Annotated in this window: 218 protein-coding genes, 1 tRNA gene and 1 pseudogene (1 of these 220 only partly in view); 96 read left to right on the forward strand and 124 right to left on the reverse strand. The window is 70.7% G+C overall.

Annotated elements, in window-relative coordinates; translation table 11 throughout:
* Positions 1–4: 4 nt before the first annotated feature.
* From ACT80S_RS07445 to ACT80S_RS07455, 3 genes are all read right to left on the reverse strand, one after another.
* Positions 5–760, reverse strand: a complete 756-nt coding sequence (locus ACT80S_RS07445; RefSeq protein ID WP_377414565.1) for an electron transfer flavoprotein subunit beta/FixA family protein — start codon at positions 758–760, stop codon at positions 5–7.
* Between the two features lie 130 nt (positions 761–890).
* Positions 891–2,138, reverse strand: a complete 1,248-nt coding sequence (locus ACT80S_RS07450) for a mechanosensitive ion channel family protein (protein WP_377414567.1) — start codon at positions 2,136–2,138, stop codon at positions 891–893.
* Between the two features lie 7 nt (positions 2,139–2,145).
* Positions 2,146–3,105 carry a histone deacetylase family protein gene (locus tag ACT80S_RS07455; RefSeq protein WP_377415239.1) on the reverse strand — a complete coding sequence of 320 codons (960 nt, stop codon included), beginning with the start codon at positions 3,103–3,105 and terminating at the stop codon, positions 2,146–2,148.
* 47 nt (positions 3,106–3,152) lie between these two features.
* Here ACT80S_RS07455 and ACT80S_RS07460 point away from each other — a divergent pair, with 47 nt between their 5' ends.
* The 4 genes from ACT80S_RS07460 to mltB are packed head-to-tail and all read left to right on the forward strand — an operon-like array spanning position 3,153 to position 8,165.
* Positions 3,153–4,073 (forward strand): AAA family ATPase, encoded by a 921-nt coding sequence (locus ACT80S_RS07460; RefSeq protein WP_377414569.1) that lies wholly within the window; start codon positions 3,153–3,155, stop codon positions 4,071–4,073.
* The gene (locus tag ACT80S_RS07465; RefSeq protein ID WP_377414571.1) at positions 4,070–5,023 is read left to right on the forward strand and encodes a DUF58 domain-containing protein; all 954 of its coding nucleotides are present in this window, start codon (positions 4,070–4,072) and stop codon (positions 5,021–5,023) included. Before ACT80S_RS07460 ends, ACT80S_RS07465 begins: the two co-directional genes overlap by 4 nt.
* Complete coding sequence (locus tag ACT80S_RS07470; RefSeq protein ID WP_377414573.1) at positions 5,017–7,053, forward strand: transglutaminase family protein; 2,037 nt, start codon at positions 5,017–5,019, stop codon at positions 7,051–7,053. Before ACT80S_RS07465 ends, ACT80S_RS07470 begins: the two co-directional genes overlap by 7 nt.
* Complete coding sequence (gene mltB / locus ACT80S_RS07475) at positions 7,053–8,165, forward strand: lytic murein transglycosylase B (RefSeq protein ID WP_377414575.1); 1,113 nt, start codon at positions 7,053–7,055, stop codon at positions 8,163–8,165. The genes ACT80S_RS07470 and mltB overlap by 1 nt, the downstream gene beginning before the upstream one ends.
* Before the next feature lie 43 nt (positions 8,166–8,208).
* Here mltB and ACT80S_RS07480 read toward each other — a convergent pair whose 3' ends face one another.
* The 3 genes from ACT80S_RS07480 to aroC are packed head-to-tail and all read right to left on the reverse strand — an operon-like array spanning position 8,209 to position 10,729.
* Complete coding sequence (locus ACT80S_RS07480) at positions 8,209–8,445, reverse strand: DUF167 domain-containing protein (protein ID WP_377414577.1); 237 nt, start codon at positions 8,443–8,445, stop codon at positions 8,209–8,211.
* The gene (locus tag ACT80S_RS07485; RefSeq protein WP_377414580.1) at positions 8,442–9,632 is read right to left on the reverse strand and encodes an MFS transporter; all 1,191 of its coding nucleotides are present in this window, start codon (positions 9,630–9,632) and stop codon (positions 8,442–8,444) included. Before ACT80S_RS07485 ends, ACT80S_RS07480 begins: the two co-directional genes overlap by 4 nt.
* The gene (gene aroC / locus ACT80S_RS07490; protein WP_377414582.1) at positions 9,632–10,729 is read right to left on the reverse strand and encodes a chorismate synthase; all 1,098 of its coding nucleotides are present in this window, start codon (positions 10,727–10,729) and stop codon (positions 9,632–9,634) included. The genes ACT80S_RS07485 and aroC overlap by 1 nt, the downstream gene beginning before the upstream one ends.
* Before the next feature lie 96 nt (positions 10,730–10,825).
* On the opposite strand from aroC, the gene ACT80S_RS07495 reads away from it, so the two are divergent.
* Positions 10,826–11,248, forward strand: coding sequence for a cupin domain-containing protein (locus ACT80S_RS07495; RefSeq protein ID WP_377414584.1), 423 nt, complete (start codon positions 10,826–10,828; stop codon positions 11,246–11,248).
* 3 nt (positions 11,249–11,251) lie between these two features.
* Here ACT80S_RS07495 and ACT80S_RS07500 read toward each other — a convergent pair whose 3' ends face one another.
* Positions 11,252–11,908: a glutathione S-transferase gene (locus tag ACT80S_RS07500; protein ID WP_377414586.1), complete on the reverse strand. Its 657-nt coding sequence runs from the start codon at positions 11,906–11,908 to the stop codon at positions 11,252–11,254.
* A 117-nt stretch (positions 11,909–12,025) separates the two neighbouring features.
* Between ACT80S_RS07500 and ACT80S_RS07505 the strand changes: the two genes are divergently transcribed.
* On the forward strand, positions 12,026–13,237 hold the full coding sequence (locus ACT80S_RS07505) for a polyhydroxyalkanoate depolymerase (RefSeq protein WP_377414588.1): 1,212 nt from the start codon (positions 12,026–12,028) through the stop codon (positions 13,235–13,237).
* A gap of 28 nt (positions 13,238–13,265) precedes the next feature.
* On the opposite strand, the gene ACT80S_RS07510 is transcribed toward ACT80S_RS07505, so the two are convergent.
* Positions 13,266–13,730 (reverse strand): CBS domain-containing protein, encoded by a 465-nt coding sequence (locus ACT80S_RS07510; RefSeq protein ID WP_377414590.1) that lies wholly within the window; start codon positions 13,728–13,730, stop codon positions 13,266–13,268.
* Between the two features lie 93 nt (positions 13,731–13,823).
* On the opposite strand from ACT80S_RS07510, the gene ACT80S_RS07515 reads away from it, so the two are divergent.
* Complete coding sequence (locus ACT80S_RS07515) at positions 13,824–15,131, forward strand: O-acetylhomoserine aminocarboxypropyltransferase (RefSeq protein WP_377414592.1); 1,308 nt, start codon at positions 13,824–13,826, stop codon at positions 15,129–15,131.
* Positions 15,132–15,142: 11 nt separating this feature from the next.
* Positions 15,143–15,949: an alpha/beta fold hydrolase gene (locus tag ACT80S_RS07520; RefSeq protein ID WP_377414595.1), complete on the forward strand. Its 807-nt coding sequence runs from the start codon at positions 15,143–15,145 to the stop codon at positions 15,947–15,949.
* 7 nt (positions 15,950–15,956) lie between these two features.
* On the opposite strand, the gene ACT80S_RS07525 is transcribed toward ACT80S_RS07520, so the two are convergent.
* Positions 15,957–17,162, reverse strand: coding sequence for a YihY family inner membrane protein (locus ACT80S_RS07525; RefSeq protein WP_377414597.1), 1,206 nt, complete (start codon positions 17,160–17,162; stop codon positions 15,957–15,959).
* 23 nt (positions 17,163–17,185) lie between these two features.
* Between ACT80S_RS07525 and ACT80S_RS07530 the strand changes: the two genes are divergently transcribed.
* From ACT80S_RS07530 to ACT80S_RS07550, 5 genes are read left to right on the forward strand one after another with little or no spacing between them, the layout of a single operon-like run.
* Positions 17,186–17,593, forward strand: a complete 408-nt coding sequence (locus ACT80S_RS07530; protein ID WP_377414599.1) for a DUF2069 domain-containing protein — start codon at positions 17,186–17,188, stop codon at positions 17,591–17,593.
* Positions 17,590–19,002, forward strand: coding sequence for an FAD-binding oxidoreductase (locus ACT80S_RS07535; RefSeq protein WP_377414602.1), 1,413 nt, complete (start codon positions 17,590–17,592; stop codon positions 19,000–19,002). The genes ACT80S_RS07530 and ACT80S_RS07535 overlap by 4 nt, the downstream gene beginning before the upstream one ends.
* An 11-nt stretch (positions 19,003–19,013) precedes the next feature.
* The gene (locus tag ACT80S_RS07540) at positions 19,014–19,832 is read left to right on the forward strand and encodes a thymidylate synthase (protein ID WP_377414604.1); all 819 of its coding nucleotides are present in this window, start codon (positions 19,014–19,016) and stop codon (positions 19,830–19,832) included.
* 51 nt (positions 19,833–19,883) lie between these two features.
* Positions 19,884–20,378 (forward strand): dihydrofolate reductase, encoded by a 495-nt coding sequence (locus tag ACT80S_RS07545; protein ID WP_377414606.1) that lies wholly within the window; start codon positions 19,884–19,886, stop codon positions 20,376–20,378.
* Between the two features lie 5 nt (positions 20,379–20,383).
* Positions 20,384–20,971 (forward strand): DUF4337 domain-containing protein, encoded by a 588-nt coding sequence (locus ACT80S_RS07550; RefSeq protein ID WP_377414608.1) that lies wholly within the window; start codon positions 20,384–20,386, stop codon positions 20,969–20,971.
* A 51-nt stretch (positions 20,972–21,022) separates the two neighbouring features.
* On the opposite strand, the gene ACT80S_RS07555 is transcribed toward ACT80S_RS07550, so the two are convergent.
* On the reverse strand, positions 21,023–21,355 hold the full coding sequence (locus ACT80S_RS07555; protein WP_377414610.1) for an ArsR/SmtB family transcription factor: 333 nt from the start codon (positions 21,353–21,355) through the stop codon (positions 21,023–21,025).
* A 72-nt stretch (positions 21,356–21,427) separates the two neighbouring features.
* On the opposite strand from ACT80S_RS07555, the gene xth reads away from it, so the two are divergent.
* The gene (gene xth, locus ACT80S_RS07560) at positions 21,428–22,207 is read left to right on the forward strand and encodes an exodeoxyribonuclease III (protein WP_377414612.1); all 780 of its coding nucleotides are present in this window, start codon (positions 21,428–21,430) and stop codon (positions 22,205–22,207) included.
* A 69-nt stretch (positions 22,208–22,276) separates the two neighbouring features.
* Here the strand turns inward: xth and ntrC are convergent, their stop codons facing one another.
* The 14 genes from ntrC to ACT80S_RS07630 form a co-directional block, all read right to left on the reverse strand.
* Positions 22,277–23,770 (reverse strand): nitrogen regulation protein NR(I), encoded by a 1,494-nt coding sequence (gene ntrC / locus ACT80S_RS07565; protein ID WP_377414614.1) that lies wholly within the window; start codon positions 23,768–23,770, stop codon positions 22,277–22,279.
* 34 nt (positions 23,771–23,804) lie between these two features.
* Positions 23,805–24,893 (reverse strand): nitrogen regulation protein NR(II), encoded by a 1,089-nt coding sequence (gene glnL / locus ACT80S_RS07570; RefSeq protein ID WP_377414616.1) that lies wholly within the window; start codon positions 24,891–24,893, stop codon positions 23,805–23,807.
* A gap of 5 nt (positions 24,894–24,898) precedes the next feature.
* Entirely contained in the window at positions 24,899–25,417 is a 519-nt protein-coding gene (locus ACT80S_RS07575) for a hypothetical protein (RefSeq protein WP_377414618.1), read from the reverse strand.
* 124 nt (positions 25,418–25,541) lie between these two features.
* Positions 25,542–26,960, reverse strand: a complete 1,419-nt coding sequence (glnA, locus tag ACT80S_RS07580) for a type I glutamate--ammonia ligase (RefSeq protein WP_377414620.1) — start codon at positions 26,958–26,960, stop codon at positions 25,542–25,544.
* 200 nt (positions 26,961–27,160) lie between these two features.
* Positions 27,161–27,994 carry a competence/damage-inducible protein A gene (locus tag ACT80S_RS07585; RefSeq protein WP_377414622.1) on the reverse strand — a complete coding sequence of 278 codons (834 nt, stop codon included), beginning with the start codon at positions 27,992–27,994 and terminating at the stop codon, positions 27,161–27,163.
* A 10-nt stretch (positions 27,995–28,004) separates the two neighbouring features.
* On the reverse strand, positions 28,005–28,961 hold the full coding sequence (locus tag ACT80S_RS07590; protein WP_377414624.1) for a sterol desaturase family protein: 957 nt from the start codon (positions 28,959–28,961) through the stop codon (positions 28,005–28,007).
* Between the two features lie 12 nt (positions 28,962–28,973).
* Positions 28,974–29,813 (reverse strand): polysaccharide deacetylase family protein, encoded by an 840-nt coding sequence (locus tag ACT80S_RS07595; protein ID WP_377414626.1) that lies wholly within the window; start codon positions 29,811–29,813, stop codon positions 28,974–28,976.
* The gene (locus ACT80S_RS07600) at positions 29,779–30,804 is read right to left on the reverse strand and encodes a YncE family protein (RefSeq protein ID WP_377414628.1); all 1,026 of its coding nucleotides are present in this window, start codon (positions 30,802–30,804) and stop codon (positions 29,779–29,781) included. Before ACT80S_RS07600 ends, ACT80S_RS07595 begins: the two co-directional genes overlap by 35 nt.
* Positions 30,805–30,928: 124 nt before the next feature.
* Positions 30,929–31,651 (reverse strand): pseudouridine synthase, encoded by a 723-nt coding sequence (locus ACT80S_RS07605; RefSeq protein ID WP_377414630.1) that lies wholly within the window; start codon positions 31,649–31,651, stop codon positions 30,929–30,931.
* Between the two features lie 37 nt (positions 31,652–31,688).
* Positions 31,689–32,285, reverse strand: coding sequence for a hypothetical protein (locus ACT80S_RS07610; RefSeq protein WP_377414632.1), 597 nt, complete (start codon positions 32,283–32,285; stop codon positions 31,689–31,691).
* 8 nt (positions 32,286–32,293) lie between these two features.
* Complete coding sequence (locus ACT80S_RS07615) at positions 32,294–32,812, reverse strand: carboxymuconolactone decarboxylase family protein (protein ID WP_377414634.1); 519 nt, start codon at positions 32,810–32,812, stop codon at positions 32,294–32,296.
* A 10-nt stretch (positions 32,813–32,822) separates the two neighbouring features.
* Positions 32,823–33,818: a Bug family tripartite tricarboxylate transporter substrate binding protein gene (locus ACT80S_RS07620; RefSeq protein WP_377414636.1), complete on the reverse strand. Its 996-nt coding sequence runs from the start codon at positions 33,816–33,818 to the stop codon at positions 32,823–32,825.
* Positions 33,819–33,851: 33 nt separating this feature from the next.
* Positions 33,852–34,670, reverse strand: coding sequence for an SDR family NAD(P)-dependent oxidoreductase (locus ACT80S_RS07625; protein ID WP_377414638.1), 819 nt, complete (start codon positions 34,668–34,670; stop codon positions 33,852–33,854).
* Positions 34,667–35,590, reverse strand: a complete 924-nt coding sequence (locus tag ACT80S_RS07630; RefSeq protein WP_377414640.1) for an amidohydrolase family protein — start codon at positions 35,588–35,590, stop codon at positions 34,667–34,669. Before ACT80S_RS07630 ends, ACT80S_RS07625 begins: the two co-directional genes overlap by 4 nt.
* A 44-nt stretch (positions 35,591–35,634) precedes the next feature.
* On the opposite strand from ACT80S_RS07630, the gene ACT80S_RS07635 reads away from it, so the two are divergent.
* The 5 genes from ACT80S_RS07635 (at position 35,635) to ACT80S_RS07655 (ending at position 39,600) form a co-directional block, all read left to right on the forward strand.
* Positions 35,635–36,522 (forward strand): LysR family transcriptional regulator, encoded by an 888-nt coding sequence (locus tag ACT80S_RS07635; RefSeq protein ID WP_377414642.1) that lies wholly within the window; start codon positions 35,635–35,637, stop codon positions 36,520–36,522.
* A gap of 51 nt (positions 36,523–36,573) precedes the next feature.
* The gene (locus tag ACT80S_RS07640; protein WP_377414644.1) at positions 36,574–37,383 is read left to right on the forward strand and encodes a cyclase family protein; all 810 of its coding nucleotides are present in this window, start codon (positions 36,574–36,576) and stop codon (positions 37,381–37,383) included.
* A 184-nt stretch (positions 37,384–37,567) separates the two neighbouring features.
* A complete protein-coding gene (locus ACT80S_RS07645; protein ID WP_377414646.1) occupies positions 37,568–38,143 on the forward strand; it encodes a hypothetical protein in 576 nt (191 codons plus the stop codon).
* Between the two features lie 118 nt (positions 38,144–38,261).
* On the forward strand, positions 38,262–38,624 hold the full coding sequence (locus tag ACT80S_RS07650) for a PA2779 family protein (RefSeq protein WP_377414648.1): 363 nt from the start codon (positions 38,262–38,264) through the stop codon (positions 38,622–38,624).
* 7 nt (positions 38,625–38,631) lie between these two features.
* Complete coding sequence (locus ACT80S_RS07655; protein WP_377414651.1) at positions 38,632–39,600, forward strand: PA2778 family cysteine peptidase; 969 nt, start codon at positions 38,632–38,634, stop codon at positions 39,598–39,600.
* Between the two features lie 48 nt (positions 39,601–39,648).
* Here the strand turns inward: ACT80S_RS07655 and ACT80S_RS07660 are convergent, their stop codons facing one another.
* The 4 genes from ACT80S_RS07660 to ACT80S_RS07675 are packed head-to-tail and all read right to left on the reverse strand — an operon-like array spanning position 39,649 to position 43,010.
* Positions 39,649–40,629, reverse strand: a complete 981-nt coding sequence (locus ACT80S_RS07660) for a Bug family tripartite tricarboxylate transporter substrate binding protein (protein WP_377414653.1) — start codon at positions 40,627–40,629, stop codon at positions 39,649–39,651.
* Positions 40,626–41,297 (reverse strand): RraA family protein, encoded by a 672-nt coding sequence (locus tag ACT80S_RS07665; RefSeq protein ID WP_377414655.1) that lies wholly within the window; start codon positions 41,295–41,297, stop codon positions 40,626–40,628. The genes ACT80S_RS07660 and ACT80S_RS07665 overlap by 4 nt, the downstream gene beginning before the upstream one ends.
* A gap of 3 nt (positions 41,298–41,300) precedes the next feature.
* Positions 41,301–42,287 (reverse strand): Bug family tripartite tricarboxylate transporter substrate binding protein, encoded by a 987-nt coding sequence (locus tag ACT80S_RS07670; RefSeq protein WP_377414657.1) that lies wholly within the window; start codon positions 42,285–42,287, stop codon positions 41,301–41,303.
* 33 nt (positions 42,288–42,320) lie between these two features.
* Positions 42,321–43,010 (reverse strand): RraA family protein, encoded by a 690-nt coding sequence (locus tag ACT80S_RS07675; protein WP_377414660.1) that lies wholly within the window; start codon positions 43,008–43,010, stop codon positions 42,321–42,323.
* A gap of 87 nt (positions 43,011–43,097) precedes the next feature.
* Here ACT80S_RS07675 and ACT80S_RS07680 point away from each other — a divergent pair, with 87 nt between their 5' ends.
* From ACT80S_RS07680 to dinG, 3 genes are read left to right on the forward strand one after another with little or no spacing between them, the layout of a single operon-like run.
* Entirely contained in the window at positions 43,098–44,057 is a 960-nt protein-coding gene (locus ACT80S_RS07680; protein ID WP_377414662.1) for a LysR family transcriptional regulator, read from the forward strand.
* Positions 44,054–44,770, forward strand: a complete 717-nt coding sequence (locus ACT80S_RS07685) for a hypothetical protein (protein ID WP_377414664.1) — start codon at positions 44,054–44,056, stop codon at positions 44,768–44,770. Before ACT80S_RS07680 ends, ACT80S_RS07685 begins: the two co-directional genes overlap by 4 nt.
* A gap of 30 nt (positions 44,771–44,800) precedes the next feature.
* Positions 44,801–46,939: an ATP-dependent DNA helicase DinG gene (gene dinG, locus ACT80S_RS07690; RefSeq protein WP_377414666.1), complete on the forward strand. Its 2,139-nt coding sequence runs from the start codon at positions 44,801–44,803 to the stop codon at positions 46,937–46,939.
* Positions 46,940–47,000: 61 nt separating this feature from the next.
* Here dinG and ACT80S_RS07695 read toward each other — a convergent pair whose 3' ends face one another.
* Positions 47,001–48,104, reverse strand: a complete 1,104-nt coding sequence (locus ACT80S_RS07695; protein WP_377414668.1) for an FUSC family protein — start codon at positions 48,102–48,104, stop codon at positions 47,001–47,003.
* A 110-nt stretch (positions 48,105–48,214) separates the two neighbouring features.
* Here ACT80S_RS07695 and ACT80S_RS07700 point away from each other — a divergent pair, with 110 nt between their 5' ends.
* The gene (locus tag ACT80S_RS07700; protein WP_377414671.1) at positions 48,215–49,201 is read left to right on the forward strand and encodes a Bug family tripartite tricarboxylate transporter substrate binding protein; all 987 of its coding nucleotides are present in this window, start codon (positions 48,215–48,217) and stop codon (positions 49,199–49,201) included.
* Here the strand turns inward: ACT80S_RS07700 and ACT80S_RS07705 are convergent.
* Positions 49,188–49,613, reverse strand: coding sequence for a hypothetical protein (locus tag ACT80S_RS07705; protein ID WP_377414673.1), 426 nt, complete (start codon positions 49,611–49,613; stop codon positions 49,188–49,190). The genes ACT80S_RS07700 and ACT80S_RS07705 overlap by 14 nt on opposite strands.
* Before the next feature lie 286 nt (positions 49,614–49,899).
* Between ACT80S_RS07705 and ACT80S_RS07710 the strand changes: the two genes are divergently transcribed.
* Complete coding sequence (locus ACT80S_RS07710) at positions 49,900–50,295, forward strand: DUF2306 domain-containing protein (RefSeq protein ID WP_377414675.1); 396 nt, start codon at positions 49,900–49,902, stop codon at positions 50,293–50,295.
* Here ACT80S_RS07710 and ACT80S_RS07715 read toward each other — a convergent pair.
* The 8 genes from ACT80S_RS07715 to ACT80S_RS07750 all read right to left on the reverse strand — a co-directional run bounded on the left by ACT80S_RS07715 (position 50,289) and on the right by ACT80S_RS07750 (position 64,554).
* A complete protein-coding gene (locus ACT80S_RS07715) occupies positions 50,289–52,376 on the reverse strand; it encodes a TonB-dependent receptor (protein ID WP_377414677.1) in 2,088 nt (695 codons plus the stop codon). The two genes, ACT80S_RS07710 and ACT80S_RS07715, sit on opposite strands and share 7 nt — an antisense overlap.
* A gap of 16 nt (positions 52,377–52,392) precedes the next feature.
* Entirely contained in the window at positions 52,393–54,726 is a 2,334-nt protein-coding gene (locus ACT80S_RS07720; protein ID WP_377414679.1) for a TonB-dependent receptor, read from the reverse strand.
* A gap of 51 nt (positions 54,727–54,777) precedes the next feature.
* Positions 54,778–55,134, reverse strand: coding sequence for a DUF2946 domain-containing protein (locus tag ACT80S_RS07725; protein WP_377414681.1), 357 nt, complete (start codon positions 55,132–55,134; stop codon positions 54,778–54,780).
* Positions 55,135–55,217: 83 nt separating this feature from the next.
* On the reverse strand, positions 55,218–59,036 hold the full coding sequence (locus tag ACT80S_RS07730; protein ID WP_377414683.1) for a CHASE domain-containing protein: 3,819 nt from the start codon (positions 59,034–59,036) through the stop codon (positions 55,218–55,220).
* Positions 59,037–59,415: 379 nt separating this feature from the next.
* Entirely contained in the window at positions 59,416–62,001 is a 2,586-nt protein-coding gene (locus tag ACT80S_RS07735) for a bifunctional aconitate hydratase 2/2-methylisocitrate dehydratase (protein WP_377414685.1), read from the reverse strand.
* Between the two features lie 29 nt (positions 62,002–62,030).
* A complete protein-coding gene (locus ACT80S_RS07740) occupies positions 62,031–62,570 on the reverse strand; it encodes a hypothetical protein (RefSeq protein WP_377414688.1) in 540 nt (179 codons plus the stop codon).
* A 2-nt stretch (positions 62,571–62,572) separates the two neighbouring features.
* Positions 62,573–63,553, reverse strand: a complete 981-nt coding sequence (locus ACT80S_RS07745) for an HpcH/HpaI aldolase/citrate lyase family protein (protein WP_377414690.1) — start codon at positions 63,551–63,553, stop codon at positions 62,573–62,575.
* A gap of 14 nt (positions 63,554–63,567) precedes the next feature.
* Positions 63,568–64,554 (reverse strand): malate dehydrogenase, encoded by a 987-nt coding sequence (locus tag ACT80S_RS07750; protein WP_377414693.1) that lies wholly within the window; start codon positions 64,552–64,554, stop codon positions 63,568–63,570.
* Positions 64,555–64,719: 165 nt separating this feature from the next.
* On the opposite strand from ACT80S_RS07750, the gene ACT80S_RS07755 reads away from it, so the two are divergent.
* The 11 genes from ACT80S_RS07755 to ACT80S_RS07805 all read left to right on the forward strand — a co-directional run bounded on the left by ACT80S_RS07755 (position 64,720) and on the right by ACT80S_RS07805 (position 74,597).
* Positions 64,720–65,505 carry a GntR family transcriptional regulator gene (locus ACT80S_RS07755; protein WP_377414696.1) on the forward strand — a complete coding sequence of 262 codons (786 nt, stop codon included), beginning with the start codon at positions 64,720–64,722 and terminating at the stop codon, positions 65,503–65,505.
* Positions 65,506–65,605: 100 nt separating this feature from the next.
* Positions 65,606–66,040, forward strand: coding sequence for a succinate dehydrogenase, cytochrome b556 subunit (sdhC, locus tag ACT80S_RS07760; protein ID WP_377414699.1), 435 nt, complete (start codon positions 65,606–65,608; stop codon positions 66,038–66,040).
* A gap of 22 nt (positions 66,041–66,062) precedes the next feature.
* On the forward strand, positions 66,063–66,428 hold the full coding sequence (gene sdhD, locus ACT80S_RS07765; protein ID WP_377414701.1) for a succinate dehydrogenase, hydrophobic membrane anchor protein: 366 nt from the start codon (positions 66,063–66,065) through the stop codon (positions 66,426–66,428).
* A 16-nt stretch (positions 66,429–66,444) separates the two neighbouring features.
* Positions 66,445–68,253, forward strand: a complete 1,809-nt coding sequence (gene sdhA / locus ACT80S_RS07770; RefSeq protein WP_377414703.1) for a succinate dehydrogenase flavoprotein subunit — start codon at positions 66,445–66,447, stop codon at positions 68,251–68,253.
* Between the two features lie 27 nt (positions 68,254–68,280).
* Positions 68,281–68,982 carry a succinate dehydrogenase iron-sulfur subunit gene (locus ACT80S_RS07775; protein ID WP_377414705.1) on the forward strand — a complete coding sequence of 234 codons (702 nt, stop codon included), beginning with the start codon at positions 68,281–68,283 and terminating at the stop codon, positions 68,980–68,982.
* A gap of 22 nt (positions 68,983–69,004) precedes the next feature.
* On the forward strand, positions 69,005–69,268 hold the full coding sequence (locus ACT80S_RS07780; protein WP_377414707.1) for an FAD assembly factor SdhE: 264 nt from the start codon (positions 69,005–69,007) through the stop codon (positions 69,266–69,268).
* A 15-nt stretch (positions 69,269–69,283) separates the two neighbouring features.
* A complete protein-coding gene (locus ACT80S_RS07785; RefSeq protein ID WP_377414709.1) occupies positions 69,284–70,594 on the forward strand; it encodes a citrate synthase in 1,311 nt (436 codons plus the stop codon).
* A 224-nt stretch (positions 70,595–70,818) separates the two neighbouring features.
* Positions 70,819–71,520, forward strand: a complete 702-nt coding sequence (locus ACT80S_RS07790) for a haloacid dehalogenase type II (protein ID WP_377414711.1) — start codon at positions 70,819–70,821, stop codon at positions 71,518–71,520.
* A 41-nt stretch (positions 71,521–71,561) separates the two neighbouring features.
* A complete protein-coding gene (locus ACT80S_RS07795) occupies positions 71,562–73,238 on the forward strand; it encodes an MFS transporter (RefSeq protein ID WP_377414713.1) in 1,677 nt (558 codons plus the stop codon).
* Positions 73,239–73,303: 65 nt separating this feature from the next.
* On the forward strand, positions 73,304–73,990 hold the full coding sequence (locus ACT80S_RS07800; RefSeq protein WP_377414715.1) for a GntR family transcriptional regulator: 687 nt from the start codon (positions 73,304–73,306) through the stop codon (positions 73,988–73,990).
* A 169-nt stretch (positions 73,991–74,159) separates the two neighbouring features.
* Entirely contained in the window at positions 74,160–74,597 is a 438-nt protein-coding gene (locus tag ACT80S_RS07805) for a PACE efflux transporter (RefSeq protein ID WP_377414718.1), read from the forward strand.
* A gap of 94 nt (positions 74,598–74,691) precedes the next feature.
* On the opposite strand, the gene ACT80S_RS07810 is transcribed toward ACT80S_RS07805, so the two are convergent.
* Positions 74,692–75,171, reverse strand: a complete 480-nt coding sequence (locus ACT80S_RS07810) for a MarR family winged helix-turn-helix transcriptional regulator (protein WP_377414721.1) — start codon at positions 75,169–75,171, stop codon at positions 74,692–74,694.
* A gap of 144 nt (positions 75,172–75,315) precedes the next feature.
* Here ACT80S_RS07810 and ACT80S_RS07815 point away from each other — a divergent pair, with 144 nt between their 5' ends.
* From ACT80S_RS07815 to ACT80S_RS07825, 3 genes are all read left to right on the forward strand, one after another.
* Positions 75,316–76,224: an alpha/beta fold hydrolase gene (locus ACT80S_RS07815; protein ID WP_377414724.1), complete on the forward strand. Its 909-nt coding sequence runs from the start codon at positions 75,316–75,318 to the stop codon at positions 76,222–76,224.
* 40 nt (positions 76,225–76,264) lie between these two features.
* The gene (locus ACT80S_RS07820) at positions 76,265–77,260 is read left to right on the forward strand and encodes a Bug family tripartite tricarboxylate transporter substrate binding protein (RefSeq protein WP_377414727.1); all 996 of its coding nucleotides are present in this window, start codon (positions 76,265–76,267) and stop codon (positions 77,258–77,260) included.
* 426 nt (positions 77,261–77,686) lie between these two features.
* Positions 77,687–78,436 carry a GntR family transcriptional regulator gene (locus ACT80S_RS07825; protein ID WP_377414730.1) on the forward strand — a complete coding sequence of 250 codons (750 nt, stop codon included), beginning with the start codon at positions 77,687–77,689 and terminating at the stop codon, positions 78,434–78,436.
* 76 nt (positions 78,437–78,512) lie between these two features.
* On the opposite strand, the gene ACT80S_RS07830 is transcribed toward ACT80S_RS07825, so the two are convergent.
* The 4 genes from ACT80S_RS07830 to ACT80S_RS07845 all read right to left on the reverse strand — a co-directional run bounded on the left by ACT80S_RS07830 (position 78,513) and on the right by ACT80S_RS07845 (position 82,665).
* Positions 78,513–79,511, reverse strand: a complete 999-nt coding sequence (locus ACT80S_RS07830; protein WP_377414732.1) for a Bug family tripartite tricarboxylate transporter substrate binding protein — start codon at positions 79,509–79,511, stop codon at positions 78,513–78,515.
* A gap of 47 nt (positions 79,512–79,558) precedes the next feature.
* Positions 79,559–80,260 carry a fumarylacetoacetate hydrolase family protein gene (locus ACT80S_RS07835; protein WP_377414735.1) on the reverse strand — a complete coding sequence of 234 codons (702 nt, stop codon included), beginning with the start codon at positions 80,258–80,260 and terminating at the stop codon, positions 79,559–79,561.
* A gap of 80 nt (positions 80,261–80,340) precedes the next feature.
* Positions 80,341–81,387 (reverse strand): cupin domain-containing protein, encoded by a 1,047-nt coding sequence (locus ACT80S_RS07840; RefSeq protein ID WP_377414738.1) that lies wholly within the window; start codon positions 81,385–81,387, stop codon positions 80,341–80,343.
* Positions 81,388–81,426: 39 nt separating this feature from the next.
* Positions 81,427–82,665, reverse strand: a complete 1,239-nt coding sequence (locus ACT80S_RS07845; RefSeq protein ID WP_377414741.1) for a 3-hydroxybenzoate 6-monooxygenase — start codon at positions 82,663–82,665, stop codon at positions 81,427–81,429.
* Positions 82,666–82,774: 109 nt separating this feature from the next.
* Here ACT80S_RS07845 and ACT80S_RS07850 point away from each other — a divergent pair, with 109 nt between their 5' ends.
* From ACT80S_RS07850 to accD, 13 genes are all read left to right on the forward strand, one after another.
* Complete coding sequence (locus ACT80S_RS07850; protein WP_377414744.1) at positions 82,775–83,257, forward strand: MarR family winged helix-turn-helix transcriptional regulator; 483 nt, start codon at positions 82,775–82,777, stop codon at positions 83,255–83,257.
* Positions 83,258–83,386: 129 nt separating this feature from the next.
* Complete coding sequence (locus tag ACT80S_RS07855; RefSeq protein ID WP_377414747.1) at positions 83,387–84,322, forward strand: LysR substrate-binding domain-containing protein; 936 nt, start codon at positions 83,387–83,389, stop codon at positions 84,320–84,322.
* A 31-nt stretch (positions 84,323–84,353) separates the two neighbouring features.
* Positions 84,354–85,775: a 3-isopropylmalate dehydratase large subunit gene (leuC, locus tag ACT80S_RS07860; protein ID WP_377414750.1), complete on the forward strand. Its 1,422-nt coding sequence runs from the start codon at positions 84,354–84,356 to the stop codon at positions 85,773–85,775.
* 11 nt (positions 85,776–85,786) lie between these two features.
* On the forward strand, positions 85,787–85,909 hold the full coding sequence (locus ACT80S_RS07865; protein ID WP_377414753.1) for an entericidin A/B family lipoprotein: 123 nt from the start codon (positions 85,787–85,789) through the stop codon (positions 85,907–85,909).
* 5 nt (positions 85,910–85,914) lie between these two features.
* Complete coding sequence (leuD, locus tag ACT80S_RS07870; protein ID WP_377414756.1) at positions 85,915–86,565, forward strand: 3-isopropylmalate dehydratase small subunit; 651 nt, start codon at positions 85,915–85,917, stop codon at positions 86,563–86,565.
* Between the two features lie 6 nt (positions 86,566–86,571).
* On the forward strand, positions 86,572–87,642 hold the full coding sequence (gene leuB / locus ACT80S_RS07875; protein ID WP_377414759.1) for a 3-isopropylmalate dehydrogenase: 1,071 nt from the start codon (positions 86,572–86,574) through the stop codon (positions 87,640–87,642).
* A gap of 314 nt (positions 87,643–87,956) precedes the next feature.
* A complete protein-coding gene (gene asd / locus ACT80S_RS07880; protein ID WP_377414762.1) occupies positions 87,957–89,087 on the forward strand; it encodes an aspartate-semialdehyde dehydrogenase in 1,131 nt (376 codons plus the stop codon).
* Positions 89,088–89,308: 221 nt separating this feature from the next.
* Positions 89,309–91,894 carry a FimV/HubP family polar landmark protein gene (locus tag ACT80S_RS07885; RefSeq protein WP_377414765.1) on the forward strand — a complete coding sequence of 862 codons (2,586 nt, stop codon included), beginning with the start codon at positions 89,309–89,311 and terminating at the stop codon, positions 91,892–91,894.
* Positions 91,891–92,721 carry a tRNA pseudouridine(38-40) synthase TruA gene (gene truA, locus ACT80S_RS07890; protein ID WP_377414768.1) on the forward strand — a complete coding sequence of 277 codons (831 nt, stop codon included), beginning with the start codon at positions 91,891–91,893 and terminating at the stop codon, positions 92,719–92,721. The genes ACT80S_RS07885 and truA overlap by 4 nt, the downstream gene beginning before the upstream one ends.
* Positions 92,718–93,386 (forward strand): phosphoribosylanthranilate isomerase, encoded by a 669-nt coding sequence (locus ACT80S_RS07895; RefSeq protein ID WP_377414771.1) that lies wholly within the window; start codon positions 92,718–92,720, stop codon positions 93,384–93,386. The genes truA and ACT80S_RS07895 overlap by 4 nt, the downstream gene beginning before the upstream one ends.
* Positions 93,383–94,648: a tryptophan synthase subunit beta gene (trpB, locus tag ACT80S_RS07900; protein WP_377414774.1), complete on the forward strand. Its 1,266-nt coding sequence runs from the start codon at positions 93,383–93,385 to the stop codon at positions 94,646–94,648. Before ACT80S_RS07895 ends, trpB begins: the two co-directional genes overlap by 4 nt.
* Positions 94,645–95,454: a tryptophan synthase subunit alpha gene (gene trpA / locus ACT80S_RS07905; RefSeq protein ID WP_377414777.1), complete on the forward strand. Its 810-nt coding sequence runs from the start codon at positions 94,645–94,647 to the stop codon at positions 95,452–95,454. The genes trpB and trpA overlap by 4 nt, the downstream gene beginning before the upstream one ends.
* Before the next feature lie 34 nt (positions 95,455–95,488).
* Entirely contained in the window at positions 95,489–96,361 is an 873-nt protein-coding gene (accD, locus tag ACT80S_RS07910; RefSeq protein WP_377414780.1) for an acetyl-CoA carboxylase, carboxyltransferase subunit beta, read from the forward strand.
* A gap of 96 nt (positions 96,362–96,457) precedes the next feature.
* Here accD and ACT80S_RS07915 read toward each other — a convergent pair whose 3' ends face one another.
* Complete coding sequence (locus ACT80S_RS07915) at positions 96,458–97,003, reverse strand: YggT family protein (RefSeq protein ID WP_377414783.1); 546 nt, start codon at positions 97,001–97,003, stop codon at positions 96,458–96,460.
* Positions 97,004–97,062: 59 nt separating this feature from the next.
* Between ACT80S_RS07915 and ACT80S_RS07920 the strand changes: the two genes are divergently transcribed.
* Positions 97,063–97,704 (forward strand): LON peptidase substrate-binding domain-containing protein, encoded by a 642-nt coding sequence (locus ACT80S_RS07920; protein ID WP_377414786.1) that lies wholly within the window; start codon positions 97,063–97,065, stop codon positions 97,702–97,704.
* A 37-nt stretch (positions 97,705–97,741) separates the two neighbouring features.
* Here ACT80S_RS07920 and ACT80S_RS07925 read toward each other — a convergent pair whose 3' ends face one another.
* The 14 genes from ACT80S_RS07925 to ACT80S_RS07990 are packed head-to-tail and all read right to left on the reverse strand — an operon-like array spanning position 97,742 to position 113,238.
* Positions 97,742–99,547, reverse strand: a complete 1,806-nt coding sequence (locus ACT80S_RS07925) for a polysaccharide biosynthesis protein (protein WP_377414789.1) — start codon at positions 99,545–99,547, stop codon at positions 97,742–97,744.
* Positions 99,534–101,048 (reverse strand): aminotransferase class I/II-fold pyridoxal phosphate-dependent enzyme, encoded by a 1,515-nt coding sequence (locus tag ACT80S_RS07930; RefSeq protein ID WP_377414792.1) that lies wholly within the window; start codon positions 101,046–101,048, stop codon positions 99,534–99,536. The genes ACT80S_RS07925 and ACT80S_RS07930 overlap by 14 nt, the downstream gene beginning before the upstream one ends.
* The gene (locus ACT80S_RS07935; RefSeq protein WP_377414794.1) at positions 101,045–101,665 is read right to left on the reverse strand and encodes an acetyltransferase; all 621 of its coding nucleotides are present in this window, start codon (positions 101,663–101,665) and stop codon (positions 101,045–101,047) included. The genes ACT80S_RS07930 and ACT80S_RS07935 overlap by 4 nt, the downstream gene beginning before the upstream one ends.
* A gap of 15 nt (positions 101,666–101,680) precedes the next feature.
* Positions 101,681–102,823, reverse strand: a complete 1,143-nt coding sequence (gene neuC / locus ACT80S_RS07940; protein WP_377414797.1) for a UDP-N-acetylglucosamine 2-epimerase — start codon at positions 102,821–102,823, stop codon at positions 101,681–101,683.
* Entirely contained in the window at positions 102,820–103,851 is a 1,032-nt protein-coding gene (gene neuB / locus ACT80S_RS07945; protein ID WP_377414800.1) for an N-acetylneuraminate synthase, read from the reverse strand. Before neuB ends, neuC begins: the two co-directional genes overlap by 4 nt.
* Complete coding sequence (locus ACT80S_RS07950; protein WP_377414803.1) at positions 103,844–104,551, reverse strand: acylneuraminate cytidylyltransferase family protein; 708 nt, start codon at positions 104,549–104,551, stop codon at positions 103,844–103,846. Before ACT80S_RS07950 ends, neuB begins: the two co-directional genes overlap by 8 nt.
* The gene (gene hisH, locus ACT80S_RS07955; RefSeq protein WP_377414806.1) at positions 104,548–105,186 is read right to left on the reverse strand and encodes an imidazole glycerol phosphate synthase subunit HisH; all 639 of its coding nucleotides are present in this window, start codon (positions 105,184–105,186) and stop codon (positions 104,548–104,550) included. Before hisH ends, ACT80S_RS07950 begins: the two co-directional genes overlap by 4 nt.
* On the reverse strand, positions 105,183–105,950 hold the full coding sequence (hisF, locus tag ACT80S_RS07960) for an imidazole glycerol phosphate synthase subunit HisF (protein ID WP_377414809.1): 768 nt from the start codon (positions 105,948–105,950) through the stop codon (positions 105,183–105,185). The genes hisH and hisF overlap by 4 nt, the downstream gene beginning before the upstream one ends.
* 14 nt (positions 105,951–105,964) lie before the next feature.
* A complete protein-coding gene (locus tag ACT80S_RS07965; RefSeq protein ID WP_377414812.1) occupies positions 105,965–107,281 on the reverse strand; it encodes an N-acetyl sugar amidotransferase in 1,317 nt (438 codons plus the stop codon).
* Positions 107,282–107,331: 50 nt separating this feature from the next.
* Complete coding sequence (locus ACT80S_RS07970) at positions 107,332–108,531, reverse strand: UDP-glycosyltransferase (protein ID WP_377414815.1); 1,200 nt, start codon at positions 108,529–108,531, stop codon at positions 107,332–107,334.
* 5 nt (positions 108,532–108,536) lie between these two features.
* The gene (gene asnB / locus ACT80S_RS07975; RefSeq protein WP_377414818.1) at positions 108,537–110,318 is read right to left on the reverse strand and encodes an asparagine synthase (glutamine-hydrolyzing); all 1,782 of its coding nucleotides are present in this window, start codon (positions 110,316–110,318) and stop codon (positions 108,537–108,539) included.
* A 1-nt stretch (position 110,319) separates the two neighbouring features.
* Positions 110,320–110,874, reverse strand: coding sequence for a sugar transferase (locus tag ACT80S_RS07980; RefSeq protein ID WP_377414821.1), 555 nt, complete (start codon positions 110,872–110,874; stop codon positions 110,320–110,322).
* Complete coding sequence (locus ACT80S_RS07985; RefSeq protein ID WP_377414824.1) at positions 110,871–111,695, reverse strand: aldolase/citrate lyase family protein; 825 nt, start codon at positions 111,693–111,695, stop codon at positions 110,871–110,873. The genes ACT80S_RS07980 and ACT80S_RS07985 overlap by 4 nt, the downstream gene beginning before the upstream one ends.
* Before the next feature lie 7 nt (positions 111,696–111,702).
* Positions 111,703–113,238, reverse strand: a complete 1,536-nt coding sequence (locus ACT80S_RS07990; RefSeq protein WP_377414827.1) for a lipid II flippase MurJ — start codon at positions 113,236–113,238, stop codon at positions 111,703–111,705.
* A gap of 80 nt (positions 113,239–113,318) precedes the next feature.
* On the opposite strand from ACT80S_RS07990, the gene lysS reads away from it, so the two are divergent.
* The 3 genes and pseudogenes from lysS (at position 113,319) to ACT80S_RS08005 (ending at position 116,902) form a co-directional block, all read left to right on the forward strand.
* Positions 113,319–114,863, forward strand: coding sequence for a lysine--tRNA ligase (lysS, locus tag ACT80S_RS07995; protein ID WP_377414829.1), 1,545 nt, complete (start codon positions 113,319–113,321; stop codon positions 114,861–114,863).
* Between the two features lie 62 nt (positions 114,864–114,925).
* Positions 114,926–115,435 carry a M48 family metallopeptidase gene (locus ACT80S_RS08000; protein WP_377414832.1) on the forward strand — a complete coding sequence of 170 codons (510 nt, stop codon included), beginning with the start codon at positions 114,926–114,928 and terminating at the stop codon, positions 115,433–115,435.
* A 618-nt stretch (positions 115,436–116,053) separates the two neighbouring features.
* Positions 116,054–116,902 (forward strand): annotated as a pseudogene (locus ACT80S_RS08005) (aldolase/citrate lyase family protein).
* Positions 116,903–116,926: 24 nt separating this feature from the next.
* Here the strand turns inward: ACT80S_RS08005 and ACT80S_RS08010 are convergent.
* The 23 genes from ACT80S_RS08010 to ACT80S_RS08120 all read right to left on the reverse strand — a co-directional run bounded on the left by ACT80S_RS08010 (position 116,927) and on the right by ACT80S_RS08120 (position 137,157).
* Positions 116,927–117,979: a Gfo/Idh/MocA family protein gene (locus ACT80S_RS08010; RefSeq protein WP_377414835.1), complete on the reverse strand. Its 1,053-nt coding sequence runs from the start codon at positions 117,977–117,979 to the stop codon at positions 116,927–116,929.
* Positions 117,980–118,019: 40 nt separating this feature from the next.
* Positions 118,020–119,102, reverse strand: coding sequence for a beta-N-acetylhexosaminidase (gene nagZ, locus ACT80S_RS08015; RefSeq protein WP_377414838.1), 1,083 nt, complete (start codon positions 119,100–119,102; stop codon positions 118,020–118,022).
* Positions 119,103–119,504: a holo-ACP synthase gene (gene acpS / locus ACT80S_RS08020; protein ID WP_377414841.1), complete on the reverse strand. Its 402-nt coding sequence runs from the start codon at positions 119,502–119,504 to the stop codon at positions 119,103–119,105.
* Positions 119,501–120,253, reverse strand: coding sequence for a pyridoxine 5'-phosphate synthase (locus ACT80S_RS08025; protein WP_377414844.1), 753 nt, complete (start codon positions 120,251–120,253; stop codon positions 119,501–119,503). The genes acpS and ACT80S_RS08025 overlap by 4 nt, the downstream gene beginning before the upstream one ends.
* On the reverse strand, positions 120,250–121,002 hold the full coding sequence (gene recO, locus ACT80S_RS08030; protein WP_377414847.1) for a DNA repair protein RecO: 753 nt from the start codon (positions 121,000–121,002) through the stop codon (positions 120,250–120,252). Before recO ends, ACT80S_RS08025 begins: the two co-directional genes overlap by 4 nt.
* Before the next feature lie 26 nt (positions 121,003–121,028).
* A complete protein-coding gene (era, locus tag ACT80S_RS08035) occupies positions 121,029–121,976 on the reverse strand; it encodes a GTPase Era (RefSeq protein ID WP_377415241.1) in 948 nt (315 codons plus the stop codon).
* Positions 121,977–122,047: 71 nt separating this feature from the next.
* The gene (gene rnc, locus ACT80S_RS08040; protein WP_377414850.1) at positions 122,048–122,743 is read right to left on the reverse strand and encodes a ribonuclease III; all 696 of its coding nucleotides are present in this window, start codon (positions 122,741–122,743) and stop codon (positions 122,048–122,050) included.
* Between the two features lie 11 nt (positions 122,744–122,754).
* Positions 122,755–123,117, reverse strand: coding sequence for a DUF4845 domain-containing protein (locus ACT80S_RS08045; RefSeq protein WP_377414853.1), 363 nt, complete (start codon positions 123,115–123,117; stop codon positions 122,755–122,757).
* Positions 123,118–123,154: 37 nt separating this feature from the next.
* The gene (gene lepB / locus ACT80S_RS08050; RefSeq protein ID WP_377414856.1) at positions 123,155–124,123 is read right to left on the reverse strand and encodes a signal peptidase I; all 969 of its coding nucleotides are present in this window, start codon (positions 124,121–124,123) and stop codon (positions 123,155–123,157) included.
* Positions 124,123–125,931, reverse strand: a complete 1,809-nt coding sequence (gene lepA, locus ACT80S_RS08055) for a translation elongation factor 4 (RefSeq protein ID WP_377414859.1) — start codon at positions 125,929–125,931, stop codon at positions 124,123–124,125. The genes lepB and lepA overlap by 1 nt, the downstream gene beginning before the upstream one ends.
* Positions 125,932–126,447: 516 nt before the next feature.
* On the reverse strand, positions 126,448–127,935 hold the full coding sequence (locus ACT80S_RS08060; protein ID WP_377414861.1) for a DegQ family serine endoprotease: 1,488 nt from the start codon (positions 127,933–127,935) through the stop codon (positions 126,448–126,450).
* A 54-nt stretch (positions 127,936–127,989) separates the two neighbouring features.
* Positions 127,990–129,018, reverse strand: coding sequence for a MucB/RseB C-terminal domain-containing protein (locus tag ACT80S_RS08065; RefSeq protein ID WP_377414864.1), 1,029 nt, complete (start codon positions 129,016–129,018; stop codon positions 127,990–127,992).
* 11 nt (positions 129,019–129,029) lie between these two features.
* Positions 129,030–129,611, reverse strand: a complete 582-nt coding sequence (locus ACT80S_RS08070; protein ID WP_377414867.1) for a sigma-E factor negative regulatory protein — start codon at positions 129,609–129,611, stop codon at positions 129,030–129,032.
* A gap of 27 nt (positions 129,612–129,638) precedes the next feature.
* Positions 129,639–130,274 carry an RNA polymerase sigma factor RpoE gene (gene rpoE, locus ACT80S_RS08075; protein WP_377414870.1) on the reverse strand — a complete coding sequence of 212 codons (636 nt, stop codon included), beginning with the start codon at positions 130,272–130,274 and terminating at the stop codon, positions 129,639–129,641.
* Entirely contained in the window at positions 130,271–130,735 is a 465-nt protein-coding gene (locus ACT80S_RS08080) for a hypothetical protein (RefSeq protein ID WP_377414873.1), read from the reverse strand. Before ACT80S_RS08080 ends, rpoE begins: the two co-directional genes overlap by 4 nt.
* A gap of 16 nt (positions 130,736–130,751) precedes the next feature.
* The gene (gene fabF / locus ACT80S_RS08085; protein WP_377414876.1) at positions 130,752–132,002 is read right to left on the reverse strand and encodes a beta-ketoacyl-ACP synthase II; all 1,251 of its coding nucleotides are present in this window, start codon (positions 132,000–132,002) and stop codon (positions 130,752–130,754) included.
* A 7-nt stretch (positions 132,003–132,009) separates the two neighbouring features.
* Entirely contained in the window at positions 132,010–132,246 is a 237-nt protein-coding gene (gene acpP, locus ACT80S_RS08090; RefSeq protein ID WP_377414879.1) for an acyl carrier protein, read from the reverse strand.
* Between the two features lie 131 nt (positions 132,247–132,377).
* The gene (gene fabG, locus ACT80S_RS08095; RefSeq protein ID WP_377414882.1) at positions 132,378–133,127 is read right to left on the reverse strand and encodes a 3-oxoacyl-ACP reductase FabG; all 750 of its coding nucleotides are present in this window, start codon (positions 133,125–133,127) and stop codon (positions 132,378–132,380) included.
* On the reverse strand, positions 133,124–134,074 hold the full coding sequence (fabD, locus tag ACT80S_RS08100) for an ACP S-malonyltransferase (RefSeq protein ID WP_377414885.1): 951 nt from the start codon (positions 134,072–134,074) through the stop codon (positions 133,124–133,126). The genes fabG and fabD overlap by 4 nt, the downstream gene beginning before the upstream one ends.
* A gap of 60 nt (positions 134,075–134,134) precedes the next feature.
* Positions 134,135–135,112 (reverse strand): beta-ketoacyl-ACP synthase III, encoded by a 978-nt coding sequence (locus tag ACT80S_RS08105; RefSeq protein WP_377414888.1) that lies wholly within the window; start codon positions 135,110–135,112, stop codon positions 134,135–134,137.
* 9 nt (positions 135,113–135,121) lie between these two features.
* A complete protein-coding gene (plsX, locus tag ACT80S_RS08110; RefSeq protein ID WP_377414891.1) occupies positions 135,122–136,171 on the reverse strand; it encodes a phosphate acyltransferase PlsX in 1,050 nt (349 codons plus the stop codon).
* Between the two features lie 117 nt (positions 136,172–136,288).
* Positions 136,289–136,471 (reverse strand): 50S ribosomal protein L32, encoded by a 183-nt coding sequence (gene rpmF / locus ACT80S_RS08115; protein ID WP_093376052.1) that lies wholly within the window; start codon positions 136,469–136,471, stop codon positions 136,289–136,291.
* Between the two features lie 143 nt (positions 136,472–136,614).
* Entirely contained in the window at positions 136,615–137,157 is a 543-nt protein-coding gene (locus ACT80S_RS08120; RefSeq protein ID WP_377414894.1) for a YceD family protein, read from the reverse strand.
* Between the two features lie 25 nt (positions 137,158–137,182).
* Here ACT80S_RS08120 and ACT80S_RS08125 point away from each other — a divergent pair, with 25 nt between their 5' ends.
* Positions 137,183–137,791 carry a Maf family nucleotide pyrophosphatase gene (locus tag ACT80S_RS08125; RefSeq protein WP_377414897.1) on the forward strand — a complete coding sequence of 203 codons (609 nt, stop codon included), beginning with the start codon at positions 137,183–137,185 and terminating at the stop codon, positions 137,789–137,791.
* The gene (locus tag ACT80S_RS08130) at positions 137,788–138,546 is read left to right on the forward strand and encodes an SAM-dependent methyltransferase (protein ID WP_377414900.1); all 759 of its coding nucleotides are present in this window, start codon (positions 137,788–137,790) and stop codon (positions 138,544–138,546) included. Before ACT80S_RS08125 ends, ACT80S_RS08130 begins: the two co-directional genes overlap by 4 nt.
* Positions 138,547–138,555: 9 nt before the next feature.
* Here the strand turns inward: ACT80S_RS08130 and ACT80S_RS08135 are convergent, their stop codons facing one another.
* The 4 genes from ACT80S_RS08135 to ACT80S_RS08150 are packed head-to-tail and all read right to left on the reverse strand — an operon-like array spanning position 138,556 to position 141,558.
* Positions 138,556–139,557: a S49 family peptidase gene (locus tag ACT80S_RS08135; RefSeq protein ID WP_377414903.1), complete on the reverse strand. Its 1,002-nt coding sequence runs from the start codon at positions 139,555–139,557 to the stop codon at positions 138,556–138,558.
* A complete protein-coding gene (locus tag ACT80S_RS08140; protein WP_377414906.1) occupies positions 139,554–139,928 on the reverse strand; it encodes a Rieske (2Fe-2S) protein in 375 nt (124 codons plus the stop codon). Before ACT80S_RS08140 ends, ACT80S_RS08135 begins: the two co-directional genes overlap by 4 nt.
* A 6-nt stretch (positions 139,929–139,934) precedes the next feature.
* The gene (locus tag ACT80S_RS08145) at positions 139,935–140,597 is read right to left on the reverse strand and encodes an HAD family hydrolase (protein WP_377414909.1); all 663 of its coding nucleotides are present in this window, start codon (positions 140,595–140,597) and stop codon (positions 139,935–139,937) included.
* Positions 140,575–141,558 carry an RluA family pseudouridine synthase gene (locus ACT80S_RS08150; RefSeq protein ID WP_377414912.1) on the reverse strand — a complete coding sequence of 328 codons (984 nt, stop codon included), beginning with the start codon at positions 141,556–141,558 and terminating at the stop codon, positions 140,575–140,577. Before ACT80S_RS08150 ends, ACT80S_RS08145 begins: the two co-directional genes overlap by 23 nt.
* Positions 141,559–142,087: 529 nt before the next feature.
* Between ACT80S_RS08150 and ACT80S_RS08155 the strand changes: the two genes are divergently transcribed.
* Positions 142,088–145,207, forward strand: a complete 3,120-nt coding sequence (locus ACT80S_RS08155; RefSeq protein WP_377414915.1) for an Rne/Rng family ribonuclease — start codon at positions 142,088–142,090, stop codon at positions 145,205–145,207.
* Between the two features lie 68 nt (positions 145,208–145,275).
* Here the strand turns inward: ACT80S_RS08155 and ACT80S_RS08160 are convergent, their stop codons facing one another.
* From ACT80S_RS08160 to hemC, 4 genes are read right to left on the reverse strand one after another with little or no spacing between them, the layout of a single operon-like run.
* Positions 145,276–146,529: a heme biosynthesis protein HemY gene (locus ACT80S_RS08160; protein ID WP_377414918.1), complete on the reverse strand. Its 1,254-nt coding sequence runs from the start codon at positions 146,527–146,529 to the stop codon at positions 145,276–145,278.
* A gap of 17 nt (positions 146,530–146,546) precedes the next feature.
* Positions 146,547–147,617: a uroporphyrinogen-III C-methyltransferase gene (locus ACT80S_RS08165; protein WP_377414921.1), complete on the reverse strand. Its 1,071-nt coding sequence runs from the start codon at positions 147,615–147,617 to the stop codon at positions 146,547–146,549.
* Complete coding sequence (locus ACT80S_RS08170) at positions 147,614–148,393, reverse strand: uroporphyrinogen-III synthase (protein WP_377414924.1); 780 nt, start codon at positions 148,391–148,393, stop codon at positions 147,614–147,616. Before ACT80S_RS08170 ends, ACT80S_RS08165 begins: the two co-directional genes overlap by 4 nt.
* Before the next feature lie 5 nt (positions 148,394–148,398).
* A complete protein-coding gene (gene hemC / locus ACT80S_RS08175) occupies positions 148,399–149,304 on the reverse strand; it encodes a hydroxymethylbilane synthase (protein ID WP_377414926.1) in 906 nt (301 codons plus the stop codon).
* A gap of 101 nt (positions 149,305–149,405) precedes the next feature.
* Between hemC and ppc the strand changes: the two genes are divergently transcribed.
* Positions 149,406–152,228 (forward strand): phosphoenolpyruvate carboxylase, encoded by a 2,823-nt coding sequence (gene ppc / locus ACT80S_RS08180; protein WP_377414929.1) that lies wholly within the window; start codon positions 149,406–149,408, stop codon positions 152,226–152,228.
* Positions 152,229–152,312: 84 nt separating this feature from the next.
* On the opposite strand, the gene ACT80S_RS08185 is transcribed toward ppc, so the two are convergent.
* The 3 genes from ACT80S_RS08185 to ACT80S_RS08195 form a co-directional block, all read right to left on the reverse strand.
* A complete protein-coding gene (locus ACT80S_RS08185) occupies positions 152,313–152,792 on the reverse strand; it encodes a hypothetical protein (RefSeq protein ID WP_377414932.1) in 480 nt (159 codons plus the stop codon).
* 67 nt (positions 152,793–152,859) lie between these two features.
* Positions 152,860–153,594: a LytR/AlgR family response regulator transcription factor gene (locus ACT80S_RS08190; protein ID WP_377414935.1), complete on the reverse strand. Its 735-nt coding sequence runs from the start codon at positions 153,592–153,594 to the stop codon at positions 152,860–152,862.
* Positions 153,595–153,602: 8 nt separating this feature from the next.
* Positions 153,603–154,625, reverse strand: a complete 1,023-nt coding sequence (locus ACT80S_RS08195) for a sensor histidine kinase (RefSeq protein ID WP_377414938.1) — start codon at positions 154,623–154,625, stop codon at positions 153,603–153,605.
* 32 nt (positions 154,626–154,657) lie between these two features.
* On the opposite strand from ACT80S_RS08195, the gene argH reads away from it, so the two are divergent.
* The 4 genes from argH (at position 154,658) to ACT80S_RS08215 (ending at position 158,940) form a co-directional block, all read left to right on the forward strand.
* On the forward strand, positions 154,658–156,055 hold the full coding sequence (argH, locus tag ACT80S_RS08200) for an argininosuccinate lyase (protein ID WP_377414941.1): 1,398 nt from the start codon (positions 154,658–154,660) through the stop codon (positions 156,053–156,055).
* A gap of 67 nt (positions 156,056–156,122) precedes the next feature.
* Complete coding sequence (locus ACT80S_RS08205) at positions 156,123–157,271, forward strand: alpha-hydroxy acid oxidase (RefSeq protein ID WP_377414944.1); 1,149 nt, start codon at positions 156,123–156,125, stop codon at positions 157,269–157,271.
* A 41-nt stretch (positions 157,272–157,312) separates the two neighbouring features.
* Entirely contained in the window at positions 157,313–157,729 is a 417-nt protein-coding gene (locus ACT80S_RS08210) for a hypothetical protein (RefSeq protein ID WP_377414946.1), read from the forward strand.
* Positions 157,730–157,758: 29 nt separating this feature from the next.
* Positions 157,759–158,940 carry a Y-family DNA polymerase gene (locus ACT80S_RS08215; RefSeq protein ID WP_377415243.1) on the forward strand — a complete coding sequence of 394 codons (1,182 nt, stop codon included), beginning with the start codon at positions 157,759–157,761 and terminating at the stop codon, positions 158,938–158,940.
* An 88-nt stretch (positions 158,941–159,028) separates the two neighbouring features.
* Here the strand turns inward: ACT80S_RS08215 and ACT80S_RS08220 are convergent, their stop codons facing one another.
* From ACT80S_RS08220 to ACT80S_RS08245, 6 genes are all read right to left on the reverse strand, one after another.
* The gene (locus ACT80S_RS08220; protein WP_377414948.1) at positions 159,029–159,364 is read right to left on the reverse strand and encodes a copper-binding protein; all 336 of its coding nucleotides are present in this window, start codon (positions 159,362–159,364) and stop codon (positions 159,029–159,031) included.
* Positions 159,361–159,852 (reverse strand): DUF411 domain-containing protein, encoded by a 492-nt coding sequence (locus ACT80S_RS08225; RefSeq protein ID WP_377414950.1) that lies wholly within the window; start codon positions 159,850–159,852, stop codon positions 159,361–159,363. The genes ACT80S_RS08220 and ACT80S_RS08225 overlap by 4 nt, the downstream gene beginning before the upstream one ends.
* A 27-nt stretch (positions 159,853–159,879) precedes the next feature.
* The gene (locus ACT80S_RS08230; protein ID WP_377414952.1) at positions 159,880–161,289 is read right to left on the reverse strand and encodes a multicopper oxidase family protein; all 1,410 of its coding nucleotides are present in this window, start codon (positions 161,287–161,289) and stop codon (positions 159,880–159,882) included.
* A 19-nt stretch (positions 161,290–161,308) separates the two neighbouring features.
* The gene (locus ACT80S_RS08235; RefSeq protein ID WP_377414954.1) at positions 161,309–162,730 is read right to left on the reverse strand and encodes a TolC family protein; all 1,422 of its coding nucleotides are present in this window, start codon (positions 162,728–162,730) and stop codon (positions 161,309–161,311) included.
* 10 nt (positions 162,731–162,740) lie between these two features.
* Positions 162,741–163,058 (reverse strand): hypothetical protein, encoded by a 318-nt coding sequence (locus ACT80S_RS08240; protein WP_377414956.1) that lies wholly within the window; start codon positions 163,056–163,058, stop codon positions 162,741–162,743.
* 94 nt (positions 163,059–163,152) lie between these two features.
* Positions 163,153–163,557 (reverse strand): hypothetical protein, encoded by a 405-nt coding sequence (locus tag ACT80S_RS08245; protein WP_377414959.1) that lies wholly within the window; start codon positions 163,555–163,557, stop codon positions 163,153–163,155.
* Positions 163,558–163,812: 255 nt separating this feature from the next.
* On the opposite strand from ACT80S_RS08245, the gene ACT80S_RS08250 reads away from it, so the two are divergent.
* The 7 genes from ACT80S_RS08250 to ACT80S_RS08280 all read left to right on the forward strand — a co-directional run bounded on the left by ACT80S_RS08250 (position 163,813) and on the right by ACT80S_RS08280 (position 170,419).
* Positions 163,813–164,181, forward strand: coding sequence for a type IV pilin protein (locus tag ACT80S_RS08250; protein WP_377414961.1), 369 nt, complete (start codon positions 163,813–163,815; stop codon positions 164,179–164,181).
* Positions 164,178–164,672 (forward strand): GspH/FimT family pseudopilin, encoded by a 495-nt coding sequence (locus ACT80S_RS08255; RefSeq protein WP_377414963.1) that lies wholly within the window; start codon positions 164,178–164,180, stop codon positions 164,670–164,672. The genes ACT80S_RS08250 and ACT80S_RS08255 overlap by 4 nt, the downstream gene beginning before the upstream one ends.
* Positions 164,666–165,262 (forward strand): type IV pilus modification protein PilV, encoded by a 597-nt coding sequence (gene pilV / locus ACT80S_RS08260; protein ID WP_377414965.1) that lies wholly within the window; start codon positions 164,666–164,668, stop codon positions 165,260–165,262. Before ACT80S_RS08255 ends, pilV begins: the two co-directional genes overlap by 7 nt.
* Positions 165,262–166,353, forward strand: a complete 1,092-nt coding sequence (locus ACT80S_RS08265) for a PilW family protein (RefSeq protein ID WP_377414967.1) — start codon at positions 165,262–165,264, stop codon at positions 166,351–166,353. Before pilV ends, ACT80S_RS08265 begins: the two co-directional genes overlap by 1 nt.
* A complete protein-coding gene (locus ACT80S_RS08270) occupies positions 166,350–166,931 on the forward strand; it encodes a hypothetical protein (protein WP_377414970.1) in 582 nt (193 codons plus the stop codon). Before ACT80S_RS08265 ends, ACT80S_RS08270 begins: the two co-directional genes overlap by 4 nt.
* Before the next feature lie 12 nt (positions 166,932–166,943).
* The gene (locus ACT80S_RS08275; protein WP_377414972.1) at positions 166,944–170,081 is read left to right on the forward strand and encodes a pilus assembly protein; all 3,138 of its coding nucleotides are present in this window, start codon (positions 166,944–166,946) and stop codon (positions 170,079–170,081) included.
* Between the two features lie 74 nt (positions 170,082–170,155).
* A complete protein-coding gene (locus tag ACT80S_RS08280) occupies positions 170,156–170,419 on the forward strand; it encodes a hypothetical protein (RefSeq protein ID WP_377414975.1) in 264 nt (87 codons plus the stop codon).
* 42 nt (positions 170,420–170,461) lie between these two features.
* Here ACT80S_RS08280 and queF read toward each other — a convergent pair whose 3' ends face one another.
* Genes queF through ACT80S_RS08300 form a run of 4 tightly spaced genes read right to left on the reverse strand, consistent with a single transcriptional unit; the run spans position 170,462 to position 173,241 of the window.
* Positions 170,462–171,307: an NADPH-dependent 7-cyano-7-deazaguanine reductase QueF gene (queF, locus tag ACT80S_RS08285; RefSeq protein WP_377414977.1), complete on the reverse strand. Its 846-nt coding sequence runs from the start codon at positions 171,305–171,307 to the stop codon at positions 170,462–170,464.
* A 13-nt stretch (positions 171,308–171,320) separates the two neighbouring features.
* Positions 171,321–172,175, reverse strand: a complete 855-nt coding sequence (locus tag ACT80S_RS08290; protein WP_377414979.1) for a 2OG-Fe(II) oxygenase — start codon at positions 172,173–172,175, stop codon at positions 171,321–171,323.
* Positions 172,172–172,948: a peroxide stress protein YaaA gene (yaaA, locus tag ACT80S_RS08295; protein ID WP_377414981.1), complete on the reverse strand. Its 777-nt coding sequence runs from the start codon at positions 172,946–172,948 to the stop codon at positions 172,172–172,174. Before yaaA ends, ACT80S_RS08290 begins: the two co-directional genes overlap by 4 nt.
* A 14-nt stretch (positions 172,949–172,962) precedes the next feature.
* A complete protein-coding gene (locus tag ACT80S_RS08300) occupies positions 172,963–173,241 on the reverse strand; it encodes a hypothetical protein (protein WP_377414983.1) in 279 nt (92 codons plus the stop codon).
* Between the two features lie 61 nt (positions 173,242–173,302).
* Here ACT80S_RS08300 and hemA point away from each other — a divergent pair, with 61 nt between their 5' ends.
* From hemA to ACT80S_RS08325, 5 genes are all read left to right on the forward strand, one after another.
* Positions 173,303–174,574, forward strand: a complete 1,272-nt coding sequence (hemA, locus tag ACT80S_RS08305; RefSeq protein ID WP_377414986.1) for a glutamyl-tRNA reductase — start codon at positions 173,303–173,305, stop codon at positions 174,572–174,574.
* Positions 174,575–174,649: 75 nt separating this feature from the next.
* Positions 174,650–175,732 (forward strand): peptide chain release factor 1, encoded by a 1,083-nt coding sequence (prfA, locus tag ACT80S_RS08310; RefSeq protein ID WP_377414989.1) that lies wholly within the window; start codon positions 174,650–174,652, stop codon positions 175,730–175,732.
* A 23-nt stretch (positions 175,733–175,755) separates the two neighbouring features.
* A complete protein-coding gene (gene prmC / locus ACT80S_RS08315) occupies positions 175,756–176,577 on the forward strand; it encodes a peptide chain release factor N(5)-glutamine methyltransferase (RefSeq protein ID WP_377415245.1) in 822 nt (273 codons plus the stop codon).
* Positions 176,578–176,629: 52 nt separating this feature from the next.
* Positions 176,630–176,959: a Grx4 family monothiol glutaredoxin gene (grxD, locus tag ACT80S_RS08320; RefSeq protein ID WP_377414992.1), complete on the forward strand. Its 330-nt coding sequence runs from the start codon at positions 176,630–176,632 to the stop codon at positions 176,957–176,959.
* A 72-nt stretch (positions 176,960–177,031) separates the two neighbouring features.
* Positions 177,032–178,030, forward strand: coding sequence for an AAA family ATPase (locus ACT80S_RS08325; RefSeq protein ID WP_377414995.1), 999 nt, complete (start codon positions 177,032–177,034; stop codon positions 178,028–178,030).
* A gap of 31 nt (positions 178,031–178,061) precedes the next feature.
* Here ACT80S_RS08325 and ACT80S_RS08330 read toward each other — a convergent pair whose 3' ends face one another.
* Entirely contained in the window at positions 178,062–178,700 is a 639-nt protein-coding gene (locus ACT80S_RS08330) for a lytic transglycosylase domain-containing protein (RefSeq protein ID WP_377414998.1), read from the reverse strand.
* The gene (locus ACT80S_RS08335; protein WP_377415000.1) at positions 178,697–180,442 is read right to left on the reverse strand and encodes a proline--tRNA ligase; all 1,746 of its coding nucleotides are present in this window, start codon (positions 180,440–180,442) and stop codon (positions 178,697–178,699) included. The genes ACT80S_RS08330 and ACT80S_RS08335 overlap by 4 nt, the downstream gene beginning before the upstream one ends.
* A gap of 96 nt (positions 180,443–180,538) precedes the next feature.
* Between ACT80S_RS08335 and ACT80S_RS08340 the strand changes: the two genes are divergently transcribed.
* Both ACT80S_RS08340 and ACT80S_RS08345 read left to right on the forward strand, forming a co-directional pair.
* Positions 180,539–181,207: an RNA pyrophosphohydrolase gene (locus tag ACT80S_RS08340; protein ID WP_377415002.1), complete on the forward strand. Its 669-nt coding sequence runs from the start codon at positions 180,539–180,541 to the stop codon at positions 181,205–181,207.
* Positions 181,197–181,724 carry a CNP1-like family protein gene (locus tag ACT80S_RS08345; RefSeq protein WP_377415005.1) on the forward strand — a complete coding sequence of 176 codons (528 nt, stop codon included), beginning with the start codon at positions 181,197–181,199 and terminating at the stop codon, positions 181,722–181,724. The genes ACT80S_RS08340 and ACT80S_RS08345 overlap by 11 nt, the downstream gene beginning before the upstream one ends.
* A 99-nt stretch (positions 181,725–181,823) precedes the next feature.
* On the opposite strand, the gene proB is transcribed toward ACT80S_RS08345, so the two are convergent.
* From proB to rplU, 4 genes are all read right to left on the reverse strand, one after another.
* Positions 181,824–182,936, reverse strand: coding sequence for a glutamate 5-kinase (gene proB / locus ACT80S_RS08350; RefSeq protein WP_377415247.1), 1,113 nt, complete (start codon positions 182,934–182,936; stop codon positions 181,824–181,826).
* Between the two features lie 53 nt (positions 182,937–182,989).
* Positions 182,990–184,105: an Obg family GTPase CgtA gene (gene cgtA / locus ACT80S_RS08355; RefSeq protein ID WP_377415008.1), complete on the reverse strand. Its 1,116-nt coding sequence runs from the start codon at positions 184,103–184,105 to the stop codon at positions 182,990–182,992.
* Between the two features lie 79 nt (positions 184,106–184,184).
* On the reverse strand, positions 184,185–184,445 hold the full coding sequence (rpmA, locus tag ACT80S_RS08360; RefSeq protein ID WP_377415011.1) for a 50S ribosomal protein L27: 261 nt from the start codon (positions 184,443–184,445) through the stop codon (positions 184,185–184,187).
* 12 nt (positions 184,446–184,457) lie between these two features.
* Positions 184,458–184,769 (reverse strand): 50S ribosomal protein L21, encoded by a 312-nt coding sequence (rplU, locus tag ACT80S_RS08365; RefSeq protein WP_377415013.1) that lies wholly within the window; start codon positions 184,767–184,769, stop codon positions 184,458–184,460.
* A gap of 204 nt (positions 184,770–184,973) precedes the next feature.
* Here rplU and ACT80S_RS08370 point away from each other — a divergent pair, with 204 nt between their 5' ends.
* The 3 genes from ACT80S_RS08370 to ACT80S_RS08380 all read left to right on the forward strand — a co-directional run bounded on the left by ACT80S_RS08370 (position 184,974) and on the right by ACT80S_RS08380 (position 187,648).
* Complete coding sequence (locus ACT80S_RS08370; protein ID WP_377415249.1) at positions 184,974–185,903, forward strand: polyprenyl synthetase family protein; 930 nt, start codon at positions 184,974–184,976, stop codon at positions 185,901–185,903.
* A 31-nt stretch (positions 185,904–185,934) separates the two neighbouring features.
* Positions 185,935–186,011: transfer RNA gene (locus ACT80S_RS08375), tRNA-Pro, on the forward strand.
* A 119-nt stretch (positions 186,012–186,130) separates the two neighbouring features.
* The gene (locus ACT80S_RS08380) at positions 186,131–187,648 is read left to right on the forward strand and encodes a S8 family peptidase (protein ID WP_377415015.1); all 1,518 of its coding nucleotides are present in this window, start codon (positions 186,131–186,133) and stop codon (positions 187,646–187,648) included.
* Positions 187,649–187,691: 43 nt separating this feature from the next.
* On the opposite strand, the gene ACT80S_RS08385 is transcribed toward ACT80S_RS08380, so the two are convergent.
* From ACT80S_RS08385 to ACT80S_RS08395, 3 genes are all read right to left on the reverse strand, one after another.
* Positions 187,692–189,080: an APC family permease gene (locus tag ACT80S_RS08385; protein WP_377415017.1), complete on the reverse strand. Its 1,389-nt coding sequence runs from the start codon at positions 189,078–189,080 to the stop codon at positions 187,692–187,694.
* Positions 189,077–189,928: a class I SAM-dependent methyltransferase gene (locus ACT80S_RS08390; protein WP_377415019.1), complete on the reverse strand. Its 852-nt coding sequence runs from the start codon at positions 189,926–189,928 to the stop codon at positions 189,077–189,079. The genes ACT80S_RS08385 and ACT80S_RS08390 overlap by 4 nt, the downstream gene beginning before the upstream one ends.
* Before the next feature lie 222 nt (positions 189,929–190,150).
* Positions 190,151–191,995 (reverse strand): methyl-accepting chemotaxis protein, encoded by a 1,845-nt coding sequence (locus tag ACT80S_RS08395; RefSeq protein ID WP_377415021.1) that lies wholly within the window; start codon positions 191,993–191,995, stop codon positions 190,151–190,153.
* 549 nt (positions 191,996–192,544) lie between these two features.
* Between ACT80S_RS08395 and pilB the strand changes: the two genes are divergently transcribed.
* From pilB to ACT80S_RS08425, 6 genes are read left to right on the forward strand one after another with little or no spacing between them, the layout of a single operon-like run.
* Positions 192,545–194,284, forward strand: coding sequence for a type IV-A pilus assembly ATPase PilB (pilB, locus tag ACT80S_RS08400; RefSeq protein ID WP_377415023.1), 1,740 nt, complete (start codon positions 192,545–192,547; stop codon positions 194,282–194,284).
* A 32-nt stretch (positions 194,285–194,316) separates the two neighbouring features.
* On the forward strand, positions 194,317–195,534 hold the full coding sequence (locus tag ACT80S_RS08405; protein WP_377415025.1) for a type II secretion system F family protein: 1,218 nt from the start codon (positions 194,317–194,319) through the stop codon (positions 195,532–195,534).
* On the forward strand, positions 195,534–196,376 hold the full coding sequence (locus tag ACT80S_RS08410) for a prepilin peptidase (RefSeq protein WP_377415027.1): 843 nt from the start codon (positions 195,534–195,536) through the stop codon (positions 196,374–196,376). The genes ACT80S_RS08405 and ACT80S_RS08410 overlap by 1 nt, the downstream gene beginning before the upstream one ends.
* An 8-nt stretch (positions 196,377–196,384) precedes the next feature.
* A complete protein-coding gene (gene coaE / locus ACT80S_RS08415; protein WP_377415251.1) occupies positions 196,385–196,984 on the forward strand; it encodes a dephospho-CoA kinase in 600 nt (199 codons plus the stop codon).
* Positions 196,985–196,994: 10 nt separating this feature from the next.
* Positions 196,995–197,750 (forward strand): cell division protein ZapD, encoded by a 756-nt coding sequence (gene zapD, locus ACT80S_RS08420; RefSeq protein ID WP_377415029.1) that lies wholly within the window; start codon positions 196,995–196,997, stop codon positions 197,748–197,750.
* Between the two features lie 27 nt (positions 197,751–197,777).
* A complete protein-coding gene (locus ACT80S_RS08425) occupies positions 197,778–197,993 on the forward strand; it encodes a DNA gyrase inhibitor YacG (protein WP_377415031.1) in 216 nt (71 codons plus the stop codon).
* Positions 197,994–198,008: 15 nt separating this feature from the next.
* Here ACT80S_RS08425 and ACT80S_RS08430 read toward each other — a convergent pair whose 3' ends face one another.
* The 4 genes from ACT80S_RS08430 to ACT80S_RS08445 all read right to left on the reverse strand — a co-directional run bounded on the left by ACT80S_RS08430 (position 198,009) and on the right by ACT80S_RS08445 (position 201,082).
* Positions 198,009–198,488: an NUDIX domain-containing protein gene (locus ACT80S_RS08430; RefSeq protein ID WP_377415033.1), complete on the reverse strand. Its 480-nt coding sequence runs from the start codon at positions 198,486–198,488 to the stop codon at positions 198,009–198,011.
* A gap of 8 nt (positions 198,489–198,496) precedes the next feature.
* Positions 198,497–199,366, reverse strand: coding sequence for an ATP-binding protein (locus ACT80S_RS08435; RefSeq protein WP_377415035.1), 870 nt, complete (start codon positions 199,364–199,366; stop codon positions 198,497–198,499).
* Positions 199,363–200,592, reverse strand: a complete 1,230-nt coding sequence (argJ, locus tag ACT80S_RS08440) for a bifunctional glutamate N-acetyltransferase/amino-acid acetyltransferase ArgJ (protein ID WP_377415038.1) — start codon at positions 200,590–200,592, stop codon at positions 199,363–199,365. Before argJ ends, ACT80S_RS08435 begins: the two co-directional genes overlap by 4 nt.
* Before the next feature lie 67 nt (positions 200,593–200,659).
* On the reverse strand, positions 200,660–201,082 hold the full coding sequence (locus ACT80S_RS08445) for a rhodanese-like domain-containing protein (RefSeq protein ID WP_377415040.1): 423 nt from the start codon (positions 201,080–201,082) through the stop codon (positions 200,660–200,662).
* A 199-nt stretch (positions 201,083–201,281) separates the two neighbouring features.
* Between ACT80S_RS08445 and ACT80S_RS08450 the strand changes: the two genes are divergently transcribed.
* The 9 genes from ACT80S_RS08450 to ACT80S_RS08490 all read left to right on the forward strand — a co-directional run bounded on the left by ACT80S_RS08450 (position 201,282) and on the right by ACT80S_RS08490 (position 213,473).
* On the forward strand, positions 201,282–202,409 hold the full coding sequence (locus tag ACT80S_RS08450) for a TRAP transporter substrate-binding protein (protein WP_377415042.1): 1,128 nt from the start codon (positions 201,282–201,284) through the stop codon (positions 202,407–202,409).
* Between the two features lie 75 nt (positions 202,410–202,484).
* The gene (locus ACT80S_RS08455; RefSeq protein WP_377415044.1) at positions 202,485–203,063 is read left to right on the forward strand and encodes a TRAP transporter small permease subunit; all 579 of its coding nucleotides are present in this window, start codon (positions 202,485–202,487) and stop codon (positions 203,061–203,063) included.
* Complete coding sequence (locus ACT80S_RS08460; protein ID WP_377415046.1) at positions 203,060–205,324, forward strand: TRAP transporter large permease subunit; 2,265 nt, start codon at positions 203,060–203,062, stop codon at positions 205,322–205,324. Before ACT80S_RS08455 ends, ACT80S_RS08460 begins: the two co-directional genes overlap by 4 nt.
* Before the next feature lie 121 nt (positions 205,325–205,445).
* The gene (gene icmF, locus ACT80S_RS08465; protein WP_377415048.1) at positions 205,446–208,739 is read left to right on the forward strand and encodes a fused isobutyryl-CoA mutase/GTPase IcmF; all 3,294 of its coding nucleotides are present in this window, start codon (positions 205,446–205,448) and stop codon (positions 208,737–208,739) included.
* A gap of 90 nt (positions 208,740–208,829) precedes the next feature.
* A complete protein-coding gene (locus ACT80S_RS08470; protein WP_377415050.1) occupies positions 208,830–209,603 on the forward strand; it encodes an ABC transporter ATP-binding protein in 774 nt (257 codons plus the stop codon).
* A gap of 1 nt (position 209,604) precedes the next feature.
* Positions 209,605–210,309 carry an ABC transporter ATP-binding protein gene (locus ACT80S_RS08475; protein WP_377415052.1) on the forward strand — a complete coding sequence of 235 codons (705 nt, stop codon included), beginning with the start codon at positions 209,605–209,607 and terminating at the stop codon, positions 210,307–210,309.
* A 33-nt stretch (positions 210,310–210,342) separates the two neighbouring features.
* Positions 210,343–211,557, forward strand: a complete 1,215-nt coding sequence (locus ACT80S_RS08480) for an ABC transporter substrate-binding protein (protein ID WP_377415054.1) — start codon at positions 210,343–210,345, stop codon at positions 211,555–211,557.
* A gap of 26 nt (positions 211,558–211,583) precedes the next feature.
* Entirely contained in the window at positions 211,584–212,471 is an 888-nt protein-coding gene (locus ACT80S_RS08485) for a branched-chain amino acid ABC transporter permease (RefSeq protein ID WP_377415056.1), read from the forward strand.
* 18 nt (positions 212,472–212,489) lie between these two features.
* Entirely contained in the window at positions 212,490–213,473 is a 984-nt protein-coding gene (locus ACT80S_RS08490; protein ID WP_377415058.1) for a branched-chain amino acid ABC transporter permease, read from the forward strand.
* On the opposite strand, the gene ACT80S_RS08495 is transcribed toward ACT80S_RS08490, so the two are convergent.
* From ACT80S_RS08495 to ACT80S_RS08525, 7 genes are all read right to left on the reverse strand, one after another.
* Positions 213,461–214,342, reverse strand: a complete 882-nt coding sequence (locus ACT80S_RS08495; RefSeq protein WP_377415061.1) for a carbohydrate kinase family protein — start codon at positions 214,340–214,342, stop codon at positions 213,461–213,463. The genes ACT80S_RS08490 and ACT80S_RS08495 overlap by 13 nt on opposite strands.
* 37 nt (positions 214,343–214,379) lie before the next feature.
* A complete protein-coding gene (locus ACT80S_RS08500) occupies positions 214,380–215,474 on the reverse strand; it encodes a DUF3426 domain-containing protein (protein WP_377415064.1) in 1,095 nt (364 codons plus the stop codon).
* 37 nt (positions 215,475–215,511) lie between these two features.
* Complete coding sequence (prmA, locus tag ACT80S_RS08505) at positions 215,512–216,393, reverse strand: 50S ribosomal protein L11 methyltransferase (protein ID WP_377415067.1); 882 nt, start codon at positions 216,391–216,393, stop codon at positions 215,512–215,514.
* A gap of 7 nt (positions 216,394–216,400) precedes the next feature.
* A complete protein-coding gene (gene accC / locus ACT80S_RS08510) occupies positions 216,401–217,750 on the reverse strand; it encodes an acetyl-CoA carboxylase biotin carboxylase subunit (protein WP_377415070.1) in 1,350 nt (449 codons plus the stop codon).
* A complete protein-coding gene (gene accB / locus ACT80S_RS08515) occupies positions 217,750–218,211 on the reverse strand; it encodes an acetyl-CoA carboxylase biotin carboxyl carrier protein (protein ID WP_377415073.1) in 462 nt (153 codons plus the stop codon). Before accB ends, accC begins: the two co-directional genes overlap by 1 nt.
* 147 nt (positions 218,212–218,358) lie before the next feature.
* Positions 218,359–218,898, reverse strand: coding sequence for a TlpA disulfide reductase family protein (locus tag ACT80S_RS08520; RefSeq protein ID WP_377415076.1), 540 nt, complete (start codon positions 218,896–218,898; stop codon positions 218,359–218,361).
* Positions 218,885–219,490, reverse strand: coding sequence for a hypothetical protein (locus ACT80S_RS08525; RefSeq protein WP_377415079.1), 606 nt, complete (start codon positions 219,488–219,490; stop codon positions 218,885–218,887). Before ACT80S_RS08525 ends, ACT80S_RS08520 begins: the two co-directional genes overlap by 14 nt.
* 85 nt (positions 219,491–219,575) lie before the next feature.
* On the opposite strand from ACT80S_RS08525, the gene mpl reads away from it, so the two are divergent.
* Positions 219,576–220,958: a UDP-N-acetylmuramate:L-alanyl-gamma-D-glutamyl-meso-diaminopimelate ligase gene (gene mpl, locus ACT80S_RS08530; RefSeq protein ID WP_377415082.1), complete on the forward strand. Its 1,383-nt coding sequence runs from the start codon at positions 219,576–219,578 to the stop codon at positions 220,956–220,958.
* 126 nt (positions 220,959–221,084) lie between these two features.
* Here mpl and ACT80S_RS08535 read toward each other — a convergent pair whose 3' ends face one another.
* On the reverse strand, positions 221,085–222,206 hold the full coding sequence (locus ACT80S_RS08535) for a 3-deoxy-7-phosphoheptulonate synthase (RefSeq protein ID WP_377415084.1): 1,122 nt from the start codon (positions 222,204–222,206) through the stop codon (positions 221,085–221,087).
* 233 nt (positions 222,207–222,439) lie between these two features.
* Positions 222,440–223,233 carry the 3' portion of a metalloprotease TldD gene (gene tldD / locus ACT80S_RS08540; protein ID WP_377415086.1) on the reverse strand. The gene runs 667 nt beyond the window's last position, so only the last 794 of its 1,461 coding nucleotides appear in the window; its start codon lies beyond the right edge, outside the window — the gene reads right to left on this strand; its stop codon occupies positions 222,440–222,442.

The following is a 223,233-nucleotide window of genomic DNA, read 5'->3' on the forward strand; positions in this document are numbered from 1 at the left end:
CATCTCAGATCACCTTGGCTTCGTTCTTGAGTTTGTCGACGAGGGTGGCCACATCCGGCACCTTGATGCCCGCGCCGCGCTTGGGCGGCTCGCTGACCTTCAGCGTCTTGATGCGCGGAGCCACGTCAACGCCCAGGTCCTCGGGCTTGAGCGTCTCCAGCGGCTTCTTCTTGGCCTTCATGATGTTGGGCAGCGTCACGTAGCGCGGCTCGTTCAGGCGCAGGTCGGTGGTGATCACCGCCGGCAGGCTCACCGCCAGCGTCTCCAGGCCGCCATCCACTTCACGCGTGACGTTGGCCTTGTCGCCGGCCACTTCCACCTTCGAGGCAAACGTCGCCTGCGGCAGGTCGGCCAGCGCCGCCAGCATCTGGCCGGTCTGGTTGCAGTCGTCGTCGATCGCCTGCTTGCCCAGGATCACGAGACCCGGCTGCTCCTTGTCCACCAGCGCCTTGAGCAGCTTGGCCACCGCCAGGGGCTGCAGTTCGAGGTCGGCCGGGGTCTCCACCAGGATGGCGCGGTCCGCGCCAATGGCCATGGCCGTGCGCAGCGTCTCCTGGCAGGCCGTCACGCCGCAGGACACGGCGATCACCTCGGTGGCCGCGCCCTTCTCCTTCAGGCGGACCGCTTCCTCCACCGCGATCTCGTCGAACGGGTTCATGGACATCTTCACATTGGCGATGTCCACACCCGTGTTGTCCGACTTCACGCGGACCTTCACGTTGTAGTCCACCACGCGCTTGACCGGTACCAGGACCTTCATTGCCAGGGGCTCCTCATGTCTTTGGAATTGACGTTTACGTAAACTGCGGATTCTAGGCCCCGGAGGCCCCGAAACGCAAAAAAGAACGACCGTTCGAAAAAGCGATTATAGGGTTCCGGCCGGGGCCGCCTCAGCGTGGCGGGGCCTCGCGGTGATGCACGACCCGTTGCGGATACGGGATCTCGATGCCCGCCTCCCGCAGCCCGCGCAGGATGCGAAGGTTCACGTCCGAGCGCACGTTGAGCTGGCCGTTGCCCGGGTCCGCGATCCAGAACAGCAGGCTGAACTCCAGGCCGTCGGCGCCGAAGCGCGCCAGCCGCGCCACCGGCCCCGGGTCGGCGAGCACGCGCGGCACGCCGGCCGCCGCCTCGACCAGGATCCGCTGGACCCGGTCCACGTCGCTGTCGTAGCCCACGGCCACGTCGCAGGAGAGCAGGATCAGCGGGTCGGCGAGGGAGAGGTTCTCGATGCGCTCGGTGATCAGCTTCTCGTTGGGCACCACCGACTCGCGCCCGTTGCTGGCGCGGATCAGGGTGTAGCGGGTCTTGATGTCCACCACCTCGCCCTCGAAGCTGTCCACGCGCACGGTGTCGCCGATGCGCAGGCTGCGCTCGAACAGGATGACGAAGCCGCTGACGTAGTTGGCCGCCAGCTTCTGCAGGCCGAAGCCCAGGCCCACGCCCAGCGCGCCGCCCAGCACCGACAGCGCGGTCAGGTCCACCCCCACCGCCGACAGCGCGAACAGCAGGCCCACCAGCAGCAGCAGCGCGCGCAGGGCATTGGCCGCCACCTTGCGCAGCGACAGGTCGGACACCGTCTGCCGCAGCACGCGCCGCTCCAGGGTCGCCGAGATCCACAGCGCCAGCACCAGCACCGCGCCCGAGGACAGCACGCCCTCGACGAGGTTCAGCAGGCTCACCTTGGTCTTGCCGAAGGTGAAGCGGATCGCGTCCATTTCCTCGGTGACCACCGGCAGCAGGCCCAGGATCCACAGCACCGCAGCGATCCAGGCCAGCCAGGAGAACAGGCGCTCGACCAGCCGCGCCGCGCCCGAGGCGGGGAAGACCACCGTGAGCACGCGCGCCAGGAAACGGATGCCGGCCAGCGACATCAGCACCGGCACCGCGATCCGCAGCAGCGGCACCGGCTGGTGGCGGGCCAGCGCCACCTCGGCGCTGTACACGAGCGCCAGCGCCAGCAGGGGGAACAGCAGGCCGTCGACGATGGCCCGGCCGAACCAGACCGACTCGCCCGCGTGCCGGCGCCCGGCGAGCCAGCACAGGCCGAAGGCCGCCACCAGGCTCGCGGCCAGGGCAGCGGCCTCCCAGCCGAGGCCGGCATGGGCCAGGCCCGACAGCAATCGCTCGAACACGTCCATCAGCGCCTCACAGGTCGGCCAGGGCCCGCACATGGGCCTCGACGCTGCGCGCCAGCGCACCCAGGTTGTAGCCACCCTCGAGGCAGGAGACGATGCGGCCCCGGCAGTGGCGCCGCGCGACCTCGCGGATGCGGCCGGTGATCCAGGCGTAGTCCTGCTCGACCAGGCCCAGCTGGCCCAGGTCGTCCTCGCGGTGGGCGTCGAAGCCCGCGCTGATGAAGATCATCTCGGGGCGGAATTCCTCCAGGCGGGGGATCCAGTGGGTCTCGATCAGCTCGCGCACCTGGGCGCCGCGGGTGTAGGCCGGCACCGGCACGTTGACCATGTTGGGGCCCAGCGGCTGCTCGCCGTTGAACGGGTACAGGCCGCTCTGGAAGATACTGACCATCAGCACGCGCTCGTCGCCGGCCAGGATGTTCTCGGTGCCGTTGCCGTGGTGGACGTCGAAGTCGACCACCGCCACGCGCGACAGGCCGTGGCGCTCCAGCGCGTAGCGCGCAGCCACCGCCACATTGTTGATGAAGCAGAAGCCCATGGCCTGCCCGCGGCAGGCATGGTGGCCCGGCGGGCGCACCGCGCAGAAGGCGTTCTCCAGCTCGCCCCCGATCACCGCGTCGGTCGCCGCGATGGCGGCGCCGGCGGCGCGCTGGGCCGCTTCCCAGGTGTGCAGGTTCATCGCGGTGTCGGCATCGAGGTGCGCATAGGACGGGCCGCCGGCCTGCACCTGCTCGGCGATCTCCAGCTCCATCCCGCGCAGGGCGGCGACGTGCAGCTTGTCATGCGCCAGCTCGATGTCGCCGAGGGCGGCGCGCGGCGCCTCGAAGCGCTCCAGGGCATCGGCCACGCCGGTGACCAGCAGGCGGTCCTCGATGGCATCGAGGCGCTGCGGGCACTCGGGGTGCCCCTCCCCCATCTCGTGCTTGCGGCAGTCCGCGTGGGTGAAATACCCGGTCTTGTTGGAAGTCATCATCACTGCGCTTCGGTGCCGCTGGGAATTCGGATAACGTTGCGCCGATGCAAGCGCAACGTGAACTGTCGGCACTCCTGGGCCAGCTTAACACGGTGATCGTGGGCAAACCGGCACAGGTCCGGGACTGCGTGGCCTGCCTGCTGGCGGGCGGGCACCTGCTGATCGAGGACGTTCCCGGCGTGGGCAAGACCACGCTGGCGCACGCCCTGGCCCGCGCCTTCGGGCTGCACTTCGCCCGGGTGCAGTTCACCGCCGACCTGATGCCCAGCGACCTCACCGGCGTGTCGGTGTACGACCGCGGCAAGGAGGACTTCGTCTTCCACCCGGGCCCCGTCTTCGCCCAGGTGCTGCTGGCCGACGAGATCAACCGCGCCAGCCCCAAGACCCAGAGCGCGCTGCTCGAGGCGATGGAGGAGAAGCAGGTCAGCGTCGAGGGCGAGACGCGGCCCCTGCCCGCGCCCTTCTTCGTCATCGCCACCCAGAACCCGCACGACCAGCTCGGCACCTTCAGCCTGCCCGAGTCGCAGCTCGATCGCTTCCTGATGCGGATCTCGCTGGGCTACCCCGACCGCGCCGCCGAGCGCGAGCTGCTGCGGGGCGAGGACCGGCGCGCCATGCTCGAGTCGCTCCAGGGCTCGCTCAGCCCGCTGGCGCTGGACGCGCTGCAGCGCCAGGTGCTGGCCGTGCATGCGTCCGACCCGCTGCTCGAGTACGTGCAGGACATCGTCGCCGCCACGCGCTCGGGCCGCTGGTTCGCGCAGGGCCTGTCGCCGCGCGCGGCGATCGCGGTGATCCGCGCGGCCAAGGCCCAGGCCCTGCTCGCCGGCCGGGACTATGTGGCGCCCGACGACGTGCAGGCCATCCTGCCGCAGACCATCGCGCACCGCCTCGTGCCGGTGGGCCATGCCGGGCGCGGCGCGGTCGAACAGGTGCGGGCCCTGCTCGAGGCCCTGCCCCTGCCGTGAGGGCGCTGGCGACACGGCTGCGGGCGTGGTGGCACTCGCGGCTGCCGCGGGCCGACACCGTGGCGCTCACCCACCGCAACGTCTACATCCTCCCCACGCGGCCCGGCCTGATGCTGGCCGCCACCCTGCTCGTGCTGCTGGTGGCCTCCATCAACTACCAGCTGAACCTGGGCTACCTCGTCACCTTCCTGCTCGGGGGCGCGGCGCTCGCCGCCATGCACGTGAGCCATGCCAACCTGCGTGGGCTGCAGCTGGCCCTGTCTGCGCCGGCGCCCCAGTTCTGCGGGGCCGCGGCGCCCTTGACGGTCACCTTGACGAACACCTCGCGGCGCGCGCGAGCCGGCGTGGCGCTGGCCGTCTCGCAGCCGGGCCAGCCGCCGCAGTGGGCCTGGTGCGACGTGCCCGCCCGGGGCAGCAGCCAGGTGCAGGTCACCGTCCCCGCCGGGCCGCGGGGCCTGCAGCCGCTGCCGCTGCTGGCGGCCGAGACGCGCTTTCCCCTGGGCACTTTCCGGGCCTGGGCGCTGTGGCGGCCGGCGGCGCGGATGCTGGTGTACCCGCAGCCCGAGGCGCTGCCGCCGCCGCTGCCGCCCGGCGAGGCCACGCGCGACGACGGGCGCGCCCGCCGCAGCGCCGCCAGCGGCGAGTTCGACGGCGTGCGCGCCTGGCGGCGCGGCGACCCGATGCGGCTGGTGGCCTGGAAGAAGGCCGCGCGCACCGGCGAGCTGGTCTCGCGCGACACGCAGCAGTCCGGCCGCCAGGTGCTGTGGCTGGACCTCGCCCAGGCCGGCGCCGGCGACACCGAGCGGCGCCTGTCCCGGCTCACGGCCTGGGTGCTGCAGGCCGACCGCCTCGGACTGGACTACGGCCTGCGCCTGCCGGGCCTGGCCCTCGCGCCGGGCCAGGGCGAGGCCCACCGCCTGCGTTGCCTGGAGGCCCTGGCCCTGTGCTGAATGCCCTGCGCGCCCGCCTCGCCGCCCTGCCCCGGGACAGCCGCGACACGCTGTTCCTGCTGCTGGTGATCGCCTGGGTGCTGCTGCCCCAGGCGACGCGCCTGCCCCTGTGGTGCAGCGCGCTCGCTGCCGGCGTGCTGGCCTGGCGCGGCTGGCTCGCCGCCACCGGCGCCCCGCTGCCCGGCCGGCTGTGGCGCGCGGCGCTGCTGGCGCTGACGCTGGCGGCGACGCTGTGGACGCACCGCACCCTGCTCGGGCGCGACGCGGGCGTGACCCTGGTCGTCGCCCTGCTGGCCCTCAAGACCCTGGAGCTGCGCGCGCGGCGCGACGCGTTCGTGGTCTTCTTCCTCGGCTTCTTCACGTTGGTGGTGAACTTCTTCTTCTCGCAGTCGCTGCCCACCGCGCTGGCGATGGGGGTGGCCCTGCTCGGGCTGCTCACCGCGCTCGTGAACGCGCACCTGCCGGTCGGCCGGCCTCCGCTGCGCCAGTCCGCCGGCATCGCGCTGCGGCTGGTGCTGTTCGGCGCGCCCGTGACCCTCGCGCTGTTCCTGCTGTTCCCGCGGCTGCCGCCGCTGTGGGGCATCCCGGGTGATGCGCTGACCGGGCGCAGCGGGTTGGCCGGCGACATGGAGGTCGGCCAGGTCGCCCGCCTGGCGCTGGACGACGGCATCGCGATGCGCGTGCGCTTCGAGGGGCCGGTGCCGCCGCGCCCGCAGCTGTACTTCCGCGGGCCGGTGCTGACCAACTTCGACGGCCGCGTCTGGCGCCCGCTGTATCCCTCGCCGCTGGCCCTGCCCTCGCCCGCGGTGGCGGCGCGGCGCGCGCCGCTGGAGGTGGCGGGCGAGCCGGTGCGCTACGTCGTCACGCTGGAGCCGGGCAGCCGCCCCTGGCTGCCGGTGCTCGACGCGACGGCCGTGCCGCCCGCCTCGGCCGCCTTCGCGGCCGGCCCGGGCCCGCTGCGCACGCCGGAGATGCAGTGGCTGATGCCGCGCCCGGTCACCGACCTGCTGCGGTACGAAGTCGCCAGCCACCTGGACTGGCGGCTGGGCCCGCTGCTGCGGGCCGAGGCCCTGCCCCTGGAGTACCGCGAGCTGCCGCCGGGCTTCAACCCGCGCACCCTGCAACTGGCCACCGACCTGATGCGCGCCAGCACCGCCCCGCCCGAGGACAAGGGCGCGCTGGTGGCGATGGCGCTGGAGCGCCTGCGCACCGGCGGCTACCGCTACACGCTGGAGCCGGGCACCTACGGCCAGCACACGGCCGACGAGTTCTGGTTCGACAAGCGCGCCGGCTTCTGCGAGCACATCGCCTCGGCCTTCGTGCTCCTGATGCGGGGCATGGACATCCCGGCGCGCGTGGTCACCGGCTACCAGGGCGGCGAGGTCAACCCGGTGGACGGCGCCTGGGTCGTCCGCCACAGCGACGCGCATGCCTGGGCCGAGGTCTGGCTGGCCGGCCGGGGCTGGGTGCGCGTGGACCCGACAGCGGCCGTCGCGCCCGCGCGCACCGGCACGCTGCAGCGCCTGCTGCCGCCGCCCGGCGTGCTGGCCACGGCCGTGGGCGCGCTCGACCCGGGCCTCGCCCTCGTCCTGCGCAATGCGTGGGAAGCCCTGAACAACGCCTGGAACCAGCGGGTCCTGAACTACACGCAGGGCCGCCAGCTGGACCTGCTGCGCGGGCTGGGCCTGGACGCGGTGGACTGGCGCGACCTGGTGCGCGCGCTGGCCGGCCTGCTCGCCGCCACGGCGGCCGCGGGCGCGCTGTGGGCGCTGCTGCCGCGGGGCCGGCAGGACCCGTGGCTGCGGCTGCTGGATCGCGCGCGCCGCCGGCTTGCACGCGGCGGCCTCGCCTTCGGCCCCGCGGCCGGGCCGCGCCAGATGGCCGAGGCGGTCATCGCGCGGCACGGCCCGGCCGCCCGCGCGGTGGCGGAGTGGCTGCTGCGGCTGGAGGCCCTGCGCTATGCGCCGCGGCCGGGCCTGCGCCTGTCCGACCTTCGGCGAGAATTCAGGCAACTGCCCTGGCCCTCCTGATGCTGCGTCGCCTCCTCCTGCCCCTGCTCCTCGCCGCTGTCGGCGCCCTCGCGGTCGTGCCCCTGCCGGCCGAGGCGAAGAAGCACGCCGCCAAGGGCGTGAAGAAGCCCAAGGCCACGCGGGTCTCCACCGCCGCCGCGCGCACCGGCACGCCGTACGCAGGCCGCGAGGACGCGATGCGCTTCGCCGACGAGATGGCAGCCCGCCAGGGCATGGACGCCGCCTGGGCCCGCCGCGCCGTCGGCCAGGCGCAGCAGCTGGCCCTGGTGCAGAAGCTGATGCAGCCGCCCCCGCCGGCCACGCGCAAGAACTGGGCGGTGTACCGCAGCCGCTTCATCGACCCGATCCGCATCGCCGCGGGTGTGCGCTTCTGGCGCGAGAACGAGGCGGCGCTGGCGAAGGCCGAGCAGCAGTACGGCGTGCCCGCCGAGATGGTGGTGGGCATCATCGGCGTGGAGACGATCTACGGGCAGCAGATGGGGGACTTCCGCGTGCTCGACGCGCTGGCCACCCTGGGCTTCGACCACCCGCCCCAGCACCCGCGCGCCGCCGAACGCAGCGCCTGGTTCCGCAGCGAGCTGGAGCATTTCCTCACCCTGGCCTGGCGCAGCGGCGGCGACCCGGCCGTGCCCCTGGGCAGCTTCGCCGGCGCGATGGGCCTGGTGCAGTTCATGCCGAGCAGCGCGGTGCGCTTCGCGGTCGATTTCGACGGCGACGGCCGCATCGACCTGCGCCGCAGCACCGCCGACGCGATCGGCTCCGTGGCCAACTACTTCAAGTCCTTCGGCTGGCAGACGGGCATGGCCACGCACTACCCGGTGCGCTTCGACACGGCCACGCTGGACCTGGACACCCTGCTCGCCCCCGACATCCTGCCCACCTTCGGCGTGCCGGCCTTCACCGCCAGGGGCGCGGTGCTCGAGGGCGAGGCGCTGCAGCACACCGGCCCGCTGGCGCTGGTCGAACTGCAGAACGGCGAGGCGCCGAGCAGCTACGTGGCGGGCACCGAGAACTTCTACGTGATCACGCGCTACAACCAGTCGTCCTACTACGCGATGGCGGTGATCGAGCTGGGACGCGAGGTTCGCGAGGCGATGCGGCGCCGCCACTGAGTCGCCCTGGAACCGCCCCACCGGGCTGCCGGCGCGGGGCCGCTCAGTCCACCCCGTCCACCTGCACGAGCTTCATCCGGCCGCCCGCGCCGGCCTTGATCCGCACCGCCGACCTCGGGCAGCCGAAGTGCCGCGCCACCAGGGCCACCAGTTCCTCGTTGGCCTTGCCGTCCACCGGCGGCGCCTTAAGCTGCGCGGTCCACGGCTCGCCGTTGGCGGCCGGCGGCGTCAGCACGCTCTGGCGGGCGCTGGGCTTGACCTTCAGCTGCAGCGTCTTCACGCGCCCGCCTCCGGCAGCCGCTCCTCGTGGCGCCGGACCTGCCAGGCGCAGGCCACGGCCAGCGCGCCGAGCGCGCCGGCCGCCAGGAACAGCGCCTCGTAGCCCACGGCGTCGACCAGGCGCCCGCCGGCCAGCACGCCCACCACCCCGCCGATGCCGTAGCCGACCACGGTGAACAGCGCCTGCCCGCGCGCCCGCAGCCGGCCGGGGAAGTGGTAGGTCACCATGGCGATGCAGGCGGTGTGGTGCGCGGCGAAGGTCAGCGCATGCAGCACCTGGCCGATGAACAGCACCAGCAGCCAGTCGCCCAGCAGGCCGGTGCCCGTCATGCGCAGCGCGGTGGCGGCGCCGCACAGCACCAGCCACTGCGGCATGGTGAGCAGGCCGACCAGCCGCCCCTGCCAGAAGAACCAGGCGATCTCCACCAGCACCGACACCGCCCAGAGCAGGCCGATGGTGGCCTTGCCGTAGCCATGGGCGTCGAGGTAGAGGGAGAAGTAGCCATAGATGGCGTAGTGCGCCATCACGTGGCACAGGAGCGAGGCGAAGAACCAGCGCACCACCGGCTGGCGCAGCACCGGGCCCACCGGCTCGCGGGCCTGCGCGTGCGCCTCGGGCCGGTCATGGGCGTCGGGCAGCCAGAAGGTGCAGGCGACCACCGCGGCCAGGGTCGCCGTGGTCCAGCCGGTGAAGTGGCCCATGCCGAAATGGTCGAACCAGGCCCCCGCCGCGACCACCGTGGCCATGAAGCCGGCCGAGCCCCAGAGCCGGATGCGGCCGTAACGGCCCCAGTCGCCGGCCACCAGGTGCGCCATCGCGGCCTCGGTGAGCGACATCATCGAGCTGGTGTGGGTGAAGACCACCAGCAGCACCAGACCGATCCACCACGGCCCGCCCGGCCACCAGAAGCCCAGCGCCGCGGCGAAGGCCACGCACGCGCTCCATCGCAGCAGGCGCACGCGCTCGCCGGTGTGGTCGCTGAGCATGCCCCACAGGTAGGGCGCGAAGACACGGGTGACGGACTGCACCGACGCCAGCAGCGCGATCACCGCGATCGGCAGCCCCAGGTGCTTGAGCCAGAGGGTGAGGTACGGGTTGAAGAACCCGATGTGCGCGAAGTAGCTGGCCGACAGCGCCGCGAACGGCGCGATCGCGCGGATGCCGCCTGCCCCGCCGCCCGCCGGCATCAGCCCGCGGCGCCGGCGATGGGAGGCAGCGGCGGCTGGACGTCGGCGTTCTGCGCGCGGTGGCGCAGCGCGTGGTCCATCACCACCAGGGCCAGCATGGCCTCGGCGATCGGCGTGGCGCGGATGCCCACGCAGGGGTCGTGGCGGCCCTTGGTGACCACCTGCATCGGCTCGCCGCTGAGGTTGATCGACTCGCGCGGCGTGATGATGGAGCTGGTCGGCTTGATCGCGATCGAAACCTCCAGGTCCTGCCCGGTGCTGATGCCGCCCAGCACGCCGCCGGCGTTGTTGGTGGCGAAACCGGCCGGGGTGAGGGAGTCGCCATGCACGGTGCCGCGCTGGGCCACGCTGGCGAAGCCGGCGCCGATCTCCACGCCCTTGACGGCGTTGATGCCCATCATCGCGTAGGCGATGTCGGCGTCGAGCTTGTCGAACAGCGGCGCGCCCAGGCCCACCGGCATGCCGGTGGCGGTGACGCGCAGGCGCGCGCCGCAGGAATCGCCCGACTTGCGCAGGGCGTCCATGTAGGCCTCCAGCGCCGAGACGTCGGCCACCGGCGCGAAGAAGGGGTTCTGCGGGACATGGTCCCAGCTCTCGAACGGGATGGCGACCTCGCCCACCTGCGTCATGCAGCCGCGGAAACGGGTGCCGTACTTCTGCGCCAGCCACTTCTTGGCCACCGCGCCGGCCGCCACCATGGGCGCGGTCAGGCGGGCCGAGGAGCGGCCGCCGCCGCGCGGGTCGCGCAGGCCGTACTTCTGGGTGTAGGTGTAGTCGGCGTGGCCGGGCCGGAAGGTCTGGAGGATGTCGCCGTAGTCCTTGGAGCGCTGGTCGGTGTTGCGAATCAGCAGGGCGATCGGCGTGCCGGTGGTGCGGCCCTCGTAGACGCCGGAGAGGATCTCGACCTGGTCGGGCTCCTGGCGCTGGGTGACGTGGCGGCTGGTGCCGGGGCGGCGGCGATCCAGGTCGGGCTGGATGTCGGCCTCGGACAGTTCCAGCCCCGGGGGGCATCCGTCGATGACGCAGCCGATGGCCGGGCCATGGGACTCGCCGAAATTGGTGACTGCGAACAGGGTGCCGAAAGTATTGCCGCTCATGGCAACGGATTATCCCAGAGCGCCTGCGCCCCACGGGAACGCTTCATGCATGGAGAAGCGGCGCGGGGCCATCCCGGCACCGAAGGAGAGCATCTGATGTTGGACACGACCGCCACCCGATTTTCCCTCGTGAGGCCCGAGGACACCGACTTCGAGTCGGGCGGCCTGCGGGACTTCTTCCTGTACCGGGACCTGGGCATCGCGCACGCCACGAACGGCCAGGTCATCGCGCACCTGGTGAAGGCGAACAAGGCACCGGAACAAGGCACGGGATGGCACCGGCATGAGGCGGACTTCCACATCGTGATCATGACCAAGGGGTGGGCCCGCTTCATGTACGAGGACCGGGAGACGCTGGTCAAGGCCGGCGACGTGGTCCACCAGCGTCCCGGCATCCGGCACTACCTGTTCGACTACTCCCCCGACATGGAGTACCTGGAGATCGTCTCGCCCGCCGATTTCAGGACGGTGGACGTGGAGCCGGTGTGCGACATCCCGCCGCCCACCCCCTGGGCCTGAGGCTCAGAACTCCGCGTCGAGCTCGTCGATCTCGGCGGGCTCCTCCTTCGCCGCCGCCACCCACTCCTGCATGGCCGGCAGCTCCATGATGCGGCGGCAGTACGCGGCGCAGGGCTTGTCCAGCGCCACGTCGTAGGTGAGGAACCGGGTCACCACCGGCGCGTACATCGCGTCCGCCATGGACGGCTGCTTGCCGAAAAGGAACGGGCCGCCGTAGCTCGCCAGGCACTCGCGCCAGATCTCGAGGATGCGGTCGATGTCGGCCTGCGCGCGCGACCAGACCTTGAAGCCCGGGAAATGCGCGCGGATGTTCATCGGCAGCGCGCCGCGCAGCGCGGCGAAGCCCGAGTGCATCTCGCCGCAGATGGCGCGGCAATGCGCGCGCGCCTTGCGGTCGGCCGGCAGGAGGCCTGCCCTGGGCCTGACCTCGTGCAGGTACTCGCCGATGGCCAGCGTGTCCCACACGTGCACGCCCTCGTGATCCAGCGAAGGCACCCGCATCGACGACGACAGCAGGAGCATCTCCGCCTTCATGGCCGGGTCGTCGGGCGGGATCACCTTCTCGGTGAAGGCCAGCCCGGCGAGCCGGGCCATCAGCCAGCCCCGCAAGGCCCAGGCGCCGTAGTTCTTGCTGCTGATGGTGAGGACCGTGCGGGCCATGGGGCGCTCCTTCGATGCTGCGATGAATGCCAGGACCAGCAAAGGCTGTGCCATCGCGCAGGGGCGCAACCGGCTTGGCGTGCAACTTGCAAACGCACCGCCAAGGAGCGCCGCGACATGCTTTACCAGGCCTACCAGACCCATTTCGACCTGACCTCCCCCCTGCGCCTCATCGCCCAGCACCAGGCCGCGGCCCTGTGGCTCGAGCGCACCGAGGGCACCGCTGCGCGCAAGCTGGCGGCGGCCTGCGAGGTGTTCTCGCGCCTGCGCCTGACGCACACGCGTCCCGCCTACGGCATCACTCAGGTGCGCTCGGAGGGCCGCGACGTACAGGTCATCGAGGAGACGGTCCTCAAATTGCCATTCGGCACGTTGCTGCATTTCCGCAAGCCGGGCGCGGCGCCGCAGCCCCGGGTGCTGCTGGCCGCGCCCCTCTCGGGCCACTTCGCCACGCTGCTGCGGGACACCATCCGCACCCTGCTGCAGGACCACGAGGTCTACGTGACCGACTGGCACAACGCGCGGGATGTTCCCCTGCGCGAGGGCGGCTTCGGACTGGACGACTACATCGACTACCTGATGCGGTTCATGCGGGCCGTGGGCCCGGGCGCCAGCCTGGTCGCCGTCTGCCAGCCCTGCGTGGCGGCGCTCGCGGCCACCGCCCTGCTCGCCGAGGAGGCCGACCCGGCCACACCGCGCGCCCTGGTGCTGATGGCCGGCCCGGTGGACTGCCGCGTCAACCCGACCGAGGTGAACCGCCTGGCCACCAGCAAGCCGATCGGCTGGTTCGAGGACAACCTGATCAGCCATGTGCCCCTGCCCCATGCCGGCTTCATGCGCAGGGTCTACCCCGGCTTCGTGCAGCTGTCGGCCTTCATGGGCATGAACCTGGAGCGTCACCAGCAGTCGTTCAAGGACCTGTACCGCCACCTGGTCGCGGGCGAACTGGAGAAGGCCGACACGATCCGCAGCTTCTACGACGAGTACCTGGCGGTCAATGACCTGCCCGCGGAGTTCTACCTGGAGACGGTGGAGAAGGTGTTCCAGACCTGCGACCTGGCGCTCGGCCGGCTGCGCTGGCGGGACCGCGCGGTGGATCCGGGGTCGATCCGGGGAACCGCCCTGCTCACGGTGGAGGGCGAGCGCGACGACATCTGCTCGGTGGGCCAGACCGTCGCGGCGCAGGACCTGTGCACCGGCATCCGGCCCTGGCGGAAGACCCACCACGTGCAGACCGGGGTGGGCCACTACGGCGTGTTCAGCGGCCGCCGGTGGCAGCAGCAGATCTACCCGCTGCTGCGTGACGTGATCCACGCGGCCCAGGGCTGAGCCGCCCCGGCCCGCGCCGCGCCGGGCCTCAGAGTTCGGCCGTGGGCTTGCTGTCCTCGGCGCTGGGCCAGTCGCGGATGTAGGCCTTGAGCATGCGGTTCTCGAAGTTCTGGCTGTCCACCACGGCCTTGGCCACGTCGTAGAAGCTGATCACCCCCATCAGCATGCGACGGTCCATCACCGGCATGTAGCGCGCGTGGCGCTCGAGCATCATGCGGCGCACCTCGTCGAGCTCGGTCTCGCCGGTGCAGGTGAGCGGGTGGTCGTCCATCGCGGTGCGCACCAGGGTGCCGCCGACCGCGCCGCCGTTCTTCACGAGGGCCTGGATCACCTCGCGGAAGGTGAGCATGCCCACCAGGTCCCCGTGCTCCATCACGACGAGCGAGCCGATGTCCTTGTCGGCCATGACCTCGATGGCGCGAGCCAGCGGCTCGTCGGGGGACGTGGTGTAGAGCGTGTTGCCCTTCACACGCAGGATGTCACTGACTTTCATGGGGTATCTCCTCGTGGCAGCCCTCTGGCGGTTGCAAACAATATAGCCCACATCCCCCACCCGCATCCACACGAACGTGGACCTTTTCCCCACATGCCCGGCTACTCCGATCCCGGCTTCGACACCCTCGCCCTGCATGCCGGCGCCGCGCCCGATCCGGCCACCGGCGCGCGGGCGGTGCCGATCCACCTGACCACCTCCTTCGTCTTCGACTCCAGCGAGCACGCCGCCTCGCTGTTCAACCTGGAACGGGCGGGCCATGTCTACTCCCGCATCAGCAACCCCACCAACGCGGTCCTGGAGCAGCGGGTGGCGGCGCTGGAGGGCGGCATCGGCGCCATCACCACCGCCAGCGGGCAGGCGGCCCTGCACCTGGCCATCGCGACCCTCATGGGGGCCGGCTCGCACATCGTGGCCTCCACCGCCCTGTACGGCGGCTCGCAGAACCTGCTGCACTACACGCTGCGCCGCTTCGGCATCGAGACCACCTTCGTGCGCCCCGGCGACATCGACGGCTGGCGCGCCGCGATCCGGCCGGAGACCCGGCTGCTGTTCGGGGAGACGGTGGGCAACCCCGGGCTGGACGTGCTGGACATTCCCACGGTGGCCGCCATCGCCCACGAGGCCGGCGTGCCCCTGCTGGTCGATTCGACCCTCACCTCGCCCTGGCTGGTCCGGCCGTTCGAGCTGGGCGCCGACCTCGTCTACCACTCGGCCACCAAGTTCCTCTCGGGCCACGGCACCGTCATCGGCGGCGTGGTGGTCGACGGCGGCAGCTTCGACTGGGAAGGCCCGGCCGCCCGCGGCCGCTTCGCCGGGCTGACCGCGCCCTACGAGGGCTTCCACGGCATGGTGTTCAGCGAGGAGTCCACCGTCGGCGCCTTCCTGCTGCGGGCGCGCCGCGAGGGCCTGCGCGATTTCGGCGCCTGCATGAGCCCGCACACCGCCTGGCTGATCCTGCAGGGCCTGGAGACCCTGCCCCTGCGCATGGAGCGCCACATGGCCAACACCCGCAAGGTGGTCGAATTCCTCGCGGCGCAGCCACTGGTTGCCAACGTGGGCCATCCCATGCTCGAGTCGCACCCGAGCCACGCCCTGGCGCAGCGCCTGCTGCCGCGGGGCGCGGGTTCGGTGTTCAGTTTCGACCTCGCCGGCAGCCGCGCCCAGGGCCAGGCCTTCGTCGAGGCGCTCAAGGTGTTCAGCCACCTGGCCAACGTGGGCGACTGCCGCTCGCTGGTGATCCACCCCGCCAGCACCACGCACTTCCGCATGTCCGACGACGCCCTGGCCGCGGCCGGCATCGGCCAGGGGACCATCCGCCTGTCGATCGGCCTGGAGGACCCGGACGACCTGATCGACGACCTGCAGCGCGCCCTGCGCGCCGCCGCCAGGGCCGCCTGAGGACGCCGCGCATGGAACTCACCGTCCAGGGCCACCGCACCTTCTGCTACACCGGCGGGCGCCCGTTCGACCCGGCGCTGCCGACCATCGTCTTCCTGCACGGCGTCCTCAACGACCACAGCGTCTGGATCCTGCAGACCCGCTGGTTCGCCCACCACGGCTGGAACGTGCTGGCGCCCGACCTGCCGGGTCACTGCCGCAGCGAGGGCGAGCCCCCGCGCAGCGTGGAGGAGGCGGCCGCCTTCGCCCTCGCCCTGATGGACGCCGCCGGCGTGCAGCGCGCCGCCCTGGTGGGCCACAGCTTCGGCTCGCTCGCCGCACTGGAGGCCGCCGCCCGGGCGCCGCAGCGCGTGAGCCACCTGGCCCTGGTCGCCACCGCGTTCCCGATGCGGGTCACCCCCGCGCTGCTGCAGGCCTCGCTGGAGGAGCCGCACAAGGCGATCGCCCTGGTCAACGTGTACTCGCACTCCAAGCTGGCGCCGCCGCCCTCGGCGCTGGGCCCGGGCACCTGGCTGTACGGCGGCCTGCGCGCGCTGATGCGCCGGGTGCTGGCGAGCAACCCGCGGGTGAATGTCTTCCACCGCGGCTTCCAGGCCTGCGACGCCTACGCCGGCGGCGAGGCCGCGATGGAGAAGGTGCAGTGCCCGGTGCTGTTCGTCCTGGGCAAGCAGGACGCGATGACGCCGCCCAGGGCGGCCCAGGCGCTGCGCGCCCGGTCCCCGCATGCGAAGGCCGTGCTACTCGATGCCGGCCACAGCCTCATGACCGAGGCGCCCGACGGCGTGCTGTTCGCGCTGCGGGATTTACTGCGCGGGTGAGGCGCCCTCAGAGCGCGTCGCGCAGCACCAGCCCCTCGAGGCGGCCGCTGCGCCACAGCGCGCTGGTGGCCTCGTTGGCCGGCAGCAGCAGCCGCTGCATCAGGGGCGCCAGCGCGGTGCTGGCGGTGTCGGCCAGCAGCACGTAGCGCGAGGCCTCGGCCTCCTCCACCTCGTTGAGCCGGCCGATCCAGTCCAGCGCCACCAGGTGCTCCAGCACCGGCTCGAGCTGGCGGTCGGTCACCTGCATCTCGCGGGCGAGCTCGGTGGTGGACAAGCCCCGGCGCGGCGCGGCGCGCGCCGCGTCCAGCGCCCGCACCGCCTCCAGCGCCAGCTGGAACTGCCAGCCCGGCCCGCCGGCGCGCCGGTGCGGACCGGCCAGGAGGCCGGGCAGGTAGGCGGCCAGCACCGCCCCCAGCAGGATCACCAGCCACAGCAGGTAGATCCACACCAGCAGGATCGGCACCGTGGCGAAGGCGCCGTATACCGCCGAATAGGTGGGGACGGCGCCGATGTACAGCGCCAGCAGCGCGCGTGCCCCTTCAATGCCCGCCGCGGAGAACAGCCCGCCGACCCAGGCATGGGCGGTGCGCACCGGCGTGTTCGGCACGAAGCGGTACAGGGCGGCAAGGCCGGCGGCCAGCATCAGGAATTCGACCGCGTCGATCACGACGACCAGCCCGCCCGGCACCGCCGCCACCAGGCCGCGCGAGGCTGAGACCAGGTAGGAGGTGACGCTCAGCGAGGCCGCCAGCAGCAGCGGCCCCAGGGTGATCACCGCCCAGTACACCAGCACCCGCTGCGCCAGCGGGCGCGGCCGGCGCACCCGCCAGATGCCGTTGAGGGTGCGGTCGATGGTGAGCACCAGCGACAGGGCCGTCACCACCAGCACGCCCATGCCCACCGTGCCCAGGCGGCTGGCCTTGGTGGCGAACTGGGTCAGGGCACCCAGCACCTGCCGCGAGATCGCGTCGGGCACCAGGCTCTGGACCAGCCAGGCCTGCACCGCCCCCTGCAGCTTGCCGAACACGGGGAAGGCGGTGAACAGCGCCAGCACCACGGTGAAGAACGGCACCAGGGCGATGGTGGTGGTGAAGGTCAGGCTGCCGGCCGACAGGGCCAGCCGGTCCTCGCGCACCCGTTCGCGCAGGGTCCGCAGCGCCGGCCCCCAGGGGAATTGCGCGAGGGACGTGATCAGGGACCGGGCGGCATTCATCGGCCGGTATCATGCCACCGCCCATGCACGCTCCCGTCCCGCCTCCGCCCGCCCCCGAAGCCGCCCGCCCCGCCCCGCCCGCCGTGGCCCTGTCACGCCAGCTCGCGGTGGGCAGCCTGCTGGGGCTGATCGTCCTGGGCCTGGCCTGGGAGCTGTGGCTGGCGCCGGTGCGCCCGGGCGGCAGCTGGCTGGCGCTGAAGGTGCTGCCCCTGTGCCTGCCGCTGGCCGGCCTGCTGCGCCATCGCATGTACACCTACCGCTGGGTCAGCCTGATGGTCTGGCTCTATTTCACCGAGGGCGTGGTGCGCGCCTGGAGCGACCGCCCGCCCTCCTCCTGGCTGGCAATGGCGGAAATCGCCCTGTGCCTGGTCCTGTTCGCCGCCTGCGTCCTGCAGGTGCGCACGCGCCTGAAGAAGAAGGTCGTCGAATGAATCCCCTGATCTCGCAACTGGCCGGCATCGTCGGCCCGGCCCATGTGCTGCATGAAGGCGACCTCGGCGCCTGGGAGCAGGACTGGCGCAAGCGCGTGCGCGGCAAGGCGCTGGCCGTGGTGCGCCCCGGCAATGCCGCCGAGGTGGCCGCCGTGGTGCGCGCCTGCGCCGCGGCCGGCGCCTCGATCGTCCCCCAGGGCGGCAACACCGGCCTGGTGGTGGGCAGCGTGCCCGACGACACCGGCACCCAGGTGGTGCTGTCGCTGCAGCGCCTGAACGCGGTGCGCGTGATCGACCCGGCCAACATGACGGTGACCGTGGAGGCCGGCTGCGTGCTGCAGACCCTGCAGCAGGCGGTGGCGGACGCGGGCTTCCTCTTTCCCCTGAGCCTGGGCGCCGAGGGCAGCTGCACCATCGGCGGCAACCTCTCCACCAACGCCGGCGGCACCCAGGTGCTCCGCTACGGCAACACCCGCGAGCTGTGCCTGGGGCTGGAGGTGGTGACCGCGCAGGGCGAGGTCTGGGACGGCCTGTCCGGCCTGCGCAAGGACAACACCGGCTACGACCTGCGCGACCTGTTCGTCGGCGCCGAGGGCACCCTGGGCGTGATCACCGCGGCGACGATGAAGATCTACCCCCAGCCCGCCGCCAGCCTCACCGCCTGGGCCGCCGTGCCCTCGATGGATGCCGCCGTGCGCCTGCTCGGGCTGGCCCGCGCCCGCCTGGCCGACGGCCTGACCGGCTTCGAGGTGATGGGCGACTTCGCCCTCTCGCTGGTGGGCAAGCATTTCCCGCAGCTGCGCGTGCCGTTCCTGGGCGCCAGCGCCTGGGGCGTGCTGCTGGAGCTGTCCGACGCGCAGTCCGAGGCCCGCGCCCGCGAGCAGCTGGAGTCGCTGCTCGAGGCGGCGCTGGAGGACGGCTGCGCCACCGACGCGGTGGTGGCCGAGAGCCTGGCCCAGGCCCACGAGCTGTGGCATGTGCGCGAGAGCATCACGATGGCCCAGGCCGAGGAAGGCCTGAACATCAAGCACGACATCTCGGTGCCGATCTCCGGCATCCCCGCCTTCTGCGCCGAGACCGACGCCCTGCTGGCCCGCGAGATCCCGGGCGTGCGCCTGGTCGATTTCGGCCACCTGGGCGACGGCAACCTCCACTACAACGTGCAGGCGCCTGAGGGCGTCGACCCGCAGGCCTTCCTGCGCGAGCACGAGGACCGGGTCAACACGCTGGTCTATGACCAGGTCCGCAAGTTCGGCGGCTCGATCTCCGCCGAGCACGGCGTGGGCTCCCTCAAGGTGGACACGCTGCCCGGCTACAAGTCGCCGGTCGCCCTGGGCCTGATGCGCGCCATCAAGCAGGCGCTGGACCCGCAGAACCTGCTGAACCCGGGCCGGGTGGTCCGCCGATAATCCACACCGCCATGACGCAACCCGCCCGCCCCGTCCGCTCGCAGTACGAAGACTTCATGCGCCATGTATACGCGCATGGCACGCCCAAGACCGACCGCACCGGCACCGGCACGCGCAGCGTGTTCGGCTACCAGATGCGGTTCGACCTGGCCGAGGGCTTCCCGCTGGTGACGACCAAGAAGGTCCACCTCAAGTCCATCATCCACGAGCTGCTGTGGTTCCTCGAGGGCTCGAGCGACAACAACAGGCTGCGTGAGCGCGGCGTGACCATCTGGGACGAGTGGGCCCGCGAAGATGGCGACCTCGGCCCGGTCTATGGCGTGCAGTGGCGCAGCTGGCCCACGCCCGACGGCGGCCACATCGACCAGATCGCCGAGGCAGTCAAGACGATCAAGGCGAACCCGGACTCGCGCCGCATCATCGTCAGCGCCTGGAACGTGGCCGACCTGCCCAAGATGGCGCTGGCCCCCTGCCACGCCTTTTTCCAGTTCTACGTGGCCGACGGCAAGCTCTCCTGCCAGCTCTATCAGCGCAGCGCCGACATCTTCCTGGGCGTGCCGTTCAACATCGCCAGCTATGCCCTGCTCACGCACATGATCGCGCAGCAATGCGACCTGGCCGTGGGCGACTTCATCTGGACCGGCGGCGACTGCCACATCTACAGCAACCACCACGAGCAGGTGGAGCTGCAGCTCTCGCGCCAGCCCTACCCCTACCCCACGCTGAACATCAGGCGCCGGCCGGCCTCCATCTTCGAGTACCAGTACGAGGACTTCGAAGTGGTGGACTACCAGTGCCACCCCGCCATCAAGGCCCCCGTGGCCGTCTGACACCCTGACCGTCTCACCACCTGGCCCCCAGAGGGAACAGGCACCCCACCGATGAAGCTCGGAATGATCTATGCGCGCGCCCGCAACGGCGTGATCGGCAACGAGGGCACCATGCCCTGGCACCTGCCCGAGGACCTGGCGCACTTCAAGGCCGTGACCCAGGGCAGCCCGGTGATCATGGGCCGGCGCACCTGGGACTCGCTGCCCCCGCGCTTTCGCCCGCTGCCCGGACGGCGCAACATCGTCGTGACCCGCCAGGCCGGCTGGCAGGCCGAGGGCGCCGAGCGCGCCGGCTCGCTGGAGGAGGCGATCGCCCTGTGCGAGGGCGCGGCGCAGGCCTGGGTCATCGGCGGGGCGCAGATCTATGCCCAGGCCATGGACCTGGCGCAGGTCGCCGAGGTCACCGAGATCGACCGCGACTACGAGGGCGACGCCTTCGCCCCCACCCTCGGCCTGTCCTGGCGCGAGGTGGGCCGCACCGCGCATGTCGCGGCCAGCGGCATTCCCTATGCATTCGTGACTTTCAACAACGACAACGGAGACTGAACCCAATGTCCGGAGGATCCTTCCACGTGCACGGCCCGCACGACCACGAGCTCGAGCACGCGGCCCAGCACGGCGCCCATGGCGCCGGCGACCGCATGACCAACCAGATCGCGATCTTCACCGCGGTCATCGCCACGGTCGGCGCCATCTTCTCGTACATGGGCGGGGCCACCCAGGCCAACGCCGGCCTGTACAAGAACAACGCCGCGATCAAGAAGACCGAGGCCTCGAACCAGTGGAATTACTTCCAGGCCAAGAGCACGAAACAGTCCCTCGCCGAGATCTCGCGCGACATGGCGCCCGCCGACCGGCGTGACGCCTACCAGGCCAAGATCGACCGTTACGAGAAGGAAAAGAACGAGATCAGGGCCGACGCCGAAAAGATCGAGGCGCAGGCCAAGGACTGGGACAAGAAGAGCGACGAGCAGATGCACCAGCACCATCGCTGGGCGCAGGCCACCACGGTGCTGCAGGTGTCGATCGCGCTGGCGGCCATCGCGCTGCTCACGCGCAAGAAGCCGATCGAGTGGCTGATGTTCGGCTCCGGCGCCGCCGGCGCGCTGCTCGGCGTGGCCGCCGCGCTGCACCTCTGAGGCAGGGCCGGGGCCTGAGCCCCCGTCGCGGCCGCCCCCCGGGCCGCGGCCTCAGGGATGGTGCAGCCCCGCCTCCGCCGCGATCGCGGCGCACAGCGTGCGGCACAGGGCGATGACCGGCTCGTTGGCCACGCGGTAGTAGATCTGCACGCCCTCGCGCCGGCGCGCCACCAGCCCGGCGCGGTACAGGGTGTTCAGGTGCTGCGACATGTTGGGCTGCGTGGTCTGCACCAGCTCGAGCAGCTCGGTCACGTTCTTCTCGCCCTCGCACAGGTGGCGGATGATCCGCAGGCGCAGCGGCGCCGACATCACGCGGAACGTCCGGGCCGCGAGCTCGAAGACGGCTTCTTCGTCCGCGACGGGATGGGGCTTGGGCGCGCGCATAGCAGAGAGTCTACGGCCTCGCCGCGGCCCCCGCCGTTATGATCGCCGCCGCTCCCACACGCGCCGCACGCCATGAAGATCACCACCTGGAACGTCAACTCCCTCACCGCCCGCCTGCAGCACGTGCTGGACTGGCTCGCCGCCAACCCGGTGGACGTCCTGTGCCTGCAGGAGCTGAAGATGACGGACGACAAGTTCCCGCTGATGGCGCTGCAGGAAGCCGGCTACGCGCACTGCGCGGTGTTCGGGCAGAAGACCTACAACGGCGTCGCGATCATCAGCCGCCACCCGCTGCGCGATGAAGTGCGCAACATCACCGGCTTCGACGACGAGCACTCCCGGGTGATCGCCGCCACCCTGGACCACCCCGAGGCCGGCGCGCTGCGCGTGGTCAATGGCTATTTCGTCAACGGCCAGGAGCCGGGCAGCGAGAAGTTCGCCTACAAGATGCGCTGGCTCGAGGGCCTGCAGCGCTACGTGGCGGCCGAACTCGCGCAGCACCCGAACCTGGTGCTGCTCGGGGACTTCAACATCGCCCCCGAGGACCGGGACTCCTACGACCCGGTGGGCCTGCGCGAGACCATCCACCACACCACCGAGGAACGCGAGCATTTCCGCCAGCTGCTGGCGCTCGGCCTGGTGGACGCCTTCCGCCTCTTCGAGCATCCGGACAAGACCTTCAGCTGGTGGGACTACCGCATGCTCGGCTTCCAGAAGAACCGCGGCCTGCGCATCGACCATGTCCTGGTCAGCGAGGCGCTGCGCCCGCGCGTGGCAGCCTGCGCGGTCGACCGCACGCCGCGCAAGTGGAAGCAACCCAGCGACCACGCGCCGGTGACGGTCGAACTCTGAAGCGCCCATGAAGAAAGGCCGGGGATCACCCGGCCTTCCTGCCTTTGCTCCCGGCGGCGCGGGGCGGCGTCACTCCAGGCCCAGCTCCTGGATCTTGCGAGTGATGGTGTTGCGGCCGATGCCGAGCTTCTGCGCCGCCTCGATGCGCCGGCCCCGCGTGTTGTTCAGGGCGGTGAGGATCAGGCGCGACTCGAAGCGCCGGGTCAGTTCGTCCCACACGTCGGTGCGGCCGGCCTGCAGCAGCGCGAGGGCCTCGGCCTCGAGGCCGGCCTCCCAGCCCGCCCCGCCCGGCGCGCCCACCAGCACCGGCGCCGCGGGTACGGCCGCCGCCACGGGCGCCGCCTGCGGGGCAGCCGGCGTGTCGGCCTCGGGCGCCGCGGCCACCGGCACCTCGGGCGTGGCCAGCGTCACCTCCGGCGGCAGGTCCTTGGGCTCGATCACCTGCGCCGGCGCCATGACCGTGAGCCAGTGGCAGATGTTCTCCAGCTGGCGCACGTTGCCGGGGAAGTTGAAGGCCATCAGGCGCGCCAGCGCGGCGTCGGCAATCCGCTTGGGCTCCACCCCGAGCTGCTTGGCGGACTGCTGCAGGAAATGGCGCACCAGCATCGGCACGTCCTCCTTGCGCTCGCGCAGCGCCGGCAGGCGCAGGCGGATCACGTTGAGGCGGTGGAACAGGTCCTCGCGGAACGCGCCGTCCTTGACGCGCTGCTCCAGGTCCTGGTGGGTGGCGGCGATCACGCGGACGTTGGCCTTCACCGCGCTGTGCCCGCCGACGCGGTAGAAGTGGCCGTCCGACAGCACGCGCAGCAGGCGCGTCTGCAGGTCGAAGGGCATGTCGCCGATCTCGTCGAGGAACAGCGTGCCGCCCTCGGCCTGCTCGAAGCGGCCGCGGCGCATGGTCTGCGCACCGGTGAAGGCGCCGCGCTCATGGCCGAACAGCTCGGACTCGAGCAGGTCCTTGGGGATGGCGGCGGTGTTGATCGCCACGAAGGGCCCGCCGGCGCGCGGCGAGTGCTTGTGCAGCGCGCGCGCCACCAGCTCCTTGCCGGAGCCGGACTCGCCGGTGATCATCACCGTGACATTGCTCTGCGAGAGCCGGCCGATGGCGCGGAACACGTCCTGCATGGCCGGGGCCTGGCCCAGCATCTCGGGCGTGGCGGCCATGCGCTCCTCGGCCACCTCCTCGCGCAGGCTCTCCTCGACGGCGCGGCGGATCAACTCCACCGCCTTGGGCAGGTCGAAGGGCTTGGGCAGGTACTCGAAGGCGCCGCCCTGGAAGGCGGAGACCGCGCTGTCCAGGTCGGAGAACGCCGTCATGATGATCACCGGCAGGCCGGGGTGCAGCTCCTTGACCTTCGTGAGCAGGTCCAGGCCCGAGCCGCCGGGCATGCGGATGTCGCTCACCAGGACCTGCGGGCCGTCCTCGTCGTTGGCCGCCTCCAGGGCCTGCAGCACCTCGCGCGGGCTGGTGAAGCTGCGCGTGGGCAGCTCCTCGCGCAGCAAGGCCTTCTCCAGCACGAAGCGGATGCTTTGGTCATCGTCAACGATCCAGATCGGCTTCATGGGGGCGTCCTACCTCGGGTGTTCGGTCGCTGCTTCAAGGCAGCGGAATCAATAGCTTGAAATCGGTCCGGCCCGGGACGCTGTCGCATTCGATCAAGCCATGGTGTTGCTGCACGAATGTCTGCGCCAGCGTGAGCCCCAGTCCCGAACCGCCCTCCCGGCCCGACACGAGCGGGTAGAAGATGCGGTCCTTGATGGACGGGGGCACTCCCGGTCCGTTGTCGATGACATGCAATTCCAGTGCCAGTCGATAGCGCTGCTTGCCGAAAGTGACCTGGCGCGCGATGCGGGTGCGGAAGGTGAGCATCGCGTCGCCCGCCGCGATGCGCTCGGCCAGCGCCTGGCAGGCGTTGTGCGCGATGTTCAGCACGGCCTGGATCAACTGCTCGCGGTCGCCGCGGAACTCGGGCAGCGAGGTGTCGTACTCGCGCACCACCTTCAGGCCCTTGGGGAACTCGGCCAGGATCAGGGAGCGCACGCGCTCGCACACCTCGTGGATGTTGACGTCGCCCACCACGTGCGGGCGGCGGTGCGGCGCGAGCAGCCGGTCCACCAGCGTCTGCAGCCGGTCGGCCTCGTGGATGATGACCCGCGTGTACTCCTTGAGGTCGCGCGACTCGATCTCCATCTCGAGCAACTGCGCCGCGCCGCGGATGCCACCCAGGGGGTTCTTGATCTCGTGCGCGAGGTTGCGAATCAGCTCCTTGTTCGCCTGGGCCTGGTCGATCAGGCGCTCCTCGCGCTCCTGCCGGGCCTGCTGCTCCACGGGCAGCATCTCCACCACCACCTCGCCGGCGCGCTCGGTCTGCGCCATCACCACCACATGCACCGGCATGGGCTCGGCGCCGGCGCGCACCAGCATGGCGTCATAACGCAGCACCGCGAACTGGTTGCTGTCCGCGCCCTTGAGGGCGCTTCGCAGCAACTCCGGCTCGGTGAAGGCATCGGGGAAGGAGGAGCCCTCGATCGCGCGCCGCGAGATGCCCAGGGCATCCTCGAGCGCCGCATTGGCGAAGACGACGGTCCCGTCGAGGGTGACGACCGCGACCAGGGTGGCCAGCAGGTCGAAGGCGTGGAGGCCGGCCGGGGACGCGGCGGCCGGGCGTGAAGTGGCTTGGGTCAAGCCGCCTATTTTGACCCAGCCGGCGCGCCGTTCGCGCCGCCGTTGCCGTGGCGCGCGAGCTCGCGGCGGATGCCGGCGATGTCGGCCTCGTTGCGCTCCAGGGCGGCCTTGAGTTCCGCCACGCGATCGAGGTACTTCTGGTAGTTGCGCTCGTCGCCGCGGCGCTCGGGCTCGCCGTTGTTGTATTCCTTGCGCAGTTCGGCCTGGCGGGCCTCGGCCTTCTTCAGTTCGGTCTCGAGGATGAGGCGGGCATCGGCGTCGCGGGCGCGCTGGTCCGCCTGCTCGACGCGCTGCGCGGACGTGCCCGCGGCCGGCGCCCCGGAGGCCGGGCGCGAGGCCGGGGCCTGCACCCGCGTGCCCTGGACCACCGTGACGTTGCCACCCTCGATCGGCTTGCAGCCCTTGGCCTGGGCTTCAGCCAGGTCGTTGGTGTAGGTATTGCCGCACCGGAAGATGCGGCTCTGGGCCTGCGCGCTGGCCGCCCCCAGGGCGGCGGCCAGCAGGAGGGGGACGGCGTACTTCATGGGGGCGTGTTCCTCCGCGGATCGATGCTTTAGTCAGCACGAGTATGGCGCAACTGACCTGAAATGAAAAAAGGGGCGGCTCGCGCCGCCCCTTTTCATGCAGGGACCGTGATCGTTTGCGGGATCACAGGCTGTAGTACATGTCGTATTCGACCGGGTGAACCGACATGCGATAGCGGGTGACTTCCTGCATCTTCAGGTCGATGTAGGCGTCGATCATCGAGTCGGTGAACACGCCGCCCTTGGTCAGGAAGGCGCGGTCCTTGTCGAGGGCTTCCAGGGCCTGGTCCAGGCTGTGGCAGACGGTGGGCACCAGCGCGTCTTCTTCCGGCGGCAGGTGGTACAGGTCCTTGGTGGCAGCCTCGCCCGGGTGGATCTTGTTCTCGACGCCGTCGAGGCCGGCCATCAGCAGCGCGGCGAAGCCCAGGTACGGGTTCATCAGGGGATCGGGGAAGCGGGCTTCCACGCGACGGCCCTTCGGGTTGGCCACGAACGGGATGCGGATCGAGGCCGAGCGGTTCTTGGCCGAGTAGGCCAGCTTCACCGGGGCTTCAAAGTGCGGGACCAGGCGCTTGTAGCTGTTGGTGCCGGGGTTGGTGATGGCGTTGAGCGCACGGGCGTGCTTGATGATGCCGCCGATGTAGTACAGGGCGAAATCGCTCAGGCCGGCATAGCCGTCGCCAGCGAACAGGTTCTTGCCGTCCTTCCACACGGACTGGTGCACGTGCATGCCGGAGCCGTTGTCACCGTGGTAGGGCTTGGGCATGAAGGTGGCGGTCTTGCCGTAGGCGTGGGCCACGTTGTGGATCACGTACTTCTGCAGCATGGTCCAGTCGGCGCGCTCGACGAGCGTGCTGAACTTGGTGCCGATCTCGTTCTGGCCGGCGCCTGCCACTTCGTGGTGGAACACTTCGACCGGGATGCCCAGGGATTCCAGGATCAGGGCCATCTCGGCGCGCATGTCCTGCGTGCTGTCGACCGGGGGCACCGGGAAGTAGCCGCCCTTGACGGAGGGACGGTGGCCCTTGTTGCCGCCTTCGACCTTGGCGCCGGTGTTCCAGGGCGCTTCGTATTCTTCGATTTCGTAGAAGGTGTTGTTCGGCTCGGTGCTCCAGCGCACGCCGTCGAACAGGAAGAACTCGGGCTCCGGACCGAAGTAGGCGGTGTCGCCCAGGCCGGAGGCCTTCAGGTAGGCCTCGGCGCGCTTGGCGATGGAGCGCGGGTCACGGTCGTAGGACTTGCCGTCGCTGGGGTCGACGACGTCGCAGGTCAGGACCAGGGTGGTCTCTTCGAAAAACGGGTCGATGACGGCGGACTTGGGGTCCGGCACCAGCAGCATGTCGGAGGCTTCGATGCCCTTCCAGCCAGCGATGGAGGAGCCGTCGAAGGCGTGGCCGGACGCGAATTTGTCTTCGTCGAAGTGCGAGACGGGGACGGTGGTGTGCTGCTGCTTGCCGCGGGTATCGGTGAAGCGGAAATCAACGAACTTGACTTCGTTGTCCTTCACCAGCTTCATCACGTCAGCGACGGTCTTGGCTGCCATCAAGGTTCTCCTGGTTTCGATGGTTGTTGATCAATGACGGGGGTTGGAGTTGCAGGTTCTGTGCCAAAGCTGGTGCATGGCCGCCGCCGCAAAAACACTCGATTGTCGCCTAGTTTCGGCGGAAAAATGCCCGCAGCGAGGCCCGCGGGCGCCCGTGGCTTCCCGCGAACGCACCTCATCGGTGCATCACTGGGGACGCACTATTCGGGTGCGCCGTTGCCGCGCACCAATTCGGGGCCGAGACGGGCATCCTGGGCGCGCAGGCCCTGGAGCAACTGGCCGTAGGCGGGGTCGACCGCCTGCGGATCGCCCTTGACGCCCAGGTCGATGTGGCGGCCCCACTGCGGGTGGTCGACGCTGGGCAGGCTGAACACCTTGACCTGCGGGTGGTCGGCCTCGATGCGCTCCATCAGGGGCGTGAGCGTGGCCTCCATCGCGCCGAACACGATCACCGACTTCTCCACGTAGGCCTGGCGGCGGAAGCGGTCGGCGTAGCGGGTGTCCAGCACCCACTCGATCATGGGCCAGGCCATGACCGGGAAGCCCGGGACGAAGTGGACGTCGGCGACGCTGAAGCCGGCGATCTTGTTGTACGGATTGGGGATGATGCGGGCGCCCCGGGGGAACACGCCCATGTTCAGCCGGTGGGCGTTGTCCGGGCGGTCCGGCTCGTAGGGCAGGCCCTGCTCGCGGGCCACGTCCTGCATGCGCTCGCGGATCAGGGCCGCGGCCTCGGGGTGCAGCTCGAGCTCCACGCCCAGGGCCTTGGCGGCGCACTGGCGGGTGTGGTCGTCCGGCGTGGCGCCGATGCCGCCGCAGGAGAACACCGGCAGGCCGCCCTCGAAGGCGCGGCGCAGCGTGGCGGTGATGCGCTCGGGCGAATCGCCCACGTATTCCGCCCAGGCCAGCTGCAGCCCGCGGGCGGACAGCAGCTCGATCACCTTGGGCAGGTGCTTGTCGGCGCGCTTGCCGGAGAGGATCTCGTCACCGACGATGACGAGGCCGAATTCGTTGCTCGGGGTTGCCTGGGTCATGGTGTGTCCGTCATGCCTTGCCGGCCAGGCGCTTGAGCCCCAGCCATTGCTGCGACCAGAAGCCCTGGCCGTATTCACGCCCCGACTCCACCTGGTCGCGGATGCCGGTGGGGTCGTAGCGCAGTTCGAAGTTCGCGGTGCCGAAAAGCTGGTCCCACCAGGGCAGCAGCACGCCGAAATTGCAGCCGCCCAGCGCGCGCGTGGCCGGCATCTCGTGCCCCACGCCGATGGCATGGTGGCGGCGGTGGAAACGCGGGCTGACCCACAGGCGCTCGCCCCAGCGCCCGAACCACAGGCGCAGGTTGGCGTGCTGCAGGCTCTCGCTCAATTGCGTGATGGCGACGATGGCCACGAACTGCCCCGGCGCCACGCCGACCGCCTGCGCCAGCACCACCAGCAGGCTGTCGCGCAGGAGGTCGTCGAGCAGGTGGTTGCGGTTGTCGCTCCACATCGTCATCTGCCGCTGCGAGTGGTGCAGCGCGTGCAGGCTCCACCACCAGTTCCACTGGTGCTGGCCGCGGTGGATCCAGTAGTCGGCGAAGTCGAAGACCACCAGGTAGATCAGCAGGCTCACCCAGCCGACGTCGGTGACGCCGGGCCACAGCTGGTCCAGGTGCAGGGTGGGCAGGCCGGCCACGCGCAGCAGGCCGAAGGCGTCGTCGAACAGCGGCTGCACGGTCAGGAACAGCGCCACGCGGAACAGGCCCAGGCGGTGGACCAGGGTGTAGAGGATGTCGATGCGGATGGCGCGGCGGTCGGTCACCGCCTCCACCGGGCGCCAGCGTTGCAGCGGGCCGATCAGGCCCACCATCACCACCAGCTGCGCCAGGCCCGCGATCAGCCAGCCGGCGGCGTCATAGCCGTCCTCCAGCAGGTTGCCCAGGCCGGCGGCGAACATCACCGGCTCGATGGCCCGCTCGAAGACCCATTGCTGCGCGTTGGAAAAGAGTTGCTCGATCCAGTTCATGTCGCCAAACGTTCAACCGCCATGGGCGGCGATCCAGTCCCGGTAGGCCGGGTGCTCGCGCAGGGTGCGGAAGCAGAAGCCGCGCTGTTTCAGGCCGGCCACCAGCGGCTCAAGCACCGCCGGCGCCCAGGGGTCGCGCCGCGACCAGATGCCCAGGTGCGCCACGAGGATATCGCCGGGGCGCACGCCCTGCAGGGCGCGCTCCAGCAGCACCGCGTTCGGGTGGGTCTCGCTGGGCAGCTCGTCACCGAGGAAGCCGGCGGGCGCCCAGGCCACGTGCGCGTAGCCGCACTGGCGGGCGGCCGCCAGCAGCGCGGGCGAGGTCTTGCCGCCGGGGGCGCGGAACAGGGGCAGCGGCTTGCGGCCGGTGACCTCCTGCAGGCGCTGCGCCGCGCGGGAGATCTCGCCGCAGTACTGCGCGGCGGTCCAGGTCTCGGTGACGCCGGGGCGCGGGCCGGCCGAGGCGCGCACGCGGAACGAGGGCGGCTGGCCGGGCAGGTCGGCGCGCCAGTAGACATGGTCGAAGGTGTGGGAGGCGAACTCGTGCCCCTCGGCCGCGCGGGCCTTCCACCAGCCGGCCCAGTGGGCGCCGAGGCTGCCGTCGCCGGCCTGGGTGGGCTCGTTGGCGGCAAAGAAGGTCACCCGCACCTGGTGGCGGGCCAGGACCTCGGCCACCAGGGGCGCCACGGCCATGTGCCCGGTGTCGAAGGTCAGGTACAGCGGTCGGGCGCAGGGCTCGACGGCCCGCACGGGGCCGGCCGGCAGCAGCAGCCCCGCCACCAGCACCGCGCCGGCGACGCCCGCGGCGCGGGCGCGGTCAGCGGCTCGCGTGGTCCAGCGTCCAGACGCCATGCGGAGACTTGCCGACCGGCACCTGCCGGACGATCTTCTTCGTTTCGGTGTCGATGACGGACATCTTCCGCACCCAGCGCGAGGAGACCAGCAGCAGCCGGCCGCCGGCCAGGACCTCCATGCAGTCCGGGCCGCCGGGCGCGGCGAAGGTGTCCACCACGGCGAGCGTCTGCAGGTCGATCTTGCTGATGGTGTCGGCCACGCGGTTGCTCACGAACACATGGCGCTTGTCGCCGGCGGCGCGGAAGGCATGGGCGCCCTTGCCCGTGGGGATGCGCTTGACCACCTTGGGCTCCTTGCCGCCCACGTCCCAGACCTCGACATGGTCCGAGCCGGTCATGCCGACCAGCAGGGTCTTGTCGTCCGGCAGGCCGAACAGGTCGGCGGGCAGCGAACCGGTCTTGGCGCGCCACTTCAGGGTCTGGGTGGCCAGGTCGATGGCGACGAGTTCGTCGCTGTCCTGCATGGTCGAATAGACCGTGGTGCTCTTGCTGTCGACCCACAGGTGGCTGGGCGTCTTGCCGGTGGGGATGCGCTTGGCCAGCTGCAGATCCTTGCCGTCCCAGCGGTAGATGTCGACGTGGTTCAGGCGGTTGGCCGCGGTGATGAACCACTTCATGTCCGGCGAGAAGCGCAGGTGGTAGGGGTCGAGGATGCCGCGCACCGTGCGCTGGACCTCGGCGGTCTTCGGGTCGATGAAGGTCAGGGAGTCGGCCAGGGCGTTGGCCACGATCACCGACTTCTCGTCCGGCGTGAGGTACAGGTGGTGCGGCTCCTTGCCGGTGGGCAGGCGGCGCGTCTCCGTCCAGGTGGACGGGTCGATCACGCTGACGCTGGCATCGAGCGAGTTCAGCACGAAGATGGGGCTCTTGGCCGGGACGGCGGCGGCGGCGGCGGCGGGAGCGGTGGCGGGGGCGGTCTGGGCCGCGGCAGCGGCGGCGAGTGCCGCGAGGGCCAGGCCGGCGGCGGCTTTGCGCAGGAATCGGGTCACGGAGCAGCTTTCCTAGTACTCCCGGCAGTTTAGCCCGCCGCCGCAGTTCCCGGCGCGCAAAGCGTCACACACGGTGCGCCGGCACGCGCCGGCGCATCGAGCCGGCCCGGTGCCGGGGGAGCCCTCAGGCCCGAAGCAGGGCCAGGTCGTCGGCCGACAGCCAGCGCCACTGGCCCGGGGCCAGGTCGGCGGGCAGCGCCAGCCCGCCGATGCGCGAGCGGTGCAGCGTCTCCACCCGGTTGCCGACGGCGGCGAGCATGCGCTTGACCTGGTGGTACTTGCCCTCGGTGAGCGTGAGGCGCAGGGCGCACTCGCCGGTGGCCTCGCAGGCGGCGGCCTTCACCGGTTTCGGGTCGTCGTCCAGCACCACGCCGGCAAGCAGGCGCTGGACCTGGCGCTCGTCGACCGGATGCTTCGTTCCCACCTCGTAGACCTTGGGCACATGGTGCTTCGGGGAGCTCATTTTGTGGATGAAGGCGCCGTCGTCCGTGAGCAGCAGCAGGCCGGTGGTGTCCTGGTCCAGGCGGCCGATCGCCTGTACGCCCTGCACCGCGCCCTTGTTCGGGCGCTGGCGCAGCGGCGCGGGCAGCAGGGTGTAGATGCTGGGCCAGGCCGAGGGCTTCTGCGAGCACTCGGTGCCGGCGGGCTTGTGCAGCAGCACGTAGGCCCGGGCCTGGTAGACCCAGGGCACGCCCTGCACGGTGAAGCGCAGGCCCTCGGGCTCGAACTCGGCGAGGGCGTCGGTGCAGGGCTGGCCCTCGACGGTGACGTAGCCTTGCTGCACGAGGCCGGCGCACACGCGCCGGGTGCCGAAGCCTTGGGAGAAGAGGAGGTCCTGGAGCTGCATGGGGGCCGTATCGTAAAGCCCCGCCGCGCCTGGCCTCTCAGGCGACGGCCCGCATCATCGTGCGCCGGGTGTTGCGGAAGTGCGGGCGGGCGATGTCGCTCCAGGCCGTGCCGCGCACCGCCAGCCAGGGCGGCGAGCCGAGCGTGTCCTCGGTGACCAGGTCGTAGCAGGCCAGCGACTGCGGGCCGCTGTCCAGGTTCCGCAGGCGGCGCGCGTGGATGCAGCCGGGGACCGCGGCCAGCCCGGGCATGTGCTCGGTGTCGTACCAGCGGTCGATCTCGCCGGCCCAGCCCTCCTCCGCGTCGGTCTCCACCACGTAGTGGTGCACCGGCGCCTCGGCGAGGGAGTAGCCCGGGGCGTCGAACAGCAGCGCCAGGCGCGCCACGTCCACCGCCTGCGCACCGGGGCAGGCCTGCTGCCAGCGCAGGGCGAGCGCCGCGCGCTGCGCGTCGTCCACCTCGGTGGCGGCCGGCAGGCGGGCATAGACATAGGCCTGCTGCGAGGCCTCGGCCCAGGCCGCGCGGTGCAGCGCCATCGGCCAGGGGCCGGTGTCGCAGAAGGCGCGGGCCGCGGCGGCCAGGGGAGCGGCGTCGCCGAGGCGGCACCGCACCAGGATGAAATCGGTCTTGGCCATGCGCGCCCTCAATGCCCGATGTGCAGCGCGCCGAGCAGGCGCGAGACCATGTTGTAGGCCGCCACCGTGGCCACCAGGTCCAGCTGGCCCTGGGCATTGAAGCGGGCGCGGACCTGCGCGTACAGCTCGTCGGGCACGTCGATGTCGCGGGTCATCGCGTCGGTCAGGCGCACCACCAGTCGCTGCAGGTCGTCCAGCGGCGCGTCGGCGGGCAGCGACTCGCTGCGGATCGCATCGACCACCGCCTGCGGCAGGCCGGCGGCCAGCGCGATCGGCGCGTGGGCGTCGAACTCGTAGGGCGCGCGATTGAGCACCGCCACCCGCAGGATCACGAGCTCGCGCAGGTCGGCGGGGATGGAGTTGCGGTTGCGGATCGCCGAGAGCATCTGCTCCCAGCCATGCGCGATCGGCGGGCTGTTCAACAGCACCTGGTAGAGCGGCGAGATGCGTCCGCGCTCGGCAAGGATGCGGGCCTCCTGCTCGGCGAGCTCGGGGCGGGTGCCGGGGGCGATCGGGTCGAGGCGCACGGCGGTCTCCTCAATCGGGCTTGATGTTCTTGGCCTTCACCACGCGCGCCCACTTGGCCGAGTCGGCCTTGAGCAGCGTCGCCAGTTCGGCCGGCGTGGAGGCGGCCGGCTCGGCGCCCGAGGCCACCAGCTTGGAACGCACCGCCTCCTGGGCCAGGGTGCGGCGCAGGGCCTGGCTCACCCGGTCGGCCTCGGCCGCCGGCGTGCCCTTGGAGGTGAACACCGCGTACCAGTTGTCCGAGTCCACGCCAGGGATGCCCATCTCGTCGAAGGTCTTGACGTCCGGGAAAGCCGGGTGGCGCTTGGGCGCGGCGATGCCGACGGCCTTGAGCTTGCCGCCCTTGATGTGGCCGATCAGGCCCGGGATGTCGCCGAAGAAGCCGTTGACGTGGCCGGCGATGACGTCGGTGATCGCCGGGGCCGCGCCCTTGTACGGCACGTGCAGCAGGTTGATCTTGGCGGCGTCGTTCAGCAGCTCCATCGCCAGGTGCGGCACGCTGCCGGTGCCCGAGGAGGCCATGCTCAGTTTCGCGCCCGGCTGCCTGGCTGCAGCCACCAGCTCGGCGCCGGTGTTGTACGGCGCGTTGGCCGGCACCACCAGGATCTCGACGTTCTTCACCACCAGGGACACCGGCGTGAGGTCGCGCGCCGGGTCATAGGGCAGCTTCTCGTAGAGCGCGGGGTTGATGGCCACCGCGCCCACGCTCGTGAGCCACAGGGTGGAGGCGTCGGGCGCGGCGTGCGAGACGAACTCGGCGGCGATGGCGCCGTTGGCGCCCGGCTTGTTCTCCACGATCACCTGGTGGCCCAGTTCCTTGCCCAGGCCTTCGGCCAGGGTGCGAGCGACGAAGTCCACCGGGCCGCCGGGCGGGAAGGCGACGATCAGGCGGGTGACCTTGGCGGGCGCCTGGGCGTGTGCAGCCAGGGGCAGCGCCAGGCCGGATGACAGGGCCAGGCCCAGGGCCGCGGCCAGCACGCGGCGGGTCAGGGAAGCGGGTGCGTTCATGGGAGTCTCCTCGGGTACTTGTCGGTGAAGGGGTCAGTCGCAGCGCGCGGACATGCCGCCGTCGACCACGATCTCGGTGCCGGTGATGAAGCGCGCCTCGTCGCTGGCCAGGAACAGCGCGGCGTTCGCGGTGTCGCGGCCGTCACCCATGAAGGGCAGCGGGATGCGGGACTGGCGCTGCTTCAGCAGGGCCTCGACGTCGCCGCCGGCGCGCTGGCCGGCAAGGCGGGCCTCCACCATCGGCGTGTGCAGCTGCCCGGGCACCACCGTATTCACGCGGATGCCCTGCTTGGCGTACTGCACCGCCAGCACCTTGGAGAACTGGATCACGCCGGCCTTGGTCGCGGCATAGGCGATCTGGGCCGCGCCGGTCCAGCGCATGCCGGAGGTGGAGGACAGGTTCACGATCGCGCCGCCGCCCTGCGCCAGCATGTGCGGCAGCACGTGCTTGCAGGTGAGGAAGACGCTCTTGAGGTTGTGGTCCACCTGGGCGTCCCACACGGCCTCGCTCATTTCCACCGGGCCGCCCTTGGCCGAGCCGCCCACGTTGTTCACGAGGATGTCGATGCGGCCGAAGCGCTCGATGCAGGCAGCCACCATCGCGGCCACCGACTCGCTGCTCGTGACATCGCAGGTGCCGCCCGCGAAGGTGCCGCCGGCGTCGGCGATGCGCTGCGCGGTCTCGGCCATTCGATCGAGCTCGCGGTCGACGCCGAAAACGCTGGCGCCCTCCTCGGCGAAGCGCACGGCCATGGCACGGCCGTTGCCCCAGCCGGGGCCGACGGAGCCGGCCCCGGTGATGAGGGCCACCTTGCCGGCCAGGCGGCCGGCGCTGTTCGTGGAAGTCGTCATGCGTCGAAACGGTAGAAGTCGCGGGGATTGGCCACCAGCAGCTGCTCGCGCAGGTCCGCGGTGGGGGCGATGGCGGCGAGCGCCTCCACGAGCACGGCGTCCGCCGGCACATGGGTGTGGTTCGGGTGCGGCCAGTCGGTGCCCCAGAGGCAGCGCTGCGGATAGGCCTCGACCAGCCGGCGCGCCAGGGCGATGCCGTGGGCGTAGGTGGGGGCCGGCTCCGGCGTGGCGTCGATCCGGTCGATGCCGCTGACCTTCACCCGGAACAGCGGGTTCTTCATCAGCGCGAACAGGGCGGCGAAATCCGCATGGTCGGCGCCGAGGCGGGCGTCGACGCGGCCCATGTGGTCGATCACCACCGGCACCGCGCTGCGCGCCAGGGCCGGCCCCAGGCCGTGGACCAGGCTGCTGTCGAAGTGGACCTGCAGGTGCATGCCCAGGGGCGCGAGGCGGCGGGTGAAGTCGACGATGGCGTCGACCGGCGTGCCGGGCAGGTGCTTCATGAAGTTGAAGCGCACGCCGCGGATGCCGGCCGCGGCCAGGCGCGCCAGCTCGGCGTCGGCCACGTCCACGGGCGCCAGGGCCACGCCGAGGTAGCGGCCGCCGCCGGCAGCGATGGCGTCTTCGACCACCCGATTGTCGAAGCCATGCACCGCCGACTGCACGATCACGCAGCGCCCGATGCCGAGCGTGCGGTGCAGCGCGAACAGGGCCTCCTTGGGCGCATCGACCGGCGTGAAGTTGCGGCCGGCGGCGTAGGGGAAGCGAGCGGCCGGGCCGAACACGTGGACATGGGCATCGCAGGCCCCCGCCGGCAGGGCCAGGGCCGGCGCGCGGGGCGACGGGTCGTAAGTGAGGGTGGGGGTGTGGAGGTCAGGCACGCCGCCGATTGTGGTGGCGCCGGGCCCGATCGCCTCCATGCCATGTTCGATAGCAGCTATAGCCCCAACGCATAATCCCGCCCATGAACCTCACGCGCCTGAAGTACTTCGTGTCGGTGGCCGAGGCCGGCAGCTTCAGCCGCGCGGCGGCGGCCCTGCACATGGCGCAGCCCTCCCTGAGCCGGCAGGTCCAGCTGCTCGAGGAGGAAGTGGGCCAGCGCCTGCTGGAGCGCACCGGCCGCGGCGTGGCCGCCACCGAGGCCGGCACCGCCCTGCTCGCCCACGCGCGGGCCATCTTCGAGCTCGCCGAGCGCGCCGACGCCGACATGCAGGAGCGCCTGCGCAACCCGCGCGGCCGCATCACCATCGGCCTGCCGCCGCGCGTGGCGCACGTGATGACGGCCGACCTCGTCGAGCGTTTCCACGCGAAGTTCCCGGACGCCGGCATCACCATCGCCGAGGGCCTGAGCATCCGACTGCGCGAGTGGCTGGTGGCCGGCCGGGTCGACGTGGCCATCGTCTTCGACCCGGCGCCCTCCCCCCAGGTCAGCTTCGAGACCCTGGTGCGCGAGCCGCTGGTGCTGGCCAGCGCGCAGCCCCTGCCCCCGCGCATCCGCCTGGCCGATGCCGCGGCGCGCCGGCTGGTGATGCCGGCCAGCCCGCACGCCCTGCGCCAGCTGCTCGAGGAGCACACGGGCAAGCACGGGCCGCTGGACCTGGTGGCGGAGGTCGACTCGGTGCAGACCGTGCTGTCGCTGGTGGCGCGCGGAGTGGCCGACACCGTGCTGCCCCTGAGCGCGGTACGGGCCTGGCGCTACCCGGAGCCGATCCACTGGGCCCGCATCCACGCGCCGGCGGTGAAGAACAAGCTGGTGCTGGCCGTGCCCAGCGCCCGGCCCGCGACCCGCCTGACCCGCTACGCCGGGCAGCTGCTGCGGGAACTGGTGCCGCGTCACTTCGGCGACGCCTGACCGGGGCTCGCCGCGGCTACAACCCCTCGATCCACCGACCGAGGAAGCCTGATGCCGCGCAAGTTCGTCGACCTGTCGATCTACCTGGAGAACGACGTTGCCTCCGACCCGCCCGGCTTCGAGCCGCGGATCGAGTACCACCGCCATGGCGAGACCGCCACGCAGATCGCGAACTTCTTCCCCGGCCTGCAGCGCGAGGAGCTGCCCGATGGCGAGGGCTGGGCGGTGGAGTGGGTGCGCCTGTGCACGCACAACGGCACCCACCTGGACGCGCCCTGGCACTACCACTCCACCATGAACGACAAGGCCGGCGGGCGCGAGCGCGCGATCGCCATCGACGAGGTGCCGCTGGAGTGGTGCTTCCAGCCCGGGGTGAAGCTGGACTTCCGGCATTTCGCGGACGGCTACGTGGTCACCGCCGCCGACGTGGAGGCCGAACTCGCCCGCATCGGCCACGTGCTGCAGCCGCTGGAGATCGTGGTGGTCAACACCCGCGCGGGCGGCCGCTACGGCCAGCCCGACTACGTGGCCAGCGGCTGCGGCATGGGCTACGAGGCCACGCTGTACCTGCTGGAGCGCGGCGTGCGCCTGACCGGCACCGACGCCTGGAGCTGGGACGCGCCCTTCGTCCACACCGCGAGGAAGTACGCGCAGACCGGCGACGCCGGCCTGATCTGGGAGGGCCACAAGGCCGGCCGCGACATCGGCTACTGCCACCTGGAGAAGCTGCACAACCTCGAGGCGCTGCCGCCCACCGGCTTCTACATCAGCTGCTTCCCGCACAAGATCCGCGGCGCCTCGGCGGGCTGGACGCGCGCCGTCGCGATCTTCGACGACGCGCTGATGCGGGCAGGCGCCTGAGCCCCGGGGCCTCAGGGAATGCACCAATAAGCTCCAACTTGCCCGGACGACAGAGATCATTTCGACTACTCTGCAGGCTCCCTCACCTTCTCAAGGAGCCAGCATGCGTCGAGTCGGTCCCTGGGTAGCCGCCGCGGGCGGAGCCCTCGTGCTCGCGGGGTGCGCGAGCCTCTACGGCAATTCCATGAGTTTCTTCATCACCAGCGTCAACCCCGGCAGGGGCGGCGACTTCGGCGGCCTGGCCGGGGCCGACCAGCACTGCCAGCGCCTGGCCGAAGCGGCGGGCGCCGGCGGCAAGACCTGGCGGGCCTACCTCAGCGCCCCCGCCACCGGCAGCGCCCCGGCGGTGCATGCCCGGGACCGCATCGGCAACGGGCCATGGGTGAACGCCAAGGGCGTGGTCGTGGCCCACAACGTCGCGGAGCTCCATGGCAACAACAACATCGGCCGGGAGACCGCGCTGGACGAGAAGGGCATCCGCATCCGGATGCGCCCGGACACGCCCAACCAGCACGACATCCTCACCGGCTCCAACGCCGACGGCACGCTGTCCACGCAGGCCGCCGACACCACCTGCCGCGGCTGGACCAGCAGCACCGACGGCTCGGCCATCGTGGGCCATGTGGACCGCACCGGCACCAACCCGGACCCGGTGCGCAACGTCTCCTGGAACGCCTCGCACGGAACGCCGGGCTGCAGCATGGAGGCCCTGGCCCGCGTGGGCGGCGGCGGCCTGCTGTATTGCTTCGCGGCCAGGTGAGGCGGGCATCCGCGTCAATTTGACGATGGTGCAAATTCAGACAACTGTTACCAGCGGCAGCCGGCGGGCAGGCCCGCGGCCTGCCTACGATTGCTGTTGACCCAAGGAGTCCCACACCATGAAGAACACACGCCTCCACCTCTCGCGCCTGCTCGCCGTCATCCTGTCGGCGGCCCTGGTGGCGCAGGCCCCGCTGGCCCGCGCCGAGATCGTCGACACCGAGACCCTCGCCAGCCAGAACCAGGCCGAGCAGGACCGCGCCAAGGTGCGCGCCTTCGTCGAGCGCGCCACCGTCAAGGAGCGCTTCGAGGCCATGGGCCTCGGCGGCCTGGCCGCCCAGGACCGGGTGAACGCCCTGAGCGAGGCCGAGGTCCATGCGCTGGCCCAGCGCATCGACGCCATGCCCGCCGGCGGCAACCTGAGCAACCAGGACCTGATCCTGATCCTGCTGATCGCCATCCTGGTCGCCATCGCCCTGTGACCCGCCGGTGACCGTGATCACCGGGCGCCGCCGGCTGCTCGCGGCTGCCGGCGCCCTGCTCGCCCTCGCGGGGTGCGCCTCGCTTCCCGTACCCGACTACCGCGCCGGCCTGGGCCCGCTGCCGGCCGGCCGGCCGGCCCGCGTCGAACTCACCGACGTGCCCTTCTTCCCCCAGGAGGATTACCAGTGCGGCCCCGCCGCGCTCGCCACCGTGCTCCAGGCCGCGGGCATCGCCCGCACGCCGGAGGAACTGGTGGAGCAGGTCTACCTGCCGCAGCGGCAAGGCAGCCTGCAGGTGGAGATGCTGGCGGGCGCGCGCCGCTCCGGCGCCGTGCCCTACGTGCTGCGCGGCGAGCCGGCCGACCTGGTGCGCGAGCTGGCGGCAGGCCATCCCGTCGTGGTGCTGCAGAACCTGCGCTGGCGCCTGCTGCCGCAATGGCACTACGCGGTGGTGGTGGGCGTCGACCTGGCCGAGGGCACCGTCACCCTGCGTTCCGGCACGGTGCGGCGGCTGGTGATGCCGCTCAATGAATTCGACCGCAGCTGGGCGCTGGCGGACCGCTGGGCCTTCGTGGCCCTGCCGCCCGATCGCCTGCCCGCCAGCGCGCGGGAGGCGGAATGGGTTTCGGCCGCCGCGAACTTCGAGCGCGTGGCGCCGGCCCTGGGACCGCGCGCCTACGAGACGGCGCTGGCGGCATGGCCCCGCAACCTGCTCGCACGGCTGGCGCTGGGCAATGCGGCCTACCGGCAGCGGCAGCTCGGGCAGGCCCGCGAGCACTATGCCCGCGCCACCCGGGAGCACCCCGAGGCCGGGGATGCCTGGAACAACCTGGCGCAGGTGCTGTTCGAGCAGGGCGAGCGCGACCCGGCCCTGCAGGCGGCCCGGCGCGCGGTGGCCCTGGGCGGTCCGCGCGCGGACCGCTACGCCGCCACCCTCGGTCGGATCGAGGCCGCCGGCGCACCCTCGTCCCGGTGAGCGCCGGCGCGAGCGCCCCGGCCCGCGCGGACAGCGCGGGCGGGCCGCTTACTCCTTCGGCGCGCCCGAGTCGCGCACGATGCCTTCGTAGCGCTTGATCTCGGCCACGGAGAAGCGGCCGAACTCCTGCGCCGTGCCGCCCAGGACGATCGCGCCCATGCCGGTCAGCTTGGCGTTGATCTCCGGGTTGCGCAGGATCTTGTTCACCTCGGCGTTCAGGCGCGCCACGGCGTCGGCCGGCGCGTTGGCCGGCAGCATCAGGCCGTACCAGGCGGAGGCGATCATGGGCGTGCCAGCCTCCTTGAAGGTGGGCACGTCCGGCAGCGCCGGCAGGCGCTTGTCGGAGGCCACCGCCAGCGGCCGCAGCAGGCCGCCGCGGATGCTGCCCAGCGAACCGGTGTCGATCATCATGTCGATGTGGCCGGCGATGAGGTCCTGGGCGGCCGGGCCGCTGCCCTTGTACGGCACGTGGCGCACGTCCACGCCCGAGGCCGTCTTGAACTGCGCGCCCGCCAGGTGCTGCGAGCCGCCGATGCCGGCCGAGCCATAGGTGTACTTGCCCGGCTCCTTCTTCGCGGCGGCCACCAGGTCCTTCAGCGAGGCCCAGGGGGACTTGGCGGGCACCACCATCACGTTGGGGATCTCGCACAGCGAGACCACCGGGGTGAAGTCGGTCACCGGGTCGTAGCCCAGCTTCGCGTAGAGGTGCGGCGCGGCGGCGTTGGTCGAGCTGGTGGCCAGGAGGATGGTGTGGCCGTCGGCCTTCTCCTTGACGAACTGCTGCGTGCCGAGCACGCCGCCGGCGCCGGCCTTGTTCTCCACCACCACCGGCACGCCCAGGGCCTGCGACAGCGGCTGCGACAGCATGCGGGCCACCTGGTCGGTGGCGCCGCCGGTGGGCCAGGGCACGAGGATCTTCACCGGGCGGTTGTCGCTAGGCCAGGCGGCCGCGGCGAGGCCGCAGGAGAGCGCCAGTGCGGCGCCGACGATCGCGCCGCGGCGCGAGAGCTTCAGGGAGTGCGCGTTCATTTGTCTTTCTGCGAGATCGCGGCGTCGACCCAGGCCGACGAGTACGTGCCGCCCAGGATGGCGGCGATGGTTTCCTGCTCGTGGGCGACCTTGGCCTGGGCCAGGCGCGCCACCTCGGCGGCCACCGCGCGCGGCACGGCGATGATGCCGTCGCCGTCGCCGACGATGATGTCGCCGGGGTTCACCAGCATGCCGCCGATGGTCACCGGCACGTTGATGCTGCCGGGGCCCTCCTTGTAGGGCCCGCGCAGGCTGATGCCGCGGGCCCAGCACGGGAACTGGTGCTGCTCGAAGGCGTCGGCGTCGCGGATGGCGCCGTCCATGACGAAGGCCACCGCGCGGCGCACCCGCGCCGAGGTCATCATGATCTCGCCGACCAGGGCGCGCGAGGTGTCGCCCTCGCCGTCGACGACCAGCACGTCGCCGGGCTCGAGCATGTCGAGCGCCTTGTGGATCAGGAGGTTGTCGCCGGCGCGCACGCGCACGGTGAGGGCGTTGCCGCAGGTGGAGACCGGCGAGCGGTTGATGGGGCGCAGTGCGGTGGTGCCGACCAGGCGGCCGCCCATGACGTCGCCGATGACGGAGGTGGGCAGGCCGCGCAGGGCCTCCACGGCCACCGTGTCGCCGTCGACGCGGGGCTGGATGATGATGCCGGTGAAAAGGGTCATGGTTCAGTCTACCTTGGCGCCGGAGCGCTTCACGACGGTCTCCCACAGGGGCAGCTCGCGCGCGATGAATTTCGAGAAGGCGTCGGGCGTGCCGTTGACGTCGCTGGACCCCATCTTGTCGAGGGTGGCCTGGACGTCCTTGCCATCGATCACCTTGTTCAGGGCCGCGTTCAGCCGCTGCACCAGGGCCGGCGGCGTCTTGGCGGCGGCGAACACGCCGTACCAGTTCTCGGTGACGAAGTCGGGCATGCCCAGCTCCTTCATCGTCGGCACGTCGGGCATGACCTTGGAGCGCACCGCGCCGGTGGTGGCCAGCGCGCGCACGCGGCCCGAGGCCACCTGCGGCGCGATGACCGTGGTCGTCTCGAACGCCATCTGCACCTGGCCGGCGACCACGTCCTGCATCGCCGGGCCCTGGCCCTTGTACGGGATGTGGGTGATGTCCAGCCCTTTCTCGAGCTTGAGGAGTTCGCCCATGAGGTGCTGCGGGCTGCCGCTGCCGCCGGAGGCGTAGCTGAACTTGCCGGGGCTCTTGCGCGCCAGGTCCACCAGCTGGCCCAGGTTGGCGGCGGGCACGCCGGCGTTGACGTACAGCACCAGCGGCACCGAGGCCACGGCGCCGACGGGGGCCAGCCCCTGCACCGGGTCCACCCGCAGCTTGTACAGGTTGCGGTTGATCACCACGCCGGTGTTGTTGCCAAGCAGGAGGGTGCAGCCGTCGGGCGCGGACGTGGCCACGAACTCGGTGCCGATGTTGCTGCTGGCGCCGGCCTTGTTCTCCACGATCACCGTGGTGCCCAGCTCGCGGGCCAGGCCCGGCTGCACCAGGCGGGCCAGGATGTCGGTGGTGCCGCCCGGCGGGTACGGCGAGATCAGCTTCACGGTGGCACACGGGTAGGCCGACTGGGCGGCGGCGCCGGTAGCGGCCAGGGCCAGCAGCAGGCCGGCGCAGAGCGCGGGAAGCGAGGACAGGGTACGCGGGGTCTTCATGGGAAATGTCTCCTGGCGTCGGTCGCGCGCGCCTCAGGCCCCCAGCGGGGAGGCCTCGGCGCGCTGCAGCGTGTGGTACTTGAACTTCTTGCGGGCCTCGGTGAGCGGCAGGCCCTCGAGGGCGGCCTGCAGGATCCGGTCCTCCACCGCGCGCGTGGCGAGCGCGCGGGTCAGCACCTCCTGCAGGCGCTGGCGCGGCACCACGACCACGCCGTCCGCGTCGCCCACCACGAGGTCGCCGGGGCACACGCGCACGTCGCCGAGCATGACCGGCTGCTCGTAGGCCTCCACCTGCACCCGGTCCTTGCCGGTGCGCATGAAGCGGCCGTTGGCATAGAGCGGGTAGCCGGCCTCGTCGGCCTCCGCGGTGTCGCGGCACACGCCGTGGACCACCGTGCCGGCGAGGCCCTTGTGCGCGGCCAGGCGGCTGAGGATGCCGCCCCACACGGTGCAGTCGAGCCGGCCGCCGTTGTCCAGGACGGCCACCGTGCCGGGCGCGAGGGTGTCGATGAAGTCGCCCACGGTGCCGGGGTTGAAGCGGTCGATGGGCGCGAAGCGCACGGTGAAGGCCAGGCCGAACAGGCGCGCCGGGCCGGCGATGGGACGGATGCCCAGTGCGCTGCCCGGCAGGCCGAGCGCGTCGAGCGCGTCGGAGACTTCGGCGGTGGAGAGCTGGCGGGCCTGCTGGAACCAGTCGGCCCGGAGGATGTCGTCGGTGGTCATGGGAGGGCGTTGGGGAACACGGGCGCCATCTTCTTGTGCCGTTAAACTGAATTCAACCGCCGATTTCTGAACATAGGATCAATCAAATTGAACTTAAGGCAATTGCGTTACTTCTGCGAGATCGTGGAAGCCGGCAATGCCCGGGCCGCGGCGCAGCGCCTGTTCGTCGCGCCCACCGCGATCAGCATGCAGCTGGCGCAGCTGGAGGACACCCTGGGCGGCCCCCTGTTCGACCGCGGTTCGCGCCCGATGGCGCTCACCGCGCTGGGCGAGTTCGTCTACCCCAAGGCGCGCGAGCTGCTGGCGGCGGCGAGCCGGCTGGAGCGCGAGGCGCGCGGCATGGCGGCGGGCAAGCTGGGGTGGCTCAGCATCGGCTTCACCCGCTCCACGATCTTCTCGGTACTGCCGGACGCGGTGCGGGCGATGCAGGCCGCCTTCCCGGACGTGCGCATCGAGCTGCTCGAGATCCTCACCGAGGACCAGGCCGCGAGCCTGCGCAGCGGCGCGATCCACCTGGGCGTGGCGCGCGTGCTCGGCGAGTTCGCCCGCGAACCGGACCTCGCCTATGCCGACCTGTTCGACGACCCGCTGGTGGCCGCCGTGCCCCTGCAGCACCCGCTGGCCGCGCGCGCGGCCCTGGTCCCGGCGGACCTCGACGCCCTGCCCTTCATCACCTACCCCGGCAGCGCCAACAGCCACTTCTCGCGCCAGGTGCTGGCGGCGCTGCAGGCCGCCGGCTCCATGCCCCGCATCGGCCACGAGGCCAAGGAGATCCACACCGCCCTGGGCCTGGTGGCGGCGGGCCTCGGGGCGACGGTGGTGGGCCGCAGCGTGGCGGCCAACAACCGCACCGACATCCGCTTCCTGCCGCTCACCGGCATCGCCGCGGCCAGCAAGGTGATCGCGGTGCGCAAGACCGGCAGCGCGAACCCGCTGGCCGATGCCTTCCTGGCGATCCTGCGCGGGCAGCTGGCCGCGCCGGCCCGGGCGACGCCGTTGGCGGTAGAGTCGGCGGCGCCGACCCCGCGCGAGACGAACGAACGATGAACCGACTGCAAGCCGAACTGCGCCGCCTCTACCTCGTGGACGATCCCGCCGCGCCAGCGGGCTCGGTCCGGGCGATGGTGCTCGAACTCGGCGGGCCGGAGGCCTGGAGCGGCCTCGCCCCGGTGTGGCAGGGGGTGCAGGCCGACCTGGAGCTGCCGGCGCCCGCCATCGCGGTCACGGGCGGTGAGGGCCTGCAGCTGTGGTTCTCCCTGGCCGCGCCGGTCGATGCGGGCCGGGCGGCGGCCTTCCTCGAGGGCCTGCGGCGCCGCTTCCTCGCCGGCCAGCCCGCTTCACGCGTGCGGGCCGCGCCGTCACCCGGCGCCAGCGCCCTGCCGGACTTCCCGCCCCAGCCGGTGGCCGCGGACCGCTGGTCCGCCTTCGTGGCGCGCGACCTCGCCCCCCTGTTCGACGACGAGCCGTGGCTCGACCAGCCCGCCGGGCCCGACGCCCAGGCCGACCTGCTCTCGCGTCTGGAGCCGATCCCGCTGCGCGGGTTCGAGCAGGCGCTCGCGCGCCTCGGCCAGGCACCGGCCGCGGCCGCCCCGGGCGCCGCGGCGGGACTGGCCGGCCCCGCCACGGCCACGGCCACGGCGTGCGAGGGCGAGACGCTGGCGCCGCGCGCCTTCCTGCGCCGGGTGATGAACGACCCTGCGGTGGAGATGGCCCTGCGGATCGAGGCCGCGAAGGCGCTGCTGCCGCACCTGGACGGCTGAGGCGGACGACGCCCGGGCGCCCCCGCCGCCATGAGAGACTCGGGCGTGATCGAGACAGGAAAAGCATCGGATTGGGAGGCCCTGGGCCTGGCCGCCTACGACGGCCTCATCGGGCGGCTCGAGGGCTTTCGCGCCCGCGAGGGCCAGCGCGCCATGGCGCAGGAGGTCGCGCGCACGCTGGCGCGCGGCGAACTGGGCGAGGTGGCCGGCGACCCGGACTGCGCCATCGCCGTGGTCCAGGCCGGCACCGGCGTGGGCAAGTCGGCGGCCTACATCAGCGCCGGTGCGGCGATTGCCAAGGCGCGTGGCACCCGGCTGGTGATCTCCACCAGCACCGTGGCCCTGCAGTCGCAGCTGCTCGAGAAGGACCTGCCCGCCCTCGCCGCCGTGGCGCCGGTGCGCTTCACCTTCGCCCTGGCCAAGGGCCGCGGCCGCTACGTCTGCCAGGACAAGCTGCTGCGCCACGCCCTCATCGAGACCGGCACGCAGGACCTGCTGGACTTCGGCGACGACCCGCCCGCACCCACCCCCTCGGGTGACGCGCACGAGGCCCGGGTGCGCTTCTACCGCGGCCTGGCCGACGCCGTCGCCGCCGGCTGGGACGGCGACCGCGACACCCTGCCCGCCCCGCCCCCGCCCGAGGACTGGGCGCCGGTGGCGGCCGAGCGCCACACCTGCACGGTCAAGGCCTGCGCGCACTTCGACGAATGCGCCTACTACCGCGCCCGCCGCAAGCTGGCCGATGCCGACGTGATCGTCGCCAACCACGACCTGCTCCTGGCCAGCATGAACGCGCGCGTGCTGCCCGAGCTCTCCGACAGCCTGCTGGTGATCGACGAGGCCCACCACCTGCCCCGCAAGGCGGTGGAGCAGTTCGCCGCGAGCATGGACCTGAGCCGGCTGCGCTGGCTGGACAAGGCGCCGCGCGCCCTGGCCGGCGTGGCGGCGGAACTCGAGGTCACGCTCACGCAGCCGGTGGAGCCCGCCGCGCGCGAGCTGCGCACCGCCCTCACCGAGCTGGCCCGCGTGCTGGTGGAGCACCTGGGCCGCGACGAGCCGGTGCCCACCGGCGCGCGCCGGCTCGACGAGGCCGAGGTGCAGGAGCTGCTGCGCGAGCCGCTGCGGCAGGTCGCCGCGCACGCGGCCACGCTGATGAATGCCGCCAACGCCCTGGCCACCGAGCTGCGAAGCCGCATGCGGGACAACCCCGGCGCCACCCGCCTGACCGCGATGTTCGCGGCGCTGGGTGGCTTCGCGCCGCACCTCACCGCCACCCGCGAGGCGGCCGAGGGCCTGCTCGCCGAGGGCGACGCCGCCCGCCGCACCGCCAAGTGGTGCTCGGTCGACACCGACGGCAGCTTCCTGGGCATCAAGCTGCATGCCTGCCCCATCCTGCCCGGCGACCTGCTGCGGCAGAACCTGTGGTCCCGCGTGCGCAGCGCGGTGCTGACCTCGGCCACCATCACCAGCTGCGGCAGCTTCGGCTTCTTCCTGTCCGAGGCCGGCCTCTCGCGCGACCCGGCGGTGACCTCGCTGGCGGTGAAGAGCCCCTTCGACTACGCGCGCCAGGGCCGCATCGTGGTGCGCCAGACGCGCGCCTCGCCCAAGGACCTGGCCGCCTTCAACGCCGAGGTGGTGGCCCTGCTGGTCCGCGAGATCGAGGCCCTGCAGGGCGGCGGGCTGGCCCTCTTCACCTCGCGCCGGCACCTGGACCAGGCCGTCGAGGCGCTGGGCGAGCGCCTGCGTGACCGCGTGCTGGTGCAGGGCGCGCGCCCGCGCGGCGCGCTGGTGGCGGAACACGCGCGCCGGGTGCGCGCCGGCCAGCCCAGCGCGCTGCTGGGGCTGGCCTCCTTCGGCGAGGGGCTGGACCTGCCCGGCGACCTGTGCCGCGAGCTGTGGATCACCAAGCTGCCCTTCGCCAGCCCGGACGACCCGGTGGGCGAGGCCCGCGCCGACTACGTCGAGGCCAACGGCGGCAACGCCTTCTCCGACCTGGTGGTGCCCGAGACCGGCGTGCGCCTGCTGCAGTGGACCGGCCGCGGCATCCGCACCGAGACGGATACCGCGCGCATCACCATCTTCGACCGGCGCATCACCGAGCAGGCCTACGGCCGCCGCATCCTGGCGGGGCTGCCGCCCTACCCGGTGGAGGTGGTGCCGGCGGGCTGAGGCGGCGCCCTGCCGCCGCCCGCGGGGCCCCGGGGACCCGCAGGCGAAGGCGGCCTCGCCGTCAGAGACCGGAGTACCTCGGCACCGCCTTGCGCAGCGCGGCGCCCACCACCGCACGGAAGCGGGCGTTGTGCAGGCACATGCCGCCGGCCAGGCCCACCGCGCAGCCGACCACGGTGTCGACCAGGCGCGCCATCATCAGCGCCTCGGGCGGCTGGCTCCCGAGCTGCGCGGCCTCGGCCAGCAGGATCGTCATCGGCGTGATGAACACCACGGCCAGGCCGTAGTGGCGCACCACCAGGGTCTCGACGATGAAGGCCAGCAGGGTCAGCAGGGCGGCGATGCCCCAGTCCCCCAGCGACAGCGTGGCCAGCGCCCCGAAGACCGCCAGGCCCGCCGCGGTGCCAAGGATGCGGTGGAACTGCCGCACCCACACCGCCCGCAGCGAGACGCCCTGGATCACCGACAGGCAGCTCACGGGCACCCAGTAGGGGCGGGGCAGCTGCAGCAGCTGCGCGAGGGCGAGCGAGAGGCCGACGAAGGCGCCGATCACCACCGCGTCGACGACCACGAAATCGAAGTCGGGCCGAAGCGGCGGCGCCGGCACGGGCGGCGCGCGCCGCAGCCGCAGCAGGCTGTAGGCGAAGGCGATGACCACGCCCAGCACGCAACCCATGGTGAGCAGGCCGATGTGCGTTTGCGCCTCGCGCAGGGAGCTGGGCGTGTAGGCGCCGATGGCCGCCGCCATCACGAAGAACAGGCCGCCCGGCGGCGGCACCGCGTAGAAGCGGCACACCATGGTCACCGCGATGGTGATCAGGGTCAGCAGGGGCAGCGTCAGCGGCGCATACAGGTGGCTCAGGACCCCCAGGGTGTAGCAGGCCACCAGGCCGAAGGCGCAGGCCATGAGCCAGGCCATGCGGTGCGCCAGCGGGGTGCCGGGCAGGTAGAGGAACACCAGGCCGCCGAGCGAGGCGACCAGGCCGTTGCCGAGGTGACCCGCCGCCGCGCCGATGAAGATCGGCAGGCCGGTGGCCAGGGCCGCGGCCAGCGGCATCGCCAGCGGGCGCTCGCTGGCCGTGAGCGTGGTGAGGTGGCGCCACTCGGCCGCCACCACGCCCCGGGCCCGACCGAGGGCGGCGCGCAGGCGAGGGAGGCGGTTCATCCGCGGGATTATCGGCGGGCCTCGCGTGTCACCTGCGCGGCGGCGCCCGGCGCGGGCGCCGCGTAGAGTCGCTGCCAACGCAACTTTCCCGGCCCGCGCCGGCCCGCCGCATGACCACTCGCCGCGCCACCCTCCAGGCCCTGGGGGCCGCCGCCCTCGCCGCCGGTGCGCCCTGGCCCGCGCGCGCCCAGGCCGCGTGGCCGCCGGCCAAGGGCATCCGCTTCGTCGTGCCCTTCGTGCCCGGCGGCACCTCGGACATCGTGGGCCGCGCCGTGGCCACCGAACTGACGTCGCAGCTGGGCGTGCCGGTGGTGGTGGACAACAAGGCCGGCGGCGGCGGCGTCCCGGCCATGCAGGACGTGGCGCGGTCGCCGGCCGACGGCAGCACCGTGATCCTGGGCCACGTGGGCTCGCTGGCGGTGAACCCGCTGATCTTCAAGGACACCGGCTACGACGTGAACCGCGACTTCGCGCCGGTGACGCTGCTGGTCAAGGTGCCCAGCCTGTTCGTCGTGCACCGCGACGTGCCGGTGCAGGACTTCAAGTCCTTCATCGCCTATGCGAAGGCGCGGCCCGGGCAGCTCAATTACGGCTCCGCGGGCAACGCCAGCGCGGGCCACCTGGCGATGGAGTGCCTGAAGCTGGCGACCGGCACCTTCATGACGCACATTCCCTACCGCGGCACCGGCCCCGCCCTCACCGACCTGCTCGCGGGCAGGCTGCAGGTGTTCTCGGCGGGCACGCCGGCGCTGCTGCAGCACATTCGCAGCGGCGCCCTGCGCTGCATCGCCACCGGCACCCGCCAGCGCGTGCCGGTGCTGCCCGACGTGCCCACGGTGGCCGAGATGGGCTACCCCGACTTCGAGACCGTGCAGTGGTACGGCATGCTGGCCCACGCGCGCACGCCGCCCGAGATCCTGGAGCGGCTGCAGCGCGAGTGCTTCAAGGCCCTGCGCATGCCGGCGGTGGCCGAGCGCTTCGCCGCGGAGAGCGCGGTCGTCGACGGCGGGCCGGGCACGCAGTTCGCGGCCTTCATCGCGAAGGAGCAGGCGCGGTGGAAGGACGTGGTGGTGCGGGGGAAGATCAGGCCGGATTGAGCGGGGCCGCGAGGCGCACGCGCCACGCCAGCGGCAGCGCCCCCCAGGTGACGCCCAGCACGGCCAGCCAGAGGTTCCCCGCGCGCCAGGCGTCCGGCGAATAGGCGGCCAGCATCTCGCCCATCGTGCGGTGCTGCACGAGCGCGCCGAAACCGAACTCGAAGGCCAGCGTCGCTGCCAGCCACAGGCTGCCCGCCGCCAGGGCCTGGCCGGCCGAGACCGGGCCGATCCACCGCACCGTGGCCAGCGCCACGCCCAGGATCGCCAGCGACAGGACGAGGCCGCTGGCCACCAGCGCACCGCGCGGCCCCATGACGGGGACCAGCGCCAGCTCGCGCAGGGCACCGTTCACGAAGGCCAGCGCCAGCACCGCACACCAGGCCACCAGGGCCCGCCCGCAGGTTCGAATCATGGGCGGAGTATGGCCTCCCGCGATGCCCGCCCGACGCAGGCGCGGCCTGCCCGTTTTTTAGGCATTGCGTGGAAGCCCAGCACCGGCGCGGCTTCCGAGGGTTTTCCCTGGGACTGTCCACAGCCTCGCCCACAGGCGCTGGGGGCAACTTCCGCGGACGCCGCCGGGGGCCTGACTGGCGGCTGCGGCGGCTCCGGCGGTCCGCCCCGCCGGCGTTGACGCACTGCGGCGCCAGGCAGGATCCTCGCCCCGCCAGCGGCCATCGACCGTCGCCCAGGCCCCACCCATGACAACCTCCCCCGCGTGGACCCCGCTGATCATTGCCCATGCCTCGGCCGCCGCCGCGGCGCTGCTGCTCGGTGGCGCCGTGCTCGCGCGGCGCAAGGGCACCGCGGGCCACCGCCGCCTGGGCTGGACCTGGGTCGTCCTGATGGCACTCGTCGCGCTCCTGTCCTTCGGAATCCGCGACCGCGGCTTCGGCTGGATCCACGCCTTGTCCGTGTTCACGCTGGCGATGCTGGCCACGGGCCTGGTGTTCGCGCACCGGGGGCAGGTGGCGCGCCACCGGGGGACGATGGTCACGCTCTACTTCGCCGCCCTGGTCGTCACCGGCCTGTTCACGCTGCTGCCGAACCGCCGGCTCGGCCAGGCCCTCCTCTCGGGCCTGGGCCTGCTTCAATAGGTCGTCGACACCGTCACGCGCACCGAGCGGGGCTCCACCGGGTGCAGGTGCAGGTCCTCCACGCCACCCGGCGCCTCGCCGCGGAGCCGGGAGGCGTAGAAGTACTCGACGTCGCTGGCCTTGCGGTTCAACAGGTTGAACACGTCCACCCGGAACTGCGTCTGCGGGGTGAGGCGGTAGGCGACACGGACCTGGGCCAGCGTGGACGGCGACGACCGCTGCGAGCCGTCCTCCACCAATGGGCGCGGGCCGACATGGCGCAGCTGCACATGGCCGGACCACGCGCCCGGCCCGCTGACCGTGGCGCCCAGCGATGCCACCCGCCCCGCCGCCCCGGGCACCGCGTCGCCCGCCGGGTCGGGCTGCGTGAAGCGCGCGCGGGACCACGCCATCGCCAGGTCCCACTGCAGCCATGGCACGACGCGCCAATGGATGTCCCACTCGAGGCCGCGCCGGCGGCTGGCGCGGCTGGGGGCGGTGTCACCGGCATCGCCGGAGAACACCAGCTCGGACGCCAGGCGCAGCTGCCACAGCGCCAGCGAGCTTTGCAGCCCCCGCAGCACCTGCGTGCGCAGCCCCAGCTCGGCCCCGCGCGAGCGCACCAGCGGCGTGACCGGCTCCACGGGCAGCCGCTCGCGCGGCGCCAGGCGGGCCACCGTGCCGCGGGCGTCGTTGCTGTGGAAGCCGGTGCCCGCGTTGACGAACACCTCGGTCGCCGACCACGGACCGAGCACCAGCGCCAGCCGTGGCGAGACGATGGACGCCGCACGGCGGCCGCTGTTGTCGGCCAGGGAGCTGGCCACATCGAAATCGAACCGGTCACCGCGCACGCCGGCCACCGCCCGCAACCACGGCAGCCATTGCGTGTCGTTGGCCAGGTGCACGCCCAGGGAGGACTGCCGCACTCGGCTCTCCTGGATCAAGGCCACCCGTTCGCGCGCCTCGGTGGCATGCAGGCCCACCGGGTCGATGCGGTCCCGGCGCACCTGCAGGCCCAGCGTGGTGGTGCCGTCGCGCCCGCCCGGCGCGGTGTCCCAGCGCCGGCTCACCGCACCGCCCAGGACGGCGCGCCGCTCGGACTGCGCGAACTGGTCGCCGCGCACGCCTGCGGCATCGACGCCGGGCAGGTCGGCCGGGTGCAGCAGCCACCCGGTGAAGTTGGAGTACAGGTCGAGGCGCGAGCGGATCGTGTAGGCGGAGGCCTGCCACTGCCCGTCGCGCACCTGGCGCTGCCAGTTCCAGGACAGGCTGGACCGCGCGGTCGTTCCGCCGTCGGTGGGGTCGAGCGTGCCGAAGCGGTCCACCCGGCCCGCGGCCAGCGCGCGCTGCGGCACCTGGTCGGTGGCGTACCAGCCGGCGCGGTAGCCCATGCCGGTGAGCGACCAGCGCTGCGGTCCGTCCGCCTCGCTGTAGCGAAGTACCGCGTTGCTGCGACGGGCCTGCTCGGGCCGCTGCCATGGGCCGTCGCCGTGCGAGCCCTCGAGCGCATGCAGCAGCTGCCCGCGCCCGAGCGCGCGGCTCTGCGCCAGCAGGACCCGCGCGTGGCGCCACGTGCCCCCGGTGACCTCGGCCACCGGGCGGGCCAGCGTGTCGCGCAGCTGCAGGCGGGCCGAGCCGGCGGAGGAGAAGTCACCGTCCTGCGCGTCGTAGGGGCCCTTGCGGAAGCCGATGCGGTCCACCAGCTCCGGCACCAGCCAGTTCAGGTCGGAGTAGCCCTGGCCGTGGGCATGCGAGGGCATGTTCACCGGCATGCCGTCGACCCAGGTCGCGAAGTCGGTGCCGTGGTCCAGGTTGAAGCCGCGCAGGAAATACTGGTTGGCCTTGCCGGCCCCGGAGTGCTGCGTCACCACCAGGCCGGGGACGAACTCCAGCACCTCGGCGGGGCGCAGTGTCGGCCGTCGCTCGATCAGCGTGGCGGTGGCGACGCCGGCGCTGGCCGCGTCGAACGCGCCGACCGCGGTGTCGTAGTGGCCCTGGATGGTGACCTCAGGCAACGAGGGCCCGGCCTGCGCGGACACGCCGGCGGCGGCCGCCGCGAACACGACCGCCACCGCGGGCCGCAGGCGCCGACCCGGCCTCATGCGCACGGGCGCGCCTTCAAAGGTCCACCTTCATCTCGGCGAACAGGCTGCGCTGCGGATAGGGATGGAAATTCCAGTACCGCTCGCCGGTGAGGTTGTCGATGCCGAAGGCCAGCGCGGTGGTCTTCGTCAGCTGGTGGCGCACGCGCAGGTCCAGCACCAGGAAGCGGCTCACGCCCATGTAGGTGAAGCCATTCACGTCGCTGTTGTTCAGGGTGCGGTACTGGGTGCCGCTGTAGCGGGCGGCCAGGGTCGTCGTCCACTCGGGCGTCCAGCGGTAGCTGGCGGTGGCGGCGGCGCGCCAGCGCGGGATGTTGGGCTGGCGCTTGCCGAGCGTGTCGCCCGGCACCGCGACGAAGCCGGCGTTCTCGCGGATCCGCGAGTCGGCCCAGGTGAGGCTGGCGGTGAGGTCCAGGCCGCGCGCGAGGGCGTCCCAGGCCGTGGCGGCCGCCTCCACGCCGCGCGTGGCGATGCGCCCCACGTTCTGCACGCGGGTGACGTTGAGGTTGGCCGCGGGGTCGAACAGCGCCTGCGAGTACAGCGCGTCGCGCGTGTCCTCGGCGAAGCCGGTCACGCGCAGCAGGCCCTGGCCCAGGTCCTTCTCGGCGCTCAGCTCGCCGGTCCACGAGCGCTCGGGGCGCAACGCGGGGTCGTTGATGTAGCGCGCGTTGGCGGTGGACGTCGCGCCATAGAGTTCGGCCACCGTGGGCATGCGCACCGCGCGGCCCAGGGCCGCCTTGAGCACGGTGCCGGGCTGCCACTGCCACGAGACGGCCGCCTTGGGCGAGAAGAAGGTCGCCTCGCGCGAGGGCCAGGCGGCATCCACCGCGGGCACCGCGCCCGGGATGCGCGTGCGCCCCGCCTCGGCGGACCACTGCTCCAGGCGCCCGCCCAGCACCGCCTTCCAGCGCGGCGCGAAGGCCCAGGTGTCCTGCGCCCAGGCACTGCGCAGGCGGGTGCGCCCGCCGGTGTCCGACACCAGCGGGCCGGGCTCGCCGTCGATCCACGAACCCGCCGTGCCGCGGGTGCGGTAGTCGAGCGCGAAGCTGTCCTGCTGCAGGCCGGCATCGACCACGTGGCGGCCCTGCGCGCCCACCGGCCGCCAGGTGCCCTTGACGGCCAGGGTGGTCCAGCCGGTGCCGCTGCCGTCGGCCACCGTGCCGGCGCCGCCCGCCTCGGCGGCGGGCAGCGGGTTGTTCGCCGCGTTCTGGCGCTTGAGGTCGCGCGCGTAGCGGTAGCGGCTGGCCGCCATCTCCCAGTCGAACTCGCCCTGGGTGTGGCGCTTGAGCGCCAGGCCCTGGCTCACGTGGGTGAGGGACTCGCGCGTGAGCGGGAAGTCGGCGCCCGAGAGGGGCGCGAAGCTGCGGCCGTCGATGTGGATGGGGCCGCTGGTGACCGGCCGGCCCGCGGCGTCGCGCAGCCAGGACGCCGGCCGCCCCTCGGCGTCGTTCTGCCAGGCGCCGACCGTGTAGGTGGCGCGCAGCGTCGGGCTGAAGTCGTAGGCCAGCCTGGCCTTGGCATGGTCCTGCCGCGAGGTGTACTGCGTGGCTGCCCCCAGGAGGTACCAGGGCGCGTTGGCGCCGTTGCGCCCGAGGACCGCGCCGGTCACCGGGGTGCCCGTGCCGCCCGGCGTGCCGCTGGCGAGCAGGCGCGTGGCGAAGGTCAGGGGCTGGCCCTCGGCCTCGGTGCGGTGCAGGTTGAACCACCAGGCCCAGTCGCCGGCGCGGCTGCCCGCCGAGGCGCTGGCCTGCCAGCTGCGGTAGGCGGCCTGCGTGCCGCCGTACTCGAAGGGCTGGCGGCTCAGGCCCGCCTTGCCATGCGCCTCGAAGCGCGTGGGCATGCGGGTGGTGTACTCCACGACCGCGCCCACCGAGTTGCCGGGGTAGGCGGCGGAGAACGGGCCGTACATCACGTCGACCCGCTCGATCTCCTCGGGCGTCACCAGGCCCCAGCGCGGGGGAAAGGACAGCCCGCCGACGCCGTTGCCCAGGAAGTTGGACAGCAGGATGCCGTCGGCATACACCGCCGAGCGCGCGCTGTTGCCGGTGCCGGAGGCGCGGCTGGAGAGGATGGCGTGGTTGTAGTCGCCGACGTAGCGCTTGCGCACCAGCAGGCTGGGGAGGTACTTGAGCGCGTCCCCGCTGTCGGTAGCGTTGATGTCACGCTCGATCTGGGCGCGGGTGATGCCCTCGACGGTGGCGGGAATCTGCGTGGGCAGCGAGGTGGGCGCGCCGCTGGTGATGGTGACCACGCCCAGGGACCGGGCGGGCTCGTCATTCGCCTGCGCGCGGGCGTGCGGCGCGAGGCATCCGGCCGCAGCCAGGGCGGCGGCCAGGGAAAATTTCTGCATGGGGGCTCCTGGATTCCAAGGAGCCGGCGCCTAGGCGCCGGCACGGCGGGATCAGGCGCGGGTGGGCGGGCCGCGTGGCGGCAGCGGCGCCCCGGCCCGCGGGCCGGTCGGCCGGTCGCCACGCCAGGCAAGGAAGCCGGGCGCGGCCGGTGCGACGCCATGCGCCGCAGCGACTGTCGGCGGCGGCGCCGCCACGGACAGGCACAGCGCACACTGAACGGAGTGCGCCTTGGCGGCAGCCGCATCGCCCTCCTCGTGGACGACCCAACGGCCATCGCCGCTGGCGGAGCAGACCCAATCCAGCGGCGGCGGGTGGACCGACGGCGCCGCCGCCGCCACGCCCAGCGCCACGACGAACCATGCCAACACGAGCAGGGTGAGGTGGCGAGCGCGCAGGCGGGAGAACATGGGAGGCGGGATTATGCCGGGGGTACGCAGGCCAGGCCGCGCTTGTCCCGCACGCGTGCGACGCCGGGCGCGCCCTCCCCGGCTCAGGCAGGCATGGCCGCCAGCGTCAGGTCGATGGCCTCGCCCAGCGCCTGCAGGGCCACGGTGGCGTCCTGGGGCGCATGCATGCGTGCCATCACGTCCTCGGTCTCCTTGCAGACGCGGGCCAGGTGCCGCGCGCCCACGGTGCCGGCCGTGCCCTTGAGCGTGTGCGCCAGGCGCACCGCGTCCTGCTGCGCGCCGCTGCGGCAGGCCTCCACCAGCATCGCCAGCGTGCGTGGGGCCTCGGCGCGGAACAACGGCAGCAGCTCGTCGTAGAGGGACTCGATGCCGCCCAGGCTCTCGACCGCGCCCGCCCGGTCCAGGAGCGCCTCCCGGGGCGCCGTCCCATCGCGCGCTTCGGTCGCGGCCGGCATGTCCGCCGAGCCAGGCGCCTCCTGCGGCGCCTTCGCCACGGGCACAGGCGCGGGGGCCGGCAGGTCGCCCCGCGGCGCGGCCGGCACCCCGGGGCGCGCATGGGCGCGCAGCACCGCCACCAGCTCGCGCAGCACGAAGGGCTTGGCCACATGGTCGGTCATGCCCGCCTCCAGGCACTCGCGGCGGTCGGACTCCATGGCGTTGGCCGTCATGGCCACGATCGGCAGGTCGGCGAAGCCCTCGATGCGGCGGATGGCCCGCGTCGCCTGCAGGCCGTCCATGCGCGGCATCTGCCAGTCCATCAGCACCAGGTCGTAGCCGCCGGCGCGGACCTTCTCCACCGCCTCGACGCCGTCCACCGCGATGTCCACGCGCGCCCCCTGCCGCGAGAGCAGCTCGCGGGCCACCATCTGGTTGTTCTCGTTGTCCTCGGCCACCAGCAGCCGCAGGCCCGCCAGGGGCAGGTCGTCCGGCTGCGCCGGGGCCTGGCGCGGCGCGCGCGGCGCATCGACGCACTGCGCCAGCAGCCGCGGCGTCACCGGCCGGGTGAGGCAGGCCGCGAGGTGCCGCCGCCGCTGCGGCTCGAGCTGGGCCACCAGCTCCTGGACCTCGGCCGTCCCCAGCACGATCACCGGCGGGCCGTCGTCGCCCAGCGCGTCGCCGATGCGGCGCGCGGTCTCCAGGGCGACCTCGCGGTCCATGAGCCAGTCGATGAAGACGGCATGCCAGCCGCCTTCCAGCGCGCGCGCGATTGCCTCGTCCGCAGTGCCCGCCTCCACCACATCCCAGCCCAGCGCGCGCAGCATCGCGGCATGGGCCTCGCGGGTGATGGCGCGCGGGTCTGCCACCAGCACGCGGCGGTGCGGCGGCGGCGCGGCGCCGTCGTCGGGCGCGGCCGGCAGGTCCAGGCGGAAGAAGAACCGGCTGCCCTCGCCGGCACGGCTTTCCACGCGCAGCTCGCCCCCCAGCAGGGCCACCAGCCGCCGGCTGATCGCCAGGCCCAGGCCGGTGCCGCCGAACCGCCGCGTGGTCGAGGCCTCGGCCTGCCCGAAGTCCTCGAACAGCCGCTGCAGCTGGCGCGGCGCGATGCCGATGCCGGTGTCGCGGATCGAAAACTCCACGCACACCGTGCTGCCGTCCCGCGCCACCGGCGCCACGGACAGCACCACCGAGCCCCGCTCGGTGAACTTGATCGCGTTGCCGGCCAGGTTGATCAGCACCTGGCGCAGGCGCATGTCGTCGGTTACCAGGCGCGCCGGCAGCTGCGGGTGCAGGTCGAACAGCACGTCGACCGGCTTGGCCCCGACCGCGGTCGCCAGGATCACCGAGAGGTCCCGCAGCAGCGCGTCGACCTCGAAGGCGCGCGGGTCCAGCGTCATCTTGCCGGCCTCGACCTTGGAGAAGTCCAGGATGTCATTGAGGACGCTGAGCAGGGCCTGGGCCGCGCCCTCGGCCTTGCGGATGTAGTCCTCCTGCTGCCCCGTCAGCGGGGTGTGCTGCACCAGCTGCAGCATCCCCAGCACCGCGTTCATGGGGGTGCGCAGCTCGTGGCTCATGTTGGCCACGAAGCGGCTCTTGGCCTCGCTGGCGCGCAGCGCGTCGTCGCGGGCCTGGCGGATCTCGGTGACGTCCAGGCCGATGGCGAAGAAGCCCTGGACGCGCCCGTCCGCCACGTCGGGGATGTAGTGGACCTGGCGGGTGCGCACCGGGCCGCCAGGGTCGGGCCCGGTTCTCTCGAAGGTCTGGCGCTCGCCGCCCAGGGCTGCGCGGATGCGGTCCGGCCGCTCGGGCTGGTCGGCGCAGTCGCCATACAGCTCGGTCCAGTGGCAGCCCGGCATGGGCAGCCCCTTGTGCGCGTGGCCGGCCAGGAACTCGGAGTTGGCAAAGCGGCAGCGGCCGGCACTGTCCCAGTACGCAACGCGCCCGGGGATGCTGTCGGTGACCAGCCGCATCAGGTTCTCGCTGGCACGCAGCGCGGCCTCGGCCTGGCGGCGCGCCGAGTGGTCCACGTAGGTGAGGATGAAGCCGCCGTCGGGCATCGGCCCGGCGTGGATCTCCAGCAGGCGTCCGTCGGGCAGCTGGCGCTCGAAGCGGTGCGCTTCGGTGATCGGGACCCAGGCCTCGGCATTCGCCGGTTCGCCGTCCGCCTCGACGCGGTACAGGAGCGTGGAGATGGCGAGGTCCGGCACCACCTCGCCCTCCGGCAATCCCAGCAGCCGGTGCAGGAAGGCGTTCTGCGCGACGACGCGCAGGTCCTTGTCGAACACGCTCAGGCCGCAAGGCAGGTTGTCCAGCACGGCGTGCAGGCGCTCGTTGCCGCGCGCCAGGTCGACAGAGGCGCGCTCGAGGTCCGCGGTCATGCGGTGCGCCAGGGCCAGGGCCCGGGCCCGGCCCTGGGCAATCAGGCCGGCGAGCATCGCCACCACCAGCGTGATGACGGTGCCGGCGACGGCCACCGTCACCGTGCCTGGCGACAGGCCCAGCACGGTGGGATGCAGGCGCGGCTTGGCCGCGGCCTGCAGCGTCATGAGGCGCTCCCCGACGCGGAACGAACGCTCGCCCTGCATCGTGCGGCCGGCATAGCCACCCTCGCCCCGCGTGAGCACCGCGGCGTCGACCAGGCCCTGCGAATCCGACATCAGCCGCCCCTCGGCGGGCAGGCCGTCGTAGAGACGGTAATCGAGCATGAAGTCGGTGAAGGCCTGCAGGTCGCCGAGGATCTCGCTGGCCACGATGGCGGCGTGCAGCAGGCCCACCAGCCGCCCGGAGCCGTCGGCGCTGTCCTCCCGCACCGGCAGCAGCGCCACCCATCCCGGGCCGCCCTGCTGGTCCTGCAGCAGCGTGACCCGGGGCGTGAGCGTGGTCAGCCCGCTGGACAGCGCCTGATCGATGGTGGTGCGGCGCACCGGGTCGGCGCCCAGGTCGAAGCCCAGGGCGGCCTCGTTGGCCGCCAGGGGCTCGATGTACTTCACCAGGTACAGGTCCGGCTGCGCGCCGCGGGATTTCACCTGGAAGGCCGGCCGGCCCGCCGCGTGCTGCGCGTCGACGAAGGCCTTCAGCCGGTCACGCTCCACCCGCACGACCAGCCCGAAGCCGCGGATGCCTCGGAACTCGTGCCACAGGTTGCGACGATCGAGGGCGCGGCGGAACTCGTCGGCGGTCATCCCCGGGCGCAGTGCCACCGCGCCGCTGAGCCCGCGCAAGCCGTTTTCCGCGCGCTCGATGCGTCGGACGATCTCGTGCGCAAGCCGGTCCACGTGGCCCTCGAAGGTCTGGACCGAGCGCACGCGGGCGGCGCGTTCGGTGGCCACGGCCACCCAGGCCGTCAGCGAGACGCCGAGCAGCAGGATCAGGGGAACGCCCCACGCGCCGAGGCGGGCGACGGCGCGCCGCAGGAGCATGGAGGGCGCGAGCCTGGCGGGCCCCTCCCCGGACGGCGTCGGCATGTCAGGGACCTCCGGGGCGCCAGTGGCGGGTGGGAACGGGGACGGCGCACAGGCTCATGGCCGTGCTTTCGGCAGGGCGCGCCGGAACTTGAAGTGGACGATGCGGCCGGCCCCTGCGCGGGCCGGCGGGCCCGCAGCGCCCGTAATCAGGCGCAGCGTGCGCGGCAGGCGGGTCTGGAGCACCGACATGCCGAACGGGGAGCGAGTACCTGCCCATTAATTGGGCATCGCGTGGAAACCCAAGCCTGGCGCGGCTTCCAGGGGTTCTTCATGAACCTGTCCACAGCCTCGCCCACAGGCGCCGGGGACAACTGCGCCGTGGCCGGCCGCCATGAAAAAAGCGGCCCGCAGGCCGCTTCTTCGCAAGGAGGAATGAGGCTTACGCCGCCACCTTGTCCGCCACTTCCTTGTACTCGCCGATCTGGTCGAAGTTCATGTACTGGTAGATCTTGTCGCCGTTGGCGTTGATCACGCCGATGTCCTCCAGGTACTCCTGCTTGGTCGGGATGCGACCCAGCTTGGAGCAGATGGCGGCCAGTTCGGCGGAGCCCAGGTACACGTTGGTGTTCTTGCCCAGGCGGTTCGGGAAGTTGCGGGTGGAGGTGGACATCACCGTCGCGCCTTCGCGCACCTGCGCCTGGTTGCCCATGCACAGCGAGCAGCCGGGCATTTCGGTGCGGGCGCCAGCCTGGCCGAACACGCCGTAGTGGCCTTCCTCGGTCAGCTGGTGCTGGTCCATCTTGGTCGGCGGGGCGACCCACAGCTTGACCGGGATGTCGCGCTTGCCTTCGAGCAGCTTGGAAGCGGCGCGGAAGTGGCCGATGTTGGTCATGCACGAGCCGATGAACACTTCGTCGATCTTGGCGCCGGCGACGTCGGACAGGGTCTTCACGTCGTCCGGGTCGTTCGGGCAGGCCACGATCGGCTCGGTGATCGTGTTCAGGTCGATCTCGATCACGGCGGCGTACTCGGCGTCGGCGTCGCCCTTGAGCAGCTGCGGGTCCTTCAGCCAGGCTTCCTGGGCGGCGATGCGGCGCTGCAGGGTGCGGGCGTCGGAGTAGCCATTGGCGATCATCCACTTCATCAGCGTGATGTTGCTGTTGATGTACTCGATCACCGGCTCCTTGTTCAGGTGCACCGTGCAGCCGGCGGCGGAGCGCTCGGCGGAGGCGTCGGAGAGCTCGAAGGCCTGTTCCACCTTCAGGTCCGGCAGGCCCTCGATCTCGAGGATGCGGCCGGAGAAGATGTTCTTCTTGCCCTTCTTCTCCACGGTCAGCAGGCCCTGCTGGATCGCGGCCAGGGGGATGGCGTTGACCAGGTCACGCAGGGTGACGCCGGGCTGCATCTGGCCCTTGAAGCGCACCAGCACGGACTCCGGCATGTCCAGGGGCATCACGCCCGTGGCGGCGGCGAAGGCCACCAGGCCGGAGCCGGCGGGGAAGGAGATGCCGATCGGGAAGCGGGTGTGCGAGTCGCCGCCGGTGCCCACGGTGTCGGGCAGCAGGAAGCGGTTCAGCCAGGAGTGGATCACGCCGTCGCCGGGGCGCAGGGAGATGCCGCCGCGGGTGGAGATGAAATCGGGCAGCTCGTGGTGCGTCTTGACGTCCACCGGCTTCGGGTAGGCGGCGGTGTGGCAGAAGGACTGCATCACCAGGTCGGCCGAGAAGCCCAGGCAGGCCAGGTCCTTCAGCTCGTCGCGGGTCATCGGGCCGGTGGTGTCCTGGGAACCCACGGAGGTCATGCGCGGCTCGCAGTAGGTACCCGGGCGGATGCCCTGGCCTTCCGGCAGGCCGCAGGCGCGGCCGACCATCTTCTGGGCCAGCGTGAAGCCCTTGCCCGTGTCCTTCGGGGCCTGGGGCAGGCGGAACAGCGTGGAGGGCGGCAGGCCCAGGGCCTCGCGCGCCTTGGCGGTCAGGCCGCGGCCGATGATCAGCGGAATGCGGCCGCCGGCGCGCACTTCGTCGAACAGGACCTCGGACTTGACGGTGAACTCGGCGATGACTTCGCCGTTCTTCAGGGCCTTGCCTTCATAGGGGCGCAGCTCGATGACGTCGCCCATGTCCATCTTGCTCACGTCGAGCTCGATGGGCAGCGCGCCGGCGTCTTCCATGGTGTTGTAGAAGATCGGGGCGATCTTGGAGCCCAGGCAGACGCCGCCGAACTTCTTGTTCGGGACGAAGGGGATGTCCTGGCCGGTGAACCACAGCACGCTGTTGGTGGCCGACTTGCGCGAGGAGCCGGTGCCCACCACGTCGCCGACATAGGCCACCAGGTGGCCCTTGGCGCGCAGGTCCTCGATGAACTTGATCGGGCCGCGCTTGCCGTCTTCCTCGGGGGTGATGCCGGGGCGGGCGTTCTTCAGCATCGCCAGGGCGTGCAGCGGGATGTCGGGGCGGCTCCAGGCGTCCGGGGCGGGCGACAGGTCGTCGGTGTTGGTTTCGCCGGTCACCTTGAACACGGTCAGGGTCAGGCTCTTGGGCACTTCGGGGCGGCTGGTGAACCACTCGGCGTCGGCCCAGGACTGCATCACGGCCTTGGCGTTGGCGTTGCCCTTGGCGGCCTTCTCCTGCACGTCATGGAACTGGTCGAACATCAGCAGGGTGTTCTTCAGGCCGTTGGCGGCCACCTGGCCGACTTCGGCGTCGTCCAGCAGGTCGATCAGGGGGCTGATGTTGTAGCCGCCCAGCATGGTGCCGAGCAGCTCGGTGGCCTTGGCGCGGGAGATCAGGGCGCACTTCTCGGTGCCGTGGGCCACGGCGGCCAGGTAGGAGGCCTTGACCTTGGCGGCGTCGTCCACGCCGGCCGGCACGCGGTGCGTGATCAGGTCGACCAGGACCTGCTCCTCGCCTGCGGGCGGGTTCTTCAGCAGCTCGATCAGTTCGGCGGTCTGCTTGGCCGACAGCGGCAGCGGCGGGATGCCGAGCTTGGCGCGTTCGGCGACGTGGTCACGATAGGCTTGCAGCATGGTTGCTCCGTTGGGATTGAAAGGGGTTGTCAGTTCTTCGGCGCCGGGTCCAGCAGGCTGGGCGGCGGGTTGGTCTTCAGGGCCTGGGCGAAGGTGACCTGCTCGGGGCTCTGGCACTCGTCGGCCAGGCGCTGGCCCAGCTTCTGGCTCATGAGCATGGACTTGTTCCCGAGCTGCAGCCACATCGCGCCGCGCTTGGGGTCCTCCAGGCGGATCGCGCCGGTGCGGCTCTCGGCCGGGTGCATGCGGAAACGCAGGCCCTTGTTGGTGGACACCAGGAAGTAGCCTTCGCGCTTCAGCGCCCGGACCGTGACCTTGCCGCCGAGTTCGCATTGCATCTCGCCGACATGCACGGCGCGTGCCACTTCGAGCTCCAGCGGGGAGAGGTCGTGGGTGGGCTCGTCCTCGATGGGCGTGCGCTCCTCGACGGCCTTGACCGCGCCGGGGGCCAGCGAGGCGGCGACCGGAGGCTTGATCGCGGGCCGTGCCGGCGCCTTGGGCGCGGCGGCGGACTGGGCCATCGCCAGCGCGGGCATGGCGGCGGCGAGCAACACGAGGATGGCCTTCATGGTCACGGCTCCTGGAACCACTGCCTCACGGATTCGGGCAGGGCGCGTCCGGTCTGGTGCGCCTTCTCGAGCACCTGCCAGTGGTAGCGGTAGCTCGCCCGGTCTTCGAGTTTGCCACCGTGGCTGATCGGTGCCCAGTCGGCGGCCACCGCGGCCGAGATGATCTGGCTGGCGGTGTCGATCTCGTCCTCGCCGGGGGCGAAGACCTCGAGCAGCACGCGGATCTGGTCCGGGTGGATGCTCCACATGCGGGTGTAGCCCAGCTCGCGCGAGGCGCGGCGCGCGGCCTGCGCGAAGGCGGCCTTGTCCTTGAACTCGGTGACCACGCAGTGGGAGGGCACCTTGCCGTGCGCGTGGCAGGCGGAGGCGATCTCCATCTTGGCGCGCAGCACCAGGGGGTGCGTGAACTGGCCGGCGACGCCCATGGCCTCGCCGGGGATGGCCCCGCCGTGGGCGGAAACGAAATCCATCAGGCCGAAGCTGATGGACTGCACGCGCGGGTGCGCGGCGATGTCGAAGGCGCGGTGCACCGCGGCGGGGGATTCCACCAGCGCATGCAGGGGCAGCGACGTGGCGCCGGCGGCATCGACGGCGCGCACCGCGCGCTCGATGTCGGCGACCGACTCCACTTTCGGGATCATGAGGTGGCACAGGCGGGAGCCGGCCCGGCTGGCGATGTGGTCGATGTCGGCCTCGAAGGCCGGATGGTCCACCGCGTGGACCCGGACCGCGACGCGCGCACCCGGTGCGCTGGCCAGGGCCAGCTCGGTCACCAGGGCGGCGTGGTCGGCCTCGCCTCCCACCGGCGCGCCGTCTTCGCAATCGAGCGTGACGTCGAAGACGCAGGCGCCGAACTCCTCGGCCATCTCGGCCTGGAGCTGGAGGCTTTTCCGCATCCGCGCCTCGACGCCGCTGTAGTGGTCACAGACCGGCAGGACGCCGGCACGCGCCTGGGCGCCGAGGAGGACGCTACGCGGATGCACTGCGGGTACGCGGTTTACAGCAGGTGGGCGACGCCGGCCTGCTCGTCCTGCAGTTCCTTCAGCGTCTTGTTGATGCGTTCCTGGCTGAAGGCATCGATTTCCAGGCCCTTGACGATCTCGTACTTGCCGTCCTTGGTGATGACGGGGAAGCCGAACATGACGTCCTTGGGGATGCCGTAGTCGCCGTTGGAGGGCACGCCCATGGTGACCCACTGGCCGTTGGAGCCCAGGGCCCAGTCACGCATGTGGTCGATGGCGGCGTTGGCGGCGGAGGCGGCGGAGGACAGGCCGCGCGCCTCGATGATGGCGGCGCCGCGCTTGCCCACGGTGGGCAGGAACACGTCGGCGTTCCAGACCTGGTCGTTGATCAGGTCCTTGACGGACTTGCCGCCGATGGTGGCGAAGCGGTAGTCGGCGTACATGGTGGGCGAGTGGTTGCCCCACACGGTCAGCTTCTCGATCTCGCCGACCTTGCCGCCGGTTTTGGCGGCGATCTGCGAGGCGGCGCGGTTGTGGTCCAGGCGCAGCATGGCGGTGAAGTTCTCGCGCGGCAGGTCCGGCGCGGACTTCATGGCGATGTAGGCGTTGGTGTTGGCGGGGTTGCCCACGACCAGGACCTTGACGTTGCGCGAGGCGACGGCGTTCAGGGCCTTGCCCTGGGCGGTGAAGATCTGGGCGTTGGCGGCCAGCAGGTCGGCACGCTCCATGCCGGGGCCGCGGGGACGGGCGCCGACCAGCAGGGCGTAGTCGGTGTCCTTGAAGGCGGTCATCGGGTCGGCGTGGGCTTCCATGCCGGCCAGCAGCGGGAAGGCGCAGTCCTCGAGCTCCATCATCACGCCGCGCAGGGCCTTCTGGGCCTTCTCGTCGGGGATTTCGAGCAGTTGCAGGATGACGGGCTGGTCCTTGCCCAGCATCTCGCCGGAGGCGATGCGGAACAGCAGGGCGTAACCGATTTGGCCGGCAGCGCCGGTGACGGCGACGCGAACGGGTTTCTTGCTCATGGAAATCTCCGGTGAAGTGATAAGAAATCAGGGCCGGCGCAAGCGGCGCCGGCGCAGGCGCGCGCGCACCTGCGACAGCCGGCGAGTGTAGCGCCGAAAACGCCGCAGGGTCAATTTGTCTTATGTCTTATATAAGATATGATTTGCGCTGTTCACGCACCGTCCATGGCATCCACCTCCTCCCAACCGGCCGACCCCGCCGCCCTGCCCCAGGACGGCGGCGCCACGCCCGCCTTCAGCCCCCTGTACCAGCAGATCAAGGGGCTGATCCTGCAAAGCCTGCAGGCCGGCGAGTGGAAGCCGGGCGAGGCCATTCCCAGCGAGATGGAGCTGGCCGCGCGCTACCGCGTGAGCCAGGGCACGGTGCGCAAGGCGATCGACGAGCTCGCCGCCGGCAACCTGGTGGTGCGCCGCCAGGGCAAGGGCACCTTCGTGGCCACCCACGCCGAGCACCAGGCGCAGTACCGCTTCCTCAAGCTGGTGCCCGACTCGGGCGACCAGGTCAGCGAGGGCCCGGCCGAGCGCACCATCGTGGAGTGCCGGCGGGTGCGCGCCACCGCCGACATCGCCCGCTCGCTGGCGATCCGCCCCGGCGACGCGGTGGTGCAGGTGCGCCGGGTGCTGGCCTTCGGCGGCACGCCGACCATCCTGGAAGACCTGTGGCTGCCCGGCGCCGCGTTCAAGGGCATCTCGGCCGAGCGCCTGGCCGAGTGGCGCGGCCCCACCTACGCGATGTTCGAGCTCGAATTCGGCGTGCGCATGCTGCGCGCCGAGGAGAAGATCCGCGCCGTCGCGGCCGACGCGCAGCAGGCGGCGTTGCTCCAAGTCCACAAGGGCAGCCCGTTGCTGTCGGTAGAACGTCTGGCTTTTACGTACAACGATGTTCCTATGGAGCTGCGCCGCGGCCTGTACCGCACTGATACGCACCACTACCGCAACGATCTGAATTGAAAAGACCTCGGCGAACTGTCGCGGGTCATGCCTGAAGGCTCCGCGTCAGCCTGTCGCGTTGAAATAGAATTTACGGTTGTCAAGAAAGCCCACCCCCGCCATGACAGAACTCACCAAGAAGCGGCCCGAATTCCGCAACATCAATGCCCTCTCGGACCTGCCGACCTACCGGCTGCCCGCCGCCGGCATCGTCTCCATCCTGCACCGCGTCAGCGGCGTCCTGATGTTCGTGCTCATGCCGTTCATCATCTGGATGTTCGACACCTCCGTGTCCTCCGAGATTTCGTTCGCCCGCTTCAAGGCCGCCTTCGAGGGCGGCCTTGGTTTTGTCCCGGGCTGGTTCCTCAAGCTCGTGGCCCTGTCCCTGATCTGGTCCTACCTGCACCACTTCATCGCCGGCCTGCGCCACATCCGCATGGACCTGAGCCACGCCGCCGTCGACAAGAAGTCCGGCGCCGCTTCGGCCAAGGTCGTCCTCGTGCTGAGCGTCGCCCTGACCGTGGTCCTCGGCGCCAAGCTGTTCGGCCTGTACTAAGTATTTCCAGGAGCAAACCAACATGTCCGTGAACTACGGCTCCAAGCGCATCGTCACCGGCGCGCACTACGGCCTGCGTGACTGGCTGGCCCAGCGCGTCACCGGCGTCGTGATGGCCCTCTTCACCCTGATCGTGCTGGCCCAGGTGCTGTTCACCGCCGGCCCGATCGGCTACGACAAGTGGGCCGGCATCTTCGCCGCCCAGTGGATGAAGGTCCTGACCTTCTCCGTCATCGTCGCCCTGCTGTACCACGTGTGGGTCGGCGTGCGTGACGTCCTCATGGACTACATCAAGCCGCTGGGCATCCGCCTGGCCCTGCAGATCTTCTCCATCGTCTGGCTGGTCGGCTGTGCCGGCTGGGCCATCCAGGTCCTGTGGCGCCTGTGATCCGGAGACAACGAGCATGACCTACTCCTCCAAGAACATCACCAAGCGCAAGTTCGACGTCGTCATCGTCGGTGCCGGCGGCTCCGGCATGCGCGCCTCGCTGCAACTGTCCCGCGCCGGCCTGAACGTGGCCGTCCTGTCCAAGGTCTTCCCGACCCGCTCCCACACCGTGGCGGCGCAGGGCGGCATCGGCGCCTCCCTGGGCAACATGTCCGAGGACAACTGGCACTACCACTTCTACGACACCATCAAGGGCTCCGACTGGCTGGGCGACCAGGACGCCATCGAGTTCATGTGCCGTGAAGCGCCGAAGGTCGTGTACGACCTGGAGCACATGGGCATGCCCTTCGACCGCAACCCGGACGGCACCATCTACCAGCGCCCGTTCGGCGGCCACACCGCCAACTACGGCGAGAAGCCGGTGCAGCGCGCCTGCGCCGCGGCCGACCGCACCGGCCACGCCATGCTGCACACGCTGTACCAGCAGAACGTCAAGGCCAAGACCAGCTTCTTCGTCGAGTGGATGGCCCTGGACCTGATCCGCGACGCCGACGGCGACGTGGTCGGCGTGACCGCCCTCGAGATGGAAACCGGCGACCTGCACATCCTGCAGGCCAAGACCGTGCTGCTGGCCACCGGCGGCGCCGGCCGCATCTTCGCCGCCTCCACCAACGCCTTCATCAACACCGGTGACGGTCTGGGCATGGCGGCGCGCGCCGGCATCCCGCTGGAAGACATGGAGTTCTGGCAGTTCCACCCCACCGGCGTGGCCGGCGCGGGCGTGCTGCTCACCGAAGGCTGCCGCGGCGAAGGCGCCATCCTGCTGAACTCGAACGGCGAGCGCTTCATGGAGCGCTATGCCCCGACGCTGAAGGACCTGGCCCCGCGTGACTTCGTCTCGCGCTGCATGGACCAGGAAATCAAGGAAGGCCGTGGCTGCGGTCCCAACAAGGACCACATCCTCCTGAAGCTGGACCACCTGGGCGCCGACACCATCCACAAGCGCCTGCCCTCGGTCTACGAGATCGGCGTGAACTTCGCCAACGTCGACATCACCCGCGAGCCGATCCCGGTCGTGCCCACCATCCACTACCAGATGGGCGGCATTCCGACCAACATCAATGGCCAGGTGGTGGTGCAGAACAGCAAGAGCGACAACGACATCGTCAACGGCCTGTACGCCGTGGGCGAGTGCTCGTGCGTGTCGGTGCACGGCGCCAACCGCCTGGGCACCAACTCGCTGCTGGACCTGCTGGTGTTCGGCCGCGCCGCCGGCAACCACATCGTCGAGTTCAACGACAAGAACAAGGAGCACAAGCCCCTGCCGGCCGACGCTGCCGACCGCACGCTGGAGCGCCTGAACCGCCTGGAAGCCGACTCCTCCGGCGAATACGCCCAGGACGTCGCCAACGACATCCGCGCCGCCATGCAGCAGCACGCCGGCGTGTTCCGCACCCAGGCCGGCATGGACGAAGGCGTCCAGAAGATCAACGCCATCCGCGAGCGCGTGGGCAAGATCGGCCTGAAGGACAAGTCCAAGGTGTTCAACACCGCCCGCATCGAGGCGCTGGAAGTCGAGAACCTGATCGAGGCCGCCCAGGCCACGATGACCTCGGCCGCCGCACGCCGCGAGTGCCGCGGCGCCCACACCGTGTACGACTACGAGCGTCCCGCCGATGACGCCGTCGCCCCGCTGGGCCGCGACGACGCCAACTGGATGAAGCACACCCTGTGGCACAGCGCGGACAACAGCCTGACCTACAAGCCGGTCAAGCTCAAGCCGCTGACCGTCGAGTCGGTGCCGCCCAAGGTCCGCACCTTCTAAGCCCGCAGAAGTACCCGAGAGATCACCATGAAACGCACCTTCCAGATCTACCGCTACGACCCGGACAAGGACGCCAAGCCGTACATGCAGACCGTCGAGATCGAACTCGACGGCAACGAGCGCATGCTGCTGGACGCCCTGATGAAGCTCAAGGCGCAGGACCCGACCCTGTCGTTCCGCCGCTCCTGCCGCGAAGGCGTGTGCGGCTCCGATGCCATGAACATCAATGGCAAGAACGGCCTGGCCTGCCTGACGAACATGAACACGCTCAAGGGCACGATCGTCCTGAAGCCGCTGCCGGGCCTGCCGGTGGTGCGCGACCTGATCGTGGACATGACGCAGTTCTTCAAGCAGTACCACTCGATCAAGCCGTACCTGATCAACGACACGATCCCGCCCGAGAAGGAGCGCCTGCAGTCGCCCGAGGAGCGTGAAGAGCTCAACGGCCTGTACGAGTGCATCCTGTGCGCGAGCTGCTCGACCAGCTGCCCCAGCTTCTGGTGGAACCCCGACAAGTTCGTCGGCCCTGCCGGCCTGCTGCAGGCCTACCGCTTCATCGCGGACAGCCGCGACCAGTCCACCGGCGAGCGTCTCGACAACCTCGAGGACCCGTACCGCCTGTTCCGTTGCCACACCATCATGAACTGCGTGGATGTCTGCCCGAAGGGCCTGAACCCCACGATGGCGATCGGCAAGATCAAGGAACTGATGGTCCGCCGCGCCGTCTGACGGCACGGGCGTGGATCTTGCAATGACCGACGAGCCAATCGATGAACGCGCGCTCAGCAAGCTCAAGTGGCGCTGCCGCCGGGGCCTGCTGGAGAACGACCTGTTCATCGAGCGGTTCTTCCAGCGCCACGAGCGCGGGCTGACGGTGCGGCAGGCCAACGCCCTCAACGGGCTGATGGACCTGTCCGACAACGACCTGCTGGACCTGCTGCTGCGGCGCAGGGAGCCTGACGGCGCACTCGACACCGCCGACGTGAGAGAAGTGCTCGAGATGCTGCGGACCTGATTTGAAGGAAGACTTATGAAACTCGCCGACAACAAAGCCACCCTGTCGTTCTCCAACGGCAGCCCCAGCGTCGAGATGCCCGTGTACCAGGGCACCATCGGCCCCGATGTGATCGACATCCGCAAGCTGTATGCGCAGACCGGCATGTTCACGTACGACCCGGGCTTCCTGTCCACCGCGTCGTGCCAGTCGGCGATCACCTACATCGACGGTGACAAGGGCGAGCTGCTGTACCGCGGCTACCCCATCGAGCAGCTGGCCACCCAGTGCGACTTCCTGGAAACCTGCCACCTGCTGCTGTACGGAGACCTGCCGGACGCCAAGGGCAAGGCCGACTTCACCCAGCGCGTGACCATGCACACCATGGTCAACGAGCAGATGCAGTTCTTCCTGCGCGGCTTCCGCCGTGACGCCCACCCGATGGCCGTGATGACCGGCCTGGTCGGCGCCCTGTCGGCCTTCTATCACGACAGCACGGACATCAACAACCCGGAGCACCGCGAGATCTCGGCCATCCGCCTGATCGCCAAGATGCCCACGCTGGTGGCGATGGCCTACAAGTACAGCGCCGGCCAGCCGTACATGTACCCGAAGAACAACCTGTCGTACACCGCGAACTTCATGCAGATGATGTTCGCCACGCCGTGCGAGGAGTACAAGCCCGACGACGTGCTGGTGCGCGCCCTGGACCGCATCTTCATCCTGCACGCCGACCACGAGCAGAACGCCTCCACCTCCACGGTGCGCCTGTGCGGCTCCTCCGGCACCAACCCGTTCGCCGCCATCGCGGCCGGCGTGGCCTGCCTCTGGGGCCCGGCCCACGGCGGCGCCAACGAGGCCTGCCTGACCATGCTGAACGAGATCCAGCAGGCCGGCGGCGTGGCCAAGATCGGTGACTTCATCAAGCAGGCCAAGGACAAGAACTCCAACGTCAAGCTGATGGGCTTCGGCCACCGCGTGTACAAGAACTACGACCCGCGCGCCAAGCTGATGCAGGAAACCTGCAAGGAAGTGCTGGGCCACCTGGGCGTGGAAAACGACCCGCTGCTGCAGATCGCCCAGGCACTGGAGAAGATCGCCCTGGAAGACGAATACTTCGTGTCGCGCAAGCTGTACCCGAACGTGGACTTCTACTCCGGCATCGTGCAGCGCGCCATCGGCATCCCCACCTCGCTGTTCACCGCGATCTTCGCGCTTGCCCGCACCGTGGGCTGGATTGCCCAGCTGAACGAGATGATCGGCGACCCCGAGTACAAGATCGGCCGTCCCCGCCAGCTGTTCAACGGCTCCGCCAAGCGCGACGTCAAGCCCATCGCCCAGCGCTGACCGGCTGCTTCGGCCCCCACGACAAAGCCCGCTTCGGCGGGCTTTTTCTTTTTCCGCGCCGCCCCCCCCTCGCAGACACCTGCCGCGGGAAAACCCGGGACTGGTGCTCGTTGATCTCCCCTATTCTCTGAAATCCAACTGAAATCCCAGCCGGATTTCAGGCACAAGGATTGCTTATTCGCTCCCATCAACGGAGCGCAACCGGTCTTAAACAGGAGAACCTCATGACGGAACTGACGGGAATCAAGGCGTTGGCATTCGACGCCTACGGCACTGTGTTTGATGTGCATTCGGTCGTCGCGCTGGCGGAACAGATGTTTCCGGGCAAGGGCCAGGCCCTCAGCCAGCTCTGGCGCGCCAAGCAGATCGAATACATGTACCTGCGCACCCTGATGGGGCGGTATATCCCCCACAACGAAAACACCGAGGCAGCCCTCAAGTACAGCCTGAAGTTCCTGCAGCTTCCCGGGGGGGAGAGCGAGCGACGCAAGCTGATGAGCGCCTACGAATCGCTCACGCCCTTCCCCGACGCAGCCGCGGCCCTGCCCCAACTGGCGTCCATCAAGCGCTCCATCCTGTCCGTTGGCACGCCGGACCTGATCAACGCACTGGTTAGGAATTCGGGCCTGGCAGACCAGTTCGACAAGCTGTTCAGCGTGGACGCGGTGAAGGTCTACAAGCCGCATCCGCAGACCTACCTGATGGCCATCGACCACTTCGGTGTCGAGCGCCATGAAGTGGGCTTCGTGACTTCCAATTTCTTTGATGTCGCCGGCGCCCGCGCCTTCGGCTTCAAGGTCATCTGGATCAACCGCAAGGCGGACTTGCCGGATGAACTGGGCCTGCTGCCCCACGTCGAGCTGCGAAGCATCGAGCAACTCCCGCAAGTGCTTGGAATCCGGTCCTCCGAGGCGGTCGCCGCCTGACCCTGCGAATCTTCCTTTCCACCCAACCTCAAGGGACGTACATGTCAGCCGTCATCACGCCAGCCAGCGCACTCCCGTCGCAGGCGCCTGCCCTCCAAAACTCGCACAAGAAAATTCTTTTTGCGTCTTCACTAGGCACCGTTTTCGAGTGGTATGACTTTTTCCTGTACGGGTCGTTGGCCGCTTTCATCGCCAAGCATTTCTTCGCAAAAGCGGATCCCTCCACGGGGCTAATCTTTGCCTTGCTGGCGTTTGCCGCAGGGTTCATCGTGCGGCCCTTCGGCGCGCTGGTGTTCGGCCGCCTCGGCGACATGATCGGCCGCAAGTACACCTTCCTGGCCACCATCCTGATCATGGGTGTCTCGACCTTTGGCGTCGGTCTCCTGCCCACCTATGACTCGATCGGGATCACCGCCCCCATCATCCTGATCACCCTGCGCCTCTTGCAGGGCCTGGCTCTGGGTGGCGAGTACGGTGGCGCCGCGGTGTACGTCGCTGAACACGCACCGCAGGGCCAGCGGGGCTTGTTCACTTCCTGGATCCAGACGACGGCCACCCTGGGCCTGTTTCTCTCGCTGATGGTCATCCTGGCCTGCCGGCTGAGCCTCGGCGAAGCGCAGTTCGCCGACTGGGGCTGGCGCATCCCGTTCCTGTTGTCCATCGTCCTGCTGGCCATCTCGGTCTGGATTCGCCTGGCCATGCACGAATCCCCCGTGTTCGAGCAGATGAAGAAGGAAGGGTCCATCTCCAAGGCGCCCCTGACCGAGTCGTTCCTGCGCTGGTCCAACCTCAGGTACGTCCTGATCGCCCTGTTCGGGATCACGGGGGGCCTGGGGTGCATCTGGTACGCCGGCCAGTTCTACGTGCTTCTGTTCCTCACGCAGACGCTCAAGGTCGAGGGCGTCACCTCCAACATCCTGGTGGCAGGTGGCCTGGCCCTGGCCACGCCCTTCTTCGTCTTCTTCGGCTGGCTCTCGGACAAGATCGGGCGGAAGAAGATCATCATGGCGGGCCTGGCGCTGTCGGTGCTGACCTACTTCCCGATCTTCCAGGCGATCACCCACTACGCCAACCCGGAACTTGAAAAGGCATTGGCCAACTCGCCGGTGGTGGTGATTGCCGACCCCGCGGAATGCCAGTTCCAGTTCAACCCGACGGGCACGAAGAAATTCACCTCGTCCTGCGACATTGCCAAGGCCCAGCTGGCCTCGTCTTCCGTGAACTACAAGACGGAGCAGGCGCCGAAGGGTGCCGTGGCCGTCATCAAGGTGGGCAACCAGGAGATTGCCTCGTTCGACGCCACCGGCCTGCCTGCCGCGGAAGCCAAGCAGAAGCAGGCGGCCTTTGCAAAGGAAGTCGCGGCGCTCATCACTAGCGCCGGCTACCCGGCCAAGGCAAACCCGGACCAGATCAACAAGCCCGCGGTGCTGGGCCTGATCTTCCTGCTTGTGTTCTATGTGACCATGGTCTACGGGCCGACGGCGGCGGCGCTGGTGGAACTCTTCCCGAGCAAGCTGCGCTATTCGTCGATGTCCCTGCCGTATCACATCGGCACCGGATGGCTGGGCGGCCTCCTGCCGACGACATCATTTGCCCTCGTGGCGCTGCATGGGGACATCTACTACGGCCTGTGGTACCCCGTGATCATCGCCGCGATCACGCTGGTGATCGGCCTGATCTTCCTGCCGGAGACCAAGGACGTCGACATCCGCGACTGAGCCGGGGCCCAGCGAAGGGCGCGTGATAGACTTTTTTCGCGCCCTTCGCACTTTGTTTTGCATCCGTGAATTCCCACCCCTCCTCGCAACCCGCCTCGCCATCAGCAGGGAACGCTTCCCGGCCAAGTCTTTCGGATCGGGTTTATGCGCAGTTGGAGGAGATGCTGGTGACCCTGGAGCTTCCGCCTGGCCATATCCTGTCCGAAGCCGAGCTGTGCGCCCGCCTGAACGTCAGCCGGACTCCGGTCGGGGAGGCGCTCCAGCGTCTGGCAAGGGAGGGCCTCGTTCACGTCCTGCCCCGTCGGGGCATCGTGGTCACCGATGTCAACCCTGTCGAGCACCTCAAACTCCTGGAAGTTCGTCGTGAACTTGCGGGCTACTCCTCTCGCTCGGCCGCCAGGCGCTCGAAGCCCGAGCAACGGCAGGCCATGCGCACGGTCGCGCAGCGGCTGCTGGATGCGGGAGAGGCCGACGATGGCCGAGCACTCCTGCTGGCCGACAAGGACTTCCACGACCTGTTTTCAGCGTGCATCCACAACGAATATGCCTGCCATGCGCTGGACGCACTGGACGCCCTGTCGCGCCGCTTCTACTTCGTCCATCACGCGCTGGATGACGCGCACAAATCGGCACAGCTCCACGCCGCCATTGCGATAGCGATTGCCGAGGGTGATGCCACAGCGGCACAGGCTGCCTCGGATGCGCTTTTTGATCACCTGGAAGCCTTCACCCGCTTGACGATCGAAATGTAAGGCTGCAAAGGAACGCCGCAGCGGCAACCCGCCGTGCTCCGTGCCCCGTGCGCCCACGGACAAGCCCGCTTCGGCGGGCTTTTCTCTGGCGGCCGGCGCAGGGGCCTCGGGCCCGGCCCTTCCCCGTCCTGTCCTGCCCCACGCCCACCGCCCTCCCCTGCACCCGCCCATGAGCCCCAGAACCCGCCGCATCGTCCAGGCCCTCCTCTACGAGGTGATCGCGATCGCCTTCGTCGGCCCCGTGCTGGGCTTCGCCTTCGACAAGCCGCAGGCCTCCACCCTGGGGCTGGCGGTGGTGCTATCGACCATCGCGCTCACCTGGAACTACGTCTTCAACTGGATGTTCGAGCGCTGGGAATCGCGCCAGGCGGTTCGCGGGCGCTCGTTCGCGCGGCGGCTGGCGCATGGCGTGGGCTTCGAGGGCGGCCTCACGGTCATCCTGGTGCCGGTGATGTCGCTGTGGCTCGACATCTCGCCGCTGGAGGCCTTCGTGGCGAACCTCGGCCTGCTGGTGTTCTTCTTCGTCTACGCCGTCGCCTTCACCTGGGCCTTCGACCGGGTGTTCGGCCTGCCGGCCTCGGCGGCCGCCAGCGATCCGGGGCGCTGACCCCGGGGGCGGCGGCACGACGCCCCGCCTCCACCGTCCGCGCGACCTTCCGCGCCGCGTGACGCAACCCGCGGCATGTCGGGCTAGGGTAACCCTAGACGTGTTCTTCCTTGCACCACCCGTCCACATGCGCGCACAGCTTGCGCAGCACGCGCTCGAGGTCCGCCTTCTCCTGGGCGTCGAGGCACGCCATCATGGCCGCCTCGCGCGCCTGCAGGCCCGGCATGAAGCGGTTGTGCATCTTGCGTCCGGCCGCCGTGATGTACAGGAGCTGGCGGCGCTGGTCCTTCGGGTCGGGCTCACGGCGCAGGAAGCCCTTGCCCTCCAGCGCGGTGACGGCGCGGCTGATGTTGTTCTTCAGGTGGCCGGACAGGTCGCAGATGTCGGTCGCGGAAATCCCGTCGCGGTGGAACAGGAAGATCAGGGTCAGGATCTCCGGCCGCGTCAGCCCGTACCGGGCCTCGATCGACCGGAACGACGGCTCCCGGTAGGAGTTGACCATGTAGCCCAGCTTGTACGCGAAGGGGATGGACACGCCGTCCAGGATGTCGCTCAGGGGCTGGGTCTCGGGCATGGGGAGTCGGGGTGGAAAATGCGCGCCCTGCGAGGCGGGCCGCACGATGGTACCGGCATCGCGCGCCCCCCGCCTCGCGCCGGCACGCGCCCCGGGAAATCCCTGAACCCCCAATTTGTTCCATATGGCACCATTTAGTCCCATATGGAACCACAGGCCGACCACCTGCTCGCCGGCACGCCGAGCCACCCGATGCACGTGGCGTTCGTGCCGCCGGCGGCCACGTCGGGCACGCGCCGGCTGCCGGTGGTGATGCTGCATGGCGGCTTCCACACCGGTGCGGCCTACCTCGCGCCGCCGGATGGCGGTACGGGCTGGGCGGCACGGTTCGCGCGGCGCGGCCACCCGGTCCATGTGCCGGACTGGCCGGGCCACGGCCAGTCCCCGGGCTTCGAGCGCCTGGCCGATCTGGGCACCGAGGACATCGCCCGCTCGCTGGCCGCCCTGCTCGCCACGACCGGCCCGGCCCTCCTGGTCGCCCACTCGGCGGCCGGTCCGCTGGCCTGGTGGCTCGCGGAGAACCATCCCGCGCAGGTGGCGGCCATCATCGGCATCGCGCCCGGCCCCTCGGCCGAACTCCTGCCCGCGCTGCCGGACGACCCGCAGGCCCTCGCCGCGTTGCGCGACGACGAGTCCGCGGGCTGCCCCGTCTACGCGCGGCCGGGCGAGCCCGTGCGGGTGGACCGCGACTTCATCCGCGCCTTCTGGGCCTCGAGCCCGCGCTTCCCGCAGCAGGCGTTCGAGGCCTACGCGGCGACGGTGGTGCCCGAGAGCCCGCGCCTGCTGAATGAACGCTTCAACATCGGCGGCCGCGGCCTGAAGCTGCGCGCGCCGTCGCGCGTCGGCGAGCGCCCCGTGCTGGTGGTCACCGGCGAGCACGACCACCGCCACCCGCGCGCCACCGACGAGGCCCTCGCCCGCCACCTCGGCGCCAGCTTCCTGTGGCTGCCGGACATCGGCATCCGCGGCAACGGCCACATGCTGATGCTGGAAGACAACCGCGAGGCGATCGCCGACGCGCTCGTGGCCTGGCTCGAATCGCGGGGCCTCTGAGCCCGCGAGCCCTTCCCCCCATTCACCCGAAGGAGTCCCGATGCAACACCCGATCACCCGCCGCACGGCCCTCGCGGGCCTCGCCGCCGCCCTCGGCGGCGCCGCCCCGCTGTCCGGGTTCGCCCAGGCGGCGAACAGCTTCCCGAACCACCCGATCCGCATCGTCATGCCCTGGGCCGCCGGCGGCGGCGGCGACGTGCTGGTGCGTGCCATGACCCCGGCGATCGCGCAGCGCCTGGGCCAGCCGGTGGTGGTGGACAACCGCCCCGGCGCCATCGGCACGATCGGCAGCCTGGCGGTCGCCCGCAGCCCGGCGGACGGCTACACCCTGGTGTACGGCACGGCGGACTCGCACTCGATCGCCCCCAACCTCCTCAAGACCTCGCCTTACGACTCGAAGAAGGACTTCGTCGCGGTGGCGCCGATCGGCTTCACGCCGCTGACCCTGGTCGTCCACGCCTCGCACCCGGCCAAGACCTTCGCGCAGTTCCTCCAAATGGCGAAGCAGGCCCGTGAGCCCCTGACCTACGGCTCCTGGGGCCAGGGCAGCTCGGGCCAGATCACGATGGAGGCGCTCAAGCAGAAGGCCCGGGTCGACCTGCTCCATGTCCCGTACAACGGCACGGCACCCCTGATGCAGGCCAGCCTGTCGAACCAGATCCAGTGCGCCATCGTTCCGGTGCTCGTCGCCGACCAGCATGTGCGCGCGGGCACGGTGCGCATGCTCGCCATCACCGCGCGCGAGCGCCTGGCCGCCTTCCCGGACGTGCCCCTGATGAAGGAGATGGGCGTGGAGATCGACATGGGCCCCTGGCTCGGCTTCCTCGCGCCGGCCGGCACGCCGGCCGACATCGTCGAGAAGCTCAATGCCGCGATCACCGGGGCCATCGCCGAGCCGCAGGTGGCCGAGGTCATGCGCAAGATGACCATGGTGATCGACAAGATGGGCCCCGCCGCCTACCAGCGCTTCGTCCACGCCGAATTCGACCGCTGGGGCAGCTACATCCGCACCGCGGGGCTGACGCTGGACCAGTGAGGCGGGCCGCACAGGCCCGGGGCCACAGGCCGGGAAGCCAGCCGGGAGCTGGGTCTCGGCCGGCCGCAGTCCGGCGCTGCCAGATCTCCCGCAAGGTCTCGATATCCTCGAACCCCGGCCTCGCATCCTCCCGCAGGATCGAGAGGATGCGCTCGCGCGCCAGCGCGGGGTAGCCGTCCACGCACGCCGCGTCGATCAGCGCGACGTGGCGCTCGCCGCTCCTGGTCGGATCGTTGTGCCGGACGGCTGCCCGAACAAGAAGGGAATAGGCCCGCCGGAGGGAGCCGGTCCCTCGCCCACCCGTCCTCGCACAGCGCCCCGAGGGGGCATGCAGGGCCGGAATTTCTTGTCCGGACAACCATACATCGCCAACCCGGCGGGCCGAAAACACGGACAATCACGCTCCGTGACACGCCGCAGGACACCATGCCTTCGTTGACGCCGCCCCCCACGACCAAGCACGGCCTGGTCAGCGCCGCGCTGTCCAACGACATCCGCAGCGGCCGCTACAAGATCGGCGACCACCTGCCCTCCGAGCCGGAGCTGAGCTTGCGCTTCGGGGTGAGCCGGCACACGGTGCGCGCGGCGCTGCGCACGCTGCACGAGCTGGGGCTGGTGACCAGCCAGCAGGGGGTGGGCACGATCGTCCAGGAGACGCGGCTGGTCTCGCAGTACAGCCATGCCTTCAGCTCGGCGCAGGACCTGATGCAGTACGCCACCACCACGCGGGTGCGCATCCTCGACCGCGAGGAGGTGGTGATCGACAAGGCGCAGGCCCAGGAGTTCGGCTGCAAGCCGGGCGAGCACTGGTGGCGCGTGCGCACGGTGCGGTCGGACCCGGCGCTGGGGTCGGCGGTGGCCTATTCCGAGATCTTCATCCCGCTGGCCTTCGGCGCGGTACTGGATGAAACCAACCGCAGCAAGCAGCCGATCTTCTCGCTGATCGAGAAGCGCTTCGGCCAGACCATCACCGAGATCCGCCAGGAGATCACCTGCGTGCCCTCGGTGGACGACGAGGTGGCCGCCCACCTGAAGGTGACCCCGGGCGCGCCGGCGATGCAGATCACCCGCTTCTACCTGGGCGAGGGCCAGCGCGTGCTGGAAGTGGCCCGGTCGCTGCACCCGAGCGGGGTGTTCAAGTACGCGATGCGCGTGCAGCTGCGGCACAAGGCCTGAGCGCTTCGCCGCCGAGGCCCCATGAAAAACGCCCGGCGGTGCCGGGCGTCAGGACGACAGCGGCGTCCGCCGCGCCTCAATCCAGCGAGATGTTCTTACGCTTGACCAGCTGCTCGTAGGTCTTGAACTTCAGGTCCGCGTTGCGGCGGATCTCGGCGGGCGACCAGTTCAGGATCTCGAAGGCGAAGGTGTCGAAGCGGGCCTTGATCTCCGGGTCGGCCAGCACCTTGAGCACGTCGGCGTTGATCTTGGCCGCCACCGCCGGCGGCAGGCCCTTGGGCGCGACCAGCGAGACGAACGAGTTCACCTCGAAGCCGGCCGGGCCGCCCGCCTCGGCCACGGTCGGCACGTCGGGCATCTGCGGGATGCGCCTGGGCGCCGCCACCGCGATGTAGCGGATCTTGCCGGCCTTGAACACGCCCGCGCTCGACGGGATGCTGCCGAAGGCCCACTGCACGTCGCCCGCGCCCACCGAGGTGTACAGCTGCGAGACCTCGCGGAAGGCCACGTGCGCCATCTCGGCCTGGGTGCGCAGCTCCAGCTCCTCGCCGCCCAGGTGGCCCGGGCTGCCGATGCCCCAGGAGCCGTAGCTGGTCTTGCCCGGCGCGGCCTTCGCGGCGGCGACCAGGTCCTTCATGTCCTTGACCTTGGAGTCGGTGGCCACCGCCACCAGGAAGGGCGTGCGGAACAGCGACACCACCGGGTCGAAGTGGTCCAGCGTGACGAAGTTCTTCGACTTGTACAGGAGCGGCAGCGCGGCGAGGTGCTCGCTGTCCAGTTGCAGCAGCGTGTAGCCGTCGGCCGGCACGCGGCGCACCGACTCGATGGCGATGAAGCCGCCGCCGCCCGGACGGTTGGCGATGGTGATCGGCTGGCCCCACAGCTTGGACAGCTTGTCGGACACCTGGCGCAGCACGGCGTCGGGGCCGCTGCCGGCGGCGAAGGGCGTGACCAGGGTCACGGGGCGGCTGGGAAAGCTCGCGTCGGCCTGCGCCTGGGCGGCGGTGCCGGCGCCCAGCAGGGCGAGGCCGGCGGCCGCCAGGGTGGCGCGGCGGGTCAGGCGGGAAAGGTTCATCGTTGTCTCCGGGTTGGCGCTGTGAAGGTCGATCTCGCGGGCGCGGCTCAGGCCGCTGGGCCGATGGTAAGCGCCACCTCGCCCACGCCGGCCACATGGCCGGTGATGCGGTCGCCGGGCACCACCGCGCCCACGCCCTCGGGCGTGCCGGTGTAGACCAGGTCGCCAGGCTGCAGGTGGTAGAAGAGGGACAGGTCCGCGATGATTTCGCGGATGTTCCAGATCAGCCTGTCGACGTCGGAGTGCTGCCGGGTCTCGCCGTTGACGGCCAGCGCGATCTCGCCCTTGTCGATCACCACGCCCTCCAGGGGCACGATCTCCGAGCACACCGAGGACTGCTCCACGTCCTTGCCCAGGTCCCAGGGGCGGCCCTTGTCGCGCGCCGCCAGCTGCAGGTCGCGGCGGGTCATGTCCAGGCCGGCGGCGTAGCCGTAGATGACCCGGTGCGCGTCCTCGGCCTTCACGCGAAAGCCCGCCTGGCCGATGGCCACCACCAGCTCCATCTCGAAGTGGAAGTTCTTCGTTTCCGGCGGGTAGGCCACGGTGGCGCCCGAGGGCGTGAGCGTCTGCGGCGCCTTGGTGAAGTAGAAGGGGCGCTCCACGGTCTTGTCGACCGGCTTGCCCATCTCGACGGCGTGCGCATGGTAGTTGCGCCCCACGAAGAACAGGCGGTTGATCGGGAAGCGCTCGGCCCGGCCGCGAATGGGCAGGGAGGGCGTGGCGGGCGGGGTGAACAGGTACTGGGTCACGAACGGCCTCGAAGGGGCAGGAGTCGATGAACGAAGGCCCGGGGCGCGGCTGGCAGCGCCCCGGGCCGCTGTGGAAGGCGTCAGCCGCGGTCCTCGTACACGCCGAGCTTGCGGTGCAGCGGGGATTCGTCGGCCATGAACAGGAAGGCCGGCTGGTCCGCCGAGAGGTTGCGCAGGGTCACCGCGGTGTACCCCGGGGCGCAGCAGGTGTCGGCCTCCGCCAGGGTGAAGGGCGCGCTGCCTTCCACGGTGACCTCGGCGCGGCCCTCGATCTGGTGGAACACCTGGGCCGGCGAGCGCGCGTTGAGGCGCAGCGCCTGGCCAGGGCGCAGCATCAGCGCATAGAAGCCCAGGATGTTCTCGGCATCCTCGCCGGTCTCCGGGTTGATGTAGGTGACCTGCACGCAGGCCTGGTCCGGCCGGTCCCGCGCCAGCGACTCCAGCGCGGCGCGGGCATCCGCCCAGGGATAGCGCAGCATCGGGTAGCGGTGGTTCTCCCGCTGGAACACGGTCGTGGGCGCCACGCCGCCGCGCGCATAGGCGCGCTCGCCGTGCGAGGCCTTGGTGGCCTGGCGCTTGCCGTCGCCGTTGATGTGGTAGCTGGCCTCCATGTAGTACACCAGCGGCAGGTCCAGCACGTCGAGCCAGACCACGGGCTGGTCGCCGTCATGGCCGTGCTCGTGCCACAGGCCGGTGGGGGTGAGGATCAGGTCGCCGCGCACCATGGGGCACTTCTCGCCTTCCACCGTGGTCCAGGCGCCCTCGCCCTCCACCACCATGCGCACCGCGTTGGGCGTGTGGCGGTGGCTGGGCGCCCACTCGCCGGGCAGCAGCAGCTGCAGGCCCAGGTACATCGCGGCCGAGGCCTGCATCTTCTCCAGGCCATGGCCCGGATTGGCCAGCACCAGCACGCGCCGCTCGGCCTTCTCGATCGGGGTCAGCTCGCCCGACTTCAGCAGCAGCGGCTTGATCGCCGCATACGGCCAGTGGGTGGGCCGGGTCTGGCGCGTCGGCACCTTCGGCGGCAGCACGCCGCGCAGGCTGGGCCACAGCGGCACCAGGTTCAGCTTGCGCAGGTCTTCGACGTACTCCTGGGGCAGGTCTTCCAGGCGTCCGAGTTCTTGCATGACGGGTCCTTCGTTCCGGGTTGTCTCTGGTCTCTGGGCTCAGTGAGGCGTGGCCAGGCAGTTGTCGACCTTCCAGCCGTACAGCCATTCCATCGCATCGTAGAAGCGCTCGGCCGAACGCCCCTTCCACAGGTCGTTGCGAACCAGGCGCTCCACGCCCTTGGCATGGTAGAGGCGGCCCATCTCGCGGCTGGACAGCACGATGCGCGCGGTGCGGGCCACCCGGGAACGCTGGTACAGGTCCAGCGCCCGGGTCCAGTCGTTGTCGTGCACGCGCAGGGCCTCGCCCAGCGTCACGCCATCTTCCATGGCCATGCAGGCCCCCTGGGCCATGTACTGCGTGGTGGGGTGGGCCGCATCGCCCAGCAGGGTCACGCGGCCGTAAGTCCACTGGCCGATCGGCTCGCGGTCCGCCGTGGCCCAGCGCTTCCAGCTCCGGGGGAGCTCGATCAGCTGGCGGGCCTTCGGGCAGATGCCCTGGAAGTAGCTCTGCACCTCCTCCTTGCTGCCCTCGGTGACGCCCCACACCTCCTCCTTGCTGCCCTCGGTGACGCCCCACACCTCCTCCTGGCGGCTGTGGAAGGTCACGACCACGTTGTACTGCTCGCCGCCGCGCAGGGGGTAGTGCACCAGGTGGCAGTTGGGGCCGACCCAGAGGCTGGCGGCGTTCCACTGCAGGTCCTCCGGGAAGTCCTTCTGCTCGACGACGGCGCGGTAGACCACGTGGCCGGTGACACGGGCCGGGTCGCCCACGTACTGCTCGCGCACCACCGACTTCACGCCGTCGGCGCCGATCAGGGCCTGGCCGCGGTGGCTCTTGCCGTTGGCGCAGTGCACGGTGACGCCGGCCTCGTCTTGCTCCACGCGCTCGACACGGGCGCTGGTGACGAACTCGACCCGGCCGGTCTCCACCGCGCCCTCGAGCAGCGAGGTGTGCACGTCGACGCGGTGGATCACCGCGTAGGGGTTGCCGAAGCGCTGGCGGAAGGCCTCGCCGGTGGGAACCCTGGCGACCTGGTACTCGTCGATCGCGTCGTGCATGACCATGTAGTCGGTGTACACGGCGCGGCCACGGGCCTTCTCGCCCACGCCCAGGGCATCGAAGGCGGCAAAGGCGTTGGGGCCGAGCTGGATGCCGGCGCCGATCTCGCCGATGCGCGCGGCCTGCTCCAGCACCAAGACCTGGAAGCCCCGACGCACCAGCGCCAGCGCGGCGGCCAGGCCGCCGATACCGCCGCCGGCGACGACGACCGGGAGGGACGTGGTTTGTGCGTTCATGCGCATCCGTGTCTATCGGGCGGGGTCACCAATTAATCAGCATACTGACGAAAAGTATAGGAATAATGAGTATTCGGTCTTCCAGGGTTAACCCCACACCCGGCTCAGAATGTCCAGCGACCCGACCCCAGGCAGCGCGGCCCCTCCCCGGCTGGAGGAGCTTCCCGGCCACTACATCCGCCGCATGCAGCAGATCGCGGTGGCGATCTTCCTGCAGGAGACGGAGTCCTTCGGCCTGACGCCGGTGCAGTACGCGGCGCTGGGCACGGTGCGCCGCACCCCCGGCCTGGACCAGCGCACGCTGGCGGCCAGCATCGGCCTGGACACCTCCACCACTGGCGGCGTGATCGACCGGCTGGAGGCCCGCGGCCTGGTGCGGCGCAACCCCTCCGAGCACGACCGGCGCGTGCGCCTGCTCACCCCCACCCCGGAGGGCCTGGCCCTGCTGGACGAGGTGGACCCGGCCATGCTGCGCGCCCAGGAGCGCATCCTCGCGCCCCTGCCGCCCGCGCAGCGCCAGGAGTTCATGCGGATGCTGCAGGTGCTGGTCAATGCGAACAACGAACTGAGCCGGGCGCCCAGCGGGGTGTGAGCGGCCCGGGAAGGCAGGCGGCCGGAGCGCCCCTGGCTTCGGCCTCCGCGTAGCCAGACTTCGCAAACAACGAAGCCTCAGCCGAGAACAGCCCCGATAATCGCCTCAGCCTTCGTCTGACGCGATTTCATGCACACCCCCGACCGCAGCTTCATGCGCCGCATCGACCTCACGTCGCTGCAGCTGTTCGTCGCGGCCAGCGAGTGCGGGAGCATCGGCCGCGCGGCGGAGCATGAATACATCGCGGCTTCGGCCGCCAGCAAGCGCATCGCCGACCTCGAGCAGGCGCTGGGCACCCCCCTGTTCTACCGGCGCGCCCGCGGCGTGGAGCTCACGCCCGCGGGCCAGTCCATGCTGCACCACGCCCGCTCGGTGCAGTTCAGCCTGGAGCGCATGCAGGCGGAACTCAGCGAGTACGCCGAGGGGGTTCGCGGCCATGTGCGGGTGCATGCCAACATCTCGGCCATCGTGCAGTTCCTGCCCGAGGACCTGGCCGGCTTCGCACGGCGCCACCCCGAGGTCAAGATCGACCTGAACGAATCCCTCAGCGCCGACGTGCTGGCGGCCGTGCGCGAGGGCGACTGCGACCTGGGCGTGTGCCACCTCGCCGGCGACCGCGCCGACTTCGCCGACCTCGCCGCCCGACCCTACCGCCAGGACCGCCTGGTGCTGGTGGTGCCCGCCGGCCACCCGCTGGCCCCCCTGCCGCAGGTGGCCTTCGTGGACACGCTCGACTGCGACCACATCGGCCTCCACAGCAACAGCTCCATCTACCTCGCCATGAGCCGTGCCGCCCACCAGGCGGGACGCGCCGTGCGGCTTCGCATGCAGGTGACAGGCCTGGATGCGATGTGCCGCATGATCGACAACGGCCTGGGCATCGGCCTGATGCCGGACCGCGCCTTCGCGCTGCTGAACCCCGTCGGCGCGCTGGCGGCCGTGCCCCTGACCGATACGTGGGCGGTGCGCGAGCTGCAGCTGGTGGCGCGCGACTTCGCCACCCTGCCCGTCACCGCGCGCCTGCTCGCCGACCACCTCGTCGGTGAGGCGATGCCCCCCCGATAAAATTCTTTTCCCCTCTCACAGGACCTGCCCCATGGGACGCACCCTCTACGACAAGATCTGGGACGAACACGTCGTCCACACCGAGGAAGACGGCACCGCCGTGCTGTACATCGACCGCCACCTGGTGCACGAAGTCACCAGCCCCCAGGCCTTCGAGGGCCTGCGCGAGGCGGGCCGCAAGGTCTGGCGCCTGAGCTCCGTGGTCGCCACCGCCGACCACAACACGCCCACCACCGGCTGGGAGCTGGGCTATGACGGCATCACCGACCCGATCTCCAAGGAGCAGGTCACGACGCTGGACAAGAACATCGCCGAGTTCGGCTCCGCCGCCTACTTCCCCTTCCTGCACAAGCGCCAGGGCATCGTGCACGTGATCGGCCCCGAGAACGGCGCCACCCTGCCGGGCATGACGGTGGTCTGCGGCGACTCGCACACCTCCACCCATGGCGCCTTCGGCGCGCTGGCCCACGGCATCGGCACCTCCGAGGTGGAGCACGTGCTGGCCACCCAGACCCTGCTGGCCAAGAAGGCCAAGAACATGCTGGTGAAGGTCGAGGGCCAGCTGGCCCGCGGCGTCACCGCCAAGGACGTGGTGCTGGCCATCATCGGCAAGATCGGCACCGCCGGCGGCACCGGCTACACCATCGAGTTCGCCGGCTCCGCCATCCGCGGCCTGACCATGGAAGGCCGCATGACCGTGTGCAACATGGCCATCGAAGCCGGCGCCCGCGCCGGCCTGGTGGCCGTGGACGACAAGACCATCGAGTACGTCAAGGGCCGCCCGCTGTCGCCCACCGGCGTGGAGTGGGACCAGGCCGTCGCCTACTGGCGCGGCCTGCACTCCGACGCGGATGCCAAGTTCGACGCCGTGGTCGAACTCGACGCCGCGCAGATCGTGCCGCAGGTCACCTGGGGCACCTCGCCCGAGATGGTGCTGGGCATCGACGGCCGCGTGCCCGACCCCGACAAGGAAAAGGACGCCACCAAGCGCGGCGCCATCGAGCGCGCGCTGACCTACATGGGCCTGGAGCCGGGCAAGCCGATCGACGACGTCTTCATCGACAAGGTCTTCATCGGCTCGTGCACCAACAGCCGCATCGAGGACATGCGCGAGGCTGCCGCCGTCGTCAAGAAGCTGGGCCAGAAGGTCGCCAAGAACGTCAAGGTGGCGATGGTGGTTCCCGGCTCCGGCCAGGTGAAGGAGCAGGCCGAGCGCGAAGGCCTGCACGAGATCTTCAAGGCCGCCGGCTTCGAGTGGCGCGAGCCGGGCTGCTCGATGTGCCTGGCCATGAACGCCGACCGCCTCGAGGCGGGCGAGCGCTGCGCCTCCACCAGCAACCGCAACTTCGAAGGCCGCCAGGGCGCGGGCGGCCGCACCCACCTGGTGTCGCCGGCCATGGCCGCCGCCGCCGCGGTGCACGGCCACTTCGTCGACATCCGCAAGTTCGCCTGAAAGGACCGACCATGAAACTGATCGCCACTGTGCTGGCCGCCGCCTTCGTGCTGGCCGGCTGCAACACCGTCAGGGGCCTCGGCGAGGACATCCAGAAGGCCGGCAACGCCATCGAGAACGCAGCGAAGAAGTAATCACCATGGACAAATTCACCGTGCACAAGGGCCTCGTGGCCCCGATGGACCGCGAGAACGTCGACACCGACGCCATCATCCCCAAGCAGTTCCTCAAGTCGATCCGCAAGACCGGCTTCGGCCCGAACCTGTTCGACGAGTGGCGCTACCTGGACCGCGGCGAGCCCGGCCAGGACCCGGCCAGCCGCAAGCCCAATCCGGACTTCGTGCTGAACCAGGCCCGCTACCAGGGCGCCTCCATCCTGCTGGCGCGCAAGAACTTCGGCTGCGGCTCCTCGCGCGAGCACGCCCCGTGGGCGCTGCAGCAGTTCGGCATCCGCGCCCTGATCGCGCCGAGCTACGCCGACATCTTCTTCAACAACTGCTTCAAGAACGGCCTGCTGCCCATCGTGCTGCCCGAGGCCGCCGTGGCCAAGCTGTTCGACGAGGTCGCGGCCTTCCCCGGCTACGAGCTCACCATCGACCTGGAGCGCCAGGTGGTGGTCAAGGGCCAGGGCGAGGAGCTGCCCTTCGACGTCCAGCCTTTCCGCAAGTACTGCCTGCTCAATGGCTTCGACGACATCGGCCTGACCCTGCGCCACAAGGACAAGATCCAGGCCTACGAAGCGCAGCGCCTGGCCACCAAGCCGTGGCTCGCCCACACCATGAACGGATAAACACAGATGAAGATTGCAGTCCTGCCGGGTGACGGCATCGGCACCGAGATCGTCGCCGAGGCGGTCAAGGTCCTGAAGGTCCTGGGCCTTCCCTTCGAGATGGAGCAGGCCCTGGTCGGCGGCGTCGCCTACGACGCCCATGGCCACCCGCTGCCCGAGTCCACCCTGAAGCTGGCCAAGGAAGCCGACGCCATCCTGTTCGGCGCCGTCGGCGACTGGAAGTACGACAAGCTGGAGCGCCAGTTCCGCCCGGAGCAGGCCATCCTCGGCCTGCGCAAGAACCTGGGCCTGTTCGCCAACTTCCGCCCCGCCATCTGCTACGAGCAGCTCACGCACGCCTCCAGCCTGAAGCCGGAACTGGTGTCCGGCCTGGACATCCTGATCATCCGCGAGCTGACCGGCGACATCTACTTCGGCCAGCCCCGGGGCCGGCGCGTGGCCACCGACGGCCACTTCCCCGGCGCCGAGGAAGCCTTCGACACCATGCGCTACTCGCGCCCGGAGATCGAGCGCATCGCCCATGTGGCCTTCCAGGCCGCGCGCAAGCGCAACAAGCATGTGACGAGCGTGGACAAGGCCAACGTGCTCGAGACCTTCCAGCTGTGGAAGGACGTGGTCACCGAGGTGGGCAAGGAGTACCCCGACGTGACGCTGGACCACATGTACGTGGACAACGCCGCGATGCAGCTGGTCAAGCAGCCCAAGTTCTTCGACGTGGTGGTCACCGGCAACATGTTCGGCGACATCCTCTCGGACGAAGCCTCCATGCTGACCGGCTCCATCGGCATGCTGCCCTCGGCCAGCCTGAACGCCGGCAACCAGGGCCTGTACGAGCCGAGCCACGGCTCCGCGCCGGACATCGCCGGCAAGGGCGTGGCCAACCCGCTGGCCACCATCCTGAGCGCCGCGATGATGCTGCGCTTCAGCCTGAACCAGGCCGAAGCCGCCGACCGCATCGAGGCGGCCGTCAAGAAGGTGCTGTCGCAGGGCCTGCGCACGCCCGACATCTACAGCGAAGGCACGACCAAGGTCGGCACGGTGCAGATGGGGGATGCGGTGGTGAAGGCGCTGGGCTGATACCCACGCCCCACGCCGGCAGCAACGCGCCTTCGGGCGCGTTGCCGTTTGCGGCCCGGGCCGCCTGCCCGGCCTCGCCTGTCAGGCCCGGATAAGCCCATCCGCTACAATCGGGCCCATGTTTGCCGTCCGCCCGTTCACCCTGAACACCGCTGCTGCCGCCATGGTGGCTGCCGGCGCACGTGCAATTTCCATCAAAACCACGACCATTACGGGCTGAACGGCTCCGGTTCGTCGTGCGCCCTTCCCGGCCAGACGAGCCGGGCAAGACAGTCAGGCGTGGACCTGTTTCTGACTTTTGAAAGGGCGATGAAATGAGCAAGTTGGTAGGCCTGGTCGGCTGGCGCGGCATGGTGGGCTCGGTCCTGATGGACCGCATGCAGGCCGAGCGCGATTTCGACCTGATCGAGCCGGTGTTCTTCTCCACCTCCAACGCCGGCGGCCCCGCCCCGGCCATGGCCAAGAACGAGAAGACGCTCAAGGATGCGAACGACATCCAGGCCCTGAAGAAGTGCGACATCATCATCACCTGCCAGGGCGGCGACTACACCAAGGAGGTGTACCCCCAGCTGCGCGCCGCCGGCTGGAACGGCCACTGGATCGACGCCGCCTCCGCCCTGCGCATGGCCGATGACGCCGTCATCATCCTGGACCCCGTCAACCGCAACGTCATCGACGCCTCCCTGGCCAAGGGCGGCAAGAACTGGATCGGCGGCAACTGCACCGTGAGCCTGATGCTGATGGGCCTGGGCGGCCTGTTCCAGCACGGCCTGGTCGAGTGGGTCAGCGCCATGACCTACCAGGCCGCCTCCGGCGCCGGCGCGCAGAACATGCGCGAGCTGCTGTCCCAGATGGGCGCGCTGCACGACGCGGTGAAGGACGACCTCGCCAACCCCTCGTCCGCCATCCTGGACATCGACCGCAAGGTGGCCGCCACCATGCGTGACGCCGCCTTCCCGACCAAGAACTTCCGCAACACCGCCCTGGCCGGCAGCCTGATCCCCTGGATCGACGTGCCCGTCGAGCACGGCCAGAGCAAGGAAGAGTGGAAGGGCGGCGCCGAGTGCAACAAGATCCTGGGCAACGCGCCGTTCCGCAGCGCCGGCTCGATCCCGATCGACGGCCTGTGCGTGCGCATCGGCGCCATGCGCTGCCACTCGCAGGGCCTGACCATCAAGCTGAAGAAGGATGTCCCGCTCGACGAGATCGAGGGCATCATCGCCGGCGCCAACGACTGGGTGAAGGTCGTGCCGAACCAGCGCGAGATCACCGAGCGTGAACTCACCCCGGCCGCCGTCACCGGCACCCTCACGGTCCCGGTCGGCCGCCTGCACAAGCTGGCCATGGGCAACGACTACCTGGGCGCCTTCACCGTGGGCGACCAGCTGCTGTGGGGCGCCGCCGAGCCGCTGCGCCGCATGCTGCGCATCCTGCTGGAAGCCTGATCGGCAGACACAACTGACAACGGCCTGTAACCCCGAGTTGCAGGCCGTTGTCACATGGCAACGGGCCACCGCGAGGGATCCGCCGCGGGCCATATATGCCTTCGGTCATTTCCCGACTCGTCTTGTCACTTCCAGTCATTTACTGCTATGGTCCCCGCAGTCCATTCAGTCTCAAGGCGAATCCCCGCATGATGAGAAAAAAGCTGCCTGCGTCCCGAGCAGTGCGGTCGCCTGAGCCGTCCTGGCGAGCCTCCGCCGTCGCGCTCGCCACCGCCCTGACCTTCGGGTTCGCGGCTGTCGATGCCCACGCCCTGGCGCTGGGCCGGGTCACGGTCCAGTCCACCCTCGGCGAGCCCCTGCGCGCCGAGATCGAGATCCCGCAGATCACCGCCGAGGAGGCCGCCAGCCTGCGCGCAGCCGCCGGCTCGGCCGAAGCCTTCCGCGCCGCCGGCGTCGAGCGCAGCGCCGCCCTGGCCGACCTGCAAGTCACACTCCAGCAACGCCCCAACGGCAGCTATGTGCTGCGCCTGTCCACCACCCGCGCCGTTTCCGAGCCCTTCGTCGACCTCGTCCTCGAAGCCACCTGGTCCGCCGGCCGCCTGGTGCGTGACTACACCCTGCTGTTCGACCCGCCGGCCACCCGCCAGGCCGCGCCCCAGGCCCCCGCGCCGCTGGCCCCGCAGGTCGGCACCGCCACCGCGCCCGGTTCGGTGCCTGCACCCGCCGCACCCGCCAGCCCGGCGCAGGCTGCCGCCCCGGCCCCCGGCTCGCGTGTGCCCGCCGCCGCCTCCGCCGCTGCGCCGGCGGAAGGCGGCCGTGTCACCGTGCGCGCCGGCGACACCGCCGCGCGCATCGCCGCCAGCCGCAAGCCGCCCACCGTCTCTCTCGACCAGATGCTGCTGGCGATGCTGCGCGCCAACCCGCAGGCCTTCTCCGGCGGCAACGTCAACCGCCTCAAGGCGGGCGCCGTGCTGGACCTGCCCAGCGAGTCGCAGGCCGCGGCCATCCCCTCGGGCGAGGCCCGCCAGGCCATCGTCGCCCAGAGCCGGGACTTCAACGAGTTCCGCCGCCGCCTCGCCGAGAGCACCACCACGGCCCCGCCGGCCCAGGCCCCCAGCCGCGAGGCCTCCGGCAAGGTCGAGGCCCAGGTGCAGGAAAAGCGCGCCACCGAGCCCACGCCCGATCGGCTCACGCTCTCCAAGGGCTCGGTCGAAGGCCGTGTCGACCCCAAGGCCGCCGAGGAGCGTATCGCCCGCGAGCGCGCCGCCCAGGACGCCGCCACCCGCATCGCAGAACTGAACAAGAACATCGCCGAGCTGAACCGCCTGGGCGCCGCGTCGACCGGCCCCGGTACGGGCGCGTCGGCTCCTGGCGTCGGCGTGCCGGCGGCTGCCCTGCCCGCCTCGGCCCCCGCCGCGGACGCCGCCGCCAGCGCCGCGCCCGCCCCCCCCGCCCCGGAAGCCACGGCCCTGCCGGCGCCGGTGGCCTCGGCCCCGGCCAGCGCCCCGGCGTCTGCCGCAAGGCCGGCCTCGAAGCCCGAGACGGCCGACAGCCCCAGCTTCCTCGACAGCCTGCTCGAGAACCCGATCATTCCCGCCGCCGCGGCCGGCCTCATCGCCGCCCTGGCGGCCCTCGTCGTCGCGCTGCGGCGCCGCAACGCCACCGGCGTCGACGACAGCGCCTTCATCGAAAGCCGCCTGCAGGCCGACTCCTTCTTCGGCGGCAGCGGCGGCCAGCGCATCGACACCGCGGAAGGCCCGGGCGGCCCCGGCAGCTCGATGGTCTACTCCCCCAGCCAGCTCGACGCGGCCGGCGACGTCGACCCGGTCGCCGAGGCGGACGTCTACCTCGCCTACGGCCGCGACCTGCAGGCCGAGGAGATCCTCAAGGAAGCCCTGCGCGCCAACCCGCAGCGCCTGGCCATCCACGTCAAGCTGCTCGAGATCTACGCCAAACGCCAGGACGCCCACGCCTTCGAGGACCTGGCCCGCGATGCCCGCGCCCTCACCCAGGGCCGCGGCCCCGAGTGGAACCACATCGCCAACCTCGGCCAGGACCTGGACCCGTCCAACCTGCTGTACCAGCCCGCCGACTGGCTCTCCACCAGCGCCAGCGACACGCAGGCCGAGGGCCCGGACACCTTCGCCGGCGACAGCACCGGCCCGTCCACCGAGCCGCAGGCCCGCCCTGGCGACGAAGCCGCCATCGACACCGCGGCCGGCCGCCCGCTGGACCTGAACCTCGACGAGATCGACCTCGACCTGCCCGCCCTGCAGCCGGTGCAGGCCACGGCTACGACCGCTCCCGCCGCGCCCCGCCTGCCCGAACCGCTGCCGGCCGACGACGACGAGCTCGCGCCCCTGCCCCCGGTGGCCGAGGCCCCCGCCCCGGCCGCGCCGCCGCTGCCGCAGGCGCTGATGGACCTGGACCTGAACATTCCCTCGTTCACGCCCGCCGCACCGGCCCAGGCGCCGGTTGCGCCGGCAGCCGCTGCCACGGCGGCGCCCTCCGAGGCGGCTGCGGCGCGCCCGGCCCCGCCCTCCGGCGGCATGATCGACTTCGACCTCTCCGGCATCTCGCTGGACCTGGACCCGCCGCCCCGGCACACCGGCCCGGTCGCCTCGACCCCGACGGCGCCGCCGGAGGACGAAGCCGGCGACCCGCTCGCCACCAAGCTCGCCCTGGCCGAGGAGTGCGCCACCATCGGCGACACCTACGGCGCCCGCGCCCTCGCTTCCGAGGTGCTGGCCGAGGCCTCGGGTGAATTGCGCCAGCGGGCCCAGCGCCTGCTGGACGAGCTCGGTTGACCGCCGCCACGCCCGCCCACCTGGACTCCGCGGGCCGTCCCCTCCAACGCTGGGCGCTGGGCGTGAGCTACAGCGGCCAGGGCTATGCCGGCTGGCAGAGCCAGCCTTCGGGCAATACCGTGCAGGACAAGCTCGAAGCGGCGCTCGCGCAGTTCGCGGCGCAGCCCGTGTCCACCGTCTGCGCCGGCCGCACCGACGCCGGCGTCCACGGCCTCATGCAGGTGGTGCACTTCGACACGCCGCTCACGCGCGAGCCCTTCTCCTGGGTGCGCGGGACCAACCGCTTCCTGCCGCCGGACATCGCGGTGCAGTGGGCCCAGCCGGTGCCGCATGAATTCCACTCGCGCGCCAGCGCCACGGGGCGGCGCTATGCCTATGTGCTGCTCGAGTCGGCGGTGCGGCCCAGTGTGGATGCCGGCCGCGCCGGCTGGATCTTCCGGCCGCTGGACCAGCAGGCCATGCTGCAGGCCGCGGCCCACCTCCTGGGCGAGCACGACTTCACCAGCTTCCGGGCCTCGGAGTGCCAGGCCCGCACGCCGGTCAAGGACATGCGCCGCATCGACATCACCCGCCGCGGCGCCTACTGGCGCTTCGAGTTCGAGGCCGACGCCTTCCTGCACCACATGATCCGCAACATCATGGGCTGCCTGGTCGTCGTGGGCCAGGGCCTGCAGCCGCCCGACTGGATGCGGCAGGTGCGCGAGGCCCGCAGCCGCGACGCCGCGGCGCCGACCTTCTCGCCCGACGGGCTGTACTTCCTGGGACCGGTCTACGACGAGCGCTGGGGATTGCCCAGCCGCACCGCCGCCTATGATTGGCTCCCATGACCCGCACCCGCCTCAAGATCTGCGGCCTGACGCGCGAGCAGGACGTTGATGCCGCCGTCGCCGCCGGCGCCGACGCCGTCGGCTTCGTCCTGTACGAGAAAAGCGCCCGCTACGTCACGCCCCAGCGCGCCGCCGAACTGGCGCGGCGCCTGCCGCCCTTCGTGACCCCGGTGCTGCTGTTCGTGAACGCCCCGCTGGACAGCGTGCGCGCCGCCTGCGAACGCGTGCCCGACGCCCTGCTCCAATTCCACGGCGACGAGTCGCCTGCCGCCTGCGAGGCAGCCGGCCGCCCCTTCATGCGCGCGGCCCGCATCCCCCTGGATCCGGCCGTGCCTTTCGATTTGCTAGCATTCGCCTCTGAGTTCTCCGGCGCCCAGGCCATCCTGCTCGACGCCCATGTCGAGGGCTTCGGCGGCGCCGGCAAGGCATTCGATTGGTCACGCATTCCAACAAACGTCAACGCTCACCTCGTCTTGTCTGGTGGGTTGACACCTGCAAATGTGGGCGATGGCATCGCCCAGGTGCGGCCACGCGCGCTTTCGCTGGCCGTTGACGTGAGCTCCGGCGTCGAGGCCTCCAAGGGCCTCAAGGACGCCGACAAGATTTTCCAGTTCGTCGCCGCCGTGCGCGCCGCCGACGAACGCCTTGCAGGACCCGCATCATGATCGCCTATGACCAACCCGATGCCGCCGGCCACTTCGGCATCTTCGGCGGCAGCTTCGTCAGCGAGACGCTGACCCATGCCATCGCCGAACTGCGCGAGGCCTACGCCCGTTACCAGAACGACCCCGAGTTCCTCGCCGAATTCCAGTACGAGCTGAAGCACTTCGTCGGCCGCCCCTCCCCCATCTACCACGCGGCCCGCATGAGCCGTGAAATGGGCGGCGCCCAGATCTACCTCAAGCGCGAGGACCTGAACCACACCGGCGCCCACAAGATCAACAACGTGATCGGCCAGGCCATGCTCGCCAAGCGCATGGGCAAGCCCCGCGTGATCGCCGAGACCGGCGCCGGCCAGCACGGCGTGGCCACGGCCACCATCTGCGCCCGCTACGGCCTGGAGTGCGTGGTCTACATGGGCGCCGAAGACGTCAAGCGCCAGAGCCCCAACGTCTACCGCATGAAGCTGCTGGGCGCCACCGTGGTGCCGGTGGAACTGGGCTCGCGCACCCTGAAGGACGCCCTCAACGAGGCCATGCGTGACTGGGTCACCAACGTCGAGAACACCTTCTACATCATCGGCACCGTGGCCGGCCCGCACCCCTACCCGATGATGGTGCGCGACTTCCAGAGCGTGATCGGCAAGGAGGCCATCGAGCAGATGCCCGAGATGGCCGGCCGCCAGCCCGACGCCGTCATCGCCTGCGTGGGCGGCGGCAGCAACGCCATGGGCATCTTCCACCCCTACATCCCCTTCGAGGGCACGCGCCTGATCGGCGTGGAAGCCGCCGGCGAGGGCCTGGACACGCCGCGCCACTCGGCCTCGCTGCAGAAGGGCCACCCCGGCGTGCTGCATGGCAACCGCACCTACGTGCTGCAGGACGACAACGGCCAGATCACCGAGACCCACAGCGTCTCCGCCGGCCTGGACTACCCCGGCGTCGGTCCCGAGCATGCCTTCCTCAAGGACATCGGCCGCGCCGAGTACGTCGGCATCACCGACGCCGAGGCGCTGGACGCCTTCCACTACCTGTGCCGCACCGAGGGCATCATCCCCGCCCTCGAGTCCAGCCATGCCGTAGCCTACGCGATGAAGCTGGCCAAGACCCTGAAGCCCGACCAGCACATCCTGGTGAACCTGTCCGGGCGCGGCGACAAGGACATCGGCACCGTGGCCGACCTGTCCAACGCCGATTTCTATTGCCGCCCCTCCTGCCGGGGCCAGAGCGTCAAGGGCGAAGTGCGTCCCGTGGAGTTCAAGTCGTGAGCCGCATCGCCAAGACCTTCGAGAAGCTGAAAAGCGAAGGCCGCAAAGCCCTCATTCCCTACGTCACCAGCGGCTTCCCCTACGCCGACATCACGCCCGCCCTCATGCAGGGCATGGCCGATGCCGGCTGCGACGTGATCGAACTGGGCGTGCCCTTCTCCGACCCCATGGCCGACGGCCCCGTGATCCAGAAGGCCGGCGAGCGCGCCCTGGCCCAGGGCGTGGGCATGGCCCAGGTGCTGGCGGCGGTGAAGGCCTTCCGCCAGGGCAACGACAGCACGCCGGTGGTCCTCATGGGCTATGCCAACCCGGTCGAGGCCTATGACATCAAGCACGGCAAGGGCGGCTTCATCCGCGACTGCGCCGCCGCCGGCGTCGACGGCCTGCTGATCGTGGATTACCCGCCCGAGGAGTGCGAGCAGTTCGCCGCCGACCTGCGCGCCCACGGCATGGACCTGATCTTCCTGCTGGCCCCCACCAGCACCGACGCCCGCATGCAGCAGGTGGCCCGCGTGGCCAGCGGCTACGTCTACTACGTCTCGCTCAAGGGCGTGACCGGCGCCGGCCACCTGGACACGGGCGCTGTCGAACAGATGCTGCCCCGCATCCGCCAGCATGTGCACATCCCGGTCGGCGTGGGCTTCGGCATCCGCGATGCCGCGACGGCCCAGGCCATCGGCAAGGTGGCCGACGCCGTGGTGATCGGCACCAAGCTGATCCAGGTGATCGAGAACGAACCGCGCGAGCGCGTGGTGCCGGCGGCGGCCGACTTCCTGCGCGGCATCCGCCAGGCGCTCGACGCATAAAATCCCGGGTTAACCCCGCACCAAGGAACACCCCATGTCCTGGCTCGAGAAACTCCTGCCCCCCAAGATCCAGCCCACCGACCCGACCGAGCGCCGCAGCGTGCCCGAAGGCCTGTGGATCAAGTGCCCGAGCTGCGAGACGGTCTTGTACAAGACCGACCTGGAGCAGAACCAGAACGTCTGCCCCACCTGCACCCACCACCACCGCATCGGCGCGCGCGCGCGCCTCGACGCCTTCCTCGACGCCGAGGGCCGCTACGAGATCGGCCAGGAAGTGGTGCCGGTCGACGCCCTGAAATTCAAGGACAGCCGCAAGTACCCCGAGCGCCTCAAGGAGGCCATGGACAACACCGGCGAGACCGACGCCCTGGTGGTCATGGGCGGCGCGGTCCACAGCATCCCGCTGGTGGCCGCGTGCTTCGAGTTCGACTTCATGGGCGGCAGCATGGGCTCGGTCGTGGGCGAGCGCTTCGTGCGCGGCGTCGAGTCGGCCATCGAGCAGAAGGTGCCGTTCCTGTGCTTCACCGCCACCGGCGGCGCGCGCATGCAGGAAGGCCTGCTCTCGCTGATGCAGATGGCCAAGACCAACGCGGCCCTCACCCGCCTGGCCAAGAAGGGCCTGCCGTACATCAGCGTGCTGACCGACCCCACCATGGGCGGCGTCAGCGCCGGCTTCGCCTTCGTGGGCGACATCGTGATCGCCGAGCCCAAGGCCCTGATCGGCTTTGCCGGCCCGCGCGTGATCGAGTCCACCGTGCGCGTGAAGCTGCCCGAGGGCTTCCAGCGCGCCGAGTTCCTGCAGGAAAAGGGCGCGGTCGATTTCATCTGCGACCGCCGCGAGCTGCGCAAGACCGTCGCCAGCGCGCTGGCCATGCTGCAGCGGCAGCCGGCGGACGCGGTGAGCTGAGCCCCCGGCACGGCGCACACCGCACATGAAAACGGCCTCCCGCGCGGAGGCCGTTTTTCATGGCGCCGGAGGGCGCGGACGCGTGCCGCCCGCCCCTCAGAGCACCGACGCCTGCAGGGCGGCCAGCATGATCCCCGCGACCTGCAGCAGCAGCAGCAGCACCAGCGGCGACAGGTCGATCCCGCCCACCAGGGGAATCACGCGGCGGAACGGGCGCAGCAGCGGCGCGCACAGGCGCTCGATGATGTCTGCCACCAGCGAGTCGGAACGCACCCACGACAGCAGCACCGCCACGATCACCAGGCCGGTGAGCGAGGAGATCACCAGCCGCGCCAGCCCGAACAGCGCCAGCAGCGGCAGCACCGCGGCGGACTCGCGGGCGCCGAGCAGGCCCCACAGCAGCGCCATGTGCAGCAACTCGATCAGCCAGGCCCCCACGAGGCTGGCGGTGTCGATGCGGCCCAGCGCAGGCAGCACGCGCCGCAGCGGCAGCACCAGCCAGTCGGTCAGCGCGAAGACGAAGCGGCCCACCGGGTTGCCGAAGGGGATGCGCTGGTGCTGCATGTACAGCCGCAGCAGGCAGGCGCCTCCGAGGAGGCCGGCAGCCACATCGAGCAACAGGGAGATGATCTGGAACAGCATGTCACGAGGGAGGATTGAGGCTCGTGGGATGATAGCGGCCCGCCCTGCCCGACGACCGCGTGACTTCGCCCCCGACCCTGCACGACCTGCCGCTGTTCCCCCTGGGGACGGTGCTGTTTCCCGGCGGCCTGCTGCCGCTTCGCATCTTCGAGGTCCGCTACCTGGACATGATCCGCCGCTGCCAGGCGGCGGGCACGCCGTTCGGCGTGGTCTGCCTCACGCAGGGCCACGAGGTGCGGCAGGCCGGCGCGCCGCAGGAGCGCTTCGCCGAAGTGGGCACGCTGGCCCGCCTGCTCGAAGTGGAGGCGCCGCAGCCCGGGCTGCTGATGATCCGCGCCGAGGGCCTGCAGCGTTTCCGCCTGCGGCGCAGCGGGCAGTTGAAGCACGGACTGTGGGTCGGCGACGCCGAGCTGCTGCCCGACGACCTGCCCGTGCCGGTGCCCGACGACCTGAAGGACACCGGCCTCGCCCTGGCGCAGGTGCTCGAACGCCTGCGCGCGCAGGCGGCCCGCGCCGGCGCCCTGTCCCCGGTGGCCGAGCCCTGGCACCTGGAGGACTGCGGGTGGGTGGCGAACCGCTGGTGCGAGCTGCTGCCGCTGGCGCCGGCGCTCAAGCAGCAGCTGCTGGAGCTGGACACGCCGCTGCTGCGGCTGGAGCTGGTCGGGGATGTGCTCTCACGCCACGGGCAGGCGGGCGACTGAACGCGCCGGCCACGCCGGGCTGAGAGGCTGAGCGCGCCTACCGCGCCTGGTACTCCGGCACATACCCCCGCAGCCAGGCGCGGATGTGCGCCTCGGTCGGCGCCGGGCCGGCCTCCTCGACCCAGCGCTCCACCTGCGCCAGGTCCAGCGTCTGCAGGCCCGAGGCGCGGGCCACCCGCAGCTTGGGATGCGGCGTGGGCACGGTGGTCTCGTCGTCGGCGAGCAGCTCCTCGTACAGCTTCTCGCCCGGGCGCAGGCCGCTGTAGGTGATGGGGATCTCGTCCTCGGTGTGGCCGGACAGGCGAATCAGCATGCGCGCGAGTTCGGCGATCTTCACCGGCTCGCCCATGTCCAGCACGAAGATCTGACCCGACTGCCCCATCAGCCCCGCCTGCAGCACCAGCTGCGCCGCCTCGGGGATGGTCATGAAGTAGCGCACGATGTCCGGGTGCGTCACCGTGACCGGGCCACCCTTGGCGATCTGCGCGGTGAACAGGGGCACCACCGAGCCGCTGGAGCCCAGCACGTTGCCGAAGCGCACCGAGACGTACTGCGTGCCGGTGTACTGCGCGGCGACGCCCTGCACCACGAGCTCCGCGAGGCGCTTGCTCGCGCCCATGATGTTGGTCGGGTTGACCGCCTTGTCGGTGGAGATCATGACGAAGCGGCGCACGCCGCACTCGCCCGCCACGCGCGCCGCGTTGAGCGTGCCCAGCACGTTGGTGCGCAGGGCCTCGACTTCATTGAGCTGCTCCATCAGCGGCACGTGCTTGTAGGCGGCGGCATGGAACATCACCGTGGGCTCGTTCGCCTGCACGATGGCGCGCAGGCGCGCGGCCTCGCGCACGTTGGCGGTGTAGTAGGCGCCCCGCATCTGCGGGTGCGCACCGCGCAGCTCCTGCTCCAGGGCGTAGATGGCGTACTCGGAGACGTCCACGCACACCAGCTTGGCCGCGCCCAGGCGGGCGATCTGGCGGCACAGCTCGGAGCCGATGGAGCCGCCCGCGCCGGTGACCAGCACGGTCTGGCCGGAGATCATCTCGGACAGGCCCTGCACGTCCAGCTGCACGGGGTCGCGCCCGAGCAGGTCCTCCAGCTCGATCTTGCGCGGCGCATTGCCGTCGGCGGCGAGCCACTGGTCCGGGCGCGGCAGCGTGAGCAGGGTCAGGCGGGCCATGTTGACCCCGAGCAGCGCGTCGCGCCGCGCCGGCGAGCCGGGCGGGCTGGCCACCAGGGCGGTGCTGGCGCCCTCGTCGGCGCAGATCTCGGCGAGCTCCCCCAGGGTGCCGAGCACGCGCAGGTCCTGCAGCGTGCGGCCGACCTCGGCGGGGTCCGGCGAGGCGATGCCCACCGGCTCCCACTGCTGCGAGCCGCGCAGCGCGCGCAGGGCCTCGGCGGCGTCGTCCAGCGAGCCCACGATCAGCAGCCGGCGCCCGCCGGTGCTGTGGTACCGGCGCTCCTGGCGCGAGCGCCAGACGGCGCGCGCGCCGGCCATGAGCAGCAGGGCCACCAGGGGCTGCAGCAGCAGCACCGAGCGCGGGAAATTCGGCAGGCGCAGCATCAGCACCGCGGCCGCCGTCACCACGCCGCCCACCACCACGGCCTGGGCCAGCTGCTGCAGCTCGCGCAGGCCGGCGAAGCGCCACACCTGCCGGTGCACGTGGAAGAACACCAGGGCGCCGGCGTACAGGGCCAGCGGCAGGGGCGCGGCCGCCACCGCCAGCGACTCGAACTCGGCGGGAACCTCGAAGTTGAAGCGCAGCCAGAAGGCGGCCAGCCAGGCCACCCCCACCAGCAGCAGGTCGGTCGCCAGGACGGCGAGCGTGTGCTTACGAAACAGCATGGGTCTCCAGGGCGGCCGCGTCCTGCGCCAGCAGGCGGCGCAGGTGGCCGATGACGCGCTCGATCTGCGCGTCGGTCATGTTGGAGCCGGAAGGCAGGCACAGGCCGCTGTCGAACAGGCGGGCCGAGACATCGTCGCCTTCGGCATGGGGGAAGTACGGCGCGCCCGCGAACAGGGGCTGCAGGTGCATCGGCTTCCACACCGGGCGGGCCTCGATCGCGTGGCGCTCCAGCGCCCGCAGCAGGCGGTCGCGGCGGGCCTGGGCGCCGGCGCCGGCCAGGGCGAAGCAGGTGAGCCAGCGGGTGGCGCGGTGCCCCTGCGGCTCGGGCATCCACTGCACCTCGGGGTGGTCGGCCAGCGCCGCGCGGTAGGTGTCGAAGACGTGGCGGCGCTGGTCCACGCGCTGGTCCAGCACCTGGAGCTGGCCCCGGCCGATGCCGGCGAGCACGTTGCTCATTCGGTAGTTGAAGCCCATCTCCACATGCTCGTAGTGGGCGGCGGGCTCGCGCGCCTGCGTGGCGAGCTTGCGGGCATGGGCCATCAGGCCGGCGTCGGCCGACACCAGCATGCCGCCGCCCGAGGTGGTGATGATCTTGTTGCCGTTGAACGAGAAGACGCCGATGCGCCCGAAGGTGCCGCTGGGGCGGCCCTGGTAGGTCGCGCCCAGGGACTCGGCGGCGTCTTCCAGCACGGGCACGCCGTAGCGGTCGCAGATCGGCATCAGGGCGTCCATGTCCGCGCTCTGGCCGTACAGGTTCACGATGACCACCGCCTTGGGCAGCCGGCCCTCGGCCTTCGCCCATTCGAAGGCGCGCTCCAGCGCCGCGGGCGACATGTTCCAGGTCTGCGGCTCGGAGTCGATGAAGACCGGCTTCGCGCCGCAGTACAGGATCGGGTTGGCGCTGGCGACGAAGGTCAGCGAGGAGCAGAACACGGTGTCGCCGGGCTTCACGCCGAGCAGCACCAGGCCCAGGTGGAGGGCGGCGGTGCCCGAGCTCACGGCCGCGGCATGGCCGCCGCCGAGGTAGGCGGCGATCTCGCGCTCGAAGCCGTCCACGTGCGGGCCCAGCGGCGCGATCCAGTTGGTGCGGAAGGCCTCCTCGACGAAGGCGGTCTCCTCCTCGCCCAGGTGCGGCGAGGAGAGCCACACGCGCTGCGAGAGCTCGCGGCGCATCACCAGGTCCACCGGGCGGCCGGCGGCGTCGACCACGGGGACATGGTCGATCTGGTGCTTGTCCAGGAGCGCGAGGGCGGCGGCGGTGCCGGCCTCGGCGTCGAGGGTGATGGGGGTGCCGGCGGGCAGCTGGGACAGCGGCGCGGTCTCGGCCACATGGGCCAGGGCGGCGCGGCGCAGGTCGCCGTCGGTGACGGTGCGCAGCAGCGTGCCGTCGTCGCGCAGCACGAGCAGCACGCCGCAGGCGGTGGCATCGAGGCGGGCCAGCGCGTCGCGCACGCTCAGGGTGGGCGGCACGCACAGCGCCGCGAACTGGTCGGCGGTCATGGAATCCTCCGGGCGGGAACGCCGACCCAGGTGCCGGCCTCCGTGATGTCTTGGGTGACGACCGCGCCGGCGCCGACGGTGGCGCCATCGCACACCGCCACGCCGGGCAGCAGGCGGGCGCCAGCGCCCACCAGCACGCCCTCGCCCACCGTCACCGCGCCGGCGAGGCTGGCGCCGGGGGCGATGTGGGTGAAGGCGCCGACGCGCACGTCGTGGTCGACGACGGCGCCGTGGTTGACGATGACGCCGGCCGCCAGGCGCGCCAGCGGCGCGACCACCGCCTGCGCGGCGACGAAGCAGCCGGGGCCGATCTCGGCATGGGGCGAGACGCTGGCCTGCGGGTGGACGACGCTGGCGAGGCGGGCCAGGCCCGCGGCCTCGCCCTCGCGGCGTCGGGCGGCGTTGTCGCCGATGGCCACGTGCACCGGGCCGCCGGGACCGGCGGACGCCAGGGCCGGCTCGCGCGCCACCAGCGGCACGCCGGGCAGCAGCTCGCCGCCGGCGCGGGCCGGGTCGCGGTCGCTGGCGGCGACGCCGGGCCAGGCGGCCTGGCGCAGCGCCGCATCGGCGACCACGCGGGCGTGGCCGCCGGCGCCCAGGATCAGCAGGCTCGGCACGGCGTCTTTCTCTCGCTAGTAGGTATTGGTCTTTTCGAGCAGGGCCGGGTCCAGCGGCAGGCTGGCCAGCAGGCCCGCGATGCGCGCGGCGGCCTGCCCGTCCCCGTAGGGATTGTCCCATGCGCCCCGGCCCAGGGCCCGCACGCGGGCCAGGCCTTCGGCCAGCGCGGCGGGCTGCGCCGCGGCGTCGACCACGTTGGGCGCGCGCTCGCGCAGGCGCTGGCGGTCGCCCACGTTCAGCACCGGCGTGCCGAAGGTGGCGGCCTCGATGATGCCGGCCGAGGAATTGCCCGCCAGCAGCTCGCAGTGGGCCATGGCGGCCACGAACAGCGGACGCGGCAGGTGGGTGACGCGGCGCGAGCCGGCCGGCAGCGTGGCGGCGTCCAGGGCCGCGAGCACGCCCAGCGCGCCGGCGTCGGCATTGGGCTCCAGCCAGACCAGGGGCAGCCCGGTCGCGGCAAGCGCGCCGGCCAGGGCCGCGGCCTGGCGCTGGGCATCGGCCGCCTGCTGCACCACGGGGTGGAAGGCGACCAGGATGAAGCGGGCATCGGCCGCCAGGCCCAGCGCCTGCAGGCAGTCGGCGCGCGGCATGGCGCCGAGCTCGCGCAGGCCGTCCAGCCCCGGCGCGCCGGTGACGTGGATCCGGGCCGGGTCCTCGCCCATGGCGATCAGGCGTTCGCGCGAGCCGGGGGTGGCGACGAAGTGGTGCGTGGCGAGCTTGCTGATCGCGTGGCGCACCGGCTCGTCCACCGTGCCGGAGCGCTCGCCGCCGTGCAGGTGCACGCAGGGGATGCCCAGGTGCAGGGCGGCGATGGCGCCGGCCAGCATCTCGCCGCGGTCGCCCAGGAGCAGCAGCAGGTCGGGCTTCAGGCGGGCCAGGTGTCCGGTCACGCCCTTGAGGCAGTCGGCAATGCCCAGGGACATGCTCTCGCCGGTGCGGGTGCGCATGTCCAGCGGGATCTCGCCGGCGATGGCGAAGCCGGCGGCGCGGATCTCGTCGACGGTGCGGCCATGCTCGGGGCTCAGGTGCATGCCGGTGACCAGCACCTGCAGCGACAGGCCCGGCGTGGCGGCGACGCGCGCCAGCGTGGCGCGCATGAGGCCGAAGTCGGCCCGCGTGCCGGAGAGGTAGACGACGCGCCGCATCGGGGAGGTCACGCCCCGTCCCCGCGTTCGAGCTGCGCCCACTGCAGCACCGTCATCGCCGGGATGGCCTCGCGCGCGACGGCGCCGACCACCAGGCCGAGGTCGCGCGGCGCGATGCCGGTGGCGGGGCGGCGGCAGACCAGCATGTCGGCGGTGATCTGCGCGCCGGCCGGGATGTCGCGGGCCGCGGCCACGCTGCGGCGGGCGACGCGGGCCGTGTCGCGCTCGGCGGCGGTGGGCTCCTTCACCGCCACGCCGCGCATGGCGGCGACGCGGCGGATGCCGGCCACCATCTGGCCGAAGGGGCCGGGCTCCAGCGAGGCCGCATGGTCGGGGCCAGGCAGCGTGCGGTCCAGGGTGATGTGCTTCTCGATGACGGCCGCGCCCAGGGCCACGGCGGCCAGCGCGGCCTCGATGCCTTCGCTGTGGTCGGAGTAGCCGAGGGTGACGCCCAGGTCCTGCTGCATCCGCGGGATGGCGGCGAGGTTCAGGGCCTCGTCGGGCGCCGGGTAGGCCGAGGTGCAGTGGAACACCGTGACCTCGCCCAGGTCGCCGCGCACCGCGCGCACCCAGTCCAGCGCCTCGCGGATCTCGTCCATCGTGGCCATGCCGGTGGACAGCAGCAGCGGCAGGCCGGTGCGGGCGGCGTGCTCGACGAGCGCGCGGTGCGTCAGCTCGCCGGAGGACAGCTTGAGGCGGCGCACGCCCAGGCGCACCAGCAGGTCCACCGCGTCCACCGAGAACGGGGTGGAGAAGAACTCGATGCCGATGGCGTCGCAGTGGGCCTTGATGGCGCGGTGCTGGTCCTCGGACAGCTCCAGCGCCTCGAGCATGGCGTACTGGTCCTGCGCCCCGGTCTGCCTCTGCTGGTACTGGGCAGTGGGCGCGCCGGGGACCACCAGGTCCCGGGCGCGGAAGGTCTGGAACTTCACCGCGTCGGCGCCGGCGGCGCGGGCGGCGTCGCACAGGCGCAGGGCCAGGGACAGGTCGCCGTTGTGGTTGACGCCGGCCTCGGCGATGACGAAGGTGCGATCAGTCACGGGATCCTCCGGCGTGGCGCGCATGGAGCCACTGGGCGTATTCGAAATCCTCGAGGTCGTCCACGTCCACCGACTTCCAGCGCGGCATCACGTAGGGCGCGATCGGCACGCTCCACAGGCCGCGCACCGCCGCCTGGGCCAGCGCGGCGCGCTGCCAGACGTAGATCGCGCCGTTGAGGGCGTACACCGCCGGCATGTCCTGGCGGCGCGCGCCGCCCGCGCCCTTGCTCAGCGTGACCAGGCCATCGGCCTGCTGCTCGACGAGGTTGAAGTAGGGGTTGTCGCGGGCCTCGCAGACGCTGACCACCAGCGGGGCGCGGTCCTTCAGGGCCAGCGCCGCGGCGATGTCCGAGGCCTCGCGCAGCGGCGAGGTCGGCTGCAGGTCGACCACGGTGTCGATCACCTGGCCCTGGGCCTCGAGGTGGCGCACCAGGTGCTCGATGACGGGCAGCTTGCCCGCCTCGTCGGTGGCGAGTTCGGCGGGACGCCGGTAGGGGACGATCGCGCCGGCGGCGCGGGCTGCATCGGCGATGGCCTCGTCGTCGGTGGAGACGTAGACGCCGGCGATGCCCGGGCAGGCCAGGGCCTGGGTGATGGAGCGGGCAATCAGCGGCTGGCCTGCGAAGTCACGGATGTTCTTGCCGGGAAGGCCCTTGCTGCCGCCGCGGGCGCAGACCGTGGCGATGGTGACGCCGGTCACAGCGCGAGGAAGCGCCGCAGCATGCGAAGGCCCGCATCCGCGCTGCGCTCGGGGTGGAACTGGCAACCATAGAGGTTGTCGCGGTGGATCGCGGCGCAGATGCGGCGACCGTCGTAGTCGACATCCGCCAGGCGCACGGCCTCGTCGACCGGGTGGCCGGAGAAGGAGTGCACGAAGTACACGCGCTCGCCAGGCGTGGCGTCGGCCAGGATGGTGCCCTGCCACTCGCCCGCGGCCTGCAGCGGCCGCCAGCCGATGTGGGGCACGCGGTGCGGCGCGCCGTCGGCGCCGGTGGCCGGCACGGCCAGCACGCGGCCCGCCACCAGGCCGAGGCCGGCATGCTCGCCCATCTCCTCGCTGGCGTCGAACATCATCTGCATGCCGACGCAGATGCCCAGGAAGGGCCGGCCGGTCTGGGCGAAGCGACTGACGAGATCGTCGAAGCCGCGGGCCTTCAGCTCGCGCATGCCGTCGCCGAAGGCGCCGACGCCGGGGAGGATCAGGCGCTCGGCGTTCGCATCGTCGGCGCTCGCCTTGTCGATCACCTTCACCGCGGCGCCGCAATGCTCGAGGGCGCGAACCGTGTTCAGCAGGTTGCCGATGCCATAGTCGATCAGCGTGACGGGCGTACTCATTCCGGCGTTCCTTCGCGCACGTCCAGCCCCGCGGCGCGCGCGTGCTGCTTGATCTCGGCCAGGGTCATGCGCGTCCAGTGCAGGGCGTCGGCCACCGCGATGCCGGAGACGCCGGTGGGCGCGATGGCCGCCATGTCCGCGGCCTGGCCGAAGCCGCCGCTGGCGGTCACCGGCACGTTCACCGCGTCGCAGACCTGCTGCACCAGCGGGATGTCGAAGCCCTTGCGCGTGCCTTCCTGGTCCACCGAGGTGAGCAGGATCTCGCCGGCGCCGCGGTCCACGGCCTCCTTGACCCACTGCACCACGTCCTTGCCGGTGCGCTCGCGGCCGTTGTCGGTGTAGGCCTCCCAGCGGCCCTCGCCCTGGCGCTTGGCTTCGACGCCCAGCACCATGCACTGCGCGCCGTAGCGGTTGGCGACCTCGGTGATCAGCCCGGGGCGGGCAATGGCGGCGGTGTTGATCGCCACCTTGTCGGCGCCCGAATGCATCAGGGTGCTCACGTTGTCCAGCGAGCGGATGCCGCCGCCGACCGTGATGGGCACGTAGACCTGGTTGGCCGCGCGCTTGATGATGTCGGTGAGGTTGTTGCGCTGGTAGAGGCTGGCGACGATGTCGATGAACAGGAGTTCGTCGGCGCCCTCGCGGTAGTAGCGCAGGGCGTGCTCGTGCGGGTCGCCGACCACGCGCAGGCCTTCGAGGTGGATCCCCTTGATCAGGTTCGGACCCTTGATGTCCAGCCTCGCGATGATCCGGGCGTGCCGCATGCCGTGCGCGCCCTTCAGCCTTGCTGCCAGACGGTGGAACGCAGCTTCCACTCGCCGCCTTCGCGCGTCCACAGGTGGGGCGAGCGGAAGGTGTCGGCCAGGCGCATGAAGTAGTCGCGGTCCATGATCGGCTGCTCGAACATCTTGGTGGCCTGCGGGAATTCCTTGGCCGGGATGCTCAGGTACTGGAAGATTTCCTCGGCGAAGCGCTCGGGGAATTCGCCGTCGTAGCGGCGCACCAGGGCCACGCCCTCGTCACGGGTGATGTCGCCGGAGCGGATCTCCTGCGCCGCGTCATACGTGGCCCGGCCGATGCCGAACTTGGTGAACGTGGTGTAGTAGTGGAAGTCGTCGATGCGGTCGTCGATGCTGTTGTACTTGCTGTACGTGCCCGGCGTGCGCTCCGGCGAGGCCTCGAAGCCGCCGTGTTCCACCGCGTAGTAGTAGCAGCTTTGCGGGTGCCACTTCAGGTAGTAGCCCAGGTAGTGCACCTCGACGTTCTTGCGCTCGATCTCGGCGGGGTTGGCCGGCAGGTAGGGCAGCAGGTCCTGCTCCTCGAGGCCGTAGTCCTCGTACAGGCTCTTGACCGAGGTGCCGCCCAGGAAGATCTTGGACTTGTCGTTGGCGGTGAAGTACGACCAGTCACGCTTGGCGCTGGTGGTGTCGCCGATCGGGTTGCCGTACTCGGCCTCGTTCTCGCCGTAGATGACAAAGGGGATGTCGTGCAGCAGCGCCATCTTGGGCGCCAGCGACTTCTGGCCGAAGATGAAGGGCTGGAACGGGTGGAACAGGTTCTCCACCGCCAGGCGCGTGAGCAGGCGGTGCACCCGGCCGTTGGGCGTGGTCAGCTCGTTGTCGAAGCCGGCGTGCAGCCAGGACTGGAAGTTCTTCCAGCCCCAGGGCGTGTAGATGTGGGGCGCCCAGGTCACCGTCAGCGGGTGCATGCCGAAGCGGGTCTTGAGGACGTGCGAGGCGTAGAAGCTGTCCTTGCCGCCCGAGCCGGGGACCAGGCAGTCGTAGCCGCTCTTGCTGCGGAACTTGTCGCACAGCGCGGCGAGCTGGTCCTCGCGCTCCTTCCAGTTGATGGTGCCCTGCTTCTGCTCGGCGAAGCGGCAGGCATCGCAGATGCCTTCTTCGTCGAAGTTGATGGTGGCCTTCTTGCTCGCCTTGGTGTGCTCGTATTCCACCGCCGAGTTCGGGCGCTGGTTGGAGATCACGCAGCGCTTGCAGAAATGCACGTACCGGGGCAGGCCGTACTTGATGTCCGCATCGTCTTCGGACTTGTCGAACGCGGCGAGGTCGACCTTCGCGGGTTGGGGAATGAGCGACATGGGAGGAGGAAAAGAAAGGGGGCGCCCGCGGCTGGGGCGCAACCCCGGGATTATAGAAATTCGGCCACGACCCCGGCCACGCGCCGGGTGGCGCAGGCGTCGCCGGCCGCGGCCTCGCGCCGGCCCAGGCGGGTGCAGCGGTCCACGGCCTGGACGAGGCCCTCCACCGGCGCCACCTGGTCGGCGATGCCGAAGCGGCCCAGGGGCATGGCCTCGTCGAAGACCGAGCCGCTCACCTGCACCAGCCGGGCGCCGGCCAGGTGGCCTTCCAGGCCGACGGTGGACGTGAGCGTGACCACCGCGTCCACCGCATGCAGCAGGGGCGCCAGCGGCCAGTCCTGCCCGGTCAGGCGGACCTGGGGCGAGTCGGGCAGCGGCGGCGGCGCGTCGCCGGCGCGGGGGCGCACGCACAGCACGGCGTCGGGGTTCAGGGCCACCCAATCGAGCAGCGCCTCGCGGGCGCGATCGGGCAGCGTGGGGTCGCCAGGGCGGCCGTCGAACGGGTGCAGCGCAGGCTCGGCCTGCTCGGGCCACAGCACCACGCGGCGGCCCTCCCAGCCCTGGGCGCGGCGAAGCTCGGCGCCGGCCTGGACCTGGGCCGCATCGTTCAGGCGGTCGAAGGCGGGGTTGCCGGTGACGCGGATCTCCTCGGGCCGGCGGCCGGCGGCCACCAGGAAGCGGCGCACTTCCTCATTGAGCACGCAGACGGCGTCGGCATACCCGGGCTGGCCGATCCAGCGCACCTCGTCGACGGCGAACAGGTCCACCAGGCACACCGAGGGGATGCCCAGGGTGCCGGCGGCGGCGATGGCGGCGCGCTCGGCGCGGGGCGAGTTGGTGGCGAAGACCACGTCGGGCCGGACCTCGCCGACGATGCGTTCCAGCAGCTTCAGGGGCAGGAAGGCCTGGCGGCCGTCGCGGGCGTAGCGGCGGGCGGCTTCCTCGGCGCCGACCGCGTCCTCGAGCTCGGCATACGACAGGCCCAGGTAGGCGGCGGTCTCGTCGGGGTCGGCCACCTGACCCATCGCAGCGCACAGGCGCCGGCCGTGTTCCAGGGCGCGCTCGTCGCCGGGGCGCACGAAATCCTTCACCTGCAGCAGAGGCAGGCCCGCCTCGCGGATCACGCCGGCGGCGGTGGTCAGGCCCAGCACCTGGACCTCGGCCAGGCCCTGGTCACGCAGGGCGCGCGCCACCGGCACGACCATCTTCACGTGGCCGCTGCCGTAGCAGGCGAACAGCACCTTCTTCATGCCGCTCAGGCCCCCGCCTGGTCGGCCCACAGCGCCAGGGCCACCACGGCGCGCAGCTCGCGGGTGAAGTTGGCGGCGCCGTCGCGGTGCCGCTCCAGCATCGAGGCCACGGCCTCGGGGCGGAACAGGCGCGCCACCAGGTCGCTGCCCGCCAGCGTGCGCTGCAGCCAGTCGTAGCTTTCCTTGCGGAACCACTCGCCCACCGGCACGGTGAACATCTGCTTCTTGCGGTAGGCCAGGTCCTGGCCAATGAGCGGGGTGACGGCCTTCTTGTACCAGTGCTTCTTGTCGCCCTCGGCAGAGAGCTTGGTGCGGCCGCGGGAGCGGAAGGCCAGCTCCATCATCCGCCAGTCCAGGAACGGGGTGCGCGCCTCGATGGAGACGGCCATGCCCATGCGGTCCGGCTTGACCAGGTTGTTGCCCGAGAGCAGCAGCTGCATGTCCAGGTACAGGGCCTGGTTGATGCGGTCGAAGTGGGCGGCCTCGTCGAACCAGGGGCGGGCCGCGGCCTCCAGGCTGTCGATGCCGGCCAGCTGCGCGGCCACCTCGGGGCGGTACAGCGCGGCGCGGGCCTGCGGCGTGAACAGCGAGATGGAGTCGAAATAGCGCTGGCGGAAGCTGGCGTCGTCCAGGGCGTCGACGCCGGGCTGGGCGAAGAAGGCCTCGTACTTCTCGTAGCCGGCGAAGAGCTCGTCGCCGCCGTCGCCGGTGAGGACCACCTTCACGTGCTTCGCGGCCAGCTCGCTCACGCGCAGCGTGGGCATGAAGGAGGCGTCGCCATGCGGCTGGTCCAGGTGGTGCAGCACCAGGGGCCAGCGATCGAGCATGTTCAGCTCGGCGATCTCCATGGTGTGGTCGCAGCCGAAGCGCCTGGCGGCATCGGCGGCGAAGGGCGACTCGTCGAAGCGCGGGTCGGCGAAGCCGATGCAGAAGGTCTTGACCGGCTGCTGCACATGGCGCGCCATCAGGGCCACGATGGTGCTGGAGTCCACGCCGCCGGAGAGGAAGGCGCCCCAGGGCACGTCGGCGCGCAGGCGGATGCGGGTGGCGTCGTCGAGGATGGAGAGGAACTCCTCGGACCAGGCGCCGAAATCGTGGTCCTGCTCGCGCTGGTCGGCGAGGTTCCACCAGCGCTGCGCCTGCACGCCGGCGCGGGTGAACTTCATCCAGGTGCCCGGCATCACGTGCTTCACGCCCTGCCAGATGGTCCAGGGCGCGGGGATGTAGTTGAAGGCCAGGTAGTGGTGCACCGCCTCCAGGTCGACCTGGGGCCGGGCCATCGCCGGCAGCAGGGCCTTGATCTCGGAGCCGAAGGCCACGCGCGCGCCGTCGTCGTGCAGGTACAGCGGCTTGACGCCGATGCGGTCGCGCGCGAGGTACATGGCATCCTCGCGCGCGTCGTCGATGGCGATGGCGAACATGCCGTTCAGGCGCTTCAGGCAGGCGATGCCCTCGCGCTCGTACAGCCGCAGGATCACCTCGGTGTCGGAGTGCGTGTCCAGGCGCACGCCCTGGGCGCGCAGTTCGGCGGCCAGCTCGACGTGGTTGAAGATCTCGCCGTTCTGGACGACGGCGATGCGGCCGTCATCCGAGACGAAGGGCTGGTGGCCGCCGGCCAGGTCGATGATGGACAGGCGCCGGTTGCCCACCGCCACGCCGCGCTGCGGCTGGTGCCACACGCCCTCGTCGTCCGGGCCGCGGTGCACGATGCTGCGGGCCATGGCGGTCAGCGTGGCCGCGTCCAGCGCCTGCGAGCGGCGGTCCCAGTAGCCGAAGATGCCGCACATATCAGTTGCTCCCCTTGCCCGTCAGGCGGCCCGCTGTCCACAGCATGATCTTGAGGTCCATCAGGACCGAGTGCTCGCGCACGTACTGCAGGTCCAGCGCCAGGCGCTGGGCCTCGGTGGCCTCCGAGCGCAGCAGGGCCTGGGCCAGGCCGGTCACGCCGGGACGCACGCTGCAGCGGGCGGCCCAGTCGGCCTCGGTGTAGAGGGCGCGCTGCGCGGGCACGTCGGGCCGCGGGCCGACCAGGCTCATGTCGCCGGCCAGCACATTCAGCAGCTGCGGCAGCTCGTCGAGGCTGGTGCGTCGGATGAAGCGGCCGGTGCGCGTGATGCGCGGGTCGTTGGCGCTGGTGTGGTACGGGCCGATGGCGGCCGCGTTCTTCACCATGCTGCGGAACTTGTACATGCCGAACTCACGCCCGCCCCGGCCCACGCGGACCTGGCGGAACAGGATGGGACGGCCGTCCTCCAGCCATACCGCGATCGCAGTGCCCACGAGCAGGGGCGAGAGGGCCACGAGCGCCGCCAGCGACAGCGCGATGTCCAGCAGCCGCTTCATCGCGCGGCGGCCGCGATGCCGGCGGCGATCTCGCGGATGCGGGCCGCGGTGGCCTGGGCGTCGGCCGCGATCTGGGCGGCGCCGCGGGCGGCCAGCGAGCGCTCGGCCTCGCGCAGGGCGGCAACCTCGGTCTCGAAGACGGCGTCGCTGTCCTCGCGGTGGAAGGTGCGCGAGAGGATCACGGCCTGCGACCCCAGGCGCAGGTGCTCGCCCAGTACGGCGCGCCCGGGCAGCAGGCCCTCGTCGAGGCGGGCGATGCCGCCGAAGCCGAAGCGCAGGCCCTGGGCGCGGGCCAGGCCGGCGATGGTGTCGAGGTGACCCGAGGCCAGGGGCTCGAACATGAAGCGCAGGCCCATGGACAGGTGCAGGTCGTTCAGGCCCACATAGACCTCCCACAGGCCGGGCGTGGCGATCCACTCCGGGGCCGAGGCCAGCGCGCCGGCGGTCTCCACCAGCGGCACGACCGGGCGGCGGCCGTCGACGATGCGGACGAACTCGCGCAGGGTGGCGGCGTCCTGGAAGATCGGGAGCATCAGCAGGTCGGCGCCCTGGGCGATGGCGCCATCGACCTCGGCCGGCGTGTCCGCGTTCAGCGGGTTGACGCGCACCATCAGGCGCGAGCGCGTCACGGCGGCGCGGATGCGGCCCACGTCCTCGAGGGTGTGGGTGCTGATGAAGGTGTTGCGCCCCGCCTGGCGTTCGGCCTTGCCGAGGCGCTCGAGGTCGACGAACAGGCGCATGCCGTCGAGGGCGTCGCAGCGGCGCGCGAGCGCGGGGTCGTTGGTGATCTGGATCAGGTCGAGCATGGCGGCGTCGGGCAACCCGCGATTATCGCCGCAGGGCCCGGCGCAGGCCGTGCTCGCCCGGCCAGGCCGCGGCCAGCACCGCGAGGGCCGCCGCCCCCGCCAGGGCGAAGCCCGCCGCCACGTGCCAGGCGGCCCAGGGTGCCAGCAGCGGCCGCAGCGCCGCCACCACGGCCAGGGCCGCCAGCGGCAGGGCCATGGCCCGCACCGGCAGGCAGGCCCGCCCTGTCCCGCCCAGGCCGGCGACCAGGGCGAGGGCGATGCCGGCGAAGACCGCATTGAGCGCCAGCATCAGCGCCGCGCCCTCGCGCGGGAGCACCGAGGCCGCTGCCAGCAGGCCGGCCAGCGCGATCGCATGGACCACCGCCGCCGGCCGCAGGCGCTGCTGCGAGGCGAGCACCGTGAGGGCCACGGCGGCCAGGGCCTGCGGCAGCAGCCCCCAGGCCGCCACCCGCCCCCACTCGGCGACCCGGGCCAGGGCCGCGGCGTCCATGCGGCCCCAGCCGAAAAGGAGCTGGGCCACCGCGTCGGCGCCCACCAGCAGGCCGGCGGCCGCGGCGCAGCCCAGGGCCCAGGCCAGGGTGAAGGCGTGGCGCACCGGGGCGCGGGAGGCCTCCTCCCGCAGGCCGCCGGCGACAGCCGCCGCGACGGCGGGGAAGGCCAGCGTGGCCACCAGCTGGATCGCCAGCATCAGGGGCAGTTCGACCAGCTTCCAGGCGTAGTTGAAGGCGGCCAGGGCGCCCTCCCCCTGCAGCGAGGCGAGGGAGCGGGCCGCGAAGGGCAGCGCCAGCGGCAGGCCGGCGCTGAGGGCGGCCCAGAGCCAGGCGCTCACCGGGAGGACGGCCGGCTCAGGCGCCGGCGCGGGCGAGACGCAGCGGCCCGCCCCGTCCGCCTGGGGCGCCGTCGCGGCGGCCCCGGCACCCCGGGAGCCAGCCCCCGCGCCCACGCGCCCGATCCGCAGCTGCTGCCACAGCAGCCGCAGCCCCATCGCCGCCATCAGCCCACCGCCCAGCCAGGCCACCGCCTGCCCGCCGGCCACCTGCCAGCCGGCCAGGCCGATGCCCGCGATCAGCGCCGCATTCACCACGAGGTTGGCGCCGTACAGGCCGACGAAATCCCGCTCATGCTGCAGGCGGGTGGCCCACAGGGCCGCCAGCAGCGCCAGCGGCAGCGCCGCCCCGCTCCAGGCCAGCCCGCCGGCGGCGGCCTGGGCCAGGGCCGGCGGAAGACCGCCGGCCAGCCACGCCACGACCTGCTCGCCGCCCAGCGCCAGCGCCAGCCCCGCGACGACCCCGCCCGCCAGCAGCACCCGCGCCACCCGCCGCTGGCTGCGCGCCACGGCGGCGGCGTCCCGCCCGGCCCAGGCCGGCACCAGCACATAGGCCAGCGCGCCGCTGGCGGCCACGCCGGTGAGCCAGTCAGGCAGGGTGAGCAGGAGGACGGCCACGTCGGCCAGGCCCGAGGTGCCGAAGGCGGCGGCCTGCGCGGTCTCACGCGCCAGCCCCAGCAGGCGGCTGGCGAGCAGGAGGGCAAGGGAGAGCGCGCCAGCCTTCAGGAACATGCCGCGGATTATCCCCGGCAGGAAAATTTAGAATCTCGGGTTTGGCCACGCCGGCCTGCTGCCCCGATTGCGACCCCACCATGTCTGACCAAGCCCCCCAAGCCGCCGCCCCCGCTGCCCCCGCAACGGACGACAACCAGCTGATCGCCGAGCGCCGCGAGAAGCTCAAGGCCCTGCGCGAAGTCCAGAAAAATGGCGGCGCGGTGGCCTTCCCCAACGACTTCAAGCCCTCGCACCACGCCCTGCCCCTGCAGGAGGCGCATGGCTTCAAGGAAGCCGAGACCCTGGAAGGCGAGACGATCATCGTCTCCATCGCCGGCCGCATGATGCTCAAGCGCGTCATGGGCAAGGCCAGCTTCGCCACGCTGCAGGACGTGTCGGGCCGCCTGCAGATCTACGTCACCCGCGACAGCGTGGGCGAGGAGGTCTATGCCGCCTTCAAGCACTGGGACCTGGGCGACATCGTGGCCTGCGAGGGCAAGCTGTTCAAGACCCGCACCGGCGAGCTGTCGGTGCATGCCTCCTCCGTGCGCCTGCTCACGAAGAGCCTGCGTCCCATGCCGGACAAGTTCCACGGCGTGGCCGACCAGGAGGTGAAGTACCGCCAGCGCTACGTGGACCTCATGACCGACGAGGACGCCCGCAAGCGCTTCGTGGCCCGCAGCCGCGCCATCACCGGCATCCGCGAGTTCATGGTGCAGCACCACTTCCTGGAAGTGGAGACGCCCATGCTGCACCCCATTCCCGGCGGCGCGAACGCGCGCCCCTTCATCACGCACCACAACGCGCTGGAGCAGGAGATGTTCCTGCGCATCGCGCCCGAGCTCTATCTGAAGCGCCTGATCGTGGGCGGCTTCGAGCGGGTGTTCGAGATCAACCGCAACTTCCGCAACGAAGGCATCTCGGTCCGCCACAACCCCGAGTTCACGATGATGGAGTTCTACGCGGCGTACTGGAACTACCGCGACCTGATGGACTTCACCGAGGCCCTCATTCGCGACGCCGCGATGAAGGCCGCCGGCACGCTGCAGCTCACGTACGCCGGCAAGCCGGTGGACCTGGCCGAGCCCTTCCAGCGCCTCACGATCCGTGAAGCCATCGCCAAGTACACCGAGGCCGGCGCCGGCGCGGACGACCGCGAGTGGCTGATCCCGGCCCTGAAGAAGCTGGGCCTGAGCGAGGAGAAGCATCGCCTGTCGACCCGCTCGCTGGCCAGCCTGCAGGTGCTGTACTTCGAGGAGACGGTGGAAGAGAAGCTGTGGCAGCCCACCTTCATCATGGAGCACCCCACGGAGATCTCGCCGCTGGCCCGTGCCAACGACCAGCGCCCCGAGGTGACCGAGCGCTTCGAGCTGTACATCACCGGCCGCGAGTTCGGCAACGGCTTCTCCGAGCTGAATGACGCCGAGGACCAGGCCGCGCGCTTCATGGCGCAGGTGGACGCCAAGGACGCCGGCGACGACGAGGCCATGTTCTTCGACCACGACTTCGTGCGCGCGCTGGAGTACGGCATGCCCCCCACCGGCGGCTGCGGCATCGGCATCGACCGCCTGATGATGCTGCTCACGGACAGCCCCAGCATCCGCGACGTGATCCTGTTCCCGGCGCTGCGCCGCGAGGCCTGACGCACAGGTACCGAAGGGGCGGCGCGAGCCGCCCTTTTTTGCTTCTGGCGACGCCTTCTTTAATGGGACCCTTGAACTACCTGGCGGGCTACCCGCCGCAGCTGCTGGCGCAGGTGGAGCCCCTGCTGGCCGAGGGCCGCATCGGCGAGCGCCTGCTGAAGAAATACCCCGTGGCCCACGGCGTGCGCTCGGACACCGCGCTGTACGAGTACGTGACCGACCTGAAGGCCCGGTACCTGCGCAGCGCGCCGCCGCTGTCCAAGGTGCAGTGGGACAACAAGCTGCACGTGGTGCGGAATGCCCTGGGCACGCACACCACCGTCTCACGCGTGCAGGGCAGCAAGCTCAAGGCCAAGCGCGAGATCCGCATCGCCACCGTGTTCCGCGAGGCGCCGGAGGCTTTCCTGCGCATGATCGCGGTCCACGAACTGGCGCACCTGAAGGAGTCCGACCACGGCAAGGCGTTCTATGCCCTGTGCACGTGGATGGAGCCCGACTACCACCAGTTCGAATTCGACCTGCGGCTGTACCTCGCGCACCGGGAGCTGCACGGCGCGGTGGACTGGGGCTGAGCGCCCTGGCGCGACTGCCCTTTTTTTAGGCATCGCGTTGCAGCCCAATGCTGGCGCGGGTTTGCGGGGTTGTCCTGCGAGCTATCCACAGCGTGGCCCACAGGAGGCGTGGGCAACTCGGCCAGGAGGGGCGCCCGGCGCTACCGGCGCACTTGTGCGGCGTCGAGGCGGCTCGCCGTTCTCCCTGTAAGGGGCCGTAGGAACCGGCCTGCTGGCGCGGGGTACGCCGGCGCCTTTGGCATCCCGCGCAGAGGCAAGCCCATGTGGACGATCTTCAACTTCCCCGCCCTCTTCGGAGCGGTCACCCCGGACCGCAAGTCGCAGGCCGCCCTGCCCCTCCCCGCGGGCCGCGACGCCCGGGGCCAGGCCGTCCAGGACGGGCCCGGCCAGGTGACCGCCCGAGCCACGTTCCGCGCCCATTCGACGGCCAATTCATCGAGCGCCTGCGTCGAGACCCGCCCCTTGCAAGCCAGCCTCCCGCCCGCGCGCGAGTCCAAGGGCGACACACCCGACGCCCTCCCGCTGACCGGCAGCCGCAAGCGTCACCACAGCGAGGTCGCGCCCGGCTTGCCGGCGCTCTCCGAGCCGCGCTCCGTCCCCGTGGGCACGCACCGGTCGCTGGCCGACGCCCGCAGCCACGGCAAGGCCGCATCCACGCCGGCCTCCCTCAACCCTTTCAAGGAAGCCCTCGCCGCGCGCCAGCCGCAGGTGGGCCTGTGGCTTTCGATGGCCGATCCCTACCTGGCCGAGGTCAGCGCCACTGCCGGCTTCGACTGGCTGCTGGTCGATGGCGAGCATGCGCCCAACGACCTGCGCTCCACCCTCGCCACCCTGCAGGCCGTGGCGCCCCACCGCTCGCAGGCCGTGGTGCGCGTGGTCAGCGGCGACGTGCACCTGATCAAGCAGATGCTGGACATCGGCGCGCACAACCTGCTGGTGCCCATGGTGGACACCGCCGACCAGGCCCGCGCCCTGGTGCAGGCCACGCGCTACCCGCCGCGGGGCATTCGCGGCGTGGCCGGCGCGGTGGCGCGCGCCTCGCAGTGGAACCTGCAGGCCGACTACCTGCAGAAGGCCGACGACACGGTCTGCCTGCTGGTGCAGGCGGAAACGGTGAAGGCGCTCGAGAACCTGGAGGCGATCTGCTAGGTTGACGGGGTGCATGGGGCGTTCATCGGGCCGGCGGACCTGTCCGCCTCCATGGGCCACCGGGGCCGGCCCGACCACCCCGCGGTGCAGGCGGCCATCGATGGCGCGCTGCGCACCATCATCGCCGCGGGCAAGGCGGCAGGCACGCTGACCACCGACCCCGCGCAGGCGCGCCGCTACCTCGACATGGGCTGCACCTTCGTCGCCACCGGCGTGGACCTGCTGCTGTTCGCGAATGCGGCGCGCAAGCTGGCGTCGCAGTTCGTCGGCGCAGGCGCCGGGAAGACCGGCACGGGCAAGCCCACGGCCGGTGACTGAACGCGCGCCGGGCGCAGGCGCCCCTCAGGCCTGCGCCTGCCGCACGTCCACCCAGGTCCCCGAGCTCGCGCTGATACGCAGCGCCTCCAGCGTCGCCGCGATGTCCAGGCTGGCCTGGGCCGCGCGGTCGATGGCGGCCTGGTCGCCGGCGCGCACCACCCGGGCGAAAGCCTCAGCCGCGAAGCGGAAGCCGCTGCCGGTGCCCGACACCACCTCCTCGAACGGCACCGTGTTGGCCGTGCCTCGGCGCACCCGCAGGCTGCTCGGGAGGTAGCCGAAGGGATGGCCCTGGGTGGAGGGCGCGGTGTGATTGAGGTACTCGGTCTCGATCGTGCCCTGGCTGCCGGCGATGACGGCGCGGCGGTGGTTGGCCGCATCCATCGCGCAGGACAGCGAGGCCTGGCGGCCGTCGGCGAAACGAAGCAGCGCCGTCATGGCCACGTCGACGCCGGTGTCCGACCACTTCGCGTCGGCCAGCACGCGGGCCGGCGCCGCGCCCATGACCAGGCGGATCAGGCTCAGCGGATAGGAGCCGGCATCCAGCAGCGCGCCGCCGCCCGCCTCGGGCTGCCAGCGGATGTTGCCGGTGCCGGTGGGCAGCGAGAAGCCGAACGAGGCCTGCACCGTGCGGACCTCGCCGATCGCGCCGCCCCGGAGCAGGGCCAGCATGTCGCCGGTCTGCGGCTGAAAGTAGTAGGGGTAGGCCTCCAGCAGCATCACGCCATGGCGGCGCGCGGCGTCGAACATGCCGCGGGCGTCGTCCAGGCCCAGCGTCAGCGGCTTCTCGCACAGCACGTGCTTGCCGGCCTCGGCGGCGCGGATCGCCCAGGCCGCATGCAGGTGGTTCGGCAGCGGGATGTAGACCGCGTCGACCCCGGCATCGGCCAGCAGGCCCTCGTAGCTGCCGTGCGCGCGCTCGACGCCGAACTGCGTGGCGAAGCCTTGCGCCTTCTCCAGCTGCCGGCTGGCCACGGCGACGATGCGCACCGCGGGACTGTCGGCGACGTCACGGGCGAACTGCTTGGCGATGTTGGCGCAGCCGAGGATGCCCAGGCGCAGGGGGGAGGTGGTGGTCATGGTCGATGTCTGTCGCAGGGTTGCAGGGCCCGGGCGCCTCTCAGGGCAGCAGGTCCAGCGCCCGCATGTAGCGCGGCTCCGCCATCAGCGCGTCCCACGAGTGCGCGGGGCGCTGCGGCAGCAGGTCGAGGCGGCGCAGCTCGCTGGCCTCGCTGGGGCGCCACTTGGCCTGGCGGCGGGCCTTGTCCAGGCCCGCGATGAGTTCGTCGATCGCCGCCCCGCCCTCGGTCTCCACCGACTGGTTGCAAAGCAGGACCATGTCGCAGCCCGCGTTCAGGGCCACGGTGGCGGCCTCGGTGTACGAGACCTCGCGGCCGTCGATCAGGCGCGCGCCGGCCATGCTCAGGTCGTCGCTGAAGACCGCGCCCTGGAAGCCGAGCTTGCCGCGCAGGATCTCGTTCAGCCAGCGGCTGGAGAAGCCGGCGGGCTTCGAGTCCACCTTCGGGTAGATCACGTGCGCCGGCATCACGCTGGTCAGCGTGGCGCTAAGCCACTCGTAGGGCGCGGCGTCGTCAGCCAGGATCGCCTTGAGCGAGCGCTTGTCAACCGGGATCTCGGTGTGCGAGTCGGCCTTGACGAAGCCGTGGCCGGGGAAGTGCTTGCCGCAGTTGGCCATGCCGGCCTGCAGCAGGCCGTGCATCACCGCCTTGGCCAGCACCGTGGCCACGCGCGGGTCGCGGTCGAAGGCGCGGTCGCCGATGACGCCGCTCTCGCCGTGATCGAGGTCCAGCACCGGCGTGAAGCTGAAGTCCACGCCGCAGGCGCGCAGCTCCGAGGCCAGCACGTAGCCGCAGGCAGTGGCGGCATCCTGGGCCTGCATGGCGCTCTTGCCGGTGCCGCCGTCCTTCATCCACAGCTCGCCCAGCGCGCGCATGGGGGGCAGGCGGGTGAAGCCGTCGGTGCGGAAACGCTGCACGCGGCCGCCTTCGTGGTCCACGCAAATCAGCAGGTCCTCGCGCACCGCCTTGATCTCGGCGCACAGGGCCGAGAGCTGCTCGCGGTCCTGCCAGTTGCGGCCGAACAGGATGATGCCGCCCACCAGCGGGTGGGCCAGGCGGGCGCGGTCGGTGTCGGTCAGCGCGAGGCCGGCGACGTCGATGATCAGGGGCGCGTGTTCAGTCATTCAGGGGTTCTCTTTCTTCTCGACGACGACGAAGCTCGCCGCGTAGTCGGTTTCATCGGTCACGCTCACATGGGCGGTGAGGCCCTGGGCCTCGAACCAGTCCTTCAGCCCGCCGTGCAGCACGATCACCGGCTGCCCGCTGGGCAGCTTGGCCACCTCGCACAGGCGCCAGGTCATGGGCATGCGCATGCCCAGGCCCACCGCCTTGGAGAAGGCCTCCTTGGCCGAGAAGCGCGTGGCCAGGTAGCGGATGCCGCGCTCGGGCCAGCGCGCGCTGCGCGCCTTCCAGGTGGCCAGCTCGCCGTCGGACAGCACCTTCTGCGCGAAGCGCTCGCCATGGCGCTCCAGCGAGGCGCGGATGCGCCGCACGTCGCAGACGTCGGTGCCGATGCCGAAGATCACGCGAAGGCCCGGTCGATGGCCGCGAGGTAGCCGCGGATGGTGGCGTCGTAGCCCAGCTCGAGGGCGTCGGAGATGAGCGCGTGGCCGATCGAGACCTCCTGCACGCCGGGGACGGTGCGCAGGAAGTCGGTGAGGTTGTCACGATTGAGGTCGTGGCCGGCGTTCACGCCCAGGCCCGCGTCCAGCGCCGCCTGCGCCGCGGCGCGGAAGCCCGCCAGCACCTCGGCCTGCCGGGGCGTGCCCCAGGCCGAGGCATAGGTCTCGGTGTACAGCTCGACGCGGTCGGCGCCAGCCGCCTTGGCGGCGGCCATCATCTCCGGGCGCGGGTCCATGAACAGGCTCACGCGCACGCCCAGCGCCTTGGCCTCGGCGATGAGGGGCTTCAGGCGCTCGGCATCGGCGGGAAACTCCCAGCCATGGTCGCTGGTGAACTGGCCCTCGCTGTCCGGGACGAAGGTGGCCTGATGCGGACGCAATTCGCGCACGAAATCCATCAGGTTGTGGAAGGGGTTGCCCTCGATGTTGAACTCCACGCCAGGGCGTCGCGCCACCAGGTTCGAGAGCGCGTGGACATCGTCCGCACGGATGTGGCGGGCGTCGGGCCGCGGGTGGACGGTGATGCCGGCTGCGCCGGCGTCCAGGCACAGCGTGGCGGCGCGCTCGACGCTGGGGATGCCGAGGTGGCGGGTGTTGCGCACCAGGGCGACCTTGTTCAGGTTCACCGACAGCGCGGTCTTGGAATGGGTCATAGGGCCTGCAGGTCGATCATGAGCTGCCGGGTGCGCAGCGTGGTGACCCCGCAATGGTAGTGGAGCAGCGTGCGCAGCAACGGCTTGAGTTCGCCCAGCATGTTCGCGGCCTCGCGCAACGTGGGGCCGAAGGGCGCGGGCTGGTCCAGCGCCTGCTCCAGCGCCAGCCACTGGCCCGCCTCCAGGCTGGGCCGGCCCTCGTCGCCGCGCACGCGCACCAGGCCGCCCTCGGGCACCAGGGTGTAGCGCGCGCCCGCCTCCAGCGGCGTCTGGGTCGTGGCCTGCACGTCCAGCGCAGGCAGGTAGCCCGTCTCGCGCAGCAGCATCAGCTCGAAGGCGCGCAAGGCGGGCTGCAGCGCCTCGCCGTGCTCGCTGGCCAGCACCCGCATGGCCGCCGCGTAGGCGTCGAACAGCGGCAGGTGCGTGTCGTCACGCGCCAGCAGGCGGATCAGGAGCTCGTTCAGGTAGTACCCTGACATCAGCGCGTCGCCGGTGGGCATCACGTGGCCGCCCACCCACTCGGCCTCCTTGAGCGTGCGGATCTCGGCGTCGCCGCCGAAGGTCACGCGCAGGGGCTGCATCGGCAGCAGCACCGGGCGGAAGTTGGAGCTGGGCTTCTTCGCCCCCTTGGCCACCAGCGCGATACGCCCGTAGTGGCGGGTGAAGACCTCCAGGATCAGGCTCGATTCGCTCCAGTCGTAGCGATGGAGCACATAGGCCGGCTCATGGCTGATCCGCTTGGCAGCCACGGTCAATCAGCCCCCACGCCCGACGCTCACTCGTAGCCGAAGCTGCGCACGCGCGCCTCGTCGTCGGCCCAGCCGGCGCGCACCTTGACCCAGATTTCCAGGAAGACCTTGGCGCCCATGAGCTTCTCCAGCTCCTGGCGAGCCTCGGTGCCGATGCGCTTGAGGCGCTCGCCCTTCTCGCCGATCACCATCGCCTTGTGGCTGTCACGCTCGACGACGATGGTCGCGGCGATGCGCACCATGCGGCCATGCTTGGGGCTGGGCTCCTCGTCGAACTTGTCGATGACGACGGTCGACGTGTAGGGCAGCTCCTCGCCGGTGAAGCGGAACAGCTTCTCGCGCACCGTCTCGCTGGCCAGGAACTTCTCGCTGCGGTCGGTCAGTTCGTCCTCGGCGTACCACCAGCCCTGCTCGGGCAGGTACTTCTCGATGATGCCGAACAGGCGCTCGACGTCCTTGGGGTTCTTGGCCGACATCGGCACGAACTCGTTGAACGGGTGGCGCTCCTGCATCTCGCGCAGCCAGGGCGCCAGCTCGCCGCGGCGGTGCACCTCGTCGAGCTTGTTGGCGACCAGCAGCACCGGGATGCCCGGCTTGAGCAGGGACAGCACCTTGGCGTCGGCCAGGGTGAACTTGCCGGCCTCGACCACGAACATCACCAGGTCCACGTCGCCCACGGCGCCCATGACGGTCTTGTTCAGGGACTTGTTCAGGGCCTTCGCGTGGCGCGTCTGGAAGCCCGGCGTGTCCGCGAACACGAACTGCGTCGCGCCCCGCGTCCGGATGCCGGTGATGCGGTGGCGCGTGGTCTGGGCCTTGCGGGAGGTGATCGAGATCTTCTGGCCCACCAGCGCGTTGAGCAGGGTGGACTTGCCCACGTTCGGCTTGCCGACGATGGCCACCAGGCCGCAGCGCTGGCCCGGGATGGCGGCCGCCGCGCCCGGCACGGGCGGAATGGGCGGCAGGCCCGGCATGTCCGGGAGCTCCCCCGGCAGGTCGTCGGGCTCGGGGAGGTCGGGGGTCTGGGGTGTGTCGGGGGTATCGTTCATCGCGGGTGTCGGGTCTTGAGCGCCAGCAGCATGGCGGCGGCGGCGGCCTGTTCGGCGGCGCGGCGCGAGGCGCCGATGCCACGCTCGATGGCGGCCAGGTCGGGGATCTCGCACTCCACGTCGAAGGTCTGCTTGTGCGCGGCACCCAGCGTGCCCGCGACGCGGTAGACGGGCAGCTTCATGCGCCGCCCCTGGAGCCACTCCTGCAGCTCGGTCTTGGGGTCCTTGGCCGCGGCCTTCATCTCGGGCTTGATCTCGACGTCCTTGAACAGGCGCCGCACCAGGGCCTCGGCGGCCACGAAGCCGGCGTCGAGGTAGACCGCGCCGATCACGGCCTCGAGCGCGTCGGCCAGGATGGAGGGGCGCTTGTGGCCGCCGGAGCGGGCCTCGCCCTCCCCCAGCCGCAAGACCTCGGGCAGGCCCAGGCCGACGGCGAGCTCGTGCAGGGTCTCCTGCTTGACCAGGTTGGCACGCACGCGGGACAGGTCGCCCTCGGGCAGGTCCTGCAGACGCTCGTACAGCAGGCCCGCCACGGCGAGGTTCAGGACCGAGTCGCCCAGGAATTCCAGGCGCTCGTTGTGCTCGGAGGAAAAGCTGCGGTGGGTGACGGCCCGGGAGATCAGGCGCGGGTCGGCGAAGCGGTGGTGCAGCCGCTGCTGCAGGGCCACCAGGGCGGGAGAGGCAGGGGTCACGCGGGAGGGGTCTAGGGCTTGGCCTGCGCCCGGCCGGAATACTTCATGGTCAGGTAGGCGGGGCCCACCAGGTGCAGTTCACGCTGGTAGGCGTAGGAGACGGTCCAGCGGTCGTCGACGCGGCCGACCTCGAGGTCCTTGCCGGTGATGGAGCTGATGTCGTCGACCTGCGCGGCGCGGTCGAAGAGCGAACGGATCTCGGCCGGCGAGCCGCCGGCGGCGGCGCGCACCGCAGCACGCTGCACGGCCACCGACTCCAGCATCACGGGCACCAGCTGCACGGCCAGGATGGCGCCGCAGGCGATGATGGCCAAAAGGACCACCAGGCCGATGAAGGACAGGCCGCGTTGGCCGCGTGCTCGACGTTCGTTCATGCGCTCACCTCCTCGCGTTGCGGGGCCCGGCCCCTGGTCATTCGAAACTGCCGATGCGCTTCAGGTCGGAGAAATTCATCCAGACGAAGAAGGCCTTGCCGACGATGTTGCGGTCCGGCACGAAGCCCCAGAAGCGCGAGTCGAGCGAGTTGTCTCGGTTGTCGCCCATCACGAAGTAATGGCCTGGGGGCACCTTGCAGATCACGCCTTCGACACTGTAGCGGCAGTTGTCGCGGTAGGGAAAGTCCTCCACGCCCTGCACGAACGCGGGGCGGTCGTCGTCATTGAGGATGCTGTGGCGCCGCCCCAGCAGGTTCTCGTCGAACTGCTTGGAGTAGCGCATGGTGTCCTTGTCGAAGTAGTCGTCGCGCGGCTGCTTCTCCACGGGCTGGCCGTTCACGGTCAGGCGCTTGTTCAGGTACGCCACTTCATCACCCGGCAGGCCGACCACCCGCTTGATGTAGTCCATGCTGGGACGCGGGGGGTAACGGAACACCATCACGTCGCCGCGCGCCGGGGGCGTGCCTTCGGTGACCTTGGTGTTCACCACCGGCAGGCGCACGCCGTAGGTGTACTTGTTCACCAGGATCAGGTCGCCCACCAGCAGGGTCGGAATCATGGAGCCGGAGGGGATCTTGAACGGCTCGAACAGGAAGGACCGCAGCAGGAAGACGCACACGATCACCGGGAACAGGCCCGCGGTCCAGTCCAGCCACCAGGGCTGGGCGAGGATGCGGTCACGCGCGCCCGACAGGTCGACGTTGTCGGTCTGGGTGATGCCCTGGGCCGACAGGCTGGCGCGGCGGGCGGCGGCCTCGGCCTCCATGCGCGCGGCGGCCTCGCGGCGGCGAGGCAGGAAGTGCAGGCGCTCGGCGACCCAGTAGACGCCGGTGACGACCGTGGCCATGAACAGCAGCAGCGCGAAGTTGCCCTCGATCGCGCCGATGTACCAGGCGCCGGCATAGCCGATGAAGGCCGCGAGGACCGCGGCGGTCAGCGTCGGCATCAATCCTCCACCTGCAGGATGGCCAGGAAAGCTTCCTGGGGGACCTCGACCGAGCCGATCTGCTTCATGCGTTTCTTGCCTGCCTTCTGTTTCTCGAGGAGCTTGCGCTTGCGGGTGATGTCACCACCGTAGCATTTTGCCAGCACGTTCTTGCGCAGCGCCTTGATGGTCTCGCGGGCGATGATGTTGGCGCCGATGGCCGCCTGGATCGCCACGTCGAACATCTGGCGGCTGATGATCTCGCGCATCTTCGCCGCCACCGCGCGGCCGCGGTACTGGGCCTGGGTGCGGTGGACGATGATGGACAGCGCGTCGACCTTCTCGCCATTGAGCAGGATGTCGACCTTGACCACGTCGGAGGCGCGGTACTCCTTGAACTCGTAGTCCATCGAGGCGTAGCCGCGGGACACCGACTTCAGCTTGTCGAAGAAGTCCAGCACGATCTCGCCCAGGGGCAGCTCGTACGTGAGCATCACCTGGCGGCCGTGGTAGGCCATGTTGATCTGGACGCCGCGCTTCTGGTTGGCCAGCGTCATCACCGGGCCCACGTACTCCTGCGGCATGTACAGGTGCACCGTCACGATCGGCTCGCGGATCTCCTGGATGCGGCCCTGTTCCGGCATCTTGGCGGGGTTCTCCACCATGATCACCTCGCCGTCGCCCTTGACCACCTGGTAGACCACGCTGGGCGCGGTAGTGATCAGGTCCTGGTCGAACTCGCGCTCCAGGCGCTCCTGCACGATCTCCATGTGCAGCAGGCCCAGGAAGCCGCAGCGGAAGCCGAAGCCCAGCGCCTGGCTCACCTCGGGCTCGAAGTGCAGCGAGGCGTCGTTCAGCTTGAGCTTCTCCAGGCTGTCACGCAGGGCGTCGTACTGGTTCGCCTCGGTGGGGTACAGGCCGGCGAACACCTGCGGCTGGATCTCCTTGAAGCCGGGCAGCGCCTCCTCGGCGGGGCCGGCGTTGTTCGGGAGCTTCTTTTCCAGGGTGACGGTGTCGCCCACCTTGGCGGCCTGCAGCTCCTTGATGCCGGCGATGATGTAGCCCACCTCGCCCGCCTGCAGCGACTCGCGCGGCTGGTTGGCAGGCGTGAACACGCCCAGGCTGCCGGCCTCGTAGGCGGCGCCGGTGGCCATGAGCTTGATGCGCTCGTTCTTCTTCAGGCTGCCGTCGACCACGCGCACCAGCATCACCACGCCCACGTAGCTGTCGAACCAGCTGTCGATGATCATGGCGCGCAGCGGCGCGTCGGGATTGCCGCGCGGCGCGGGCACCTTGGCGACGATGGCCTCGAGGATCTCGTCGATGCCCATGCCGGTCTTGGCCGAACACGGGATCGCGTCGGAGGCGTCGATGCCGATCACGTCCTCGACTTCGGCCTTCGCGTTGTCGGGGTCGGCCTGCGGCAGGTCCATCTTGTTGAGGACCGGCAGCACCTCGACGCCGAGGTCCAGCGCGGTGTAGCAGTTGGCCACCGTCTGCGCCTCCACGCCCTGGCTCGCATCCACCACGAGCAGCGCGCCCTCGCACGCAGACAGCGAACGCGAGACCTCATACGAGAAGTCGACGTGTCCCGGCGTGTCGATCAGATTGAGGTTGTAGACGTGACCATCGCGCGCCTTGTACTGGAGCGCCGCGGTCTGCGCCTTGATGGTTATCCCACGCTCTTTCTCGATGTCCATCGAGTCGAGGACCTGTTCTTCCATCTCTCGATCCGAGAGGCCGCCGCAACGCTGGATCAAGCGGTCGGCGAGCGTCGACTTGCCGTGGTCGATGTGCGCGATGATCGAGAAGTTTCTGATGTGATTCATCAACGGGAGCACTTAAGTGATTGAATTCAAACGGGCGCGCGCAAGAAAAAAGGGCGCGTCGAGTGGCGACGCGCCCTGAACCAACAATCTATGGCAACTGCGATAGTTGGAGCTTCATTGTAGGCAAAAAGCCCCGGCCGTACAGCCGCGGGGACGCCGCTCGAAGGGAGTTGCAGGGCAGCAACAGGGTTTTTATACACAGGTTATCAACACGATCGGTTGACGGCTCTTGGGACAACATGTGGGCTGTCTGTGGACGAGCAGTGGTTATCCCAAAGCCATCCCGCATGGTGAGCCGTGAGGCGGCTTTTATGCGCGAATCAGCCGATGGACAGCCCCGATTCTATCGAAAAGGCGTTTAGGCCTTGGGCGAGTCAGCGCCCACCCACCTGTCCATCCACCCGTCGACCCAGCCAGAAAAAATTTCTTTCGGCGGCTCCCGGGCCTCCGGATGGCCGAAAAAACCGGCATTCCCGACCACCCGGCGGGGGCTTTTCAGCCCGCCGCCAGGCCGGTTCAGCGGGTCGGCCGGATCACCACGTAGGTCGCCAGCTCGCCACGGCGCACCAGCAGCGGCACCGGCCGGGAGCGGTCGATGCGGCCCACGGCAGCCTCGAATTCGCGCACGCCGGCCACCTCGGTGTTGCCCACGGCGACGATCACGTCCCCTTCGCGCAGGCCCGCGCGGGCCGCGGCCTCGGTAGCCGATTCGACGCGCACGCCGCCCTTGACCTTGAGCTCGCGCTTCTGCGCCTCGCCCAGTTCCGCGACCGCCAGGCCCAGGGACTGCAAGGCCGGCGAGGCGCCCTGCGGGCGCTCCTGCGGCGCGGAGGCGCGGCGGGCCGGCCGCTCGGCCTCGATCTCGGCGACCTGCACTGCGAGGTCACGCGTGGCGCCGCGGCGGAACACGGTGACCGAGGCCCGCGTGCCGGGCCGGGTGTTGCCGACCAGGCGCGGCAGGTCGCTGGCGCGTTCGATGGCCTTGCCGTCGAACTTCACGATGATGTCGCCGGCCTCGACGCCCGCCTTCTCGGCAGGTGAGCCCGACTCGACGCTGCGCACCAGCGCACCCTGCGGCCGGCCGAGGCCGATGGACTCGGCCACGTCCTTGGTGACCTGGTCGATCTGCACACCGATGCGCCCGCGGGTGACGCGGCCACCGGGGCCGCGCAGCTGGTCGGCCACACGGATCGCCTCGTCGATCGGGATGGCGAAGGAGATGCCCATGAAGCCGCCCGAGCGCGAGTAGATCTGGCTGTTGATGCCCACCACCTCGCCGCGCAGGTTGATCAGCGGGCCGCCGGAATTGCCGGGATTGATGGCCACGTCGGTCTGGATGAAGGGCAGGTAGTCGCCGGTGTCGCGCTGCTTGGCGCTGACGATGCCGGCAGTGACGGTGTTCTCCAGGCCGAAGGGCGAGCCGATCGCCATCACCCACTCGCCGACCTTGAGGCGGTTCACGTCGCCGATGCGCACCGCCGGCAGGCCGGTGGCCTCGATCTTGATCACCGCGACATCGGTGCGCTTGTCGGGCGTACCGACCACGCGGGCCTTGAATTCGCGCTTGTCGGCCAGGGTGACCAGCACCTCCTCGGCGCCGTCGACCACGTGGGCGTTGGTCATGATGTAGCCGTCCGCGGTGATGACGAAGCCCGAGCCCACGCCGCGCGGACGGGCCTCCTCGTCCTGCGGCGGCCCGGAGCGCGGGCCCTGGCGGGGCACGTTGGGCAGGGGCTGGCCGAAGAAGCGGCGGAAGAACTCCTGCATCTCGTCGTCCATGCCAGGCCCCTGCGGCGCGGAGCGGGCGCGCTCCAGCGTACGGATGTTGACGACCGCAGGGCCGACCTGCTCGACGAGTTCGGTGAAGTCGGGCACGCCGCGCTGGGGCGCGGATTGGGCGAGCGCCGCGGGCGCAGGCGCGAGGGTGGCCAACGCGGTCACGGCGGCCAGGGCGAAGGCGCCGGCCGCGGAGCGCAGGCGCTGGTTCCAGTCGATCAGGAGCATGTGGACCTCTGAGGTAGGGAGTGGGCGGATTCTGCAGCCGCCGAGATGGGGGCGTCAGCGGCGCCGCTCAAGACCCTGGACAAATGCCCGCAATGTCTGGGGCGGGACCTCGCCCACCGCGGTGACCCAGCTGTCCTGGACGCGACGCGTGAGCGTCTGCGTGGCGCCGGAGGACATCAGCCCCTCCTGCACATGGCGCTGGCGGTCGAAGGGTTCGAGGAACAGGGAGACCGAGGCCAGACCGTCCGAAAACACCCACTGCAGGGGCCCCTCGCCACCCGGCCCGCGACGGCGCTGGCTGCCCACCGCCTTGAAGCCGGGGACCGGCGCCTTCAGGGTCCAGCCCTCGTCGCCGGCGTTGATCTTCACCGATTCGATGCGCTCGACCCGCCAGCCCTCGGGCGCGGTCATGGCCTGCGCAAGGCGCTCGACCCGCAGCGGCGCGTCGAGTTGCAGCTCCGAGAAGGCCGACTGCTCGAGCACCTCGCCTTCGGGCCCCAGCGTCTGCAGCTTGACGACCAGCCCGGTGCGGCGCTCGCTCCAGATGCGGTAGCCATAACGCAGCGCGTCGCGCGGCGACAGCAGCACCACGTCGGCATCGAACCCGGCCACGCGGTCGGTGCCGGCCTGGCGCGCCGAATAGAAGTCCGCGATGGCGGCCTCGCCGGACTTGAGCAGGTCGGGGAAGCGGCCGGGCACTTCGCGCCGCTCGACGCGGGCCAGGCGCTGCTCGGGCAGCAGCGTGAGCTGCTCGCCGTCGCGCCGGAACGTCGAGCGGGGCGCCCCGGTGAGGTTCTCGAGCCGGTCCACCTGGCGCTGGCCGTCGCAGGCGTGCCAGATGCGCGCGCTCGACATCGCGCCGCCGCTGGACGAGACGACGAAGGTGCCGACGTAGTTGTGCCGCAGGGCCGCGCCATGCATGCGCTCGAGCCATTCGCCGAGGCTGCGCTCGGCCGCAGGGCGCGAACCGGCCGCTGCGCTGGCCGGCGGCTGCGCGGAGGCGAATGCGGCGGCGAACAGCAGGCCCATCGCCAGCAGGCGCCGGCCGAGAGTGGGCAGGGAATGGGACGTCACGACAGGCATGCTCGGGGGACTCAGCGCCCGGGCGCCTCGAAGGACGCGTTGTGCAGGCCGCCCGCCGTCGCCTGCAGCGCGGTGGCGCCGCCGAGTTGGCGGTGGGCCTGGAGCAGCTCGTCGAGGCGGGGGTCGCGCAGCATGGGGCCGTTGGCGCTGGGCGTGACCGTGCCACCCGCCAGTTGCGGCTGCGCCGGCGTGAACTGCGCGCCGACCACGCTCCAGCCCACGGCGACCACTGCCGCCAGCGAGGCCAGGCCAGCCACCAGCTTCCAGCGGAACACGCTGTCGTTGGCGGCGGGGCGCTGCGCCGGGGGGACGAAGGCGGCACGCGCCGCTGCCTGCACGCTGGCCTGCGGCTGCGGAACCGGCTCCTGCGCGATCCGTTGCGCAAGCCGCCCGATGAAGTCGGGCGCGGGCGTTCCCGCCGCCAGCGCAGGCTGGCGCAGCACATCGCCAATCAGGTGGTAGGCCTGCCAGGCCTCGCGGGCCAGGGGGTCGGCCTCCAGGGCCCGCAGGCCCCGGGCCAGGTCCTCGCCCTCGAGCTGCCCGTCCACCAGGGCGGAGACCAGTTGCTTGTTGTCGTCCGTGTCGGTTGTCATTGCGTCGCCATCCATCAGGGTGCCCGCCTACCAGCGCTTGCCGGTCTGGTTCGCGAGCAGCGGTCGCACCCGGGCCGAGATCGCCTCGCGCGCGCGGAAGATCCGTGACCGCACCGTGCCGATCGGGCAGTTCATCGCCTCCGCGATCTCCTCGTAGCTCAAGCCCTCGATCTCGCGCAGGGTCACGGCCTGGCGCAATTCCTCGGGCAGGGCCTCCATGGCCATGTTGACCGCCGCCGCGATCTCCTTGGCGGCCAGCTCTGTCTCAGGTGTTTCCGCTGTGGTTAGTTCGTTCTCCACGGCGGAAGTTTCTTCGTCATCGTCACCGCCCTTGAGCGCCGCCTCGGTCACGAGGGGGTCACGGCGCAGGTCGACCAGGGCCTTCTTCGCGGTGTTGACGGCAATGCGGTACAGCCAGGTGTAGAACTGCGCCTCGCCCCGGAACTGGGCCAGGGCGCGGTAGGCGCGGATGAAAGTCTCCTGAGCGATGTCCTCGACCAGGTCGGTGTCGCGGACCATGCGGCCGATGAGGCGCTCGATGCGGCGCTGGTACTTCATGACCAGCAGCTCGTAGGCCCGGGGCTCGCCGTCCAGCGTGCGGCGCACCAGGACCAGGTCGGTGTCCTGGGCGCTGGGCGGGGCGGGAGGCGGGGTGGCGGTCATGGCGTGGTGGCCGGCCCCTCGGGCTGCGCGTCCGGCGTGGCGGGCGAATATACCGCACGGCGCAGGGCCAGCCAGTCGGCAGGGTCTGCGCCCGCCTCGAGCCACAGCCACCGCGCGCCAGTCCCCGGGCGACCCGTCGGGCACAGGCGCACGAGGATCCAGCGTTGCAGGTCGCAGGCCACGGACAGGGCCACCTCGCGCGACACGCCGCGCACGCTCCAGGACCAGACCGCGCCGTCCCATGCCAGGCGGCCCTCGGGCTGGCGCCGGGCGCCGAGCCAGGCCAGCGCGCCACAGGCCGCAAGGACCACGCCGGTCAGGGCCTGCGGCATCCCCGGCCGAGGGTCCGCCACGCACCAGTAGGCCAGGTCCGCCAGGCCCAGGCCCCAGCCCCCCAGCACGAGCAGTCCCCAGAAACGCGAACGCCCCACCGGGACGTTGACCGATGGGGCGCTGCGCATGGGGTTCGCGTGGGGATCAGACCCGCTTGAACACCAGCGTGCCGTTGGTGCCGCCGAAACCGAAGTTGTTCTTCACGGCCACGTCGATCTTCAGGTCCCGCGCCGTGTTGGCGCAGTAGTCCAGGTCGCACTCGGGGTCCTGGTTGAAGATGTTGATGGTCGGAGGGCTCTTCTGGTGGTGGACAGCCAGCGCGGTGAACACCGACTCGATGCCGCCCGCGCCGCCCAGCAGGTGGCCGGTCATGGACTTGGTCGAGTTGACCACGGTCTTCTTCGCGTGCTCGCCCAGCGCCAGCTTGATGGCGTTGGTCTCGTTCACGTCGCCCAGGGGCGTCGAAGTGCCGTGCGCGTTGACGTAGTTGACCTCGTCGGGGTTGACGCCGGCGTTGCGCAGGGCCGAGACCATGGCGCGGCGGGGGCCGTCGACATCGGGCGCGGTCATGTGGTGCGCGTCGGCGCTCATGCCGAAGCCGGCGATCTCGGCGTAGATCTTGGCGCCGCGGGCCTTGGCATGCTCGTACTCCTCGAGCACCAGCACGCCGGCGCCCTCGCCCAGCACGAAGCCGTCGCGGTCCTTGTCCCAGGGGCGGGACGCGGTCTTGGGGTCGTCGTTGCGGGTGGACAGGGCACGCACCGCGGCGAAGCCGCCGATGCCCAGGGGCGACACGGTCGACTCGGCGCCGCCGGCGACCATGATGTCGGCGTCACCGTACTCGATCATGCGGGCCGACACGCCGATGGCATGCAGGCCGGTCGTGCAGGCCGTCACCACGGCGATGTTCGGGCCCTTGAAGCCGTGGATCATCGACACGTGGCCGGAGATCATGTTGATGATCGAGGCCGGCACGAAGAAAGGGGAGATGCGGCGGGGGCCGCGATTGACCAGCTCGGTGTGCGTGGCCTCGATCATCGGCAGACCGCCGATGCCCGAGCCGATGTTGCAGCCGATGCGCACGGCCAGGTCGGGGTTGGCCTGCAGGGCTTCGCCCGTGGGCAGGCCGGCGTCGGCCACGGCCTGCGCGGCCGCCGCGATGCCCAGGTGGATGAACCGGTCCATGTGCCGGGCTTCCTTCTCGGGGATGTAGTCCCCGATGTTGAAGCCCTTGACCTCACCCGCGAACTTGCAGGCGAAGGGCGAGGCATCGAACTGGGTGATCAGGTCGATGCCGGACTGGCCGGCCAGCAGGTTGGCCCAGGATTCCGCCACCGTGTTGCCAACGGGGCTCACGCACCCCAGGCCGGTGACGACAACGCGGCGACGGCTCATTTGGCGATCAGCCCTTCTTCTTCAGGGCGTAGTCGATGGCGGCTTGCACCGTGGTGATCTTCTCGGCGTCCTCGTCCGGGATCTCGATCTGGAACTCGTCTTCCAGCGCCATCACCAGCTCGACCGTGTCCAGCGAGTCCGCGCCCAGGTCGGCCACGAAGGCCTTTTCGTTGGTGACTTGGGACTCTTCGACGCCGAGTTGCTCGGCGATGATTTTCTTGACACGTGCTTCGATATCGCTCATGGATTCCCTCAGAGGGTTGTAAATGAATCCGCGATTTTAACGGCCACGGGCCCCTGCCCTGCGGCCCGGCGTCCGGGCGGATGTTTCCGGCGTTGCCGCCATTCCTTGGAATTCGGTCGTTGGGGTCGGCGTCAGGCCATGAACATGCCGCCGTTGACGTGCAGTTCCTGGCCGGTGATGTAGCGGGCTTCGGGCGAGGCGAGATAGGCCACCGCATGGGCGATGTCCTCGGGCTTGCCCAGTTCGCCCACGGGGATCTGCGCCATGAGCGCCTTGTGCTGGTCCTCGCCGAGCACGGCGGTCATGTCGGTGGCGATGAAGCCGGGGGCCACGCAGTTGACGGTCACGCCGCGGCTGCCCAGTTCACGCGCCAGGGCGCGTGTCATGCCGGCGACACCGGCCTTGGCTGCAGCGTAGTTGGCCTGGCCCGGGTTGCCCGAGGCGCCCACCACCGAGGTGATGTTGACGATGCGGCCGTAGCGCTGCTTCATCATCGTGCGCATCACGGCGCGGCTCATGCGGAAGACGGCCTTGAGGTTGGTGTCGAGCACCGCGTCCCAGTCGTCGTCCTTCATGCGCATGGCCAGGGTGTCGCGCGTGATGCCGGCGTTGTTCACCAGCACGTGCAGGCCGCCCGCCTCCTTGGTGATCGAATCGACCACGGCCTCGGCCTGGGCGGCGTCGTTCACGTCGAGCTTGACGCCGCGGCAGCCGGCGAACTGGGACAGCGCCTGCGAGATGCGGGCGGCGCCGTCATCGGTGGTCGCGGTGCCCACGACCTTCAGGCCGCGGGCGGCGAGTTCGGCGGCGATGGCGGCGCCGATGCCGCGCGAGGCGCCGGTGACCAGGGCGACCTGGCCGGCAAACGGGAGGGAGCTCATTGCAGCAGGCCTTTCACTTCGCCGAGGGTGGCGGGGTCGTACAGGGCGGCGCCGGTGAGGGCCGCGTCGATGCGCTTGGCCATGCCGGCCAGCACCTTGCCGGGACCGCACTCGACCAGGGTGTCGATGCCGCGGGCCTGGATGGCGCGCACGCACTCGACCCAGCGCACCGGGCCGAAGGCCTGGCGGTACAGGGCGTCGCGGATGCGGTCGGCATCCGTCTCGACGGCTACGTCGATGTTGTTCACCACCGGGATCTGCGGGGCGGCCAGCGGGGTGGCGGCCAGCTTCTCGCGCAGGCGGTCGGCGGCCGGCTTCATCAGGCTGGAGTGGAACGGGGCCGAGACCGGCAGCGGCAGCGCGCGCTTGGCGCCATTGGCCTTGAGCACCTCGCAGGCCTTCTCGACGGCAGCCTTGCTGCCGGCGATCACGGTCTGCGCCGGGTCGTTGAAGTTGACGGCCTCGACCACCTCGCCGGAGCCGGCGGCGAACTGGGCCTGCGCCTCGCGGCAGCCCTCGATCACCTTGGCGGCTTCCATGCCGAGGATGGCGGCCATCGCGCCGGTACCCACGGGCACGGCTTCCTGCATGGCCTGGGCGCGAAAGCGCACCAGCGGAGCAGCCTGGGCCAGCGTCAGCACGCCGGAGGCGACCAGCGCGGAATACTCGCCCAGCGAGTGGCCCGCGACGGCGGCGGGCGTGGCGCCGCCCTCGGACTGCCAGGCACGCCAGGCGGCGACGCCGGCGACCAGCATCACGGGCTGGGTGTTGGTGGTCAGCGCCAGGGCCTCCTTGGGGCCTTCGTGAATCAGCTTGGCGACGTCTTCGCCCAGGGCCTCGGAGGCCTCGGCCAGCGTCTGCTGCACGGCGGGGTGGTCACCCCAGGCATCGAGCATGCCCACGGCCTGGGAGCCCTGGCCGGGGAAGACGAATGCGAACGGTTTCATTGTCATTGTTCCGTCGTGGTGGATGGAAAGGCTGGAAGGGCGGCCCCTCGGGGCCGCCGTTCAGAAGTCGAGGAGCACGGCGCCCCAGGTGAAGCCGCCGCCCACGCCCTCGAGCATGAGGGTGTCACCGCGCTTGACCTTGCCTTCGCGGACCGCGGCGTCCAGCGCCAGCGGGATCGAGGCCGCCGAGGTGTTGCCATGCTGGTCCACGGTGACGACCAGCTTGTCCAGCGGCATCTTCAGCTTCTTGGCGGTGCCCTGCATGATGCGGATGTTGGCCTGGTGCGGGATCAGCCAGTCGATGTCGCTGTCCTGCCGGCCGGCCTTGGCCAGCGTGGCACGGGCCGCGTCCTCGAGCACGCCCACCGCCAGCTTGAAGACGGCCTGGCCGTCCATCTGCAGCAGCGGGTTGCCCTTGACCTGGCCGCCCGAGACGGTGCCCGGCACGCACAGGATGTCCACGTGCTTGCCATCGGCATGCAGGTCGGTGGCCAGGATGCCCGGGGTGTCCGAGGCCTCCAGCACCACGGCGCCAGCGCCGTCGCCGAACAGCACGCAGGTGGTGCGGTCGTTGAAGTCCAGGATGCGCGAGAACACCTCGGCGCCGATCACCAGCGCCTTGCTGGCGGCGCCGGTCTTGATCATGGAGTCGGCAACGGTCAGCGCGTAGACGAAGCCGCTGCACACGGCCTGCACGTCGAACGCCGGGCAGCCGGCGATGCCCAGCTTGTGCTGGAGGATGCAGGCAGCCGAGGGGAACACCATGTCCGGCGTGGACGTGGCAACGATGATCAGGTCGATGTCGGAGGGGGCGGCGCCGGCGGACTGCAGGGCGCGACGCGCGGCCTCGGCCCCCAGGTCGCTGGTGGTCATCTCGGGCGCGGCGAAGTGGCGCGCGCGGATGCCGGTGCGCTCGACGATCCAGTCGTCCGAAGTCTCGATGCCGCGCTGGGCCAGTTCGGCGGCCAGGTCGGCATTGGTCACGCGGCGCGGGGGCAGGAAGCTGCCGGTGCCGGCGATGCGGGAATAGCGTGTCATGTCTCTCCGTCAGGAGGCCGACGGGGCCTCGGCGCTTTGCGCGCTGGCTTCGCCCACCAGCAGCGGGCGGGCGTGCGCGATGCGGGCCTGGACCCGCTCCAGCAGTTGGTTTCGGGCCGCATCATACGCGCGGTTGAGGGCCTGGCTGAACGCGAAATCGTCCGCCGATCCGTGGCTCTTGAAGACGAGGCCACGCAGTCCCAGGAGGGCCGCGCCGTTGTAGCGGCGGTGGTCGACACGGTGCTTGAAGGCCTTGAGCACCGGCATCGCCACCAGGGCGGCGAGCTTGGTGAGGGCATTGCGCGAGAACTCCTCGCGCAGGAACCCGGCCACCATGGCCGCCAGGCCCTCGCTGGTCTTGAGGGCGACGTTTCCCACGAAGCCGTCGCACACGACGATGTCGGTCGTGCCCTTGAAGATGTCGTTGCCTTCCACGTTGCCGCGGAAGTTCAGGTCGCCGGACTGGCCCGCCGCGCGCAGCAGCTCGCCGGCGCGCTTGATCACCTCGCTGCCCTTGATCTCCTCCTCGCCGATGTTGAGCAGGCCCACGCTGGGTGCGTCATCGTTGTTGAGGGCGGACACCAGGGCCGAGCCCATCACCGCGAACTGCAGCAGGTGCTGCTCGGTGCAGTCGACATTGGCGCCCAGGTCGAGGACGGTGGTGGCGCCGCCCTTGGCATTGGGCATGGGGTAGGCGATGGCCGGGCGGTCGATGCCATCCACGGTCTTGAGCAGGTAGCGCGCCAGCGCCATCAGCGCGCCGGTGTTGCCGGCCGAGACGGCGGCATGCGCCGCCCCCTGCTTGACCTGCTGGATGGCCACGCGCATGGACGAATCCTTCTTGCGGCGCAGGGCCACCTCGACCGCGTCGTCCATGGCCACCACCTCGGAGGCGGGCACGATGCGCGCGCGTTCATGCACGAAGCCTTTCAGGGCCTCGGGCTGGCCGACCAGCAGGAGCTGGACGTCGGGGTGCTGGTCGAGGAATCGGCGGCAGGCGGGAAGCGTGATGCGGGGGCCGTGGTCACCCCCCATGCAATCGACAGCCAGAATCGTCATGGGATCAACTCCAGAGCGTCCGCCGGCCTCGGCGTGAGGCCGCGGACGCACCGGCAAAACAAAGGGCCCGACATGCCGCGCGAGCGGCACCGGGCCCTTCGGGATTCAGGAAGAAGCTCAGGCTTCGTTCTTGGTCTTGAGGACCTGGCGACCACGGTAGAAGCCGTTCGGGCTGATGTGGTGACGCAGGTGGGTTTCGCCCGTGGTGGGCTCGACGGCGATGCCCGGCACATTCAGGGCGTTGTGCGAGCGGTGCATGCCCCGCTTGGAGGGCGACTTCTTGTTCTGCTGAACGGCCATGACGGGCTCCTGGAAAAATACGCGCTGCCCCGGGGGCAGAAACGTGAATAGGGTGGGTGAAAAAGCAACGCCCCCGGCTCAACTTCACCAGGTCAGTCGCACAAAAGCCCACGATTATAGCCCAAGTCCCGCCGGCCGGCCAGTCACGACTTGCCGGGCTTGAGCTTGCTCAGCACGGCGAAGGGGTTGGCACGCGGACTTTCGTGTTCGAAATCCGCATCTTCGGCGCTGAACCTGACCGGCTCCGGGCACACCGCGTGGTGGGGGACCAGGGGCATCTCCATGAGCAGTTCGTCCTCGACCAGCTCCAGCAGGTCGAAGCTGCGGGCGAGGACCAGGAGGTCCTCCTCGCTCTCGTCGTCCTCGGCGAGGGCGGTGGCCTCGTCGGCGACGAAGCGGAAGGAGCGGTCGACCGAGACGGCCACGTCCACCGGCGCCAGGCAGCGCTGGCAGGCCAGGGGCAGCGTGGCGCTGGCCTGCAGGTGCAGCCAGACCTCGGGCTTGACGCCGCGCGGGTTGCGCAGCTCGCCACGGGCGGACCAGTGCAGGGGCAGCTCGGCGCCGCGCCCCTCGGTCTCGGCCAGCAGGCGCTCGTGCGCGCCGAGGGTGCTGGCGCCGCTCAATTGGGCGCCCTCCTCGGCGAAAGCCTTGATGTCGAGGCGCTGGGCAGTGAACTCCTTGGGCATCCGGGCAGTGTAAGAGAATCGCCGCATGCCCGAGACCCCTGACCTGACCCCGAGCCGCGAAGTCGTGCTCGGGTCGACGTCGCGCTACCGGCGCGAACTGCTGTCGCGCCTGAACATTCCCTTCGGCGTCGCCTCGCCCGAGGTCGACGAGACGCCCCTGCCCGGCGAACCGCCCGAGACACTGGCACGCCGCCTGGCCCTGGCCAAGGCCCGCGCCGTGGCGGCAAAGTTCCCGGACGCCGCGGTGATCGGCTCCGACCAGGTGGCCGACCTCGACGGTGAGCCCCTCGGCAAGCCCGGCACCCACGAACGCGCCGTGCACCAGCTGCAACGCATGCGCGGTCGCACCGTCGTCTTCCAGACCGCGCTGGCCGTGGTGTGCCAGGCGACCGGCTTCGAGCAGGTGGACCTGGCGGCCGTGAAGGTGCGTTTCCGCGACCTGGGCGACGCCGAGATCGAGAACTACCTGCGCGCCGAGCAGCCCTACGACTGCGCCGGTAGCGCCAAGAGCGAGGGCCTGGGCATCGCCCTGCTCGAATCCATCAACAACGACGACCCCACGGCACTGGTGGGCCTGCCGCTGATTCGCACCTGCCGCATGCTGCGCGCTGCGGGCGTGAGGCTGCTCGGATGACGCGCGCACGCCTGTTCCTCGTGCCGGCGCCGCTGGACTTCGGCTGCGACAGCCAGGCGCCGATCGGCGACGTGCTGCCGCAGGCCACGCTGTCGGCCGCCGCCGCCCTCACCCACTGGATCTGCGAGAACGCCAAGACCGCACGCGCCTGCCTCAAGCGCATCGGCGAGCTGCATCCGCTGGCCGCGCCCCTGCAGCAGCAGCAGATCGTGGAGATGCCGCGCGAGCTGCACAAGAAGGGGGACACCGGCGCAGGCTTCGACGCCCGCCCGCTGCTGCAGCCCGCGCTGGCCGGCCACGACATGGGCCTGATCAGCGAAGCCGGCATGCCGGCGGTGGCCGACCCGGGGGCCTCGGTGGTGCGCGCCGCCCACGACCTCGGGCTGGAGGTGATCCCGCTGGTGGGCCCCTCCTCCCTGCTGCTGTCGCTGGCCGCCAGCGGCCTGAACGGGCAGAACTTCGCCTTCGTCGGCTACCTGCCGCAGGACGCGGCGCAGCGCACGCAGCGCATTCGCGAGCTGGAGGCGCTGGCGATGAAGACGGGCCAGTCGCAGCTGTTCATCGAGACGCCCTATCGCAACGCGGCGCTGTTCGGGGCGCTGCTGCAGGCCCTCAGGCCGGAGACGCGCCTGGCAGTGAGCACCGGCCTCACGCTGCCCACCGCCCGCACCCGCAGCCTGCCGGTGCGTGGGTGGAAGCAGGCCGGGCAGGAAGGCGTGGGCGACGGCCCCGCGGTGTTCGCGATCGGCCGCTGAGGCCCCGCCTCAGCGAAGCTGCGCGCCCTCCCGCAAGGCCTGGATGGCGCCCTGCCCCATCGCGGCGCCGAACTTCTTGGCCAGGCGCTCGGCGACGTTGTCGCGGCGGGTGTAGTCCACCAGGTCCTCGGCCTTGATCACCTCGCGGGCGACGAAGTCGAGGTTGCCCAGGCGGTCGGCCAGGCCCAGCTCGATGGCCTGCTGGCCGGTCCAGGCCAGGCCGCTGAAAAGCTCCGGTGTCTCCTTCAGGCGATCGCCGCGGCCATGCTTGACCACGTCGATGAACTGCTGGTGCACCTGGTCCAGCATGCCTTGCGCGAACAGCCGATGCTGCTGCGTCTGCGGGCTGAAGGGGTCGAGGAAGCCCTTGTTGGCGCCGGCCGTCATGAGGCGGCGCTCGATGCCGAGCTTGTCCATCAGGCCGACGAAGCCGAATCCATCCATCAGCACGCCGATGCTGCCGACGAGGCTGGCCTTGTCCACGAAGATCTGGTCGGTCGCCGCGGCGATGTAGTAGGCGGCCGAGGCGCAGGTTTCCTCGACCACCGCATAGACCGGCTTGCGGTGCTTGGCGCGCAGGCGGCGGATCTCGTCGTTGATGATGCCGGCCTGCACCGGGCTGCCGCCGGGGGAGTCGATCAGCAGCACCACGCCCTGGGCGCCGATATCCTCGAAGGCGGCGCGCAGCGAGGACACCACGGATTCGGCGCTGGCGTCCGAGCCCGAGGCGATCTCGCCGCGGATCTCCACCACCGCGGTATGCGGCATTGCCTTCTCGGCGGCGCTGGGGCCGCCGCGGTACAGGGCCACCCACGCGATCACCACGAAGAAGGCCAGCCAGGCCAGGCGCACGAAGGTCCGCCAGCGGCGGGCCTGGCGCTGCTCGTGCAGCGTGGCGAACATCAGGCGCTCGAGTGTGTCGCGCTCCCAGCCACTGGCGGGCGAGTTGGTTTCGGGCGCAGGGCTGCGCGAAGGCGGAGCCGCCTCGTCGGGCGGCAGGGGGTCGTTCATACGTCGAAAGTGACCGGTTGCAGGTTCCAGGCAGTATGCCAGCGCACCACGCCATCCTGCTCGCTCAGCGCGATCTTCACCAGGCCGCCGCGGCAGGGCCCGCCGCCGCACTGCCCGCTGTCGGGCCGGTACGCCGCCCCGTGCGTGGCGCACAGGAGCCAGTCCCCGGTGTCGTCGAAGAAGCGATCGGGCTGGTAGTCCATCTCCATCGCCACATGCGTGCACCGATTGAGGTAGGCATGGACCTGGCCGCGGTAGCGGATCGCGAAGGCGCGGCAGGTCTGGCCGGCAAAGACCACGTCGAAGGGCACCGCCAGGCCGCTGTCCACCAGGTCACCGGAATTGCACAGGGCGATGGCGACGCTGTCCATGGCGCCTCAGGCGTTGTCCTCGAGCCACTGGTGCAGGTCGCGCACCGAGTGGGCGATGTGCAGAGGCCCCAGCTCGTGGAAGGCGTCCGGCTCGTGCGCGCCGTAGCTCACGCCGACGCTGGCGCAACCGGCGTTGCGCGCCATCTGCAGGTCGTGGGTGGTGTCGCCGATCATGAGGGTGCGCTCCGGGTCCACGCCGAACTCGCGCATCAACTCGTGCAGCATCCGCGGATGCGGCTTGCCCGCGGTCTCGTCCGCGGTGCGGCTGCCGTCGAACATGCCCTGGAGCTCCACGGTCCGCAACACCTCGTTGAGCCCCTGGCGCGACTTGCCGGTGGCCACCGCCAGCCAGTGGTGGCGCTCGCGCAGCTGCGACAGCAGCGGCAGCACGCCCTCGAACAGGCTCAGGTCGTCCTGGTGGACTCCGTAGTGATGGCGGTAGCGGGCCGACAGCTCGGGGTATTTCTCGGGCGGCACGTCGGGCGCCGCATGGGCCAGGGCCTGGGTCAGCGCCATGCCGATCACGTAGGCCGCGGCCTGGTCGGAAGGCTTCCGGCCCCCGACGTCGACCACCGCGCGCTGGATGCAGCGCACGATGATGGCCGTGGAATCGAACAGCGTGCCGTCCCAGTCGAAGGCGATGAGGTCAAACCGGCGCGGACGCGTCATGGGGTGCGAAGCTGTGGAGGTCGGGGGGCAGCGGCGCGAGCAGTTCGATGCGCTCGCCCGAGGCGGGATGGTTGAACTGTAAACGCCAGGCGTGGAGGAACATCCGCTTCAGGCCCTGCTTCTGAAGGGACTTGTTCAACTCGAAGTCCCCGTACTTGTCGTCCCCCGCGATCGGGTGGCCCTGCGAGGCCAGGTGGACGCGGATCTGGTGGGTGCGGCCGGTCTTGATGGTCACCTCCAGCAGCGAGAAGCCCGGCAGGCGCCGCGCCACCTTCACCAGGGTGATGGAACGCATGCCGTCCGGGTCGTCCTTGGCGACCACCTTGACGCGGCGCTCGCCGTCGGCCTGCAGGTACTTGTGCAGGGGCACGTCGATCACCTTCTTGCTCGCGGGCCAGTCGCCCACGGCCAGGGCCAGGTAGGTCTTGCCGGTCTCGCGCTCGCGGAACTGGTCCTGGAGCTTCGTCAGGGCCGAGCGGCGCTTGGCCACCAGCAGGATGCCCGAGGTCTCGCGGTCCAGGCGGTGCACCAGCTCCAGGAATTTCGCGCCCGGGCGGGCCTGGCGCAGTTGCTCGATGACGCCGAAGCTCACCCCGCTGCCGCCATGCACCGCCACGCCGGCGGGCTTGTCGATGGCGAGCAGATGGTCGTCCTCGAACAGCACCGGGAAGTCGCGCGCGGGCACCGGCTTGTCCTTTTTCAGTACAGCCTGCTGCGACACGCGCACCGGCGGCACGCGCACGACATCGCCGGCCTCGACGCGGGTGTCCGCCGCGGCGCGGCCCTTGTTCACCCGCACCTCGCCGGAGCGGATGATGCGGTAGACGTGGGTCTTGGGGACGCCCTTGAGGTGGCGGATCAGGAAGTTGTCCAGACGCTGGCCGGCCGATTCGTCGTCGACGATGACGCTGCGAACCTGGGCCGTCGGCGCGGGGTTTTCGGCCCCTATAATGTGTTTCACTAGCGCGATGCCGTAAGTGGTTGATTTTTCTTGGAAGTTTAGTCCACCCACCACTTCGGCCCGCTGGCAGGTCGATGCCACTGGCGTTTGACGGGCGGGAGAATCCCAGGCCAGAGCCTGCGATGGCCCCCCGCAGCACCGGAAGCGGCAAGACTTCGAAGCACCGATACGGAATACCCAAGGCCGCCAGCCTCCTGGCTTGCGGCCGGATTGAAACGAGAACACCTGTGTTGATGGCGATCTTGCGGATCCTGTGGCTGGCGCTGTGGCGCCCGGCCGCCGGCGTGCCGCCCGCCGTCGCCCGCGCCACCCGCGCGGGACCTGCCCGGGCCCGCGCCCTGGCGTACCAGGGGCGCCAATGCGGCCGCCACCCTCTCGTGCCCATCCACGCGCCCTGGACCCGCCCGCCGAGATAGTTCTCCCGGCCCGCGCACGTCCCTCCGGCAATTCCTTCTCGCTTCGAAGCCTCGCCAGGCATCGTGGACCCCCATGGGGTCGCATGGATGTTTGACATACAAAAGGTGACGCGATGAAGCGTATGCTGATCAACGCCACGCAGGCAGAAGAACGCCGCTTGGCCATCGTCGACGGGCAGAAGCTCCTCGACTACGAAATCGAGATCGAAGGGCGCGAGCAGCGCAAGGGCAACATCTACAAGGCCGTCGTCACGCGCGTCGAGCCCTCGCTGGAGGCCTGCTTCGTCGACTACGGCGAAGACCGCCACGGCTTCCTGCCGTTCAAGGAAATCTCCCGCCAGTACTTCGCCCCCGGCGTCTCCGTCTCCCAGGCCAAGATCAACGACGTGATCAAGGAAGGCCAGGAACTGCTGGTCCAGGTCGAGAAGGAAGAACGTGGCAACAAGGGCGCCGCCCTGACCACCTTCATCTCCCTGGCCGGCCGCTACGTGGTGCTGATGCCGAACAACCCGCGTGGCGGTGGCGTGAGCCGCCGCATCGAGGGTGATGACCGCGCCGAGCTCAAGGAGGCGATGGACCAGCTGGAGTACCCCAACGGCATGTCCATCATCGCGCGCACCGCCGGCATCGGCCGCAGCGCGCCCGAGCTGCAGTGGGACCTCAACTACCTGCTGAAGCTGTGGACCGCCATCGACGGCGCCGCCAAGGGCGGCAAGGGCGCCTTCCTGATCTACCAGGAGTCCTCGCTGGTCATTCGCGCCATCCGCGACTACTTCAACGGCGACATCGGCGACATCCTGATCGACACCGACGACATCTACGAGCAGGCGCAGCAGTTCATGTCGCACGTGATGCCGGAGCATGCGGGCAAGGTCAAGCGCTATCGCGATGACGCCCCGCTGTTCTCGCGCTTCCAGATCGAGCACCAGATCGAGTCGGCCTACGCCCGCGAGGTCAAGCTGCCCTCGGGCGGCGTGATCGTGATCGACCACACCGAAGCCCTGGTCTCGGTGGACGTGAACTCGGCCCGCGCCATCAAGGGCGGCGACATCGAGGAAACCGCCACCCGCACCAACCTGGAGGCCGCCGACGAGGTGGCCCGCCAGATGCGCCTGCGTGACCTGGGCGGCCTGATCGTCATCGACTTCATCGATATGGAGGAGTCGAAGAACCGCCGCGAGGTGGAGAACCGCCTGCGCGACGCCCTGCGCCAGGACCGCGCCCGCGTTCAGTTCGGCACCATCAGCAAGTTCGGCCTGATGGAAATGAGCCGCCAGCGCCTGCGCCCGGCCCTGTCGGAAGGCGCGTCGATCCCCTGCCCGCGCTGCGGCGGCCACGGCCACATCCGTGACACCGAGAGCTCGGCGCTGCAGATCCTGCGCATCATCCAGGAAGAGTCCATGAAGGACAGCACCGCCGCCGTGCACGTGCAGGTGCCGGTGGAAGTCGCCTCCTTCCTGCTCAATGAGAAGCGCACCGAGATCGCCAAGATCGAGCTGAAGCAACGCATCAGCGTGATCATGATCCCGAACAAGTCGCTGGACACGCCGCACTACAAGCTCGAGCGCCTGAAGCACGACGACCCGCGCCTGGACAGCCTGGCGGCCAGCTACAAGATGGCCGTGGAGGTCGAGGACCCGACGACGGTGACCCGCCGGTCGCAGGAGCGCACCAACAAGCAGGAGCCGGTGATCAAGGGCGTGCTGCCCGACGCGCCCGCCCCGGTGGTGCCGCCCAAGCCGGAGCCCGTGGCCAAGGCCCCGGCGCCGGCCCCCGCACCGGCCCCGGCGGTGCCTGCCGAGACCGGCTTCCTGGCCTGGCTGAAAGGCCTGTTCGGCGTGGCGCCTGCCGCCGCGCCCGCGCCGGCGCCGGCCGAGCCCGCCAAGGCGGCCCAGGAGGACAAGCGCGAGGGCCGCGGTGACCGCGGCGATGGCCGTGGACGTGGCCGCGGCCGAGGTGGCCGCGGTGGCGAAGGCCGTGGCGGTGAAGGCCGTGGCCGCGACGGCGACCAGCGCCGCGAAGGCGCGCCCGCAGCCGAAGGGGCCGAGGGCACGCAGCAGCCGGCGCGTGAAGGCCGCGGTGACCGCGGTGAGCGTGGCCGCGGCCGTGGCGAACGCGGCGAAGGCCGCGGTCGTGAGGGTGGCGAGGCCCGCGAAGGCCGGGAGCCGCGTGAGTCCCGCGAAGGTCGCGAAGCCCGCGAACCGCGCGAGGGCCGCGAACCCCGGGAAGCCCGCGAGCCGCGTGAACAGCGTGAGCCGCGCGAAGGCCGTGAGCCGCGCGAGGCCCGTGAGCCGCGCGAGGCCCGTGAGCCCCGCCAGCCACGTGAAGCCCGCGAGCCGCGCGAGGCCCGTCCGCCGCGCGACGGCGTGCCGGCCGACGCCGCAGCCCTGACCGAGGGCACGCCGGTGGCCGAGACCGCGTCCGACGCCAACGCCCCCGAGGCCCGCGCACCGCGCGGCGAGCGCGGTGAAGGCCGCCGCGAGCGTGGCGAGGGCCGTCGTGAGCGCGGCGAGCGCCGCGAGCGCCCGGCACGTGACGATGCCCCCGCTGCAGAAGGCGAGCTGCCCCAGGCTGACGCCATGGCGCCGGTGGACGCCGCTGCGACCCCGTCCGACGAGGCCGTGACCGCCCGCCCCGAGGCCGAAGGCGCCGAGGGCGGCGAAGGCCGCCGCCGTTCGCGTGACCGCTACGGCCGTGACCGCCGCGAGCGCGGCGAGCGTGCCCCGCGCGACGAGTCGGCCGCCCCGGCGCCCGCGCAGGCGGACGCCGCCGAGGGCGACGGCGACGAACCGCGCCGCCCGCGCTACCCGACCGGCTTCGTCGCCGAGGAAGAGGCGGCCCCGGCAGCCGCCGCTGCGGCGCCCGTCGCGCCTGTCGAAGCCGCCGCGCCGGCGCCCGCACCCGCACCCGTTGCAGCCCCCGCCCCTGTGGCTGCCCCTGTGGCCGCCGCCGCAGCAGCGCCGTCCACCGGCGGCCTGCCGCGCGTGAGCCGCTTCGAGCTGCCGGTCAGCGAGCTGGTCCAGGTGGCGGAGCAGTCCGGCCTGCAGTGGGTCAACTCCGACGCCGGGAAGGTCGCCGCCGTCCAGGCCGCCATCGCCGCCGAGCCCAAGCCGGTACACGTGCCGCGCGAGCGCCCGCCCGTCGTCGTGGTCGATGAGGGCCCGCTGGTCCTGGTGGAAACCCGCCGCGACCTCACCCAGGTGAAGCTGCCCTTCGAAGCCGCGAACGGCTGACCCCCCCTGAGGATGGAAAAAAGCCCGGCGCTGCCGGGCTTTTTTCTTGCTCGCTCAGGTCGACAGCCTCACTCGGTGGCGGCCCGCTTCCACGCCTGCGCCGCGGTCACGCCGTCGCCGCGGTCCTCGGCGAGCAGGGCCAGGGCACGCCAGGCACTGCGATGCAGCTCGGCGTCTTGCAGGCCGAGGGCCGCCTGCGTGAGCAGCTGCTGCGCCTTGCCCCAGAGCTGTCGCTTCATGCAGGCCATGCCCGCCAGGTACTGCAGGGTGGCATCGCGCGGGTTGGCGCGCTGCGCCGCTTCGAAGCGGGCGAGCCAGGCGCCGTCGATGGAGTCGAGGCCAGCCTCCAGGGCGCGCACCAGGCGCACCTTGAGCGGTTCGGACAGGTGTTCCTGCTGCTCCCACACCGGCAGCAGCCAGTCGCGCGCGAGCTGCGCGTCCCCCTGGAGCGAGGCCATGCGCAGGGCCGCGTGGATGGCGAGCTCGGGCATCTGCCGCTCGGCCGGCTCCAGCGACTCCCAGGCGCGCTGGAGCTGCGCCACGTCATGCGCGTCGTTCAGCAGGTCGGTCGCCAGGCCGCGCACGATGCTCTGGGCTGCAGCCGGCGAGAAGGCGTGGTGCTTGGCGAGCAGGCGCGCGGTCTCGAGCGCGTCCGAGGACTGGCGCTCGAGGCGGGCGGCCTTGAGTTTCATGCGCAGGGCCAGCGTACGCCGGGCAGCGCCCTGCGGCAGTTCGGCGAGCCAGGCGCTGGCGGCCTGCGGCTCCCGGTCGTCGAGGGCCCAGCGGGCAGCCCGCATGAGGGCGCCCTCGCGCATGGCCAGGGCCTCGCGCGAGTTCGAGGGCGCGAGCGCCAGTTGCAGGTGCTGCTCGCGCGCCGCGCGGTCCTGAAGGGCCTGAGCGCTCTCGGCGACCAGCAGGTGCGCCATCGCGCGAAGCGGCTCGGCATGCGGCAACCGCACGCCGGAGGCCGCCAGTGACTGCTCCTGGGCCAGGGCGGCCTCGGCCAGCCTGCGGGCCCGCAGGAAGCGGCCGGCGAGCAGGTGGGCGGTGGAATCGACCACCAGGCCATGCAGGTCGCGCTCCTTGCGCTGGTTGCGCCAGCGCAGCGCCTGGCGCGGGAGGTCGAACAGCGCGGCCAGCGCCCGCAGCGCCGCGTGCAGGAACACGAAGGCCGCGACCAGCAGCAGCAGCACGAGGTTGAGGGAAAGGTCGATCCGGTAGGGCGGCCAGAACAGGGTCACCGTGCCCTGGTTGTTGCCGGCGAACAGGGCAATGGCCACGGCGACGCCGAACAGGGCCAGGAACCAAAGGGCTGCGCGCATGGGCGTCGTGCCTCGGGTCAGCGTCCGCCGGCCGTGGCTTCCAGCAGGGCCAGGGTCTCGTCGATGCGGGGAAGGTCCACGGAGCGCAGCTGCGCCTGCAGCTGCTGCAGCACGGCGGCGGCGGCCTGGGTGCGGCGGGCGGAGGGGTCGAAGTAGCGTGCCAGCGCCGCCGCCGCGGTGGCGAGGTCGGCGCGGGCCAGGTCGGTCTGGCGGGCCATCAGGGACAGGCGCGCGTTGAGCAGCTTGAGCTTGAGGTTCTCGCGCAGGAAGAAGGACTCCTCGGGCGAGACCAGCATGGCCTCGGGCTGGTCGATGCGGCTGACACGCACCAGGCCGCGGGCCTCCTCCCACACCGTGCCCAGCGCACGCTCCCACCAGGTTCGCGGAGCGGCGGGCGCGCCCTCGCGGCGCGCCTGGGCCGCCGCAGCGCCCGGGCCGACGGCATTGGCCACGGGCAGGTCGTCGAGGCTGCGGGCGAGTTCGTCGATGCGTATCAGGAGGGCCGGCACGTCGGCGACCGCGGCGGCCTTGATCCGGTCCATGTCGCGGGCGATGGCGGCGCGCACGCGCGCCAGCCGGGGCTGGCTCACGCGGGCCAGGCGCTGGTCGGCGGCGCGCAGGGCGGCGAGCAGCGGCTCGGGACTGAGCGTGAGCTGGGCCTGCTGCTGCGCGAGGCGAAGGCCGGCCTCGATGTCCACCACCAGGTTCTCGTCGCGGGAGCGGCTGAGGCTCTGCATCAGATCCTCGAGCTGGGCGCGCTGGAGCGAGACCTCACTGAGCTTGGTGTCGGCAACCGCCTGGCGAGCGGCGAGTTCGCGCACCTGCTCCTGGGCCTGGCGTGCCAGCGTGCGCGCCTCGATGGAGGTGGCGCCGGAATCCGCGCTCTGGCGGGCAAGTTGCTCCTGGATGCTCCCCAGCCGCTGCCACAGCAGCCCGGCGGCCGCGAGGGCCGCCACGACCAGGACCACCAGCGCGTAGAGCAGCGGACGGGGAACCGGCACCCCCTCGCGCGCGGCGGCAGGCTCCGGCACGGGCCGGGCGGCGACGTCGGCGGCGGGCGCGCCTTCGCTGGGGGTCGGGTCGGTCATGCGTTCGATTGTAGGAAGCCCGCCACCGACTCGACGACGGGCCGTGTCTGCGCCACCACACCGAAGCCTGCTTCCTGCGCCGCCTGCGCGATCCGCGGGTGCGTGCACAAGGCGCGGCCCGCGCCGAACGACTCACCGGGCAGCAGCTGGCGCAGGTTGCCCACCGCCTCCGAGCTGCTGAAAAGCCACCAGCCGGCGCCCCGGACGGCCTCCCGCGCCAGCGCGCGCTGCGCGTGGTCCCAGGCCGGCATCCGGCGCACATAGGCGACCACGGTATCGACCCGGGCGCCGGCATCGGCCAGTTGCCCGGCGAGCCACGGGCGTCCTGTGGCCTGCCCCTCGGCGTCGCCGCCACGCACGACCAGGGCGCGCGTGCCGCGGGTCGCCTGACCCCGCACCTGCTGCCACAGCGTTTCGGAATCGAACTGGGCGGCGTCGCCCGCGGGAGCGTCGACCTGGGCAGCCGGCACGCCCGCCGCCAGCAGGGCGGCGCGGGTCCCCGGGCCGGTGGCCCAGGCCCGCGTGCCCGCAGGCCAGGCGACCCGGTCGCCGAGCAGCCCCTGCACCGCATTGGCGCTGACGAACATGGCGATGGCGTATCCAGGCAGCGCCGCACGGGCGTCCGCCAGGGGCGCAGCATCCGGCGGCGGCGCGATCTCGATCAGGGGCAGGGCACGGGCCGGCAGCCCCTGAGCCTGCAGCGCCGCCACCCAGCGACCCGCGTCCTGCGCGGGCCGGGTGACCAGCACAGGGCCGGGCGTGGCGGGCCCGCTCACGACGCTCAGCGCGCGCCGCCGGCGCGCAGTTGCGCGGCGACCTGCTCGCCCAGGCGGGCGGCAGCCTCCAGGGTCGCGACGGACTCGCTCGCCTCCACGCGCACCAGCGCGGCACCGCCCTCGGGATCGCCCCAGGCGGCGCGCAAGTGCAGGGTGTCACCGCCGGTGAAGACCGCGTGCGCGGCCAGCGGCATCGAGCAGCTGCCGCCCATGGCGCGGCTGACGGCGCGCTCGGCCGACACGGCCAGCCACGTGGGCATGTGCGCCATCGGCGCGACGGCGCCGGCCACCTCGGGGCGGCTGGTGCGCGTCTCGATGCCCAGGGCGCCCTGGCCCGCGGCGGGCAGCATCTCGGACGGGTCGAAGACCTGGCGGATGCGGCTGGCCAGGCCCAGGCGCTTGAGGCCCGCGGCCGCCAGCACGATGGCTTCGTACTGCCCGTCGTCGAGCTTGCGCAGGCGGGTGTCGAGGTTGCCTCGCAGGGGCTCGATGCGCAGGTCCGGACGCAGGGCACGCAGCAGCACGACGCGGCGCAGGCTGGAGGTGCCGACCACGCTGCCCGGGGGCAGCTCGGACAGGCTCTGGAAACGGTTGGAGACCAGGGCATCGCGCGGGTCCTCCCGCTCCATCACGCAGGCGAGCGTGAAGCCCTCGGGCAGGTCCATCGGCACATCCTTCAGGGAGTGCACGGCCAGGTCGGCACGGCCCTCCTCGAGGGCCACCTCGAGCTCCTTGACGAACAGGCCCTTGCCCCCGACCTTGCTCAGGCTGCGATCCAGGATCTGGTCGCCCTTGGTGGTCATGCCCAGGAGGCCCACCTGGTGGCCGCGGGCCTGCAGCAGCGACTGCACATGTTCGGCTTGCCAGAGTGCCAGGCGGCTCTCACGGGTGGCGATGACCAGCTTGCTCAACGTCGTAACCTGTTCGGAACTGTTCGGGGATGGGGAGGTGAACGGGCGATGCTAGCATGGCGACTGCCAAAAAAATAAGCAGCCACTCCCGGAGGAATTCCATGCCTGCCAGCGCCCCGCCCTCGCCCGTCGCCTCGGCCAGCCGCCGCGCCCGCGACAACGAGAAACCCCTGGTCGAAGACATCCGCCTGCTCGGTCGAATCCTGGGCGACGTGATCCGCGAGCAGGAGGGCCTGGACGCCTTCGAGCTGGTCGAACGGATCCGGAAGCTGTCGGTCTCGTTCCGGCGCGACGCCGACCACGAAGCGGACAAGGCGCTGAAGACGCTGCTCAAGTCGCTCTCCGGCGAGCAGGCGGTGAGCGTGATCCGCGCCTTCACCTACTTCAGCCACCTGGCCAACCTGGCCGAGGACCGGCACCACATCCGCCGCCGCATCATCCACGAGCGCGCCGGCGACGCCCACGAGGGCAGCATCGACGTGGCGCTGGCCCGCCTGCGCTGGGCCGGCATCAGCCCGCGCACCATTGCCCAGACACTGGCCCACAGCTATGTCTCTCCGGTGCTCACGGCCCACCCCACCGAGGTCCAGCGAAAGAGCATCCTCGACGCGGAACGCGACATCGCGCACCTCCTGACCGCACGCGACGAGATCAAGGCACGCGCCCTGCCCAAGGACGCCCTGGCACCGCGTGAGCTGGCTGCCAACGAGGCGCAGATCCGCGCCCGGGTCATGCAGCTGTGGCAGACGCGCCTGCTGCGATTCACCAAGCTCACGGTGGCAGACGAGATCGAGAACGCGCTGTCCTACTACGAAGCCACGTTCCTGCGCGAGATCCCCAAGCTCTATGCCAGCCTCGAGCGCGAGCTGGGTCAGAACGAAGTGGCCAGCTTCCTTCGCATGGGCATGTGGATCGGCGGCGACCGCGACGGCAACCCCAACGTGAGCGCGCAGACCCTGGAGCTGGCGCTGCGCCGGCAGTCCGAGGTGGCCCTGCGCCACTACCTGACCGAGGTGCACTGGCTCGGCAGCGAGCTGTCGCAATCGGCCATGCTGGTCACGCCCACGCCGGCGATGCAGGCCCTCGCCGACAGCTCGCCGGACACCGACGAACACCGCAAGGACGAACCCTATCGGCGCGCCCTCGCGGCAATGTACGCGCGCCTGGCCGCCACCCTCAAGCAGTTCACCGGCGGCGACGCCGCGCGCCACGCGCTGGCCCCGCAGAACCCGTACCTGCGCGCCGAGGACTTCCTGGCCGATCTGCGCACCATCCGCGACTCTCTGCTGGCCGCCCACGGCGCGGCGCTGGTCGACCAGCGCCTGGCGCCCCTGATCCGCGCGGTGGAAGTCTTCGGGTTCCACCTGGCCACCATGGACCTGCGCCAGAGTTCAGACCAGCACGAGTCGGTGGTCGCCGAGCTGCTGGCCGCCGCCCGCGTCGAGCCCGCGTACGCCAAGCTGGAGGAACAGGCACGCCGCGCCTTGCTGGTCAAGTTGCTCTGCGATGCACGCCCGCTGCGTGTGGTGGGCGCCACCTACTCGCCCCACACCCAGGCCGAACTGGCCATCTTCCAGATGGCCCTGCAGATGCGCGGGCAGTACGGCCCGCAGGCGATCCGCCACTACATCATCAGCCACACCGAGACGGTGAGCGACCTGCTCGAAGTGCTGCTGCTGCAAAAGGAAGTGGGGCTGCTCACGGGCACGCTGGACGACAAGGCGTTGGCGCAACTGATCGTCGTGCCGCTCTTCGAGACCATCGAGGACTTGCGCAACGCCGCGCCGATCATGCGCGAGTTCTACGGCCTGCCCGGCATCGCCGCCATGGTGCGCCGCTCCGGCGGCGAGCAGGACATCATGCTGGGCTACAGCGACAGCAACAAGGACGGCGGCATCTTCACCAGCAACTGGGAGCTCTATCGCGCCGAGATCGCGCTGGTGCAGTTGTTCGACGAGCTCGCCAACAGCCATGACATCCAGCTTCGGATGTTCCATGGCCGCGGCGGCACGGTGGGCCGCGGGGGCGGCCCCAGCTACGAGGCCATCCTGGCCCAGCCCCCGGGCACGGTGCGCGGGCAGATCCGCCTGACCGAGCAGGGCGAGGTGATCGGCTCCAAGTACGCCAACCCCGAGATCGGCCGGCGCAACCTCGAGACCCTGGTGGCCGCCACCCTGGAGGCCACGCTGCTGCAGCCCACCAAGCCGGCGCCTCGCGCCTTCCTGGCGGCGGCGGAGTCCCTGTCGCAGGCCAGCATGCGCAGCTACCGCGAACTGGTCTACGAGACGCCCGGCTTCACCGATTTCTTCTTTGCCGGCACACCGATCCGCGAGATCGCCGAGTTGAACATCGGCTCGCGCCCGGCCTCGCGCAAGTCGAACCAGCGCATCGAGGACCTGCGGGCCATTCCGTGGGGCTTCAGCTGGGGCCAGTCCCGGCTGACGCTGCCGGGGTGGTATGGCTTCGGGTCGGCGGTGCACGCCTTCCTGCACGAGACCGAAGGCCAGACCCGGAAAGAGGGCCTCGCCCTGCTGCAGAAGATGTACAAGCAGTGGCCGTTCTTCCGCGCCCTGCTGTCGAACATGGACATGGTGCTCGCCAAGAGCGACCTGGCCCTGGGTTCACGCTATGCCGAACTGGTGGGCGATGCCCGCCTTCGCAAGCGGGTGTTTGCCACAATCGAAGCCGAGTGGCACCGCACGGCGGACGCCCTGGCCCAGATCACCGGGGAGAAGCAGCGGCTGGCGAACAACCCGGCGCTGCAACGCTCGATCCGCCACCGCTTTCCCTACATCGATCCCCTGCACCACCTGCAGGTGGAGCTGGTGCGCCGCTACCGCGAGGGCAAGGCGGATGCGCGGGTGCAGCGGGGCATCCACATCTCGATCAACGGGATCGCGGCGGGGCTGCGGAACACGGGTTGACTTCGTGTTCCCGCCAGCGGGCTGGTCACGCTCACTCGAGCATCACCAGGCCCGCATCGCCCTTGGGTGAGGAGGGGGGAGGTGCTACGACTCCTTGATCCAGCCGGGAAACGACGTCATCGCAACCGAACGGATCACCTGTCCCGCGGCAGCCGAGTCGACGCCCTCCGAACTGCCCTGGAACCGTCGCAGGACATTGCCCAGAACCTCCTCGAAGTCCTTGCGGTCCACGACCTCGTTCCCGTTGGACGCGAGAAGGGCTTCCAGGCGGTCGGCCAGGGCATTGATTTCGGGCTTCTTGAATCCGAAGCGCGCGCCCGACTCATACAGGACATGGCGCTCGGTCAGGGGCTTTCCCGGATTTCCCGTCCCACGTTCGTTCGTCAGCCGCAGATACGATGTCGGCGTCGCCTGGACGCCGGGCAGTTGGCCCGCGACTCCGAGTTGTGGATGCGGCTTGGCGGCCTTGACCGCCGCCTGCGGGGTGGAAACACCCTTCGCGTCCGACGAAGCATGGCCGGAACCGAAGTTTCTGAAGAACTGGGTGATGGACGACAGGGGCATGGCCGACACCTTCCGCGATGCGCGCGGTCAGCCCCTGAGTCGCAACCGGAACTGATGAGTTCCCCGTTCAGCGTGTCAGGGCGTCCCGTACCGCCGCCAACTGGCGCCTCGACACCGCCAGACGCTCCGGCACCCCATCGATCCGCACAGCCCAACCCTCCCCCTCCTCCGGATCGAGCTGCCGCTCCAGGGCGCGCAGGCAGCGCAGGGCAACCAGGGCATTGCGGTGGATGCGCAGGAACTGGCCGGGATAGCGCTCCTCGAGCTCGGTGAGTGCACCGTCGAGGATGTAGCTTCGGCCCGCCGTGCGTACGGTCACGTACTTCAGTTCGGCCTTGAAGTAGAGGATCTCGTGCAGCGGCAGCCGCACCACGTGCCCACGGTCCTGGATCACCACGTGGTCGAACGGAGTCTCCACCGGCGCCACCCGGGCGGACTGCGCCACGCGCTCCACTTTCTGCAGCGCCTGCTGCAGTCGCTCCAGGCGCACGGGCTTGGTGAGGTAGTCCACCGCGTCGACCTCGAAGGCCTCCACCGCATGGTCCGCATGCGCGGACACGAACACCACCGGCGGCGGCTCCGGCATGCCTCGCAGCGCCTGGGCCAGGGCCACGCCGTCGGCGCCGGGCATGCGCACGTCCAGCAGCAGCAGGTCGAAACGCTGGCGGCGCAGCATTTCCATGGCCTGGGTGGCGTTGCCGGCCTCGCCGGCCACCGCGGCTGCCGGGGTGCGGCAGTCCTCCAGGAGCGTGCGCAGGCGCGCGCGCGCCAGCGTTTCATCATCCACCACAAGTACTTGCATAGCGGTCTTCATGCCGGTATCTCCATCCTCACCTGATAAGAGCCTTCCCTTCGCGTGACCCGGAACTGGGCACGCACGTCATGCAGCAGCGCCAGGCGTCGCCGCACGTTCTCTTGTGCCAACCCGTTTCCCTGCGGGCCGGGACCCGCGGGCACGGTGTTGGCCACCTCGATCACCACCGAGTCGCCCCGGCGCTCGGTCCGCACCCGCACCTGGGCGCCGCAGTCGCTGGGCTCGACGCCGTGCTTGACGGCGTTTTCCACCAGCGGCTGCAGCAGCAGGTGCGGCACCCGGGCGTCGCCCGCCCGCGGGTCCAGCACCCACTCGACCCGCAGACGCTCGCCGAAGCGGACCTCCTCGATCGCCAGGTAGCGCCGCGCCAGCGCGACCTCCTCGGACAGGGTGACGGACTCGCCGAGATCGGCCAGCGCCTGACGGAACAGGTCCGCCAGGTCCTCCAGCACCGCCTCGGCGCGCGCGGGGTCCTGGCGGACCAGGGCGACGGCAGTGTTCAAGGTGTTGAACAGGAAATGTGGCCGGATGCGGGCCTGCAGTTCCGCGAGCCGGGCCGCGGTGTCAGCCGGCGTACGGCCTCGGGCCCGCCACTCCAGGGCAGCGACCAGCAGCGCCGACAGCAAGGCCCCCGCGCAGGCCGTGGACAGCCAGGGCGCCGGCCCCCCCGGGTCGGCCAGCGCCAGCATCGCGCCGCCCCACAGGCCGGCCAGCGCCCCGAGGCCGACGCCGCAGGCGTGCTGCGCCGGGGCCGGCAGGCGGGCCAGCACCCGCTTGAGGCTGCAGGCCGCGAGCAGCCACACGAGAGTGGCCGGCAGCGCGCTGCCGCTGGCCAGGGCCAGCCGCGAGACCCAGTCGAACGGTCCCTGCGCGCCGAACATGACGGCGACGCCCACCGCCGCCTCGACGAACAGGACGGCACGCAGCACCACGCCGACATGGCAGGCATCGAAGACCAGCACGCGGCCACGGCGGGCCGGCGGATCGTTGAAGGTCGATAAAATTTGGGGTTCCTCCATCGGCATCGCTTGGTGCCGCATCGCCCGCGTTTATGTCCCACAACCAACTCGATCACAAGTCCCAGGCCTGGTCCGCGCTGTTCTCCGAACCCATGAGCGACCTCGTCAAGCGCTACACGTCCAGCGTGTTCTTCGACAAGCGCCTGTGGAAAGCCGACATCCAGGGCTCGCTGGCCCACGCCGGCATGCTCGCCGCCCAGGGGATCATCAGCGCCGACGACCATGCCGCCATCGAGCGCGGGATGGCCCAGATCTCGCAGGAGATCGCCGCCGGCCAGTTCGAGTGGAAACTCGACCTCGAGGACGTCCACCTGAACATCGAGGCGCGCCTGACGGCCCTGGTCGGCGACGCCGGCAAGCGCCTGCACACCGGCCGCAGCCGCAACGACCAGGTGGCCACCGACGTGCGCCTGTGGCTGCGCGAGGAGATCGACCTGATCTCCGGCCTGCTGACCGAACTGCAGAAGGCCCTGCTGGGCCTGGCCGAGCAGCATGTGGAGGTGATCCTTCCCGGCTTCACCCACCTGCAGGTGGCCCAGCCGGTGAGCTTCGGCCACCACATGCTGGCGTACGTGGAGATGTTCGCCCGGGACGCCGAGCGCATGGCCGACGTGCGCAAGCGGGTGAACCGCCTGCCCCTGGGCTCCGCCGCCCTGGCCGGCACCAGCTACCCGCTGGACCGCGAACTCGTGGCCCGCACCCTGGGCATGGAGGGCGTGTGCCAGAACTCGCTGGACGCGGTGAGCGACCGCGACTTCGCCATCGAGTTCACCGCCGCGGCCTCGCTGGCCATGGTGCACATCTCGCGCTTCTCCGAAGAGCTGATCATCTGGATGTCGCAGAACTTCGGCTTCATCAAGCTGGCCGACCGCTTCACCACCGGCTCGTCGATCATGCCGCAGAAGAAGAACCCGGACGTGCCTGAGCTCGCCCGCGGCAAGACCGGCCGCGTCGTCGGCCACCTGATGGGCCTGATCACCCTGATGAAGGGCCAGCCCCTGGCCTACAACAAGGACAACCAGGAGGACAAGGAGCCGCTGTTCGACACCGTCGACACGCTCAAGGACACGCTGCGGATCTTCGCCGAGATGGTGGGCGGCATCACCGTGGTGCCGCAGGCCATGGAAAGTGCGGCCCTCAAGGGCTATGCCACGGCCACCGACCTGGCCGACTACCTGGTGAAGAAGGGCCTGCCGTTCCGCGATGCCCACGAGACGGTGGCCCACGCGGTGAAAGCCGCCGTGTCCCACGCCTGCGACCTGTCCGAATTGCCGCTGGCGGTGCTCCAGGGCTTCCACCCCTCGATCGAGAAGGACGTCTACGACGTGCTGTCCCTGCGCGGCTCCCTGAACGCCCGCAACACGCTGGGCGGCACCGCGCCGGCCCAGGTCCGGGCCCAGATCGAGAGGCACCGGGTGCGCCTGGCGTGACAGCCTTTTGACGGCTTGTGGCTTACTGTAGAGCTACGATAAAAAAAACCCGAGGAGACGACAAGCCGTGCCAGTGATCACCCACATCGAGGACCTGCGGGTCCTCGCGAAGAAGCGCGTGCCGCGCATGTTCTACGACTACGCCGACTCCGGCTCGTGGACCGAAGGCACCTACCGCGCCAACGAATCCGACTTCCAGAAGATCCTGCTGCGCCAGCGCGTGGCGGTGAACATGGAGGGCCGCACCACGCGCACGCAGATGGTCGGCCAGGACGTGGCCATGCCCGTGGCCATCGCGCCCACTGGCCTGACCGGGATGCAGCATGCCGATGGCGAGATCCTGGCGGCGCGGGCGGCCAAGAAGTTCGGCATCCCGTTCACGCTCTCGACCATGAGCATCTGCTCGATCGAGGACGTGTCCGCCGGCACCGGCGGACACCCGTTCTGGTTCCAGCTGTACGTGATGCGGGACCGCGCCTTCATCGAAAGCCTGATCGACCGCGCCAAGGCCGCCGGCTGCTCCGCGCTGGTGCTGACGCTGGACCTGCAGATCCTGGGACAGCGGCACAAGGACCTGCGCAACGGCCTCTCGGCCCCGCCCAAGCCCACCCTGGCGAACATCATCGACCTCATGACCAAGCCGCGCTGGTGCCTGGGCATGCTGGGCACACCGCGCCGGCAGTTCGGCAACATCGTCGGCCACGTCAAGGGCGTGGAGAACATGGGCTCGCTGGCCGAGTGGACGGCCAAGCAGTTCGACCCGGCGCTGTCCTGGGCCGACGTGGAATGGATCAAGAAGCGCTGGGGCGGCAAGCTGATCCTCAAGGGCATCCAGGACGTGGAAGACGCGAAGCTCGCGGCCGACTCCGGCGCCGACGCCCTGATCGTCTCGAACCACGGCGGCCGCCAGCTCGATGGCGCGCAGTCCTCCATCGCGGCCCTTCCCGCGATCGTGGACGCCGTGGGCGACCGCATCGAGGTGCACATGGACGGCGGCATCCGTTCGGGCCAGGACGTGCTCAAGGCTGTGGCCCTGGGCGCCCGGGGCACCTACATCGGCCGCGCGTTCCTGTATGGCCTGGGCGCCATGGGCGAAGCCGGCGTGACCAAGGCGCTGGAGATCATCCACAAGGAACTGGACCTGACGATGGCGTTCTGCGGCCGCACCGACATCCGCCAGGTCGACACCTCGATCCTGCTGCCCGGAACCTACTGATAATCGGGCGATCGGGCGCGGTTGCCCGCGGAGTTGTCTCGATGCGATGGAGTCGTTGGTGGCTGCTTCCCCTGGCGCTGGTCGCCCTCGCGGGGGTGTACTTCGCCGTGGTGCTGCAATGGAGCTATTCCACCGGCGAGCGCGCGGGCTGGGTCCAGAAGCTCTCGAAGAAGGGCTGGGTCTGCAAGACCTGGGAGGGCGAGCTGGCCATGGTGTCCACGCCGGGCGCCGTGCCGGAGAAATTTCCCTTCACCGTGCGTGACGAGGCCATCGCGGCGCAGATCAATACGGTCATGGGCAAGCGCGTCGCGCTGCACTACGAGGAGAAGGTGGGCCTGCCCACCTCCTGCTTCGGGGAGACCCGCCACTTCGTGACGGCGGTGCGCGTGCAGGACGAGATCTCGATTTCCCCCGGCGTGGTCGTGCCGGTGCCGCCGGCCTCGGCGGCGCCCCGGTGAGCCCTGCGCGCCGCATCGCCCACCTGGACATGGACGCGTTCTTCGCGTCCGTGGAGCTCCTTCGCTTCCCGCAGCTGAAGGGCCTGCCCGTCGTCATTGGCGGGGCCAAGCGCCGCGCCGACGAGGCGATGCGCGAGCGCTTCGGCGACCTGCCGCTGCACGAGATCCCGGTCGACGCCTTTCCGCGGCTCGCGGACTACGTGGGCCGCGGCGTCATCACCACCGCCACCTACCCCGCACGCCAGTTCGGCGTGGGCTCGGCCATGGGCATGATGAAGGCCGCCCGCCTGTGCCCGCAGGCCATCGTGCTGCCGGTGGACTTCGAGGAGATCCGCAAGTACTCCCGCGCCTTCAAGGACACCATCCGCGAAATCGCCCCGGTCATGGAGGACCGCGGCGTCGACGAGGTCTACATCGACTTCACCGAGGTGCCAGGCGGCCAGCGCGAAGGCGGCCGCGTGCTGGCGCGCCTGATCCAGAAGGCCATCTTCGATCGCACCGGCCTGACCTGCTCGATCGGGGTCGCGCCGAACAAGCTGGTCGCCAAGATGGCCAGCGAGTTCGACAAGCCCAATGGCATCTCCATCGTCCATGAGGGCGACCTGCAGGCGCGCATCTGGCCGCTGCCGGTACGCAAGATCAATGGCATCGGGCCCAAGGCCGGCGCAAGGCTGCAGGCGCTGGGCCTGGAGACCATCGGGCAGATCGCGGCGCAGCCGCGCGAGTGGCTGGTGGAGCACTTCGGCCGCTCCTACGGCGCCTGGATGCACGACGCGGCCTGGGGCCGCGACGAGCGCCCGGTGGTGACCGAGAGCGAGCCCGTCTCCATGAGCCGCGAGACCACCTTCGAGCGGGACCTGCACGCGGTGCGGGACCGCGCGGAGCTTGGCGCGATCTTCACCGACCTGTGCGAGCGCGTCGCGGCCGACCTGCAACGCAAGGGCTACGTCGGCCGCACCATCGGCATCAAGCTGCGGTACGACGACTTCCGCATCGCCACCCGGGACATCACGATCGGCAGCTTCACCGCCGACGCGAAGGCGATCCGGCAGGCCGCCGGCCAATGCCTCAAGCGCGTCGACCTGTCACGGCGGCTGCGACTGCTCGGGGTCCGGGTGGGCAAGCTGGCCCGGGCCGGCTCGCCACAGGCCCAGGCGGCCGAGAACGCCCCGGCGGCCGAGGCGGCGGCCCGCAGCCTCGACCTGTTCTGAGTGCCGCGCGGCGTCCCGGGCGCCGCCGCGGGTCGCTTCCCAGCCGCGGTCCCGGGAGGGCGGCGGGATGTCCTTCCGCGCCCCCGCGTCACTGCGCCGGCTTCAACTCGATGACCCGGTAGACGCCCCCCTGCTGGTCGGCCCGGAACTGGACCTTGTCGCCGACCTTGACCGTATCCAGCATCGCCGGGTCGCTGGCCACGAAGACCATGGTCATCGGCGGCATCTGCAGGCTGGCGATCTCGCCGTGGCGCAGCGTGAGCTTGCCGGCCGGCTTGTCGATGCGGCGCACCTCGCCGGTGGCGAAGCCGGCGGCCGGCGCCTCGGCGGCCGGGTGGTGGGCCGAATGGTCGGTGGCCTGGGACCAGGCCGGCAGGGCCAGGGACAGCAGGCCCGCCAGGGCCAGGGTGTTCAGCGTCGTCATGCGGACTTTCCAGCGGGATAGGACTCGAAGACACGAGCGCCGCCGTCACGCGTGAGGAGCATCACGCGGTAGGCGTCGCGGCGGTTGCCGTAGGCCGGGCCGTCCATGCCCGGCGAGCCGACCGGCATGCCCGGCACGGACAGGCCGATGGCCTGCGGCTTCTCGCGCAGCAGCCGGCGGATCTCGCGGGCAGGCACATGGCCCTCCACCGCGTAGCCGCCGACCAGCGCGGTGTGGCAGGAACCGTACTTTGCGGCATCGATGCCGAGCTTCGTGCGGATCGCGGCGTTGCCGGTCTCGTTGACCTTGACCTGGAAGCCGTTGGCTTCCAGGTGCTTGACCCAGTCGCCGCAGCAGCCGCAGCTCGGGTCCTTCCAGACCTCGACGAGCACGGGCGATGCGGGGGCCTGCGCCAGGGCGGCCAGGGGCGCGGCGGCCAGGGCCGCGAGCAGCGCGCGACGGCGCAGGGGAGGTGCGGGGTGAGCCATGTCGATCTCCTGTCTTGATCGGAACGTTCAGTGGGAATGGCCGCCATGCCCGGAGGGCTTGCGGACCTTGACTTCAGTATCGGCGGGCCTGCGCATCGGCATCGAGGCGCCGCCCGCGGCGCCGGTGCGCGGCGGCGGCGGCACCTCGCCGGTGAACTCGCGGGCCACGGTGCCCGGCGGGTGCCGGAACCAGCCCGGGTCCGCATAGTCGCCCGGCTTCTGCTCGCGGCGCACCTTGAGCACGCTGAACATGCCGCCCATCTCGACCCCGCCGAAGGGGCCGCGGCCGGTCATCATCGGCACGGTGTTCTCGGGCAAGGGCATCTCCATCTCGGCCATGTCGGCCATGCCGCGCTCGCCCATCACCATGTAGTCGGGGACCAGGCCGGTGATCTTGCGCACCACCTCGCGGTGGTCCACCCCGATCAGCGTGGGCACGCCGTGGCCCATGGCGTTCATGGTGTGGTGGCTCTTGTGGCAGTGGAACGCCCAGTCGCCCTCCTCGTCGGCGAGGAACTCGACCTGCCGCATCTGGCCCACCGCGATGTCGGTGGTGACCTCGGGCCAGCGCGCGGCCTTCGGCACCGGCCCGCCGTCGGTGCCCGTCACGGCGAACTCGTGGCCGTGCAGGTGGATCGGGTGGTTGGTCATGGTCAGGTTGCCGATGCGGATGCGGACCTTGTCGCCGAGGCGCACGTTCAGCGAGTCGATGCCGGGGAAGACCCGGCTGTTCCACGTCCAGAGGTTGAAGTCCAGCATGGTCATCACCTTCGGCGTGTACGCGCCGGGCTCGATGTCGAAGGCCGACATCAGGAAGGCGAAGTCGCGGTCCACCCGGTCGATCAGGGGATGGCGGCCCTTCGGGTGCGTGATCCACAGGCCCATCATGCCCATGGCCATCTGCACCATCTCGTCGGCGTGCGGGTGGTACATGAAGGTGCCGGGGCGGCGGGCCTCGAACTCGTAGACGAAGGTCTTGCCGGAAGGGATTCCCGGCTGGGTGAGGCCGGTGACGCCGTCCATGCCATTGGGCAGGCGCTGGCCATGCCAGTGGATGCTGGTGTGCTCGGGCAGCCGGTTGGTCACGAAGATGCGCACGCGGTCGCCCTCGACCACCTCGATCGTGGGGCCGGGGGACTGGCCGTTGTAGCCCCAGAGGTGGGCCTTGAAGCCCGGCGCCATCTCGCGCACCACCGGCTCGGCGACCAGGTGGAACTCCTTGACGCCCTGGTTCATGCGCCAGGGCAGGGTCCAGCCATTGAGGGTGACCACGGGGTCGTACGGGCGGCCGTTGGGCGGCACCAGGGGCGCCATGGTGTCGGGCCGCGCCTGCAGCACCGGTTCGGGCAGGGCCGCCATCGCGACGCGGCTGACGCCGGCCGCGGCGACGGCGCCGGCCAGGGCGGCGCCGGAGAGGAACTGTCGTCGTTGGGTCATGTGAATCCTTTGCGCGCGGTCAATGGCCCGCGGGGGCGGCAGCCGCCGCGGCGGGCACGCTCGCGAGGGTGGCCTGCGCGGGCCGCCCCACGAGCGAGGCCGAGAGGGCCGCGTCGGCCAGCCAGAACTGCTGCTGCGCCTCTATCGCGGCGATCACGCTGGTGACCTGCTCGCGCATGTCCGCGAGCAGCTCGAAGACGCCGATCAGCATGCCGTTGTAGCGAAGCTGGTTCTCCTCGGACATGGCCTTGCGCAGGGGCACGACCTCGTCGCGCCAGTGGCGCGCGAGCTCGTACGCCGTGCGGTACGCGGAGTAGCTCTCGCGCAGCTGGGAGGAGGCGCCGCGCACGACGGCGTCGTAGCGGTGCGCGGCCGCCAGCGAGGCCGCGTCCATCTGCGCGCGGCGGGCCGAGCCCCAGTCGAAGACCGGCAGGCGGATCGCCAGCTCCCAGCCGCGCGCCGTGCCGCGCTCGCCGGAGGCGTCGTCGAAGCGGGTGTCGCGGCGCGCACCCACCTCGGCATCGACCAGGCTCTCGAGCAGCTCCAGGCGCTGGGCGCGGCCCGCCGCCTGCAGCTGCAGGCGGGCGAGCTGCCAGTCCAGCCGCTGCTCGCGTGCGGCCTGGGCGATGTCGCCCGGCTGGCGCGGGCTCGCGGGCAGGTCCGGCAGGCGGTCGGGCAGGCGCAGGCGCGCGGCCTGCGCGTCGTCCAGCCCGAGCAGGCGCACCAGCGCCTCGCGCGTGGCGGTGGCCTGGTGGCGGGCGCCGGCCAGGCGGGTGGTGGCATCGGCGTAGAAGGCCTGCTGGCGGGCGCGCTCCAGGCGCGTGAAGTTGCCGGTCTGCTGCATGCGGCGTGCCAGTTCGGCGCTGGCGTCGGCGGCCTGCTGGACCTGGGCCGCGTAGGCCAGGGCCTGCTGCGCCGCGACCGCGCGCACCCAGGCCTGGCGCACCGCGCCGACCTGGTCGACCACGGTGCCCGCCAGCTCGACGCGGGCCTGGGCCTGCAGCTGCCCGGACAGGGCCTGCCGCTGCGGCAGCGTGAGCAGGTCCAGCAACCCGACGGACAGGAGCCGGCCGATCTCCAGCTCCGGGCCGGAGCGCACGCGCTCGAGGCCCAGCACCGGGTTGGCGATGCGGCCCCGCTGGGCCGCAGCGGCCAGGTCGGCGCCGTGCTGGGCGACCAGGGCCTGCAGCGCGGGGCTGCGCGCCAGGGCGAGCTGCACGGCGGCATCCATCGACAGCGGGCCTGCCAGCAGGCCGGCGGCGGCCTGCTCGCCGGCGGACGGGCCGCGGGCCAGCGCGAGCCCACCCTGGGTGAAGGCACGCTGGCTGTCGTTGACGGCGGCCACCTCGCGCTCGAGGTCCACCGAGGCGCAGCCTGCCAGGGCGAGGCCCAGGACGGCCAGCGCGGCGGGCTTGCGGGGAAGGGAAAGATCGAAGCTCATCGCCGGTCCCTCAATGCCGGTGGCCCGCGGCCGGCGTCCGTGCGGGCGGTGGCGGGGGCACCGTCGGCGCGACGGGCGCCGAGGTCGAACCGGTCGCCGGCGGGGTCGGCGCAGGCGCCTGCGCCTCCCGCGCATAGGCCCGCCAGCCGCCGATGCGGCCGACGTTGTCATTGGCGGCGCGCCAGGGCTGGACGCTCACCTCGTCGAAGGGCCGGTAGCCCTCGAAGGCGGAACGCCAGGCGCCGGGCGCCTCGGGCTGGGCCTGGGCGGCGCCGGCCAGGACGGCGGCGGCCAGGGCCGGCCACCGGGGAAGGGAAGGGAACTGCATGCGCATCTCTCGCTGCCATGAAGGGAAAGCACCACGCCGGCGGGGCGCGGTCCAGGGCCTGGCCGGCCTCGGTCTCGGGGCCGGCGCGCGGGGGTCAGGCGCGGGGAGGCTTGTCGGGGACGGGCAGGCCCCGCGAGGCCACGCGGGCCGGGGGGACGCTGGCATGCGCGGGCGGCGCGGCGCCGGGGAGGGCGAGCATGGCGTCGGCAGGCTGGGCCAGGGCATGGCCGCAGAAGGCACAGGAGGCGCAGCGGTGGCCGTCATCGGCGGCGGACGCCGGGTCCCCGTGGCTGGACGCCCCGTGATGGCCGGCCGCCGCGTGGTCGGCGATGGCGTGGTCGGCAGCCATGGCATCGGCAGTGGCAGCGCCAGGCCCATGGCCTTGCGCCGCGGAATGGCCCTGCAGGGGACCGCACAGCGACATCGACACCGACGCCATGGCCTGCAAGGGCAGGGCCACGAAGATCAGCCAGGCGACGATGCGGCGGAAGCGGGACATCACGAAAACATTCTATCGAGCCGACGGCCGGGAAATCCGCTCAGCAATTGCTGGCCCGTTCGGGCGATTTCAATACCACAAAAACATAAAACCAAAATACTATTCCATAACCATCCATCAACCGAGAAGCGCCTGCAATCTTTGTAACAACTCTTCAGTACAGTCTGGCGCCTAACTTCCGGGGCGAGAAGCTGCCCATCCGGGCGGCCAGGAACGAAGGAAGTACGGATGGCCCGGCGCCGGATCCCGCGGGGTGTGACCCTGATCGAGCTGCTGGTGGCCGTGGCCCTGGTGGCGATCCTGGCCGGCGTGGCCTACCCCGCCTACACCCGCCACCTCGTGCGCAGCCACCGGGCCTCGGCCCAGACGGTGCTGTCCGACATCGCGCAGCGCCAGCAGCAGTACCTGATGGACAACCGCGCCTTCGCCACGACCCCGGCGGCCCTGGGCGTGAACGTGCCCGGCGACCTGGCCGGCCGCTACAGTTTCCAGATCACGGCGGATGCCTCGATGCCGCCGTCCTACACCGCGACGGCCACGCCCGTGGCCGGCTCGCCGCAAGCCGTCGACGGCCCGCTGTCGATCACCAGCGAGGGCACGCGCCTGCCCCCCGACAAATGGTGACCGCCCGGCCCGCCCCGGCGCACCGCGCGCCGGGCTTCACCCTCATCGAGCTGCTGGTGGTGGTGAGCCTGGTCGCCATCCTGGCGGCGCTGGCCGCGCCCGGGATGCGCTCGCTGGTGGCCTCGCAGCGGGTGCGCACGACCGCATCCGACCTGCACCTGGCCCTGGTCAAGACCCGCTCGGAGGCCCTCAAGCGCAACGCGCCGGTGACGCTGCGCCCCGCGAACGCGGGCGACTGGGCCAGCGGCTGGCAGATCGTGGCCACGGTCGACGGCACGCTGCGGGTGGTCGACGTCACCCCGGTGCGGGGCTCGGTGCAGGTGCAGTCGACCCCGGCCATCGCCTCGGTGGTGTTCGGCTACGACGGCCGCACCAGCGCCGCGGCCGGCGGCGTGCAGTTCTCGGTGAGCGATGCGGGAACCTCGCAGGCACGCTGCGTCTCGATCGACCCGGCCGGCCGCCCCTACACGCGGGAGGGCGCGACATGCTGAGGCGGCAGGCAGGGCGGCCCGCGGGCCTGGCCCAGCGCGGCGCGCTGCTGATCGAGGCGCTGGTGGCGATCCTGATCGTCTCGTTCGGGATGATGGCGCTGGCCGGCCTGCACACCACCATGAATGCGGCCGTGTTCGAGTCGTACCAGCGCACCCAGGCGCTCTCGCTGATGCAGGACATGGCCAACCGGATGGATGCCAACCAGTCCCAGGCCGCCAGCTACGTGACCGCGTCGGCCCTGGGGACCGGCGATGGCCAGCCCACGGCGTGCGCCGTGCCGGGCGCCACGCGCGCGCAGGTCGACCTGTGCGAGTGGAGCAACCTCCTCAAGGGCGCGAGCGAGACCACGCCCTCGGCCACCACCGTGGGCGCGATGCTCGCCGGCCGCGGCTGCGTCGAGCAGTTGCAGCCGCCCCTGCCGGCCGCGGGCGTGTGCCAGCCAGGCATCTACCGCATCACCGTCGCCTGGCAGGGATTCCAGGCCACCGTCGCGCCGCCCCAGGCCTGCGGCCAGGGGCTGTATGCCCGCGAGGCCCTGCGCAAGACGGTGTCCACCCAGCTTCTCGTGGCCCTACCGGCCTGCTCCTGATGGAACGCCTCGCCCCGCCCCCCGCCCCCGCGCGCCACCAGCGCGGGCTCACCCTGGTCGAGGTGATGGTCGGCATCGCCATCGGCCTGGTGATCCTGGCCGCGATGTCGGTGCTGTTTGCCACCAGCAGCCGCACCCGGGTGGAGACCGAGCGCGCGGGCCTGAAGATCGACAACGGCCGCCATGCGCTCGACACCCTGGCGGGCGAGCTGCAGCATGCCGGCTTCCTCGCCGAGTTCGACCCGCGCACGCTGCCGGCGCCGCCCGCCCGGCCCGCCGCCTGCGAGACCTCGGTCGCCGCCCTGCTCGCGGCCCTGCCGCTGGCGGCGCTGGGCCAGGACAACGTGGCCGCCGGCGCGCTGGCCTGCCTGGGCGGCGACCTGGCGCCCGGCACCGACGTGGTCGTCGTCCGCCGCGCCGCCACCTGCACCAACGGCAGCGCCGACTGCACGCCGCTGGCCGCCGGCATGCCCGCCTTCCAGGCCTCCTCGTGCAGCGACCCGTCGGAGCTGGGCGGCGCGGACATCAACAACCACTACCGGTTCGCCGCCTTCCCGGCGGCGGGCGCCTTCACGCTGCGCCAGCGCGATTGCGCCACGGCGGCCGGCCTGCGCCGCTACGTCGTGCGCATCTACTTCGTCGCCCGCAACGACCGCGATGGCGACGGCATCCCCAGCCTCAAGCGCGTGGAACTGGGCGCGGCCGGCTGGAGCGCGCCGCTGACCCTGGTGCAGGGCGTGGAGAACCTGCAGGTCGAGTGGGGGCTGGACACCAACGGCGACGGCACGCCCGAGCTGTACGCCACCGACCCCGACCGCTACTGCGCCTCGGCCACGCCGCCGGTGCCCGCCGGCAGCTGCTGGGGCCTGCCGGTGGCGGCCCGCCTGTACGTGCTGGCCCGCAACCCCGAGGCCTCGCCCGGCCACACCGACACCCGGCGCTACGCCCTGGGCAAGCAGGGGGACGCGGCCACGGGCGTGACCACGGCGGCCGACGCGAGCGCCGGCCCCTTCAACGACGCGCGCCGCCGCAACGTCTACACACGGACCGTGGCCCTGCAGAACGTGACCGCGCGGAGGTTCTCGCCATGACCGCGCGCGCCCAGCGGGGCTCGACCCTGGTCGTGTCCCTGATCATGCTCACGCTGCTCACCATCCTGGCGATGGCGACGCTGAACATCGGCCGCGGCAGCCTGCAGGCCGGGGCCAACGCCCAGGCCCGCGCCGTCACCCAGGCCGCGACGCAGCAGGTCATCAACCAGGTGATCAGCAACCGCACGTTCGCCGAGTCGCCGAACGACGTCCTGGACAACTCGAACTGCCCGCCGGCGATGAACGCCCCCGCCAACAGCCGCTGCGTGGACGTGAACGGCGACGGCAAGACCGTGGTGCTGGTGCGGCTGTCGCCCGCGCCGCGCTGCATCCAGATGCGGCCGATCCCGACCAGCGAGCTGAACCTGCTGGACACCGAGGACCTGGGCTGCACGCAGGGCATGAACAACCAGAGCAGCGGCATCGTGGGCGCGGGGGCGATGGCCTCGCTGTGCGCCCGCACGCTGTGGGAAATCACCGCCGTCGGCAGCGACCCCGTCACCGGCGCGCAATCCACCCTGGTGCAGGGCGTGAGCATGCGCGTGTCCAGCGATTCCGCCACCACCTTCTGCCCCTGAGGAAGCGCCGCCATGACCGCCCTCCCCCGCCTGATCCTGGCCGCCACCGCCGCGGCCCTGCTCGCCGCCGCCGCGCGCGCCGACGACATCGACATCTTCCTCACCCGCACCAGCAGCGGCGGCGTCAAGCCGAACGTGATGATCCTGGTGGACAACACCTCGAACTGGGCGCGCCAGGCGCAGCAGTGGCCGGACAACGGCGGCACCCAGGGCGCGGCCGAACTCGCCGCGGTGCGCAACGTGCTGGCCACCACCACCGGCATGAACATCGGCCTGGCGGGCTACACCGCGGCCGGCGCGGGCGGCGGCTACATCCGCTTCAGCGCGCGCGACATGGACGTGCCCGCCAACAAGTCCGCGATGACCGGGATCCTGAACTACATCACCGCCGGCAACACCATCAACAGCCCCACCGAGAAGGTCAACGCGGGCTCCTACGAGACCTCGGCGATGTACGAGGTCTACAAGTACTTCAAGGGGCTGCCGGTGTTCCGCGGCGGCCTGCAGGCGGGCAACGACCCGGCGCGCAACGTCGACATCGACGGCAACGCCGGCGCGGCCCCCAATGCCACCGGCTGGCGCCAGAACAGCGCGCTGGGGCACTGGGCCTACAGCGGCTCGACCTACAGCCCGCCCGCCGGCTCGACGACCTGCACGAACAACGCGCTGATCCTCGTGATCAACAACGCCCAGGGCACCATCCCCGCGGGCGACCCGAGCTACGAGGGCGTGAGCGCGGGCGCCGCCCTGCCCCAGATCCCCGGCGTGACCGACCCGAGCTGGACGGACGAGTGGGCGCGCTTCCTGTACCAGAACGGCATCAGCGTCTACGTGCTGGACGCCTACAACGCGCAGCAGAACGTCTCGCACTCGAAGACGCTGGAGCGCGCGGCGGCCGTGGGGGGCGGCACCTACCACGCGGTGAAGAACCAGGCGCAGATCGAGATCGCGCTGGGCAAGATCCTGGCGGAGATCAATGCGCGCGACTCCACCTTCGCCTCCGCGGCGCTGCCGGTGAGCGCGAGCAACCGGTCGCAGTACCTGAACCAGGTGTTCATCGGCATGTTCCGCCCCGACCCGGCGGCGCAGCCGCGCTGGCTCGGCAACCTCAAGCAGTACCAGCTCGGGCTGACCGCTTCCGGTGACGTGCAGCTGCGCGATGCCGCCGGCGCCAACGCGATCAACCCGCAGACCGGCTTCATCCACGAGTGCGCGGTGAGCCAGTGGACCAGCGACAGCGGCAGCTACTGGCAGGACATCAAGGGCCTGTCCATCGGCGCGAGCAGCTGCACCGCCTTCCCCACCGTGGGCGGGGTGGCCGGCAGCGCCTGGTCGGACCTGCCCGACGGCCCCACCGTCGCCAAGGGCGGCGTCGCCGAGGTGGTGCGCAAGGGCAACAACCCGCCGGGGACCAACGCCAACCCGCAGCCCTGGGCCGCGGGCCAGCGCCGGCTGCTCACGTACGACGCCGGCGCGGCGACCCGCCTGGCGAACCTGGGCACGGGCAACACCGGCTGGACCCAGTCCCTGCTGGACTGGGTCGCCGGGCGCGACGACGACACCACGGTGGAGGGCACCCGCCCCTTCACCGAGTACATCAGCACCTCGTCCAGCCCGCGCCCGCGCGCCTCGATCCATGGGGACGTGGTGCACTCCAAGCCGCTGCCGGTGAACTACGGCGGCACCACCGGCGTGACCGTGTACTACGGCGCCGGCGACGGCCTGCTGCGCGCGGTCGACGCCGCCACCGGGCGCGAGCGCTGGGCCTTCGCCGCGCCGGAGCACTTCGGCCGCTTCCAGCGGCTCAAGGACAACACGCCGGCCGTGGCCTTCCCCGGCCTGGTGACCTCGCCGGCGCCCCAGCCCAAGGACTACTTCTTCGACGGCGGCATCGGCCTGTTCCAGGACGCGGGCAACAGCCGGGTCTGGATCTACCCCTCGCAGCGGCGCGGCGGCCGCATGCTCTATGGCTTCGACGTCACCACGCCGGAGTCGCCGCAGCTGATGTGGCGCGTGGGCTGCCCGCGGCCCGCGCCGGACGACACCGGCTGCACCGCCGGCCTGTCCGCCCTGGGCCAGACCTGGTCGCAGCCGACCGTGGTGCGCCTCAAGGGCTACCCCAGCGCCGGCGCCGAGACCCCGCTGGTGCTGGTGGGCGGCGGCTACGACACCTGCGAGGACGCGAACGCGCCCGCCCCCGCCTGCGGCAGCCGCAAGGGCAACGCGGTGTTCCTCCTCGACGCCGCCACCGGCGCGGTGGTGCGCAGCTTCACCGGCCTGTCCGGCAGCGTGGCCGCCGACATCGCCGTGGGCGACCGCAATGGCGACGGCTTCGTCGACGTCGCCTACGCCGTCACCACCACCGGCGACGTCTACCGCCTCTACTTCAGCGACGCCGGCTTCGGCGCCATCGCCAGCGGCTCCTGGGGCATCCGCCGCGTGGGCGCCACCGCCGGCGGCGGGCGCAAGTTCCTGAACTCGCCGGCCCTGCTGTCCTCGGGGACCAAGATGTACGTGGCCCTGGGCTCGGGCGACCGGGAGAAGCCGCTGATGGGGCACTACCCCTACGCCAACCCGGTGACCAACCGCTTCTACGTGCTGATGGACGACCTCGCCGATCCCACCGCCAACCCCGGGGTGGCGGCCCTGGACGACACCAGCGTGATGCGCGACTTCAGCGCCCCGACCACCTGCGAGACCGCGGGCGTCACGCCCGGCTCCACCGCCCGCGGCTGGTTCATGGACCTGCCGGGCCGCGGCGAGCAGACGGTGACATCGGCGGTGACCGTCGGCGGCATGGTCACCTTCAGCACCAACCGCGCCACCGCCGGCAGCCTCAACACCTGCGCCGCCAACGCCAACCTGGGCGAGGCGCGCGGCTACTGGCTGAACATCCTCAATGGCAGCGGCGCCATCGGCTCGGGCAACGCGTCCTGCGGCGGCGACCGGTCCGGCGTCTTCGTGCAGGGCGGCATCGTGCCCTCGCCCACCCTGGCGACGGTGCAGATCGGCAACGTGGTGCAGACCGTGGCCATCGGCGCGATCCAGCGTTCCGGCGGCGCCAGCTCCGGCGTCGGGCCCCAGGCGATCAAGCCGCCGGTGAAGGCCAAGCGCCGCACGATCTACTGGCGATCGAACCAGGCCGAATGACGCACTGCGCCATTGACCGCAGGCGCTTTCAGGCATAGATTTTTCGTAACGCCACCGGCGGGTGGGAGGTTGCGATGTCGCTCGACGAACTCTATCGGATCAGGCTCTGGCACCTGGCGCACCGGCGCGAGCACCCGGTCGAAAGCCACCTCTGGGATGGCGTTCTCACCTTGTGGATCCTCGGTTGGATGGGATGGCTGCCGGCGTTCGCCACCGGCGAGGCGATCTGGTTCGCCCCGTTGGGCCTGCTGGCGATGCGCCTGCCCGACGCCTACCGCAGCTGGCGCTCCCGCGCCCACCAGTCGCACCGCTTGCGCTGCGACTGGCTGGACGACTGAACACGCCGCCGCCGCGGAGACCTTGCGGGTCCCGCCTGCGCCCTACTGGCGGGCGTTGCGCAGGTTGGCGGGCAAGGCGCCGGGGTGGCTGGTGCGCAGCGGGTTGATGTCCAGCCCGCCGCGGCGCGTGTAGCGCGCGTACACGGTCAGACGCGTGGGCCGGCACCGTTCGCGGATGTCCATGAAGATCCGCTCCACGCACTGCTCGTGGAATTCGTTGTGGTTACGGAAGCTCACGAGGTAGCGAAGCAGCTGGCCCTGGTCGATCTGCGGGCCGCTGTAGCGGACCTGCACGCTGCCCCAATCGGGCTGGCCGGTGACCAGGCAGTTGCTTTTCAGCAGGTTCGACACCAGCACCTCCTCGACCGGCTGCTCGTCGAAGGCGGCGGTGAGCAGGGTGGGATCCGGCTGGTACTGCGTGCACTCGATGTCCAGGCGGTCCAGGCTCACGCCCTCGAGCTCCTCGATGCGCTCGCGCTCGAAGTCCTCGGGCAGCAGCAGCTTCACGCCCACCGAGGAGGCCGCCGGCGCGCCGCGCCAGACCGCTTCGCTGATGTCGGCGCGGATGCGGTCACGCACCTCGTCGGCCGAGGCGAAGGACGTGTTGTTGAAGCTGTTCAGGTACAGCTTGAACGACTTGCTCTCGACGATGTTGGGCGTCTCGCAGGGCACGGTGATGCGGGCGATCGCCACCTGCGGCTTGCCGCGCGGCGTGAGCCAGGACAGTTCGTAGGCGGTCCACAGGTCGGCGCCGAAGAAGGGCACCGCGCCGGGCAGCCCCAGCTCCTCGCGCTTGGCGAGGCGGGGGATGGGAAACAGCAGCGTGGGGTCGTAGCGGTCGCTGTAGGCCGCGGCCTTGCCCAGGAGGGATTGTTCGGGGGTGGACATCGGGCTGGGGGATTCAGTCGAAACGGCGCTCGCGCAGCCACTTGGTGGCGATCCACTTTTCGCCGGCGATCACGGGCGCGCCGCCATGCAGGGTGCGGGTCGAGGGGTGGGGACGCTCGTAGGCGAAGAACACCGCGTTGCCCCGCTTGGGCGCGACTTCCAGGCCCACGTCGGGAAAGGTGGTGCCGCCGCCCTGCTCGGGCTCGGACAGGTACACCACCACCGTGCCCACGCGCTGCCCGCCCCGCCGGAGGATGGTGGGCGTGCCGGGCTCGTTCGGGTCGAAGTAGTCGTAGTGGGGCTTGTACTCGGCGCCCGGGCGGTAGTTCAGGATCTGAAGGCCCTCGCCGTTCTCCAGCGGCCAGTTCACCAGGCGCGCCAGCCGCTGCTCCAGGCGGGCCACCACCGGCGTCTCCCCGCGGCGGAAGAACATGCCGCTGCTGGTGCGGTCCTCATTGAGCTCCTCGCCGCCGGTGCGGGTGGCCACGGTGAGCGAACGGGCCAGCCGCGGGCGGGCCTGCGCGATGAGTTCGTCGCACTCCTCGTCGGACAGCACGTCGCCGAACACCACGATGCGCGGACTCTCCTTGGACAGGATCACGTGCACGCGGCGGTCACCGGCATCCAGGTACAGCGGCGAGCCGGCCAGGTCGGGGCCGGGCACCGGCACCGCGGGCGGCAGGGCCTGGGCCGCGGGGCGCCCGGCCAGGTGCGCCTGCAGGGTGCTTTCCATCGCGGCGATGGCGGTGTCCTCGGTCCAGCCCGAGGCGCGCATGGCAGCGAGCACCGTGTCCGGCGGGTGACCGGCCTCGGCCTGCGCAATGATCCACTGGCGAAGCTCGGGGGTGATGGTCTGGGTCGCGGTCATGGCTCCATCCTGCGTCGGAACACCAGGCGGTCCGGCTTGGAGGCGGCAGCGTCGAAGGCGTAGCCCTCGAGGTCGAACCCTTCCAGCTTCGACGGGGCATCGATGCGGTGGGTGATGGCCCAGCGGGCCATCAGCCCGCGGGCCTTCTTGGCAAAGAAGCTGATGATCTTGTACTGCCCGCCCTTCCAGTCCTCGAACACGCATTCGATGACCCGGGCCTTCAAGGCCTTGCGGTCCACCGCTTTGAAGTATTCCTGGGAGGCCAGGTTCACCACGACCGGCGTCTTTTCGTCGGCCAGCTGCCCGTTGAGGCACTCGGCGATGCGCGAGCCCCAGAACTGGTAGAGGTTGGCCGCCTCGCCCACCGGCAGCGAGGTGCCCATTTCCAGGCGGTACGGCTGCATCCGGTCCAGCGGCCGCAGCACGCCGTACAGGCCGCTGAGGATGGCGACATGGCGCTGGGCCCAGTCCAGGTCGGACGCCGACAGCGTGCGGGCGGCCAGGCCGTCGTACACGTCGCCGTCGAAGGCCAGCACGGCCTGGCGGGAGTTCTTGGCGGTGAAGGAGGTCGACCAGGCCTCGTAGCGGGCCGCGTTCAGCGCGGCGAGCTTGTCGCTCAGGTCCATCAGGCTGGCGATCTGCTGGGGCGACTTCGCGCGCAGCACCTCGATCAGCTGCGCCGACGCCTCGATGAACCGCGGCCGGGTGTGCGGCAACTCGGCGACGGGCGTTTCATAGTCCAGGGACTTGGCGGGGGACAGCAGATACAGCATGGGTGGAGGGTGAGTCAGCGGCGCCAGCCTGCGGCCAGCAGCCATTGCGCCAGGGCGGCCACCGCCACGAGCGCGGCGTACGAGGCCATCTTGCCGTCGCGCCCGAAGAACCACAGGCCGGCCAGCAGGGCGGCGGTGCCGGCGGCAGCCACCAGGGCCGCCTGCGGCCAGTAGCGGGTCACCCGCCCGCCCGCAGGCAGCGCCCAGCGCGCGGCCAGGGGCAGCAGCAGGCCCAGGGCGAGGGCCGGCGCGACGAAACCGAGCAGGTGGAGCAGGGATTGGAAGAAGCCCATCGCAGCGCGGGCCGGGCCGCAAGATCTTGATAAACCGCCGGATTTTATAATTCCCAACCATATGGCAGTCTGGGCCCTCGGCATCAACCACACGACGGCCCCCGTCGACATGCGGGGCCGCTTCGCGTTCGCCATCGACCAGATCGCGCCGACGCTCTCCGCCTTGCGGCAGAACCTGCACGGCCACGGCGGCCCGGCGCCGGAAGCGGCCATCCTCTCCACCTGCAACCGCACCGAGATCTACTGCGCCGGCGAGCAGCCGGCCATGGAGCCCACGCTCGAGTGGCTGGCCCGCTCGGGCGGCGTGTCGCCGTCGCAGCTGCGCTCGCATGCCTACGTGCTCGAGGAAGGCTCGGCCGCCCGCCACGCCTTCCGCGTCGCCAGCGGCCTGGACTCCATGGTGCTCGGCGAGGCCCAGATCCTCGGCCAGCTCAAGGACGCCGTGCGCGTGGCCGACCAGGCCGGCGCGCTGGGCACCACGCTGAACCAGCTGTTCCAGCGCTCCTTCGCCGTGGCCAAGGAGGTGCGCACCGCCACCGAGATCGGCGCGCACTCCATCAGCATGTCGGCCGCCGCGGTGCGCCTGGCCGGGCAGCTGTTCGAGGACCTGACCCGCATCAAGGTGCTGTTCGTGGGCGCCGGCGAGATGATCGAGCTGGCTGCGACCCACTTCGCGGCCAAGAACCCCAGGCACATCGCCATCGCCAACCGCACCCTGGAGCGCGGCGAGAAACTGGCCTCGCGCTTCGGCGGCGAGGTCCTGCGCCTGGCCGACCTGCCGGACCGCCTGCATGAATTCGACGCGGTGGTCTCCTCCACCGCCAGCCAGCTGCCCATCATCGGCCTCGGCGCCGTGGAGCGCGCGCTCAAGCTGCGCAAGCACCGCCCCATGTTCATGGTGGACCTGGCCGTGCCACGCGACATCGAGCCTGAGGTCAAGGACCTGGAAGATGTCTTCCTCTACACCGTGGACGACCTCGCCCACGTGGTGCAGACCGGCCAGGCCCAGCGCCAGGCGGCCGTGGCCCAGGCCGAGGCCATCGTCGACGCCGGCGTCCAGAGCTTCCTGCACTGGATGGACCAGCGCCGGGCCGTGCCCCTGATCCGCCAGCTCAATGCCCAGGCGGACGAGTGGCGCGCGCACGAACTGGCACGCGCCCGCAAGCTGCTCGCCAAGGGCGAGGATGTCGACGCCGTGCTCGAGGCCCTGTCCCGGGGGCTGACGCAGAAGATGCTGCACGGCGCGCTCGCCGAGCTGCATGCCGGCGACGCCCAGGCGCGCCAGCGCGCCACCAGCGCGATCGAGCATTTCTTCCTGCGCAAGGAGCGTTAGCGGGCCTGTGCCCGCCGTGCCGTCCGACCGGGCGGCGCGCGTCCCGCACCCGTCTCCCCCAGCTTCCTCGCGCCCATGAAACCCTTCCTCCGCCAGCAACTCGATCGCTACCCCGTGCGCCTGCAGGAGCTCGACTTCTTCCTGCAGCAGCCCGAGATGGCCAACGACATGGACCGCCTGCGCGCACTGACGCGCGAACATGCCGAGGTCAGCGAGGTCGCCGGCCTGTACGGCCAGTTCCGCCAGCGCGAGGCCGACCTCGCCGCCGCGCGCGAGATGCTGGCCGACCCGGACATGGCCGACCTGGCGAAGGAGGAGATCGCCCAGCTCGAGGCCGACCTGCCCCGCCTGGAGGACGAGCTGCAGAAGCTGCTGCTGCCCAAGGACCCGGACGACGTGCGCAACGTCTTCCTGGAGATCCGCGCCGGCACCGGCGGCGACGAGTCGGCGCTGTTCGCCGGTGACCTGCTTCGCATGTACACCCGCTACGCCGACCGCCAGGGCTGGCGCTGCGAGCTCGTGAGCGAGAGCCCCGGCGAGGTCGGCGGCTACAAGGAAGTCGTGGTGCGCGTGGTGGGCGACGGCGCCTACGGCAAGCTCAAGTTCGAGTCCGGCGGCCACCGGGTGCAGCGCGTGCCGGCCACCGAGACCCAGGGCCGCATCCACACCAGCGCCTGCACCGTGGCCGCCCTGCCCGAGCCGGACGAGGCCCAGGCGGTGCAGATCAACCCGGCGGACCTGCGCATCGACACCTTCCGCGCCTCCGGTGCGGGCGGGCAACATATCAACAAGACCGATTCGGCGGTGCGGGTCACGCACCTCCCCACCGGCATCGTCGCCGAGTGCCAGGACGACCGCTCCCAGCACCGCAACAAGGCCAAGGCGCTGCAGGTGCTCGCCGCGCGCATCCACGAGGCCGAGCGCGCCGCCCGCGCCGCCAAGGAGGCGGCCACGCGCAAGGGGCTGATCGGCAGCGGCGACCGCAGCGACCGCATCCGCACCTACAACTTCCCACAGGGCCGCATCACCGACCACCGCATCAACCTCACGCTGTACAAGCTCGGCGCGGCGATGGAGGGCGAGATCGACGAAATGGTCGAGGGCCTGCTGCTGGCGCGCAAGGCCGAACAGCTCGCGGACCTGGAGGCGGCCTCGTGAGCGGCGGGCCGCCCGCGGGCGCGATGAACCTGGCCCGGGCCCTCGCCCGCGCCGCCGCCCTCGGCCTGGACCGTTTCGACGCGCAGCTCCTGCTGCTGCACGCGCTGGGCCGCCCGGCCCACGACCGCGCCTGGCTGATCGCCCACGACACCGACGACCTGCCGCCCCCGGCGCAGGCGGCCTACGAGGCGCTGTGCCTGCGCCGCGCCGCCGGCGAGCCGGTGGCCTACCTGGTGGGCGAGAAGGAGTTCTTCGGCCTGCCGCTGGCGGTGGATCGGCGCGTGCTCGTTCCTCGCCCCGACACCGAGACCCTGGTCGAATGGGCACTCGAAGTCCTGGCGGGCCGGCCCGGGCCCGCCGCCATCGACCTGGGCACCGGCAGCGGCGCGATCGCCCTGGCCATCGCCCACCGCCGCCCGCAGGCGCGCGTGGAGGCGGTGGACCGCAGCGAGGACGCCCTGGCCGTGGCCCGCGCCAACGCGCAGCGGCTCGGGCTGGCGGTGGACTTCCGCGCCGCCAGCTGGCTCGAAGGGGCGGGCCGCGGCTACGACCTGGTCGTGAGCAACCCGCCCTACATCGCCAGCGACGACGAGCACCTCGCCGCCCTGGTCCACGAGCCGCTGTCGGCACTCGCCTCCGGGGCCGACGGCCTGGACGACCTGCGCGCCATCGTGCGGCAGGCGCCCGCCCACCTGGCCCCCGGCGGCTGGCTGCTGCTGGAGCACGGGTGGGACCAGGCCGGCGCGGTACGCGCACTGCTCGAAGGCGCCGGCTTCACGCAGGTGCAAAGCCGGCGCGACCTCGCCGGCATCGAACGGGCCTGCGGCGGGCAATGGCTTGGCTGATTTCGGATAATCGACGGCACCGCGGCGCCTCGCCGCCACAAGGAAAGACACCATGGACGACACCCAGCAGCGCATCGACCAGCTCGTGAAGAACAGCGAGGTCGTGCTTTTCATGAAGGGCACCGCCTCCTTCCCGCAGTGCGGCTTCTCCGGGCGCGCCGTGCAGATCCTCAAGGCCTGCGGCGTCGACCCGCGCGGCCTGGCCACCGTCAACGTGCTCGAGGACCCGGCGATCCGCCAGGGCATCAAGGAGTACAGCAACTGGCCCACCATCCCGCAGCTTTACATCAAGGGCGAGTTCATCGGCGGCTCCGACATCATGATGGAGATGTACGAGAGCGGCGAGCTGCAGCAGATCCTGGGAACAGGCAGCAACACCTGACCCTTTTCCGGGTTCACCTCCCGCATGTGATGTGCTGGAATGGGTGCCATGCGTTGTTGAGGGGAAAACACCATGCCATCCAACCAACTCGTTCGCCACGACCCCCACGGGTTCCAGCTGCCCATCGCCCAGGTGCGGCACGTGTTCCAGCCGCAGGATGTGGAGCGCAAGCTCGCCAAGCTGTCCGCGCACGAACACGAGCACCTGCGTACGACCTATGAGCGCATGCTGGAGCGGGGGCCGGAGCGCTTCCAGGTCAAACCCGCAGGCATCCCCGACATGGCGCGCCTCTACGAGGAGCTGCCCAATTTCACCGAGGCGCTGGACGACGTGAGGCGACACGTCGCGCTCGCCCAGGACAGCCGGGACGGCCTGGAGGTCACCCCCATGCTGCTGCTCGGCCCGCCCGGCATCGGCAAGACCCATTTCGCGCGGCGCCTGGCCGACCTCCTGGGCACCGGCATGAACCTGGTTCCCATGAGCGCGATGACCGCGGGATGGCTGCTCTCGGGCGCCTCCTCCCAGTGGAAGGGATCCAAGCCGGGCAAGGTGTTCGAGGCCATCGTCGACGGCCAGTACGCCAACCCGGTGATCGTGGTCGACGAGATCGACAAGGCCAGCGCCGACGCGCAGTACGACCCCCTGGGCGCCCTCTACGGCCTGCTGGAGCACGACACCGCGGGCAGCTTCATCGACGAGTTCGCCGAGGTGGCCATCGACGCCAGCCAGGTGATCTGGATCATGACCGCCAACGACGAGCGCGGCATCCCCGAGCCGATCCTCAATCGCATGAACGTGTTCGAGGTCGAGCCGCCCTCTCACGAGGCGGCGCGCCAGATCGCACGCAACCTCTACGCCTCGATCCGCGGCGAGCATGGCTGGGGCAGCCGCTTCGACCCCGAGCCCGCCGACGACCTGCTGGACCTGCTCGCCGCGCTGGCGCCGCGCGAGATGCGCCGCGCCCTCATGACCGGCTTCGGCAACGCCCGCCTCGACGGGCGCGGATGCATCCAGCCCGAGGACCTGCCCCGCGCCGGCAGCGGCAAGGCGAAGCTCGGGTTCCTGCAGTAGGGGCAAGGCGACCCCGCAGGCTGCGCGCCGGTCAGCGCGGCTCGACGTGGTGGGGGTCCTTGAACTCCCACCGGCGCGCCGCGGCGAACACCGCATCCGGGTACTCGCGCCGGCCGCGGCTGCCGTTGTAGCGGCCCAGGGCCATGAACAGGTCGCCGCGCTCGCGGTCCAGGTAGTGGCGCAGGATCACGCAGCCGAATCGCAGGTTGGTCTGCATGTGGAACAGGCGGCCCGGGTCGCCGTCGCCGATCAGGCGGCTCCAGAACGGCATCACCTGCATGTAGCCGCGCGCGCCGGCCACGCTCACCGCGAACTTGCGGAACGCGCTCTCGACCTGGATCAGCCCCAGCACCAGGCCCGGGTCCAGGCCCGCGCGCTTGGCCTCGTACCAGGCCGTCTGCAGGAATTCCTTGCGCTCGCGCCAGTCCACCTTGTGGCGCTGCAAGCGCACCGTCATTTCCACCAGCCAGCGCAGGTAGGCCAGGCGGGCCGCCGTGGTGGCGAACTCGGGCACCGGCGGCGCCGCGTTGGCGATGGCGGAACTCAGGGCCGAGCGCACCGAGTCGGCCAGCGGCTCCTCGACCTGGGTGCCGGCCCAGGCGGGCCGGCCGGCCGCCAGCGCCCCCAGCCCGCCGAGGCCAGCCAGGAGGCACTGCCGGCGCGAGGTCACGACGTGAGCTTGCCCTTGAGGAAGTCGAGGATGCCGTCGGCGGCGACCTTGGTGGCCGCGGTGTCGCGACGGTGCTGGTACTCCAGCTGGCCCTCCTTGAGGCCGCGGTCGGAGATGACGACGCGGTGCGGCACGCCGATCAGCTCCCAGTCGGCGAACATCGCACCGGGGCGCTCGCCGCGGTCGTCGAGCATCACGTCCACACCCAGGGCGGCGAGCTCGTCGTGCAGCTTCTCGGCGGCCGCCTTGACCTCGGCGCTGCGGTCCATGCCGATGGGGCACACCACCACGGTGAACGGGGCGATCGCGTCGGGCCAGATGATCCCGCGCTCGTCGTGGTTCTGCTCGATGGCGGCGGCCGGCAGGCGGGTGATGCCGATGCCGTAGCAGCCCATCTCCATCGGCTGCGGCTTGCCGTTCTCGTCGAGGAAGTTGGCCTGCATGGCCTTGCTGTACTTGGTGCCCAGGTAGAACACGTGGCCCACCTCGATGCCGCGCTCGATGGCCAGCCGGCCCTTGCCGTCGGGGGAGAGATCGCCTTCGACGATGTTGCGGATGTCGGCCACAGCGTCGGGCTCGGGCAGGTCGCGGCCCCAGTTCACGCCGGCGATGTGGAAGTCTTCCTCGTTGGCACCGCAGATCCAGTCGGCCATCAGGGCGACCTCGCGGTCGGCCACGACCTTGACCGGCTTCTTCAGGCCGATCGGGCCCAGGTAGCCGGGCTTGGCGCCGAAGTGCTCGAGGATTTCGGGCACGGTGGCGAAGCGGAAGCCGGCGTCCAGGCCCGGCACCTTGCCGACCTTGACTTCGTTCATGTCGTGGTCGCCGCGCACCAGCAGCAGCCAGACCTGGCTCTTGACGACCTCGCCGGCCTCATTGAGCTGGTCGGTCGCCAGGACCAGGGACTTCACCGTGGTCTGCAGCGGCACACCGAGCAGCGCCGCGACGTCCTCGCAGGTGCTCTTGCCCGGGGTGGGCACCTTCTCCATCGCCTTGGCGGGCGCCGGGCGCGGGCCCTGCGGCGCGAGCGCCTCGGCCTTCTCGATGTTGGCGGCGTAGTCGCTGTCCGGGCAGTAGACGATGGCGTCCTCGCCAGTGGCGGCGATCACCTGGAACTCCTCGGACAGGTCGCCCCCGATGGCGCCGCTGTCCGCCGCCACCGCGCGATAGCGCAGGCCGAAGCGGTCGAAGATGCGGCGGTAGGCCTGGGCCATCACCTGGTAGCTGGCCTTGGCGGACGCCTGGTCGCGGTCGAAGGAGTACGCGTCCTTCATGATGAACTCGCGGCCACGCATCAGGCCGAAGCGCGGGCGGCGCTCGTCACGGAACTTGACCTGGATCTGGTAGAGGTTCTTGGGCAGCTGCTTGTAGCTGCGAAGCTCCTGGCGGGCGATGTCGGTGACGACTTCCTCGCTGGTGGGCTGGATGATGAAGTCGCGGTCGTGGCGATCCTTGATGCGAAGCAGCTCGGGGCCCATCTTCTCGAAGCGGCCGGTCTCCTGCCACAGCTCCGCGGGCTGCACGATCGGCATGGTGCACTCCACCGCGCCGGCCCGGTTCATCTCCTCGCGCACGATGGCTTCCACCTTGCGGATCACGCGCAGGCCCATGGGCATGTAGGTGTAGATGCCTGCGCCCAGCTTCTTGATCATGCCGGCGCGGGTCATCAGGCGATGGCTCGCGACCTCGGCGTCGGCGGGTGCTTCCTTGAGCGTGGAAATGAGAAACTGGGATGCTTTCATCGGTGCGCGGGGGCGGGGGGACTAGAACGGCCGAGTTGCTTGTGGCACGCGCGACGGCGTGCATAATGAACTCAGTTCAAGAATTGGGGTTTGATTATGCTTGACCGGGACGGCTTCAGGCCCAACGTCGGCATCATCCTGCTCAATCAGAAAAACCAGGTGTTCTGGGGCAAGCGCATACGCACCCACAGCTGGCAGTTCCCGCAAGGGGGCATCGATCGCGGCGAGACGCCGGAGCAGGCGATGTACCGGGAGCTCCACGAGGAGGTCGGCCTCCGTGCCGAGCATGTGCGCATCGTTGCCCGCACCCGGGACTGGTTGCGCTACGAGGTGCCGGACCGCTACATCCGCCGCGACGCACGCGGCCACTACAAGGGACAGAAGCAGATCTGGTTCCTGCTGCAGTTGACGGGCGCCGACTGGAACCTGAACCTGCGCGCCACCGACCATCCCGAATTCGACGCCTGGCGCTGGAATGACTACTGGGTCCCGCTGGATGTGGTGGTCGAGTTCAAGCGCGGCGTCTACGAGATGGCGCTGACGGAGCTGGCGCGCTTCCTGCCCCGCACCGAGCACCACCGCAACCGCTTCCTGCGAGGCGGCATGCGCCCGCGCGATGGCGATCACCATGACCATCACCACCATGCGGCCCCGCCGCATGGCCTGCCCAGTCCCGATTTCGAGCTCCCGCCGGGCGCCACCTTCGAGCCCGACCCGCAGGCCGGGCTGAACCGCCAGGCCCCGGGGGGGCGGCGTGCTTCGTAAGGCAGCCCTGCTGCTGGCGCTGGGCGGTTGCACGCTGGCCGGGGCCCAGGGCTACGACCCGGTCACTGGCCTTCCCCGGCCGAACGAGAACGCGGCCGAGCGCCCCGACTGGCGGGAGGAGGCCACCGCCCTGCCCCAGGGCCTTCGTACCGAGGGCCTGGTTCCCGTGGAGGTCCGCACCTCCGAGCTGCGCTTCGGCGTGGACCCCGCTTCCATCGTGGTGGGCGGCGACGGGGTGATCCGCTATGTGGTCGTGGCCACCAGCGCCAGCGGCGCGGTCAATGCCATGCAGGAAGGCGTGCGCTGCATCCCGGGTGAAGCCAAGGTCTACGCGCGCTACACGCCGGGTTCGGGCTGGCGGCCCGTCGGCAGTGCGGCGTGGCAGCCGCTGGCGGCCAGCCCGCGCCACACCCAGGCCCTGGCAGGCGCCGGGCTGTGCGGTGAAGTGACGCAGGCCCGTCGCAGCGCAGAGGACGTGCGCCGCGCACTGGCCACACGGGAAGGCACCCTGCGCTAGGGCTGCCAGCGAATTCCCCGGGCCGTCGCAACGAACGCCCCCGCCGGGCCTGGGCAGGCCCCGGAGCCTGCCGGGAGGCCCGCCCTCCGCGCCGCGCGCTCAGCGCGTGACGACCAGGTTGGTGCGGTGGATCATCTCGGGTTCGGCCACGTACCCGAGCAGCTTCTCGATGTCGGCGGACGGCCTGCGGCACAGGAGGCGCGCCTCCGCGCTGGCGTAGTTGGCCAGCCCGCGTGCGATCTCGGTGCCGGACGGGTCGCGCACCGCGATCACCTCGCCGCGGGAGAAGTCACCCTCGACCGAGACCATGCCGATCGGCAGGAGGCTCTTGCCCTCCTCGCACACCTTGGCAGCCGCCCCCTGGTCGACGGTGACCGCGCCCCGCATCTGGAGGTGGTCCGCCATCCAGCGCTTGCGCGCCTGGCTCTTCTGCGTGGGCGCGACCAGCAGCGTGCCGACCGGCTCGCCGCCGAACAGGCGGATCAGGGCGTCGGGCTCCCGGCCCCAGGCGATCACCGTCGAGGCGCCCGAGCCGGCGGCGCGCTTGGCCGCCAGGATCTTGGTGATCATGCCGCCCTTGCCGATGCTCGAGCCCGCGCCGCCCGCCATCTGCTCCAGCACCGGGTCGCCGGCGCGGGCCTCGTGGACGAAGGTGGCCGCCGGGTCCTTGCGCGGGTCGGCGGTGTACAGGCCCTTCTGGTCGGTGAGGATCACGAGCACGTCGGCCTCGACCAGGTTGGCCACGAGCGCGCCCAGCGTGTCGTTGTCGCCGAACTTGATCTCGTCGTTGACGACGGTGTCGTTCTCGTTGATCACCGGCAGCACGCGCAGCCCCAGCAGGGTCAGCAGCGTGGAGCGGGCATTGAGGTAACGCTCGCGGTCTGCCAGGTCGGCGTGCGTGAGCAGCACCTGGGCCGAGCCCAGGCCGTTCTGGCGCAGCTTGGTCTCGTACATCTGGGCCAGGCCCATCTGGCCGACCGCGGCTGCGGCCTGCAGCTCACGCAGCTCGTGGGGGCGGGTGCTCCAGCCCAGGCGCTTCATGCCTTCGGCGATGGCGCCGCTGGAAACCATGATCACCTCGCGGCCGTCGCGGGCCAGCGCGGCCAGCTGGCGGCTCCACTCGCCGATCGCTGCTTCATCCAGGCCCCGGCCCTCGTTGGTCACGAGGCTGGAGCCGACCTTGACGACGATGCGGCGTGCACTGCGCAACATCTGCGCGGCCGGCGCGGAAATCGTGGAAGCGGGTGAAGCCGGGGTTTGCGTCATCAGGATTCGTTGTCGGGGGCCGGCGCGGCGAAGCGGGGATCGTCGACCGTGCCCGTGGCGGGATCGAACCGGGGATCGACCTCGACATGCGGTTGCTCGGCCACCTGCTGCGCCTTGACCTGCTGGTAGACGGCCTTGATCAGGTCCTCACAGCCCTCGCGGGTCAGGGCCGAGATTTCGAAGACGGGGCCCTTGTACTTGAAACGCTTGACGAAGTCCTTGACGCGCGCCTCGCGCTCGTCGGCCGGCACCATGTCCAGCTTGTTCAGGACCAGCCAGCGCGGCTTGTCGTACAGGGCCTTGTCGTATTTCTTCAGCTCGCCCACGATGGCCTTGGCCTGGGCGACCGGATCGACGCCCTCGTCGAAAGGAGCGATGTCCACCAGGTGCAGCAGGATGCGGGTGCGCTGCAGGTGGCGCAGGAACTGGTGACCCAGGCCCGCGCCCTCCGATGCGCCCTCGATCAGGCCAGGCACGTCGGCGACGACGAAGCTCTGCTCGGGGCCGACGCGCACCACGCCCAGGTTGGGGTGCAGCGTGGTGAAGGGGTAGTCGGCGATCTTGGGGCGCGCGTTCGAGATGGCGGCGATCAGGGTGGACTTGCCCGCGTTGGGCATGCCCAGCAGGCCGACGTCGGCCAGCACCTTGAGCTCGAGCTTCAGGCTCTTGCGCTCGCCGGGCCAGCCCGGGGTCTTCTGGCGCGGGGCGCGGTTGATCGCGCTCTTGAAGCGCATGTTGCCGAAGCCGCCGTCGCCGCCCTTGGCGATGGTGATCACCTCGCCGGGCGTGAGCAGTTCGTACAGCACCTCGCCGGTCTCGGCGTCGGAGATGATGGTGCCCACCGGCATCTTCAGCGTGATGTCGTCGCCGGCGGCGCCGAACATGTCCGAGCCCATGCCGTGCTCGCCGCGCTTGGCCTCGTGGCGGCGCGAGTAGCGGTAGTCGACCAGGGTGTTGAGGTTGGGGTCCGCAACGGCGTAGACATGGCCGCCACGGCCGCCATCGCCGCCGTTGGGTCCGCCGAACTCCTTGTACTTCTCGTGCCGGAACGACACGCAGCCATTGCCTCCGTCACCGGCGGCAATGTCGATATAGGCTTCGTCGACGAACTTCATGGGGGCTATTCTAGGAAGAGCGCCAACAAAAAAGCCCTGCGCAATGACGCAGGGCCTTCTTGCGGCAATGCCAGGGCGATCAGGCCGCCGGCGTCACATTCACGGTGTGCTTGTTCAGCTCACCCTTCACGGCGAACGACACGTGGCCATCCACCAGGGCGAACAGGGTGTGGTCCTTGCCCACGCCGACGTTCACGCCGGGATGGAACTTGGTGCCACGCTGGCGCACGATGATCGAGCCGGCGGAGATCAGCTCACCGCCGAAGGCCTTCACGCCGAGCATCTTGGGCTTGGAATCACGCCCGTTTCGCGTAGAGCCGCCGCCTTTTTTCTGTGCCATGTCCGTTGCTCCTTAGGCTGCAATCGCGCCGATTTGCAGCTCGGTGAACTGCTGGCGATGACCCTGGCGCTTCTGGTAGTGCTTGCGACGACGCATCTTGAAGATGCGAACTTTGTCGTGCTTGCCGTGCGCCACGACCGTGGCTTTGACAGTTGCACCGGACACCAGGGGGGTGCCGACCTTGAGTTCAGCGCCGTTGCCGACTGCCAGAACCTGGTCGATCACGATTTCCTGGCCAACGTCCGCAGCAATCTGTTCTACTTTGATTTTCTCGCCGATGGCAACGCGATACTGCTTGCCGCCGGTTTTTATGACCGCGTACATATAGACCTCTGAAGTGAAGCTCTCCAGGACGTATTTCCGGGAGAGCCCGCGACTGTAGCATAGTTTGGGCTTAACGTCCAGAGCACCGCCGTTCGGGGTCGGCAGCCTGCCTATAATCGCGCGCAACTTCCTGCGCCTGCCTTGACCGCTCCCGCCGACTCCCCCAACTCGACCGCCGCCACGCTGGCGCTCATCGCCGACGACATGCGTGAGATGGACGCCGTGATCGCCCGGCGCCTGGACTCCGGCGTGCCCCTGGTGGGCGAGGTCGCGCGCTACATCATCTCGGCCGGCGGCAAGCGCCTGCGCCCGGCCCTGCTGCTGCTGGTGTCCGGCGCGCTGGGCTACGGCGGCGCGCAGCGCTTCAACCTGGCGGCCGTGGTGGAGTTCATCCACACCGCCACGCTGCTGCATGACGACGTGGTCGATGCCTCCACGCTGCGCCGCGGCCGCGCCACCGCCAACGAGAGCTTCGGCAACCCGGCCAGCGTGCTGGTGGGCGACTTCCTCTACTCCCGCGCGTTCCAGATGATGCTGGACGCCAAGGACATGCGCGTCATGGAGATCCTGGCTGAGGCGACCAACGTGATCGCCGAGGGCGAGGTGCTGCAGCTGATGAACATGCACGACGCCTCGCTCGACGAGGCCGGCTACCTGCGCGTGATCCGCTCGAAGACCGCCAAGCTGTTCGAGGCCTCGACCCGCCTGGCAGCGGTGCTGGCCGGCAGCGACGCCACGATCGAGCAGGCCTGCGCCGACTACGGTCAGGCCCTGGGCACCGCCTTCCAGGTGATCGATGACGTACTCGACTACGACGGCGACGCCGGCGAGATGGGCAAGAACCTCGGCGACGACCTGCGCGAGGGCAAGGCCACGCTGCCCCTGATCGCCGCCATGCAGCGCGGCACACCCGAACAGCGGGACACAATCCGCCGCGCGATCGAGAACGGCTCGGTCGAGGAACTCGAGGCCATCGTCGCGATCGTGCGCTCCACCGGCGCGCTCGATGTGGCCCGCCAGGCCGCCGCCGCCGAGGCGCAACGCGCAATTGATTGCCTTTCGATGCTCCCGCGAAATAAACACAGCGAAGGTTTGCTACAATTAGCGTCTTCGCTGCTTGAGCGACGGCACTGAGAGATCAGGAGTCCGGCGATTCCAAGCACATCGGGGTGTAGCTTAGCCTGGTAGAGCGCTACGTTCGGGACGTAGAGGCCGGAGGTTCGAATCCTCTCACCCCGACCAGAATTCTGGTTATCCAAACAAAGACCTCGTTGCTCACGCAACGGGGTCTTTTGCTTTGGAGCGCGGGCAAGTGCAAGATGGCAGTCATCAATGAAACTTGCGGTCACGCCGAGGCGCCCATGATCTGCCTGCCCACGTTCCCGAAGAACCGCGCGCTCCTGGCCGCAGCCTGGCTGGCCGCCGCCGCGCCCGCGGCCCTGGCCCAGGGCGCCACGCACACGCTGCCCGAGGGACAAGCCATCCCCGACCGCTACATCGTCGTCTTCAAGCCGACGGTGGCCCATGCCGCACAGGAAGCCGACCGGCTGGTGCGCGCCGCCGGCGGCCAGGTCCACCGCCGCTACACCCACGCCCTCAAGGGCTTCGCGGCCACCCTGCCGGCGGCTGCGCTGCCCGGCATCCGCGCCAACCCGAATGTCGACGCCGTCGAGGCCGACCACGCCATCCGCCTCAACCAGGCCACGTCGCCGCAGAACCAGGCGACCTGGGGCCTGGACCGCATCGACCAGCGTGACCGGCCGCTCGATACGCAATACGCCTTCAACCACACCGGCCTGGGCGTGACCGCCTTCGTCATCGACACCGGCATCCGGGCCGACCATGCCGAGTTCGGCGGGCGTGTCCAGGGCGGCCACACCGAGGTCGCCGACGGCAACGGGACCCGTGACTGCAACGGCCACGGAACCCATGTGGCCGGCACGCTCGGCGGCTCGACCTGGGGCGTGGCCAAGGCGGTCCAGCTGGTCCCGGTACGCGTGCTGGATTGCAGCGGCTCCGGCACCTACAGCGGCGTCATCGCCGGCATCGACTGGGTGGCCGGCACCACGGCCCGGCCCGCGGTGGCCAACCTCTCGCTGGGCGGCGTCAAGTCCACCACCGTGAATGCCGCCGTCGCGGGCGCATCCAGCCTGGGCGTGACCATGGTCGTCGCCGCGGGCAACAGCAACGCCAATGCCTGCCGCTACTCCCCCGCCAGCGAGCCGACCGCCCTCACGGTGGGCGCCACCACCAGCAGCGACGCGCGGGCCTCCTACTCGAACTACGGCAGCTGCGTGGACCTGTTCGCGCCGGGCTCGGGCATCACCTCGGCCTGGCACACGAGCGCCACCGCCACCCACACCATCAGCGGCACCTCCATGGCCAGCCCGCACGTGGCCGGCATCGCCGCGCTCGCACTCAGCGCGAACCCGAAGGCCACGCCGGCCGAGGTGGCTCGCTTCCTCCTGGACAACGCGACACCGGACCGGCTCGCCTCCATCGGCACAGGCTCGCCGAACCGGCTGGCGTACTCGCTGGCTGCCGGCGCGCCGGTCGCGATGCCACCCCAGGCCGTGGCCGTCAGCGGCCTCACGGGCACCTGGCGCAAGGTCGGCAAGAGCTGGCAGGCCGTCGCGACCGTCTCGGTGCGAAACGTGACCACGAACACCGCGGTGCCCCATGCGACGGTGGCCGGCACCTTCGCCCCGGGCGGTTCGGCAAGCTGCGTGACCTCGAGCGACGGCAGCTGCTCGATGGCCAGCGGCTCGCTCGCGTCGACGGTGACGTTGAGCGATTTCACCGTCGACGGCATCACCGGCTCGGGCCTGGACTACGACGCCTCGCAGAACTCGGCGACCCGCATCACCATCAGCCGCTGAACGGGCGCGCGGCGCCCGACCCGCAGGCGCCGGCCCAGGCCGCTCAGCCCCGCTTTCGCCGGCCCCGCTCGCGCCAGCGCAACACCGCCAGCGCGAGCAGCCCGGTGGCGAGCAGGCCGAGCGAGACATGGATGGCCTTCTGGCTGATCGCGTAGGTGATGCTGGACCAGGTGAGCCAGCCGCAGGCGGCGCAGAACACCAGCGGCAGCACCGGGTACAGCGGCACGCGGAAGGGGCGCGGCGCCAGTGCGTCACGGTGGCGCAGGCGGACCAGGGCGAGGCCCACGAGGAACAGGAAGCCCCAGAACACCGGCGCGGTGAATTCCACCATCGCGGAGAAGCCGTCCCCCTCCCCCATCCCCAGCAGGACCAGGGCCGCGCTGATGGCGGCCTGCGTCCACAGCGCCGGCGTCGGGCTGCCCGCCTGGGCGCGCCAGCGCCCCAGCAGGCGCAGGGAGGCCCAGTCGCGGCCCAGGGCGAAGTTGGTGCGGGCGCCGACGATCATGGTGGCGTTGATGCTGGTCAGCGCGGCAATCGCCACGAACAGGCCCAGCGCCTTCTGCGCCCACGGGCCGAAGGCCAGCCCCAGCAGGTCGCCTGCGGCGGTCTTGCTGTCGGCAAGCCCGCGCAAGCCCAGGCCCTGCAGCAGCGCCAGGTTCACCAGCAGGTAGATGGCGGTGAGCGCCGCCATGCTGGCAATGATCACCCGCACCATGGCGCGCGGCCCGCCGCGGATCTCGGCCGAGACATACGCGGCCTCGTTCCAGCCGCCAAACGTGAGCAGCACGAACACCAGGCACAGGCCCCACTGCGCGGGGGCCGGCGCCTTCTCGAACCACACGAGCGGTCCGGAAGCGGGCACATCCATCGAGAAGCCGGCCGCCGCCACCGCCAGCAGCCCGCCGACCTCGAGCAGCAGCAGCAGCGACTGCACCCGCGAAGAGGCATGGATGCCGATGGTGTTGACCACCGTGAGCAGGATGATCACGATCAGCGCCCAGACCGTGCTCGACTGGGACCCCAGCGGCGCGAGCGTGCTGATGTAGTCGCCGAAGACGAAGGCCAGCAGCGCGATGGAGCCGGTGTTGATGACGGTGGCCCGCGCCCAGGCATACAGGAAGGACAGGTCGCGCCCGAAAGCCCGGCGCAGGAAGTGGTAATCCCCGCCTGCGTGCGGGTAGGCCGTGCACAGCTCGGCGTAGCACAGCGCGCCCGCCACCGAGACCAGCGCGCCCGCGGCCCACAGGACCAGCGCCCAGCCCGCGTCGCCGCTGATTCCCGCGACGAGCGCCGGGGTCTTGAAGATGCCGGCGCCGATGACGATGCCGACGATCAGCGCGATCGCCGCGCCGGGATGCAGCAGCCGCAGCGGCTGCGCGGTCGCCTGCGCAGAGTCACGCACGAGGGACGCGCCCTGCAATGCCTCGCTCACAGGCGCACCAGGTCGACCGGCACCGACTGGCCGCCCGGCGAGGTCACCGTGCCGGTGATGCGGCCGCCGTCCACGCGGCCGCTGAAGCTGTGCAAGGTCCGGTCGGGGCCGCTGAACTGGAAGCTGAGTTCTACGCCGCGCAGCCGCGCCCCCACCAGCGGCTGGGTCGCGCTGGTGCGCGTCATGAGGCCGCCGATCGACTGGAAGCTCTGGCGGAAGCTCAGGCGCGCCGGACCGCCCTCGAGGCCGGACAGCATCCAGTCGCCCTCGACGCGCGCAGGCACGACCCACAGGTAGGCGCGGGCGTTCTCGTGGGCCAGCACCTCGTCGGCCTCCCACTCGCCCATGGTGAAGGCGTGCGACACGACGCGGGTGCCGGGCTTCATCGCCAGGATCGTCGGGCGCAGGCGCAGGTTCAGGTCAGGCAGCAGGTAGAGCGTGACCACGCTCGCCGAGCTGAAGTCCTCCTTGAAGATGTCGCCGGTGATGATGCGCACCTTGTCGGCCACGCCCGCCTCGCGCACCTTGCGCCGGGCGAACTCGGCCATCTGGGGGTTGTATTCGATGCCGACCGCCGTGGCACCGAACCGCTTCGCGGCGGTGATGGCGATGACGCCGTCGCCGGCGCCCAGGTCGAAGACCCGGTCATCCTGGCTGACCCGGGCGGCAGTGAGCATCTTCTCGATCAGGGGCTCGGGCGTGGGAATCCAGATCACGTCCTTGCCGGCCTGCCCGCGCATCGGCTCGTAGTTCTGCGCGGCGCCGGCCGGCTGGGCCAGGCTGGCGCTGCCGCCGAACGAGAGGGCCGCCGCGAGGGCGACGAGGATGAAATGGCGTAGGGCTCGCACGATGCATCTCCAGGCAAGGGCCATGAAACGAAAGGCCGTGGGACAGCCTCCGGGTCACCGGAGGAGGACGCTCCCCCCGCGGGGGGCCGGGCATCAATCTAGGCAAATCCGCCGCTCCGCGCAGCCCATCGGGCACAGAAACCCGGCGGGGCACCCCCGAGGAATTACCCTAGTCTTGAAATAAGTCGCAAAAACGTGCACGCACCCGATGCCCCGGCGGCGTCAGGTCCTGAAGCGCTCGACCTCTTCCCGGGTCGCGTCCGCGATCCGCGACAGGCCGACGATGGTGGCGGTGATCTGCTCGGACGCGGCGGCGTTGCTGCGGGCGATGCTGTCGACGTTGGAGAGGTTCATGTTGATCTCCTCCATCGCCGAGCTTTGCTGCTCCAGCGCGGCGGCGATGCGCTCGAGCATCGAGTCGGTCTGCCGCGAGCCCTGCTCGATGCGCGCCATTTCCTCGTTCACCAGGCCGACGGTGCCGACCGCACGGCGCGCCTCGGCCACCGCCTCGGTGACCAGCGTCGCGATCTCCTGCGAGCTCTCCGCGCTGCTCTGGGCCAGCTTGCCGACCTCGTCGGCCACCACGGCGAAGCCCTTGCCATGCTCGCCCGCCCGCGCCGCCTCGATGGCCGCATTGAGCGCCAGCAGGTTGGTCTTGTTGGCGATCTTCTCGATCACCTCGGTGATCCTGGAAATCTTCTCTGAGTTGCCGGCGATGCTGTTGACGACCTGCACCATCTCCGCCATCCGGGCCATGCTGGAGCGCACCGCCTCGAAGGAGGCGCGCGACTGCTGGCTGGCCGCCTCGGTGTTGCGCGACACCTCGGTGACCGAGGTGACGGTCTGGCGCACCGCGGTCGAGACCTGGCTGATCGCATGGGTCTGGTTCTGGGCGCCATCGGAAATCTGGGCAATCGCCTGGCTGGTCTGCCCGGACGCCGCCGCCACCTGCTGGGTGTTGCCGCTGATCACGCGCATGGCGCCCCCCAGGGCGTCCAGCGAGGCGTTCATGTTGGCCTTGAGCGCCTCCAGGTCGCCGAGCGCCGCCACCGTCATGCGCTGGGCGAGGTTGCCCTGGGCCACCGCGTTCATCACGCCGCTCAGGTCCCGGAAGAAGGCCTGCTGCGCCTCGATGCTCTGGTTGACGTTGCGCTTGAGCGCGTCCAGGTCGCCCCGGGCCTGTACCCGCACCCGCTCGCCCAGGCGCCCCTGGGCGATGCCTCCCATGACCCGGGTGATGTCCTGGAACACGGCCTGCTGCGCGTCCAGGCTCTGGTTGACGTTGCGCTTGAGCGCATCGAGGTCGCCCCGGGCAGCCACGGTCACCCGGCGCGAGAACTCGCCCTGGGCCACCGCGGTCATGACCGCGGTGATGTCGTTGAGGGTGGAGTCCAGCGACTGCTGCATGCCGGCGACCTTGCGCAGCAGGGGGAAGCCGTCGCCCAGCGACAGGGCGTCGCGGGCGGCGAAGTCCCCCTCGCTGATGCGGCCGGCCAGGTCGGCGACGAGCGCCGACTCCACCGCCTCGCGCTGCAGGATCACCGACATGAAGACCAGCACTGCGGCCTCGAACACCACATAGGCTGCATGGAGCGCGACCAGTTCCAGGCTGACCGAGCCCGCCAGCACGTACAGCCCGGCGCCGGCAGCCTGCGCCACGGCGAAAGCCACGTGGTGCACGGCGATCACGCCCGCGGCCGCGACGATCGGCCGCCAGTCCCGGTAGTACAGCAGGAACGCCAGCAGGGCGAAGATGCCGAAGTGCATCTCGGTCATGCCGTGGGCCTGCTGGATCATCAGGGCCGAGTCGACCATCAGCGCGCAGGCGATCGCCAGACGGGAGACCAGGCTGCCCGGCGCCGCGCGGTGGATCAGGAAGGGCACGGCGAAGGCCGGCACGCCGACCAGGAGGGCCAGGCCCCAGGTCTGGGTGAAGGCCGCGATGCCCAGGCTGATCAGGGCGAGGAAGGCGAGCGTGGCGAGCAGGACACGGTCCGCGGTAGCGCGCTGCGGCTGCAGCATCTGCTCGGTGTTCACGGACAGGCGGGACGTCGGCTGGGCGGTCATGGGGCGATGGAGCTGCAGATGGACTGGAGTCGCGAGGGATCCTGCGCCACCCACCAGGCCAGGCACCCGGCGCTGTAGGCCAGCCACGCGGCCAGGCCGAACCAGGCCAGGCGCGGCACTGGCGTCGGGAGCCGGTCACGGCGGCTTACGGTGGCATGCGCGGTCATGCTGGGGCGGTCGCAGGCACGCGGCGGAGCCGGTGCCTCAGATACATGCAAAAGCGTGATCGTAACCAGTTGTCCGAGGCCGGTCGGGCCAAGGGCTACTTTGAAGCAACAGTCGTCACCAGCAAGCTACAGGGGAGAACAAGCCCCCATGAATCATGATTAAGAACGTACTATCCGAGAATCTTCCGGCGTAGCCGGCCACCGTCTGCAGCAACTGGCGTGGCTGCGACCCAACGCCGGCGGGACGCCTTCCCCGTATAGACCCTTTGCATGATGCGAGCGCCGAAATACCACGTTTACACTAACCCGGCTTTCGGCGATGATGCCCGCATCGCCAGGCTTCGCCCGGGTGGCCCCGCACACCCCATGACCAGACCGACTGATGGCCGTTGTTGACACCCTCACTGCCGACGCCTCCCAGGTGGCCCTTCCGGGCCTGGCACGGGCACTGATCTCGGCCGGCAAGCTGGGGCAGAAGTCGGCCGAGGACCTCTACGGCAAGGCGCTGGCCAACCGCACCAGCTTCATCGCCGAGCTCACCGGCTCCGGCGCGGTGTCGCCCGCCGACCTGGCCCACACGATGTCCGCCGCCTACGGCGCGCCCCTGCTGGACCTGGACGCCATCGACACCCAGCGCCTGCCCAAGGGCATCCTCGATACCAAGACCTGCCAGTCCTTCCGCGTGGTGGTCCTGGCCAAGCGCAACAACCGGCTGACGGTGGCCACGGCCGACCCGTCCGACCAGCAGGCCGCCGAAAAGATCAAGTTCGCCACCCAGATGGGGGTCGACTGGATCATCGCCGAGTACGACAAGCTCACGCGCATGGTGGAGGCCAACGCCACCACCGCCGCGGAGGCGATGGACAACCTCATCGGCGAGGACTTCCAGTTCGACGAGTCCACGCTCGACTCGGCCATGGCCGACGACGACGACCGCGGCATGAACGCCGAGGTCGATGACGCCCCGGTGGTCAAGTTCCTGCACAAGATGCTGCTGGACGCCATCAGCATGCGCGCGTCGGACATCCACTTCGAACCCTACGAGCACAACTACCGCGTGCGCTTCCGGGTCGACGGCGAACTGCGCGAGATGGCCGCCCCGCCGGTGGCCATCAAGGACAAGCTGGCCTCGCGCATCAAGGTGATCTCGCGCATGGACATCGCCGAAAAGCGGGTCCCGCAGGACGGTCGCATGAAGCTCAAGGTCGGCCCCGAGAAGGTGATCGACTTCCGCGTCAGCACCCTGCCCACCCTCTTCGGCGAGAAGATCGTGATCCGTATCCTGGATTCGTCGGCTGCCAAGATGGGCATCGACGCCCTGGGCTACGAGCCCGAGGAGAAGCAGCGCCTGCTCGACGCGATCCAGCGCCCCTACGGCATGATCCTGGTCACCGGCCCCACCGGTTCGGGCAAGACGGTCTCGCTGTACACCTGCCTGAACCTCCTGAACAAGCCGGGCGTGAACATCGCCACCGCCGAGGACCCGTCGGAAATCGTGCTGCCCGGCGTCAACCAGGTCAACGTCAACGAGCGTGCCGGCCTGACCTTCGCCACCGCCCTGCGCGCCTTCCTGCGCCAGGACCCGGACATCATCATGGTGGGCGAGATCCGCGACCTCGAGACCGCGGACATCGCCATCAAGGCCGCCCAGACCGGCCACCTGGTGCTCTCGACCCTCCACACGAACGACGCGCCCACCACGCTCACGCGCCTGCGCAACATGGGCATCCAGCCGTTCAACATCGCCTCCAGCGTGATCCTGATCTCGGCCCAGCGCCTGGCGCGGCGGCTGTGCGTGAACTGCAAGCAGCCCGCCGAGATCCCGCGCGAGAACCTGATCGAGGCCGGCTTCCGCGAGGAGGAGCTCGACGGCAGCTGGAAGCCCTACCGCGCGGTCGGCTGCAACGCCTGCCTGGGCGGCTACAAGGGCCGCGTGGGCATCTACCAGGTCATGCCGATCAGCGAGGAGATCCAGCAGATCATCCTGCGCGACGGCAACGCGGTGGAGATCGCGCACCAGTCCGAGCTCGAGGGCGTGAAGAGCCTGCGCCAGTCCGGCCTTCAGAAGGTGCGCCTGGGCGTGACCTCGCTCGAGGAAGTCCTGAGCACCACCAACACCTGACCCAGCAAAGAACGAACAGGGAGTCCGCCCGCATGGCCACGGCAGCATCCAGCAAGGTCAACGAATTCGTCTTCGAGTGGGAAGGCCGTGACCGCAATGGCAAGCAGGTGCGCGGAGAGACCCGCGCCGCCGGCGAGAACCAGGTCCAGGCTTCGCTGCGCCGCCAGGGCGTCACGCCCGTGAAGATCCGCAAGCGCCGCCTGGGCCGGGGCCAGCGGATCAAGCCGCGCGACATCGCGATCTTCACCCGCCAGCTGGCCACCATGATGAAGGCCGGCGTGCCGCTGCTGCAGGCCTTCGACATCGTGGGCCGGGGCAACACCAACACCAGCGTCTCGCGCCTGCTGGCCGAGATCCGCACCGACGTGGAGACCGGCACGTCGCTGTCGGCCGCCTTCCGCAAGCACCCGCTGTATTTCAGCAGCCTCTACTGCAACCTGGTGGAAGCCGGCGAGGCCGCCGGCATCCTGGAGTCCATCCTGGACCGGCTGGCCACCTACATGGAGAAGATCGAGGGCATCAAGTCCAAGATCCGCTCCGCGCTGATGTACCCGGTGGCGGTGATGGTGGTGGCAGTGGTCGTGGTCTCGGTGATCATGATCTTCGTGGTGCCCGCCTTCCGCGACGTCTTCACCTCCTTCGGCGCCGACCTGCCCGGCCCCACCCGCTTCGTGATCGCCATGAGCGAGGCCTTCGCGGCGTACTGGTGGATCATCTTCGGCACCCTGGGCGCGGGCCTCTACTTCTTCCTTCAGGCCTGGCGACGCAGCGAGCGCGTGCAGCACACGATCGACCGCCTCGCCCTGAAGATGCCGATCTTCGGCGACCTCGTCTACAAGGCCGTCGTGGCGCGCTGGACCCGCACCCTGTCCACCATGTTCGCCGCCGGCGTGCCGCTGGTGGAGGCCCTGGACTCCGTGGGCGGCGCCTCCGGCAACTCGGTCTACGTGGCCGCCACCGAGCGGATCCAGCAGGAGGTGGCCACCGGCACCAGCCTGACGACTGCCATGACCAATTCCAAGGTGTTTCCCTCGATGGTGCTGCAGATGTCCGCCATCGGCGAGGAATCCGGCGCCCTGGACCACATGCTCTCCAAGGCCGCCGACTTCTACGAGGCCGAGGTCGACGACATGGTCGCCGGCCTGTCCAGCCTGATGGAACCCATCATCATCGTCATGCTGGGCACCATCATCGGCGGCATCGTGATCGCCATGTACCTGCCGATCTTCAAGCTGGGACAGGTCGTCTGATGCTCGTGTCCCCCGCCGCGGACGTCGCCCTCGCCGCCGTCCTCGGGTTGCTGATCGGCAGCTTCCTGAACGTCGTCATCCATCGGCTGCCGCGCATGCTCGAGCGGCAGTGGGACGCCGAGTGCGCCCACCACCTCGGCCAGCCCGCGCCCGAGCAGCCTGCCTACAACCTGCTGCGCCCGGCCTCCGCCTGCCCGCACTGCGGCCACGCGATCCGCTGGTGGGAGAACATCCCGGTGGCCAGCTGGCTCGCCCTGCGCGGGCGCTGCTCGGCCTGCGGCAAGGGCATCAGCGCGCGCTACCCGCTGGTGGAAGCCGCCACTGCGGCGCTGTTCGCCTTCAGCGCCTGGCAGTGGGGCATCACGCCGGCCGGCGCGGCCTGGGCCGCCTTCTGCGCCGCCCTGCTGGCCCTGGCCCTGATCGACTGGGACACCACCCTGCTGCCCGACGACATCACCCTGCCCCTGGCCTGGGGCGGCCTCATCGCCGCGGCCCTGGGCTGGAGCGGCACGCCGCTGCCCGACGCGCTGTGGGGCGCGGTGGCCGGCTACCTCTCGCTGTGGTCTGTCTACCAGGGCTTCAAGCTGCTCACCGGCAAGGAGGGCATGGGCTTCGGCGACTTCAAGCTGTTCGCCGCCCTGGGCGCCTGGTTCGGCTGGGCCGCGCTGATCCCGCTGATCCTCGTCGCCTCGGTGCTGGGTGCCGTCATCGGCATCGCCATGAAGCTCGGCGGCAACCTGCGCGAAGGCGGCTACGTGCCCTTCGGGCCCTTCCTCGCCTTCGCCGGCCTGGTGGCCCTGGTGCTGGGCCCGGCCCGCATCCTCGGGATGCTCGGGCTGTGAGCGCGCCGATGCAGCGCATCGGGCTGACCGGGGGCATCGGCAGCGGCAAGAGCACCGTCCTGGAGACCCTGCAGGCGCTGGGCGCCGCAACCGCCGACGCCGATGCCATCGCACGCGGCGTCACCGCCGCCGGGGGCGCGGCCATCCCGGCCATCCGCGAGCGCTTCGGCGCCGGCTTCATCGCCGCCGACGGCAGCATGGACCGCGCCCGCATGCGTGCCCACGCTTTCGCCGAGCCGGCCGCGCGGCGCGAACTCGAAGCCATCATCCATCCGCTGGTGTCCGCCGCCATCCGCGAGCGCGAGGCCCTGGCCCGCGCCGAGGGCCGGGCCTGCCTGGTGTTCGACATTCCCCTGCTGGTGGAGTCCGGCCGCTGGCGCGCGCAGCTCGATCGCGTGCTGGTGGTCGACTGCCGGCCCGAGACTCAGGTCGCGCGCGTGATGGCCCGCAGCGGGCTGGCCCGCGAGGAGGTGCAGGCCATCATCGACGCGCAGGCGCCGCGCCGCCTGCGCCTGGCGGCGGCCGACGTGGTCGTCTTCAATGAGGGACTGTCGCTCGCGCAACTGGCACAGACCGTGACGCAGGCGGCCCGGGGCTTCGGGCTATGATCGCACTGCCGTGATCCTTTACGAATACCCGCTCAACGAGCGCATCCGCACCTACCTGCGCCTGGAACACCTCTTCCGCCGCCTGGCCCTGCTGGTGCCCCGCGAGCACCCGATGGACCACCACTTCGCGCTGGCCACCCTCTTCGAAATCATCGACGTCGCCGCCCGCGCCGATCTCAAGTCCGACGTCATGAAGGACCTGGAGCGGCAGAAGACCACCCTCGCCGGCTACCGGGGCAACCCCGCCATCGCCGAGGCCGTCCTGGACCATGTCATCGGCCGCCTCGACGCCTGCTTCGAGGCCATGAACAACCAGCCCGGCAAGGCCGGCCAGGCCCTGACCGACAACGAGTGGCTGATGGGCATCCGCAGCCGCATCGCCATCCCGGGCGGCACCTGCGAATTCGACCTGCCGGGCTACCACGCGTGGCAGCAGATGGACGCGGCCCGCCGCCGCGCCGACCTCGGCCGCTGGGCGTCCACGCTGGCGCCGCTGGCCGAGTCGCTGCAGATGCTGATGCAGCTGCTGCGGGACTCCGGCGCGCCGCAGAAGGTGCTGGCCACCGCCGGCCAGCTGCAGCAGAACCTGCCGCAGGGCCGCAGCTTCCAGCTGCTGCGCCTGCGCATCGACCCGGCCCTGAACCTGGTGCCCGAGATCAGTGCCAACCGCCTGCTGGTGTCCGTGCGCCTGATGAAGCACGAACCGGCCGAGCGCCTGCAGGCCAGCACCGAGGACACGGCCTTCGAGCTGACCCTGTGCGCCTGAGGCCGCACGCCTTCCGACCCGATTGCCATGACCGCGAAGAAAGCCGCCGACCCGGCCGCCCGCATCGTGCCCTGCCCGCAATGCGGCGGCGACAGCGTGTACGCGCCCTCCAATCCCTACCGCCCGTTCTGCAGCGAGCGCTGCAAGCAGATCGACCTCGGCGCCTGGGCCAGCGAGAGCTTCCGCGTCGAGAGCGAGGCCCCGCCGGACGACCAGCCCTACGGCGACCCGCGGCTGCAGTGAGCGGCTGGCGCAGGCTCAGGCCTGCGGCGGGTGCGTGGGCCCGGTGAAGCCCCGCTCCTGCGCGAACCAGGCCAGCACCGGCACCGTGCCCGGAAGCACCGGCTGGCTGCGCACCGGCAGCGTCTCCCAGGCGAAGGACTGGCCCTCGTGCATGTGGAGCTCACCGTCCCAGTCGTAGACCTTGCAGAAGTGCAGCCGCACCAGGGCGTGCGGGTAGTCCACGACCTCCACCTTCCACGGGTGCGCCGGGCCGATCGTCACGCCGATCTCCTCGACCAGCTCGCGCCGCAGCGCCTGTTCCACGGTCTCGCCCGCCTCGAGCTTGCCGCCCGGGAATTCCCAGTAGCCGGCGTAGACCTTGCCCGGCGGGCGCGAGGTCAGGAGGAACCGGCCGTCCGGGCGAATGAGCACGCCCACGGCCACCTCGACCGGCGGCCGGTCGGCCCCACCCTCACGCGGGCGGTCGCCATCGGCCACCAGCACGGGGGTGGTCACGCCAGCGCTCACGCGTGGCGGCCCGCGTAGTCGCGGGCGAACTGGTAGGCCACCCGGCCCGAGCGCGAGCCGCGCTCCAGGGCCCACACCAGCGCCTCGGGCCGCGCGGCCTCGATGCGGTCAGGCGTGACACCGAAGGAAGCGAGCCACTGGGCGACGATGGTGAGGTACTCGTCCTGGCTGAACGGGTAGAAGCTGACCCACAGGCCGAAGCGTTCGGACAGCGAGATCTTCTCCTCCACCGCCTCGCCGGGATGGACCTCGCCGTCCTCGGTATGGGTGTAGGAGAGGTTCTCCTTCATGTACTCGGGCAGCAGGTGGCGGCGGTTGCTGGTGGCGTAGATCAGCACGTTGGGCGTGGAGGCCGCCACCGAGCCGTCGAGGATGGACTTGAGCGCCTTGTAGCCGGCCTCGCCGTCCTCGAAGCTCAGGTCGTCGCAGAAGACGATGAATTTCTCGGGGCGGTCGGCGACCACGTCGATGATGTCCGGCAGGTCGGTGAGATCGGCCTTGTCGACCTCGATCAGGCGCAGGCCCTGGTCCTTGTAGGCGTTCAGGCAGGCCTTGATCAGGGAGCTCTTGCCGGTGCCGCGCGCGCCCGTGAGCAGCACGTTGTTGGCGGGCTGGCCCTTCACGAACTGCTCGGTGTTGCGCTGGATCCTCTCCTTCTGGCCATCGATCTCCTGCAGGTCGCCCAGCGCGATGGTGGCCACGTGGCGCACGGCCTCCAGGCTGCCGTGGCCGCTGGAGCGCTTGCGGTAGCGGAAGGCGATGCCGGCCTTCCAGTCGGGGGCCGACAGGGGCTGGGGCAGGACGGATTCGATGCGCGAGATCAGGTGCTCGGCGCGAATGAGGAAGGATTCGAGGCGGTCGCTCATGAACGGTAATCGGCGTTGATGGTCACGTAGTCGTGGCTGAAGTCGCAGGTCCACACGGTGTCGGCGGCGGCGCCGCGGCCCAGGCCCACGCGCACGGTGATCTCGCTTTGCTTCATCACGCGCTGGCCGTCCTCCTCGCGGTAGGCCGGGTTGCGGCCGCCGCCGACGGCCACGTGCACGTCGTCGAGGAACAGGTCGATCTTCGTCTGGTCCAGGTCCTCGATGCCGGCATAGCCGACGGCGGCGAGGATGCGGCCCAGGTTGGGGTCGCTGGCGAAGAAGGCGGTCTTGACCAGCGGCGAATGGGCGATGGCGTAGGCCACCTGGCGGCACTCCTCGCCGGTTCTGCCGCCCTCGACGCGCACGGTGATGAACTTGGTCGCGCCCTCGCCGTCACGCACGATGGCCTGCGCCAGCAGGCGGGCCACCTCCAGCATCGCCTCGCGCAGGGCGCGGCCGGCGGGGCTGTCCAGGTCGGTGATGACCGGGTTGCCAGCCTTGCCGGTGGCGATGACGATGAACGAGTCGTTGGTGGAGGTGTCGCCGTCCACCGTGACGCGGTTGAACGAGCCCTCGGCCAGCTCCAGGGCCAGCTGCTTCATCAGGCCCGGCGCCACCGCGGCATCGGTCGCCAGGTAGCCGAGCATGGTGGCCATGTTCGGGCGGATCATGCCGGCGCCCTTGCTGATGCCGGTGACGGTGACGGCCCGGCCGTCGAGGGTGCCCCGGCGGCTGAAGCCCTTGGGCACCGTGTCCGTGGTCATGATGCCCTCGGCTGCGCGGGCCCAGTGGTCCTCCTTCGCATCGGCCAGGGCGGCGGGCAGGCCGGCCTGGATGCGGTCCACCGGCAGCGGCTCCATGATCACGCCGGTCGAGAACGGCAGCACCTGCGCCGGGGCGATCCCGAGCAGGCCGGCCAGCGCGACGCAGGTCGAGCGGGCGCGGGCCAGGCCGTCCTCGCCGGTGCCGGCGTTGGCATTGCCGGTGTTGATCACGATGGCGCGGATGCCATCGCCCGCGGCCAGGTGCTCGCGGCACACCTGCACGGGCGCGGCGCAGAAGCGGTTCTTCGTGAACACGCCGCCGACCGCGGCGCCCGGCTCGAGCAGCATGACGGTCAGGTCCTTGCGGCCTTGCTTGCGCACGCCCGCTTCGGCGACGCCGATGCGCAGGCCGGGCACGGGCAGGAGGTCTTGCGCGCGCGGCGCGGACAGGTTCACGGGCATGGAGGCTTCCTCTGGAAGGAGAAGAAAGGGACAGGAAAAGGAAGAGGGAAAGGAGCGGGGCGCCGTCTCAGTTCTGCGCCCAGGGCAGCCCGCGGAAGCGCCAGCCGCCGACCGTACTGCGGTGGGCCTGGCCATCGGGGTTGCCCTCGAAGCCCTCGAGGATGTTGTAGGCCTGCAGCCCGAGTTCCGTCGCGCGGCGCGCCGCGGCGATGGAGCGCACGCCGCTGCGGCACAGGAGCAGCGCCTTCTTGCCGGCCGGCACGGCCGCCTGCAGCTGCGCGTCGAACGCGGGGTTGAGGGCCATGCCGGGCCACTGCTTCCAGGCGACATGGGCCGCGCCGGGCACGTAGCCCACCCACTCCAGCTCGGCGCCGGTGCGGATGTCGACGAGGACCGCATCGCCCGCCTGCCACCATGCGAAGGCGGTCTGCGGCGAGATGTCGCCGGCATAGCCGTCGGCAGGAAGGATGGAGTCGGCAGAGGCAGTCATGACCCCGATTTTGCCAGCGCGGCAAGTCACGCCTGCGACAGGGGAATCGCCCCGCCGCGGGCGCGTGCGAGCACCTGCACGGGGCGTGCATTTCCTCATGGGTTTTCCCTTGCGTGAAAACCCTCTTTTGAGAGCTCCGCCGTTGGCCGAGAGTGACGGTGTCCTATCCGTGAAACACAGAGAGTCAGAGGAGACACCCATGACCGAACCCAAGACCCCCCGCCGCCGCAGCCTGCTCAAGGGCGCCGCGGTTGCCGCCGGCGCCGCCGGCGGCATGGCTGCCCCGATGATCGCCGTCGCGCAGACCACGACCCTGCGCTTCCAGAGCACCTGGCCGGCCAAGGACATCTTCCACGAGTACGCCAACGACTTCGCGAAGAAGGTCAATGACATGGCGGGCAACCGCCTGAAGATCGAGGTCCTGCCGGCCGGCGCCGTGGTGCCGGCGTTCCAGCTGCTCGACGCCGTGAACAAGGGCACGCTGGACGGCGGCCATGGCGTGGTGGCCTACCACTACGGCAAGAACACGGCCCTGGCGCTGTGGGGTTCGGGCCCGGCCTTCGGCATGGACCCCAACATGGTGCTGGCCTGGCACTACTACGGCGGCGGCAAGGCCATGCTGGAGGAGATCTACAAGAGCCTCAACATCGACGTGGTGTCCTTCCTGTACGGCCCCATGCCCACCCAGCCCCTGGGCTGGTTCAAGAAGCCGATCGCCAACGTCGAACAGCTCAAGGGCCTGAAGTACCGCACGGTCGGCCTGGCGGTGGACGTGTTCAAGGAACTCGGCGCTGCCGTGAACCCGCTGCCCGGCGGCGAGATCGTGCCGGCGCTGGACCGCGGCCTGCTGGACGCGGCCGAGTTCAACAACGCCTCCTCCGACCGCGTGCTGGGCTTCCCCGACGTGGCCAAGAACTGCATGCTGCAGAGCTTCCACCAGAGCGGCGAGCAGTTCGAGATCCTGTTCAACAAGGGCAAGTACGACGGCCTGCCGTCCGAACTGAAGTCCATCATCGATTACGCCGTGCAGGCAGCCAGCGCGGACATGAGCTGGAAGGCCATCCACCGCAACTCGCAGGACTACAACGAGCTGAAGACCAAGGACAAGGTCAACTTCTACAAGACGCCCGACAGCATCCTGCGTGCCCAGCTCGACGCCTGGGACAAGGTGACCAACGAGAAATCCAAGGAGAACCCGCTGTTCAAGAAGGTGATGGACTCGCAGCGCGCCTTCGCCCAGCGCGCAGGCTCCTGGCAGAACGACTACATGGTCGACTTCAAGATGGCCTGGAACCGCTATTTCCGCCAGCCTGCCAAGAAGGCCTGATGACGCACGCATGACAAGGGGCTGCCGGTCACCGGCGGCCCCTTTTCGCATGGGTCCATTTCCGAGGGAGTAAGAGTGAAAGATTTGCTGATGGCGGTGGACAAGGCGTCCACCCGCCTGGGTCAGGCCTTCGCCTGGCTCATCGTCCTGCTGACGTGCCTGATCTCGTGGGAGGTCTTTTCCCGGTACGTCCTCAACAACCCGCATGACTGGGCGCTCGACGCCCAGATCATGATGTACGGCACGCTGTTCATGCTTGCGGGCGCGTACACCCTGGCCAAGAACGGCCATGTACGCGGTGACGTGCTCTATGGCTTCTTCCTGCCGCGCACGCAGGCCTGGGTCGACCTGGTGCTCTACGTGCTGTTCTTCCTGCCCGGCATCGTCGCCCTGACCTGGGCCGGCTGGAGCTTCGCGCAGGACTCGCTGGCGATCCGCGAAAGCACTTTCTCGGCCACGCCGCTGCCGCTGTACCCCTTCAAGTTCATGATCCCGGTCGCCGGGCTGATCCTGCTGCTGCAGGGCCTGGTGGAGATCGTGCGCTGCGTGCAATGCATCCAGGCCGGTGAATGGCCCTCGCGCGAGGAGGATGTCGAAGAGGTCGACGTCGAGAAACTCAAGGAGATGGTCAAGGCCGAGGGGGGTGCACGATGATCAGCAAGATCCGCAAGGAGCTCTGGTTCGGCTTCTCCCTGATGGCGCTCATCATCGCGGGCACCGCGGTGATGCTGGTGTCCGCCGACACCATCACCCGGGGCCACATGGGCCTGATGATGCTGGCGCTGGTCGTCGTGGCCATCATGCTCGGCTTTCCCACCGCGTTCACGCTCATGGGCATGGGCATGATCTTCACCTGGCTCGCCTACGACCGGGACACAGGCAAGACGCTCACGCTGATGGTGCAGTCGGCCTTCAAGGTCATGGGCAACGACGTCCTGATCTCGATCCCGCTGTTCGTCTTCATGGGATACCTGGTCGAGCGGGCCAACCTGATCGACAAGCTGTTCCGCAGCCTGCACCTCGCCCTGGCGCGGGTGCCCGGCTCGCTGGCGGTGGCCACGCTCTTCACCTGCGCGGTGTTCGCCACGGCCACCGGCATCGTCGGCGCCGTCGTCACGCTGATGGGCCTGCTGGCGCTGCCGCAGATGCTCAAGGGAGGCTATGACATCAAGGTCTCGGCGGGCGCCATCACCGCCGGCGGCTGCCTGGGCATCCTGATCCCGCCCTCGGTCATGCTGATCGTCTATGGCGCGACCGCGGGCGTGTCGGTGGTGCAGCTGTATGCCGGCGCCTTCTTCCCGGGCCTGATGCTGGCCGGCCTGTATGTCCTGTACGTCGTCATCCTGGCGAAGATCAAGCCCGCGCTGATGCCCCCGCTCTCCGCCGAGCAGCGCTTCGTGCCGCTGCCGCCGGTGCTCGACCGGATTTCGCAGGGCGTCTCGAAACTGGCCCTGCCCGGCCTGCTGCGTGGCGGCTCCGTGGCGGCCGGCCAGGGCGCCTACCTGCGCAAGCAGCTGGCGGTGACCCTGCTGCCGCTCGCCGTGTTCCTGCTGTTCGCCCTGGTGTCCTGGCACCTGAACACGCGGCCGTCCGAACAGGCGGTGAGCGAGATGCCCGTGGCCGCAGCCAATGGCGGCGTCGCCGAGCCGGCCGGTGCGGCGGGTGGCGTGCAGGAGCCCCCCGGGGCCTCCGGCGGGGTGTCCGAACCGCCCGGGGCAAGCACGCTGCGTGAGCCCGCCGGCGCCTCCGGCGGCCTGTCCGAGCCCCCGGGCGCGTCGTCGGGCGTGAGCGAACCGCCTGGCGCCGACGCTGGCGTCAAGGAGCCGCCCGGCGCCGGCGGCGGGGTGATGGAGCCCCCGGGCGCCGATGGCGGCGTGAAGGAACCCGCAGGCGCGACCGCCTCGGTGCAGGAGCCGCCCGCGGCCTCCGGCGCCTCGGGGGCCACCCCCGCCAAGCTCGAACGCACGCCCGCCACGCGCGGCTTCTGGATCGGCCTGGGGGTCGGCGCGGTGGCCCTGGCGGCCTTCTACGGCCTGCTCACCTTCCAGCGGCTGGAGATCTTCAAGATGCTCCTGTCCAGCTTCTTCCCGCTGGTGGTCCTGATCCTCGCGGTGCTGGGCTCCATCGTGATGGGCCTGGCCACGCCGACCGAGGCGGCCGCCGTGGGTGCCTTCGGCGGCTACCTGCTGGCGGCGATTTACGCCGTCATCGCCAAGCGCAAGGAGGGGCGAGGACGCGTCTTCGGGCTGTGGCTGCTGCTGTGGGCACCCGCCCTGGCCGCGATCGGCTGGTTCATCCTGCATGACGAAGGCCTGGTGGCCGCGCGCGTACCGAGCCTGCTCGGGACCGCCGGCGCCATCGGCGTGGCGGCCTGGCTCCTGGTCGCCTACCGCCAGTCCGGCCTGCAGTCCGAGGTGAAGGAGTCGGTGCTCCTGACCGCCAAGACCAGCGCCATGGTGTGCTGGCTCTTCGTGGGCAGCGCCATCTTCTCCGCCGCCTTCGCCCTGCTGGGTGGGCAGGAGCTGGTGGAGAAGTGGGTGATGTCGATGAACCTCACCAAGACCCAGTTCCTGATCCTGTCGCAGGTGATCATCTTCATCCTGGGCTGGCCGCTGGAGTGGACCGAGATCATCGTGATCTTCATGCCGATCTTCATCCCCCTGCTGGACAACTTCGGTGTCGACCCGCTGTTCTTCGGCCTGCTGGTCGCCCTGAACCTGCAGACCGCCTTCCTCAGCCCCCCGGTGGCGATGGCGGCCTTCTACCTCAAGGGCGTGAGCCCGCCGCATGTCACCCTGAACCAGATCTTCGCGGGCATGCTGCCCTTCATGGGGATCCAGGTCCTCGCGATCTTCATGCTGTACATCTTCCCGGAGATCGGGATGTGGCTGCCGCAGGTGCTGTACGGGCGCTGAGGCCCGCCGCCAACGGCCCAAGGGCGCCCTGCGGGGCGCCCTTTTCACTGGTACGGCCCGTCCGTAGTTGACGTTAACGTAAACGTCAATTATCGTCACGGATCCAGGAGACACCCCGCCCATGACCGACCTGTCCGCCGAATTCAAGGCGCTCGCCGACTACCGCCCCACGAACAAGGTTCGCTTCGTCACCGCCGCCAGCCTGTTCGATGGCCATGACGCCGCCATCAACATCATGCGGCGCATCCTCCAGGGCATGGGGGCCGAGGTGATCCACCTGGGCCACAACCGCTCGGTCGACGAGGTCGTCACCGCCGCCCTGCAGGAAGACGTGCAGGGCATCGCGGTCAGCTCCTACCAGGGCGGCCACGTCGAGTACTTCAAGTACATGGTGGACCTGCTGCGCCAGCGCGGCGGCAGCCACATCCAGGTGTTCGGCGGCGGCGGCGGCGTGATCGTGCCGGCCGAGATCCGCGAGCTGCAGGCCTACGGCGTCACCCGCATCTACAGCCCGGAGGACGGCCAGCGCATGGGCCTGCAGGGCATGATCGGCGAGATGGTCATGCGCTGCGACCAGGACCTCAGCGCCCACGCGCCGAAGTCCGTCGAGGCGATCCAGGGCCATGGCGAGATGGCCTGGCGCGCCCTCGCCCAGCTGGTCACCGCGATCGAGAACGGCCAGGTCGACCCCGCCATGGTCAAGCAGCTGCACGCGGCCGCCGCGCAGCGCCAGGTCCCCGTGCTGGGCATCACCGGCACCGGCGGCGCCGGCAAGTCCTCCCTCACCGACGAACTGATTCGCCGCCTGCGCCTGGACCAGGACGACCGCCTGCGCATCGCGGTGATCTCCATCGACCCCTCGCGCCGCAAGAGCGGCGGCGCGCTGCTGGGCGACCGCATCCGCATGAACGCGATCAACCCCTGGAGCCAGGGCCCGCGCGTGTTCATGCGCTCGCTGGCCACGCGGGACTTCGGCAGCGAGATCTCCGCCGCCCTGCCCGACGTGGTGGCCGCCTGCAAGGCCGCCGGCTTCGACCTGGTGATCGTCGAGACCTCGGGCATCGGCCAGGGCGACGCCGCCATCGTGCCGCACGTGGACATCCCGATGTACGTGATGACGCCGGAGTTCGGCGCCGCCAGCCAGCTCGAGAAGATCGACATGCTGGACTTCGCCGAGTTCGTGGCGATCAACAAGTTCGACCGCAAGGGCGCCTCCGACGCCCTGCGCGACGTGGCCAAGCAGGTGCAGCGAAACAAGGAAGCCTGGACCACGCCCACCGAGCAGATGCCGGTGTTCGGCACCATGGCCGCCCGCTTCAACGACGACGGCGTGACCGCCCTGTTCCAGGCGCTCAAGCCGCGCCTGCAGGAACTGGGCGTTGCCTTCGCCGACGGCCGCCTGCCCCGCGTGGACGTGCGCCACAGCACCAACCAGACCCCGATCGTGCCGCCGGCGCGCACCCGTTACCTGGCCGAGATCTCCGACTCGGTGCGCGGCTACAAGAAGCGCGCTCGCGCCCAGGCGGCCCTGGTGCGCGAGATCCAGCAGCTCGAGGCCGCTGCCGCCATGCTGAAGGTGGACAAGCCCGGCCGCGCCCCTGCCGCCGAGGCCGCCCTGGACCTGGCCCGCCAGCGCCAGGAGCGCGTCGACGCCGACGCCCGCAAGCTGCTGGCCCAGTGGCCCGACATGCGCAAGGCCTACGCCGGCGACGAGTACGTGGTGAAGATCCGCGACAAGGAGATCCGCACCGCGCTGACCACCAAGTCGCTCTCGGGCACCACCATCCGCAAGGTGGTCCTGCCGAACTACGAGGACCACGGCGAGATCCTCAAGTGGCTGATGCTGGACAACGTGCCGGGCAGCTACCCCTACACCGCCGGCACCTTCGCCTTCAAGCGCGAGAACGAGGACCCGACCCGCATGTTCGCCGGCGAGGGCGACCCGTTCCGCACCAACCGGCGCTTCAAGCTGGTCTCCGAGGGCATGCCGGCCAAGCGCCTGTCCACTGCCTTCGACTCGGTCACGCTGTATGGCAACGACCCGGCCGAGCGCCCCGACATCTATGGCAAGGTGGGCAACTCCGGCGTGAACGTGGCCACGCTGGACGACATGAAGGTGCTGTACGACGGCTTCGACCTGTGCAACCCCACCACCTCGGTGTCCATGACCATCAACGGCCCGGCGCCGTCGATCCTGGCGATGTTCATGAACACCGCCATCGACCAGAACCTGGCGAAGTTCAAGGCCGAGAACGGCCGTGAGCCCACCGACACCGAGGCCGCCAAGATCCGCGAATGGGTGCTGGCCAACGTGCGCGGCACGGTGCAGGCCGACATCCTCAAGGAAGACCAGGGCCAGAACACCTGCATCTTCTCCACCGAGTTCAGCCTCAAGGTCATGGGCGACATCGCCGAGTACTTCGTGCACCACAACGTGCGCAACTTCTACTCGGTGTCGATCTCCGGCTACCACATCGCCGAGGCGGGCGCCAACCCGATCTCGCAGCTGGCCTTCACGCTCTCGAACGGCTTCACCCTGGTGGAGGCCTACCTGGCGCGGGGCATGCACATCGACGATTTCGCGCCCAACCTGAGCTTCTTCTTCTCCAACGGCATGGACCCGGAGTACACCGTGATGGGCCGCGTGGCGCGCCGCATCTGGGCGGTGGCCATGAAGGAGAAGTACGGCGCCAACGAGCGCTCGCAGAAGCTCAAGTACCACATCCAGACCTCGGGCCGCAGCCTGCACGCGCAGGAAATCCAGTTCAACGACATCCGCACCACGCTACAGGCGCTGATCGCGATCTACGACAACTGCAACTCGCTGCACACCAACGCCTTCGACGAGGCCATCACCACGCCCACCGAGGACAGCGTGCGCCGCGCCATGGCGATCCAGCTGATCATCAACCGCGAGTGGGGCCTGGCCAAGAACGAGAACCCGAACCAGGGCGCCTTCGTGATCGAGGAGCTGACCGAGCTGGTGGAGGAGGCGGTGCTGGCCGAGTTCGAGCGCATCGCCGAGCGCGGCGGCGTGCTGGGCGCGATGGAGACCGGCTACCAGCGAGGCCGCATCCAGGACGAGTCCATGCACTACGAGATGCTCAAACACACCGGCGAGCTGCCCATCATCGGGGTCAACACCTTCCGCAACCCCAAGGGCGACACCATCCCCGAGAAGCTGGAGCTGGCCCGCTCCACCGAGGAGGAAAAGCAAAGCCAGCTCGCCCGCTTGCAGGACTTCCACCAGCGCCACGCCGGCGAAGCGCCGGCGATGCTGAAGCGGCTGCAGCAGGCCGTGATCGACAACGGCAACGTGTTCGAGGTGCTGATGGACGCGGTGCGCGTGTGCTCGCTGGGCCAGATCACCAATGCCCTGTTCGAGGTGGGCGGGCAGTACCGCCGCAACATGTGAAACCCTCCCGGTAATTACCTAGGGGCTTTCCCCCCTGTTGCGCCGCAGCGGGCCCACCTACAGTGGGCCCGTCTGTTTTGGGAGCGCAACTTGTCGACGGAGTACATCCTCGAGACGCAGGGCCTGACCAAGGAATTCAAGGGATTCGTGGCGGTCAACAACGTCGACCTGAAGGTCCGGCGCGGAGACATCCACGCGCTGATCGGCCCCAACGGCGCCGGCAAGACCACCTTCTTCAACCTCCTGACCAAGTTCCTGCCGCCCACGCGGGGCACCATCACCTATCGCGGCCAGGACATCACCCACGAGAAGCCCGCGCAGACCGCGCGCCGCGGCATCGTGCGCTCCTTCCAGATTTCGGCCGTCTTCCCGCACATGACGGTGCTGGAGAACGTGCGCGCCGCCCTCCAGCGCGGCGAGGGCACCTCCTTCCACTTCTGGACGCCCGAGAGCTCCCTGTACCACCTGCATGACCGCGCCCGCCAGCTGCTGGACGACGTGGACCTGCTCGATTTCCAGGACGAACTCACCGTCAACCTGCCCTATGGCCGCAAGCGCGCCCTGGAGCTGGCCACCACCATGGCCCTGGAGCCCGACCTGATGCTGCTGGACGAACCCACCCAGGGCATGGGCCACGAGGACGTGGGCCGGGTCACGCAGTTGATCAAGAAGGTCTCCATCGGCCGCACCATCCTGATGGTGGAGCACAACATGAACGTGGTGTCGTCCATCGCCGACCGCATCACCGTGCTGCAGCGCGGCTCGGTGATCGCCGACGGTCCCTATGCCGAGGTCTCCCGCGACCCGCAGGTGATCGAGGCCTACATGGGCTCCGCCGACACCGAGCTGCAGGGAGCCCACTGACATGGCCCAGGAGCTGCTGGAGATTCAGGACCTGCACGCCTGGTACGGCGAGTCCCACGTGCTGCATGGCGTGAACCTCACGGTGAACGAGGGCGAGGTGGTCTCGCTGCTGGGGCGCAACGGCGCAGGCCGCACCACCACCCTGCGCGCCATCATGGGCCTGACCGGCCGGCGCACCGGCTCGATCCGCGTGGCCGGGCGCGAGGCCATCAAGCTGGCGCCGCACAAGGTGGCGCGCCTGGGCCTGGGCTACTGCCCCGAGGAGCGCGGCATCTTCGCCAGCCTCTCGGCGCAGGAGAACCTGCTGCTGCCGCCCACCCTGGCCGCCGGCGGCATGAGCGTGGCCGAGATCTACGAGATGTTCCCCAACCTCAAGGAGCGCGCCGCCAGCCCCGGCACGCGCCTGTCCGGCGGCGAGCAGCAGATGCTGGCGGTGGCGCGCATCCTGCGCACCGGCGCGCGACTGCTGCTGCTCGACGAAATCTCCGAGGGCCTGGCCCCGGTGATCGTGCAGAAGCTCGCCGAGACCATCCGCACGCTCAAGGCCAAGGGCTACACCATCGTGCTGGTGGAGCAGAACTTCCGCTTCGCCGCGCCCCTCGCCGACCGCTTCTACGTGATGGAGCACGGCAAGATCGTCCGCGAATTCGCGCAGCACCAGTTGCAGGGCAACATGGCCATGCTGCAGGAGTACCTCGGCGTGTGAGCGCCGCCCTTTTCGATGATGAAGGAGACCCCCATGAAACTCAGGAAGACCGTCGCAGCCTGCACCCTCGCCTTCGCCGGCCTCGCCGGACTGTCCGCCCCGGCCCAGGCGCAGTTCTCGGGTGACGTGATCCGCATCGGCATCATCACCGACATGTCCAGCGTCTACGCCGACATCGATGGCCCCGGCGGCGTCGAGGCGGTGCGCATGGCCATCGCCGACATGGGCGGCGCCATCAACGGCAAGAAGATCGAGGTCCTCTCGGCCGACCACCAGAACAAGCCCGACGTGGCCGCCACCAAGGCCCGCGAGTGGTTCGACACCCAGGGCCTGGACATGCTGATCGGCGGCACCAACTCCGGCGTGAACCTGGCCATGGCCAAGGTCGCCGCCGAGAAGAAGCGCCCCTTCATGGTGGTGGGCGCCGCCACCTCCGCGCTGACCAACGACCAGTGCACGCCCTACACCCTGCACTGGGCCTATGACACCACCGCCCTGGCCAAGGGCACGGGCGCCGCGGTGGTCAAGCAGGGCGGCAAGTCCTGGTACTTCCTCACCGCCGACTACGCCTTCGGCCACCAGCTGCAGGCCGACACCACCAAGGTGGTCGAGGCCAACGGCGGCAAGGTGGTGGGCTCGGTGCGCGCCCCGCTCAACGCCAGCGACTTCTCCTCGTTCCTGCTGCAGGCGCAGGGCAGCAAGGCGCAGATCCTGGGCCTGGCCAACGCCGGCGGCGACACCATCAACTCCATCAAGGCGGCCAACGAGTTCGGCATCACCAAGTCGATGAAGCTGGCCGGCCTGCTGGTGTTCATCAACGACATCCACTCGCTGGGCCTGAAGACCACCCAGGGCATGTACCTCACGGACAGCTGGTACTGGAACCAGAGCCAGGAGACCCGCGCCTGGTCGCGCCGCTTCTTCGAGAAGATGAAGCGCATGCCCTCCTCGCTGCAGGCCGCCGACTACTCGGCCGCCACCCAGTACCTGGCCGCCGTCAAGGCCACCGGCACCGACGACCCCGAGAAGGTGCTGGCCCACCTGAAGAAGGCCAAGTTCAACGACATCTTCATGAAGGGCGGCTACGTTCGCGCCGACGGCCGGGTGATCCATGACATGTACCTGATGCAGGTGAAGTCGCCCGACAAGTCCACCGAACCCTGGGACTACTACGAGGTCAAGCAGGTCTTCAAGGGCGAGGAGGCCTGGACCACCAAGGCCGACTCCAAGTGCCCCCTCTGGAAGTGACGCACGCGCCCCGCTGACCGGACCCCATGACTGAAATCTTCGGCATTCCCATCCAGGCCTTCCTCGGGCAGCTGATGCTCGGGCTGGTGAACGGCGCGTTCTACGCCATGCTCTCCCTGGGCCTGGCGGTGATCTTCGGCCTGCTGGACATCGTGAACTTCGCGCATGGCGCGCTGTACATGGTGGGCGCCTTCGCCGCCTGGATCATGCTGGACAAGTGGGGGATCGGTTACTGGTGGTCGCTGCTGCTGGCGCCGCTGATGGTGGGCACGCTCGGCGTGCTGATCGAGCGGAGCTTCCTCAAGCGGCTGTACGGGCTGGACCCGTTGTACGGGTTGCTGCTCACCTTCGGCCTGTCGCTGATCCTGGAGGGCATCTTCCGCGACCAGTACGGCGTCTCGGGCCAGTCCTACTCGGTGCCCGAGGAACTGGCGGGTGCGACCAACCTCGGGTTCATGATCCTGCCCAATTACCGGGCCTGGGTGGTGCTGGCGTCCGTCGTCGTGTGCCTGGGCACCTGGTGGCTGATCGAGCGCACGCGGCTGGGCGCCTACCTGCGGGCCGGCACCGAGAACGCGAAGCTGGTCCAGGCCTTCGGCGTGAACGTGCCGATGATGGTCATGCTGACCTACGGCGCCGGCGCCGCACTGGCCGCCCTCGCGGGCGTGCTGGCAGCGCCGGTGATCCAGGTCACGCCGCTCATGGGCTCCAACCTGATCATCGTGGTCTTCGCGGTGGTGGTGATCGGCGGGATGGGCTCCATCCTCGGTTCGGTGGTCACCGGCCTGGGACTGGGCGTGATCGAGGGCTTCACCCGGGTGTTCTACCCCGAGGCCTCCAGCATCGTCGTCTTCGTGATCATGGCCATCGTGCTGGTGCTGCGCCCCGCCGGCCTCTTCGGCAAGGAAACATGACCCGCCCGTCCTCGAGCCATGCTGTCTAAACTTTCCCGCCTCATCTACCTCGCGCTGCTGGCGCTGGCGCTGGCCGCGCCCCTGGTCGGCCTGTACCCGGTGTTCATGATGAAGCTGCTGTGCTTCGCCCTGTTCGCCTGTGCGTTCAACCTGCTGCTGGGGTTCACCGGGCTGCTGTCCTTCGGCCATGCGGCCTTCTTCGGCGGCGCAGCCTACGCGGCCGGCTGGCTCATGAAGTCCGGCGGCTTCACCCCCGAACTGGGCCTGCTGGCGGGCACGGTGATCGGCGGCCTGCTGGGGCTGGTGGTGGGCCTGATCGCCATCCGGCGCCAGGGCATCTACTTCGCCATGATCACCCTGGCGCTGGCGCAGATCGTCTTCTTCATCGCGCTGCAGGCGCCCTTCACCGGCGGCGAGGACGGCCTGCAGGGCGTGCCGCGCGGCCAGCTGCTGGGCCTGCTGCCGCTGGACTCGGACACCGTCCTGTACTACCTGGTGCTGGCGGTGTTCGTCGCCTGCTACCTGGGAATCCAGCGCATCGTCAGCTCGCCCTTCGGCCAGGTGCTGAAGATGATCCGCGAGAACGAGCCGCGCGCCGTCTCGCTCGGCTACGAGGTGGACCGCTACAAGCTGCTGGCCTTCGTGCTGTCGGCCGCCCTGGCCGGCCTGGCCGGCTCGCTCAAGACACTGGTGCTGGGCTTCGCCTCCCTGTCGGACGTGCACTGGTCGATGTCCGGCGAGGTCATCCTCATGAGCCTGCTGGGGGGCGTGGGCACCTTCTTCGGCCCGGTCCTCGGCTCGGCCATCGTGATCGGCCTGCAGAACATGCTGGCCGACAAGGTGGGCGCCTGGGTCACGGTGATCATCGGCGTGATCTTCGTGGTGTGCGTGCTGTCCTTCCGCAAGGGCCTGGTCGGCGAGCTGCTCGCGTGGATCGAGCGGCGCCGCGCGCGCGGCGCCGCGCCGGCGCAGCGGCCGGCCGCCGACGCTCAGAGCGTGTAGTTCTGCGGGCCCTTGCTGGCGATCTTGATCGCGCCGACGCGGTTGCCCAGCTCCGCGCACTTCGCCAGCGACCAGCCCTGCTCCAGCCCGTGCAGCAGCGCGCCGCGCCAGGCGTCGCCGCAGCCGGTGGGGTCGACCACGTCCTTCGCGGAGACCGGGGGCACGTGGGTCTTCTCGCCGTCGACCCAGACCTCGCAGCCCTCGCCGCCCAGCGTGATCACCAGGCCCTGCACGCGGCGCGAGATCTCGGCCGGCGTCCAGCCGGTGCGCTCGCACAGCATCTTGCCCTCGTAGTCGTTGACCGTGACCCAGGTGGCCTGGTCGACGAAGTTCGCCAGCTCGTCGCCGCCGAACATGGGCAGGCCCTGGCCCGGGTCGAACACGAAGGGGATGCCGGCGGCCTTGAACTGCTCGGCGTGCTGCAGCATGGCGTCACGGCCGTCGGGCGAGATGATGCCCAGCTTGATGTCGGCGCGCGGCTCGATGCGGGTGATGTGGGCCTGCATCATCGCGCCCGGGTGGAAGGCGGTGATCTGGTTGTTGTCCAGGTCCGTCATGATCATCGCCTGCGCGGTGTAGGTGTCGTCCACCTGGCGCACGAACTCGGTGCTGATGCCCAGCTTCCTCATGCGCTCGAGGTAACCGGCGCCGTCGCTGCCGACGGTGGCCATGGGCAGGGGCGTGCCGCCCAGGAGCTTGAGCGCGTAGGCGATGTTGCCGGCGCAGCCCCCGAAGTCGCGGCGCAGCGCCGGGACCAGGAAGGACACGTTGAGGATGTGCAGTTGCTCGGGGAGGATCTGCTGCGAGAACTTGCCCTCGAAGTTCATGATGGTGTCGAACGCGAGGGATCCACAGATCACGGCGGCCATGGTGTCGTCTGCCTTGTAGGAAAGAAAGGGAAAGGGGTCAGGGGTAGAAAGCCAGCAGCCGGTAGCCCGCGATGCGCGCGGTCGCCGGGCCGGGGGCCACGGCGAGGGTGAGCGTGGCGGTCCACTCGGTGCTGGCGGCCAGGACGGCCGGGGCCTCGGGGCCGAGGTCGGCGGGCTGCAGCACGCGCCGCAGCACGGGCTGGTCCTGGGTATCGGTGAGGGTCAGCTCCAGCGCCGGCAGGGCCACGGCGGCCGAGGACGGGTTGGAGAGCGTGACCGTGAGCCGGTAGGCGTCGGGCCGCAGTCGGCTGAAGCTCGAGCCGTCGATGGCGACCGCATCGATCTGGCGCGGCGGGCCGATGCGGCACTGGGGCGGCTGGCACAGGAGCTCGAGCGCCGGCTTCAGGACCGGGAAGGCGTTGGCCAGCCGGTCGCGGTGGTGCAGCGCGAGCTGGGCGGACAGCACCGCCAGCAGGGCCAGGGCCAGCAGGCCGAGCGCAGCCCGCACCACGGGCCGGCGCCAGAGCGCGCGGCGGCGGGCCTGGCGGACGAAGGAAATGTCCTCGAGCCGGGACGGGCCGGCGGCCTCGGACGCGGGCCCGGGGGCGTCGTCAGGCGTGCCGGCTGCGGCAGCGGGGCGCGTCTCCTCCGGCTGCAGCGATGCGGATGCCGCGCCGGGGGACGGCAGCTCGGGCCCGGCGGGGGCATCGAGCGTGGGCTCGATGCGGCCTTCGGCGGACGGATGCGGTTCGTGCGGTTCGGCCGGGCCGCCTGGCGCATCCGCCGAGGGCTCGCTGGCCCAGGGCGGAAGCTCGACGACCGTGTCCTGCGCCTCGGGCGCCGGCAGGTCCTCGACCGCGACGGTGGCTTCGAAGCCCGCGTCGGCTGCCGTATCCCGCGGCTCGCTCGGCGGCGCGGCGTGCGCCGGGGACGGGGCGAAGCGGCTGGCGTCAGCAGCGACGGAGGACGGGAGCGAGGCTGGCGCCAGGTCCGGCACCGACTGCACCACGGCCGAGGCATCGAACACCTCGCTGCACTGGCCGCAGCGCACCCAGCCATCGGAAATCTTGAGCTGATCGGGCACCACCCGGAACCGGGTTCCGCAAGCGGGGCAACGGGTGATCAGGCTCATGCGAAGGGCATTGTAGACAGGCCCGACGCGGCGCGAATCAGAAGCGCGCGGTCATGAGGATCCAGCCGTCCTCGGTGTCCGAGACCTCGAGCGAGGCATAGGGCGCGTAGGCTTCCTTGAGCTCGTCGGCCTGGCGCGCCAGGATGCCCGCGAGCACCAGCGAGCCGCCCGGGCGCACATGGCCGCACAGCAGCGGGGCCAGCACCTTCAGCGGCGTCGCCAGGATGTTGGCGAGCACGGTGTCATAGGTGCCTTGCGCCTTGTCCGGCAGGCCGGCGCGCAGGGAGGCCTCGTTGGCCTGGGCATTGTCCAGCGTGGAGCGCACCGCGGCCTCGTCGATGTCGACCGCGTCGATGTCGGTGGCGCCGAACTTGGCCGCGCCGATCGCCAGGATGCCCGAGCCGCAGCCGTAATCGAGCACGCGCTGGCCGGCCACCGGGTGGGTGGCGATCCAGCGCAGGCACATGCGCGTGGTCGGGTGGGTGCCGGTGCCGAAGGCCAGGCCCGGGTCCAGGCGGATCACCCGGGTGGCCTGCGCCGGCGGCTCGTGCCAGGTGGGCACGATCCAGAACTCGGGCGTGATCTCCACCGGCTCGAACTGGGACTGCGTCAGGCGCACCCAGTCCTGGTCCGGCACGGCGGCCACGCCCAGCAGGCGGCAGCCGCCGAAGAAGTCCTGCACCTGCAGCAGGCGCGCCGCCTCCTGGGCTGCGGCCTCCGTGGGGAACAGGGCGACCACGCGCGAGCGCTGCCAGCCCTCCTTGGGCGGCGGCATGCCCGGCTCGCCGAACAGGGCCTGCTCGGCCTCGGTGTGGGCGTCGGCGTCCTCGACGGACACGCTCAGCGCGTCCAGCGCGTCGAGCGCATCGGAGAGGACCTCGACGCGGTCCTCGGGGCACAGCAGGCTCAGTTCGAACATCAGGGGCTCAGCGCTTGTGGTGGCCCAGCCACTCTTCGAGGTAGTGGATGTTCGTGCCGCCGGTCATGAACTTGGCGTCCACCATCAGCTCGCGGTGCAGCGGGATGTTGGTGTTGATGCCCTCGACCACCGTCTCCAGCAGCGCGGTGCGCATGCGGGCCAGCGCCTGGTCGCGGGTGTCGCCGTGGACGATGATCTTGCCGATCATGCTGTCGTAGTTGGGCGGCACGAAGTAGTTGTTGTAGACGTGCGAGTCGACGCGCACGCCCGGGCCGCCGGGGGCGTGCCACTGGGTGATGCGGCCGGGCGACGGCACGAACTTGAACGGGTCCTCGGCGTTCACGCGGCACTCGATCGCGTGGCCGCGGATCTGGATGTCGCGCTGAGAGAAGGGCAGCTTCTCGCCGGCGGCCACCATGATCTGGGTCTTGACGATGTCCACGCCCGTGATCAGCTCGGTCACCGGATGCTCCACCTGCACGCGGGTGTTCATCTCGATGAAGTAGAACTCGCCGTTCTCGTACAGGAACTCGAAGGTGCCCGCGCCGCGGTAGCCGATCTTCTTGCAGGCGGCGACACAGCGCTCGCCGATCTTGTCGATCAGCTTGCGCGGGATGCCGGGGGCCGGCGCTTCCTCGATCACCTTCTGGTGGCGGCGCTGCATGGAGCAGTCGCGCTCGCCGAGGTAGACCGCGTTGCGGTGCTTGTCGGCCAGGACCTGGATCTCGATGTGGCGCGGGTTCTGGAGGAACTTCTCCATGTACACCGCCGGGTTGCCGAAGGCGGCGCCGGCTTCGGCGCGCGTCATGGCGACGGCATTGATCAGCGCGGCTTCGGTGTGGACCACGCGCATGCCGCGGCCGCCGCCACCGCCCGCCGCCTTGATGATGACGGGGTAGCCGATGGACTTGGCGATGCGGCGCACCTGCACCGGGTCTTCCGGCAGCTCGCCCTCGGAGCCGGGCACGCAGGGCACGCCGGCCTTGATCATGGCCTGCTTGGCCGAGACCTTGTCGCCCATGATCCGGATGGATTCAGGCGTGGGGCCGATGAACTGGAAGCCGCTCTTCTCGACGCGCTCGGCGAAGTCGGCGTTCTCGGAGAGGAAGCCGTAGCCGGGGTGGATGGCTTCCGCGTCGGTCACCTCGGCCGCCGAGATGATGGCGGGCACGTTCAGGTAACTGAGCGGCGACGGCGCGGGGCCGATGCAGACGGCCTCGTCGGCCAGCTTCACATATTTGGCTTCGCGGTCGGCCTCCGAATAGACCATGACCGCGGTCACGCCCAGCTCGCGGCAGGCGCGCTGGACTCGCAGGGCAATCTCGCCTCGGTTGGCGACGAGGATCTTCTTGAACATCACTCGATCACGAACAGCGACTGGCCGTACTCGACGGCCTGGCCGTTCTCGCACAGGATCTTGCTGATGGTGCCGGCCTTGTCGGCCTCGATCTCGTTGAGGATCTTCATCGCCTCGATGATGCAGATCGTGTCGCCGGCCTTGACCTGCTGGCCGACCTCGACGAAGGGCTTGGCACCCGGGCTGGAAGCCCGGTAGAAGGTGCCGACCATGGGCGACTTGACGGCGTGGCCGGCAGGCTCGGCCGGGGCGGCGGCCGGCGCGGGCGCGGCGGCGGCAGGAACGGCAGCGATCGCGGGGGCAGCGGCAGCGGCCACGACGGCCGGGGCGGCAGCCACCTGCACCACGGCAGGCTGGCCCTTGACGATGCGGACCTTGCCTTCAGCCTCGGTGATTTCCAGTTCGGAGACGTTGGAGTCCGACACCAGGTCGATCAACGTCTTGAGTTTGCGCAAGTCCATGAGGGTCTCCAGGGATCCTTGAATACGGTCTAAAGGGTGGAATGTACCGAATATTTCGCCAATTTGCGGCATTTTTCGGCATCTGGCGCTATTTTTCTTTTTCTAGCGGCCATTTGAGCGACTGGCGGAGCGGTGTCCGCCCTTGTCTCAGGTTCCGGCGGCGGCCTTCCAGGCCGCCAGCTCGGCAGTTGTCACCTGCCCCATTTTACGCTGCCTCACGGAACCGTCCGGCCCGAGCACGACAGTGAACGGCAATCCGCCTGAGGAATTTCCGAGGGCCTTGCCCAGTTCCGTGCCTTCAAGTCCGGCGAAGCCGATGGGAAAAGTCACGGGCGTGCGCTCCAGGAAACGCCGTACCGAACTGGGCTGGTCGATCGCCAATCCGATCACTTGCCAGCCGGATGCCGAATTTTCCCGGAAGAAGGCGTCCAGCATCGGCATTTCCTCGACGCAGGGCGGGCACCAGGTGGCCCAGAAGTTCACGAGCAGCGGGCGGCCGCGCAGGCTGGCCAGCGCCAGGGGGGGGCCGGCGGGGGTTTCGAAGGTCCTGCTCCACAGGCCCTCCGCGGCGGCATCCGCCAGCGGGGCGGGCTGCAGCCGCTTCCAGGCGATCAGGGCGCCGGCACCGGCGGCAGCGGCGGCGACACCGCCGACCAGCAGGCGGCGGCGCATTTCAGGGCTGGCCATCGGTCACCTCCTGGGCCATCAGGGCCCGCAGGTCGGCCAGGTCGCCGCGCGGCTGCCGGCCGCGGGCATCGCGGCGCAGGGCCCCGCGCAGGTCGTCATGGTCGTGAATGAGCAGGTGCAGGCCGATCATCTCGCCCAGCTCGGCGCAACGCACCGACAGGCTCAGGGCATCGACCGGCTCGCCCTGGAAGCCGGGGACGCTGCGGGCCTCGAAGTCGACGCCCTTGTCGATCAGGGTGATCTCGGCGGACTTGGGGTCGTCGCAGAACAGCTGCAGGTAGATGTCGGACAGGCGGGTGGCCGTGCCGTGCCAGACCGCCCCGCCCAGGTGCGGGCGGAACTCCGCGAGCCGCTCCATCCAGGTCGCGGCCAGGCGGCGCAGGGCCGCGAGCTCGGCCGGCTGGGTATCGGCGCAGAAGAGTTGAAGGTATTCACGGACCGAGGCCTCGACGGCGTCGTTGTCCGGGAGCGCGGTGCGCGCGGGCAGCCCGAGCTGCCGCACCGCACGGCGCTTGGCCGGGCCGTATTCCAGGCCCTCCTCCACCACCAGGCGGGCGGCGGTGGCGGCGATCTCCAAGGTGGCGCTTTGCATGACCGCGCGATTGTGCGCCTTCCCGGCGTCCGGCCCTGCGGCGCGGGCCCAAAGGCCACGGCCGGCCCCACGATAATCGGCGCCCATGCACATTCATATCCTGGGCATCTGCGGCACCTTCATGGGTGGCGTGGCCGCCCTCGCCCGCGAGGCGGGCCACCGGGTCACCGGCTGCGACGCCGGCGTCTACCCCCCCATGAGCGACCAGCTGCGCGCCCTGGGCATCGACCTGATCGAAGGCTTCGGCGCGGAGCAGATGGCCCTGCGGCCGGATGTCTGGGTGGTCGGCAACGTGGTCTCCCGCGCCCGGCTGCCCGACGGCTCGCCCAAGTTCCCCCTGATGGAAGCCATCCTGGATGCCGGCGCGCCCTACACCAGCGGCCCGCAGTGGCTGCTGGAGAACGTGCTCCAGGGCCGCCACGTGCTGGCGGTGGCCGGCACGCACGGCAAGACCACCACCACCTCCATGCTGGCCTGGGTGCTGGAGCAGGCGGGGCTGGAGCCCGGCTTCCTGGTGGGCGGCGTGCCGGTGAATTTCGGCGTGTCGGCCCGGCTCGGGAAGGGTCCCTGCTTCGTCATCGAGGCCGACGAGTACGACACCGCCTTTTTCGACAAGCGCAGCAAGTTCGTCCACTACCGCCCGCGCACCGCGATCCTGAACAACCTGGAGTTCGACCACGCGGACATCTTCGACAACCTGACGGCGATCGAGCGCCAGTTCCACCACCTGGTGCGCACGGTGCCGCCGTCGGGCCGCGTGGTGGTGAACGGGCTGGAGGAGAGCCTGGCGCGGGTGCTGCACCAGGGCTGCTGGAGCGAGGTGCGCAGCTTCGGCGCCGCGGTGAGCGACTTCACCGCCGAGGGCGAGCCGGGCGCGTTCGACGTGCTGCAGCACGGCCGCAAGGTGGCGCGGGTGGCCTGGTCGCTGGGCGGGGTGCACAACCAGCTCAACGCCCTGGCGGCCATCGCGGCTGCTGACCATGTGGGCGTGGCGCCCGAGGTCGCGGCGCGGGCGCTGGGCGCATTCGAGAACGTCAAGCGCCGCATGGAGCGGCGCGGCACGGTGCGCGGCATCTCGGTGTTCGACGACTTCGCGCACCACCCCACCGCGATCCGCACGACGGTGGACGGCCTGCGCCGCCAGCTGCAGCCGGGCCAGCGCATCCTCGCGGTGTTCGAGCCGCGCAGCAACACGATGAAGCTGGGCACCATGAAGTCCCAGCTGCCCTGGAGCCTGGAGCAGGCCGACCTGGCCTTCTGCCACGCCGGCGGGCTGGACTGGGATGCGCGCGAGGCCCTCGCTCCGATGGGCGCGCGCGCCCAGGTGGGCGACACCATCGACGCACTGGTGCAGCAGGTCGTCGCCGCCGCGCGCGAGGGCGACCAGGTCCTGTGCATGAGCAATGGCGGCTTCGGCGGGATCCACGCCAAGCTGCTGGCGGCGCTGGAGGCGGCGGGCCGGGGTTAATCCGCACCCCCCGGGCGGAAGGGCTTCAGAGTCCCTTCGGAAGCCCGGTGCTGGCCCTGGAAGTCCGGTCCACGGGGCGGCCGCTGGAGGAGCGGACGCCCCAGGCGTCCGCCAGCCCCCGGAGGGTCAACCGCGGCGGCGCTTCACCGCCTCGGCCAGCACGTCCAGCACCTCGACCGACTGGTCCCAGCCCAGGCAGGCGTCGGTGATGCTCTTGCCGTAGGCGAGCTTGTTCACGTCGTCCTTGCCCGGCGTGAACTTCTGCGCGCCGGCCTCGATGTGGCTCTCGACCATCACGCCGAAGATGCTACGGGAGCCGCCCTGGATCTGGCCGGCGATGTCCCGCGCCACGTCCAGCTGCTTCTCGTGCTGCTTGCTGCTGTTGGCGTGGCTGCAGTCGACCATCAGCGTGGCCGGCAGGCCGGCGGCCTCCAGGTCCTTGCAGGCGGCGGCGACGCTCGCCGCGTCGTAGTTCGGCGCCTTGCCGCCGCGCAGGATCACGTGGCAGTCCTTGTTGCCCTGGGTCTGCACGATGGCGACCTGGCCGTTCTTGTGGACGGACAGGAAGTGGTGGCCGCGGGCCGCCGCCTGGATGGCGTCGGTGGCGATGCGGATGTTGCCGTCGGTGCCGTTCTTGAAGCCGATCGGGGCCGACAGGCCCGAGGCCAGCTCGCGGTGCACCTGGCTCTCGGTGGTGCGCGCGCCGATGGCGCCCCAGGCGATCAGGTCGCCGATGTACTGCGGCGAGATCACGTCCAGGAACTCGCTGCCCGCGGGCAGGCCCAGGCGGTTGATCTCGATCAGCAGCTGGCGGGCAATGCGCAGGCCCTCGTCGATGCGATAGCTCTCGTCGAGGTAGGGGTCGTTGATCAGGCCCTTCCAGCCCACCGTGGTGCGCGGCTTCTCGAAGTACACGCGCATCACGATCTCCAGCGAGTCGGCGTACTTCTCGCGCAGCGGCTTGAGGCGGCGGGCGTAGTCGATGGCGGCAGCCGGGTCATGGATGGAGCACGGGCCGATGACGACCAGCAGGCGGTCGTCGGTGCCATTCATGATGTCGTGGATGCGCCGGCGGGTGTCCGCGATCAGCTTCTCGACGGGCGAGCCGCTGATCGGGAAGAACCGGATCAGGTGTTCGGGAGGAGGCAGCACGGTGATGTCCTTGATGCGCTGGTCGTCGGTCTGGCCGGTCTTGTCGACGGGGTGCGCATACCAGGCGTCGCTGGCGGGGGTGGACTTCGCGGACATCGGGGGCTCCTTCCTCAAGTGTTCAAAAAAAGAAATCGGATCAAGGGGACGAAAAAAAACCGCCGGTGGGGACCGGCGGTTTTTTCGGGATTCCTGTGTGCGTCTTGCTTCTGGGTACGCTCAGGTCTCTCGGCCGCCGGTGGGGCTGGAGAAAAACCAAAAGTAGCCAAAAAAGAAAACGCTGCTGCGAGGCATGGGGGGGCAATCTACCACAGGTTCCTGACGCGGCCGCGTCAGGCCGTTCCGCCCACGGTCAGGCCGTCGATGCGCAGCGTGGGCTGGCCCACGCCCACCGGCACGCTCTGGCCCTCCTTGCCGCAGGTGCCCACGCCGCTGTCCAGGCGCATGTCGTTGCCGATCAGGCTCACGCGGGTCAGCGCGTCGGGGCCGTTGCCGACGATGGTGGCGCCCTTGACCGGGTAGAGGACCTTGCCGTTCTCGACCCAGTAGGCCTCGCTCGCGGAGAACACGAACTTGCCCGAGGTGATGTCGACCTGGCCGCCGCCGAAGTTGGTGGCGTACAGGCCCTTCTTGATGGAAGCCACGATCTCGTCGGGCGACTTGTCGCCGCCGAGCATGTAGGTGTTGGTCATGCGCGGCATGGGCACGTGGGCGTAGCTCTCGCGGCGGCCGTTGCCGGTGGGCTTGACGCCCATGAGGCGGGCGTTGAGCGAGTCCTGCATGTAGGCGCGCAGGATGCCGTCCTCGATCAGCACGTTGCGCTGGGTGGCATGGCCCTCGTCGTCGACATTGAGCGAGCCGCGGCGGTCGGCGATGGTGCCGTCGTCGAGCACGGTGACGCCCTTGGCCGCCACGCGCTGGCCGATGCGGCCGGAGAAGGCGCTGGAGCCCTTGCGGTTGAAGTCGCCCTCCAGGCCGTGGCCGATGGCCTCGTGCAGCAGGATGCCGGGCCAGCCCGAGCCCAGGACCACGGTCATCTCGCCGGCGGGCGCGGGGCGGGACTCGAGGTTGGTGAGGGCCGCATGGACCGCATGGTCCACGTATTGCGTGACGCGCTCGTCGTCGA

It is taken from the genome of Ramlibacter sp. MAHUQ-53, assembly GCF_052600055.1.

Coding starts and splice junctions, on each gene's coding strand:
- ACT80S_RS07445 (WP_377414565.1), bottom strand. CDS start 760: ATGAAGGTCCTGGTACCGGTCAAGCGCGTGGTGGACTACAACGTGAAG.
- ACT80S_RS07450 (WP_377414567.1), bottom strand. CDS start 2,138: ATGGACGTGTTCGAGCGATTGCTGTCGGGCCTGGCCCATGCCGGCCTC.
- ACT80S_RS07455 (WP_377415239.1), bottom strand. CDS start 3,105: ATGACTTCCAACAAGACCGGGTATTTCACCCACGCGGACTGCCGCAAG.
- ACT80S_RS07460 (WP_377414569.1), top strand. CDS start 3,153: ATGCAAGCGCAACGTGAACTGTCGGCACTCCTGGGCCAGCTTAACACG.
- mltB (WP_377414575.1), top strand. CDS start 7,053: ATGCTGCGTCGCCTCCTCCTGCCCCTGCTCCTCGCCGCTGTCGGCGCC.
- ACT80S_RS07485 (WP_377414580.1), bottom strand. CDS start 9,632: ATGCCGGCGGGCGGCGGGGCAGGCGGCATCCGCGCGATCGCGCCGTTC.
- aroC (WP_377414582.1), bottom strand. CDS start 10,729: ATGAGCGGCAATACTTTCGGCACCCTGTTCGCAGTCACCAATTTCGGC.
- ACT80S_RS07495 (WP_377414584.1), top strand. CDS start 10,826: ATGTTGGACACGACCGCCACCCGATTTTCCCTCGTGAGGCCCGAGGAC.
- ACT80S_RS07500 (WP_377414586.1), bottom strand. CDS start 11,908: ATGGCCCGCACGGTCCTCACCATCAGCAGCAAGAACTACGGCGCCTGG.
- ACT80S_RS07505 (WP_377414588.1), top strand. CDS start 12,026: ATGCTTTACCAGGCCTACCAGACCCATTTCGACCTGACCTCCCCCCTG.
- ACT80S_RS07510 (WP_377414590.1), bottom strand. CDS start 13,730: ATGAAAGTCAGTGACATCCTGCGTGTGAAGGGCAACACGCTCTACACC.
- ACT80S_RS07515 (WP_377414592.1), top strand. CDS start 13,824: ATGCCCGGCTACTCCGATCCCGGCTTCGACACCCTCGCCCTGCATGCC.
- ACT80S_RS07520 (WP_377414595.1), top strand. CDS start 15,143: ATGGAACTCACCGTCCAGGGCCACCGCACCTTCTGCTACACCGGCGGG.
- ACT80S_RS07525 (WP_377414597.1), bottom strand. CDS start 17,162: ATGAATGCCGCCCGGTCCCTGATCACGTCCCTCGCGCAATTCCCCTGG.
- ACT80S_RS07530 (WP_377414599.1), top strand. CDS start 17,186: ATGCACGCTCCCGTCCCGCCTCCGCCCGCCCCCGAAGCCGCCCGCCCC.
- ACT80S_RS07535 (WP_377414602.1), top strand. CDS start 17,590: ATGAATCCCCTGATCTCGCAACTGGCCGGCATCGTCGGCCCGGCCCAT.
- ACT80S_RS07540 (WP_377414604.1), top strand. CDS start 19,014: ATGACGCAACCCGCCCGCCCCGTCCGCTCGCAGTACGAAGACTTCATG.
- ACT80S_RS07545 (WP_377414606.1), top strand. CDS start 19,884: ATGAAGCTCGGAATGATCTATGCGCGCGCCCGCAACGGCGTGATCGGC.
- ACT80S_RS07550 (WP_377414608.1), top strand. CDS start 20,384: ATGTCCGGAGGATCCTTCCACGTGCACGGCCCGCACGACCACGAGCTC.
- ACT80S_RS07555 (WP_377414610.1), bottom strand. CDS start 21,355: ATGCGCGCGCCCAAGCCCCATCCCGTCGCGGACGAAGAAGCCGTCTTC.
- xth (WP_377414612.1), top strand. CDS start 21,428: ATGAAGATCACCACCTGGAACGTCAACTCCCTCACCGCCCGCCTGCAG.
- ntrC (WP_377414614.1), bottom strand. CDS start 23,770: ATGAAGCCGATCTGGATCGTTGACGATGACCAAAGCATCCGCTTCGTG.
- ACT80S_RS07575 (WP_377414618.1), bottom strand. CDS start 25,417: ATGAAGTACGCCGTCCCCCTCCTGCTGGCCGCCGCCCTGGGGGCGGCC.
- glnA (WP_377414620.1), bottom strand. CDS start 26,960: ATGGCAGCCAAGACCGTCGCTGACGTGATGAAGCTGGTGAAGGACAAC.
- ACT80S_RS07585 (WP_377414622.1), bottom strand. CDS start 27,994: ATGACCCAGGCAACCCCGAGCAACGAATTCGGCCTCGTCATCGTCGGT.
- ACT80S_RS07590 (WP_377414624.1), bottom strand. CDS start 28,961: ATGAACTGGATCGAGCAACTCTTTTCCAACGCGCAGCAATGGGTCTTC.
- ACT80S_RS07595 (WP_377414626.1), bottom strand. CDS start 29,813: ATGGCGTCTGGACGCTGGACCACGCGAGCCGCTGACCGCGCCCGCGCC.
- ACT80S_RS07605 (WP_377414630.1), bottom strand. CDS start 31,651: ATGCAGCTCCAGGACCTCCTCTTCTCCCAAGGCTTCGGCACCCGGCGC.
- ACT80S_RS07610 (WP_377414632.1), bottom strand. CDS start 32,285: ATGGCCAAGACCGATTTCATCCTGGTGCGGTGCCGCCTCGGCGACGCC.
- ACT80S_RS07620 (WP_377414636.1), bottom strand. CDS start 33,818: ATGAACGCACCCGCTTCCCTGACCCGCCGCGTGCTGGCCGCGGCCCTG.
- ACT80S_RS07625 (WP_377414638.1), bottom strand. CDS start 34,670: ATGACGACTTCCACGAACAGCGCCGGCCGCCTGGCCGGCAAGGTGGCC.
- ACT80S_RS07630 (WP_377414640.1), bottom strand. CDS start 35,590: ATGGAGGCGATCGGGCCCGGCGCCACCACAATCGGCGGCGTGCCTGAC.
- ACT80S_RS07635 (WP_377414642.1), top strand. CDS start 35,635: ATGAACCTCACGCGCCTGAAGTACTTCGTGTCGGTGGCCGAGGCCGGC.
- ACT80S_RS07640 (WP_377414644.1), top strand. CDS start 36,574: ATGCCGCGCAAGTTCGTCGACCTGTCGATCTACCTGGAGAACGACGTT.
- ACT80S_RS07645 (WP_377414646.1), top strand. CDS start 37,568: ATGAGTTTCTTCATCACCAGCGTCAACCCCGGCAGGGGCGGCGACTTC.
- ACT80S_RS07650 (WP_377414648.1), top strand. CDS start 38,262: ATGAAGAACACACGCCTCCACCTCTCGCGCCTGCTCGCCGTCATCCTG.
- ACT80S_RS07660 (WP_377414653.1), bottom strand. CDS start 40,629: ATGAACGCGCACTCCCTGAAGCTCTCGCGCCGCGGCGCGATCGTCGGC.
- ACT80S_RS07665 (WP_377414655.1), bottom strand. CDS start 41,297: ATGACCCTTTTCACCGGCATCATCATCCAGCCCCGCGTCGACGGCGAC.
- ACT80S_RS07670 (WP_377414657.1), bottom strand. CDS start 42,287: ATGAAGACCCCGCGTACCCTGTCCTCGCTTCCCGCGCTCTGCGCCGGC.
- ACT80S_RS07675 (WP_377414660.1), bottom strand. CDS start 43,010: ATGACCACCGACGACATCCTCCGGGCCGACTGGTTCCAGCAGGCCCGC.
- ACT80S_RS07685 (WP_377414664.1), top strand. CDS start 44,054: ATGAACCGACTGCAAGCCGAACTGCGCCGCCTCTACCTCGTGGACGAT.
- dinG (WP_377414666.1), top strand. CDS start 44,801: ATGAGAGACTCGGGCGTGATCGAGACAGGAAAAGCATCGGATTGGGAG.
- ACT80S_RS07695 (WP_377414668.1), bottom strand. CDS start 48,104: ATGAACCGCCTCCCTCGCCTGCGCGCCGCCCTCGGTCGGGCCCGGGGC.
- ACT80S_RS07700 (WP_377414671.1), top strand. CDS start 48,215: ATGACCACTCGCCGCGCCACCCTCCAGGCCCTGGGGGCCGCCGCCCTC.
- ACT80S_RS07705 (WP_377414673.1), bottom strand. CDS start 49,613: ATGATTCGAACCTGCGGGCGGGCCCTGGTGGCCTGGTGTGCGGTGCTG.
- ACT80S_RS07710 (WP_377414675.1), top strand. CDS start 49,900: ATGACAACCTCCCCCGCGTGGACCCCGCTGATCATTGCCCATGCCTCG.
- ACT80S_RS07715 (WP_377414677.1), bottom strand. CDS start 52,376: ATGAGGCCGGGTCGGCGCCTGCGGCCCGCGGTGGCGGTCGTGTTCGCG.
- ACT80S_RS07720 (WP_377414679.1), bottom strand. CDS start 54,726: ATGCAGAAATTTTCCCTGGCCGCCGCCCTGGCTGCGGCCGGATGCCTC.
- ACT80S_RS07725 (WP_377414681.1), bottom strand. CDS start 55,134: ATGTTCTCCCGCCTGCGCGCTCGCCACCTCACCCTGCTCGTGTTGGCA.
- ACT80S_RS07730 (WP_377414683.1), bottom strand. CDS start 59,036: ATGCCGACGCCGTCCGGGGAGGGGCCCGCCAGGCTCGCGCCCTCCATG.
- ACT80S_RS07735 (WP_377414685.1), bottom strand. CDS start 62,001: ATGCTGCAAGCCTATCGTGACCACGTCGCCGAACGCGCCAAGCTCGGC.
- ACT80S_RS07740 (WP_377414688.1), bottom strand. CDS start 62,570: ATGAAGGCCATCCTCGTGTTGCTCGCCGCCGCCATGCCCGCGCTGGCG.
- ACT80S_RS07750 (WP_377414693.1), bottom strand. CDS start 64,554: ATGAGCAAGAAACCCGTTCGCGTCGCCGTCACCGGCGCTGCCGGCCAA.
- ACT80S_RS07755 (WP_377414696.1), top strand. CDS start 64,720: ATGGCATCCACCTCCTCCCAACCGGCCGACCCCGCCGCCCTGCCCCAG.
- sdhC (WP_377414699.1), top strand. CDS start 65,606: ATGACAGAACTCACCAAGAAGCGGCCCGAATTCCGCAACATCAATGCC.
- sdhD (WP_377414701.1), top strand. CDS start 66,063: ATGTCCGTGAACTACGGCTCCAAGCGCATCGTCACCGGCGCGCACTAC.
- sdhA (WP_377414703.1), top strand. CDS start 66,445: ATGACCTACTCCTCCAAGAACATCACCAAGCGCAAGTTCGACGTCGTC.
- ACT80S_RS07775 (WP_377414705.1), top strand. CDS start 68,281: ATGAAACGCACCTTCCAGATCTACCGCTACGACCCGGACAAGGACGCC.
- ACT80S_RS07780 (WP_377414707.1), top strand. CDS start 69,005: ATGACCGACGAGCCAATCGATGAACGCGCGCTCAGCAAGCTCAAGTGG.
- ACT80S_RS07785 (WP_377414709.1), top strand. CDS start 69,284: ATGAAACTCGCCGACAACAAAGCCACCCTGTCGTTCTCCAACGGCAGC.
- ACT80S_RS07790 (WP_377414711.1), top strand. CDS start 70,819: ATGACGGAACTGACGGGAATCAAGGCGTTGGCATTCGACGCCTACGGC.
- ACT80S_RS07795 (WP_377414713.1), top strand. CDS start 71,562: ATGTCAGCCGTCATCACGCCAGCCAGCGCACTCCCGTCGCAGGCGCCT.
- ACT80S_RS07805 (WP_377414718.1), top strand. CDS start 74,160: ATGAGCCCCAGAACCCGCCGCATCGTCCAGGCCCTCCTCTACGAGGTG.
- ACT80S_RS07810 (WP_377414721.1), bottom strand. CDS start 75,171: ATGCCCGAGACCCAGCCCCTGAGCGACATCCTGGACGGCGTGTCCATC.
- ACT80S_RS07815 (WP_377414724.1), top strand. CDS start 75,316: ATGGAACCACAGGCCGACCACCTGCTCGCCGGCACGCCGAGCCACCCG.
- ACT80S_RS07820 (WP_377414727.1), top strand. CDS start 76,265: ATGCAACACCCGATCACCCGCCGCACGGCCCTCGCGGGCCTCGCCGCC.
- ACT80S_RS07825 (WP_377414730.1), top strand. CDS start 77,687: ATGCCTTCGTTGACGCCGCCCCCCACGACCAAGCACGGCCTGGTCAGC.
- ACT80S_RS07830 (WP_377414732.1), bottom strand. CDS start 79,511: ATGAACCTTTCCCGCCTGACCCGCCGCGCCACCCTGGCGGCCGCCGGC.
- ACT80S_RS07840 (WP_377414738.1), bottom strand. CDS start 81,387: ATGCAAGAACTCGGACGCCTGGAAGACCTGCCCCAGGAGTACGTCGAA.
- ACT80S_RS07845 (WP_377414741.1), bottom strand. CDS start 82,665: ATGAACGCACAAACCACGTCCCTCCCGGTCGTCGTCGCCGGCGGCGGT.
- ACT80S_RS07850 (WP_377414744.1), top strand. CDS start 82,775: ATGTCCAGCGACCCGACCCCAGGCAGCGCGGCCCCTCCCCGGCTGGAG.
- ACT80S_RS07855 (WP_377414747.1), top strand. CDS start 83,387: ATGCACACCCCCGACCGCAGCTTCATGCGCCGCATCGACCTCACGTCG.
- leuC (WP_377414750.1), top strand. CDS start 84,354: ATGGGACGCACCCTCTACGACAAGATCTGGGACGAACACGTCGTCCAC.
- ACT80S_RS07865 (WP_377414753.1), top strand. CDS start 85,787: ATGAAACTGATCGCCACTGTGCTGGCCGCCGCCTTCGTGCTGGCCGGC.
- leuD (WP_377414756.1), top strand. CDS start 85,915: ATGGACAAATTCACCGTGCACAAGGGCCTCGTGGCCCCGATGGACCGC.
- leuB (WP_377414759.1), top strand. CDS start 86,572: ATGAAGATTGCAGTCCTGCCGGGTGACGGCATCGGCACCGAGATCGTC.
- asd (WP_377414762.1), top strand. CDS start 87,957: ATGAGCAAGTTGGTAGGCCTGGTCGGCTGGCGCGGCATGGTGGGCTCG.
- ACT80S_RS07895 (WP_377414771.1), top strand. CDS start 92,718: ATGACCCGCACCCGCCTCAAGATCTGCGGCCTGACGCGCGAGCAGGAC.
- trpB (WP_377414774.1), top strand. CDS start 93,383: ATGATCGCCTATGACCAACCCGATGCCGCCGGCCACTTCGGCATCTTC.
- accD (WP_377414780.1), top strand. CDS start 95,489: ATGTCCTGGCTCGAGAAACTCCTGCCCCCCAAGATCCAGCCCACCGAC.
- ACT80S_RS07915 (WP_377414783.1), bottom strand. CDS start 97,003: ATGCTGTTCCAGATCATCTCCCTGTTGCTCGATGTGGCTGCCGGCCTC.
- ACT80S_RS07925 (WP_377414789.1), bottom strand. CDS start 99,547: ATGCTGTTTCGTAAGCACACGCTCGCCGTCCTGGCGACCGACCTGCTG.
- ACT80S_RS07930 (WP_377414792.1), bottom strand. CDS start 101,048: ATGACCGCCGACCAGTTCGCGGCGCTGTGCGTGCCGCCCACCCTGAGC.
- hisH (WP_377414806.1), bottom strand. CDS start 105,186: ATGAGTACGCCCGTCACGCTGATCGACTATGGCATCGGCAACCTGCTG.
- hisF (WP_377414809.1), bottom strand. CDS start 105,950: ATGCGGCACGCCCGGATCATCGCGAGGCTGGACATCAAGGGTCCGAAC.
- ACT80S_RS07965 (WP_377414812.1), bottom strand. CDS start 107,281: ATGTCGCTCATTCCCCAACCCGCGAAGGTCGACCTCGCCGCGTTCGAC.
- ACT80S_RS07970 (WP_377414815.1), bottom strand. CDS start 108,531: ATGAAGAAGGTGCTGTTCGCCTGCTACGGCAGCGGCCACGTGAAGATG.
- asnB (WP_377414818.1), bottom strand. CDS start 110,318: ATGTGCGGCATCTTCGGCTACTGGGACCGCCGCTCGCAGGCGCTGGAC.
- ACT80S_RS07980 (WP_377414821.1), bottom strand. CDS start 110,874: ATGAAGCGGCTGCTGGACATCGCGCTGTCGCTGGCGGCGCTCGTGGCC.
- ACT80S_RS07990 (WP_377414827.1), bottom strand. CDS start 113,238: ATGTTCCTGAAGGCTGGCGCGCTCTCCCTTGCCCTCCTGCTCGCCAGC.
- lysS (WP_377414829.1), top strand. CDS start 113,319: ATGTCTGACCAAGCCCCCCAAGCCGCCGCCCCCGCTGCCCCCGCAACG.
- ACT80S_RS08000 (WP_377414832.1), top strand. CDS start 114,926: ATGGGACCCTTGAACTACCTGGCGGGCTACCCGCCGCAGCTGCTGGCG.
- ACT80S_RS08010 (WP_377414835.1), bottom strand. CDS start 117,979: ATGACCACCACCTCCCCCCTGCGCCTGGGCATCCTCGGCTGCGCCAAC.
- nagZ (WP_377414838.1), bottom strand. CDS start 119,102: ATGACTGAACACGCGCCCCTGATCATCGACGTCGCCGGCCTCGCGCTG.
- ACT80S_RS08025 (WP_377414844.1), bottom strand. CDS start 120,253: ATGACCCATTCCAAGACCGCGCTGTCGGTGAACCTGAACAAGGTCGCC.
- era (WP_377415241.1), bottom strand. CDS start 121,976: ATGCCGGGCCTGCCGCCCATTCCGCCCGTGCCGGGCGCGGCGGCCGCC.
- ACT80S_RS08045 (WP_377414853.1), bottom strand. CDS start 123,117: ATGAACGAACGTCGAGCACGCGGCCAACGCGGCCTGTCCTTCATCGGC.
- lepB (WP_377414856.1), bottom strand. CDS start 124,123: ATGCCGACGCTGACCGCCGCGGTCCTCGCGGCCTTCATCGGCTATGCC.
- lepA (WP_377414859.1), bottom strand. CDS start 125,931: ATGAATCACATCAGAAACTTCTCGATCATCGCGCACATCGACCACGGC.
- ACT80S_RS08060 (WP_377414861.1), bottom strand. CDS start 127,935: ATGCTCCTGATCGACTGGAACCAGCGCCTGCGCTCCGCGGCCGGCGCC.
- ACT80S_RS08065 (WP_377414864.1), bottom strand. CDS start 129,018: ATGCCTGTCGTGACGTCCCATTCCCTGCCCACTCTCGGCCGGCGCCTG.
- ACT80S_RS08070 (WP_377414867.1), bottom strand. CDS start 129,611: ATGACAACCGACACGGACGACAACAAGCAACTGGTCTCCGCCCTGGTG.
- rpoE (WP_377414870.1), bottom strand. CDS start 130,274: ATGACCGCCACCCCGCCTCCCGCCCCGCCCAGCGCCCAGGACACCGAC.
- ACT80S_RS08080 (WP_377414873.1), bottom strand. CDS start 130,735: ATGCGCAGCGCCCCATCGGTCAACGTCCCGGTGGGGCGTTCGCGTTTC.
- fabF (WP_377414876.1), bottom strand. CDS start 132,002: ATGAGCCGTCGCCGCGTTGTCGTCACCGGCCTGGGGTGCGTGAGCCCC.
- acpP (WP_377414879.1), bottom strand. CDS start 132,246: ATGAGCGATATCGAAGCACGTGTCAAGAAAATCATCGCCGAGCAACTC.
- fabG (WP_377414882.1), bottom strand. CDS start 133,127: ATGAGCTCCCTCCCGTTTGCCGGCCAGGTCGCCCTGGTCACCGGCGCC.
- fabD (WP_377414885.1), bottom strand. CDS start 134,074: ATGAAACCGTTCGCATTCGTCTTCCCCGGCCAGGGCTCCCAGGCCGTG.
- ACT80S_RS08105 (WP_377414888.1), bottom strand. CDS start 135,112: ATGACACGCTATTCCCGCATCGCCGGCACCGGCAGCTTCCTGCCCCCG.
- plsX (WP_377414891.1), bottom strand. CDS start 136,171: ATGACGATTCTGGCTGTCGATTGCATGGGGGGTGACCACGGCCCCCGC.
- rpmF (WP_093376052.1), bottom strand. CDS start 136,471: ATGGCCGTTCAGCAGAACAAGAAGTCGCCCTCCAAGCGGGGCATGCAC.
- ACT80S_RS08120 (WP_377414894.1), bottom strand. CDS start 137,157: ATGCCCAAGGAGTTCACTGCCCAGCGCCTCGACATCAAGGCTTTCGCC.
- ACT80S_RS08125 (WP_377414897.1), top strand. CDS start 137,183: ATGCCCGAGACCCCTGACCTGACCCCGAGCCGCGAAGTCGTGCTCGGG.
- ACT80S_RS08130 (WP_377414900.1), top strand. CDS start 137,788: ATGACGCGCGCACGCCTGTTCCTCGTGCCGGCGCCGCTGGACTTCGGC.
- ACT80S_RS08135 (WP_377414903.1), bottom strand. CDS start 139,557: ATGAACGACCCCCTGCCGCCCGACGAGGCGGCTCCGCCTTCGCGCAGC.
- ACT80S_RS08140 (WP_377414906.1), bottom strand. CDS start 139,928: ATGGACAGCGTCGCCATCGCCCTGTGCAATTCCGGTGACCTGGTGGAC.
- ACT80S_RS08145 (WP_377414909.1), bottom strand. CDS start 140,597: ATGACGCGTCCGCGCCGGTTTGACCTCATCGCCTTCGACTGGGACGGC.
- ACT80S_RS08155 (WP_377414915.1), top strand. CDS start 142,088: ATGAAGCGTATGCTGATCAACGCCACGCAGGCAGAAGAACGCCGCTTG.
- ACT80S_RS08160 (WP_377414918.1), bottom strand. CDS start 146,529: ATGCGCGCAGCCCTTTGGTTCCTGGCCCTGTTCGGCGTCGCCGTGGCC.
- ACT80S_RS08165 (WP_377414921.1), bottom strand. CDS start 147,617: ATGACCGACCCGACCCCCAGCGAAGGCGCGCCCGCCGCCGACGTCGCC.
- ppc (WP_377414929.1), top strand. CDS start 149,406: ATGCCTGCCAGCGCCCCGCCCTCGCCCGTCGCCTCGGCCAGCCGCCGC.
- ACT80S_RS08185 (WP_377414932.1), bottom strand. CDS start 152,792: ATGCCCCTGTCGTCCATCACCCAGTTCTTCAGAAACTTCGGTTCCGGC.
- ACT80S_RS08190 (WP_377414935.1), bottom strand. CDS start 153,594: ATGCAAGTACTTGTGGTGGATGATGAAACGCTGGCGCGCGCGCGCCTG.
- ACT80S_RS08195 (WP_377414938.1), bottom strand. CDS start 154,625: ATGGAGGAACCCCAAATTTTATCGACCTTCAACGATCCGCCGGCCCGC.
- argH (WP_377414941.1), top strand. CDS start 154,658: ATGTCCCACAACCAACTCGATCACAAGTCCCAGGCCTGGTCCGCGCTG.
- ACT80S_RS08210 (WP_377414946.1), top strand. CDS start 157,313: ATGCGATGGAGTCGTTGGTGGCTGCTTCCCCTGGCGCTGGTCGCCCTC.
- ACT80S_RS08215 (WP_377415243.1), top strand. CDS start 157,759: ATGGACGCGTTCTTCGCGTCCGTGGAGCTCCTTCGCTTCCCGCAGCTG.
- ACT80S_RS08220 (WP_377414948.1), bottom strand. CDS start 159,364: ATGACGACGCTGAACACCCTGGCCCTGGCGGGCCTGCTGTCCCTGGCC.
- ACT80S_RS08225 (WP_377414950.1), bottom strand. CDS start 159,852: ATGGCTCACCCCGCACCTCCCCTGCGCCGTCGCGCGCTGCTCGCGGCC.
- ACT80S_RS08230 (WP_377414952.1), bottom strand. CDS start 161,289: ATGACCCAACGACGACAGTTCCTCTCCGGCGCCGCCCTGGCCGGCGCC.
- ACT80S_RS08235 (WP_377414954.1), bottom strand. CDS start 162,730: ATGAGCTTCGATCTTTCCCTTCCCCGCAAGCCCGCCGCGCTGGCCGTC.
- ACT80S_RS08240 (WP_377414956.1), bottom strand. CDS start 163,058: ATGCAGTTCCCTTCCCTTCCCCGGTGGCCGGCCCTGGCCGCCGCCGTC.
- ACT80S_RS08245 (WP_377414959.1), bottom strand. CDS start 163,557: ATGTCCCGCTTCCGCCGCATCGTCGCCTGGCTGATCTTCGTGGCCCTG.
- pilV (WP_377414965.1), top strand. CDS start 164,666: ATGCTGAGGCGGCAGGCAGGGCGGCCCGCGGGCCTGGCCCAGCGCGGC.
- ACT80S_RS08265 (WP_377414967.1), top strand. CDS start 165,262: ATGGAACGCCTCGCCCCGCCCCCCGCCCCCGCGCGCCACCAGCGCGGG.
- ACT80S_RS08270 (WP_377414970.1), top strand. CDS start 166,350: ATGACCGCGCGCGCCCAGCGGGGCTCGACCCTGGTCGTGTCCCTGATC.
- ACT80S_RS08275 (WP_377414972.1), top strand. CDS start 166,944: ATGACCGCCCTCCCCCGCCTGATCCTGGCCGCCACCGCCGCGGCCCTG.
- ACT80S_RS08280 (WP_377414975.1), top strand. CDS start 170,156: ATGTCGCTCGACGAACTCTATCGGATCAGGCTCTGGCACCTGGCGCAC.
- queF (WP_377414977.1), bottom strand. CDS start 171,307: ATGTCCACCCCCGAACAATCCCTCCTGGGCAAGGCCGCGGCCTACAGC.
- ACT80S_RS08290 (WP_377414979.1), bottom strand. CDS start 172,175: ATGACCGCGACCCAGACCATCACCCCCGAGCTTCGCCAGTGGATCATT.
- yaaA (WP_377414981.1), bottom strand. CDS start 172,948: ATGCTGTATCTGCTGTCCCCCGCCAAGTCCCTGGACTATGAAACGCCC.
- ACT80S_RS08300 (WP_377414983.1), bottom strand. CDS start 173,241: ATGGGCTTCTTCCAATCCCTGCTCCACCTGCTCGGTTTCGTCGCGCCG.
- hemA (WP_377414986.1), top strand. CDS start 173,303: ATGGCAGTCTGGGCCCTCGGCATCAACCACACGACGGCCCCCGTCGAC.
- prfA (WP_377414989.1), top strand. CDS start 174,650: ATGAAACCCTTCCTCCGCCAGCAACTCGATCGCTACCCCGTGCGCCTG.
- prmC (WP_377415245.1), top strand. CDS start 175,756: ATGAACCTGGCCCGGGCCCTCGCCCGCGCCGCCGCCCTCGGCCTGGAC.
- grxD (WP_377414992.1), top strand. CDS start 176,630: ATGGACGACACCCAGCAGCGCATCGACCAGCTCGTGAAGAACAGCGAG.
- ACT80S_RS08325 (WP_377414995.1), top strand. CDS start 177,032: ATGCCATCCAACCAACTCGTTCGCCACGACCCCCACGGGTTCCAGCTG.
- ACT80S_RS08335 (WP_377415000.1), bottom strand. CDS start 180,442: ATGAAAGCATCCCAGTTTCTCATTTCCACGCTCAAGGAAGCACCCGCC.
- ACT80S_RS08340 (WP_377415002.1), top strand. CDS start 180,539: ATGCTTGACCGGGACGGCTTCAGGCCCAACGTCGGCATCATCCTGCTC.
- proB (WP_377415247.1), bottom strand. CDS start 182,936: ATGTTGCGCAGTGCACGCCGCATCGTCGTCAAGGTCGGCTCCAGCCTC.
- cgtA (WP_377415008.1), bottom strand. CDS start 184,105: ATGAAGTTCGTCGACGAAGCCTATATCGACATTGCCGCCGGTGACGGA.
- rpmA (WP_377415011.1), bottom strand. CDS start 184,445: ATGGCACAGAAAAAAGGCGGCGGCTCTACGCGAAACGGGCGTGATTCC.
- rplU (WP_377415013.1), bottom strand. CDS start 184,769: ATGTACGCGGTCATAAAAACCGGCGGCAAGCAGTATCGCGTTGCCATC.
- ACT80S_RS08370 (WP_377415249.1), top strand. CDS start 184,974: ATGCGTGAGATGGACGCCGTGATCGCCCGGCGCCTGGACTCCGGCGTG.
- ACT80S_RS08380 (WP_377415015.1), top strand. CDS start 186,131: ATGATCTGCCTGCCCACGTTCCCGAAGAACCGCGCGCTCCTGGCCGCA.
- ACT80S_RS08395 (WP_377415021.1), bottom strand. CDS start 191,995: ATGACCGCCCAGCCGACGTCCCGCCTGTCCGTGAACACCGAGCAGATG.
- pilB (WP_377415023.1), top strand. CDS start 192,545: ATGGCCGTTGTTGACACCCTCACTGCCGACGCCTCCCAGGTGGCCCTT.
- ACT80S_RS08405 (WP_377415025.1), top strand. CDS start 194,317: ATGGCCACGGCAGCATCCAGCAAGGTCAACGAATTCGTCTTCGAGTGG.
- ACT80S_RS08410 (WP_377415027.1), top strand. CDS start 195,534: ATGCTCGTGTCCCCCGCCGCGGACGTCGCCCTCGCCGCCGTCCTCGGG.
- coaE (WP_377415251.1), top strand. CDS start 196,385: ATGCAGCGCATCGGGCTGACCGGGGGCATCGGCAGCGGCAAGAGCACC.
- ACT80S_RS08425 (WP_377415031.1), top strand. CDS start 197,778: ATGACCGCGAAGAAAGCCGCCGACCCGGCCGCCCGCATCGTGCCCTGC.
- ACT80S_RS08435 (WP_377415035.1), bottom strand. CDS start 199,366: ATGAGCGACCGCCTCGAATCCTTCCTCATTCGCGCCGAGCACCTGATC.
- argJ (WP_377415038.1), bottom strand. CDS start 200,592: ATGCCCGTGAACCTGTCCGCGCCGCGCGCGCAAGACCTCCTGCCCGTG.
- ACT80S_RS08445 (WP_377415040.1), bottom strand. CDS start 201,082: ATGACTGCCTCTGCCGACTCCATCCTTCCTGCCGACGGCTATGCCGGC.
- ACT80S_RS08450 (WP_377415042.1), top strand. CDS start 201,282: ATGACCGAACCCAAGACCCCCCGCCGCCGCAGCCTGCTCAAGGGCGCC.
- ACT80S_RS08460 (WP_377415046.1), top strand. CDS start 203,060: ATGATCAGCAAGATCCGCAAGGAGCTCTGGTTCGGCTTCTCCCTGATG.
- icmF (WP_377415048.1), top strand. CDS start 205,446: ATGACCGACCTGTCCGCCGAATTCAAGGCGCTCGCCGACTACCGCCCC.
- ACT80S_RS08475 (WP_377415052.1), top strand. CDS start 209,605: ATGGCCCAGGAGCTGCTGGAGATTCAGGACCTGCACGCCTGGTACGGC.
- ACT80S_RS08480 (WP_377415054.1), top strand. CDS start 210,343: ATGAAACTCAGGAAGACCGTCGCAGCCTGCACCCTCGCCTTCGCCGGC.
- ACT80S_RS08485 (WP_377415056.1), top strand. CDS start 211,584: ATGACTGAAATCTTCGGCATTCCCATCCAGGCCTTCCTCGGGCAGCTG.
- ACT80S_RS08490 (WP_377415058.1), top strand. CDS start 212,490: ATGCTGTCTAAACTTTCCCGCCTCATCTACCTCGCGCTGCTGGCGCTG.
- ACT80S_RS08495 (WP_377415061.1), bottom strand. CDS start 214,342: ATGGCCGCCGTGATCTGTGGATCCCTCGCGTTCGACACCATCATGAAC.
- ACT80S_RS08500 (WP_377415064.1), bottom strand. CDS start 215,474: ATGAGCCTGATCACCCGTTGCCCCGCTTGCGGAACCCGGTTCCGGGTG.
- prmA (WP_377415067.1), bottom strand. CDS start 216,393: ATGTTCGAACTGAGCCTGCTGTGCCCCGAGGACCGCGTCGAGGTCCTC.
- accC (WP_377415070.1), bottom strand. CDS start 217,750: ATGTTCAAGAAGATCCTCGTCGCCAACCGAGGCGAGATTGCCCTGCGA.
- accB (WP_377415073.1), bottom strand. CDS start 218,211: ATGGACTTGCGCAAACTCAAGACGTTGATCGACCTGGTGTCGGACTCC.
- ACT80S_RS08520 (WP_377415076.1), bottom strand. CDS start 218,898: ATGGCCAGCCCTGAAATGCGCCGCCGCCTGCTGGTCGGCGGTGTCGCC.
- ACT80S_RS08525 (WP_377415079.1), bottom strand. CDS start 219,490: ATGCAAAGCGCCACCTTGGAGATCGCCGCCACCGCCGCCCGCCTGGTG.
- mpl (WP_377415082.1), top strand. CDS start 219,576: ATGCACATTCATATCCTGGGCATCTGCGGCACCTTCATGGGTGGCGTG.
- ACT80S_RS08535 (WP_377415084.1), bottom strand. CDS start 222,206: ATGTCCGCGAAGTCCACCCCCGCCAGCGACGCCTGGTATGCGCACCCC.